We start from the raw sequence: 230,107 nt of genomic DNA on the forward strand, positions 1-230,107 counted from the left end.
GAGCCTCTGCTCCCGCCACCCTTGCCTTGATGACGAGGCTGGCCCGGTCCCGTGACGCCACGACCGAGGTGATTTCGAGATCGCCGTTCTTGCCTGCCACGGGAACGGCGGCAAGATCCCGGGCGATGAGCTTTGCCGCGATCGTATCGGCTTCCGACCCGGGATCGAGGTCGAGCGAGAGTGACGCGTCGCCCGGCACGCAGATTTCGTTGCAGATGCCGAAAAAGACGTCGACAGCGAGCCGGACGGATTTCCGCGGGTCTTCCGGAACTACCTGCATCGGCAGCACGATGCCGCCGTGATAGACGATCGACCGGGAAAAACCGTCGTCATAGTGTTCGGGAACCGGATAGAGAACCTCAAGGTCTTCAAGGTTGTCCGCGCCTGAAAGGGTGATCTGCGGCGGTATGCCCGCCTCGCCCGGATAGCGCCAGTAGGTGTGCCAGCCCGGTTCCAGCAGGAATTCCAGGCCGGCTTGATAGTGTCCGTCTACCAGAGTGCCTGAAGCAATCAGGCGCACGGCTCCGCCCTGGACCTCCGTCCAGTCCGTCATGGCGGCCCGGGAGGGGGAGGCAAGCGTCAGCAACGCGAGGGAGAATGTCAGGGCAATCCGGTTCATGCACTCAGTGCTACACGAGTTTCGCGCAAGCGTCATGGGCAAGTGTGCCCCATCCGGGTCATATCCTCGTGACGGCGCCGTGAGACGTCCGGGCTTCTTGAGCTCAGGTGAACGCGGGGCGGGCTGGTCGCCCGGAACGGCAATCATGCGTTAACAAATCCAGCCAAAGAGGCTATGCTCGCCGGCAGGCAGAGGGCGTCAACAGCAAACGAGGTACGCATGGCCGGAACCGAAGCAACGGACTCACTGGAAGGCCAGTTTCTGATTGCGATGCCGAGCATGGCGGACAGCCGGTTCGAACATGCCGTGATTTACCTGTGCTCTCATACCGACCAGGGAGCCATGGGGCTGGTGGTCAACCAGGTCGCCCGTCATCTCTCCCTGGAAGAGCTGCTGGTTCAACTGGACATCGTCAATGACGAAAGCGCGATCCGTCTGCCGGCCCGGGTGCGCGACATGAATGTGCACAAGGGCGGGCCGGTCGAGGTAGAGCGTGGCTTCGTGCTGCACAGCGATGATTTCACGCTGAACCAGTCCACGCTCACCATCGAAAACGGCATCTGCCTGACAGCCACGCTTGAAATCCTCAGGGCCATGGCGACCGGCACCGGCCCGTCCCACGCAATGCTGGCCCTCGGCTACGCGGGCTGGGCGCCCGGACAGCTGGAAAACGAGATCGTGTCCAATGGCTGGCTGACGGCTCCCGCCGATCCGGACATCCTTTTCGACCCCGATTTTGAATCCAAATGGCATCGCGCGCTCGCAAGTCTGGGCATCGATCCGGCCATGCTCTTTTCCGACGCCGGCCACGCCTGACCTTTGCGCCCGGACGCCGCCGCCCGCCCTGTCCAGGCACAGTCATCCTTTTAGCCAAAAGCGACTTGCGCTTGAATGTTATGGCGCGTAAGTCGCATCGATGGCATGGTTTGTTTCAAATGCGGCGGGTTTCAAGTAGGCTGTGGGTCCGGACTTCCGGTCCTGCAGGCTGGCGCCCTGCAAAAAAGGTCAACACTAAAGGGAAGTGACGCGGTGAAATACAGCAGTACGCGCGGTGAAGCACCAGTCCTGGAATTTTCTGATGTCCTGCTCCAGGGGCTCGCTCGCGACGGCGGACTTTATCTTCCCGAAACCTGGCCGCAATTCGACACCGCCACCATCGCTTCCTTCGCGGGAAAATCCTATCAGGACGTCGCCTACGCGGTAATTCGACCGTTCATTGGCGATGAAATCCCGGAAAACGATCTGAAAACCATGATCGCCGACGCTTATGCCGGCTTCCGGCATCCGGCGGTCACTCCGCTGGTTCAAAGCGGATCGAACACATTCCTTCTCGAACTTTTCCACGGACCGACGCTCGCCTTCAAGGACGTGGCGATGCAGCTTCTCGGCCGGATGATGGATTATGTGCTGACGCAGCGCGGGCTGCGCGCAACCATTGTAGGCGCTACTTCGGGCGATACCGGCGGCGCGGCGATAGAGGCCTTCCGCGGCCGTGAGCGGACTGATATCTTCATTCTCTTCCCGGATGGGCGCGTGTCCAACGTCCAGCGCCGGCAGATGACGACGGCGTGCGAGGACAATGTTCACGCGCTGGCGCTCGCCGGGAACTTCGACGATTGCCAGGCGATCGTCAAAGGCATGTTCAACCATTTCGCCTTCCGCGACCGGGTGGCGCTTTCCGGGGTCAATTCGATCAACTGGGCGCGCATTCTGGCGCAGATCGTCTATTACTTCGTTGCCGCCGTGGCGCTCGGCGCGCCGCACCGGAAAGTCTCCTTCACGGTGCCGACCGGCAATTTCGGCGATATCTTCGCCGGTTATGCCGCGAAAAAAATGGGGCTTCCGGTCGAAAAGCTCATCGTTGCGACCAATGTGAACGACATTCTGGCGCGTACGCTGGAAACCGGCCGCTATGAGAAACGCGGCGTGACGCCGACGATCTCGCCGTCCATGGACATTCAGGTGTCGTCGAATTTCGAACGGCTTCTGGCGGAAGTCAGTGGACGGGACGGCGCGGCGGTTCGCCGGATGATGGATCGACTGTCTCAGTCCGGCAGCTTTGGAATCGAAAAAGCTCCGCTGGACGCCATGCGCTCCGTCTTCGGCGCGGGGCGCTGCAATGAGCACGAAACCGCCGCCACCATAGCGGAAACCTGGAAAGAGGCGGGCTACCTTCTCGATCCGCACACCGCCATCGGTGTGCATGTTGCGAAGGAACATGATGACGGCTCGGTTCCGATGGTGGTTCTGGGCACTGCGCATCCGGCCAAGTTCCCGGATGCGGTTGAAAAAGCCTCCGGCATCCGGCCGGAATTGCCTGAAAACCTGAAAGACATGATGATTGCGGAGGAGCGCCAGCAGGTATTGGCAGCAGACCAGGGTGTGGTGGAACGATTTATCGAAGATCACGCCCGGGCCGTCACCGCCGGGGTGTAGCTATATGAATGTAAAAACAACTGTTCTCGACAATGGACTGACGGTCGTGACCGACCAGATGCCGCATTTGAAGACCGCGGCGCTGGGGGTATGGGTCCGCACGGGATCCCGTGTGGAATCCGTGGACCAGAACGGCATCACCCATCTGCTTGAACATATGGCTTTCAAGGGAACGAAGACGAGGACGGCGCGCGGAATCGCCGAGGAAATCGAGGCGGTGGGCGGCGAGTTGAATGCCTCGACCAGCATTGAACATACCAACTACTACGCCCGCATCCTGGCGGAAGACATGCCGTTGGCGGTCGATATCCTGGCGGATATCCTGCAGAACTCGACTTTCGACGCCCAGGAACTGGCGCGCGAGCAGCATGTGATCCTTCAGGAAATCGGCGCGGCGAACGACTCGCCGGACGATCAGGCCTTCGACCTGTTTCAGGAAGCCGCCTGGCCGGATCAGGCGATCGGCCGGCCGATCCTCGGCACGCCGGAAACGGTGAAAGGCTTCAACCGCGACGCGCTGAACGCCTATCTCGCCGACCGGTACCGGGCGCCCGACATGGTTCTGGCGGCTGCCGGCGCGGTTGATCATGAGGCGTTCGTGGCGCTGGCGAGAGAAAAATTCGGCGGCTTCAGCAGCGAGCCTGCCGCGCGGGAATCGGAAGCCCGCTATCGCGGCGGCGAGACGCTGCGCAACAAGGATCTGATGGAAGCACAGGTTCTGATCGGTTTCGAAGGCCGTCCCTACAAGTCGAAGGACTATTACGCGGTCCAGATTCTGGCCTCCGTTCTGGGAGGCGGGATGTCGTCGCGGCTGTTCCAGGAAATTCGCGAGAAACACGGTCTTTGCTACGCCATCTACAGTTTCCACTGGGCGTTTTCCGACACCGGCCTGTTCGGTCTGCACGCCGCGACCAGCCATGACGATCTCGGCGCCCTGATGCCGATGATCGCCGATGAACTCATCGCGGCCACCCAGACCATTTCCGAAGACGAAGTCGCCCGCTCCCGCGCCCAGATACGCGCGGGCCTGATGATGGCCCTGGAAAGTCCGGCGGCGCGGGCGGGTCAGATCGCGCGGCAGATCCTGGTCCATGGCCGCGTGCTCGGCCCGGAGGAGATTTCCAGCAAGATCGAAGCCGTCACGGCGGCCGATATCCGCCGGGTGGCGCACGAAACCTTTGTCGGAGCGACACCCACCTTGACCGCGATCGGCCCGGTGGACGGGGTCATGACTGCTGCCGAACTGGCGGAAAGGTTGCAGCAGGACCCGGTTCTGCGGGCCGCTTCAATGTAGGACGCGGAGAGCGGGGCATGTCGCTGCTACGGCCGGGATCTTCAACCGACGCTGAATTGCTGATCGAGGCCGGAGGCTATTACCTGCGCCCGCCGATCATGTCCGATTTCAGGAACTGGGGTGCCCTGCGCTCGGAGAGCCGCGCCTTCCTGAAGCCTTGGGAACCGCTCTGGCCCTCCGACGACCTGACCAAGACCGGTTTTCGACGCCGTCTGCGCCGCTATTCCAGGGACCGCAAGGAAGGCCGCAGCCTGTCTTTTCTGCTCTTCCGCAGCAGGACCGACGACATTCTCGGCGGCCTGACGCTGAGCAACATCAGGCGCGGGGTCAGTCAGACGACAACCCTTGGCTACTGGATGGGTCAAAGACACGCGGGAAAAGGGCACATGTCGGCTGCCGTCGCCATGATCTTGCCGTTTTGTTTCGACGTTTTGGGCCTGCACCGAATAGAGGCAGCTTGCCTGCCATCCAACATGCCGTCCATCCGGCTGCTTGAAAAGGCCGGGTTCCACCGGGAAGGTTACGCGCGCAACTATCTGTTGATCAACGGGAGCTGGCAGGATCATCTGCTGTTTGCCTGTCTGGCGGAAGATCACGCATCGCGTCCTGGAAAAGTGGCTCCCAGCGTTGAGGGTATCTTGAAAGAATTCTTGTGACATGCACCACAACCCGGTAGTCCTTCGCCCCATGTCGATTTCGTCACCGGGTTCATTCAGCAGCGTGTTCAAAAGCTTTGTCGTTGTAGCGCTTTGTGTGCTTGCAGCAGCACTCGCGGCGATGCCGGCGCAGGCACTCGAACCGATACCCGTCCCGATCGATGTCGAGGCGCTGGATATCACCAATTCCGTCGAACTTCACCGTGAGGCGGGAAATCGCCTGCAGGTGTCGACCGCGCCGGGCTCGGACGGTATCGTCCGCCGCATCGAGGTGCCCTCGCGCGATGGCACCAACACGAACTGGGCCGTGTTCGCGCTGGCCAATACCAGCGACGAGCAGATCGACCGTTTGATAGTCGCGCCCAATTACAAGCTTGTCGGATCCAATCTCTTCTGGCCGGATCTGGGGTCCTCGCGCATCGCGGCGATCACACCGAGCCAGGGCATCGCTCCGGAGCGGCAGAAAAGCCTTGAGGCGGATGTCTTTCTGGTCACGCTCGATCCCGGTTCGATCGTCACATTCGTCGCCGAAATGACGACACCGAACCTGCCGGAAATCCGGCTCTGGGAACCGGACGTCTATGAGGAAACCATCAACGCCTATACGCTTTACCGCGGTATTATCCTGGGTATTTCCGGTCTTCTGGCGCTGTTCCTGACGATCCTTTTCGTGGTCAAGGGCACGGTCATGTTCCCGGCGACGGCCGCGCTAGCCTGGTCCGTCCTGGCCTATCTGTGCATCGACTTCGGTTTCTGGGGCATGGTGTTCAACCTGCAGGGTGGCGGAAGTCAGCTCGCGCGCGCCTGTGCGGAAGTGATGCTGGCGGCCAGCCTGATCGTTTTCCTCTATGCCTATCTCAACCTGAACCGCTGGAATATCCACTATTCCCACCTGGCGCTTACCACGTTGATCCTCATTCTGGGTCTCCTCGGCGTCGCGGTCTGGGATCCGTCCATTGCCTCCGGCATCGCGCGGCTCGCCCTTGGCGTGATCGGCATCCTCGGAATCGTGACCATCGCCATACTGGCCTTCCAGCATTATGACCGTGCGATCCTGCTGATCCCGACATGGTGCCTGCTGATGGCCTGGCTGATCGGCGCGGCCATGACCATAACCGGTTACCTGTTCAACGACATTGTCCAGCCCGCCCTCGGCGGCGGTCTTGTGCTGATCGTCCTTCTGATCGGTTTCACCGTCATGCAGCATGCCTTCGCGGGTGGTGCGATTGCGCAGGGCCTCATTTCCGACGTGGAGCGCAAGGCACTCGCGCTCACCGGAGCCGGTGACATTATCTGGGACTGGGACATCGACCGGGACCGTATCTACACCGGCAATGAGGTCGAGGATCTGCTCAATCTCAGGCATGGCACCCTCGAGGGTCCGGCGCGCGACTGGCTGGAAGTCCTGCATCCGCAGGACCGCGACCGGTTCCGCGCGACGCTCGATGCCGTGATCGACCAGCGGCGCGGCAAGGTCACGCAGACATTCCGCCTGAGATCCGAAGACGGCCACTTCCGCTGGTTCCGCCTGCGCGCCCGCCCGATCATCGGGGCGGATGGTGAGGTGATCCGCTGTGTCGGCACGCTGCTCGATGTCACCGAGGAGCGCACCGCCGAGGAGCGGCTTCTGCATGACGCGGTGCATGACAACCTGACGGGTCTGCCGAACCGCGAGCTTTTCGTCGACAGGCTGCGCACCAGCGTCGTGCGCTCGAACGCGGAGGAAACCTCGAAGCCGACCATTCTGGTTCTCAATCTGGACCGGTTCAAACAGGTCAACGACAGCATCGGCCTTTCCGCGGGCGACAGCATCCTGCTCACAGTGGCCCGCCGTCTTGGCCGCCTGATCGGTCAGCAGGATACGCTTGGCCGCCTGTCGGGGGATCAGTACGGCCTGGTGCTTCTGTCCGAACAGGAGCCGGACCGGATCGTCGCGCTGGCCGATTCGCTGCGCAAGGCCGTGCGGGCTCCGATCACTTTCGGCGACCGGGAGATTTTCCTGACCTGCTCCGTCGGCATCTCCTTTTTCGAGGGCGGCAAGCAGGGCGTCGAGGACATGCTCACCAATGCGGAAATCGCCCTCAACCATGCCAAGCGGCTGGGAGGCGACCGCCAGGAAGTGTTCCGCCCGATCCTGCGGCCGCTCGACAAGAACATCGTCGACCTTGAAGGCGATCTCAGGGAAGCGATCAAGAAGGAGACGCTCGGCGTCTTCTTCCAGCCGATCATCCGCCTTGAGGACCAGTCGGTCGCCGGGTTCGAAGTGCTCGCGCGCTGGAACCATCCCAAGCGGGGCAAGATCTCGCCGTCCGAATTCATTCCCGTGGCGGAACAGTCCGGCCTCATCAACGAACTCGGCATGTATATGCTCGACAAGGGCGCCCAGCAGCTTGCGTTCTGGCAGCGTGAGTTCCGCACGCAGCAGCCCCTGTTCGTCTCGGTGAATCTGTCGTCACGCCAGCTCCTGAAACAGGACCTGATCAATGACGTGAAGGCGGTTCTGTCGCGTACATCGCTGGAGCCGGGCACCTTGAAACTGGAATTGACCGAGTCCCTCGTCATGTCCAATCCGGAATATTCCGCCAAGGTTCTGGAGCGCTTGCGCGGTCTTGGGGCGGGCCTTTCGCTGGACGATTTCGGCACCGGCCATTCATCGCTGTCCTATCTTCACCGCTTCCCGTTCGACACGATCAAGATCGACCAGTCCTTCGTCAAGCCGAACGGATCGTCCGCGAGACCGGTCCTTCTGCGCACGATCGTCGCCATGGGCCATGACCTCGGCATGTCCGTCGTCGCCGAAGGCGCGGAAAGCGAGAACGATGCGCTGGAGCTGTATCAACTCGGCTGCGAATACGCCCAGGGCTATTTCTTCGGCGAAGCGGTGTCGGCGAACGAGGCAACCAAGATCCTGCGCAAAATGCCTGCTGAAGCGGAGTCCGCGTAGACGCTTTCGGGTCGGCGCTCTAGAATCTGAAATTCAGGGAACCAGAACGGGGATTGTCCTGTCCGTTGTCTGGATCTCCAGGGGCGTGGCCCCGAACGGATCCCCGTCGATCTGGGCGGCGACAGGGCCTGCCGCCGTGATCGTGGCGCGGGAAAAAGGTCTGACGATCGCGCCGCGGGCCTTGTGAATGCGCCCGAACAACAGCGCGATGCCGTAGAGGACGGAAGACCAGGGATCGTCTCTTTCCAGCACCAGCATGTGCATCCCCGGATCGGTCGCTCCCCCGGGACAGATGACGAAGGGGCCGCCATAGTGCCGGGCGTTGCTGGCAACGGCAAACTTGCCGGTGATCGTGTCGCCGTCCAGGGTGATCGTCAGCGGAGTTTCCTTGCGGCCGAATCCGGTTCTGATCGCGGTGATCACATAGGCCAGTTTGCCGAGGCGCCGCTTCAGCGAGAGCGGCACGGCATGGACGACCTCCGCGTCGAAACCGGCGGAAGCCATCAGGACGAAGGGATGTCCGTTTGCCAGGCCGTAGTGCAGCTGTCTGGTTTTCTGGCGCCGGATGATGTCGGCTATGGCGCGCGCTTTGCGTGGCAGGGCCAGTTCCAGCGCCAGGACATTTGCCGTGCCGAAAGGGATCACCGCCAGTTGCGGCGGATTGGGATGAGACTGAAAGCCGGTCAGAGCCTCGTTGATCGATCCATCTCCGCCGGCGACCACCAGCGTCCGCACGCGCAGTTCGGGATCGGCGCAGACCTCACCGATTTCACCGGCATGACGGGTCAGCCTGATTTCGGCCTTGCAGCCGTGCCACTCAAGGCGCGCCCGGACCTTTTCCAGAAATCTGGCGCTGTAGCCACCGGAGGTCGGATTGGCCATGATCAGCACGGAACCGGCTGTAGCCGGCTGAGGCGCGCGCGGCGAAGCGGGGGCGGACCACCAGAAAACTCTCACTGAAAATCCTTTGCGAGTCTCACGGGGATCGCGCTTACGCGCCGCCCTTATAGGGGGCCATGCCGCTTCGCGCCAGTTCATCCGCGCGCTCATTGTCCGGATGTCCCGCATGACCCTTGACCCAATGCCAGGTCACGTCGTGACGTTCCCGCGCGGCATCAAGAGCTTGCCAAAGATCGGCGTTCTTGACAGGTTTGTTGGTCGAGTTGCGCCAGTTCTTTCTTTTCCAGCCGTCGATCCATTCGTTGATGCCGCTGCGCACATAGGTGCTGTCCGTATAAAGGTCGACGGCGCAGGGCCGGGTAAGAGCCTTCAGGGCCTCGATGGCCGCGATCAGTTCCATCCTGTTGTTCGTGGTTTCGACTTCGCCGCCGCTCAGTTCCTTCTCGCTTTCGCCGAAGCGCAGGATGACGCCCCAGCCGCCTGGACCCGGATTGCCCGAACAGGCGCCGTCCGTGTAAATCGTCACTCGGTTTGTACTGCTCATCGTTCCAGCCCGTAAGCCTCCGCGGTGTCGATGGTCTGGTGGAATCTGAGTTTCTTCAGGTATTCCAGCGGGTCTTTCGGTGTCACCAGCGCGCCTTCGGGAACGCTCAGCCAGTCATAAAGGCGCGTGAGCAGGAACCGCAGAGCCGCCCCCCGGCAGAGCTTCGGCAGCGCGGCATATTCCGCGGATGTCAGCGGGCGGACGGATGTGTACCCCTTCAACAGCGCGCGTGCCTTTGTCACGTTGAACGCCCCGTCCAGTTCAAAGCACCAGGCATTCAGACATATGGCGATATCGTAAGCGAAGGCGTCGTTGCAGGCGAAATAGAAATCGATCAGGCCGGAAAGTTGATCGCCCAGGAAAAACACGTTGTCCGGAAAGAGATCCGCATGGATCACTCCGACCGGAAGATCGGAGGGCCAATCGGCTTCAAGATAATCGAGTTCGCGTGAAATTTCGGCGCCAAGACCCGGTTGCACGCTGTCGCTGCGCGCACCGCACTGGTCGAACAGCGGCCGCCAGCCGCTGACATCGAGGGCATTCTTGCGGAAGCCCTCATAACCCATGCCGTCCAGATGCAGCTCGGCCATGGCCTTGCCGAGTTCTCCGCAATGGTCGGTGCGCGGGCGTTTGACCCACATGCCTTCCAGAAAGGTCACCAGAGCCGCGGGACGCCCGGCCAGGGTGCCGAGCAGCATGCCATCCCTGGAAGGCACCGGTGTCGGGCAGGAGAGGCCCTTGTCCGCCAGGTGTCCGAGCAGATTGAGAAAATAAGGCAGATCGTCCGGGTTCACCCGTTTCTCGTAAAGCGTCAGGATGTAGGACGCCTTGTCGGTGTGAACCAGAAAATTGCTGTTCTCGACGCCTTCGGCAATGCCTTTGAAGGACAGCAGACGGCCAACGTCATAGCCGCCGATGAAGCGATCGAGCTCCTCATCGGTTACTTCGGTATAGACTGCCATTATTTCATCCGCTGGCCGCCTGAGCGGGCGGGACCGGGTCCCGGAGCTCACGCGGCAGGTTAAAGGAAATCGTTTCTTCGGCGGTGCGCACCGTTTCAACCGTGACATCGAACCGTCCGGCGAAAGCGTCGATGATTTCCTCTACCAGGGTTTCGGGCGCGGATGCACCCGCTGTCAGGCCCAGCGAGCCGATCCCTTCGAAATCCTGCCAGTCGATGTCGTCTGCGCGCTGGATAAGCACGGCGGTTCCGCAGCCCGCGCGCTCCGCCACTTCCCGCAGGCGTTGCGAATTGGAGGAGTTCGGTGCCCCGACGACGATCATGGCATCGACTCCGGGAGCGACATGCTTGACCGCTTCCTGCCGATTGGTCGTCGCATAGCAGATGTCTTCCTTGTGCGGCGCGACGATCTCCGGAAACCGCTCCTGCAGAACAGCGACAATTCCGGCGGTATCGTCGACGGACAGGGTGGTCTGGGTGATGTAGGCGAGCGGAAGGTCCGATCGGGGCACATAGCGGCGCGCGTCGTCCTCGGTCTCGATCAGGCTGACAATGCCCTCCGGCAACTGGCCCATCGTGCCGATGACTTCGGGGTGGCCCTGGTGACCGATCAACAGGATTTCCCGGCCGCGCCGGAAATGGATCTCCGCTTCCTTGTGAACCTTGGAAACCAGCGGGCAGGTCGCATCCAGATAGAACATGTTGCGGGTGCGCGCGTCCTCCGGCACCGCCTTCGGCACACCATGGGCCGAAAAGATCACCGGTCTGCCCGCATCCGCCGCCGGTATTTCCTCCAGTTCCTCGACAAACACGGCTCCCTTGGCCTTCAGCCCGTCCACCACGAATTTGTTATGAACGATCTCATGGCGCACGTAGACCGGCCGGCCGTATTTCTCCAGGGCGAGTTCCACGATCTGGATGGCCCTGTCCACACCGGCGCAGAACCCGCGCGGCGCGCAGAGCCTGATGGAAAGCGGTGGTTTTTGTTGCGGGGTTTCAGTCATGATGCACTTTCGGCAAACCTTTATGGCCGCAATAAGGGCTTGCATGTGCACCCTGTCAAGGGAGAGGGGCCCTCGCGCGGCAATTATACCGACCTCAATAAATAGGAACCCATTCGACCGCGATATGAGACTGTTGCGCAAGGAGCGTGTCGCCGGGCGAATGGGTTCTTATTTATTGAGGTCGGTATTAGGCCACAATGAGCTGGTTCAAGCATTGCGGTTACCAGCCCTCGCCAACCAAATGTGTAGCTGCTATGAAGCTCCGCCAGGTTACTTTGCATTCAAGTGGACAGAATATGATCAGTGCGTTTCAAGCCGTAACCAAGATGAACCTCAAGACGGCATTCGCGGTTTGCATAGGCGCGGCGGCGCTGGGCGGATGCGGCGGAGCCGAAAGTGTTGCCGGAAAGATCATCACGGGTGGCCAGGAGCCGATTGAAATCTCTCCCGAGACGTTTGCGCCTCCGGTTCCCTGTCCCCCGATGCAGCTTAAGCTGAATACCTATCTGATCACGAAATACGTCCGCGGCAAGGAGGAGCAGCCCGAGGGGCTTCTTTATCAGGCGACCGTGGAGGACTGGGCCAATACCTGCACCCAGGAAGCGGGTGGCCAAAGGCGGATGAAACTCGGGTTTTCGGGCGATGTGACCTCCGGGCCCGCCTGGAAGGGCGGCGAAGTGATCCTGCCTCTGCGTGTTGCCATCGTTCCCGGTGGCGGCGATGCGAAACCCCTGGTTTCCGAGGTCTTGAAAATACCGGTGACTGTCGGTGCCAATTCCCCAAGCGAGACCTGGACGCTGATTGAAGACAAATTCACCGTCACACCGGACCAGAGCGTCAAGGTGGTTTTCGGATTTGACGATGGCGGTCGCCGCTGATAGCGGAATTTGAGGACGGCCGGAGGAGATTGTGCCCGGCAAATTCGCGGGTTGGCGATGTCGCATATTGACAAGACTTTGTCCGCCTCGCACAATCGCCGCCTCAGATCAGGGTCGTTCCCTGATTGGCGTGGCAGCACGCTGACGCAAGTGCGGGAGAGGCCGGGTTGGAAGATCCCGGCGCCGAAGGAGCAACCGCCCCGGAAACTCTCAGGCAAAAGGACCGCACGGGCCAAAACGCTCTGGAAAGCAGTGCTCCGCTATTGGATTCGCGGACTGCTCACCGAAGGAGTAACTGCTGGGCGCCCGGTTGCGTTCGCGGGAAATCTCTCAGGTACTCGGACAGAGGGGGTGCAGACAGGCCAGGTCCCGGACAGGACGGGTCTGGGACTGCGCAACCCCGATACGAGGACCGTTCATGGCGGATGCCAATGCAGAGACCGATCTGAAACAAACGCCTCTTCACGACCTTCATGTGGAACTCGGTGCCCGCATGGTACCCTTCGCCGGCTATTCCATGCCGGTGCAGTACAAGGCCGGCATCATGGCCGAGCATCTGCACACCCGGTCCAAAGCCGGGTTGTTCGATGTTTCCCATATGGGTCAGGCTTTCCTGATCGGTCCGGACCATGAAACCACGGCCCGCGCGCTCGAAGCGCTGACCCCTTCCAGTTTCGTCGAACTCGGCCTCGGCCGCCAGCGCTATAGCGTGCTCCTCAACGAGGAGGGTGGCATCATCGACGACCTGATGGTGACACGCCCTGTTTCGGAAGAAGATGACGGCAAGCTGATGCTGGTCGTCAATGCCGCGCGCAAGGATATCGACTACGCTCATTTTCGCGACAGACTCCCGGAAAATGTCAGCTTGCAGGTCGTCGAGGACCGGGCGCTGATCGCCGTTCAGGGACCTGAAGCCGTTGCCGCCGTTGCCGCGCACGCGCCCAAGGCTGCGGAGCTTGCTTTCATGTCGGCCGCTTCCATGGAATTCGACGGCATCGACTGCCACATCGCCCGCGCCGGCTACACCGGTGAGGACGGCGTGGAAATGTCCGTCCCGGCCGGAGCCGCTGAAGCAGTCGCCCGGGCGCTGCTCGCTGACGACCGGGTGCAGCCGATCGGCCTTGGCGCCCGCGACAGCCTGCGCCTTGAGGCGGGGCTCTGCCTCTACGGTCACGATATCGACGAAACCACGTCTCCCGTGGAAGGTGCGATCACCTTCTGCATGCAGAAGCGCCGCCGCGAAGAAGGCGGATTTCCCGGAGACGAGCGGATACAGGCGGAACTGAAGAACGGTCCCGGCCGGGTCCGCGTGGGCCTGCGTCTCGACGGCAAGGCGCCCGCCCGTGAAGGCGCCGAGATCGCCTTGCCGGACGGTCCCGTGATCGGCACGGTGACCTCGGGAGGTTTTGCGCCGACCGTGGGCGCTCCCATCGCCATGGGCTATTTGCCCGTCGAATATGCCGGCACCGGTACCGCTCTTGAACTGATCGTACGAGGCCGGCGGCTGCCTGCAACCGTTGCCGACATGCCCTTCGTGCCGAACCGCTATTACCGCAAACCCAAATCCTGATTTCTTGAAATGGACGCACAGCAATGACCACCTATTATTCCAAGGATCACGAGTGGATTTCCGTCGAGGGCGATATCGCCACGATCGGTATCACCTCCTATGCCCAGGAACAGCTCGGCGATGTCGTTTATGTCGAATTGCCGGAAGCCGGCAGGAACCTGTCCCAGGGCGATGAAGCCGCCGTTGTCGAATCGGTCAAGGCCGCCAGTGAGGTCTACGCACCGATCGACGGTGAAGTGGTCGAGGCCAACGGTGTGCTGGCCGACGAACCGGCCAAGGTCAACGCGGATCCGGAAGGCGGCGCGTGGTTCCTGAAGATGAAGGTCGGTAACTCCGGCCAGCTTTCGGACCTGATGGACCAGGCCGCCTACAAGGCATACGTGGAGACTCTGTGAACTCATGGCGGGGCATTATCATACGGCTCAGATAGAGTGGGCATGCGACGGTGACTACGCGGCAAATGCGTATTCCAGAGGACATATCTGGCGCTTTGACGGCGGTCTCGAGATTCCGGCAAGCTCCTCTCCGACGGTCGTGCCTCTGCCGTATTCCGTCGAGGCGGCCATCGATCCGGAAGAGGCCTTCGTTGCCGCGATTTCTTCCTGTCACATGATGTCTTTCCTGGACCTGGCCCGCCGTGCGGGCTTCAACATCGCCAGTTACCGCGACGACGCTCAGGGCGAAATGAGCCGTGTGGCAAGGGCCAGGATGGCGATCACGAAAGTGGTCCTGCGTCCACGCGTCACGCTGGTTGCCGACAAGGATCCGGACCCGACATGGCTGACCGATCTGCACGAGAAGGCGCATGAGATCTGCTTCATCGCCAATTCCGTGAAGTGCGAGATCGTGGTGGAACCGGAGCCGCTGAAGCTGGTCGCGCCTGGAAATTAGGGTCTGGCCGCGCGGGTAACGCGGCTGGATCTACCGTCACGGACGGTGTCAAAGCCTTTCCATCGTCATCCCGGACGGCGCTAAAGCGCCGAGCCGGGACCGGGGAGCCCTGAGCCGGGAGTTTTTCGGCTCGCCGGTCCCGGGTCTCACGGTGTTCGCCCGGGATGACGAGCCGAAAGGTCTGAACTGACGCCGGCTTACTGATTGTCTAACCCTTGGGAGCCGCCTGATGCGCTACCTGCCTTTGAACGACACCGACCGCTCCGACATGCTCGCGCGGGTCGGAGTAAAGTCGATTGACGACCTCTTTGCGGATATCCCCGAAAATGTCCGCCTCAACGGACTTCTGGATCTTCCAAAACGGGCCAGTGAAATGGAGGTCGAGCGCAGGCTCTCCGCCATGGCCGCGAAGAACACCTCCGCCGGGTCCGTTCCGTTTTTTGTCGGGGCAGGGGCCTACAAGCACCATGTGCCGGCAACCGTCGATCACCTGATCCAGCGCTCAGAATTCCTGACGTCCTATACGCCCTATCAGCCGGAAATCACCCAGGGCACGCTGCAATACCTGTTCGAGTTCCAGACCCAGGTCGCCCGCCTGACCGCCATGGATGTCGCCAATGCCTCCATGTATGACGGCTCGACCGGCACCGGTGAGGCGGTGCTGATGGCGCATCGGATCACCCGTCGCAACAAGGCGGTGCTGTCCGGCGGTCTGCACCCGCAATACCGGGCCGTGGTCGAAGGTCTGTCCAGCATGGCCGGCGACAAGGTGGTCAGCCTGCCCGCCGACCCGACCGGAACCGAAGACATTCTTTCGCAGATCGACGACGAAACCTCCTGCGTGGTGGTTCAGTCGCCGTCCTTTTACGGCCAGCTGATCGATCTGAAACCGATTGCCGAAAAGGCCCATGCGCACAAGGCCCTGCTGATCGCGGTCTTTACCGAGGTGGTCTCGCTCGGCCTGATCGAGCCGCCCGGAACGCAAGGGGCGGACATCGTCGTCGGCGAAGGCCAGTCCATCGGCAACGGTCTCAATTTCGGCGGCCCTTATGTCGGCCTCTTCGCCACCCGCCAGCAATATGTCCGCCAGATGCCGGGGCGCCTGTGCGGCGAAACGGTGGATGCGGAAGGCAAACGCGGTTTCGTGCTGACGCTTTCCACCCGCGAACAACATATCCGCCGTGACAAGGCGACGTCGAACATCTGCACCAATTCCGGCCTCTGCTGCCTGGCCTTCACCATTCACATGTCGCTTCTGGGTCAGGCGGGCCTGACGAAACTGGCCCGTGTCAATCACGGCAACGCGGTGAAGCTGAAGAAACTTCTCGGCGGCATTCACGGCGTCGAGGTTCTGAATTCGGCTTATTTCAACGAATTCACCATCGCCCTGCCGAAACTGGCCGGGGACGTGGTGGAACGGCTCGCCGAACGCGGCATTCTCGGCGGTCTGCCGGTCTCCCGGCTGGAGCCGGACAACAAGGATATCGCCAATCTTCTGGTGGTCGCCTCGACCGAAGTCAACACGGATGAAGACCGCGCGGCCTTCGCGGATGCGCTGAAGGAGGCGCTGGCATGAGCATGAACACGCAAGGGCGCCCGACCAGACCGGGCGAGGCGGACGGAGCCTTCCACCCCAAGACCTTCACCGGCAACCGCGGGCTCGACATGGAAGAGCCGCTGATTTTCGAATTCGGGTCGCTGGAAACCACCGGGGTCGATCTGGACGAGGACGACGATGTGGACTTCGAACTCGGCGGCCACCGGCGTCAGGACGAAATCGGCCTGCCCGGCCTCGCCGAACCGGAAGCCATGCGCCACTATGTGCGCCTGTCGCGCAACAACTACGCGATCGACAGCGGGCTCTACCCGCTCGGCTCCTGCACCATGAAGCACAATCCGCGGCTGAACGAGAAGATGGCCCGTCTGCCGGGCTTCGGCGACATCCATCCCCTGCAGCCGGTCTCTTCCGTTCCCGGCGCGCTGGAGCTGATCGACGAACTGGCCCACTGGCTGATGGTCTCCACCCACATGTCCGCCATCGCCATGAGCCCGAAAGCCGGCGCCCACGGCGAATTGTGCGGCATGATGGCGATCAAGGCGGCGCATACGGCCGCCGGCCGCGATCCGAAGATCGTGCTGGTGCCCGAGAGTGCCCACGGCACCAACCCGGCGACCGCCGCGCTGCTCGGCTACAAGGTCGTCTCCATCGGGGCCAAGGACGACGGCACAGTGGATCTCGACGCCCTGAAGGCGACAGCCGAAGAGCACACCGGCAACATCGCCGGCATCATGCTGACCAACCCGAACACCTGCGGGCTGTTCGAACGCGACATCAAGCTGATCGCCGACCTGATCCACGCCGCCGACGCTTATTTCTACTGCGACGGCGCCAACTTCAACGCCATCGTCGGCAAGGCGCGGCCCGGGGATCTCGGCGTCGACGCCATGCATATCAACCTGCACAAGACCTTCTCCACGCCGCACGGCGGCGGCGGTCCGGGCTCCGGTCCCGTGGTCCTGTCCGAACGTCTGGCGCCTTTCGCGCCGCTGCCTTTCATCCGCAAGACGGACAAGGGGCTGGAACTGGTTGAAACCACATCGGCGACAACTGAGGGCGAACAGCCTTTCGGCCGCATGACGGCCTTCCATGGCCAGATGGGCATGTATGTGCGCGCGCTCTCCTACATGATGAGCCACGGCTCGGACGGTCTGAAACAGGCGTCCGAGGACGCGGTGCTGAACGCTAACTATATCCGCGTCGGCCTGCAGGATCTGATGAGCCTTCCCTTCGGTGAACGCCCCTGCATGCATGAGGTGCTGTTCGACGACAGCTTCCTGAAGGACACCGGCGTCACGACGCTCGACTTCGCCAAGGCGATGATCGATGAGGGCTATCACCCGATGACCATGTATTTCCCGCTGGTGGTCCACGGCGCCATGCTGATCGAGCCGACGGAATCGGAAAGCCGGGCGGCGCTTGACCTGTTCATCGCCACCATGCGCGACCTGGTCATGAGCGCCAAACGCGGAGAAACCGACCGCTTCTCCGGCGCGCCCTATCTTGCCCCGCGCCGCCGTCTGGACGAAACCGCCGCGGCCCGCAAGCCGGTCCTGAAATGGACCGAACCCGAACCGGCGGAAGTAAGCCCGGCCGCGGCAGAATAGGCGGCAGACAGTCGATGGATTCGACAAGGAATCCCGGCTTCGGCCGGGGTTTTCGTTTTGGACCCCGCAAACCGCCCCCCTCGCGCTTCCCCTGTTGGAAGGGGGGAAGAGGTGAGGGCGGATAGTCCGGAATTGTCGCTGAACACACTGTTTCCTTAAAGTCGGACGGATTTCGGCTATAAGGGCCGTTGGTACGACATCTGGCAAAGCGAAAGAAAACCATGACCGACCCGATGCATCTGGACCGGCGCACCGGACTGCCCGAGGAATGGCTGTATCTCCTGAAGGATCATCCCCGGGTGGACTGGGCCTCGCACCGCAACCTTGGACCGCTCACCGAATTCTGGCTCGCGCGCCACAACGGATTTCGCCAGCTCGGTCAGACGCTCGACACGCTGCTCGTTGATTTCCGCGAGGAGAGGGTGGCGGCGAAGCAGTTCGGCGGCCTGTTCGCGCCGCGCCTTCAACAGTTCCTCTCCGAGCTGCATCACCATCACATGATCGAGGACGAGCACTATTTCCCAGTCTTCATGGACGCGGAAAAGCGGCTGGTCGCCGGTTTCGAGCTTCTGGAAGGCGACCACGAGTTGATCCACCACCGGATCGAGACAGTCATCGGCAGCGCCAACACCTTTCTGGGCCGGTTGCGGCAGGGGGGCAAGGACGGGATCCGCCGGGCGGCGGACGATTACGCCGCCGTCAGCGACACGCTGCTCACCGGCCTGATGCGCCACCTGGACGACGAAGAAAACCTTATCGTGCCGCTCATTCTGGAGCGCGGAGAGCACGATCTCGGTCTGTCGTGAAGCCGTTGCGGCCCGGCAGATGCAAGGATCTGTTTGCATCAGCGGCGCTGTCCCGGCCTTGAGCCGGGACCTTTAATGTGGCCCCGGCTCAAGGCCGGGGCGGCGAGGTGGTAGCGGTACATGTAAACCCGGCAAGACCGGAATTGGACCCGACTCACTGTTTGCCAAAATGATCACCGGAGAGTGAGATCTGCCATTTGTTCGTGCGTCTTTCGCAGACCCTCTCGAGCGCCTGCCATAACAGGCTTGACTTCCGGGCGGCTGTCGCGCATTTAAAATGGCATGATCAGGATGAGCGCCGCATTCGTGTATTTTTATTACGTCACCGACATACCGGCGGCTGCGTAGGATCTTGTTCACCTCTTGAAACCTCAAAAGCCGCCGCGTCAGGCGGCTTTTTGGTTTTCAGGACCCTGGCTTCCTGGCGGGAAACCCAGGAAACCGAAAATGACCAGCCACATGATCGAAGCCGGCAAGCCGGCGACCAGATTGAAATCCGAAGCGCTCGCCGTGCTTCTGGAGCGCGGTCTCGTGCACCAGTGCACGGATCTCGAAACGCTTGACCGCACGCTTTCCGAGGGCCCGGTAACCGCCTATGCCGGTTTTGACGCGACCGCGGCCAGTCTGCATGTCGGCCATCTGATGCCGCTGATGACCATGCGCTGGCTGCAGAAGCTGGGCCACCGGCCGATCGTCGTGCTCGGCGGCGGCACCAGCCTGATCGGCGATCCGAGTTTTCGTAACGACGCCCGGCCGATGCTGGAGGAGCGGCAGATTGCTGCGAATATCGCCACGATCCGCCGGTCCGTGGAGCGTCTCGTCGATATGGAAGGCCCCGACGGGGCGATGCTGGTCGACAATGCCGAGTGGCTGAACGAATTCCGCTTCCTGGAATTCCTGCGCGACTACGGTTCCCGCTTCACCGTCAATCGCATGATGACCTTCGACAGCGTGAAGTCGCGCCTCGACGCGCGGATGCCGCTGACCGTGCTGGAATTCTGCTACATGATGCTGCAGGCTGTCGATTTCCTGGAACTCGCCAAGCGTCATGACTGCGTGCTGCAGGTCGGCGGATCGGACCAGTGGGGCAATATCGTCAACGGCGTCGAGCTTGGCCGCAGGGAAGGGCGCAAGCTTCACGGCCTCACCGTGCCGCTGCTGACAACGGCCAGCGGCGCCAAGATGGGAAAGACGGCGGCCGGAGCCGTCTGGCTGCATCCCGAACACTTGTCGCCTTTCGGCTTCTGGCAGTTCTGGCGCAACACGGCCGATGCCGATGTCGCGCGGTTCCTGCGGCTCTTCACGGAGCTTCCGATGAGTGAGATCGATCGCCTTGCCGCTTTGGAAGGCGCGGAACTGAACGAAGCCAAGAAGATCCTCGCCACCCAGGTGACGTCGATCGTGCATGGACCGGAAGAAGCGCGCGCGGCCCTGCAGCAGGGCGACGCGCTGTTTGCCGGCGAGGGCGAGATCCTTGAACCAACCCACAAGATGCCGCTCGCCTCGCTGGCCGAAGGGCTTGGATTGCTGGAAGTGGTCGTGGCCGTCGGCTTCGCCGCCTCCAACGGCGAGGCCCGCCGTCTGGTGGAAGCGGGCGGTGTCCGCCTCAACAACCGGATCATCGAGGACCCCCGCCGCCGCATCGCCACCGGCGATCTTCAGGCCAATGACCGGTTGTCGGTATCCGTCGGCAAAAGACGGAAGGCGCTTGTGGGATTCGCGTAAAACGGACGGAAAAACCGGGCAGTCCCTCTCAGGACTGCCCCGCCACTTTGACGACGCAAGGTCGGACAGCGTGAACAGGCGTCAGAAAAACCCGAGTTTGTTCGGGTTGTAGCTGACCAGCATGTTCTTGGTCTGTTGATAATGGTCCAGCATCATCTTGTGGTTTTCCCTGCCGATGCCCGACTGCTTGTAGCCGCCGAAGGCGGCATGGGCCGGGTAGGCGTGGTAGTTGTTGATCCAGACCCGGCCGGCCTCGATGGCGCGGCCGAAGCGGTAGCAGGTATTGGCGTCGCGCGACCACACCCCGGCGCCGAGGCCGTACATCGTGTCGTTGGCGATGGCGAGGGCTTCGGCCTCGTCCTTGAAGGTGGTCACCGACACGACCGGTCCGAAGATTTCCTCCTGGAACACGCGCATCTTGTTGTGGCCCTTCAGGATGGTGGGCTGGATGTAGAACCCGCCCTCCAGATCGCCGTCGAATTTGGCTTCGCTGCCGCCGCACAGAACCTCGGCGCCTTCCTCGACGCCGATGGTCAGATAGGACAGGATCTTGTCCTGCTGTTCCCGGCTCGCCTGGGCGCCGACCATGGTGTCGAGCAGGCGCGGGTCGCCCTGCTTGATCGCTTTCACGCGCGCGATGGCCCGCTCGATGAAGGCCTCGTAGATGTCTTCCTGGATCAGCGCACGGCTCGGGCAGGTGCACACTTCGCCCTGATTGAAGGCGAACAGCACGAAGCCCTCGACGGCCTTGTCCAGAAACGCATCGTCTTCGCGCATCACGTCGGAAAAGAAGATGTTCGGCGATTTGCCACCGAGTTCCAGCGTCACCGGGATGAGGTTCTCGGTGGCGTATTGCATGATCATCTTGCCGGTCTGGGTGGAACCGGTGAAGGCGATCTTGGCAATGCGGGACGATTTGGCCAGCGGGGCGCCGACCTCGGCGCCATAGCCGTTGACGATGTTGAGAACGCCATCCGGCAGCAGGTCGCCGATCAGTTCGGCCAGCACCATGATCGCCGCCGGCGTCTGTTCCGCCGGTTTCAGCACCACGCAGTTGCCGGCGGCGAGCGCGGGAGCCAGTTTCCAGGCGGCCATCAGGATGGAGAAGTTCCAGGGGATGATCTGACCGACCACGCCGAGCGGCTCCTGGAAATGATAGGCGACCGTGTCGGCATCGATTTCCGACATCGACCCTTCCTGTCCGCGCAGGGCTCCCGCGAAATAGCGGAAGTGGTCGACCGAAAGCGGGATGTCCGCCGCGGTTGTCTCACGGATCGGCTTGCCGTTGTCCCAGGTTTCGGCCTTGGCCAGAAGATCCAGATTTTCTTCCATGCGGTCGGCGATTTTCAGCAGGACGTTGGCGCGTTCCGCCGCCGGGGTCCCGCCCCAGCCGGATTTTGCCGCATGTGCAGCGTCGAGTGCCAGTTCCACGTCCGCGGCATCGGAGCGGGCGACGTCACAGACGGGCTGGCCGGAAATCGGCGTTATGTTGGAAAAATAGCGGCCGTTCACCGGAGCGACGAATTTGCCGCCAATAAAATTGTCGTATCGGGCTTTGAAGGGCGACGCGGTGTCGACCGCGATTTTGGGCATCTGGTTCATGGATATCCTCCTCGTGTTCCCCGATCCTCCACCGGGAATGAGGGGACTTTGGCGAAACGAGGCCTGCTATGACAGATGGTGCGAAGCGGTGAGTGGGAGATGTGTCTCAGATCTGAGACAGGTCGGGTGTGATTTCAGTCGATACCAAGCCGTTTCAAGCGCCGGTAGAGGGTCGCGCGACCGATGCCTAAGTCTCTGGCGGCCTCGGAAACATTGCCCTTGGCGCGGGCCAGCGCGCGCACGACGGCCGCCCGTTCCGCCTTTTCAAAGCCGGTCGGGCCATCCTCCTGGCCGAGAAGATCGGAGGCGGGCAGGGGCGTGACAGGCCCTCTCGCGCCAAGACCGAAGACCTTGCGGGCGGCACGGGTGGCGCCCAGCACGATGTCGTCCTGATCGACGGCGAGCAGCACCGCCGCGTCGGAGGTCGCCTGATCCGCGACAATGATGCGGGCTTCCGGGAAGGCGGCCCGGAAAGTGTCGATTTCGATCTGCCGGGCCGTCTGCGCCACCATGGCGCCGATCAGCCGGTTGAAGGCCTCGGTCTGGTCGGACCGGGCGGAAGAGACGTCCAGGGCACCCGCCAACCGTCCTTCGGGGCCATAGATCGGCGCGTCCATGCAACTCATGCCGACATTGCGGGCCAGGAAATGTTCGCCCTGGTGGATGATCACATTTCGTTCCTCGGCAAGGCAGGTGCCGATGCCGTTTGTCCCGACGGTTGCCTCGCTCCAGTTCGTACCTTGGTAGAGCCCCCAATCCCGGAAGGTGTTCCTGTCGGCGTCCGTGCAGCGCTGGTCTAGCACGACACCGTCCGCGTCGGTCAGAAGGACCGTGCAGCCGGATTGTCCGACGAGCCCGAACAACTGATCGAGTTTCGGCGTTGCGATCTGGAGAAAGTCGCCGGCTTGCGTTCTCCGCTGATGGAGCAGGCTGTCCTCCATCCTGTCGGGAGCACGATGTGCTGCTGGATCGAGGCCGTATTTGTCCACCGAGCGCCGCCACGACGCGGCGATCCGGGAGAGCGCTGGAGCTGATCCCGATTGCACGGTGCGCAGAACTGTTTCTACATGGTCTTCCATTTTAGCGATCGGTGATCTTGAGCCGGCCTGTCAAGTGGGCCTGCTTCGTGGCGTTCGATCCGTTCCTCCCGTGAGCGCGCAACTGACCCGCGAGGATGTCGGCAACGGGGACGGAATGCAAGCAGGTTCAATTCACTTTGGAAATGAGGAACGGTGGGATCTAGGCCGTGTGGACGAATCGGGAGAAAAGTCCGTCGATTTCTGGTGTTGTCTGCCTGAAGGAGATTTGCATACCGGCCTGTCAAAGAAAAACCCCGCCTCCCTTTCTGGGAGACGGGGCCTAGTTCATCGCGGGGAACGCGAAGGTCGTTTCTGCTTGTAAGCCTGCTTATGCCTGCAGGCGGGACCTGACTTCCTTGCGGAGTTCGTCGATAGGCGATTTTGTCGGGCCGTTCTGGGTGTGCCAGAAGGTCCAGCCGTTGCAGGCCTCCTGGCCCTGGACCAGCGCGCCGACCTTGTGGATCGAACCGGTGTGGTCGCCCGATTTGAGCGAGCCGTCCGCCCGGACGATGGCCAGATGCTTGCCCCTGGAACAGGACGTTTTCCAAAAGGGAGTTGAAGGGAATGCACTTCCGGTTGCCTTACTAATTATTCGGCGTGGTTACCTGCCATGATGATCTAACATTCGGCAGTGGCAGTTTCTTTGGAGGCAAGTGATTGAACAACAAGATTTATATGTGCTGATCCGTTTAGCTCCGCCGCCGGTCTCATGCATTCACAATGCACTGTAGACAGCCGATGCCAAGTTCTGAGACCGCGACAGGTTGTAGGATTGGCATCTTTGCGTATGATTTAGTGCAAGTTGCTTTTATTATATATTCTCGGAGTACGATCATTGTGGACGCATCGCCATCCTTACAGAAATTTTGAGCTTACACCCGAATACATTCAGGAGCGTGGTCAGCTAACCCTTTCGCGTGCGCTGAACGTCCGGCGCGTGATCGGGTTTGTCGGCTCGGGAGCAACTGCTGCATACGGTCGACCCAGTTGGCGTACGCTGGTGGATAAAGCGGTCAGGATCGCCAGGCAAGGCGGAACCAAGAGGGTGGTTGATCCCGTCGGAGAAGCGTTGGAAGCTGCGATCGAGCAATTCGGAACGCCTCAGAACGCGAAGCCTGATGATCTGGTGGTGATGCTTGCGTTGGCAGAAAACTTGGCCCGAAAACGTAACCGGACCGCTGAATTCCGTCAGGCGATCGCAGCCGAGCTGGTGAAATCGCGCGAAGACGCGCGAATGGAAACCGATGAGGCGCTCAAGTGGCCAGAGGACGGCCCGCATGCCCTGAAGACCCGGGCGGAACCGATACAAACGATGCTCAGGGACCTGAAAGTCTGCCGTTTCTTGACCCTCAATTATGACGTTGAAATCGAACGGGAACTCGAAAAGCACTTTCGTACCTCGGGTGACAGGGAGTTCAGTCGCCGGCAGTCGCTATATTCGGAGTTCGAGGAACTGGCCTCAGGCCAAAACGCGGCGACGATCAAGGATATCGATGAAGCCATTCCGGAGGCGAAGAAGGAAACCGAAGAAACAGTGTTGCGGGCGATCATATTGTCTCTGAAGCAGAACGATAAAAACCTGCACATCGCACGTATCCTGGAAGATGGGCTTAAGCGTATCCGGCGAGGCTCGAAATTCGAAGACGCCTTGAGTCACGAAGACGGATTGGGAAAATCCGTCCTCTCGGTCACCCTTGGCCCGGACAATGTTGGCGATCTAGTTAATTTTTCGCTTTATTCCCGGGAATACGGGGCTCAGGTTTTTCACCTTCATGGCCGCTATGATCAGCCGGAACACATGGTGCTCACCGAAAAAGACTATCAGAACACCTATCTAAGATCCGGTGAAAAAAAGGAAACTTTCGACGAGGCTTTGTCGGCGGTGTTTGAAGGGAACGATGTGCTGTTCGTCGGTGTCGGGATGCAAGAAGCTGACATGATGCGGCCGTTGCGCCAATTCGTCAGCCAAGACCGCTCGCCGGATTTTTCGAAGCGGCATGTCTACACGCTGATGGAACGGCAGTGCGGGATTGACAGGGGAACTGCGTTTGGATCGGTTGAGCGATTTTTCGACAGCCATTTCGGGTCAACGAGCGGTGCTGGTCGCGCCGATCGGCAGACGGATACGGCACAAAGTTTGAAACTGAGTACACAATTCGGGATCTACACCCTCTTTTATGGCGATGAAAGAGTTTCGGGGTTCGACTATCCTGTATTGCGTTTCTTGCGGCTAGCCTGCCAGACCCTGAATCTGGTTGTCGGGAACATCAATCAATATGAAGTTTTTAGACCGGTTCTTGAAGCGTTTGCGACTAAAATTGGGGACCTCAAGAAAATCGAGCTAAACGCACATGAAACCCCAAGTATTTCGAGTAAATTACTTGAAGACGCTGAGTTGCAACAGATCCAACTGGCGTTTCGTTCTGTTTCGCCCGATTGGTCGTCCGACAAGTGCAGGAAGGCCAAGAAGTTCACCGGTACTCTTGAAAGCGAAATTCGGGCGAGAGCACTGGATCGTGCCCTTTATGACCTTGGGGAAAAACGCAAACGCTGGTGGTCGGACTGGCGCTTGACGCCGGCAGCACGGAATGCGCGCTTCGGTAAAGCATATTCGGAAGAGGATACAGACGCAAAATTTCCCAACATGGCGCGGCATCGGCCAGATTATGATTCCTGGATAGTCAGAGATCCCAACAGCTCTGAGACGCCGGAAAGACCTCCGCTCGAAGATGATGTTGATAAGATCGCGGCACTGAGACGGCTACGTTCTCTCGCGAGGAAAGTTGCGGACCGAACGCAGGAGGCAGATGAAAAGACTTATCCGTCCAGGATGCCGGGGGCATCAAGGTTCGGTCGCCGAGTCGTACGCGTTTCGATGCCGCGCGGCGCTGGCAAAGGGTCGTTGCTGCATTTGCTACGTGAGGATATCTGTCGGAATGACCTGACAAGAAACAGGTTCGTGCTGGATACTCTTTTTAGTCAGTCCGAGAAGACCGGTCGACCGGGTGTAGTGTTCCGTTATCACGGATCGTTCATGCTCCATCTCAGTTTTTCGATGGAGTTCGCTTCGGTAATTGATGCCCTCAGAATATTCTTCGAGGACGCGCTCGCTGGCCTTGTGGAAGATCGCGCACCTCAGGCAATCGAGGAATTGGTGAAGCTACTCGCCGAGTGGCGTTCGAACCAGATTCCCGAGCAAGACGAGCCTGATGAGATTGGACTGCTCCGTGCGGTGCTTGACACCAGTCTTTCACCCGATGGGGAAAGCTACGGGGGAAGGATTGGCGCCTTTCGAGAAACAAGAGACACGCAGGAGCCGTTCCGGCGCGGTCATCGGTTGGACCAGCTTCGTAGCGCCATCGACGCCTTTCAGATGCTCGCCGCGCGCGTAGATCCGCATTTACGTGTTTGCGTGATCATGTCAGGGCTCGACAAGCTCTGTAACGTCAACGGGGAGGCCTACAACCCAATGTATCGTGCCTTTTTCAGGCTGCTCACCGGAGAAGGCAGCAAACGAGAGCACGAGTCCAATCCGCTTGTGCCTATGGATCTGGTGTTGATTTCGGGCAGTCCGGGGCTGCCGTCGCGCTACCTTAGCGAGCAGAAGTCCAAGGACGAGGTTCTGACCGATATTGAATCCAAAGGACTGTCCTATTCGCCGGGCTCGGAATGGAAGCCCTATCATGGGGGGGCGCTGATGTTGCGCGCCTGGAAAGAGTTGCCAGCAATTGGTATCGCCGACCGATATTGGTTGCGAAAATCCAAGTGCAAATCCGCGTTCGTCAATGCCCTAATCGAAAATGGTCAGGAACGCGAGGGCAAATGGAACGCGTTGCACTACAACGCTACGATTCGAAATATTCTTGCAAAAAATGTGGCGCTGTCCTCCTGGTGCGCAGGGGCTTTCGAGACCTATTGCCAAGGCAAGGCAGATCCCGAAGAGGACTTGTCGGAACGTTCATGCGAGTTTCTTAAACAACTGGATGATGCTGCGGATCGGGCCGGGATAGCAGGCGTGATCGGCTTCGTCTTCGAAACGCATAAGCGCAGTTGGTACGAACAAGATGCCGAGACCGCTTCACCAATCCGCTCGAGTGCGAAAGCGGACCTCGCCTTTGCGATCATGAGTCACTTGTCGCTGTTTCCAATGCCCGTGGAACCGCGGGTCCTTTACGGGTGTAACGAAATTTATTCAGTCTTGCATCGGATTGACACCGGGAAAGGCAACGCTGCCGACACGGATGGTGACGCGTTCAGCGCTCCTGGAGAAGAAGGAGCAGAAGATGGGAGCGGTCGGCCCGTAGTGTCCGAACAACAAGAGCACGAAGGTAGGCGCGGGAAGGCAAGAAGCCGTTGCCTCGCGATCCTGAATGAGATGCTGGAAGAGTTGTTCAAGGCTCATCTGATCATCAAGGTAAAACCTAAACCTGCGTACTTTAAATCGGGGACGACAGAAGACTGGCAAAAAATTTGGGAAAAGGTTCATGCGCGTTATACCGTTCAGCACCAACTTCGAGATTATATCGGTCACCAGATGGATCTATTCGTCCCCGATCAGGGCGAGCGCAACTTCTTTCAATTGTCCCTCTATTGCGATCAGCCGCGTGACCTGCCTACGCCGACCGAAGCGCACTATCGAATGATCCGCGCGCTGATGGAGAGGCAGATCCAGCAGTGCAGAAACACCTTATGGTGTCTTTACCAGTGGGAGCCGGGGCGCAAACCCGGGCAGACCGAGCACCAAAAACCACTTGCTCCCTTGGCTGCCAGCGGCATGCTCAGGCGGCTTCAGCCCGATGATGCAGACGAAAAAAGCCGGGAGCTCGACCCGACCCTCGCTTCGTTTCATGCGCTGCCACAAAGAATACGTGCGCTCTACGGATTGATGCGTGGCGGCTTCTCGATCGGCGCCATTTCACGTCTTCCCGGTCTCAATGACGAACCAAACCCGGATGAACCCTTCGTGCGGTTTCGCGGCTGGTTACGCGGGATCACCAATGCTGCGATAGCGATGAATCTTCTTGAAGACAAGCTGGATCTCATAACTGCCAAGGCCATGCGGGAGGAAATGGCCGGGGCGTCGAACGGAACGAGCGTCGAGCACTCCGTCGTTCTAAAAAAACTCGGTCAGGGTGCCGAAGACGACACCCTGACATGCAAAAAATTCTTTCCGCACAGGATCGCGCAGCCGCTTTACCGCGACGAAATCGGCTGGCTTTTGAACGAACGCGGTTTGATCGCCTTTGTCCAGGGCCAATTGTTCGACGCCATTCCCCTGTTCGAGCGGGCGGCGCAGGTCATGCAGCACCGCAAAGACAACGAGAATGGCGATCCCGCCCTCAATGCGGCTGTGCGCCGCGTGCAACTGAACCATTCAATCGCCATGATCGAGCGTGGCAATATGTTCAAGGCGCGGGAGATGATAGAAGGTCTGCTGCTGCCAAGCGTTGGGTCCGAGCATCCGGGAAGCCAGGTCAGTTGGATCGGTGAGGGCTATCTTGGCCTGATACGGCATCTGGCAGGGGATAGAGCAATTGCCAAAGAGAAATATCTCAGGCTGATCCGCAAGGCCAACGAACAGGAAATGCCGCGCCTGGTCAGCATATTCAACCGGCACTTGGCCGACGTCCACAACAGCCAGTTCGAATTCGAACTGGCACGCGCGGCTGCCGATGACGCAATTGGCGCAGCACTTCAATCAGAACAACGCGACATTCTCTGGTATTGCCGTCTGACGAGACTGCGCATCTCTCTGGCCGAGGAAACCTTGTCCTCGGAGGAGAACGGCAGGACTCTGGAGGGCGCGCTAGAATACGCCCGGTCGATGGGGTTGAACAAGCTTGAGATCACTGCCTTGATCGCGCAGGGCCAGGTTATGCTGAAGCAGGGAGAACGGGTCCTGGCAGGACGGATTGCGGCTAGGGCAGCCGCGCTGGCGAACCGCTGTGGACTGCGGCTCCTCAAGATCGCAGCCCTGACGGTTTATGGCGAGGCCCTGATTATGCGCCAGCAGTATCATCTAGCCCTGAAGATTCTCTCCGAAGCACACCGCGAATCCGAGCGGCGCGGATACCAGAACCGATCTGGACAGATCACAATCTTGCTGGAGAAAATTCCTTCCCATATCGTTGCGGAATGATTTTGGCAAAACGGTGAGGGTTTTGTTGACCCGGTTCACCGAAAATAAGAAAAACCCCGCCTCCCTTTCTGGGAGACGGGGCCTAGTTCATCGCGGGGAACGCGAAGGTCGTTTCTGCTTGTAAGCCTGCTTATGCCTGCAGGCGGGATCTGACTTCCTTGCGGAGTTCGTCGATAGGCGATTTTGTCGGGCCGTCCTGGGTGTGCCAGAAGGTCCAGCCATTGCAGGCTTCCTGGCCCTGGACCAGCGCTCCGACCTTGTGGATCGAACCGGTGTGGTCGCCCGATTTGAGCGAGCCGTCCGCCCGGACGATGGCCAGGTGCTTGCCCCTGGAACAGCTCAGTTCCGTTCCCGGCGCCAGCAGGCCGCTTTCCAGCAGGGTGCCGAAGGGGATGCGCTTCAGGGAGCGTTTTCCCTGCTGCATTTCCAGTGCTTCCGCATTGCCCGGCTCGATCGCCTTGATGCGGGCGGTGGCGGCGTCGATATAGTCCTGCTCGCGCTCCACGCCGACGTAGTTGCGGCCGAGTTTCTTGGCGACCGCACCCGTCGTGCCGGTGCCGAAGAACGGGTCGAGAACGACATCTCCCGGCCTGGAGGAAGCGGTCAGGACCCGGTAGAGCAGGGCTTCCGGCTTCTGGGTCGGATGCACCTTCTGGCCCGCACTGTCCTTCAGCCGTTCTGAACCGGTGCACAGCGGCAGATGCCAGTCGGAGCGCATCTGCAGATCCTCGTTGAAGGTCTTCAGCGCGTCGTAATTGAAGGTCGGCTTGGCATCCTTGGATTTCACCGCCCAGATCATCGTCTCATGGGCGTTGGTGAACCGCTTGCCGCGGAAGTTCGGCATCGGGTTGGACTTAAGCCAGACGATATCGTTCATGATCCAGAAACCGAGATCCTGGAGCATCGCCCCGACCCGGAAGATGTTGTGATAGGAGCCGATCACATACAGCGAGCCGTCCGGCTTCATCACCCGGCGCGCGGCGAGCAGCCACGCGCGGGTGAAGGCATCATAGGCCTGAAAGCTGTCGAACTGATCCCAGTGATCGTCGCAGGCATCCACCTTCGACTGGTCGGGTCTGTGCAGATCGCCGCCCAGCTGGAGATTATAGGGCGGATCCGCGAACACCAGGTCGACCGACCGGGACGGCAGCTTTTCAAGGGCGGACACGCAGTCGCCCTTGAGGATCGTATTGAGCCAGGAAGCGCTTGCCTCCGGCTTATCTGATTGGTGGGGTGCCGCGAAGGACACCCCGGTACGCAGTACACTCATTGCGACGCATTACCTCACGCAATTTAGAGTGTCATGGTTACCGGTTTTGGTAAATCAGGTGTTAAGCGGATGGAACAAAAATTATCATTGAATCAATGGTTTGTTTACAATGGTAAAAGTTAAATGAGAGGTTAATGGCCGCTCCCGGTCGAAAACGCCAGAATTCTGCTGATTTCATTGAGGGTACGACCGGAAGTTGTCTTCCATTCGTTAAACATTGCCTGAATCGCCTTCAGGTTTTTTTTCGACATAGCGGCATTCTCAATGACATTTTCGCGGATAAGGGCGTTAACCACGTCGCCGGACAGGATGAAACTCTCCTTGCCCATGAAGCGCAGGGCGATTTGTCCGGTGTTGCCGCCGAGCCGGCTGCCGCGCTTTTTCAGGATCTCCATCAGGCCGATCTGGTCGCTTACCGGATAGCGGGCGAAAAACCGGGCAGCGCTGCCATGTTCGGCGGCCAGATCTTTCAGAAAGATGGCGTTGGCCTGAACGGACTTGATCTTCATGGCGTTGCGGACAATGCGCTTGTCTTTCAAAAGCGCTTCGAACGCTTCATCCGGCAGGAAGGCGAGGCGGGCGACATCGAACCCCTCGAAAACTTCCTCGAACCCCGGCCATTTCCGATCGATCACCTTCCAGCTGAAACCTGCCTGGAACACGCATCTGGTGAACATGGAGAGCCAGTGGTCGTCGCCAAGCTTTTCCAGCTCTTCCTCGGACTTTGGCGGATTGTGTTCGGCCAGCAGCGCCGCGAGCTTGTCCGCGCCACCCTTCTTTTCCGCCGCGAGGGTTTCGATTTCTTCGAAGGACCGCATTCGGTTTTTCTCCGCATTCGCCGTTTCGGCCAGGCCGTATGCAAAAGACCTGCAACAACATGCAGGGATGAGGCCGGTTAATTTCTAATTTCGACCCTATCGCCCCCCGACCTGCCTTGTCCGTTCAAATTTGCGCAGGGCGAGCGACAGGGTGATGGTCATCATCAGGTAGATGAGCGCGACCACGTTATAGGTCTCGAAATAGCGGAAGGACCCGGCCGCGTAGATCTTGCCGAGCTGGGTGATGTCGGCAACGCCCAGAACCGAGACGAGGGAACTGTCCTTGATCATGGCGACGAAATCGTTGCCGAGCGGCGGCAGGATGGTCTTCAGCGCCTGCGGGAAGACGATCAACCGGAACCGCTGCCAGCCGTTCATGCCGAGTGCCTTCGCGGCTTCTATCTGCCCCGTGTGGACCGCCTGGATACCGGCCCGGAAAACCTCGGCGATAAAGGCCGAATACCCGATGGTCAGGGCGGCGACGGCCCGCCACAGCAGGGGAAAGTCGCGGGTGCGCATCGCATCCAGTCCCACGGGCTCCAGAATGGCGTTGATGCCGGCGACGATCAGCGGCGTGGCGACGAAGGCGATATAAAGCAGCAGCACCAGGATCGGCAGCCCGCGCACGATCTCGACATAGAACCTTGCCGCCTGCCGCAGGAAGATTGAGCCGGAGAGGGAGGCGAGCGCCAGAAACAGCCCCAGAACCGAGGCCAGGAAGAAGCCGGTCAGGGTCACGAAGACGGTCAGGCCGATACCGCGCGAGACCGTCGCCATCACCTGCGAATAGATCTCGTCGGTCGCGATCCGGAAAAGCAGAAAGACGGCAAGTCCGCCGGCGGCCACAAGCCAGTAGGGAAAATCCTGTTTCGGAATAGTCGTCTGGTTTTTCTTGCCGAACATGGATCTGTCCCGGGGTGCTTGAGGTGAGCGGGTGGTGTTCCTGAATGGGCCGCGGAGTGCCGAGGCGTCAACGCGTGGGAACGAAAACACCGGCCGAGGCGCGCGTTTCACAGCCTCCTCTTTTGCATTCCGGTCAAGCGAAGCGCAAGCTGGGAACGGTGAGCCTCCAAAACATCAATTGAATGAGCTCCGGCTCACCGGTCTCCGCGTCGCGGCGTTCGCGATGACCTGGTTTGCGGGGATATCTACTGCTTTCTCCGCGCCGCCCCGGCCTTGAGCCGGGCCTGCCGCGAGACCCCGGCTCAAGGCCGGGGCGGCCAGGTAATGAGGGCGACCTCGGGATTGAACAGTGACGGATCTGACGACCAAACAGAGTTCGACAATAGTGGTCGCAAGACAATAGTCCGGCGCCTGCCAAAAGCGATTTCCTGTCCGGAGGAGAAACGCTTCATGGAGTTGCAATCGAAGAGGGTCATGCAGAAAACCTCATTCCTCATTCGATCGGAGCTGGCGTTTATTCGTCCACCTTGTAGTCGAAGAACCATTTCTGATTGAGAGCGTCCAGCGTGCCGTCGGCGCGCATGCTGGAGATCGCCGCGTTGAACGGTGCGATGAGGTCGGAATTCTTCGGGAAGATGAAGCCGAAATCCTCAGACCCCATAGGTTCGCCGATCAGCTTGAACGTATCCGGATTGGTGGCGACATAACCCTCGCCGCCGGTGCTGTCGGTCAGTACCAGATCGACGTCTCCGGATTTGAGCGCCTGCACGGCGGCTCCGAAGGTTTCGAACAGTTTGATGCGCGGGTTGGCCTCGTCACCGTCCAGCACCTCATAGACAGTGACGTAAAAGGGCGTCGTACCCGCTTGGGCACCGGCAAGAAAATCTGGGTTTGCGGCAAATTCGCCGGCATCGGTGAAGCGGTCCTCACCGGCGCGCACCAGCATGAACATTTCCGAGCGCATGTAGGGGTCTGAGAACGCGACTTGTTCCGCGCGGTCCGCACGGATCGTGATGCCGTTCATGGCGACGTCGTATTCGCCTGCCGAGATGGCCGGGATCATCGCGTCCCAGCTTGTGTTCTGATAGGTCACGGTGATGTTGAGCCGCTTGGCGATTTCCGCGATCGCGTCATACTCCCAGCCGACGGCGACGCCGGTCTTGGGATCGACGAACTGCAGCGGCGGATAGGTGTTTTCCGACGCGATCACGACCTCCCGCCCGCCCAGATTCGGAAGCGTTTGGGCAATTGCGGAAAAACCGCTTCCGATCAGGGTGGCGGTGGCGACCGCAAGGCTCACGATGGTACGATACATGGGAAGCTCCTCGTCAATATCACGGAGAACATTAGCGGCATCCCGAGCCGTGGAAAAGGCCGTAGAACGCAGTTCAGGGAACGTGTTGCAAAGTTTTTCCCCATGCGAAAAAACATTCAAATTCCGTTGCCGGTTCTATTGACCGCAGAGAAACTTGGCGGGACTGTAAACCCATAACAACAATAAGGAGACGGTCTATGTCCGATAGCACCAGCAGGAACCTGCAGCCGGTGGTCCGCAGGACCCGCTTCGCCCCCGGTCATCCGCTTGAAGTCTTTACCGACGCGGACAAGGCGGTGGAGCGGCTGATCGAGATCTTCGAGGCGAACACAGGCTTCCTGCGGTCCCATTTTCACGATCTTCTCGAGGGCAGGGAGATCGAGGGGAAGGTGCGCGCCTTCTACCCGCAGGTGCAGATGGTGACGGACAGTCACAGCCGTCTCGACAGCCGGCTCTCCTACGGTTTTGTCTCAAGGCCGGGCAGGCACGCCTCCACGATCACGCGGCCCGACCTGTTCAAGCATTATCTTCGGACGCAGTTGTCGCTGCTCATGAAAAACCACGAGGTGCCGGTTCTCATCGGCGACAGCGAAATGCCGATCCCGCTGCATTTCGCCTTCTATGACGGCACGCATGTGGAAGGCGGGGCGGCGGCCGCAAATCTGGACAGACCGCTCGCCGACATCTTCGATCTGCCGGATCTCACGGTCATGGACGATTCCATCGCCAATGGAACCTATGAGCCGAGCGACGGCGTCATGCCTCTGGCGTCGTTCACCGCGCCGCGGGTCGATTATTCCCTGCACCGGTTGCAGCACTACACGGCGACCCGGGCGGAGCATTTCCAGAACTACGTTCTTTTCACCAACTACCAGTTCTATATCGATGAGTTCTGCCGCCTGTCGGCGGAATTGCTCGCGGACCCCGAGAGCGGGTATGAGGCTTTCGTCGCTCCGGGAAACCTGATCACGCAAGCAGGGTGCAGCGAGCCCGCCAGTGGCGTCGAGCTTCCCAAATTGCCGCAGATGCCGGCCTATCATTTGAAGCGGGCGGATGGCAGCGGCATCACCATGGTCAATATCGGCGTCGGCCCGTCCAATGCCAAGACGATCACCGATCACATCGCCGTTCTGCGCCCGCATGTCTGGCTGATGCTCGGCCACTGCGCGGGGCTGCGCAACAGCCAGACGCTGGGCGACTATGTTCTTGCCCACGGCTATGTACGCGATGACAACGTGCTCAATCAGGACCTGCCCATCTGGGTGCCGATCCCGCCGCTCGCCGAGGTTCAGGTGGCTCTGGAGGATGCGGTCGCCGAGGTTACCGGCATCGACGGCTATGAACTCAAGCGCGTGATGCGCACGGGCACGGTGGTTTCGCTCGACAACCGCAATTGGGAACTCTGGGACCAGCCGGAACTGGTGAAGCGGTTTTCGCAGTCCAGGGCGATCGCGCTCGATATGGAATCCGCCACGATTGCCGCCAACGGTTTCCGCTTCCGTGTGCCATACGGAACGCTGCTGTGTGTGTCGGACAAACCGCTGCACGGAGAACTGAAGCTTCCGGGCATGGCCACGGACTTCTACAAGCGCCAGGTCGCCCAGCACCTGGAGATCGGCATCAGGGCCATGGAGAAAATGCGCGCCATGACCGCGGAACGCCTGCATTCGCGCAAACTCAGAAGCTTCGCGGAAACAGCGTTTCAGTGAGGTGATCGAATTGGCGACAGGGAGCGGTTTTACCGCCGACTCTCGTGAAGAAGCCTCGTCGCTTTGGTTGAAAGTGCTTGAAAATCAGTCGCTTATATAGGGCTGCCAGGTGACGCAGGTAGAGCGAAACAAAAAAGCCGCGGACGCCATAAGCTGTCCGCGGCAAACAGGGCATGGAAGAAGAGGCTATTACTCGGCTTCGTCCGCGGGAGCGGCGTTCAACAGGCCGTAACGCTCGACACCGATATTTTCCAGCAACTCGAGCTGGGTTTCCAGGAAATCGATATGGCCTTCCTCGTCCGAAAGCAGTTCCTCAAAGAGCTGCATGGAGACATAGTCGCCTTCCGCGCGGCAGATCTCGCGGGACTTGGAATAGGCCGTACGGGCGTCATATTCGCCGGCCAGATCGCATTCCAGGACTTCCTTGATGTTCTGGCCGATGCGAAGCGGCGCCAGCTTCTGCATGTTCGGATGGCCTTCAAGGAAGATGATGCGGTCGGTGATCTTGTCCGCATGCTGCATTTCCTCGATGGATTCCTCGCGCTCTTTCTTGGCGAGGCGCTTGAAGCCCCAGTCGCTCAGCAGGCGGTAGTGAAGCCAGTACTGGTTGATGGCACCCAATTCGAGAAACAGGGCTTCGTTGAGACATTCGATAACTTTTTCGCTGCCCTTCATGGCAAGGCCTCCAATGGTGATATGACTCTACTTTAGAATCATTCTATATTTTGTCCAGCGGTGATTTGACTCATGGCGTGAAATTGTCCGGTTGGTCTCACCGTGACCTCTTGTCCATCCCGGAACTTTCCGCCGCTTTGACGCAGGTCAAGGGAATGAACCGGATAATTTTCATGAGCCCGATTTCCCCGATCCCTGTTCCAGCGCTGCGGCAAGAGCCTTTCGCATGACGGTCGGAAGGGCTTCGCCGTCAAGCATGTCCGGCAGCGACCACCAGGCGCCTTTCAGGCCTGGAGTTCCCGATGCCTCGAGATCGGCGCGGAAGATATCAAGCCGAAGGTGAAAATGGGTGAAGGTATGCCTGACCTCGGCTGTCTGCCGTGTCCACGCAGCGGGGAAAGGAGCGCCCGACACCGCGTCAGCCCGGTCGAAGGCCTCCGACCAGTCCGAGCCGGGTACTTCCGTCATGCCGCCAAGAAGTCCGCTGGGCGGGCGGCGGCGCAGCAGCACGGCACCGGTTTCCTTGTCGACCGCGACAAAGGCGGCGCCGTAGCGGGTCGGTTTTTCCTTCTTCGGTGCTTTGCGGGGCAGGGTTTCGACCATGCCGGAACTGTGTGCCTGGCACGCGGTCATCCACGGGCAGAGTGCACAGGCCGGCCGCCTTGGCGTGCAGATCGTGGCCCCCAGATCCATAACGGCCTGCGCGAAATCGCCGGGGCGGATCTGCGGGGTCAGGTCGGCCATCCGCGCCCTGATTACCGGTTTCGCATCTGGAAGCGGCGTTTCGATTTGGAAAAAACGCGACAGCACCCGCTCCACATTGCCGTCGACCACGGCCGCGTGCCGGTCGAAGGCGATGGTGGCGATTGCGGCGGCCGTGTAGGGACCGATGCCCGGAAGCGTTAAAAGGTCTTCCTCGGTATCGGGAAAGCGACCCTGAAACTCCGCCGCGACGGCATCGGCGCATTTTTTCAGGTTGCGCGCGCGGGAATAATACCCGAGCCCCGCCCAGGCTTTCATCACGTCTTCTTCCGGAGCCGCGGCGAGATCTTCAACGCTCGGCCACGCCAGCGTGAATTTCTCGAAATAGTCCTTCACTGCCGCCACGGTCGTCTGCTGCAACATGACTTCCGACAGCCATATCCGGTAGGGATCGGGCACTTCGCCGAGCTTGCGGTTCCGCGGGCTGACGCGCCAGGGAAGGCGCCTTGCATGACGGTCGTACCAGGTCAAAAGGGTTTGGGCGGCGGAAGCAGAGCACATGAGATCAGCTGAATAAGTGTGGTTAAATGATATGGCAAGACACTGGATAGCCTGGGGAAAACTTTGGTCTCAGGGTCATGCTGTTCGCATTGGTGAAAGTATTCGTCGTCATTTTGTCTTATTTTATTGGGACACATCATCCCGATTCCTGAAACGGGCCGGTGAAAAGGCAGATCCTGCCGGTCGTGTCCCGGTTGAATGAGGAGGTAGGTCATAAGCGCGGCAAAGGCAAATCCGGTGCGCAGGCCGAAAGAGCCGAAACTGCTTGCCGAGCTTGTCGGCAAGGCGATGACGCCTGCCTGCAGAAAGCGTGGTTTTGCCTCCGTCGATATCGTCGCCTCCTGGGGGGATATTGTTGGCGAGCGCTACGGCACGAAGGTCCAGCCGGACCGGCTGATCTGGCCTCGCCGTCCGGACCGCAGCGATCCGGAAAACCCGCCCGAGCCAGCTACACTGGTCGTCCATACCGATGGCGCGACAGCGCTGCTTCTGTCCCACGACAGCGCGCAGGTGATCGAGCGCATCAACATGTTTTTCGGCTGGGCCGCGATCAGCCGCATCAAGATCCTGCAAAAGCCGGTCACGGTAAGGACGCCCGAACCCCGCAGGGAGCTCCGTTCCCTTACCGGCTCCGAGGAACAGCGTCTCGAGGAACGTCTGGAAGGGGTGGAGAACGACCGCCTTCGCCAGGCGCTGAAGAAGCTCGGCGCCCAGGTGATCGCGCGCAACCCGGACCAGGCCGCCTGAAACCTCGACGCGCTCTGCGAGCGGCGAATTACAGCCGGCTGATAAAAACTCCGTGAGACCGGCCTTTCCTGCGTCCTCTGTGTTGCCACATTTGAAAAGCCCTGTTGACGCATCGTGCCTTAAGAGGCACATGAGAAAACAGAATTGGCACAGCTGGAGCATTCTGCGTTCATATGGACGCCAAGAGGATGCTCCCAAACTTCAAGATCGATCGGCTTTCCTGCTTCCAGGTGAGAAAACCGGAAAGCAGGTCGATCCAAGGAACAGGACGAACCCGTGACCCAGACCCGCAGACAGTTTCTCAAAACCACCGCCCTGGCCGTCGTCGCGCTCGGCCTGGCCGGAACCTTTCCGGCGCTCGCGCAATCGGTTGATCTGGACGAACTGCTGAAACCGGGTCCGCTCGGCGACAAGGTGCTGGGCGAGGAAGATGCGCCGGTGACCATCGTCGAATACGCGTCCATGACCTGCGGCCATTGCGCGAATTTCCACAAGCAGACCTATTCCGACATGAAGAAGGACTATATCGACACCGGCAAGGTCCGCTTCATTTTCCGTGAATTTCCGCTGGATCCGGTTGCCGCCGCGGCCTTCATGCTGGCGCGCTGCGCACCGGCCGACAAATATTTCGAAATTGTGGACATCATGTTCGAACAGCAGCGCAGCTGGGCCTTTACGGACAATCCCTACCAATCCCTGCTCGACTTTTCCAAACAGATCGGATTTACACAGGAGTCCTTTGAGGAATGCTTGACAAACCAGGGCTTGCTGGACGCAGTAAATGCTGTGAAGGATCGCGGCGCCGGTGAGTTCGGTGTGAACTCCACGCCGACATTCTTCATCAACGGGGAAAAGCACTCCGGGGCGCTGTCGATTGACGAATTGGGCAAGATCGTTGAGGAAAGCCTTTAAGCCGGCGGCTTTGCCACCGGCCGCCATGGCGTGTCCTGATCCCGCTCCCGGTCTTTCGGCGCCCGGCTTCGCAAGAGGTGGGCGCCGGTGAAGTTTTCCAAACTCCGTATCGTCGGTTTCAAATCCTTCGTCGAACCGATGGAATTCATCATCGGCAACGGTCTGACCGGCGTGGTCGGGCCGAACGGCTGCGGCAAGTCCAACCTGGTCGAAGCGCTGCGCTGGGTGATGGGCGAAAATTCCTACAAGAACATGCGCGCCTCCGGAATGGACGACGTGATCTTTTCCGGCAGTCTGAACCGGCCGGCGCGCAACACCGCTGAAGTCACCCTTTATCTCGAAAATCTCGACCGCACGGCACCGTCCGCCTTCAACGACGCCGACCTGCTGGAAGTCAGCCGCCGGATCGAGCGCGAGCAGGGGTCGAACTACAAGATCAACGCTCAGGATGTGCGCGCGCGCGACGTGCAGCTGCTCTTCGCCGACGCGTCCACCGGCGCCCGCTCTCCCGCCATGGTGCGTCAGGGCCAGATCGGTGAACTGATCGCCGCCAAGCCGACCGCCCGCCGTCAGATCCTGGAAGAAGCCGCCGGTATTTCCGGGCTGCATTCCAGGCGCCATGAAGCGGAAATTCGCCTGCGGGCCGCCGAGCAGAACCTGGAACGCCTGGAAGACGTGCTCGTCCAGATCGACAGCCAGCTCGACAACCTGCGGCGCCAGTCCCGGCAGGCTTCGCGCTACCGGAATCTGTCATCGGAAATCCGCGCGGCGGAAGCCTCGATCCTCTATATCCGCTGGACGCAGGCCCGCGAGGCGCTTTCAGCGGCCGAGACCCAGTTCGCCGAAGCGCAAAAAGACGTGAACGAAGCGACCGGCCTGCAGGCGGAAAGCGCCCGCATTCAGGCGATTGCCGCGCACAAGCTGCCCGAACTCAGGGAGGAAGCCGCCGGCGCCGGTGCCGCCCTGCAGCGTCTGGTCATCGCCCGCAACGAGCTGGACGCGGAAGAACGGCGGGTCAAGGAACGCCTGCAGGATCTCGAACGGCGGCTGGTTCAGCTTGTCGAGGACATCCGCCGCGAACAGAGCATGATTTCGGAAAATGACGAGGTGCTGGAACGCCTGTCGGAAGAGCGCGCGGAACTTCTGGAAGAAAACGAAATGGTGCAGGAACGCACCGAAAGCGCGCGCGAAAAGGTGGCGGAGGCCGAGGACGCCGTTCGCATCCTGGAAGCCCAACTCTCCGAGCTGACGGCCGCCGAGGCGCGCGCGAGCGCCGAGCGCCGCCAGTTGGAACGCGCGGTCGCCGACAGCCGCCAGCGCGCCGACAGGCTGGTGGCCCAGGCGCAGGAAGCCCAGCAGGCACTGGCGGAAATCGATGCGCGCATGGCCGAGCATGACGGCATTGCCGACCACCGGGACGCTCTGGAACTCGCCGAAGAAGCGCTTGCGGAGGCCGAGACCGCCGTCGAGGAGGCCGAGACGCTGACACGAGAGGCCCGCGAGCGGGAGCAGTCCGCGCGCGGCCCGCTGAGCGAGGCCCAGCAAATGCTGCAGGGCCTTGAGACCGAGGCCCGTACCCTGGAACAGGTGCTCAACGTTCATTCAGAACAGGATCATACGCCGGTCGTGGAACAGATCCGGGTCGAGCAAGGTTATGAGACCGCCCTCGGCGCCGCGCTGGGGGAGGATCTGGATGCCTCTCTGGAAGAGGCCGCCGCCGTCAAATGGGGCAGCCCGCTGCCGGCGGGAAGCGATCCACAACTGCCTGAGGGTGTGCGTTCGCTGGCCGATTTCGTCGATGCGCCAGAAGAGCTCTCCCGGCGCTTGCGTCAGATAGGCATTACCGATCAGGCGCAGGGGCAGGTTCTTCGCGCCGCGTTGAAGCCGGGGCAGCGGCTGGTCTCGACGGAAGGGGACCTGTGGCGCTGGGACGGCTTCGTGATCGCGGCCAATGCGCCGACACCCGCCGCGCAGCGCTTGTCCCAGAAGAACCGGCTGGCGGAACTGGCAGACGAAATCGAAATGGCCCGCAGAACGGTGGAAGACCGGAAAGAGGTGCTGGAATCGGCCGCAACGCGTGTCCGCCAGACGGTCGAGCTTGAGCAGAGCGCCCGCGGCAAGGTCCGTGAAGGTCAGCGGCAGGCAGCTTCCGCCCGCGAGACCCTGCTCGCCGCCGAACGCGCCGTTTCCCAGCTCGCCGCCAGGAAGGAAGCCGCGCAGGATAGCGCCGGCCGCCTCGCTGAAGACGCCGAAATGGCGCGTGAACAGGTAATCGAGGCCGAAGAGCGACTTGAGTCGGCCCCGGACGGGACAAGCTACACGGACCGGATCGAGGATCTTCAGGCTCAGGTCGGAACCGCGCGCGGGGCCCTGGCGGAAGCACGTGCGGTGTCGGAAGGCCTGGCGCGCGAACAGCAGATGCGGGACCGGCGCCTGGAGGCGATCGCCCGCGAATATGACGGCTGGAAAACCCGTGCCGCCAACGCCGCCCAGCAGATCGCCGTTCTGAAGGAGCGCCGGGACGAAGCGGAAGAGGAGAGGGCGGAGCTGATCGAGGCCCCCGAAGACATCGAGATCAAGCGCCGGGAGCTTTTTACCGCCATCGCGAAGGCGGAAGAAGAGAAAAAGGCCCGCGACGACCGGCTTCAGCAGGCCGAGCTGGATCTTTCGGATGTCGACCGTGCCGCCAAGGTGGCGATGGAGGCCATGGCCGGCGCGCGCGAGAAGAAGATTCGCGCCGAGGAACGCCTGGAAGCGGCCCGCGAGCGCAAGAGCAATCTGGAACGGCGGATCGACGAGGATCTGGAAGTGTCCGTCGCCGCCCTGCCGGAAATCGCCGGCCTGAAGGAAGGCGCGCCGCTTCCCGATCCCGATGCAACGGAGCGCAAGCTGGAGCGGTTGAAGGCGGAGCGCGAACGCCTCGGCGGCGTCAATCTGCGGGCCGAGGAAGAGCTGCGCGAAATCGACGAACAGAAAACGACGCTGACATCCGAGCGCGACGACCTGATCGAGGCGATTCGCCGTTTGCGCACGGGCATATCCAACCTCAACCGCGAAGCACGCGAACGCCTGCTCGCATCCTTTGAGGTCGTCAACGGGCACTTTCAGCGGCTGTTCACCCATCTTTTCGGTGGCGGCACGGCTGAACTGCAACTGGTCGATTCCGACGATCCACTGGACGCCGGACTTGAAATCATCGCCCGTCCGCCGGGCAAGAAGCCGCAGACCATGACCCTGCTTTCGGGCGGCGAACAGGCGCTCACCGCCATGTCGCTGATCTTCGCGGTTTTCCTGACGAATCCGGCGCCGATCTGCGTACTCGACGAAGTCGACGCACCGCTCGACGACGCCAATGTGGAGCGTTATTGCGATCTGCTCGACGAAATGGCGGCAAGCACGGAAACCCGCTTCGTGGTCATAACCCACAATCCGATTACTATGGCCCGCATGAAGCGCCTGTTCGGGGTGACGATGGCGGAACGCGGGGTTTCCCAGCTGGTTTCGGTGGATCTGGAGACAGCGGAACGATTCCGCGAAACAGGCTAAGACCGCATCTGCTGCGGCAGTGCCGCAAAACCTTATGCAACTTAGGTCTCGACCGAATCTCTTCTGTCTGGAAAAATCCTTTGTTTTCAATTGGATATAGTTTGTTTAAGGCTCCTTGACACGACATGTGGTGCCGACTATGGTGCGCGCGGCTTAAGGGGCTCCCCTGTTGTTTGGATCTGACAAGTCGGCACGGGCTGAGGACTTATGAACATGTCTTCGCACAACGGCGATAAGGAAGATCGGGCGGCAGGAATCCCGGAGGCTGGTCTGTCGGAACGGCGGGCCCAATTGAACCGGAAGCTTGACGACGTGAAGGCGGTGGAACAAAAAGCCGCCCGGAAATCGCAAAGCAGCTCATCCGGATATGCGCAGGCAATGAAACTTTCTTCGGAGTTCATTGCGGGCGTGCTGGTGGGGGCCGGGATCGGTTGGGTTGTCGACCAGTGGTTTGGAACATCGCCTCTCGGGCTGATCGTTTTCCTGCTGCTGGGCTTCGTAGCCGGTGTCTTGAATGTTCTGCGCTCGGCCGGTGTTGCCGAGCAGCCGGACGGAAAGATCCAGCGCGATAAAGGCGTTCACAAGGACGGATCGGACTAGGGTTTTGTCGCGTCTTCGGGCGCATTGATTATGAACGAGCGAAGAAGGCTGGCCGGTGGCGAACGATCCGATCCATCAGTTCCAAATCCAGAAGATCTTTCCGATTGAAGTCGGGGGTATGGATTTCTCTTTTACCAATTCTTCGCTGTTCATGGTTTTGACCGTGGCAGCGACGTGCGCGTTTCTGATCTTCTCGACCAGCGGCCGCGGCCTTGTGCCGTCCCGCCTGCAGTCGGTGTCGGAAATGGCGTATGAGTTCGTGGCGGGCACGCTGCGAAGCGCGGCGGGAACCGAAGGGATGAGGTTCTTCCCGCTGGTGTTCTCGCTCTTCATGTTCGTGCTTGTCGCAAACCTCTTCGGAATGTTCCCGTATTTCTTCACCATCACCAGCCACATCATCGTGACCTTCGCGCTGGCGATGCTGGTGATCTTCACCGTGATCATCTACGGCTTCATGCGCAACGGCATGAAATTCTTCAAACTCTTCGTTCCCAGCGGGGTGCCTGTCGCACTTCTTCCGCTGGTGACGCTGATCGAGGTGATCTCGTTCCTTTCGCGTCCGGTCAGCCTGTCCGTTCGTCTTTTCGCGAACATGCTCGCAGGCCACATCACGCTGAAAGTCTTCTCGGGCTTCATCGTCAGCCTCAGCGCCCTTGGTGCGGTCGGCATCTTCGGATCCATCCTGCCACTCGGAATGACGGTCGCCCTGACGGCGCTGGAATTCCTGGTCGCGTTCCTGCAGGCCTATGTCTTTACGGTCCTGACCTGCATGTATCTGAACGACGCCATTCACCCTTCACACTAAGGGTCATCCAATCACACGGCCTTCGCGCCGCGCGTGAGAAAATCTGCAAACATCATCTAGGAGCACGTGTCATGGAAGCAGAAGCAGCAAAATACATCGGTGCCGGTATCGCATGCCTGGGCATGGGCGGCGCCGGTATTGGTCTCGGCAATATCTTCGGTAGCTATCTCGCCGGCGCCCTGCGCAACCCGTCCGCTGCTGACGGCCAGTTCGGTCGCCTGATCTTCGGCTTCGCCGTTACAGAAGCTCTGGGCATCTTCTCGCTGCTGGTCGCCCTGATCCTCCTGTTCGCTTGATCGCTCATCCGCAGCGACTATCGATGCGACTCCGGTGGCGGCGCTCTGGTGCATCCGGCGTTCGAATGAACGCTGACAGGATGCGCTAGCTCTTAAAGAGCGATCGACTTTGCGGCATTCTAATGCGTTCGCGCGTGAATGCCGGTTGATCCAAGCGCCGTCCAGCCGGATTTAGGAGACAGGAAATGGCAGGCGAAACGCATTCGACCACAGAAGGCACGCACGAAGCCATAGAAGTGCCGGCCGCAGAGCATGGCGCGGGCTTCCCGCCGTTTGACGTGACCACATTTGCCTCCCAGCTATTGTGGCTCGCCATCACCTTTGCCGTGTTCTACTGGATCATGAAGAACGTGGCGATGCCGCGGATCGCAGGGATTCTGGAAGACCGCGAGGACCGTATTGCCGGTGATTTCTCCGAGGCCAACCGCCTGAAGGAAGAAACCGACGCGGCGATTGCCGCCTATGAGCAGGCGTTGGCTGAAGCCCGCAACAAGGCGCATGGCATAGCGAATGACACGCGGGCCAAGCTGAAGGCCGACAACGAAACTCGCCGCGAAAAGGCGGAAGCCGGGCTCGCTGAAAAGCTCAAGGCGGCGGAAGCCCATATTGCCGGCATCAAAACCGAGGCCCTTTCCCAGATCGGGGAAATTGCCGGAGACACCACGTCAGCGCTCGTCGAGAAGCTGATAGGCAAGGCTCCGACCAAGACCGATCTGACCAAGGCGCTGAAATCGGCGATGAACTGAGGAGACCAGCATGGACGCTACATTTTGGGCCGCGGTCGGTCTCGTTCTTTTCTTCGTCCTGATCATCTACATCAAGGTTCCGGCCAAGATCGGGGCTTCCCTGGATGATCGCGCCGAAGCAATCCGCAAGGAGCTGGACGAAGCGCGCAAGATGCGTGACGAGGCCCAGGCTCTTCTGTCGGAGTATCAGCGCAAGCGCCACGAAGCCGAAGGCGAGGCGGAAGCCATTATCGCCGAAGCGAGCTCGGAAGCCGAGCGCCTGACGGTGGAAACCAATCAGGCCCTGGAAGAGATGATCGCCCGCCGGACCAGGGCCGCGGAAGAGAAGATTGCCCAGGCAGAGACCCAGGCAATCGCCGAGGTCCGCGCCAGGGCAGCCGATCTTGCCGTGGCCGCGGCCGAGGAAATCCTGACGGCCAAGGTCAAGGACAAGGTTGCCGACGACATCCTTTCCAAGAGCATCGCTCAGGTGAAAGAACGGTTGAACTAGATCAACCGGCTTTGAAGTGGCGCTACTTGAAAGCCGAAAGTTGATCGACCTTAAAATATCGGCGTCTTCCGCGTTCAGTCGAATGCGGAAGACGCCGAATCTTTTCGTGCATAGCGAAAAACCTGAAAAGCGGCCCTTGTGGCCGCTTTTTTTGTTTTTGCGCCCCGGCCGCATGGCTGCGGTAAAAACCCGTCGATGCATCTAAAAAGAGTAGTGACGCAACGTAACTCATGTTAAGGTGGCTATTGTAAATTTTTAATTTCCAATTTTTTAATGGAGAATTGTCATGGGCGAATGCAAGGCGAAATCCCTGCCGATTGAAGAGGTCATGGAGCGCACGAAGAAGGTCGTCTTTCGCGCGATAGAAGAACAGTCGAACATACGGAATGGCGACATCGAATTTGAAATGTTGATCAATCCGACGACACTCGGTTTCAGGATCAGGGAGGAACTCATGAAAGAAGTAAGTTCCCTGGAATTGTCGAAACTGTCGAGCCGGATCACCAGCGAACTTGAAATTCCCTCCCTTGAGGCTGAGGCCGTGGCCATCATTCGCGATGGCCGGATCACAGTGGGCTACAGGCCGTATTGAGGGGGCCGAGCGATGCCCACCAAAGAAAGGGCAGGCGGCGAAGATCTATCGTGTCCAAGCTCCCAGCCCGCTTCGGCGGGCGCCAGGGTGATCGGGCTCGTCGAACATGAAAACGGCGAACCGCGTGTTGCCTATCTGAACGGGGAGCTGCCGGTTACGCCTGAGTTGCTGGCGCAGGCAGCTCCGCTGGAAGCGACAACCGTTTTTCGCTTTGGCGCTGCTTGCGAGACGTCCAGTTGTGTCCATTTCGGAAACGGAAATTGCCAGCTGGCGAAACGGATACTGACCGGCCTGGAGGAGGTTGTCGACAGCCTGCCGCCATGCGTCCTTCGCAAGTCCTGCCGCTGGTACGCCCAGGAAGGCGCTGCAATGTGCAGGCGATGCCCGCAGATCGTGACGACCTCGTCCGGCAAGGACGAAACGATAAAGGCGGTCGCGGACGGATAGACCGCCGTAGGCGGATGAATGGTCCCGTGCAGGGACCTGACATGCAACGCCGCGGGGAGGCAGGCGCTGACATTCACCGTTCTTCGGTGCCTGTCACTTCTGCTCCCCCGCCGCCAGTCGCACCGGCTTGAACGACATCCGGTGATGCGGCGAAGGGCCAAGCTTGTCGAGAGCGGCCTGATGCTGTGGTACGCCATACCCTTTGTGCCGGGCAAAGCCGTAGCCCGGACAGTGATCGTCGAGCAGAACCATCATCCGGTCGCGCGTGACCTTGGCGACGATGGACGCCGCGGCAACGCAAAGGCAGCGGCCGTCTCCCTTGATCAAGGCCTGGCCCGGTTGTTTGAGCCCTCCCGGGACATCCCGCCCGTCAACCAGCACATAGGCCGGGGGGCCTGGCAGCCCGTTCACAGCGCGGACCATGGCCAAAAGGGTCGCTGCGCGGATGTTGTACCTGTCGATGGAGGCAGGTGACGCACTGGCGACGGCAACATGGGCGCTTGCAACGATCTGCTCGAAGAGCTTTTCCCTGGCGGCCTCGGTGAGTTTCTTGGAATCGTCCAGTCCTTCCGGCACCCTGTCATAGTCCAGGATGACGGCGGCGGTGACCACCGGGCCCGCCCAGGGGCCGCGTCCGGCTTCATCGACACCGCAGATCAGTCCGTCGAATGAAGCCGCGTGTTTGCGTTCGAGCTTGAGATCCAGCCCGTCGGAAAAGGCAAGGTCGAAGAGCGAATGGCCGTCGGTCATGTACGCGAATCTGCCGTGGGCGGCAGCGCGGCGCAAGCCGGTTGCCTAAAAGAGGTTCAGTTGCACACCGCCTTTTTGCGGCTGTACGAAGTCGTCCGCATTCAGCTTCTTGCGGCGCAGGTTCAGCCCCAGGCGCTTGGCGGCAAGCGAAAACCGTTTTGAAATCTGATCGGCGTAAGGGCCCCGGCCGCGCATGCGTTCACCCCATTTGGCATCGTAATCCTTGCCGCCGCGCATGGAACGGATGAGGTTCATGACATGCTGGTAGCGGTCCGGCCTCTCCCGCAGGAGCCAGTCGCGGAAAAGTTCGGAAACCTCCAGCGGCAGGCGCAGCAGGACATACCCGGCCTCCGCCGCGCCGTGCTCCGCGGCGGCTTCGAGCAGTCTTTCGATTTCGCTGTCGGTCAGCGCGGGAATGATCGGCGCCATCATGATGGAAGTGGGTATGCCCGCCTCCGAAAGGGCTTTTATGGCGCCAAGGCGTTTGTGCGGCGCGCTGGCGCGTGGCTCCATCGCCCGGCAGAGCTTGCGGTCGAGCGAGGTCACCGACAGGGCAACCTTGACGAGGTTACGTTCCGCCATACGGGCCAGGATATCGATATCCCGTGTCACCAGGGAGGATTTGGTGACGATCGCCACCGGATGGGCACAGTTTTCCAGAACCTCGAGAATTTCGCGCATCAACGTATAGCGGCGCTCAAGCGGCTGGTAGGGGTCGGTGTTGGTGCCGATGGCGATCACGCGCGGCGTATAACCCGGCTTGGAAAGTTCGCGCTCAAGAAGCTGGGCCGCATTCGGTTTGGCGAAGAGGCGCGTTTCGAAATCCAGCCCGGGAGAAAGTCCCAGAAAGGCATGGCTGGGGCGGGCGAAACAGTAAATGCAGCCATGTTCGCATCCCCTGTAGGGATTGATCGAACGGTCGAAGGAAATATCGGGTGACTCGTTGCGTGTGATGATCGTCCGCGCGCGTTCCTCCTGAACGTGGGTCTGCAGCGGCGGCAGATCCTCAAGGCTGTCCCAGCCGTCGTCGAAGCTTTCCCGGGAAAGCGGTTCGAACCTCCCGGTCTTGTTCAGGGCGGCCCCGCGGCCGCGCCTGCGCTCTTCCGGCAGGCGGGCAGGTTCCATGTCCGGGTTTTCCGGGCATGTGGCTACCTGTATAGGTTGAATTGTCGATTTCATGAACGTGAATCGCGAGGTAAGAGGAACATAAAGAGAACATTAGCCGGTTTCGGCGCTTTAACAAGCCCTGTCTCTCGCGCTTTAAAAAACTTTCATGTAAAACTTGCCAACATGATCAGCGTCATTATTCCGACAAAAAATTCAGAGACCGATCTGGTGCATGCCTTGTCGGCTTTGGTCCCGGCGGCGGCTGAAGGGGTGATCCGCGAAGTTATCGTCGTGGATGGCGGATCTTCAGACAATACCGAACAGGTTGCCGATGCGGCCGGGTGCGAATGGGTATCCCTGCACGCGGCGCGGAGCGAGCGCCTTTCCTTCGGTGCCTCCCGGGCCAGCCGGGGCGAGTGGCTGTTGTTCCTGCGGCCCGAAACGATCCTGGAAAGCGGCTGGCATCACGAAGCCCAGGCATTTGTCGATCGCGCTTCAAGGGCGCCCAACGGTGCCCGGACGGCAGCCAGTTTCCGGCTGCGCTACGAGTCTTTCGGCCTCAGCGCGCGGGTCAGCGAATCGATCGCGGCCCTGCGTTCACAGCTTCTCGGCATGCCCTATGGCAATCAGGGCCTCCTGATTTCCCGGCAGTTCTACCAGAAACTCGGCGGACACAGGCCCTTGCCGGAGCTGGAAGACCTCGACATCGCCAAGCGTATCGGCCGCGGCCGGATTGTCTTCCTGAGGGCGGCGGCCGTTTCTGCCGGACAAACCGAACGTGAAGGACTGATCTCAAGGCTCCGCCAGGCCCTGGCGCGCTTTTGCGTCGGCACGCTGCGCATCCCGGCAAGCGTCGCGGTCAAGCTGCACGGCTGAAACCGGATGCGATAGCAGGAATGACAACGCGAAATTTGACCGGTTTTTATGAGTTTTCCGTCATGTCTGAGGTGAGTTGAACCCAGGACGCTCCGAACCGGATATTTCAGAGGGAAATCATGATTCAACGCTTCGATCATTGCACCATCTGCGTACGGGATCTGGATGCCGCGAAAGGTTTTTTCGGTCTTTTGGGCTTTCAGGAGGAAGCGCGCAAGACGACGGTCATCAAGGGAGAGGTCTTCTCCGGCTACATGGGCGTGGACAATATCGAGGCGGATCATGTCACGCTGGTCGTGCCCGGCCTGTCGCCGCGCTTCGAAATTCAGCTGCTGCATTACCGGTCTCCGCAGGTTGCTGTCGATCCGCTCTCCGGCCGTCTCGACAAGACCGGTTACAATCACATCTGTTTCGCGGTGGACGATGCCGAGGCGCTGGTTGAGCGGTTGCGCGGCCATGGCGTCGAAGTGCGCGGCGAACTGAAGGACTTCCACGACCGGCTGCTTTATTTCGTCACCGGTCCGGAAGGCATCACCATCGAACTGGCGCAATGGGGCATTGACGCCGGATAGCTATCTTCGCTGCGGCCGGCCGGAAAACCGGTCTTCCGGTAACGCAAATCCGTGGCTCACGCCTCCTGCAGCTTGCCGCGTTTGAGATGTTCGTCGAGGCGCGGCATGATTTCCACGAAATTGCACGGCATGTGCCGGTAGTCGAGCTGCCATTTCAGGATGCCGTCCCAGGCGTCCTTGCAGGCGCCGGGTGAGCCGGGTAGCACGAAGATATAGGTAGCGCCGGCAACACCGCCGGTTGCTCTGGACTGGATCGTCGACGTGCCGATCTTGTCGTAGGAAATCCGGTGAAAGACTTCCGAAAATCCGTCCATCCTCTTTTCGAACAGTGGCTCCATGGCTTCGGGCGTCACGTCACGGCCGGTGAAGCCGGTGCCGCCGGTGGAGATGATCACGTCAACGCCCGGATCTGCGATCCAGCTTTTCACCACCTTCTGGATCGCAAGCACGTCATCGGTTGCGATTTGTCTGTCCACGAGCCGGTGACCTGCCTTTTCAAGCCGCACGGCCAGAGTGTTGCCGGAACGATCCTCGTCCATCGTTCGGGTGTCGGACACGGTCAGAACCGCGATGTTGAGCGGGATGAACGGGCGCGTATCGTCCAGACGGGGCATGGCAGTCTCCTTTGTTGCTAACAGATAGGCGATTACGGGCGCAGGTTCCAGAGCCTTCGCCTGTTCGGAGAGGGGGAGGGTTGCGCAATAATATTTCAAAAAATAACAAGATTGAGACACTTGCAAAATAGTTAGGTCAGTATTATTGACTTAAATATCAAGCCAATCGCCAAAGAGCAGATCATGACCACCTGGGACAGCCTCTATGCCAGGCGCGCCAGCCGGATGCGCGCCTCGGAAATCCGTGAACTCCTCAAGCTTCTGGATCAGCCGGACGTGATTTCCTTCGCCGGCGGAATTCCCGACCCGGAGCTGTTTCCCTCAGAAGCGTTCAAAAACGCCTATGCGGACATCCTCGGAGGCCCGGAGGCCGCAAAAGCTCTGCAATACGGTGTGAGCGAAGGCAGCCTGCGTCTTCGCCGCTGGATCGCCGGACATATGCGCGGCCTCGGCATCGACTGCGGTCCGGAAAACATTCTGGTCACTTCCGGCTCCCAGCAGGCGCTGGATTATATCGGCAAGCTGTTTCTGTCCGCCGAAGATACGGCGCTGGTTCAATGGCCGACCTATCTCGGCGCACTGCAGGCCTTCAACGCCTATGAACCTCGCTTCGAGCGGCTCGATCCGGGTGCGAACCGGCCGGCTGTCGATTGCGAAGCGAAGGCGCACGACGCGGGCGGCCGGGTCAAATTCGCCTATCTGTCGCCGGATTTCGCCAACCCGACCGGTCTCACGCTGGATCTGGAAGAGCGCCGGAGGATACTGTCGCTCGCCGGGGAACTCAGCTGCGCGGTTGTCGAGGACGCCCCCTATCAATGCCTGCGCTATGAGGGCGACCCCGTCCGGCCTCTGCTGGCGCTCGATTGCGAAACGTCCGGCGCCATCGAAAACACCCGCACGCTCTACTGCGGCAGTTTTTCCAAATCCCTGTCGCCTGGCCTGCGGCTCGGCTGGGTCTGCGCCGCATCGGAGGTGATTTCCAGGCTGGTCCTGATCAAACAGGCAAGCGACCTGAACACGCCGGTTCTCAATCAGGAAGCGATGGCGCGGGTGGCCGAGGAGCATTTCGAGACGCATGTCGCCAAGACGAAGGCGGTCTACAAGGCGCGCCGCGACGCCATGCTGATGGCTCTGGAAAAGCACATGCCGGCAGGTACGCGCTGGACGAAACCCGAGGGCGGCATGTTCATCTGGGTCGAATTGCCGGACGGTATAGACGCCGCCGAACTGCTGGCCACGTCCGTTGAAGCCGCCAGGGTTGCCTTCGTCCCGGGCAGGGCCTTTCATCCGGACGACAGCGGCGCGAACACCTTGCGTCTCAGTTTCTCCTGCGCTGACGTTGGAAAGATCGAAGCCGGAATTGCCAGGCTTGGAAAGGTGATTGCGCGAACTGTCACATCGGCGCTGTAATCGGATGCTCTGACTGCGGCAGGTGGATGAAGGAAGGCGCGGCCGAATGGCGCTGAGCGATCAGGTGAACAATTACTGCGAGCGGATCGGGCCTGAATTCTGGTCGGAGCCGCTCAACGCTGTCACCAATACCGCCTTTCTGATCGCCGCCCTTGCGGCCTGGCTGATCTGGCGTGGAAAAACGCCGGACGATCTGCCCGCGCTCCTGCTGATCGCAATTGTCTTCGCCACGGGCGTGGGATCCTTCCTGTTCCACACATTCGCGACCCGCTGGGCAAGTCTGGCCGACGTTATCCCGATCGCGCTGTTCATCCATATCTATCTGCTCTTCGCGCTGAAACGCTTTCTGGCGCTGCCCTGGTGGGCCGCGGTCGGCATCGTCATGGTTTTCTTCGCCGTCTCGCCATTCGTCATCGGCGCGCTTGCACCGCTTGTCGGCTCTTCGGCGGGATACGTTCCGGCCCTGCTGGCGATTTTCGGGGTCGGTGGCCTTTATTGCCGGTCAGACCGCAGGCTTGGCCGTCAGGTTCTGCTGACAGGCGTGATTTTCACGGCATCGCTTGGCTTCCGGATGCTGGACGAGCCGCTCTGTGCGCATCTGGTGATTGGAACCCACTTCCTGTGGCACATTCTCAACAGCATCGTGCTCTTCGCGTTGTTACGGGTTCTCATTTTTCAGCGCGCCGGGAAAACATTGTGACAATTCACGATTTTGCAACGGGTCAGGGCAGAAGGTAGCCTCGGCAATTGTGGTCAGGGGCAATCCGTATTGATGTGCAATCATACGGAAACGGAAACTTGATCGGTTTCGGAAAATTAGCGCATCCTGTGCTCATCTGAACGCGGGATGCGACAGAACAGTGATCCAAGGGAAGAGGGCAGGGACGTCATGAGCGAAGGCAAGAGTACCGAAAGCGATCTGACTGACGCCGCCCTTTTCTATCACGAGCACCCTCGGCCGGGTAAACTGGAGATCCAGGCGACCAAGCCGCTTGGCAACCAGCGCGACCTGGCGCTCGCCTATTCTCCGGGCGTCGCCGCCCCGTGTCTTGCGATCGCCGATGATCCTTCCAAAGCAGCGCTTTACACCTCGCGCGCCAATCTGGTCGGTGTGATCTCCAACGGCACCGCCGTTCTTGGTCTCGGTAATATCGGTCCGCTGGCTTCCAAGCCGGTGATGGAAGGCAAGGCTGTCCTCTTCAAGAAATTCGCGGGAATCGACGTCTTCGACATCGAGGTGGCCGAAACCGATGTCGACAAATTCGTCGATGCGGTGTCCGTTCTCGAACCGACTTTCGGCGGCATCAATCTGGAAGACATCAAGGCGCCGGAATGCTTCATGATCGAAAGCCGGCTCCGGGAAAAAATGAACATCCCGGTCTTCCATGACGACCAGCACGGCACGGCGATCATTGTCGGCGCGGCTGTCCGCAACGGTCTCGATCTGGCCGGCAAGAAGATCGAGGACGCCAGGATCGTCGCCTCGGGCGCCGGCGCCGCCGCGCTGGCCTGCCTGAACATGCTTATCTCGCTCGGAGCCCGTCGGGAAAATATCTGGGTCACCGATATTGAAGGTGTCGTCTATGAAGGCCGCGAAGCCCTCATGGATGAATGGAAAGCCGCTTTTGCCCAGAAAACCGACAAGCGCAAGCTGGACGAGGTGATCGACGGCGCGGATGTCTTCCTCGGTCTGTCGGCCGGAGGCGTGCTGAAACCCCAGATGGTCGAGAAGATGGGCAAGGGTCCGCTGATCCTGGCGCTGGCCAATCCGAACCCGGAAATCATGCCCGAAGTGGCCAACTCCATCCGGGACGATGTGGTCATGTGCACCGGCCGCTCCGACTATCCCAACCAGGTCAACAACGTCCTGTGCTTTCCCTATATTTTCCGCGGCGCGCTGGATGTCGGGGCGACCACGATCAACGAGGAAATGAAGCGCGCGGCGGTGGAAGCCATCGCCGGGCTCGCGCGCGAGGAACCGTCCGATGTGGCGGCCCGCGCCTATGGCGGCAAGACCGAGACCTTTGGCCCGAATTACCTGATCCCGTCGCCCTTCGACCAGCGCCTCATCCTGCGCATAGCTCCGGCCGTGGCGAAGGCGGCAATGGACTCCGGTGTCGCCACCCGGCCGATTGAGGATTTCACTGCCTATATGGACCTGCTGAACCGCTTCGTGTTCCGCTCCGGTCTGATCATGAAGCCGATCATCCAGAACGCCTCCAAGGATCCTCAGCGGATCATCTACGCCGAAGGCGAGGACGAGCGCGTGCTGCGTGCGGCACAGGTTCTGATCGAGGACAGGATCGCCAAGCCGATCCTCGTCGGCCGGCCGGACGTCCTCAAGACACGCTGCGAGCGCTTTGGCCTCAGGATTCGCCCGGATGTCGATTTCGAGTTCATCAACCCGCAGGACGACCCGCGTTATCGCGACTATGTGGATGAGTATCTGGACTGCGTCGGCCGCAATGGCATGCCGCCCGATTCGGCGCGAACCGTCGTGCGTACCAACACCACGGTCATTTCCGCGCTTGCCGTCAGGCGCGGGGAAGCCGATGCCGTCATTTGCGGGCTGGAAGGCCGGTTCAGCCGCCATTTGCGCGACATCAAACAGATTATCGGCGTGTGCAAAAGCGCGCGCGACCTGTCCGCCATGTCCCTTCTGATCAACAGCCGCGGCGCGCTTTTCCTGTCCGACACATTCGTCTCCGAGGATCCGACCGCCGACGAGATTTCCGAGATGGCCGTGCTTGCGGCACAGGAAATCCGCCGCTTCGGGATAGAGCCGAAGATCGCCCTGCTGTCATTCTCGAATTTCGGCTCCCGGGAGACGGCGTCCTCGCGCAAGATGCGCGAGGCGACCGAATTGATCTGGAAACGCAACCCGGACCTTGAAGTCGACGGCGAAATGCACGGCGATTCCGCGCTGAGCGAAGCATTGCGGGAGCGCGTGATGCCCAACAGCAAGCTGACCGGTGAAGCCAATCTCCTGCTGTTCCCCAACCTCGATGCGGCCAACATCGCCCACAATCTTCTCAAGGTGGCGACCCAGGCCCTGCATGTCGGCCCGATTCTGCTTGGAACGGCGAAGCCGGCGCACGTCCTGACCCCGTCGGTCACGTCGCGCGGGGTGGTCAACATGTCGGCTTTGGCGAGTGTCGAGGCGCAGACCCATTCGTTGAAGTAAATTGGAACCTCTCCGATTTTTGAGGACCTTCCGGCTGTACATCTCGCGCGATGCCTCTATCTGAAAAGGGAGTGACTTGGAGTCGGGAAGGGCCTGAAATGATATTGAGAAAGATATCTGTCTTCACGCTGGTCGCGGCTCTTTTGGCGGCGGGCTCGATGGCGACGACGGCGGCAACGGCCCGATCCGCCGTTACTCTGGAAACGGTGACCGACGGCCTGTCCTATCCCTGGAGCGTCGCATTTCTACCCGATGGCGGTTACCTGGTGACCGAACGGGACGGGTTGCTGAAATTCGTATCCGGGGAAGGCCATCAAAGTGTCGTGCCGGGCACGCCGGAAGTCTTTGCACAGGGACAGGGCGGCCTGCTGGACATTGTCCTCAGCCCCGATTTCAAGACGGATGGCACGATCTTCCTGAGCTTCTCGCAAGGGTCTACGGAAGGGGCGGGGACGTCGCTGTTCAGGGCGAGACTTGTTTCGCAGGAAGGCGGCTACCGGCTCGAGGACGGCAGGACGATCTTTACCGGTAACAACAAGGCTTACGGCGGCCGTCATTTCGGCTCGAGGCTGGCCTTTGCGCCCGACGGGCACCTGTTCATGACAATCGGCGAACGGGGCGACGGAGCCCGGGCGCAGGACCCGTCCGATCATGCGGGGTCCGTGCTGCGACTGACCCCGAACGGCGAACCGGCTTCCGGCAACCCGTCCCTGGAGCGCGACGGTTACAGGCCGGAAATCTGGTCGATCGGTCACCGCAACCCGCAGGCCGCCGCGGTCCACCCGCAGACCGGTGAACTCTGGACGGTCGAGCATGGCGCTCGCGGCGGCGACGAGGTGAATATTCCCGAGGCAGGCCGGAACTACGGCTGGCCGGTGATTTCCTACGGCCGGCACTACTCGGGTGAAAAGATCGGCGAAGGCACCGAAAAGGAAGGCATGGAGCAGCCGATCCATTTCTGGGACCCGTCGATCGCCCCCTCCGGCATGACTTTCGTGACCGGCGACGCCTATCCGCACTGGCAGGGAAATCTCCTGGTCGGTGCCTTGCGCGGCCAGCATCTGGCGAGACTTGAGCTTGACGGTGCGACGGTCGTCTCGCAGGAAAAACTCCTGGTGGATCTTGGCGAACGCATCCGCGATGTGCGCCAGGGGCCGGACGGTTTCATCTATGTTCTGACCGACAGCGGCGATGGACGGCTGATCCGCCTGAAGCCGTGATTGCGGCGACGGGACATCATGGGTTTTGATGCAATGCAGTATCTCCGCTTGACTTTTCAACTGGCTAAGCCGATATAGCGGCATGTAACCGCTGCCGCGTGAGCAGACAGCGCGCCCTTATTTATTTAAACCATAGTGTTTCCAAGGGCAGCCGCTTGTCGGTTGCAGACAAGGGCCCAATGAGGGGTCCAACCAGTTCCCATGTCACGCGAGGGTCTGGCGGCGAAGAGCCCGTTTATCCAAACGATTCGGCTGCCGCACTCCAAAAACGAACCGCAAGGATACGTTCCGGCGGTTATCCGGGTGTGTTTGTCATGCCCGAACCAAGGAATTTATATTGACCGACTTTCAAAGCCTGGGACTGTCCGACGGCATGCTGAGCGCTGTTGCTGATAACGGCTACGACGAACCGACTCCGATCCAGCAAAAAGCGATCCCGTTGATCCTGGAAGGCCGTGACCTCATGGGTCTGGCCCAGACCGGAACAGGCAAAACGGCGGCCTTCGGACTGCCACTGATCGACAGCCTTCTTGCAGACAACCAAAGAGCCCGGCCGAAGGGCGCCCGCGCCCTCATTCTGGCGCCGACCCGCGAACTGGTGAACCAGATCGCCAAAAACCTGATTTCCTTTTTGAGAAACACCCCGTTGCGTGTCACCGCCGTCGTTGGCGGCGTCTCGATCAACGGTCAGGTCAAGCGCCTTTCCAAGGGCACCGATATTCTGGTCGCGACCCCGGGCCGGCTTCTCGATCTGGTTGACCGCCAGGCGGTCGATCTTAAGTCAGCCTCCTATCTCGTTCTCGACGAAGCAGACCAGATGCTGGATCTCGGCTTCATCCACGCGTTGCGCCGCATCTCCGGCCTGGTCGCGAAAGACCGTCAGACGATGCTCTTTTCCGCGACCATGCCGAAGCAGATCAATGAACTGGCTCAGTCCTACCTGCGCAATCCCGAGCGAGTGGAAGTCTCGCCGGTGGGCAAGACCGCGGACAAGGTTACGCAGTCCGTTCATTTCATGGACCAGAACTCCAAAGGCGATTTCCTGGTCGACCAGTTGAAGTCGAAACCGGACGGCATGTCGCTGGTCTTCTGCCGCACCAAGCACGGTGCGGAGCGGCTTATGCGCAAGCTGGCGCAAAGCGGTATCGCCGCGGGCTCTATTCACGGCAACAAGAGCCAGAATCAGCGCGAGCGGGCGATTCGCGAGCTGCGTGAGGGCAAGATCAACGTGCTGGTGGCAACCGACGTTGCTGCCCGCGGCATCGACATTCCCGGCGTCAGCCATGTTTACAATTTCGAATTGCCGGAAGTCGCCGAAGCCTATGTCCACAGGATTGGACGGACGGCACGTGCAGGCGCTGAAGGCGAGGCGGTCGCCCTGTGCGCACCGGAAGAAATCGGTCTGTTCCGTCAGATCGAAAAGCTGATCGGCATCGACATTGCCGTGGCCAGTGGTGAAGTTCCGCCGTTGTCGGCCGCGGTCAAGCTGAAGCGTGGCGGTGGCGGCAACCGCGGTGGCAACAAGCCGGGCGGGAAGAAATCCTTCGGCAAACGCGTCGGGTCTCCCAACGACAACGACAACCGCGAGCAGGCCCGGCGTCAGAATCGCAGGCGCACCAACGGCCGCAAGAGCGCGGCATAGAGCGCGTCGCGTTTAAGCGGATTCATTGATTCAGGAGGACGCCCGAGGCAGCGTTTGCATTGCAAATGCGTTCGGGCGATTTCCTGAATTCAATTTAACGCGACACGCTTTGGCGCAACAGATCTCCAATCGGTATCGATTGGAGATCTAAAAGCTGATTGAGCTGAAAATGGAGAAGCCTCCCGCACTCGTCTGAGTTCGGGAGGTTTTTTTTTACTTTGACACCGCTCAGCCTCAGCTACGGATTTGACAGGGGAATTACCCTATGTATCAGGCCAAAAAAAATGCACCGGGAAGTGGCCTTCCCGGTGCTAAGCCTTGTGGTCGATGGGACCCAGACAGGCGCACAACCAATCTGAGTGTGTTTTTGAAAGCCGGGAACAACCGTCTCCGAACCCGCCGAGGCTCAAATATGGATCCGTATACTTTCTGCCCACAAGGCATCTGACCGCATAGCCACAGTCAGATCTGATATTTTCTCGGGATCGTTGCTGAAAACAATCAAGGCTTTCTTGACGTTCAGCCGGATCCATCCCGTTAAAAGTGAACCTAGATTAACAAACATGAATGCGCAATCATAACTGTTTTACCCGGTCTGCGTGTGTGGAAAAGCTATAAGCGTATATAAATCAGAAGCTTATAGTGACATTGGAGATTTAGACCGGGTTTCGAGGCTCCACAACGGATTTGATTGTGCTGGAGGCGATCCCATTAATGCTTTGGTTTCAAAGAATTGGATGGTTTATATTCTTTATTTATTGTGACATAGAAAAAATCTATGGCGGGGAAAGTGGGTTGCCGGGGGAATAAAATACAGAAAAATATGAGAAAAATGTGTGGGCCTCTTCCCCTGGGGAGCTTCAAGACGTTTCTTCGCGTTACTTACCTGGTGGCGTTTTCTCAGATTTTATTGTTTGCAAGTTATTCGGGCACGATCAGAATTTGACCACTTGGTATAAAATACCTTTTTGGAGTCATAGTTTAATTTTATCACGTTTATTATTCGGTTGACCTTACCACCACGTAAGGTTATCTCCACTTCCAGTGAGGGTTTGGTTAATGTGATTTAACAAATACGAACCCCAAGATAATCCAGATCCAATCTGGCAAAAATATTGTGCACGTCGGCTCTATCTAGATCCTGACCCCAAAAAAATAATTGCCTGGCGTTCAATTCAGGCAAACACCTTGTGGCGCGGACTTCGCGCAACGGTACGCGGATGCGCGGCGCATCTGCTTACCTCGCCGTGTGCGAATGATAACCGCAACAGGCTGGTCCCCCACAAAAGCCAGCCTGAATCGACCCATCGGCCACAAGACTTCGGCACCGGGAAGGTTTCCTTCCCGGTGCCGCTTGTTTTTTCACTCCAGCATAAAAGAAAAGCCGCGGAATCCGTGGCTCTCCCGTATGTTTCTACATGTTCGGGTAGTTCGGACCGCCGGAGCCTTCCGGAACTGTCCAGGTAATGTTGCCGTTCGGATCCTTGATGTCGCAGGTCTTGCAGTGGACGCAATTCTGGGCGTTGATCTGAAACCTTGGGGCATCCTCGCCTTCTTCCACCCATTCGTAGACGCCGGCCGGGCAGTAGCGGCTCGACGGGCCGGCAAAGACATCGTGCTCCGATGTCTTCTGCAAGTGGGGATCCTCCACCTTGAGATGGATGGGCTGATCCTCTTCGTGATTGGTATTCGACAGGAAGACCGAGGACAGCTTGTCGAAGGAAATCACGCCATCCGGTTTCGGATAGTCGATCTTTTTGCAATCTTTCGCGGGCTTCAGCGTGTCGCGATCCCTTTTTCCGTGCTTCAGGGTGCCGAATAAGGAAAAGCCGAACAGTTCGTTGGTCCACATATCGAGGCCGCCAAGGGCAACGCCGAGCAAGGTCCCGTATCTGGACCATAGCGGCTTGGCGTTGCGGACCCTCTTCAGATCCTCGCCGATCGGGCTTTCGCGCCAGGCCGTGTCGAAATTGCTGAGCTCCGTATGAGCCTCCCCGCGCCCGATGGCCGCCATCACTTCTTCCGCGGCAAGCATGCCGGACAGCATTGCGTTGTGAGAGCCCTTGATGCGCGGCACATTCACCAGGCCGGCCGAACACCCCATAAGCAGACCGCCGGGGAAGGACAGCTTCGGCACGGACTGATAGCCCCCTTCGGTGATTGCGCGCGCACCATAGGAAATACGCTTGCCACCCTCGAATGTGTCGCGGATTGCCGGATGTGTCTTGAAGCGCTGGAACTCGTCAAAAGGGGAGAGCCAGGGGTTTTCGTAGTTGAGATGGACGACGAAACCGACGGCCACCTGATTGTCTTCCAGATGATAGAGGAAGGAACCGCCACCGGTCTTGCCATCCAGCGGCCAGCCGAAGGAATGCTGCACCAGGCCAAGTTTGTGCTTTTCCGGATCGACCTGCCAGAGTTCCTTTATGCCGATCCCGAATTTTGGCACGTCGCTGTCGCGGGCGAGCCCGAATTTCTCGATGAGTACCTTGGCCAGAGACCCGCGCGCGCCTTCGCCGATCAGGGTATATTTCCCGCGCAGTTCCATGCCTCGGGTGAACATGGCATTCGGCTTGCCGTCCCTGCCGATTCCCATGTCGCCAGTGGCAACCCCGGCAACCCGGCCCTCATCGTCATAAAGCAGTTCGGCCGCCGCGAATCCCGGATAGATTTCAACACCGAGCGCTTCGGCCTTTTCGGCGAGCCAGCGGCAGACATTTCCAAGCGAGACGATGTAATTGCCGTGATTGCTCATCAGTTTCGGCATGAACATGTTGGGCAGGCGCAGCGATCCCGCCGGGCCGAGGATCAGGAAATGGTCCTCCGTCACCGCCGTCTTGATCGGCGTCTCTTCTTCCCGCCATTGCGGGAGCAACCGGTCGAGGGCGATCGGATCGATGACGGCGCCGGACAGGATATGGGCACCGACTTCGGATCCCTTTTCCAGAACCACCACGCTGAGTTCTTCACCCTTTTCGATTGCAATCTGCTTCAGCCGGATGGCGGCCGCAAGTCCTGCGGGACCGGCGCCCACGATCACGACATCCACGTCCATGCTCTCGCGTTCGCCAAGCGCTTCCTGTTCGCTCATTTTTGTCTCCCTTTGCCCGAAGGGGCCACGCCTCTTTGTCCTGTTTGCCTCATTTTGCAGCGCAAAACACGACATTTTTCATGGCCGTATGCGAATTCGGGCACCCTTTTCTCTCTAGAATGAAGCTCAGATAGACCAAAGCGGGCCGGACCCGTCAAGAGCAGTCATTACGCTTACGTAAACGTAAGTTTTGTGAAAAAAGTCCAAAAGACATGTGCACAGGATCTGGAAAACCGGTCCGCCGGACATCAACCCCGGTCTGGGTTCTTGTTCTCAGCGGTCATCCGGCTAGGGTACGATCTGAAAGCAAAATACGATGAGTTCGTACCCTGAACTCCGCCGCCGGAAGCAGTTCATATGCAACAACACCCGCATGATTTACGCCAGATTGAAGCTCTGCTGGATTTTTATACCGCTTCGGGCGTGGATTGCTTTTTGGGTGACCGGCCGGTCGACTGGTTTAACCTGACGAGTGAACAAGCCGCGCAGCGTCTGCAAAACCAGATGGCGCCGACGCCGCATGCCGGGCAGGCGGGAACCGCTCTTGCCGGCGGCCGCCAACACGTATCCGGCGTTCCGCCGCAGCCTGCGCCCGCAATCGTCACTGCGCCCGCCACAACCCCAGTTATGCCTTCCTCTGCAGCACCGGCAATCGGGCAGGGACCCGGGGCGGGCCAGCCTGCCGTGCTGCCGGACAGGGAGATCATCGCCGCCGCGCGCGATCTGGCCGCCTCGGCCGCTACGCTGGACGAACTGCGGCGGTGCCTTGAGGCGTTTGACGGGTGCAATTTGAAACTGACCGCGAAAAAGCTGGTTTTCGCCGATGGCAATCCGCAGGCCAAGCTGATGTTCGTCGGCGAAGCGCCGGGCCGGGACGAGGATCTTCAGGGCAAGCCGTTTGTAGGCCGCTCCGGCCAGTTGCTCGACCGGATGTTGGCGGCGATCGGGATCGACAGGACAGCCGTTTATATCGCCAATGTCGTTCCCTGGCGCCCGCCCGGGAACAGAACCCCGACACCACAGGAAACGGAGATCTGCAAACCCTTTATCAAAAGGCAGGTCGAACTGGTCAATCCTGATGTGCTTGTATTTCTCGGCGCGGCTTCCGCGAAAACACTTTTGGGCGTTCAGGACGGTATCCGCAAAATGCGCGGCCGCTGGATGACCTATCCCGGCAATGGCAGGGAAATCGCCGCCATTGCCACCTACCATCCCGCCTATCTCCTCCGCAGTCCGCTGGAAAAGCGGCTTTCCTGGCGAGACTTCCTCTCCATCAGGGAGGCGTTGCTTTCCAATCAGGGGCGGTGAGAAGAGGTATTGCAACTCATAACTTAAAATTTTTCATTTATTCTTCGAGTTGCAACAATGGTGCTTAAACCATTCAAAAGAAGGCGAAAAAAACCTTTGAAATGCTGAATTCTCCGCGCGGATACCGGCGTTTTTCACTCGTAGATTTATTTATTGTTAAAAGTAACATGTCTTTTTAGTGGCGTAGGCTTCCCAATTCCTGTTTGTGAAGCCGAACAGCCTGACCACGCTATTTGAAGAGGGCAATTTGACAGGGCCGGACATCAACATTCCAGAACGCGCGGTTCTGCATATACTGGTCCTGGACTTCGACACCCTGGAGTGCGAGGAGACGTCGGCCTCTGGCTTCAGCAGCAGGGGGTGCCGCGTTCTCACAAACGCTCACAAGGAACTGGGAAAGACCATCGGTCTGCGCCTTGCCGGTTTCGATCAGATGATCAAGGGCAGGGTCAGGGAAATCCTGGATTCCGAAATCCTGGTGTCCTTCGAATTCGCAAACAGCACCATTGTTGAAAAGCGCCGCGAACGCAGGCGCAAGGTCGCCATTCCGGCCCTGGTCAGCGGCCGCGGGTCGCAGGACGGGGTCAGATGTGAGATCGTCGATGCAAGCCAGTCCGGCTGCCGCCTGGCAAGTCGACGGCTCGAAAAACTGCCCAAGAACATTCAGCTTCAAATCCCGGGACTGGATATGCCGGTGACAGGAGAAATCGTCTGGCGCTCGCCTGAATTCGCGGGCGTGAAACTGATCTGGCAGTTCTCGAACGGGCAGGAGTTCAACCAGAAACGTCTTCGCCCGCCGGATCTTCCCGAAAAAACAGGCATGCAGGAAAAACGGGATGCGTCCGGATTCGGTGTCAGGCGCAAGTCCGCGCCGAACTGAACCCGGTTTAACCGTTTCCACTTGCGGTATGGGTGTTCGGTATCGCATCGATGCGTAGAGCATTCCGTAAAGTTATCTCAAGATACAAAGCTGTCAGGGAGTATTCCTTTTCGTGAGCAGGTCTGCTGATGTGCGGCAAGCCGCGGACCCGGATTATTCTTTAAAAACGGTGGATCACCCGGACGGTATGCAGCGAAAGGCCCTCTTCCGGGGCGTTAGAGCGTGTTGCGTTTAAGCGGATTCATGGATTTAGGAAGACGCCCGAGGCAGCGTTTGCATTGCAAATGCGTTCGGGCGATTTCCTGAATTCAATTTAACGCGACACGCTCTAACCCTCGTTTCAGGCTTGGCATCGTAAAAGCGGTTGCGCAAAATGTGGCAGCCGAAAAACCGGTCCGGCAAAACCCATATGGCCCGAAGCAGAGATAACCGATACGCGCTTTGGGTACTTGACCCGAGCCCGTTGTTTGCATCCAGGGTGTATCGCTTGCGCTTTTAACGACCCGGGAGCCTTTGCAAGTCACCGCGCGATACATATATCGGATGGAACGCATGATCCGGTTTTTCCCGGACGAACGCAGACATGATGCGCTAGAATAACGCAGATATAATGCGTTAGAATATTGAAATCGATCAACTCTTCCGCATTCGTGGTCCCTTACGAACGCAGGTTGATCCAGCGAGGCTGTTTCCGAGTGTTTTCAACCATACGCAGTTTTCTCCCCAAACCCTTGCGTGACGACAAGACGGTCATTCCGGTCGTCCGCCTTCAGGGCACAATCGCCACGCCCGGACCCATGCGGTCCAGCCTTTCCCTGTCGACCGTGGCCTTGCCCCTGGAGAAGGCGTTTTCGGTGAAAAAGGCTCCCGCCGTTGCGCTGATCGTCAATTCGCCGGGAGGGTCCCCCGTCCAGTCGCGCCTGATCTTCAAACGGATTCGCGATCTGGCGAAGGAGAAGGAAAAGGACGTCCTGGTCTTCGTCGAGGACGTCGCGGCCAGCGGCGGCTATCTGATTTCCCTGGCTGGCGATGAAATCTTTGTCGATCCGTCCTCGATCGTCGGCTCGATCGGGGTGGTGGCCGCCGGATTCGGCTTCACGGAAATGATCGGCAAGATCGGCGTCGAACGTCGCGTGTATACCGCAGGCGAGAAGAAAGTCATTCTCGATCCGTTTCAGCCGGAAGTGCCGGAAGATGTCGAATATCTGAAAGGCCTGCAGCAGGAAATTCACGAGACGTTCGTCGACCTCGTCAAATCGCGCCGCGGAGACGTTCTGACCGACGATCCGGATCTGTTCAGCGGCAAGTTCTGGACTGGGCGCACTGCCATTCAGCTTGGTCTGGCCGATGCCATCGGAGATGTCAGAAGCGTGTTGAAGGAACGCTACGGCGAAAAAGCAGAGCCCAGGCTGATTTCGGCGCCGCGTGGCCTTTTCGGCCGCAGGACCGGTCTTGGTCTGGGACTGTCCGGCCAAAGGCTGACGGAGGGCCTTGGTGAGGATTTGATCTCGGCAATTGAAAACAGGTCGCTCTGGATGCGCTATGGTCTATGATCGGACTGAGTGCTGTATCCGCGGAAGGCCATAAAGGGGAACGATTATGACTGAATTGATAGGTGTGGCCGCGCTCGCGGTGGGGGGGTACTGGATCGTGCAGCGGCTCAAGCGCAAGATGGCCGAAGTGGAAAATCACATCTCCAGGGCAGCGGCGAAGGCCGATCCCAATGGCCGTGGAACCAAGCTGATCCTGGATCCCGAAAGCGGCAAATACAAGCCGAAGGCGTAGGCGGGCTGGGCCGGTCAGCCCACGCCCGGCATCAAACATGCTCTATTCTGTGGCCGCCGCCAGGAACAATCCCCACCGCGCCGGACCGTTACGGGCCCTGACGGTCAGCATTGTCAGCGTCAGCAGGACCAGCAGAGCCTCGCCCAGAGGACTGGCAAGCCAGATGCCGCTCTCACCTGCCAGGAGTGGCAGTACGAGGACAAGCGGCAGAAAGAACAGATAGGGTTTGGCAAGGCTCAGGAGGGCCGCACGCCCGGCATCTCCCACAGCCTGAAAATACATCGCGACGACAAGCAGAGGCCCTGCCGCGAAATAGAGCGCGGTCATTGTCGGCAGGATGCGCGCAACCTCGCCGGCGACCGCCGGATCTGCCACGAACATGAGCCCGATCGGGCCAGCGAAGAGCGACAGGACCATCTGCACGCTCACGCAATAGAGGAGTGCTGCGGCGAGGCCGAGACGCAGCGTATCGTCCGAGCGCCGCCAGAGCCCGGCGCCGTAATTGTTGCCGATCATTGCCTGAAGCGCCTGGGTGAGCCCCAGAAACGGCAGATACGCGAATGTCATGATGCGCGTTATGATCCCGAAAGCCGCCACGGTGGTTTCGTAGCCGGGAGCTTCCATGTGCTGCAGCATCGCGAAGGTTGCCGCGGAACCGAGCGCGATCCCCATGAAACTCAGGCTTTGGGGAGCGCCCAGGGCCAGAATGGCGGACCATTGCGCAAATGGCGGGAACCTGACCAGCGCGCCGGGTTTCAGAACCGTCCGGCCGCGCAGCCGGAAACCGAGCAGCAGGGCAAAAGCGAGCAATTGCGCGAGCGCGGTTCCGTAAGCGGTGCCGGCAACGCCGAAGTCGAGTATGCCGACCAGCACGAAATTGAAGCCGATATTCACCACCGAAACAAACAGGCTCAGACCTGCCATCAGTGTCACCCGGCCTTCATTGCGCAAGGCGTCGGCATTGATGGAAAGCACCAACAGGAGCGGCGAAAACCAGACGGTGATCGACAGATATGTGTAGGCCATGCCGGCAATCCGGGCCGATCCTTCCGCCGCCGCGAACGTCATGTCCCGGCCCAGGATCAGATAAAGCGCGATGACCAGGGCGGATATGCAGAGCGCCAGCCAGTGAGCCCCTGCGAAGACGGCTTGCGTGGCCTCGGTCCGCCCGCCGCCAAGGTGTCTGGCGAGTACGCTCGACATGCCACTGGACACAAGCGTCGCGAGCGCGGCCAGCAGCATATAGGCCGGGAACATCAGCGTGACGGCGCTGAGGGCGTCGGGGCCGACGAAGATGCCGAGAAAAACGGCATCTGCCACCGTGAGCAGGCCGTTCATGCTCATGACGAAGATGATCGGCAGGGCGGTCCTGGCGAGGGTGCCGGCCAGCGGCCCCTGCGTATAGACGTTCATGCGGAAAGTGTCAGACGACATTCCTGTCTCCGTTCGTGACATTTCGCAAAGGAGGAGGGGCCCGCATTGCCACCAGCACGAAATGCATGGAGCAGAAAAAAGTCGTCAAAGTCAGATCTTCACCAGGACGGCAGCGTCCGCGGGCGGCAGGTGTCTGAAACCGGACCCGCTTGATACGTGCCGGCCGTTGCGGCGTCAATCCTGTTTCGCTGAAAGGGAATGCGGACAGACTGAAACAGTCAACCGGATTTGGGACCGGTGGCTATAAGCAGGCCCGGCCTGCCTGTCTTGACGTTCCGCGCGCATCGTGGCACCTCTCGCCCCGAAACGGCGGATCTTGTCTCACCGGCCCAGCACATTTGCGGAAGTCCTTCATGTCGAGCGAAACTCTCCCGGCGCATATGCGTCCGGAAAATTCCTTCCAGGGCCTGATCCTGACCCTGCAGCGTTACTGGGCCGACCAGGGTTGTGTCGTTCTCCAGCCCTATGACATGGAAGTCGGCGCCGGGACGTTTCATCCGGCCACCACCTTGCGCTCGCTCGGTCCGCGCCCGTGGAAGGCGGCCTATGTGCAGCCGTCCCGCCGCCCAACCGACGGCCGCTACGGCGAGAATCCCAACCGGCTGCAGCACTATTACCAGTTTCAGGTGATCCTAAAGCCGTCGCCGCCGGACTTGCAGGACCTCTACCTGAATTCGCTTTATGCCATCGGGCTTGATCCCAAGGTGCACGACATCCGTTTCGTCGAGGACGACTGGGAAAGCCCGACCCTCGGTGCGTGGGGGCTCGGCTGGGAGTGCTGGTGCGACGGCATGGAAGTCTCCCAGTTCACCTATTTCCAGCAGGTGGCGGGCTTTGAATGCACGCCGGTCTCGGGCGAATTGACCTACGGTCTTGAACGCCTTGCCATGTATATCCAGGGCGTCGACAACGTTTACGAGCTCAACTACAACGGCAGGCAAGGCGACGAAAAGGTCACCTATGGCGATGTCTTCCTGCAGGCCGAACAGGAATATTCCAGGCATAATTTCGAGCACGCGGATACCGAAATTCTGTTCCGGCATTTCAAGGACGCGGAAACGGAATGCAAGGCGCTTCTCGATGCGGGCGCCAGGGCGCGCGAGGCGGCGGGGGCAAACGTGCACCAGGTGGTGCTGCCCGCCTATGACCAGTGCATCAAGGCAAGCCACGCGTTCAACCTGCTCGACGCGCGCGGCGTGATCTCGGTCACCGAGCGCCAGAGCTACATCCTGCGCGTCCGCGAACTCGCCAAGGCCTGCGGTGCGGCCTTCCTGGAAACGGAAGCCGGCGGTGTCGGCTATGACAACAGGGCCGGCGGATAAACGGCTGGGGTGTGTTGCAGATTACAGTTTGTCGTTTGAAACCGGGCAGGGCATTGGAACAGGATGACAAGCCCGGGTGCAGTGGGTAGCCTTCGATCAAATTTCTCGGAGGGTTTCATGATCGCCTGGTTCATTCTTGCATTTCTGGTCGCTCTCTCGGTTTTTGCAGTCGTTCTTTACAACGCTCTCGTCCGCAAACGGCAGATGGTGCAGGAAGGCTGGAGTGGCATCGATGTCCAGCTCAAGCGCCGGGCCAATCTGGTTCCCAATCTGGTGGAAACGGTCAAGGGGTATGCCACCCACGAAACGGAGACGCTGGACAAGGTCACCGATCTGCGCACGCGCGCCAACTCGTTGTCCCGGGACGACGTCGCGGGCCGTGCCGAAGCCGAAGGACAGCTCTCCCTTGCGCTGGGCAGGCTCTTTGCGGTGGCCGAGGCTTATCCGGATCTGAAGGCCAGCCGCAATTTTTCCGATCTGCACCAGTCTCTGGATGAAATCGAAAACGCCATCCAGATGGCCCGCCGCTATTACAACGGTGCCGTCCGTGGACTGAATGTGGCGGTGGAGAGTTTTCCCTCCAACCTGATCGCCAGCCGGTTCAAATTTGAAAAAGCAGACTATTTCGAGATCGAGGACGAAGCCGAAAGGGCCGTGCCCAAGGTCGCGTTTTAAGCATTTACAGATCCCGGGAGGCCTTGCCATGACATCCTGCCGTTCTTTCATACGCGGCCTCGCGGTGCTGTTTCTCGTGATCGTTGCCGGGAGCAATTCCCACGCCGAGGAGCGGATAAAACGCTATGTCTCGACTGTCGAGGTCGCCGGGGACGGCACCTTGAGCGTTACGGAAACGATCACCGTCAAGGCGGAGGGCGACAAGATCGAGCGGGGGATCTTCCGGGATTTTCCGTTGCAGGCGGAGGGACCGAACGGCCGCCTCTACGAGGTCGGCTTCAAATTGCTTTCCGTGAAGCAGGACGGGCAGCCGGCCCCGCATTTCACCAGACGCAACAGCAAAGGTATCCGCATCTATATCGGTGAGGAGCACGTGCTGCTGGAACCGGGCGACTACACATACACGATAGAATACGAAACCGACCGGCAGATCCGGTTTTTCGATGATCACGACGAGGTTTACTGGAACGCGACCGGCAACGAGTGGGCCTTTCCGATAGACGAGGTGATTGCCCGGATCGTTTTGCCAAAGGGCGTCAAAGCCACCGGCTGGACCGCCTTTACCGGCAGACGCGGCGAAACCGGCAAGGATTTTGAAGCGCATACCGCCGAAGACGGGCGGGAGGTGATTTTCTCGACCACAAAGGTTCTCTGGTACTATTCGGGGCTGACGGTTGCCGTGAAATTTCCCAAGGGCGCAATCCGGCCGCCGTCGGAAGCCGAACAGTTCCGCTATTTCCTCAGTGACTACCGCTCGGAACTGATCGGGGGCGTGGGGATAAGCTTCGTCCTCTTCTATTATCTTCTTGCCTGGTGGTTCGTCGGCCGGGACCCGCATCGCGGCGTTGTGTTTCCCAGGTTCAAACCACCCACCGGGATCTCGCCGGCTCTCAGCACCTATATCGCCAACCGCGGCTTCGCCAAGGGCGGCTGGGTGGCGCTGTCTGCCGCCTGCCTCAATCTGGCGGTCAAGAAGCGCCTGCGGCTGAAGGAGGACGACGGCGACGTGACACTGACCCTGACGGCGGAGAAGGGCCGCATTGCCGGCTTCGGGCTGCCGAAGGGGGAGGCTGTCCTGGAAAGCTATCTGAGCAAGCGCAAACGTCCGTTGAAGCTCGACAAACGCCACGGCAAGTCGATCATCACGCTCGGGTCGAAATTCCGCAGTGCCATAGAAAAGGAAAGCCGCAACGTCTTTTTCAGATCCAACAGGATCTTTCTTATCGTGGGTGTCCTTCTGAGCCTCGCCGCCATTGTCGCCCTGCTCGTCTATGGAACACTTCAGAACGATCAGTCCAATTTCGTGATCATTTTCATGGTGTTTTCCATTTTTGCTTCGTTCGTCTCCGTGTCGATTGGAAGGGACGTTATCCGTGTTGCCGACATGAAGCTGCGCATAGCGCTGATCTTCGGCATTTTCGGTGTTGCCATTTTCGCGGCGGCGGCCGGTGCGTTTCAGTTTACCGGCGGCTTTGAAACCGTTCCCGTCTTCCCGTTCATCGCGGCGGCGCTGATTGCGCTGAACATCCTGTTCTTTTTCCTGATGGGCGCTCCGACCGTGGTGGGGCGTCAGGCGCTCGACGAAATCGAGGGTCTCAGGCTCTATCTGACCGTTGCCGAACAGGACCGCCTCAATATGAGCGATGCGCCGGATATGAGCACCGGCCATTTCGAGGAGCTTCTGCCCTATGCGGTCGCGCTGGGCGTCGAAAGACCATGGACGAAGGCCTTCGAAGGCTGGCTGGCAACGGCCGCCGGGGCGGCGGCAGCGGCCAGCTATCACCCGAACTGGTATTCGGGAAGAACCTTCGATGCGCGTGACATTTCCGACAGCATCGGCTCGACCGCAAGTTCCATGGCCGGATCCTTCCGCTCGTCGCTGCCCGCGCCCAAATCCTCCAGTTCGGGCTTCTCGGGTGGCTCTTCCGGCGGGTCTTCCGGCGGCGGCGGCGGCGGGGGAGGCGGTGGCGGCTGGTAAACCGCTTGCATATTCACCCTGGGGAAGATTGAATTGAGCCCGAGTGTGCCCGTTGTCGGAGGCCGCATGAAATGCAGGTGGGAAGATGACGGAAGAGGCGCTGCCGCTCAGCGAATTCGTAAGCTTCAACCTGGCGATCCTGGTTTATTTCCTCGGTGTCCGGCTGAACAAGAAAATCCCGTTTCTGCGCCATTACAATATCCCTGAACCGGTTTCCGGCGGATTGCTGGTGGCCGTGCTGGCATTCATTGTCTTCCTTGCCCTCGATACCGAAATCAGCTTCTCCCTGCAGTCGCGGGACTATCTGCTCTACTGCTTCTTCACCGCGATCGGATTGAATGCCCGCTTCGGAGACCTGGTCAAGGGCGGCAAGCCGCTGTTGATCCTGCTGTGCCTGACCGTCGGCTATATGCTGCTGCAGAACGTCGTCGGCACGTCGATCGCCGCGGTGCTGGGGCTGCCGGTCGGCTTCGGCCTTCTGGGCGGAACGGTTTCCCTTGTCGGCGGACACGGCACGGCGATCGCCTGGGGCCCGAAGCTGGTGGCCGACTACGGGGTTGCGGGGGCGGTGGAAATCGGCGCGGCCACGGCAACGCTCGGCCTTGTTGCCGCAAGTCTGCTGGGTGGCCCGATCGGAAATTACCTGATCGAGAAACGAGGGGCGAAGCCGGATCCCGGCCGCCCGCAGGAAGCGCCCATTATCGGTATCGAGACCGCCCGCGAAGCGGACGCCAGGGTCACCCATACGGGTCTGATGCGCTCCCTGCTGGTACTGAACGTTGCAATCGCGCTCGGCGTTGGGCTTCAGGAGGCCCTGGAGGTGGGTGTCGGTCTGGATTTGCCGGTCTTTGTCGTCTGCCTGTTCTGCGGCATCGTGCTGTCCAACTCCGTTCCCCTGGTGTTCCGCAAGATGACCTGGCCCGCGGGGTCGCAGTCGCTCGCGGTGATCTCCGATCTGGCGCTTGGGATCTTTCTGACCATGTCGCTGATGAGCCTGCAGCTCTGGACCCTTGCCGGGCTGGCCGGGCCGATGCTGCTGATCCTGTTCATGCAGATCGTCATCGCAGCGCTTTTCATCATTCTGGCCGTCTTTCCCCTCATGGGCAGGGATTACAACGCGGCGGTTCTCGGCGCGGGTTTTGCCGGCTTCGCCCTTGGAGCAACGCCGACAGCCATTGCCAACATGACCGCGGTCACCAAGCGCTACGGCCCGGCGACGCAGGCGTTCCTCATCCTGCCGCTGGTCTCCGCGTTTTTTGTCGATCTGGCGAACGCGCTGATAATACTGCTGTTCCTGGGCGGCTGAGCCTGCCCCGGCCTGTCGCGCAGGGTGACGGGCTCAGTCCATACCCTGGATGATCCTGAAAAATTCTGAAGCTAGACTGTGTTTGAATTTCGCATGTATTTGCTGATGAAGGGCGAAAACGGATTTTCAAGTATAGGGAGACAAAGCCTTGCTGAGACGGTGCCCGGTGGGAAGGGAAAGGGGGTGACAAGAGGTCAATGACTTGGTAACGGACGCGCAACCCATTTTCCGTGGCGTCCCGCCAAGACCGAAGGCCCTAATCTTCATGCCCGATCTTCTGCTTGAGCTGTTCAGCGAAGAAATTCCGGCCCGTATGCAACGCAAGGCGGCCGAAGATCTCAAATCCCTTGTGACCAATGCCCTGGTGGAGGCGGGTCTGCCCTATGAGGGCGCCAAGGCTTTCGCCACGCCGCGGCGTCTGGCGCTGCATGTGGCGGGCGTTCCGGCCGGTTCCGCCGCAACCCGCGAAGAACGCAAGGGACCGCGCGTCGGTTCTCCGGAAAAAGCCGTCGAGGGCTTTCTGCGGGGCGCCGGTCTTTCCTTGGTGGAAGAAGCGTCAATTCATAGCGACCCGAAAAAGGGCGAGTTCTATGTGGCGGTGATCGAGAAACCGGGCCGGCCTGCTATCGACATCATCGCCGAATTCATGCCCGGGATCCTGCGCAATTTTCCGTGGCCGAAATCCATGCGCTGGGGATCGACTTCGACCCGCTGGGTGCGTCCGCTGCATTCCATCATCGCGACCTTCGGTCCGGAAACGGAAGATCCGGATGTCGTGCCGTTCGAATTCGACGGCATTCAGGCGGGCAAGACCACGCGCGGCCACCGCTTCCTCGCCAACGAGTCCTTCGCCGTCCGCCGTTTCGACGACTACGCGACCGGGCTTGAAAAGCACAAGGTGGTGCTGGATGCGGACCGCCGGAAGGAAATCATTCTCAACGACGCCAAGGACCGGGCGCTGGCTCTGGGTCTCGACCTGGTCGAGGACCCGGGGCTACTTGAGGAAGTGGCCGGCCTCGTCGAGTGGCCTGTGGTGCTGACAGGCAGTTTCGATGCGGACTTTCTGACGATCCCGGACGAATGCATTCAGCTCACCATCCGGGTCAACCAGAAATGCTTTGTCCTCAAGAACCCGAATACCGGACGCCTCGCCAACAGGTTCGCGCTTGTGTCCAACCTCGTCGCCGAGGATGACGGCAAGATGATTGTCGCCGGCAACGAAAAGGTTATCCGGGCCCGGCTTTCCGATGCGCGCTTCTTCTGGGATACGGACCTGAAGTCCAGGCTCTCCAACAACCTGCCGAAACTCGATGACGTGAAGTTTCACGAAAAGCTCGGCAGCGTCGGCGAACGGGTGAAGCGCCTGATCGCACTCTCCGCCGAATTTGCTCCCCTCGTCGGCGCCGATGAGACGAAGGCGAAACGCGCCGCGGAACTGGCCAAGGCCGACCTCGTCTCGCATATGGTCTTCGAATTCCCGGAACTGCAGGGCCTGATGGGCCGCTATTATGCGACCGCGCAAGGCGAGGATGCTTCCGTCGCCACAGCCATCGAGGAACACTACAAGCCGCAGGGGCCGAGCGACAGCGTGCCCACCGACGCCGTTGCCGTTGCTGTGGCCCTTGCGGAAAAGCTCGACCTGCTCGCCGGTTTCTGGGCGATTGACGAAAAGCCGACCGGTTCCAAGGACCCTTACGCGCTGCGCCGCGCGGCTCTGGGGATCATCCGGATCGTGCTGGAGAACAACTTACGACTGTCATTGCGGGATATCTTCTTGCGACACGATAGTCTCATAGCTCTCCAGCAACACCTCTCTGGCACCGTTTATACCAGCTATAAGACAGAAGATAACGCCGGCAATAGAGTTGATCTGCTAGGGTTGACCCTCGACGGATTAGATGATGCGCTAGCAGTGGAGCTTTTGACTTCTGGAAATGGCTGTTTGAGCGATGAGGAGCCAAATATTGAGTACCGTCAGTCAAGCGAAGTTTTGGCTAAAGAGCTCCTGTCGTTTCTTGCCGACCGCCTGAAGGTCCACCTGAAGGACGAGGGCGCCCGCCACGACCTGATCGATGCGATATTCGCCCTTGACGGCCAGGACGACCTGCTGATGGTCGTCAGGCGCGTCGAGGCGCTTGGAAAATTCGTTTCCTCCGACGACGGCGTGAACCTGCTGGCCGGTTACAAGCGCGCGGTCAACATTCTCAAGGCCGAGGAAAAGAAGGATGCCGCACCGGTCGCGGGCAAGCCGCATGCCGATCACTTTCAGGAGCAGGCCGAAATCGATCTGGCCGCCGCGATCGACACCGCACGGGCGGAAGCCGCCGATGCGGTGAAGGCCGAGGACTTCGAAGGGGCTATGGAAGCGCTGTCCAGATTGCGGGCGCCGGTCGACAGGTTTTTCGAGGATATCCTGGTGAATGCCGACGATCCCGTTTTGCGCATGAACCGCCTCCAGCTCCTCGCCGAAATTCGCGACGCGACCCATGTCGTGGCGGATTTCTCCAAGGTGGCCGGGTGATCCGGTAGAAAGCGGAGTGAACTGCCTTCGGAGCGTGGGATACCCCCACCCCTAACCCCTCCCCACAAGGGGGAGGGGAATACCGCCGTGAATGGGGCGGCGCTTCCTGTGTCAGAGACCATGAATTGTAAAATGGCTATGCCAGTCGCCGCAGCCTGATCCCCCTCCCCCTTGTGGGGAGGGGTGGGGGTATCCGAACTCTCGAAAATCATGGTGTTCCAGACAGACCCCTTTTCGTCCGACCTGCCTCATTCCGCCGCCTGCTGCGCCAGTCTCGCCACCGGTTTCTCCTCGATCGGCCAGTGGACGATAGCCGCGAAGATGCCCAGAACGATGCCCAGCCACCAGATGCCGTCATAGGATCCGGTTTCGTCATAGAGCTTGCCGCCCAGCCAGACGCCGAGGAAGGCGCCGATCTGGTGGGACAGGAAGACGAAGCCGAACAGGGTCGCCATGTAGCGCGGGCCGAACATGACCGCGACCAGCCCGGTCGTCGGCGGCACGGTGGACAGCCACAAGAGCCCCATGACACCGGCGAAGACCAGCACGGAGAATGGGGAAACCGGCAGCATGATGAAGGCGAAAATCGCGATTGCCCGGCTGAGATAGATCGCCGACAGGAGCAGCGGTTTGGAGTAGCGGCCACCGATATATCCGGAAATCAGCGACCCGGCGACATTGCACAGGCCGATAAGGGCGATTGCCGTCGCGCCCCAGGACGGGTCAAGACCGAGGTCCGCGATATAGGGCGGCAGGTGAACCGTGATGAAGGCGACGTGAAAGCCGCAGACGAAGAAGCCGAAGGTGAGCAGAATGAAGCCGCGGGTGCCGAAGGCTTCCGCCATGGCCGATGTCAGTTTCTGCTCGTGCGCGGGATTGCTTTCCTTGGGCAGCTCCGACTTGCCCCTGAGCGCAATGGCGAGAAAGGGAATGAGCGCGACAAGCCCGGTAAAGACGATCAGCGTGTCCTGCCAGCCGATATTTGCTATCAGCGCTCCGCCCAGCGGGGCGAACAGAAACTGGCCGAGAGACCCGGACGCCGTGCCGATACCGAAAGCAAGCGACCTTTGCGCGGGCGTCACGGCGCGCCCGAAAGCGGCAAGAACCAGCGAAAAGGACGAAAAGGCGATTCCAAGCCCGACGAGCACACCCGCGGACACATGCAGGGCCACGGCGCTTTGGGCGTCGATCATCAGGATGAGGCCGGTGGCATAAAGGACTGTGCCGAGTGTCATCGTCTTCCAGGTGCCGAAACGGTCCGACATCATTCCGGCGATCGGCTGGCCGATGCCCCAAAGCAGGTTCTGAAGGGCGATCGAGAGGGCGAACAACTCGCGGCTCCAGTCCCGGGCCTCGGTCATGGGTTGGAAAAACAGGCCCATCGCGGACCGGGGACCGAAGGAAATCAAGGCGATCAGACAACCGCAGCCGATAACGAGCGGGATGTTCGGGCCCGTGCGCCCGGGTGTTTCTGCGGCGGTCATCGAAGATCTCCCATCGTGAATTTACGATAAGATACGCGGGCTACGAAGTTTCACCAAACGCGTATTTTTGATCGATGTATCAACATTGGGAATGAATGATATGGTGGCGTCAGCTAAGAGCGCATACGATTGCCTGACCAGGGAGGGGCAGATGAATGCATGTTAAGTTTATGGAAAATATAATGAAAATAAATTGCACTCAGAATTGTCAGGAAAGTGATGGATTTTTAACCGCGCGCCCATTATATAAGCTCTGAAAGAGCAAAAGGGTGTGGGCCGATGTGCCCGTTTTCTTTTGCATCTGATATGCTCAATATGAGTATAATAACGGCGCGGGCAACCGGACCCTGGTTCCGGCCCGCAAACAAGAGGGAGGTCGTCATGACCATTGCCCAGACATCCGCACCCGTCGGCGCACCTGTTGACGCACTCGTCGGAGCACCGATCGCAAGCGGACTGACCGCCCTGGACCGGTTCGGCAGACTGGACCGTCCGGACCTGCGCTATACACCCGAAGTTGCGGAAGCAACCGCGCCGATCTATCAAAAAGTCAAGCACATCATCCCGGCGATCGAATGGCCGGCGCTGGCGCCCACGATCCATGCGATCAATGCGCTGAAGAAACAACGCAACGCTGTCATTCTGGCGCATAACTACATGACGCCGGACATCTATCACGGCGTGGCCGATATCGTCGGCGACAGCCTGCAGCTCGCCATCGAGGCGACGCGGACGGACGCCGACGTGATCGTCCAGTGCGGCGTGCATTTCATGGCGGAAACCTCCAAGATCCTCAGCCCGGACAAGACGGTGCTCATTCCGGACATGCGGGCAGGCTGCTCGCTGGCCGAATCCATCACCGGCGCCGATGTTCGTGCCCTGCGCGAGCGTAATCCCGGTGTGCCGATCATCACCTATGTCAACACCTCCGCCGAGGTGAAGGCGGAATGCGACATCTGCTGCACGTCGTCCAACGCCTTGCAGGTGGTGGAAAGCTTCGGGGTCGACAGGGTGTTCCTTGTTCCGGACAAATACCTGGCCGCCAATATCGGCAACAAGACCGATGTGGAGGTGCTGGTCTGGGACGGCGCCTGCGAGGTGCATGAGCGCTTTACGGCGAAGGAACTGCGAGACTATCGCAGCATCGAACCGGGTGTGAAGATCATCGCCCATCCCGAATGCCCGCCGGACGTTGTGGCGGAAGCCGACTTTGCCGGTTCCACGGCGCATATGATCGACTGGGTGAAGACCCGCAAGCCTGAAAAGGTGATGATGGTCACCGAATGCTCCATGGCCGACAACATCGCCAGCGAAACGCCGGGCGTCGATTATATCCGGCCGTGCAATCTGTGCCCGCACATGAAGCGGATCACGCTGGACAAGATCCTCGACGCTCTGGTCGAGATGAAAGAGGAAGTTGTCGTCGATCCCGTTGTGGCCGGCAGGGCCCGCACCGCGGTTGAGCGGATGATCAACTTGAAAATCTGACCGGCTTCGGTCTAAGTGATCTCTTCCGGGCCGGGCATCCGCCTGGCCCGGAAGCCCTTCGGGCAAAGCTTTACGCTCCAGTCTTTTTCCAGGAAGTATCCCATGGCCGTCTCGCAAGAGGATTTCGCACCTGCCCATCTGGGCAAGGATGTGGATGACGTTGTCATACTGGGAGGCGGTCTCGCCGGCCTGTTCTGCGCACTGAAACTCAGCCCGCGTCCGGTCACGGTGATCACCAACGCGCCGATCGGCGAGGGCGCGTCGTCCGCCTGGGCCCAGGGCGGAATTGCCGCCGCGATTTCAGAACAGGATTCGGTCGAAAAACACCGGGACGACACGCTCGCGGCCGGCTGCGGCATCTGTGAGGAAAAGATCGTCGAGCAGATGACCCGCGAGGGCAGCGCCAGGGTGCATGATCTTCTGTCCTATGGGGTCCCGTTCGACCAGGATCTCGAGGGCCGGCTGAAATTCTCCCGCGAGGCGGCCCACTCCCAGAGCCGCGTCGTGCGCGTGCGCGGCGACATGGCCGGCAGGGCCATCATGGACGCGCTTATCGCCGCTGTCCGCAGAGCGCCATCCATCCGTGTTCTGGAAGGCTATATCGGCGAAAGTTTCCTTGGTGAGGGCCGCTATGTCACCGGCGTCCTGGCCCGCAAGCGCGGCGGTATCGAGCGCCTGGTCTTTCCGGCAAAAGCCGTTGTCCTGGCCTCCGGCGGCATCGGCCACCTTTTTGGACTGACGACCAATCCGCACGAGGCGAACGGCCACGGCCTTGCCATGGCGGCCCGCGCGGGAGCGGTGATCGCCGACGCCGAATTCGTTCAGTTTCATCCCACGGCACTGGATGTCGGCAAGGACCCGGCCCCCCTCGCCACCGAAGCTTTGCGCGGTGAAGGCGCGACGCTGGTCAACAAGGCCGGCGAACGGTTCATGCAAGGCGTGCATCCGGACCTGGAACTTGCCCCGCGCGACATCGTCGCCCGCGCGATCCATAACGAAATCGCCGAAGGCCGGGGTGCGTTCCTGGATTGCCGGGAGGCCATCGGCGGGAAGTTCAAGGACGATTTCCCGACGGTCTTTGCCGCGGCCAACGCAGCCGGCATCGACCCTTCCAGGGAGCTGCTTCCGGTCGCGCCCGCCGAGCATTATCACATGGGCGGCGTCCTGACCGACGCCAATGGCCGCACGTCTCTGGACGGCCTCTGGGCGGCCGGAGAAGTGGCCTCCACCGGTGCGCATGGAGCCAACCGGCTGGCCTCCAATTCGCTGCTGGAAGCCGTTGTGTTCGCGGCGCGTATCGCCGAAGACATCCAGGGCCTCATGCCCACGCCGCGCAGTGCCTTCTGGAACGAGATGGACGAAGAGCCGAGCCTGCCGAGCCGGCGCAATTCCGAAGAGCGCGAGGCAATCACGACCTTGCGCACCACCCTGGCCAGAAATGTCGGGGTTCTGCGGGATGCGGAAGGTCTGAAAACCGCCCTGGCCGATATTTCGAAGGCGGAAAGGATCTGCGTCCGCCAGTCCATCAAGAACATGATGGTGACCGGTAAGATCATCACGGCCGCCGCCCTCAAGCGCCAGGAAAGCCGCGGCGGACATTTCCGCAAGGATTTTCCGGCGGAAGATCCGGCTCAGGCCAGACGTTCCTACACCACGCTGAAAGAGGTCGAGGCGCTCACCGCCGAAGCTCTGGAAACCGCTTGAGCGGAGAGGCGCCATGACCCGCAAAAACCTGCCGCATCTGCCGCAATTGATGATCGATGACGCGGTCAAGGCCGCCCTGTTCGAGGACTGGGGCCGCGCAGGAGACGTAACCAGCCAGGCAACGCTGCCTTCCAGCGCCCGGGCGACGGCTCTCATCGCCGCCCGCAAGCCGGGTGTTCTGGCCGGGATCGGATTTGCCGAAAGCGCTTTCCGGCAAACGGATTCGGCCTTGCGTTTCGAACCGGTCAGGCAGGATGGCGACCGGCTCGCCGCCAAAGACGTGGTCGCCCGCATCGAAGGTCCGGCGCGGGCCCTGCTGTCGGCCGAACGCGTCGCGCTGAATTACCTCGGCCATCTGTCGGGTATCGCGACGGCGACGTCCCGCTTTGCCGACCTGATCGCGCATACGAAGGCCGATATCGTCTGCACCCGCAAGACGACACCCGGATTGCGGGCGTTCGAAAAATACGCTGTCAGATGCGGCGGCGGCATCAATCACCGCTTCGGGCTGGATGACGCCATCCTGATAAAGGACAATCACATCGCTGTGGCCGGCGGTGTCGCAAAGGCTGTCGAAGCCGCGAAGGCTTTCGCCGGGCACCTTGTGAAAATCGAGGTGGAAGTCGATACGCTGGAGCAGCTCCAGGAGGCGTTGACGGCCGGTCCCGATGTGGTCATGCTCGACAACATGCCACCCGAAATCCTCAAGAAGGCCGTGCAAATCGCGGGCGGAAGAGTGCTTCTGGAAGCGTCCGGCGGTATCGAGCTCGATACGGTCAAGGCCGTCGCCGAAGCCGGAGTGGACCTGATTTCCTCAGGCTGGATCACTCATTCGGCTCCGGTTCTGGATCTCGGGCTGGATATCGAGATTTCCTGATCAGCCTGCTGTCAGGTAAAGTCCACCCAGAGCCGTCAAGGCGCCGAGGCTGCGGATGATGCGCGTGGCCCAGGCCGGGTCATTGCGGGTGGCGATATTCGCCCCGTAGCCGATCAGCAGGCCCGCTGCATGGAGCAGGGCCGTGGCGAGAACGAAACCGGCGGCATAGCCGATCGCACCGGCCGATCCCATCTCACCGCCGTGGGCGTGACCATGGCAGAGACCGAATACCGCGACCAGGGCAGCCGATGCTCCGAGCGGCAGGCGCAGGGCCAGCGCGACCGCCACGCCGAGCACGATCACGGACGCCAGGATGAGCGGCTCCACATAGGGCAGCGGGAGACCGGCAACCGATAGCGCGAAGCCGGCGATCATGGCGCCGACAAAAGTAGTTGGCAGAGTCCAGATCGCGCGGCCGCCCAGCAGGGCCGCCCAGAGACCAACGGCGATCATTGCCAGAACATGGTCCGTGCCGAAAACCGGGTGGCTGAACCCGGCGGCGAAAGAACCGTGTTCGGACGGATCCAGATGCGCCAGGGCCGGGGACGCGGCGAAAAGGCTGATGGCGGCTGCGAGGGCCATGCGGAATATCATGAAACGATCCTTCGATTGGTCACTCCGGCGCCCCGGGATGGGTCGCGCCGTTCATGCGTTTCTTTGAAACACGTCCGCACCATGCCCGATTCCGGGCATCGTGTGAATTATGTCAATGTTCCATGTCCTTATGGATAAGGGAAAACGGCTGTTCTGCCGCGCTCTAAGGCGCTTTAGGGGCCGTATCCTAGTTCCAGCCGCCGGCAAAGGTCTTGTAGAAGATATGCTCGCCGACCTGACCGCGTTTGGCCATGGATTTGGCCCAGCGTGGATTCACATAGGTCGCATGATAATGGGTCGAGGCATCGACCATCTTCAGATACTGCTTGCCGTCCAGGACTTCTCTTGACAGGCGCTGCGCGGTTTTCCATGCGATGGGGCTGGAAATCCGGTCCTTGATGCCGTCGCAGGCGAAGGAGAACTGGCAGCGGTTGCGCTTGTGCCGGTTCTGATAGACGACACCGCAGATGGTGTCCGGATAGGACGGGTTCTTGACCCGGTTCAGGACCACCTGGGCAACGGCGACCTGGCCTTCTTCGCTTTCGCCGCGGGCTTCGAAATAGATGGCTTCCGCGAGGCAGCGCTGTTCCTTCTTCTCGCCGACGGACAGGGGCAGAGGCTTTTGCGCCCACCAATGCGGATTTTCCGGATCTTCCGGCGGCGGCAGGTCCTGTTCGTATTTGGCCGAGCCGAACAACGCGTTGAACGGCTCTTTCGTTTCCCGCACGCTTTCGGGGGCATAGGCGGAAACTAGCGAGAAACTGGCGGCGGCGGCGTTGCGCGCCATCATCACCTTCTGCAGGTCAAGCGGACCGTCTTCAAGCAGGCCGTCCTTCTTGGCCTTCGCCAGAAGCGAATCCGTTTCCCTTGAATTGAGCGGCTGCGCCTTCACGAAGGAGACGCGGGGAAAGCCTTCGTGCTTTTTCCCGGTCGAGATCATGCTCGACATGGCATAGACATTACCGGAGGCCATTTCGACCGTCCGCCAGTCGGGCGCCACGGAAATCAGCCGGTTGCCCTTGGTGGATTTATTGGTGGCGATCTTGTCCGGAAGTTCCGTCGAACGCACGCTGTCGGCCACATCCTGCAGACCGTAGAGAGGTCTGGCCTCAAATCCCCTGTCGGCGGATGTCAGGGTCAGAACCGGCGTACTGGCCAGGCTCGGTGGCGGCGTTGCCCCCAGCGCCAGCTGCGGGGTGAGCTTCGAGGTGAAATTCGCCGGTTCAAGCGCCATCATCCAGCGCGGCGTTTCGTTGTCGCGCGCATTGATGAGGGCGAATATGTCCTGCTGACCGACGCTGCCGGCAAGGCCCAGATAGACCAGGGGACAGGCAACAAGTACGCGTTTGAGCCGGCGCATACGCGCTCGGACCGGGCCGTATTCTTGTGTCACTTTATGAGAAAACCGCTCTTTGTTGCGGGATTTAAGGCCAGACATACGCAGCCAACTCCAACTCGGTACCTATCATCCCCAAACGCCGGATGATCCGTGCCAACGCCGCGTTAACGGCAACACTGAAATTGAAGATGTCCGCTTAACCTTGAAAGAGCGTTAATGAGCGAAGAATTCGCGGAATTTCGTGGAAGTTTTCGCGAAAGTCGGGAAATTATGGTTAATAACCTTAAGTACTTATAACCATACAGCAGCAGAATACGGACCGGAATGGGGCAGTCAGCGTCCGCCGACCCGCAAGCCCGGAGCAGGGCGTTCGCTCATCAGCTGGTGGCGGAACCGGAACAGCGCCGCCGGCCGGCCTCCGGTCGCCGTGGACGTCGCCCCCGTCGGTTCCACGAGATCGGCATTTTCCACCAGGCGGCGGAAATTCTGCTTGTGCAGGTGCCGTCCGGATATGGCCTCGACGGAATTCTGCAGCGCCGTCAGCGTGAAGGTTTCCGGCATCAGTTCGAAGATCACCGGCCGGTATTTCAGCTTGCCGCGCAGCCGGGAAATCGCGGTTGCCAGCACCCTGCGGTGGTCGAAGCGCATCGCCGGGCCAAGAAACGGCAGTGTCTCACGCGCCAGGGCCGCCGGCCGACCGTCCCGCCGGGCCTCGAGAACAAGCCCTGCTTCATAAAGAAGTTCATAGCGCTCCAGCGCGCGCTCCTCGTCCCAGCTTGTGCTGCCGGTCCCGAAAGCGAGCCGGATGCGCTCGCTGCGGCTGAGAGGTTTAGGCGCTTCACCGGCGCCTGGCGGATCGTGCGCCCAGCTGTCGAGGGCTGGCAGGATTTCCCTGTCCAGCAGAGCCGGCCTACCGGTGCGCCAGTCTTCCCAGGGAAAATAGTCATACCAGGAGCGCCAGGCGGAATTGTGCCGGGCGAGCATGCTTTCCGAGCCCGGTGTTTGCCGCGTCAGCGCCAGATAGCCGACCGACACCACATGCGGTCCCTCGTCGCCGGACACCCTGTGGCGGCCGCGATCGCCGAATGTATAAAGCTGTTCCACATAGCCCAGTCGCAGCGCCGTCTGGTTTTCCACCCAGGAGCGCAGGCCGATCTCGAAGGTTCTGTGATGGATGGGATCGAAAGGGCCGAAGGGCAGGCTGTCGAGAGCACGGTCGTCCGCATCGTTCACATGGACGATTTGCGGCATGCCGCCGGCCACGGAAACGATGACGGCGTTCAGTCCGATCTCAATACTGGCTTGCCGATGCGGCATGGTCTCTCCCGGTTCCCCGTCAATCGAGCGGCATCTCGAACGGCACGCCTTCATAGGCATTTGCGCCACGGCCGATGCCGCGCACCGCGTCGATCATACGGCCGTCGCGTGCCAGAAGCCTGTCCCCCATTGCGACAATACGCGCATTGGGGGTCGCCGAGGGAGACCTATTGCGCAACAGGGCGGCCAGACGGTGCTCGTTTGCATCCGGGTTGAGCGCACAAGCGGCGACATAGGCTCCGGCCGTCGACCGGCTGATGCCGGCCCAGCAGTGAATCACGAGAGGAGCGCGCCTGTCCCAGGCTCGGATGAAGGCAACGAAGTCGCTGATCTGCTGCTCGCTGGCCGGGATCAGTCCGTCAATCGGAGTGACAATGTCGTTGAACGCCAGAAACAGGTGCCTGTCCGGCGCAATTCCTGCCGGTGTCGGTACGTGCATCTCGGCATTGATCAGGGTGACAAGTGATCTTGCACCGGTCGCCGCGATTGTTTCGGGCAATTTGGACAGGGAGCAAACATGCAGCATTGAACAACCAGGTTAATCGTCTCTACGAGTAAACTAGGGTCATTCGCCGTGAAGGTCACCCGCTTGTGCGCGCGCTTTTGCGTTTGTTCCCAGCTTCGCGCAGCGCCTCGATCTCCTCGAAGCGCTTCATGAACTTCTGCTGCGCTCTGGCAACGGGCAAAGGTTCCAGCCCGAAATGGAGCTTGCCCTCACTGTTGAGTGGAAAGCCGCGCGGCTTGCCGAAAATCTTCGCCGCTTCCTTTTCCTCAAAACCGGCAAGTTCCACGGCTTCGAAATACGCACAGATGATGTCGGCCCGTTTCGCCAGTTTCTTCACGGCCTGCGGAATTTCCGCGGGCAGGCCGTAGCGCAGGTGGATCGCGGCCTGCAGACGCGCCTCCACACCCTTGTAGGCTTCGCCGATAACCGCCTTGAACGGCGAGATCATGTCGCCGATCACATATTCCGGCGCGTCGTGCAGCAGCACGGCCTGGCGCCAGTGCGGCGGCAGGTCCGGCTTCAGCATCAAGGCGATGTCTTCCACGATCAGCGAATGCTCGGCAACGGAAAAGGCATGATTGCCGTAGGTCTGGCCGTTCCAGCGCGCCACCCGCGCCAGGCCGTGGGCGATGTCGGAAATCTCGACGTCGAGCGGCGACGGATCCAGCAGATTGAGGCGCCTGCCGGACAGCATGCGCTGCCATGCGCGGGGTGGCTGGTCGGAAGGGGCGGAGGGCATCGGTCCTCGTTTTTCGCGCGGTTCAGTCCGCGGTGGTCGGTTCCGGCCAGTTGAATTCCGCCCAGTCGGGAAGTCTGGCCTGAAGTTCCGCGTCACCGCATTGAAGAGGGCTGCCGTTTTCCTTGGCTTGGGCAACCTTGTCAAGACGCAGCAGCGCGAGACCGATGGTCCCGCCATCGACCGGAGCGCTGGAGCCGAGCGTACCCACGCTCTTGCCGGCTGCGGTGACACTCGTTCCCTTTTCGGCAAGGGCGCTTGAACTCTCGACCGGAATGAAGCGTTTGCGGGCAGTGCTTCGATGCTGGACGCGCGAGACAACTTCCTGGCCGACAAAGCAGCCCTTGCTGAACGAGACGCCGTTGAGCTGGTCGAGGTCCGCGTCATGCGGAAAGATGTCCGAATAGTCGTAGTCCTTCAGCCCTTCCGGCACCCCGAGGCTTATGCGGTGAGCGTCGTAGGCGGCGATGTCCGCCTGCCGTGCCGCCAATTCGGTGGACATCGAGACGGGCCCGACCGACCGCAGGCCGAGAGCGGGCAGACGTGGATCGGCGACGGTCAGCATCGCGCCTGGCGTCTCGGCGGTGCCGTCCCAGATGGCGAAGACGCCTGTCTCCCCGGCGAGCGGTTCCAGATCCACCTTCGCGCGCAACCGGTATAACGCGAGGCGCTTGATGAGATCCTGCGCTGCCGTGGCGGGCGCGTCGAGCAGATAGGCATCGCCGGCCTTGTAGATCAGGAAATCGAACAGGATCTTCCCCTGAGGCGTCAGCAGCGCCGCCGATCCAGCGCCGGTCCGGTCGATGGTCTTCAAATCCGCGGTGACCAGATTTTGCAGGAAATGATGCGTGTCGGGGCCGGATAGCCGGATCAGCGCGCGGTCGGTCAGATGGGCGAAGGAAGGGGATGGCACAAGGCATTCCTCAAAACATGAGTGCGGGGGCTGATATTGCAGATAGGCACTTTGCCCTGATCGGACAAGATTTGGAATTGCTGCGCGGCATCTGGCTCTTTTGACAGGGGCCGCGTATAAGTCCGGTTGAACTGAAACGCCAGTATTTAAGAGCAATGCGGAGGGGCCTAATGAGCGCGACCTATGACCTGATCCTGAAGGGTGGAACCGTTGTCAATCAGGATGGCGAGGGTCGGCGCGACGTCGCGGTCAGGAACGGCCGTATCGCCGGGATCGGTTCCTTCGATGGCTCGCAAGCAGGCGAAGTGGTCGATTGCGCGGGGCTGCATGTCCTGCCCGGTGTCATGGACACTCAGGTTCATTTTCGCGAACCCGGCCTTGAGCACAAGGAAGATCTGGAAACCGGATCCCGTGCAGCGGTCATGGGCGGTTTGACCGCCGTCTTTGAAATGCCGAATACCAATCCGCTGACAACCTCCGAGGCGGCGCTGGCCGACAAGGTCGGGCGCGGTCATCACCGCATGCATTGCGATTTCGCCTTCTGGGTCGGTGGCACCCGGGAGAACGTAGGCGACATTCCCGAACTTGAGCGCCTTCCGGGCGCGGCCGGCATCAAGGTGTTCATGGGATCGTCCACGGGCGACCTGCTGGTGGAAGACGATCAGGGCGTGCGGGATATCCTCTCGGTCACGCGCCGCCGGGCCGCCTTCCATTCGGAGGACGAGTTCCGCCTTCGCGAGCGCCTGGGCGAACGGGTCGAGAACGATCCTGCGTCGCATCCTGTCTGGCGCGATGAGATCGCCGCGCTGAAATGCACGCAGCGGCTGGTCGCGATTGCCCGTGAAACCGGCGCCAGGATCCATATCCTGCATCTGTCGACCGCCGAGGAAGTCGATTTTCTGATCGACCACAAGGATGTCGCCTCTATCGAGGTCACACCGCATCACCTGACCCTGACCGACGAGGCCTACCACCGTCTCGGAAGCCTGGTACAGATGAACCCACCGGTCCGCGCGCCGCGCCACTCGGAACGCCTGTGGTGGGCGCTGCAGCAGGGCCTGCTGGATATATTCGGGTCCGATCACGCCCCGCACCTCCTGGAAGAGAAAAAGAAACCCTATCCGGCATCTCCCTCCGGCATGACCGGCGTGCAGACGCTTGTTCCCATCATGCTGGACCACGTCAATGCCGGCCGCCTCACTCTTGCGCGTTTTGTCGACATGACCAGTGCCGGCCCGGCCCGTCTGTTCCAGACGGCGCGCAAGGGCAGGATCGCGCTCGGTTACGACGCCGATTTCACGGTGGTCGATCTCAAGCGCAAGGAAACCATTCGCAATGAGTGGATCGCGTCCAAATGCGGCTGGACACCCTATGACGGCAAGCAGGTCACCGGCTGGCCGGTCGGAACCCTCGTCCGCGGGCAGCGTGTCATGTGGGAGGGCGACCTGGTGCAGCCCTCTAAAGGGGAAGCCGTCGTTTTTCTGGACGGAATGAAGGCCTGAGAAAGCCTGCCTGCGCCAGCGTTCCCGCGCAGGATACGGATTCCTTACATTTTGTGATGTGAATAACAGCGCAAACCTGGATAATGTGGAATTTTAAAGGGAACAGTGAAGGAAACCAATGAGTAACCTTGTTTCCTAACCTGTTTTACACACGTCACGGTTAGAGTTTGAATCGAGCTTTATGAGTTTTGCGTTTGGGGAGCTCTGCAATGTTGTTTGATAAGATTTATACCCGGAGACGGCGGGCGGGCACATTTGTGAGCCTTGCAGGCGCCGCGTTTTTGTCGATCACCGCCTTTTCGGGCGCCTTGGCGCGCGATGCCGCGCCGACGACGGATGAGGGCGAGGCTTCGCAGCCACCACTCCATATGGTGGTCTCGCTGGAAGACCAGCAGATCAGGGTCTATCGCGGCCTCGACCTGATCGAGACCTCACCGATTTCGTCCGGAAAGCGTGGGCACAGTACGCCGACCGGCGTCTTTTCCATTCTGGAAAAGCGCCGCAAGCATTTTTCCAATCTCTACGACAATGCGCCGATGCCGTTCATGCAGCGTCTGACATGGTCGGGTGTCGCGATGCACGTGGGCCGGCTTCCCGGCCGTCCGGCCTCGCATGGCTGCATCCGGCTGCCGCGCGATTTCGCCAAGTCACTCTACAGCATGACGGATCGCGGCATGCATGTCGTTGTGACGCGGGACGCCTCCGATCCGGTCCGCGTGTCTCACTCGGTGCTGCCGCAGCCCTTTGCGCCCGCAACGGAAGTCGCGAGCCTTTCCAGCAAGACCATTGAGGCGGATCCCGCCCTGCGCGGCGCGATCCGGGAAACCGAACTGAACGCATCCCTGACGGTGGTCCAGCCGGAGAACCCGGATTTCGATCAGCCTCTGCGCATGATCATCACGCCGCAGAAGCAGCCGGGCCGGGTGCAGGTCCTGCAGGACCTCCTCAACCGGATGGGTTTCAACGCCGGTCCGGTTGACGGTGTCCTGGGCCGCAAGACCCGCGCGGCGATCAGCCTCTACCAGGAAGGTGCGGACCTGCCGGTCACCGGAGGGATCACCGACGCTCTGGAAGCGCGCATTCACGCCGATGCCGGGTACGAGGAGCCGCGGAACGCCATGCTGCGCGTGCGCCGCAAGTTCCGCGACATCTACTCGGCTCCGGTCAGCTTGAAGGATATCGACCTGGAAATCGGCACGCATGTCTTCACCGCCCTTGATTTCCAGCCGGGGGATGCGTCCGTCGACTGGATCGCCGTTTCCGCCGAGGGCGGGCGTGGCGGGGCGCCGGCCGGCATTCTCGACCGGATCGAGATTTCGGACAAGGTCGCAACGGACCTTGCCAGGATGCTGACGCCGGGCACGTCGCTCACGGTCACCGACCGCAGCTTTGCGCGCAACACCGGTCTGGGCACCGACTTCGTGGTGATCACCCGCTGATCGGAATTTGGCGCTGATCTGAATTTGATTAGTCCGATAAGCAATTCAACCCCCGCTACGGCGGGGGTTTTTATTATCCGGATAAACGCGCAAATCTCCTCGAACGTCACCAAACTGTCGTGTCGCTCACGTATCGCAAGGCAGTTTATTCGCGCGGTTGACTCGGGAGAAAGACATGGCGCACGGCACGCTGACGGCTTCGAAAAAACGTCTCGGGAATGCGGTTCACCGCTCCGAGGCGACCTCTCGCGACGGAATTCTGGAACGGCTCTTCACCTTTGCCTTCAAGGGGCTGGTCTACCCGCAGATCTGGGAAGATCCGGATGTAGACATGAAGGCTCTGCGGCTCACCTCCGAAAGCCGCATGATCGCCATCGCGTCCGGCGGCTGCAACGTCATGTCGTATCTCACCGCCAATCCGGCCGAAATCACCGCGGTCGACCTGAACAGGGCGCATGTGGCGCTGGGCCGGCTGAAACTGGCCGCGGCGAAGTATTTTCCCAACTACGAAACCTTCTACCGGTTTTTCGGCGAAGCCGACGAGAAGGCCAATGTAGCTGCCTATAACCGCTTCCTGAAGGACAATCTCGATGCGGAAACGGTCGCCTACTGGGAAGGCCGCGACATTGCCAACCGGGGCCGCAAACGCATCACTCTGTTCTCCCGCGATCTCTACCATCACGGCCTGCTCGGCTATTGCATCGGCGTCGGCCACCTGATCGCCCGTCTTTACGGCATCGATCCGAAATACATGGTGAAGACCAGGTCGCTTGAAGAGCAGCGCAGTTTTTTCGATACGGCGCTGGCGCCGCTTTTCGACAAGCGCCTTGTGCGCTGGGCGACATCGAAGAAAATGTCGCTCTACGGGCTGGGCATTCCGCCCGCGCAATATGATGCGCTGGTCTCGGCCAATGCGGATGGCAATATGTCCGCCGTGCTTCGCCAGCGCCTGGAAAAGCTGGCCTGCGATTTCTCCATGCAGGACAACTATTTCGCATGGCAGGCCTTCGGCCGGGGGTATGCCCCGAAGTCCGGTGAAGCGTCCGGGGAAACGACCGGAGAATCGGGGCCCCTGCCGCCTTACCTGAAACGCGATCATTTCGAGGCGATCCGCCAGCGCGCCGACCGCGTGCGGGTTCTGAACCGGAATTTCACCGAACATCTGCATAGCGTCGCCGACGATACGCTCGATGCTTATGTGCTGCTCGACGCCCAGGACTGGATGACCGATCACCAGCTCAACGCGCTGTGGAGCGAGATCACCCGGACCGCGCGCCCCGGCGCCCGCGTCATCTTCCGCACGGCGGCCGAGCCGACCCTGCTGCCCGGCCGCGTCGCCGACGAAATTCTCGACCGCTGGACCTATGAGGAAGCGGAAAGCCTGGAGCTCGGGCGTCAGGACCGCTCGTCGATCTATGGCGGCTTCCACCTCTATGTCTTCAACGGCTAACGGGAGACTCCGGGTATCCGCATGAGCGAAGCTGCCGAAACAGCCCGGTTGATGGACGGCGTCTATCGCCGCCAGCGCCATTTCTACGACCTGACCCGCAAGTATTACCTGCTCGGCCGGGACCTGCTGATCGACGAATTGCAGCCGCCCGCCGGGGGCACGGTGCTGGAACTCGGCTGCGGCACCGGCCGCAACCTGATCGCCGCCGCCAGACGTTACCCGCAAGCCCGCTTCTACGGCCTCGATATCTCCCGGCAGATGCTCGACACCGCGCAAACCAACATCGACAAGGCCGGTTTGACCGACCGGATCGTGCTTGTCGAGGGCGATGCCGCCAACCCGGCGGCGACAGACCCCCTGGGCGTTCCCGCCTTCGACCGGGTGTTTTATTCCTACACCCTCTCCATGATCCCGATCTGGCGCGAGGCGCTGGCCGCCGGCACCAATCGCCTCAAGGATACCGGCCGCATCCACGTAGTCGATTTCGGCCAGCAGGCAAGGTTGCCCGGCTGGTTCCGGACGCTGCTGTTCGCCTGGCTGAAATCCTTCCACGTCACCCCGCGTGCGGAGCTGGAAGCCGAACTTCAGAGCCTTGCGGGAAAGACGGGGACCGAGTTGAAGGTCCGGAATCTCTATCGCGGCTATGCGCAGTATGCGGAGCTTCGGAAGGCGGTTACAGGTCCCTGTAGCTGATCAATTGGATGCCCGACTGCTCAACCTGCTCCTGCAGTTCGGCACTGGAGAGCGTCTGTAGGCAGGTGACCCGGTCCTGCTCCACATCTTCGTATCCACGATGGCCCGACGCCGCAAGTTCCGGCGACTCGACAGCAGGATGATCGATGAAGATATAGGTTCCGCTCGCGAGGCCGGCCAGCTCCGCAACAAATGCAGATATTCTCGCCTCCGCGCTGCGCGGAAATTTCCGATAGCCTTCGATCCTTGGCAGTCCGTGTCCGAACGGATCGTCCTTGAGCCCGGACTCGCTACAAAGGTCCGATACGATCTCCTCAAGCCTCGGGTCGAACTCCTTGAAATGCCGTATCATGTGCGAACTGATATGCGAAGCATGAGGGAACATCGCCACACCAAGCTCAATCTGAGCCCTGAATTCTCTGGAAATTTCGTCAATCGACCAATCGCTTTCCTGCAGACTTCGACGGGCGTCGCCTTCTCTGGGTGTCAGCAACGGCAGAAAGGCCCCGGTGTCATCGACGATGGTTTTCGCCGCGGTCAGAGGCCGCCATTTCACGGCATCCCATTCACTGGTCAGGGTGAGATGGATACCAATATCGATATCTGGTCTTTCCCCAAATATCAGGGCTGCGTGATTGACCCATGCGCATGGCATCATGACTTCAACGCTGCGGGCAACGCCATCGGTGCATGCCCGCAGGCAACCGATGTTCGAGGCCCATCCGGAACCTGCGTCGTCTGCTCGAACTATCAGCCGCGTGTCTGGCAATTCCCAAGCCCCTTTTTTCCTGTAGTGAGAAAATCACATCCTGCGCATTCCGTCAGGCGGAAATCTTGCCATAGATGGTCGCAACCAGAAGCTTGCAAAGGGCTTGAAGCGATCTTTCAAGGAAGGCAGGCTCACGACAAATCAGAGCCGTCTTAAGCATATCTGTTGCATCCACTTGGTCGATTTCGGCCCGCAGAAGGACCTGCCCGGCTGGTTCCGCACGCTGTTCTTCGCCCGGCCGAGATCGATGCCGGATCAATTGTTTTTGTGCCGGTTTTGAGATCTTAATGGAGAAGGTTCGGAACGAACCGCCTGAAGGAACAAGAGATCACGATGAAAAATCCCGAAATCAGTTTTCATGGCGCTTCCCGGGCCGTAACAGGATCCTGTTTCCGGCTTGAAACCGAAACGGGCACGATCCTGATCGATTGCGGGTTGTTTCAAGGCTCGAAAACGGAGAAGGAACTCAACTACCGGCCTTTCCCGTTCACGCCATCCGACATCGATGCGGTCCTGCTGACCCATGCCCATATCGACCACTCCGGCCTGTTGCCGAAGCTTGTCAAACACGGGTTTGACGGCTCGATCCATGCGACCCCTGCAACCGCCGATCTCGTTGAAGTCATGCTGCTGGACAGTGCGCATATCCAGGAAGTCGAGGTGCGTCAGTTCAACAAGAGAGCCGCGAAGCGCAGGCGGCGGAATGTTACGCCGATCTATGACGAAATCGATGTCCGGCAGACAATCAAACTCTTGAGAAAAACCGGATACGATCACTGGTTCGCCGTCCTGCCGGGTGTGCGGGGCCGCTTCTGGAATGCCGGTCACATGCTGGGTTCAGCTTCACTGGAACTGGAAATCAAACAGGAAGATGGCAGCGACCTGCGGCTTCTGTTTTCCGGTGACATCGGCCCGGACTTCAAGCTGCTGCACCCGGACCCGGAAGCGCCCGGAAATATCGATTTCCTGATTTGCGAATCCACCTATGGGGATCGTGACAGGAACGACGTAAAACCGGAGCAGCGCAGACAAATACTGGCGCGCGAAGTCCGCGAAGCGATCAAGCCGAACGGTGCCTTGATTATCCCGTCGTTTGCGGTTGAACGGGCGCAGGAACTCATCAGCGACCTCGGTCTTTTGATGAAAGAGGGGCAGGTACCGACGGTACCGGTTTATCTCGATAGTCCATTGGCCATCCGGGCGACGGAGGTGTTCGCGCGCCATGCCGATGAACTGGAACGCGATGCGAAATTCCTGCAAGGGCTTGAAGGCCATAACCTGCATTTTTCACAGTCGATGGAACAGAGCAAAGCTCTCGACCGGCTTCGCGATTTTCATATCGTCATTGCGGCAAGCGGCATGTGTGAAGCAGGTCGGATTCGGCACAGGCTGAAGAACTGGCTATGGCGGGAAGAGGCGACCGTTCTGATCGTTGGCTATCAGGCGCAAGGCACCTTGGGACGTATCCTGATGGAGGGCGCCAAAAATGTTCGCATACAGGGGGATGAAATTGCCGTCCGCGCCCGGATCCGAACCATCGATCTGTATTCCGGCCATGCGGACAAGACCGAACTGGTCGACTGGATCAAGAAACGGCTTCCGATCAACAAGGGGGTGTTCGTTGTGCATGGCGAGGAAAACGCGAATTCCGAACTTGCCGAGACCGCACGCGGGTTTCTGCCGTCTGAGAAAGTCTTCTCACCTTACCTCGATTCCACTTACGAGTTGACGCCGGACGGTGCCCTCCTTTGCGCGGAAACTGCGGAGCCCCGGCTTGCCCCGGATCAGGTCGCGCGTCAGGATTGGCACAATGATGTCACCCGGCTCATTTTGGACATCAACAACCAGCTGGGGTCACAGACGGATCCGAAATCACGGCATGAACTGATCGAAAAACTCCGCCAGGTGCTTGAAAGCTGACCTTATGGAAATGGCCTCGGCTTAACCGTTCCAGGGCTCGTCGGTTCCGGCACCAGGCGCCGTTTTGGCGGTTGCCTGACCTCGCCCATGATTGCCCTCTTAAGGAGCTTCGCGAAAAGGGCGGCCAACTCCTCTTGAACTCGGGTGTCGCGCCGGACAAGCGATGCGCGGATGGGGGCACCCGCTGCTGTCCGGTTTGGATGGTCTCTGCATTCCGCAACGGGCCTTGCGGCTGGCACCCGGTCTCCCCCCTTGAGAGGGAGATGTCTCCGAAAGGAGACAGAGGGGGGTGACAGTCCCTCAGAATGACGCGGCTTTTCCCGAATTTGCTGCTCCGCTTCACCTCCGCCTTTACGTCTTTCCCTTGACCAGCCCCCGCCGGAACCGCTCCGGATCGAACCCCTCCACCCCGGATCCAGCCGCATAAATCGCCCGGTCCAGTTCCGCCGTGGAACCACCCGTTTCGGGCAGGTCTAGATCCCGCCGCCGTGCCAGATAGCGTTCGGCTGCTGAGCGGAGCGCTATCAGGTCTTTCGTTCTTGCAGCCGCCTTCAGGGCGCGGCGGGTCGGGTCGTGCGGGGACCAGCGCTTCAGCAGCTTCAGGATTTGGGTCTTCCGGCGCGGGGAGGCACCGGCGAGCGCAAGGGCGAGGCCGGCGAGGAGGCCGGCCGTGAACACGGCGCAGGCGGTGGCGATCTGGGACGTGGGCAGCCGGTCGGCGCGGGTCCGGTTGGCCTCAAAGCTTGCATAGCCGAAGGGGATGGCGGGGATTTGCGCGACCCGCATCTGCCGCGTCGCCGTGTCGAACCAGGGGATCTCGACCGGCGGCAGCACGCCGGGTTCGCCGGTCTTGGGGCGCAGGTGCCATTCCCAGATGACGGTTGTCTCCGGTCCCTGCGGCGTCGGCTTCACCTCGCGCACCTCCGGCGCGCTGAAGCTGATCAGCCAAGGTTGGCGGACAGTGGGCCTTGGCGGCAGCAGATGGGGCAGGGTGTCGTCGGCGCTCAAGGTCACCCGGCGGATCAGGGTCTCGCCGTCGCGCAGCGCGCCCGGAAGCGCCGAAAGCGTGTCCTCCACCTTGAGCGCGCTGGCCGCCAGCGGGGCGCTGTCCGCCGGGAAGGCGGCGACCTGAACGGTCACAGGCTCGGTCCGCACGTCCAGCGGCTCACGGCCACCGGTATCGGTCGCAATCGTGAGATGATGGGTGAGCGGCCCGATCGTGATCGGCCCGGCCTTGCGCGGAAACAGCGCGATGCGCCGTTCCAGCACCAGCAGGGTCCGGCCGTTCACCCGTTCCTCGCGCCAGTCGTCGCGGGCAAGCTGCATCCAGTCATAGGCGTCCGAATCGGGAAACGTGAGCGTTTCAAGGGCGATCCGGTGCGTGTATTCGCCCCTTACCGTCACCGGGATCATTTCCCCGACGACGGGCAGCATCTCCGGCACAATCAGGCGCAGGCTTTCCGCGCGGGCGCCGGTGGACGGAGCAAGCAGCAGGATCAGCAGCAGCGCGAGACGGATTACCATGGTTCGGCCTCCTCCGCCCGGATCAGGCCGAGGGCGGCCCGGCGCTCATATTCCTTTTCAAGGCGCAGCCGCAGGAACTCGCCCGGATCGTCGGAGATCGTTTCCAGCCAGGCATCGGAGGCTGCAAAGCCCCGTTCGGTGACCCTGCGCTGCCATTCGGGATCCGGCGTGCCGGGCCAGCCCCAGGGGCTCGTCTCGCCCTGGCCGGTGCGCCCGCCATGGCCGGTCAGCCGTCCCGGCGCGTCGCTGTCGCCGCGTGTCTTGGGAACCATCGCGCCGACCAGATCGCGCAGGCGGCGGGCCTCCGCGTCGGCAGGTGCGACGAACAGGACGGCATCGAAATATGCAACCGACAGCGCATGCTTGCCGGTCGCAGCCAGCGTCAGGGCGCGGTTGAAGGTCTGGCCGCGTCCGGCAAGGGCCAAAGCCGCGTCGGCGGCCTGATAGTTGCCTTCCCGGTAGAGCGCGAGGCCTTGTTCGGCGGGTGTGCTCAAGAGAGCGGCCGCGCCCGGCGCTCCTGCCCACAGCGCGATGCGGCCCCAGGCGGCGGGGCCGGCGAGAACAAGACAGGCAAGCCCGATCAGCAAGGCGGCGGCGGCGCGTTTCATGCGGGCCTCCGGAACAGGGCAAGCACGGGGAACAGCGCCAGCACGGCGAAGAGAGGCCCGAGATCGTGGAAGCGAAGCGCGGTCAGGGCGCTGTCCCGGCTGAGGGACGCAGCCGACGAAATCCGCCCGAGCACCGGATCGGGCGCCCGGGCCGGTGCGGCAACGGAGACAGCGGTCAGGCTCTGAAAGACATCCCATTCGAGCGCGCTGGCGGGCGGGGGGCCGGCTGCGCCTGAAAGCGTCAGCAGTGACAGGCGGGCACCGCCGCCGGTCAGGCGTTCGGCCTCTGCGGCCGCCTCCGCGCCGAAGCCGCCGCCATCGGAAATCAGCACGAGATCGGCGTCGGCAACGTCCGACAGCATCTGCCGGGCGAGCGCCAGGGCGGCGGCGGGGCGGCTGCCCTGTCCCGGCATGGTGTCCGGGCCGAGCACGGCGATCTGGGTTTCCAGCGTCGCGGGATCGGCGGTCGGGGCGGCGACGTCATAGGCCTCCCCGGAATAGAGGATCAGGCCGACGGCGCGGCCGTTCGCGGCCCGCAGGATCTGCGCGGCGGCGGCCTGCGCATCTGCAAGCGCCGGACTTGTGGCGACGGAAGGCGACATGTCGATGGCGATCAGGACCGCGCCGTTTCCGGCGAGCACCGGGGCGTCGGTGCGGGGCACGGCGGGTCCGGCGAGGCCGAGCGCCAGCAGCGCGGCCGCCGCGAGGCAGGACAGTCCCGCCCGGCCGGTTTCACCGCGCAGATGGCCAAGCGCGCGCATCGCCCGCAGCATCGGCGCGGGCATGACCTGCCGCCAGCCGCCCGCATCGGCCCCGCGCCGCCAGGTCCACAGAGCAAGCACGATCAGCAGCGGCAGCGCCGCCAGCCACCATGGGCGCAGCAGGGTCAACTCGCTCATGCCTGCCTCCTGGCGGCAAGCAGCAGGAGCAGCAGGAAGGCGGCACCGGCGGGCCAGATCCACAGCGGGCGCCAGTAATGCAGGGGCGGGCGGCGCATGGGGCTCGGTTCCAGACGGTCCAGAGTGGCGGCCATGGCTTGCAGATCGTCCATGGTGCGCACGCGGAAACTGGTGCCGCCGCCGATTTCGGCCATCGCCTTGAGAGCCGCCGCATCGACCGCGTCCCGGGAGCCGGGTTGGCTTTCCAGGTCCTCGGGACCGAGTGCGATCGTGTGCACGCGGATGCCTTTTTGCGCCGCCAGCCGGGAGACATCGCTCGCGCGCACCTTGCCCGATGTGTCGACGCCGTCCGACAGCAGCACGACAATTCTCGTGGTGGCCTGGCTGGCTTCCAGTCGCTTGACCGCCAGGCCGAGCCCGTCGGCGATGGCGGTTGCCCGGCCCGATATGCCGATCTGCGCCGTTTCGATGGACCGGGCGACCGAGGCGACGTCGAAGGTCGGCGGTTGCGCCACATAGGGACGTTCGCCGAAGACCACGAGGCCGATACGGTCGCCCTTGCGCGCGGCGACAAAGCCGGAGGCCACCCGTTTGACCGCTTCGAGCCGCGACAGCGGTTCGCCGTCCAGCACGAAATCCTCCTTGACCATGCTGCCGGAAAGGTCGATCGCCAGAATGATCTCGCGTCCGGAAAAAGGCAGGATGTCCGTCGTCTGTGACAGGCGCGGCCCCGAAAGCGCCACGACCAGTGCGCCCCATGCCAGGATCAGCAAAATCCTGCCGAAACGGTCGCCCCGGCTTGCTGCCGGCATGGCCGCGGCGAAGAGGCCGGACGGCACCTGCAAGGCGGCGTGAACGGCGCCCGGTCTCGTCAGAAGACGGTGGATCAGGAAGGGAAGCGGCAGAAGCAGCAGCGCGAGAGGAAAGGCAAGGTTCATCGGCCCGCTTTCCCGCCATGCGAGACCCTGGACTTCAGCGCCATGCGCTCGATGGTTTGGCCGGAAGGCGGCTCCTCGCCGCCATAGGCCGCCGGGCGCAGGTCTTCCGGCAGATGGCCGAGAATGCGGGCGATTTCCAGCAGGCGCTCCTCGGTCGGCAGCGCGCGGGTCGCCCGGATCCGGGCCTTGCGGGACGGGCGGCGGGCAACGAATGGCGCGATCAGCAGCGCCACAAGCGCCGAAACCATCAGGCCCGCTCCGAACAGTGCCAGCAGGTCGGCGGGGCCGAGTTCCATCAGCTCCGGTGGCAGGCGTCCCGCCGGCAAGGCGGCAATCAGCTCAGCCTGTGTCATCTGAGACGACCTGAAGGGTGACGTTCAGGGCCCGCATCCGCGCGGTGAGCGGCTCCAGATCGAAGGCCCGCAACCGCGCGAACCGGCTGGCGGCGCCGGACGCGACCGGCAGAGCCCTGGGCGGCGGGGATATCTCGACCGGATCGAGCGGGCAAAGCAGGGTCACCCGTCTGCGGCGCGACAGCCGGCGAAGGGCGGCTTCGTCTTCGGATGCAATTCCCTCGGCATCGGTGGCAAGCCACACCTGCGCGCCGGGCGGGGCGAGCCGCGCGGCGCGCACCAGCGCCGCCGCCAGGGAAAATGTGGGCGACGAAGCGTCCCCTTGCCACTCCAGCGCCTTGTCGTGCTCATGCGCGAGCATCTGCGCGATGGCGCTCAACTGCCGCGCTCCCGTGCGCGCCGGAAGCGCGGCGATGCCGGAAGCCGTGATTGCCAGCCCGGCGACGGACGCCCCGCGCGCGGCGGCCTGCCAGCCGTGCCGGGCCAGCAGCCTGGCCGCCCGCACCGAGCGCAGGCTCGCGCCCGTTCCCCAGAGCATCGCCGGCCTGAAATCTGCGATCAGCAGCGTCGTGTCGTCCCTGTCCTCATGAAAACTGCGCACATGCGGCGTTCCGGTGCGCGCCGTGGCGGCCGGGTCGATCCGGCGGGTGTCGTCGCCTTCGGAGAAGGCCCGGATCTCCCTGAGGTCCATGCCGGCGCCCGGCAATCTGGCCGGAACCGCGCCGGGCCTGCGGGTTGCCGGGCGATGCCCGTTCGGCGGGTGCGGGGCGTCGCGCAGCGCCAGCAGTTCCTGCGCGCCGAGCCGGATGCCCGGATGGTCCAGCGCGGCGCTCACCATGGTTCCACCAGCCGCAACACGTCGGCGACAAGGCTGCGGCCGGTGCGTCCTTCGCTGACGGCGGCCCAGCTCGGGATCAGCCGATGGGCGAGCACGTCGGGCGCAAGCGCCTGGGCGTCCTCCGGCAGGCCGAAGTCGCGGCCCTTCAGCCAGGCCCGGGCCCGCACGGAGGCGGCCAGCGCCAGAGTGCCGCGCGGCGAGACGGGATGCTCGACCCATTCGGCAACAGCGCCGCCGGAGCGCGAGGCCATGACCAGCCGCACGATGAAGTCCTTCAGCGCGGGAGCAAGATGCACCCGGGCGACTTCCGCCTGGGCGGTGCGAAGCTCTTCGGCGGACATCTGAGGGCCTGGATAGTCCGGGACCGGGGAGGCCTGAACGGCGATGTCCTCGGCTTCCACAAGGTCGAGGATCGCGCGCTCCTGCTCGGCTTCCGGCAAGCCAAGCGCGAGATGCAGGAGAAAGCGGTCCATCTGCGCCTCGGGCAAGGGAAAGGTCCCTTCGTGCTCGATGGGGTTCTGCGTGGCGACGACCATGAAGGGATCGGGCAGGGGCCGGGTGATGCCCGAGGTGGTTACCTGGCGCTCGGCCATGGCTTCCAGCAGGGCCGACTGAACCTTGGGAGGCGCCCGGTTGATTTCATCGACCAGCACCAGCGCGTGAAAAACAGGCCCCGGAATGAAATCGAAACTGCCGGTTTCCGAATGGAACACCTGGGTGCCGGTCAGGTCAGCGGGCAACAGGTCCGGCGTACACTGGATGCGCCCGTGGCTGCCGGGCAGATGGGCGGCGAGCAGTTTCACCGTGCGGGTCTTGGCGACCCCGGGAGGGCCTTCGATCAGTACGTGGCCGCCGACCAGCAAAGCGATCAGCAGGCGCTCGACCATGTCCCGGTGTCCGATCAGTCCCGCCGAGACATCCGCCTCAAGACGTGCGATCGGATGGCAAATATCATCCATATGGTTACCTCCCATGAGGAAACATGCATCAGACGGCGATGCCGCGCCAGAGACGTCTTCCCGGCAGGACCGGGAAGATATCCCGGGTCGGGCGGTTCGGGCTCCTCAGAAGGGCTCCAGATGTACGCGCGCGCGCATGCCGTTCTCCAGCGGCGTCAGCGTGAAGCTGCCTCCGAGCGCGTAGACCCGCTCGCGGATGCCGAGCAGGCCGTAGCCGTCGCCGGCGGGAAGCTCGCCGCGGGCGCCGCCGTCATCGGAAACCGTCAGGAAAATGCCGTCGCCGGCTTCAAGGCTGACGGTGACGGCTTTCGGCTCGCCGTGCCGGATCGCGTTCGTCAGGCATTCCTGGGTGATGCGGTAGAGGCTGAGCGCGAGATCGTCCGGAACGGCATCGATATCGCCTTGAAGGTCCAGCGCGAAACGTACACTCGGCAGCCGGCCGCGCCAGCCCGCCACCAGGCGCTGAAGCGCCGCGTCGAGCCCCAACTCGTCGAGGTCGGGAGGCCGCAGACGCGACAGCTCGCTGCGCAGGCTCTGCATCATCTGGCCGGAGATCTCGGCGATCCGCACCCCGTCGCGGGCCGTGGTCTCGCCCGATTGCGCCACGGCAGTGGCGAGCGCACGGGTCGCGGTCAGGCACTGGCCGAATTCGTCATGCAGCTCCCGCGCCAGGGCACGGCGTTCGCTTTCCTGCACCGTGAACAGCCGCCGCGTCAGATCGGTTCTGGTATCCTGGGCTTCCTGAAGGGCATTCGCGGTATCGTTCAGCGCGAGGCCCAGCCGGTCGAATTCGGCGACACTCTGGCGGGGCTGGCGGGTCGAGAAATCTCCGCTTTGCAGCCGCTCGATGCTGCGCAGGATCGTGCGGAACGGCAACAGCAGTCGGGCGACCAGAAGGCCGGTCAGGAGAGCGCCGCCGACCGCCATGCCGAACGCAAGGCGCATCAGGTAGCCGATCCGGTCCCATGCGCGGGCAATGATGACGTCCGGTTCGGCAATGGCGGTGACGCGGGCGTTGGTGACGCCGCGCGAGCGCACGGGCCGCGTGACAGGCGCCGGGATCAGTCCGATACGCTCCGCGAACTGCTGGAACCACAGCGGCGGCGGCGTCACGGCAGCCAGGTAGGAGCCGCAGCGGCGATGGTCGGGCTCTTCGTTCGCGCCGAATTCGACGCAGATCCCGGGCGCGATCAGTGTCCAGCGCGGAAAATCCTGCCAGTCGCGAAAGGCCGCGACGGGAGCTACGCCGCCAAAGGCCAATCCCATGAAGTCCGGGCGCGCCGCGATGGCCACGGCCACCCGTTCGGCGGTCACGCGAGCATCCTCGCGGGCCGCATCGGCAGTCGCCCACAGGATCCAGGACGCTCCGAGCAGAACCGTCACGAGCTGTGCGGCGAGTACGCGCAGGACGAGCTGTGGAAGGAGCCGGCGCATGCGTTCGTCAGCCCGACAGCGTCAGGCCGGCCCGCTGCGCCTTGAGCACCAGGTCGGCGTCGCCGGAGGCGTCGAGCTTGGCCCGGACCTGAGAGAGGTTGTTCTGGATCGTCTTGGCCGAAAGACCGAGGCTTTTTGCGATCGCCCGTCCGCCCATCCCGCGGGCCAGAAGCTGCAGGATTTCCAGTTCGCGTCGCGTCAGGGCGGCGATATCGTCCTTCCCGAGCGATGTTTGCGCGACCTCCTGCGCCATGTCGCTCGACAGCGCCCGGCGTCCGGACATGACTTTGGCGATGGCGCCGACCAGTTCCTCGGGCGGGCTGCTTTTCGAAACAAAGCCCCGTGCTCCCGCGGCGATGGCCTTTTGTGCGAAGACCGCCCCCTGATGCATCGAGACGACGATGATGCGCGCCCGCGGATCCCGCGCCAGAATCGCTTCGACCGCGACAAGTCCGCCGGCGCCCGGCATGGACAGATCCATCAGAACGATGTCGGGCGCATGGTCGGCAAAGGCGGCGAGCGCCGCTTCTCCATTGCTGGCCTGCGCGATGACGGCAAGCCCCGGCTGCCGTTCGAGCAGACGAAGATAACCCTCCCGCACGATCGGGTGGTCATCGGCCAGAAGAATGCGGATCGCTTCCATGGAGCCATCTTACCGCGACCGTGCAAGCCTGCTCAATGCATCCTTAATGGGCAAAAACCGCACCGCGCCGGGACCGGCACGGCACGGGGCGGGGCGGCAGCCTGTTTCGTCCAGCGCCGGAAAATGCCGGTGTCACCGGCGCCAGGGTCGTTTCAGTCTCCCGCCACGAAATAGTGCAGCGTCCCGTCCGGTCCTATGCCGACCCGGTAAAAGGTCCAGGCGCCGAAATCCTGCATTTCGGCGAAGTCTCCAGCCGTAACGATACGGAAGAGTTCGACCTTCTGGTCCGGCGTCAGATTGAAGAGCGGATAGCGGGAGAAATACGGCCAGACATACATTTCCTGAGGCGTTCCGGCGTCGACATGCAGGAAACCGGCGTCGAGAATGTCCGCCAGAATGGCGAGGATCTCGAATCCTTCGCCATCGCCGGAGCTGGATTTGAGAAACTCGATCGGATCGCCGATCTCGCCGAAGGAAAGCGTCGGAGGAAGTTCATTGCTTTCCAGGACCCTGCGCAACCGCTCCATGCTGCCGGCAAGAGCGGCTTCCTTGAGCTGCGCATGCATGCGCGAAACCTGTTTGGGCAGCATATCGGTGTTGTAGAGCACTTGGGGTTTTCCCGGATCGTCCGCGGCTGCGGTTCCGGTGTCCTGCGGTTGGCTGCCACTTTCAGGCAGGCTCTGCCCGCCGCCGGTAAGCGGAACGGCCTGCGGCGCCTCCACCGGTGGGCGGATCGCCTCCGTCTGAACGGTCTTGGCCAGGGCTGCACCCTGGAAAAGACAGGCAGTCAGTATTGCAGCCGCGACTATTCGCGCCATGGTGACTTTCTCCAGGTTTCAGCCCCTCAGCGTCATTCCTTAAACAATTCGTGCAAAAGTGAAAACGGGGGCGATTGGACTTTCCTGTTCTTGTCATAATGCAGCAGGGCAGCTATCGAGAAGCGAATTTGCTTTAGAGCGCGTCGCGTCTGAGCGGATTCATGGACTTAGGAGGACGCCCGAGGCAACGTTTGCATTGCAAATGCGTTCGGGCGATTTCCTGAATTCAATTTAACGCGACACGCTTTGGTAGGGTAAACCCGGAGTTCACCGAAAAGGACTGTTTGTGACTTTTGTGGAATATGTGCTGATCGGTTATTTCGTCGGGGTTCTGACCACGGCACCGGTCGGGCCGGTCAATGTCATGGCCATTCAGCATGCGGTGCATGGCGGGTTCCGGCAGGGGGTGTATGTCGGGATGGGCGCTGTTGTCGCCGACACGATCTTCGCCGCCGCCGCGATATTCGGCGTGTCCGCCGTCACCAATTTCATCGAAGGCCAGATCAATCTCATCGAGATTGTCGGTGGTGCGCTGCTGATTGTTTTCGGGATCAAGATCTGGAATACGCATCCTCATCTGGACAAGGACGGCAACGGCTGGAACCGCGGATTTCTGGGCGACGCCACGGCGGCCTTCTTCATGGCGATCACCAATCCGGGCGCGGTCATCGCCTTTATCGCGATTTTCGGCGGATTGGGTGAATTCCGGCCGTCTCCCGGAGACCATTTCGGGGCGCTTGTCATGGTTTCGGGAGTCGCCGGCGGCGCGACGACCTGGTGGGTCGTTGTCTCGGCCGCGGTGTCACGTTACAGGGCCAGGATCGATGACCGGTGGCTGGACCGGGCAAATCACATCGCCGGGTTCGTTCTGGTTGCCTTCGGCGCACTGATCTATCTGAAACTGTTGCTGGGTCTTACGCTTCTGAAATAGGCTGACATTGCGGCGCCGGCATCCACCGCGGCCATGCAGGGGGCTCTTCGGTCAGGTGCGGGAATCACAAAGGCCGGACGTGCCGGCCTTCGTCAGGGAAGCGTTGCGCGAAAGTCTACTGAAGAACGCGGTTGACCGTGTAGTCGCCCTGCAGGATACGGTCGGGCAGGCCTTCGGCCAATTTGGCGACGGCGTCTTCGCCATAGGCGGCCACAAGATCTGCAAGCGCCGTGAACATCGCCGCGTGAGCAACGGCGTCGGCATCGACGCCATTTGCGATGGCTTCTGCCCAAGCGTCAGAGATAAAGCCGAGAGCAGCACGCCTGATGTCTTCGTCTTCGGCAAATTCGGCTTCCATCGCCGCTTCGGCATAATCGTCGTTTATCATTCGCTTCCTTACCGGTCCTTCCCCAACGCTTTGGAGTCAACTCCAACGTGTCGCTGCCCGAATCTGATGACTTGATCCTAGCACGGCTAACCGCGCTGATAAGCAACCGTAAACGCAAACTTAACGGCCACCCACAAATTTGATTCAAATGGTTAACCAACCCGTAACAATTGGAGGATTTCCCGCCAATTTATCGACCGTATCGGCTGGTAACGTCGCTGATAATGGTCTCGCCCTCGGTCAGATATTGTGCCATTGCGATACGTGCGGCTTCAGTGCAGTCTCTGTAAGCGACTGAGAAACCACGATAACCCTGGTTAAAACGTTCAATGAACCGGCGCCGCCGATTGTCGTCCAGCGTTTCGGCGTCCAGAAAATCCTCCATCTGGTCGCGCCAGCTCGGGGTATCGCTTTTCTTGCAGAGCGGGCGCAGAAAATGGAGGGCGCCGAAAATCTCGGACAGGCGCATGAGTTGCTGCTCGAAAGGCGGTTCATCGGCCGAGCCGTCCTGTGCGGATACAACCTGACCCGCGCTTGTCAGGCCTATGACCGCAATGACCGCAACGCTGGCACAGACAGAACGTATGCACTGTTTCATCATGGGCCGATCATGCTCAACGGCAACTCATGCCGCAAGCACAATGAACGGTGATCCCAAGAATTGGCCGAGAGGGAGCTGGACGTTCCGGCTCTATCGGGCCATCAGACGCCGGATACGGTCCGGCGTGCCCGGTGTGGTCAGCCTGTCGTCCAGGCGGTCGGGCTCTATCCACTCAAGGGCGACGGCATCGTCACCGGGTTCGGGGGGGCCGGACCGATAGGCTCCGCAGAAAACGGTGAGAATGAAATGCGCGCGAACGCTCCCGTCGGCGTCCCGCTGAATGGAATCGAAGGTTTCGGCGGGGGCTCCCAGGCGCGCCTTCACACCGGTTTCTTCCCGGAGCTCCCGTTCCGCGGCCTCGAGCAGTGTTTCGCCCAGCTCCACCAGCCCGCCGGGCAGGCTCCAGTGATCCTTGTAGGGGTCCTTGCCGCGCTTGATCAGCAGCACTCGTCCGTTCCTGTGGCACAGGACACTGACACCGACACGGGGAGCATCTGGATATAGCCTGGACATGGAGTGCCTTGGGAAATCTGAAGCAACGGGACGTTTCAAGCGAACAGAGCGTCGATTTCCGCCTGGGCGCCTTCGCCCTCGTGCTGGGTTGCCTCCGGTTCGACATGACCGTGGATGACCGCGCCCGCAACGGAAATCAGCGGCTTGATCTCGTGGGTCGCGATGTCGGCGATTTCCGCCGCGACCACCGTAGGGGAAGGAGCCTGGCGCAGCCGGTCCTGGATCTGGCAGACCAGCCCGTTGATTTCAGCGACCTGGGTTTCCAGGTGACTGCGCAATTTGGCAGGGGCGGCGTGATAGGCCAGAATGGCGAGATTCTTGTCCTTGAAGGTCGAATTCTCGAAATGACCGATGTAATCCAGCGGTTCCCACTCAAGCACATCCCCGGCGCAATCGGGCATTGCGGGAAGCATTTCAAGAAGCATCATCACTTCGTTGAAGTGATTGAGATAGTCGGTGGCAAGCCCCGTCTGGGGGTTGATGTTTGCCTGTTCCAGCCTGTCGGCTGCCAGATCTCCGGCGCCCAAAACTGGATCCAAACAGTCCATACCTTTCCCCCGATTGTTGAATTTACGCTCTAGGCCACGGACCCATGAATGAGGATGAAATGGCATCGGAAATGGCGAAACCTGGCGAGGAAGGGCGTGCGGAGCGGGCTTTTTGCCCGGTCAAGCGTGCTGATACTGCGAGGTGAAGCCATTTCCATGTCCTCCGGATTTGACCCGATTACTCTTCCTCTGCGTCGCGAAAGGTCGGGAAATGCGCCACATTTCCTGCACTTCCACTCCTTGATGAGGAGCAATCCAATTCAAACCATTTCATGCTCATTTATGAGTTCGTGAGTTAGGCTACTTCCTTTTTATTTCCAATTACCTAACTTGGCAGTGCCGGATGAAGACCCGGTGGATGGATGTCAGGCAACGGAGAAACTCAAGATGTGCGGCCGGCTCGCGCTCACCACCCCCCCCGACGCCGTGCGGACATTTTTCGGCTATGACGAGCGGCCGAATTTTCCGCCGCGCTACAACATCGCTCCGACCCAGCCGCTGGCGATCGTCCGGCAGGACCTCGGCGGCAAGCGGCAGTTCCATCTTGTCCGCTGGGGGCTTATCCCCGCGTGGGCCAAGGATCCGGCAAGTTTCAGCCTGCTCATCAATGCGAGAGCGGAGACCGCATCGCAAAAACCGTCCTTCCGCTCGGCCATGCGCCACCACCGCTGCCTGGTTCCCGCTTCCGGGTTTTACGAGTGGCGGCGCACGCCCGGGGGCAAGCAGCCATTCTGGATCAGACCGGCCGACGGCGGCGTGATGGCTTTTGCCGGTCTGTGGGACACCTGGTCGGATCCTGACGGCGGTGACATAGACACCGGCGCAATTCTCACAATTCGGGCCAACCGGATGATGTCACCGATCCATGACCGCATGCCGGTGATCCTCAAGCCTGAGGTGTTCGACACCTGGCTGGACATTGCCCATGTGGACCGCCGAGAGGCCGAAAAACTGCTTCTGCCGGTAGAGGACGGTTTTCTGGTGGCGACACCTGTATCAAGCCGGGTCAACAAGGTGTCCAACGACGACGCGGATCTCCACGAGCCCGCTGAGATAGATGACCGGCCAGACGGCGCCGGGAAAGAGGCCAAAGCGAAGCGGACGGCAAAGCCGGACCCGGATGACAGTCAGCTCGATCTGTTTTGAGCCGCGAACACACCCGGTCCCGTCAGAATTGCCGTGCAATCGTTTCAAGGCCGCTGTAGGGGAAGGCTCTGCCGGTAAGGATGACCACATGAGCGACAACGACAACTTCGCCCCCCATGAGCATGACGCGACGGAAAACGAAGCTTTGGCGGAGGCCTACAATCGTGGCCTGGAGCTCCAGAAAGCAGGCGATCTGAAGGGGGCGGAACAGGCCTACCGTCATGCCTTGACGCTCGATCCGGTGGATACCGGCGGTGTCAGTATTCGCCTGGCGGCCATCGGCGCGCAGGACGCGCCGGAAAAGATGCCCGATGCCTATGTCGCGACGCTCTTCGATCAGCATGCGGATGTCTTCGATGACATCCTGGTGGATGAGCTTGGTTATTGCGTTCCCCTGCTTGTGCGGGATCTGATCCGCCGCCTGGAGATCGGGCCGTTCACCCGTCTGCTGGATTTGGGTTGCGGCACAGGCCTGACCGGCATGGCGCTTGCGGATTGCACTGTTCACCGGACCGGGGTCGACCTGTCCGAACGCATCGTCGAGCTGGCCTATGACAGGCAGGTCTATGACGATCTTTATGTCGGCGAGGCCGTGGAGTTTCTGCAGGAATTCGAGGAGGAAGACGGTTCGCGTCCGAACTGGGACCTGATCACCGCCACCGATGTGTTCCCCTACCTCGGCGCCGTCGAACCGTTTCTGGCCGGCGCGGCCGGCCGGCTCGGGCAGGGTGGCTGTCTGGCATTTTCGACCGAGACGCTTCCCGAGGAGATCCTCGGCGGCCGATCCTATATGGTCGGCGCGAAAAATCGTTTTGCCCAGGGCGAGGCCTATATCCGGGCGGCGCTGGACGCGGCCGGGTTCGAAATCCTCGCCATGGAACCGATCACCGTGCGGCTGGAGGAGAACGACCCCGTGCCAGGCCACCTTGTCATGGCGCGGCGGTGACGCGCGCGCATCTGGATGCTACGCGTCGATGAAGTGATCAACCGCTGCGCTTCATCTTCAGATGGGGTTCGCCGTCCGACGTTTTCTTGACCGCAATACCGTCTTCGCGAATGACGCAGCTGACCCGGCTGCGATGAGCGGAAAAACTGTCGAACGTCACCACGTCGACCGGCTCGTCGAACTGCAGCGTCACACGAAAATGCCCGGACTGACCGACCCGGGAAAGCCCTCTGATGTCTCCGGAAAAGGCTTGTCGCATATAGACACCGCAAACCCGGTCGCCGACCGCGAAGGGGAGGGCCGGTCCGGCTGCGGACGCCGCGGCGCAGGCGGTGTTCCAGTCCTTGTAACCGTATTGGGCGGAAAGCAGCTCGAGCGCCTGGCTGTGCGAGAGCACCTGCCCCTTGGCGGCAAGAGCCGTGCGCAGGCGTCTGGCCTGGGTTTTGAGCGCGTCAACGCTGGGAAGCGTCATGGGGATGCCTTTTCAAGAACGTCAGGCGGTAACAATGGGGCCCGCATTACCATCAGCCTGCACTTCCTTGTGAAGGTCGCTCAGCACAGCGAATGGAACTTCGCTGAAGGGATTCACCAAGGCTGTCTGCCCGCGGGCGGCCGGTTCCCTCAAACCGGCAACAGGCATAGGGACACAGGCAGGTGCTGTCAACGGCGCAAAAAGAAAGCCGCTGGCGCAGCTTTAGGTCTAGGGTCTGTGGACAATTAGGTTTGGGTCGCGGCGCGAGCCGGATTTCGGTGTCCGAACAGGAGGAAAGTCCGCAGTGGTGCCGCCCACCACAAGGACTTTCCGACGCAGTCGGGACCGAAATCCGCCGCGTCTCGAAGAGATTTGGCGCAAAACGCCCATTTCGGCGTCGCAATGTCTTGAAAGGGAACACCCTTCCTGCGACCTTGCTTCTTGAACTGGGCGTTTTGCATCCAAACCTCGACCAAATCCTTATTGTCCACAGACCCTAGATGTGGTCCGGGAAACGGCTCCGACCTGACTTTTGCGGAAGCGGGCGTACCCGCTGCCGCCGGTTGCCGGGGGAAGAGTATCCCCGGGTGGAAGTCAGGCGTGGACCAGCCGCTTCAGGAGTTCGACTTCCTGGGAAAGAGCCTTGTCCTGTTTCACCATACCGTCGATCTTGCGGACCGCATGCAGAACCGTGGTGTGGTCGCGGTTGCCGAAGCGGCGACCGATTTCCGGCAGCGAACGGCCGGTCATGACCTTGGCGATATACATCGCGATCTGACGCGGACGGACGAGGACCCGGGCCCGGCAGGAAGAAAGGAGATCCGCCTTGGTGACGCTGAAATGCTTGCAGACGACCTGCTGGATTTCCTCAACCTTGATCGAGCGTGGTTCGCCGATCCTCACCAGATCGTGGAGGGTCTTTTCGGCAAGTTCGAAGGTTACCGGTTTTCTGGAGAGCTGGTTATGCGCGAAGAGCCGGTTCAGCGCTCCTTCCAGATCCCTGGCGGAAGCAATCACATAGCGGGCGATATAGTCTGAAACTTCATCCGGCACCGAAAAGCTGGGATGGGTCTTGCGGGCTGCCGCGATGCGCTTGTTGACGATGTCGAGGCGCAGGGCATAGTCCGTTGCCTGAATGCCGATAATTTCACCCTTCTGGATGTATTGGCACAAGCCGGTGCCGAGCGTTTCGAGATCCTCCGGAGCGCGGTCCGCCGCCATGATGATCTGGGAGGGGAATTCCATCAGCAGTTCGAGCGTCTTGCTGAATTCCTCGTGACCCTGTTTGCCATGGAGAAACTGGAGGTCGTCGATCAACAGCAGGTCGATGGACTTCATGGCCTGTCGCAGCACCGGGAAAGCCGGTGTCCGCAGAGCGGGAACCAGATGGTACATGAAGAATTCCGCCGACAGGTAGGCCACATTCCGGCCGGTCTTTCTGGCCTGGCACGCCGCTGCCTGCAAAAGGTGCGTTTTGCCGATGCCGGTGGACGAGTGAACATAAAGCAAGTTCAGCGTGCCTTCATGGCCGGCCGCCATCTGGCGCACGGCGGCGCAGGCCAGGCTGTTGGACGCGCCTTCCGCGAAAGTGTCGAAAGTCAATTTCGGGTTCAGGGCCGCACCGCTCAGAAATTCGGTTGCTGAATCTTCACCCATGTCCGCAAGGCACGGGATTGCGGCAAGGCCTGATCCTGCACTGAATTGCGGTGTGCTGTTGAAGGGGGCGGAGCGCCCACTGATCCGTCGGGCCGTGATGGCTTTCGGGGCCTGGGGCCCTTCGATCTGGCGGGGGCGCAATGCGCCGCGAACGGTAAGCTCGATACGGTTGATATCGTCTTTTTCGCGTTTCCACAGACCGACGAGCTGTTTTTCGTAATTGCTCAGGATCCAGTTCTTCAGGAAACGGGTGGGAACGGAAAGGCGAACGGCGTCGCCCGTCGTTTCCTCGTGATTGACCCTGCCGAACCAGTTGGAGAAAATATCGTCCCCCAGTTCGTTCCTCAGTTCTTTCTTGACCCGATCCCAGGGATCTGAGTCGGCTAAAACCTGAAGCTGCATTGTGGCCTCCTTCATGGGGTGGGCGTGTGACGCCCTCTGTGCACAGTCTTTGAGCCGCGATTTACCGCTTCGCTGCCCGTTTGTTGTTTCCGGCCTGTGAACCCTTTGTAGGTCTCTTGACCGGCACGGCTTTTTGCCGCCTATGAGATAATATTAACCTTTGATTTACCATGTAAACAAATAGCTTATTCTTATAAGGTCATAGATCGTTCACATAGTAATTTTTGTAGATTTTTCTGAGCCGGAAAGTGAATTTTACATGGCGGATATTGATCTCCATCAACGTCAGAACGTGACATAAGTCCTGACAGAGTTGTTTTTCTGTAGTCGATTCACCATTGCCTTTCGGTCAGGAAAAATCTTTAGCAAAAAATTAAGGAAGAGCAGAAATTTCTGAAAGTTTTCAAAAGGCAGATGCGAAAATAGTGAGTTTCATCAAGTCGGTTCCCATCATGATGCTGAAAAACTGGATATTTTTGACAGAGACGTCCCGTGGTGCCTGCCTCTTGCGAAACAGGTTTTTGGCCTGAATTTGACTCAAACCTGTCTGTCTTGCCCTCCACGCATCGCGAAGATGGGGAAAACTTTTTGACAAAACCTGGGTAATTCAACCGGACGGTCAAATTTTCATCCGGCTGGATCGCCGCGAAAATTCTTTTCGGATCAGAATGCTGTCCGCAGGTCTCAATGTGATCGTTGCACTGTCACAGCTTGCCAGCGGCGTTAACTTAATCCACAGGGTCGCTGAAATTCCGGCAACCTGCCAAATATACTTATTGATCTGCCTTGCGGATCTTGTCTTAAACCGCGCTCCGGTTTTGCTGGCCGAATTTACATATGAGCGTCAGACTTCCCCAAGAATAACTGCAAGATCTTGACAATAGCGCCGGGACCCGGCGCGGATAGTCTCAGATGACCCGCCCCGGACTGAGAAGGTTCTTGGGATCGAACGCGGCTTTGATCCGCCGCATCAGGTCCAGTTCAATCTCCGGCTTTACTTCATTCAGGAGATCGCGCTTCAGGCGTCCGATGCCGTGTTCGGCGGAAATGCTGCCGCCGAACTCATGAACGATGCCGTGCACAACGGCATTCATCTCGTCCCAGCGCGCGAGATAGATCTCCTTGTCGGCGCCAACCGGCTGACTGACATTGAAATGGATATTGCCGTCGCCCATATGGCCGAAAGGCACCGGTCTGCAGCCGGGAACGAGACTTTCGACCGCCGCCATGGCCCTGTCGAGAAAGTCCGGGATGGTGGCGACGGGAACGGAGACGTCATGCTTGATGGAACCGCCTTCCGGTTTCTGCACTTCCGACATGCCGTGGCGGATATGCCAGAAATCCTGAACCTGCGACAGGTTCTGCGCAAAGGCGGCGTCCTCGACCAGACCCTCTTCGAAGGCTTCGCCGAGAATGCTCTCCATCAGGTCGCGGACCGGAAACGCATCCGAAGCGCTGGAAAGCTCCATGAGGATGTACCAGGCATGCGCGCTTTCAAGCGGATCGCGGCTGCCCTCCAGGTGCCGCAGACAGAATTCCATGCCGATGCGCGGCATGATTTCGAAACCGGTCAGGACCGGTCCGGCCTGTGCCTTCGCAAGCGTGAAGAGTTTGAGAGCTGCATGCGGATCGGGCAATCCGATAAAAGCGGCTTCCAGTTTCTTCGGCTTGGGAAAGAGTTTCAGCGCGGCGGCGGTAATGATCCCCAGGGTGCCCTCTCCGCCGATAAATAATTGTTTCAAATCATAACCGGTATTGTCCTTGCGAAGGGTTCTCAGACCGTTCCAGATCTCCCCGGTTGGCAGCACGACTTCAAGGCCAAGGACCAGGTCGCGGGTGTTGCCGTAAGCCAGTACCGCGGTCCCGCCCGCATTGGTGGAAATGTTGCCGCCGATCTGGCAGGAGCCCTGGGAACCGAGGGCGAGAGGGAACAGACGGTCGACTTTGTCCGCTTCGTTTTGCAGGGTTTCCAGGACCACGCCGGCTTCAACCGTGATGGTGAAACCGGCCGGATCGACGGAACGGACCTTGTTGAGACGAGAGAGGGACAAGACGATTTCATCCCCGGATTCCTGCGGGATTTGTCCGCCCACCAGCCCGGTATTGCCGCCTTGCGGAACGATCTTCAAACCTTGCTGGCAGGCATATGTCATCACCGCACTGACTTCTTCCGTGCTGCCCGGGCGCAGCACCACAGGGGTGACCCCCTGATAAAGATCCCGCCACTCCGTCAGGAACGGAGCCTGGTCGTCCGGGCTGGTCAGAACATGTGCCGCGCCGATCATTTCGGCAAAGCGGTCGGCATGGGAAGAGCGCTCCATGAGCGGGGTCCTTGTGAAGTTTGACGGTGAAATTCGGGCGCCAACATAGTGGCTGATGACGCCGCCGTCGACGCTTCATTCGCGTGGCTGCTCACTTGAAGGAAGAAACCCCCTGTGCCATAGGATGCCAGCCCTCGGGGGTGGTAGAGAAATCCTTTTCGGAGATGACGATGGCGGAAACGCGCGGACTGATGAACGGCAAACGTGGCCTGATCATGGGCGTGGCTAACAACAAGTCAATTGCCTGGGGCATTGCCAAAGCACTGGCCGACGCGGGCGCCGAAGTGGCACTGACCTATCAGGGCGATGCCTTGAAAAAGCGCGTGGAGCCGCTGGCGGAACAGCTCGGGGCGTTTGTCGCCGGTCACTGCGACGTCACCGACGGCGCCACGATCGACGCGGTTTTCAATGCCCTTCAGGAAAAATGGGGCAAAATCGACTTTGTGGTCCACGCAGTCGCCTTCTCCGACAAGTCTGAACTGACCGGCCGTTTCGTCGATACCTCCTCCGGTAATTTTGCCCGGACGATGGAAATCTCCTGTTATTCGCTGACGTCCGTCACCCAGCGTGCCGAAAAGCTGATGAGCGCGGGCGGCTCCATCCTGACGCTGACCTACTACGGCGCCGAGAAGGTGATGCCCCATTACAACGTGATGGGTGTCGCCAAGGCCGCGCTGGAAACCAGCGTCAAGTATCTGGCCATGGATCTCGGCCCGCAGAACATTCGCGTCAACGCGATTTCCGCCGGACCGATCAAGACACTTGCGGCCTCCGGTATCGGCGACTTCCGCTATATCCTGAAATGGAACGAATACAATTCGCCGCTCCGCCGGACGGTTACCATCGAGGAAGTCGGCGACAGCGCGCTGTTTCTGCTGTCAGACCTCGGCCGCGGTGTCACCGGCGAAATCCAGCATGTCGACTGCGGCTATAACATCGTCGGCATGAAGGCAGTCGATGCGCCCGACATTTCCGTCGTCAAGGATTAATCGTTTCAAAGAGCGGCCGCGTCCGCCCGCATTCTTCTAAAGAAGTCGCTCTGAATTCGCGATGGCCGGTTTCCCCCGGCCATTTTTCTATGACATGACTCAGCTCTGGGGTCAGGACCCGTTTCAAGCATATTAATGAGTTCTGACCCTTATTGAAGCTGAAGCTTTCGCATTGCCCGAGTGAGAAAATGACGATCCTGCGATCCGAGGCAGACCCTGGCCTGCTTCCAAGGCTTCACGATCCGGAACTGCTGATCTTCATCCGTCACGGCCAGACGGACTGGAATGCGGAAGGGCGTATGCAGGGGCAACGCGACATTCCGCTCAACGCCACCGGAAAGGCACAGGCGGCAGGCAACGGCGAGCGGTTGAAAGCTTTTCTGAAGGCGGAGAATATCCGGCTGGAAATGCTCGATTTCGTCGCATCTCCCCTTGGGCGAACCCGCGAAACCATGGAACTGCTGCGTTCCGCGATGGGCCAGGAGCCTACGGCCTACCGGCTTGACGACCAGCTCAAGGAAATCACCTTCGGACAGTGGGAAGGCTATACTCTTGAGGAACTGGCGGATGATGAGCAGGATCTGATCCTGCAGCGGCGGGCTGACAAATGGGGGTTTGTGCCCCCTGGCGGTGAAAGTTACGAGATGCTCGCCGGCCGCATCGGCCGCTGGCTGCGGACGGTCGACCGCCCTTCGCTTGTCGTCTCTCATGGCGGCGTTTTCCGGGTCGTGCGCGGATTGCTGGAAGGGCTGGAGAAATCCGCGGCCCCCAAGCTGGATGTGCCGCAGGACAAGGTCTTTGTCTGGCGGAATGGCCGGTTCGAGGTCGTCTGAGCCGAAAGCCCCCCTGCGGACCGCCACAGTTGCCGTATCCGCAGGTGGGGAGGTTTCGACAGACCAGTCTTCACGTGACTTAATTTAAACGGGCAGCGACGCCACAAAGCGCTTTGCGACACGCTCCTTGCCGAACAGTCCGCAAAAGCGGTCGGATGGGGTCCTGTTGTCGACGGTTGAATTCAGCGCGCCAGCGGCGGCACTGTGTCCGGATGTGATCGGATACCGTCTTGACTGCGTAACCTGACACGCCTTCGACTGAGGCGCTGCCCGAAACCTTGAAACGGTCGGAGCAAACCCGGGAGAATGTGCCGTGTCCGCGGATGATTTTTACAGCGATCTGCCAAGCTTCTCGGATTTCAGTTCGGTCGGCGAACTGGACGGTTACCGACCTGTGCCGGATGACTGGTATGTCCTGGCCGCCGACATCGTGCGTTCGGGAGATGCGGTTGCCGCAGGGCGCTACAAGGAGGTCAATATGGTGGGGGCGGCGGTCATTGCCGCTGTGGTGAACCGCCTGGGCCACGACCGGGTGCCTTTTGTCTTCGGTGGTGACGGCGCAATGCTCGTGGTTTGCGAACAGGATGTGCAGGCGGGACGCGAAGCGCTTGCCGGGGTCGTTGACCTTGCCCGTCAGGTCATGGAACTGCAATTGCGCGCAGCGGCCATCCCGGTGGCGCATCTGAGGGCGCTCGGCGGAGACATCAGATTGCGCAAGTACCGGCTGAGTGAGGGCAATCATCTGGCGATGATCCTGGGAGACGGGCTCGGCATCGCCGACCGCATCCTGAAAGATTCCGAAGCCTCCCGGGCTTTCGCGATAACCCTGCAAGACACGGCGCTTCCGCCGCTTGACGGCCTTTCCTGCCGCTGGGAGCCGCTGCCGGCGCAAAACGGGCACATCGTTTCCCTGATCGTTAAACCTTCCGGTCGTAAAACCCTGCCGGAAGTCATGGACGACGTGGCTGAAAAGCTCGGCTTCAATCCGCTGACAGACGACAGCCGGACAAGGCTGGCGGAGAAAAGCCGGCTGCGGTTCAGGTTCCCGCCCCGGAGCCTCCGGCTGGAAGTCCAAATGTCTTTCGCCGGCAAGGCCCTGCGCGGCTGGGTGACGGGAATAGCCGGTTGTCTGCTGTTTATGCTGAGCTACGCCACCGGCTGGCGAATAGGGCCTCTTGTTCCCGCTAAATATATCCGCGAGCTGAGCCTCAACACCGACCATCGCAAGGTCGGCGACAGTCTGCAGCTCGTACTCGATCTGTCGCCGGCCCAGCTTGCGGCGGTCGAAAGCTGTCTGGAGGCGGCCTTTGAGGCCGGAGAGGTCGTCTACGGAATGCATGTTTCCGGCTCGGCGCTGATGACCTGTTTCGTGGAGGACATCGGCAACAGCCGTCACATCCATTTTGTCGATGGCGCGGATGGCGGCCTGTCGCTTGCCGCCGAACAATTCAAGAAAAGGCAGGCGGCTCTCTCAGCGGCATAGGTTATGGACCCGTAAATGGGTCAGTGTCCTAATCCCAGCACCGTTTTGCGCGGAGCCGGAGCGGTCAAGGGCATGAGGAAATTGTGCTTGAGGATCAGGGTCAGAAGCTGGTCTTCCGGCACGGCTTTCGAGATCAGGAACCCCTGAATGTCGTCACAGCCGTTCTGCTTCAGCCACTCAAGTTCACCCGCTGTCTCGACGCCCTCCGCAAGCACGCGGATATCGAGGCTCTTTGCGAGATTGATCAGCGCGCTGGTGAATTTTTGCAGATCCGGATCCTTGTCCACGCCCGAGATGAAACTCCGGTCGATCTTGACCCTGTCCACCTTCAGGTCCCGCAGGCTGGAAATACTGGAATGGCCGGTGCCGAAGTCGTCCAGTTCGATGAAAAATCCAAGCTCCGACAAGCGGGCGATATTTTCCTTGATCGGTGCGACCGTGCTTTCGTCGATCATCACCGCCTCGAGAATTTCAAGGCTGATATGGGAAGGGAGCAGGCCCATGGACCGGACCTGACGGTCCAGAGCGTCCGCGGCCTCGGAACTTCCCAGAAGATCGGCGGAGACATTCAAACCGAAGTGGATCGGGTGCAGGGTCCTGTCGCTCACACTGGCCGCGAGCCGTATGGCATGCTCCCGGACGGTTTTCTCGATCAGATCCATATATCCGGCCTCCATGGCGGCTGGAAGGAAGGAGGCGGGCGTGCGGACGTCGTTGCCGTCAATCCAGCGCACCAGAGCCTCCGCGCCGACCAGGGTTCCGGTATGGATGTCGATCTGGGGCTGATACCAGGGGACGATGTTGCCGTCGTGAAGCGCCTTGAGCAATTGCTTGGCGGTTTCTCCATGCTCTTCGAAGGTTTCCCGCATGTTGTGGGTGAAGAGACTGTATTTCCCGGGTCCCAGCTTCTTGGCCGAGCGCAGGGCGAGGGCCGCATCGACGAGGACCTGGTCGGTCACCACGGCACCGGGCTGAGTGATGAATATCCCGACATTGCTGGCGAGTGTCACCTTGTGGGTGTGCAGGTACCGTTCCTTGCCCAGTTCGTGAATGAGCCTGGCGGCGAGATGCTCGAACGCCAGCGGGTTTTTCAACCGCCGGCGCAGCAGCATGAACTCGGTGCCGCCGGTCCGGCTGACGAAATCGTCCGGCTCGGCAATCTGGGTCAGCTGTTCGGCAACCTGTCTGAGAATGGAGTCGCCGTATTGATCTCCGTGAAGGTCGTTGACTTTCTTGAAATGACGCAGGTCGAAAACCAGAAGACCGGTCCTTGTGTCCTCGTTCGCCGGAGGAAGGTTTTGAATGGTTTTCAGGAGGGCCCGTCGATTGGGCAGGCCGGTGAGCGGGTCGTGAAATCCGAGATTTTCAAATTCCTGCTGCGTGCGCACGGCAAGAACTCTGCTCAGCGTCACGGCAACGGCAAAGGCGGCAAGGATGACCACGCAGCCGGCGAGGCCGGCCAGCGCCACGGCAAACAGGGTTTCCGCCCGCTGTTGCAGCAGATCAAAATTGAGCGTGTCCAGGGCCGCGTGCCAGAGCAGAAAGGTCACCCGCACCAGCTTTGGCTGCTCCATGATCAGCAGATCTGAAATAACTTCCCCGCCTGTGTGGGCCTTGATGGTGGAGGACAGCAGTTTCGAACCTGCCGTCTGAAAGGAAAGATTGGTCTTGCGGAAGAGCAGGGCCTGTTCCTGAAGTTCCTGCGCGCCAGCGCCCGTCGGGTTCGTGAGATAAATGGCGGTGTTAAGCGCGGCTTCGTCCGCGGCCGCCTTGAATTGACCGGCCTGCACGGGGATCAGCATCTTGTCCCAGATATTGATTTCGCCGCGGCTTGCCAGGTGATGGGCGTTTTTCGCCATGTTGGAGGATTCAATAACGACGGACAGAAGCGTGTCCTGAATCAGACGCGGAAGTCTTGACGTTTCGGAAGAGGCGGATGAGCTGAGTTTCGCCAGCTGTGAAAGGGAAGACGTCAGATTGCGGACTTGCCGCAGGGCAAGCGGGACCTTGGGTTCGGCGATAAAGGCCTCCAGGTCTTCAAGCAGGGCGTGGGAACTGTCTTTTCCGCCGAATTCCTTGAGCTGAATGCGAAAATCATCGGAAAGGTCCCGCACCTTGCCGGTCAGGGCTTTTTCCTGCATCAGCGGGCCGAGGGCCTCGATCAGATGCAATCCTTCCAGGCTGCGGTCGATCGCGCGCACGTTCTCGATCTTGTTGTGAAACCAGAGCGAAGCGAACAGCAGGCTGGGAGCCAGCATGAACACGATCAGCCCCGTCAACCACCCCCTGATCCGCACCGGCACGCCTCATGATTAATTATCATTGGCAAATATAATATTGGGGGAGGCTTAAGAATTTGCAAATCTTCTCCGAAAGTTCCGACACGTTTTATTCTTATGAGTTGTTCGGCTTGATAACTGTTTTTGATCGGCGACAAGTTCAATTTCTATTGCATGCACTAATTCTTCTTGAGTGGGTCAATAATGAGGTGAGTTCCGGCATTGCCGCATGGGCGCAGGCCGGATCTGATGGGTCTGGGCAGTAGGTCTCAGCTGAAGGACTTGAGCTTCCCGGCAGTATGGCGTATCGCTCGGCGCCTGACATTTTTTCGCGTGAGGTCGGTAGCCGTTCATGTCTCATAACAGTTTTGGTCATTTGTTCCGGGTGACAACCTGGGGGGAAAGCCACGGCCCTGCAATCGGCTGTGTCGTCGATGGCTGCCCGCCTCTGATCCCGTTGACGGAAGCTGACATCCAGGGCTTCATGGACAGGCGCAAACCCGGGCAGTCCCGGTTCACGACCCAGCGGCGGGAAGCGGATGAAGTGAAGATCCTGTCAGGCGTCATGATCGACGAGGACGGTATTCAAAAAACGACGGGCACGCCTGTTTCCCTGATGGTCGAAAACACCGATCAGCGCTCCAAGGACTATTCCAGGATCAAGGACAGGTTCCGTCCGGGCCACGCGGATTTCACCTACGATGCCAAATACGGTATCCGGGACTACCGCGGCGGCGGGCGCTCGTCCGCGCGCGAGACGGCGATGCGGGTTGCGGCCGGCGCCGTAGCCCGCAAGGTCGTCCAGGGGGTGAGCATCCGCGGCGCGCTCGTCCAGGTCGGCCCGCACAGGATCGATCGCGGTAACTGGGACTGGGACGAGGTCGACAGAAACCCGTTCTTCTCGCCCGATGCCGAGGCGGCGGCCCTGTGGGCCGACTATCTGGACGGCGTTCGCAAGGCGGGGTCCTCGGTCGGCGCGGTCATCGAAGTCGTGGCAGAAGGCGTTCCCGCAGGCTGGGGCGCGCCGGTATACGGCAAGCTCGATACCGATCTGTCGGCCGCGATGATGTCGATCAACGCCGTGAAAGGCGTTGAAATCGGCAACGGCTTCGAGGCGGCGAGCCTGACCGGCGAGGACAACGCCGACGAAATCCGCATGGACAATGCCGGCCGGCCGAAGTTCCTGTCCAACAATGCAGGCGGTGTTCTTGGCGGGATTTCGAACGGCGATCCTCTGGTCGTACGTTTCGCCGTCAAGCCGACCTCCTCGATCCTGACCGAACGCAGGTCGATCACCCGTCAGGGCGAAGAAGTCGATGTAAAAACCACGGGTCGGCACGATCCGTGTGTCGGTATCCGGGCCGTCCCGGTCGGAGAAGCGATGATGGCCTGCGTGCTTGCCGACCACTTCCTGCGCCACCGGGGCCAGGTGGGGTAAATCCTGCGCGGTTACACATTGTTACAATTCTACAGGGCCTGGGGCTGGACCTTGGGCCGCATCCCTCTAAGTTTCCGAAGCATTGCAGTGTTTCGTGCTTTTCAGGGAGTGATGACATGAATGAAATGACACCGGTCTGCCGGATGACGGCGAAAGATTTTCCGCAGGAACTGCTGGATCTTTATGACTTCTACGCGCACGGCAAGATCACCAAGCGTGAATTCCTGAACGGAGCTGCGAAATTCGCGGTCGCCGGCGTGACCGCCGCGATGCTGCTTGATCAGCTGTCTCCCGATTACGCTCATGCTCAGCAGGTGGCGCCGGACGACGCCGAAATCGTCACCGAGCGCATCACTTATCCTTCTGCGAACGGTCATGGCGAAGTGAACGGTTATCTGGTGAAACCGGCCGGGGCCACCGGCAAACTCCCCGCCGTCCTGGTCGTGCATGAGAACCGCGGTCTGAACCCTTATATCGAGGATGTCGCCCGCCGCCTCGGCAAGGCCGGGTTCATGGCGCTGGCGCCGGACGGACTGACCTCCGTCGGCGGTTATCCGGGGAATGACGATCAGGGCCGGGAGCTGCAGCGCACGGTCGACGGCACAAAGCTGATGAACGACTTCTTCGCCGGATTCGAATACCTGCTCAACCACGACGACAGCACCGGCAAGGTGGGCGCGGTCGGGTTCTGCTACGGCGGCGGTGTGGTCAATGCGATCGCGGTCGCCTATCCGGAGATGGCCGCCGCCGTGCCGTTCTACGGCCGTCAGCCCGACGCCGCGGATGTCGCGAAGATCGAAGCCCCGCTGATGCTGCAATACGCGGAACTTGACGAGCGTATCAACGCCGGCTGGCCGGCATATGAAGAAGCGCTCAAGGCTGCCGGCAAGGACTATGTGGCCTATGTCTACCCGGGCGTGAACCACGGCTTCCACAATGACACCACGCCACGTTACGATCAGGAAACCGCAAAGCTCGCGGAAGAAAGAACAATCGAGTTCTTCAAGAAAAACCTGATGTAGGCGAAAGGCGGCAGCTTTTTCAGGTTGCCGCCAAATCTCACCGGCTGACGGTCAGGCGCACCGCAATAGCGCTTCACGGAATTCAGACAGACTTGAACGCACGGATACGGTTCAGGATTTCGTCCGGGTCGGCGGCGAGGGTGTGCAGGTCGATGGCGATAAGTTCCCGGCCGTGTTCGCGCCGCGATCTTTTCCAGTTCCGTTTCATGTATTTTTTCCAGAATGGAAAGGCCTGAGCCCTGGTTAAAGCGTTGTCGAGAGGCCGGGTCAGCAGCACGTCCAGCCGGGCCTGTTCGATGTTGCGGACGGTTTTACGTTTGACGTCGGTCATCCGGATGGCTGTCCAGTCGATGAAGCCGATCCGCTCGACGTAAAGACCTTCTTCGTTTGCGCCGAGCTGCGGTTTGCCTCTTTCGATCATAGGATAGTGCCAGTAAGCCATCGCGATGGGTGCGACTGCTGCCAGCGCCAGCAAGTAAATTCCTGTAAACAAGCCGATTGCGGCAAACAGGACACCAAGCAGGAGGCACCCGTAGACGATGACTTCGCTCTGGCTGCGGTTGAAACTGACCGTGAAGGCCACCGCGGCTTGTTGTTCACTGTTTTCCGGTTTTTGCGCCTCTTTCCCCGTCGCCATGAATGACTACCTCTTCAGAGATCTCAGGTATCGAGGATCTCCGTCTCGTCAATTTTGATGTCGAACCCCTCCAGCCCCACGTAATGCCGTTCACGGGTGGCCAGCAGGCGAATTGAACTGACACCCAGATCCTTCAGGATCTGTGCGCCCAGTCCAACCTCCCGCCATTGTTCCTGTCTAGCTTGCGCGGAGCTGTGGTCCTCGTTTTCGTCGGCTTCGAAATCGGTTCGTGTGCGTCTGGACTGCTGCGCGACACCGACGGAACCCTCGCGCAGATAGACGATGATGCCCCTGCCGCGATCCGCGAAATGCCTCATTATATGGTCGAGCGGCTTGCCGGCGCCGAAGACATCGTCGAGAACGGATTCCAGTTGCAGCCGCACCGGCACACTGCGGCCGTCGAGAATATCGCCGTAAACGATGGCAAGGTGGTGCATCGGATCGTAGGGCGTGGAATAAGTCATGGCATAGGCCGAGCCGGCGACGGTTTCGACCGGTTGTTCATTGATCCGCTCCACCAGCCGTTCCGTGCGCTGGCGCCAGGCGATCAGGTCGGAGACCGAAACCATTTTCAAATCGTGCTCGGCGGCGAATTCCGCGACCTGCTGACCGCGCTTGACGGTGCCGTCGTCATTGACGAGCTCGCTGATGACACCGACCTGTTCCAGGCCGGCGAGGCGGCAGAGATCGACGGCGGCTTCCGTATGGCCGGAGCGGATCATCACGCCGCCTTCCTTCGCGACCAGCGGAAAAATATGTCCCGGGCGCACGAAGTCCTCCGCGCCGACATTGGGATTGGCGAGAGCGCGGACCGTGGAGCAGCGCTCTTCAGCCGAAATGCCGGTCTTCAGGCCGTGCCGGTAATCGACGGAAATGGTGAAGGCGGTCGACAGCGGCGCATCGTTTTCGGCGACCATCGGGTCGAGCCTCAGACGCCGTGCGTGAGCAACCGTCATCGGCGTGCAGATGATCCCGGATGTGTGCCGCACCATGAAGGCCATTTGTTCAGGCTTGATCTTGGAGGCGGCGACGATCAGGTCGCCTTCGTTTTCACGGTCGTCATCGTCGGTCACGACCACCATTTCACCACGTTCGAACGCACGGATTGCTTCTGCGACACGGGCCTGGGACACGGGATGCTCCTTGGTTGTAGACAGTCCGAGAAAATCGTTGGGAGTAACTTCGCCGCTGGTGGCGATGGCGATTTTGCGGGCCATGTCCCGCGAAACCCACACATTGGGGTCATTGCATAAGGCGGTTACGGAGGCAGGGGACAGGTTGGCGCGGCGCGCGAAGGCGCTGCGGCTTTCTCCGGTCTGCAAGAGCCATTGATCGAGTCTCATGCGGCAGGATATAAACCTGTTCGCATTCAGTCTCAAGAGAATGACGATGAAAAATTCAGTATCGCTGAATAAATCAGGTGCTTTTAACGAATTCTGCCACACGCGACACGAAGGCCGGTGTCATCCAGCGCTGTTGCAAGCCGCTGTCCGCGCACAAGCCCGTCAGATCCTCGCCGAGATAGGACGTGAAATAGGGCTCGTGGAAAAGCTGCGGAAAGACGGAGAGAAGCCCGTCATAGGCCGGCACATCTCCGCTCTGCAGGCTGTCGACAAAGAGAAACGCGCCTCCCGGCTTAAGCACCCGCGCCACCTCGGCGATCACCTGCCTGCGGACCTTCGGCGGCAACTCGTGAAACAGGAAGACACTGGAGACGACATCGAGCGAATTGTCCGCGAACGGCAGGTCTTCGGCCATCGCGGTCACATAGCTGGCGCGCTTTGAGCGGGTCCGCTCCCGCGCGACAGCCAGATAGGGTTCCGACAGATCCAGTCCGGTTCCTGTCAAGCGTGGAAAAGCGCTAAGGGCAGGGTGCAAAAGCCCGCCGGTGCCGCAGGCAAGGTCCGCATAGGCGACCTTGCGCTGGTCTTTCTTGCGCAGGATCTTGGCGAACGGCACAAGCGCGCGGCGGCGCATGGCGGACGTTGCGCCGGAAAACAGCACATCGACCTGAAAATCGTAAAGCCGGGCGCTGTCCTGCGACAGCCAGCCATCGGTCTGGAAATGGAAATTCTGGCGGTAGTAACGCGGCAGGGCGTCCGCGAAACCTTCCGACTGCTCATTCACTTCCTGATGCGCGCCTGTCGCCCTGCGGCGGGCGACGTCCGGCACGTCCCTGAAGAAGGCCCGGCTGGTGGAAAGCAGCTCGCGCGGCGTCATGGTGCCGTCCGACGGCATCGGGTAGAGCCCGTCCTCGACGGCTTTGAGATCGTCGGCGAACAGCCTGACGATATCCGCCAGCATGCGCCGCTGGCCTGGTACAGGGCCGTTGGGCACGACCTTGGGCGTTTCGGGAAGGTCTTTCTGCAGCCGCCGGTTCATGAGGCGCATGGCCTCGGAATGTAGTGTATAAAGCGCGACCCGGCTGCCTTGCCGCAGCGCGTAGCGCGACCGGCGGGCAAGAGACCAGAGCGGTGGAATTCCAGAAGAACCTCGGGAAGGCCTGAAATCATCGTCCGCCGCGCTCATGGCTCACTCCCTTTTCAAGACTGCCACCACTTCAATATGGGGCGAAAACCTGAACTGGTCCACCGGTGTGACGCTTTGCAGCACATAACCGCCGTCGATCAGGACCTTCAGATCGCGGGCAAACGTCGCCGGATTGCAGGAGACGGCAACGACGGTTTTGACCTTCGAGATGGCCAGTTGTTCCGCCTGGGCCTGCGCGCCGGCGCGCGGCGGATCGAAGACCACCGCGTTGAAGGGGTCCAGCTCATCGCGCACGAGCGGGCGGCGGGTCAGGTCGCGGCGCTCGAATGTGACCTTCTTCAGACCCTGCGGCTTGCGCAGGGCCTTGTCGAAGGCGGCCGTGGCGGCCGCATCGCCTTCGATCGCATGGACATTGGCGGTCCTGGCGAGACGCAAGGCAAAGGTGCCGGCGCCGGAATAAAGGTCGGCCACCCGCTTGGCCTTGCCGACGCCCTCCAGGACCAGCCGGGACAGGGCCTCTTCCGCAGTCACCGTCGCCTGGGTGAAGCCGCCCGGCGCGGCCACAAGCCCGATCCCGCCCATGTCGAGCATCGGCGGACGAAACTCGACGATCACTTCGCCATTGACGGACAGGCGGGCGAAACCGAGTTCGGCTGTTTTTTGCGATAGCATCGGTATCTTGCGGTCATAGCCTTTGTCGGCTTTGTCGATGGCGATATCCAGGCCGGCGGTCGTGTTCAGAACCGTCAGACGCAGCTCGCCCTTTTTGGGCAGCACCTGCGTGGCAAGCGCTTTCAGCCCGGGCAGGGCGCTGACAATGGCGGGGTCCAGAACCGGGCATTCGCTGATATCGACCAGCCGGTGGCTGGCCTTCCCGTGATAGCCGAGCAGCGTATGGTTTCCGGCCCGGGTTGCGGTCAGCACGGCCCGCCGCCGTCCGCCCGCGGTTGCGGCAACGGTGTCCGCGACCGCGAACTCTATCCCCCGGTCGCGCAGCGCATTCACGACAAGACCGCGCTTCCAGGCCAGATAGGGCCCATCCGCCAGATGCTGCAGGGAGCACCCGCCGCAGGCCTCGTAATGCCTGCACACGGGCGGTATCCGGTCCGCGGACGGTGTTTCGATAACCGCATTGATCGCGCGGCCGTTCTCGACTTGCGCGCGGACGATTTCGCCTGGCAGCGCGCCTTCGACGTAAACCGGCCCGGATTCGGTCCGGGCGATACCGTCGCCGCGATGACCGAGTTCTGAAATAGTCAGCTCTCTCTCACTCATCGCAGAGCGATAGCGTCATGCGGGGGGATGAGCAAGCCGTTTGACGGCGTTGCGAAAGAACGTCCATACAAAATCAAGGGTTGTGCTGGGGATATTTAACCTAGAGGAATAAGTGTTTTAATTGTTGTAACCAATCCTGTTTCGAAATCTAAGTTGAAGTGAGTGGAATAAAAACTTAGCCTCACATGTGTCGGAAAAAGAAAACAGAAACTTGTCGACCTGACTTTTGGGAGGAAGTAATGAAGACAATCTTGACGACATTGGCTGCAGTCTCGCTGTTAGCCGGAACAGCACTTGCGCAAACAGCGGACTTGCCGGACAATCTGGCAAAGCTTGGGGCTTTCAAGACAACGGGTGTCACGGATTTCACCGTTGTCGAACAGACCGGCCCCTTTGCCGACGGTATCAGGAAGAACCTTGAGCGGATCAAGTTACCCGACGGTTTCAGGATCGAGCTTTATGCGGTCGTTCCGGATGCGCGTCACATGGCAGTCGGCCCCCAGGGGATCGTGACCTTTGTCGGGACCCGTAAAACCGAAGTCTGGGCGGTTACCGACCGCAACAAGGACCGGGTGGCGGATGAGGTAAAGAACTTCGCACCCTCCCTGACCAAGGCGATCCCGAACGGGCCCTGTTTCACCAAGGACGGTTTCCTGATCATCGCCGAACAGAACCGCGTGTTGCTCTATCCGGCAGCCGAGTTCTTTTATGAAAGCCCCGACGTGGTGGCCGTGCCGATCGTTCCCAGCGGCAAGCTTGTCCCGCCCGATGAGGAGAGCTACAACCACACTGCAAGGGTCTGCAAGATCGGCCCGGACGGCAAGGTCTATATCTCGCTCGGCCAGCCTTTCAATGTCTTCGCGCCGGAGAAGATGAATCTTTATACCGAGCAGGGCATTGGCGGCATGATCCGGATGAACACCGATGGAACGGACCGCGAGGTCTATACCGTCGGAATTCGCAACTCGGTAGGTCATGACTTCCATCCGGTGACCGGCGATCTGTGGTTCACCGACAACCAGGTCGACGGAATGGGGGACGATATCCCGCCTGGTGAACTCAACCACCAGACCGAGGCCGGTCAGCATTTCGGTTTCCCCTGGTACGGCGGCGGACATGTCCGCACCAATGAATACAAGGACAGCGAACCGCCTGCGGATGCGGTGTTTCCCGCCGTTGAAATGACGGCTCACGCCGCCGATCTCGGCATGACCTTCTACTCGGGCAAGATGTTCCCGGAGAAGTACAAAAACGCGATCTTTTCAGCCCAGCACGGGTCGTGGAACCGGACGACACCGGTCGGTGCGCGCGTCATGGTCACGTTCATAGATGACGAGGGCAACGCGACCAGTGAACCGTTCGCCGAAGGCTGGATCGACGAGAACGACGAGTATCTCGGCCGCCCCGTGGATATCGCGCAATTGCGTGACGGTTCCATTCTGGTCTCCGACGACCTGGCCGGTGCGATCTACCGCATCAGCTACGGCCAGTGATGCGAGCCGCGATTCTGAGCCTCGGCGTGGTTTTCCTCGCTGGGGCCGCTCAGGCAACCGAACTTCCGCGGGGAGATCCGCAAGCCGGCAGGAAACAGGCCGGCGCGTGCCGGACCTGTCACGGTCTTGACGGCTTTGCAAAAATTCCGATCGCGCCGCATATCGGTGGCGAACCGGCCGCCTACATCGAACGTCAGCTCAGGGCATTTCGCGAGGGAACGCGCGTCCATGAAATGATGAGTGTCGTGGCAAAGAACCTCGATGACGAAAAAATAGCCGATCTCGCGGCCTGGTATGCCGGGCACGATATAACCGCCACGCAGACCCGGGCCGAAAGCGAGGCCCCGCAGGCTTGCGTCTCCTGCCACGGTGTCGATGGCATCGCGGTAATCGAGGATGCACCCAACCTGGCGGGGGAAACCAGCATCTACACCGATACTCAGTTGAAAGCTTTCCGCAATGGCAAGCGAACTCACGAGATCATGAGCGAGGTTGCGGCCGGCATGAGCGATGCGGACATCCGCGCCGCGGCCGACTGGTACGCATCGGTGAAGATCGAGATTGCTCCGCAGCCGAAAGAGTGAACCGGCAAATGACCGGACCCGTTCCGGGCAGAAAACCGGCAAAATGACAAGTTTGAAATTTTCAGGACAGAGCCTGCGATCCTGAAGAATTCATGCTGTCTTCTTCCCGGAAAGCAGCCACTCATTGTTCCCGTCTCCGCCTTTCACGGGCGAGGGCACGAGATCGCCCGACTGCCAGCCGGAAATTGTTCCAAGCCAGGTCTGCAGCTCCCTGGCTGTTTCCTCCGCGACCCTTGGCTCCACCAGCCCGCCCTTGCCTATATTGTCCCTGCCGGCCTCGAACTGGGGTTTGACGAGAAACACGCCTTCCGCACCTGGAGACGCAAGGCCGAGCGCGGGCGGAAGGGCAAGTTTCAGGGAGATGAAGCTGACATCGGAAACGAGCAGGTCCGGGCTGTCGCCGTCAAGATGATCGCGTGTGAGATCCCGCGCGTTGAGGCCGTCCCTGGCCGTGACCCGGGGATGTCCACGCAGCTTGTGGTGAAGCTGGTCGTGGCCGACATCGATCGCATGCACTTTCAAGGCCCCGCGCTCCAGCAGAACCTGGGTGAAGCCGCCGGTGGAGGCTCCAATGTCGAGACAGATCCTGTCTTTCGGGTCGATGCCGAACCGGGACAGTCCCTCGATCAGCTTCAGCGCGGCACGGGAGACATATTTTGCCGCCGGATCTTCCACCTGAAGAGCAGCCTCCGCGCCGACCTTCCGGGCCGGCTTGATGCACACCTCGCCGTCCACCTGAACGGTGCCGCGCAGGATGGCGTCGCGCGCCCGGGCGCGGCTGGCGAACAGGCCGGTATCGACGAGATGCTGGTCAAGGCGTTGCTTGGACATGGGTGCCGTGCTTCAGAAGCAGCCGGCGATGGCCGAGATCAACCGGTCCGCGAACACCCGTTCGCCGGAATACAGCCACAACAGGACCGACAGCGCGACGAGGCTCGTCGCGCCGACGGTCAGTCCGATGTAGAGCGGCATTCGCATCGTTCCGGTTTGCTCCGTGGCGGGGTCAGCTGGAAGCCGGCGCCTTGCCGATCAGGCGGCGCAACTTCTTCAGCGCGTTCTCCTCGTCTTCACCGTAGGCAATGGTGCCGACGAACCGGTTGTCCGCATCCATCAGGTAAACGGCCGCTGAATGGTCCATCGTATAGTCGCCGTCGTCAAGCGGCACCTTCTTGGCATAGACCCGGTAGGCCTTGATCATCGCATCGACCTGCTGCCGCGATCCGGTAAGCGGCGTGATGCGCTTGTCGAAGGCCCAGACATAGTCGCGCATGACTTCCGGGGTATCGCGTTCCGGATCCACCGTCACGAAGGCATAGTTGAGCCCCGCCGCATCCTCGCCGAGCGCCTCCATCCAGCCCTGCAGTTCCGACAGGGTGGTCGGGCAGACATCGGGGCAATAGGTGAAACCGAAGAACATCAGCGTGGGCTTGCCGGCGAAGGTCTGGTCCGTGACCGTCTCGCCATCGCCGTTGACCATTTCAAATGGTCCGCCGATGGCGCTGAGCGGTTCGATCAGGGCGCCCGAATTCGGATTGCCCGCGGTTTGCTGGTAAACCAGCACGCCGGAGACGACGGCAAGGGCGGCTACCGCCGCCCAGGCCCCGTACCGGAAGAGTTTCAGTCCAGACATGGTATCTCCTCCTCTGGCAACGTTCAGTTCTTGCCGTTTTTCATCTTGCCGTGGCCCGCGTGGCCGCCATCCATGGATTTCGCGCCCATCGCGGCGACGTCGAGTTCGATCGCGACATCACCGGCCTTTTCGAAGGTCAGAACCACAGGCACCTTTGTCCCCTCCTTGAAGGGCTGGTTCAAACCCATGAACATGATATGCAGGCCACCCGGCTGCAAGGCGACTGTTTCCCCGGCCGGGATGTCGATGCCGGCTTCCATTTCGCGCATCGTCATCACGCCGTCCGTCACGGCCATTTCGTGCAGTTCGACCTTGCCGGCCACATCGGAGGCCGCGGCGATCAGCCGGTCGGCCTCAGCACCGTTGTTGATGACTTCGATGAAACCGCCACCGGCTTTGGCTCTTGGCGGCGTGGCGCGGGTCCACGGACCGGTAATCGTAAGATCGCCGGCGGTGTAATCCGCGGCCAGGGCGGAAAGGGAAACAAGCGTGAGTGCCGCTGCTGCGGCGATGGATGTCCAGAGCTTCATTTCTATTGTCCTTGATATCTGAAATCGGGATTTGTGTCAGATCAAGGAAAGGGGAGGGCCGCGTATTGCTGTGACTTGCCTGAATAGGGGGCGGATACCACGCCGGGCAACGATTGCCTGGCCGCTCCCGGCGGCGGGTCCGCTCAGCGCGGGCGCAAGTGCACTGCCGGCAAGGCCGGGCTGCAGGAAACAGCCATGGGCACAGACCGGACCGCACTGGCAGGTGGCGGGATCGTGCGCGCCGGGCGGAATCTGCTGCTGGCTCGAGGAGTTGCACAGACTTGTCAGACCGGCTGCCACGGCAGCATCGGGTGACAGTGCCGAGGCCAGAACGAAAAAGCCAAGCCGCACGGCAAAGGCAAGCGCAGTGAGCGTCACCAGCGGGTGACGCTCTTTCCGGAACACTTGCATGGGCGTAATGCGCGCGGTCATTGTGCGGCTATAGGCTCTATCGGGCCGCATGTCGAGCGGCGAAACCGCGCAGCGGGTTCGCCGGGGTCACCTGGTCAATCGTTCTTTTTCGGCGGTGTGCCATCTCTCTCGCTGTCTGCGCCGGCCTCCGCGGACGTGGGCGATGCTCCGGTGATGCCGTCAGCCGCCATGCCGGACCGGTCTTCTCCCTCAGCGGCAGTGGAGGCGTGGTCGAAGTTATAAATATCGTCCTCGTAGGCCGGAAAATCTTCTGGCGAGATAACATATTCTTCTTCATCCGCATCCAGCGGTTCGGCGGAAATGACCGAACCGACCTGGGCGGTAGAGGCATATTCGAAGTCTGTCTTTTCCGCTGCCGTGAGCGCGCCGCGCGTGAGCACGCGGGTCAGGATGAAGGCGACCATCAGGACGTTTGCCCCAACGATCATGATATAAAGGCCGGACGGGCCGGTCCTGCTCATGATCAGGGAGGCGATCAGCGGTCCGGCGATGGAACCGATCCCGAAGGAAAGCAGCATGCCGGAGGATGTCTCGACAAAGTCCTCGTGCGCCGCGTGGTCGAACGCATGGGCGACGGCAATCGCGTAAAGCGGCTGGCAGAACATGCCGATAACCACGGCGCTCAGGATGGCGATCCGAAATTCATCGGGAGAAGAGAGCACGATAGCGAGGGCAACGGCCGCTGTTCCCCCGCCCAGTCCGGCCATGACAAGGCGCCGGTCGAGCTTGTCCGACAGTCTGCCGACCGGCCACTGGGCGATCAGGCCGCCCCCGACAATCGCGGCCGCGTAAAAGGCGGACTGCGTGCTCGACAGGCCGATCTGCGATCCGTACAGCGGCGACAGCGTCAGCAGAGCCCCTTGCGAACAGCCGACAAACAGAACGCCGACAAACGCCGCGGGAGAGTTCTTGTAAAGCTGTGCGGGGCGGAAGCGCACCAGCGTGATCGGCGCGGGCTGGTTGGAGGTGGTCAGGGCGACCGGCATGACCGCGAGGCTGACCATCACCGAGGCGATGACGAAAGGCACGAAGGAGGAAATGTTCATCGTGGCGATGGAGATCTGCCCCATCATCAAAGCGCCGAACAGGATGAGAATGTAGGTGGACATCACCGTGCCGCGGTTTTCGTTCGTAGCGGTCTCGTTCAGCCAGCTTTCCACGATCATGTAGAACCCGGCCAGGCTGAAACCGGAAATCAGGCGGATGATCATCCAGGCATAGGGATCGATAAGCACCGGGTGCAGGATCGCCGCCGCCGACATAAGGGAAACCAGCGCGGCGAATGCGCGGATATGACCGGCCCGCATGATCACCAGCGGCGCTCCAAGACAGCCGAGCACCATGCCGAAGAAATAGGCCGAGGACACCAGGCCGATTTCGAAATCTGAGAAATAGAAGCGGTCGGCGGCCAGCGGCAGGAGGGTCGTCTGCAAACCATGGCCGAAAATCAGCAGGGCGACGGACAACAACAGAGCGGACACGGAAAGAAGCGTCTGAGCCACGGCTGCCTCCTGAAAATGTGGGAACAAATAAAAGCGCCGGTCTGAACCGACGCATTTTACCCTGAAATCCAGCCTTTTCAGGTATGAAAGCCCGTGTCAATCAGGTTCTCGGCGCGCTCCCCACGTAACCCTGCGGAGGACGTTTCTGTCTCTTATCGTGACGGTTTCGGGTGCGGATCTAGGCCCGCTGTGGCGCACTCAGGGTTTCCGCGCCAAGCGCGGTGAAGACGGTTTTCATGATGCCGTTACAGTCAAGGCCTGCCTTCGCATACATGACGTCCGGCTTGTCGTGATCGAGGTAGGCATCCGGCAGGGCGAGCGTGCGGATCTTCAGGCCGTTATCCAACAGGCCTTCTTCCGCGAGCCTTGTCAGAACGTGGCTGCCGAATCCGCCCGCGGCGCCTTCCTCGACAGTCACCAGCACTTCGTGCGAGCGGGCCAGGCGGCGGATGAGGTCCATGTCCAGCGGTTTGGCGAAACGGGCATCGGCCACGGTCGTCGACAGACCGGCGGCGTCCAGTTCGTCGGCTGCCTTCAGGCATTCGCTCATCCGGCCGCCGAAATTGAGCAATGCGACCTTCGTGCCTTCCCTGCGGATGACGCCCTTGCCGATCTCAAGCACGCTGCCCCGCTCAGGCATTTCCAGGCCTGCGCCTTCGCCGCGCGGATATCGGAAGGAAATCGGCCCCTCGTCATAGGCAACGGCGGTCGCCACCATGTGCCGGAGTTCCACCTCGTCGGCGGCCGCCATCACGACGAAACCGGGCAGGCAGGAGAGGAAGGCGGTGTCGAAGGCGCCCGCGTGGGTAGGTCCGTCGGCGCCCACAAGCCCGGCGCGGTCTATCGGAAAGCGCACCGGCAGTCCCTGGATCGCCACGTCGTGTATGACCTGGTCATAAGCCCGCTGCAGGAAGGTGGAATAAATGGTGGCGAAGGGTTTGAAGCCTTCGCTCGCCAGACCGGCGGCGAAGGTCACCGCGTGCTGTTCGGCAATGCCGACATCGAAGGTGCGCTCCGGAAAGGCCTCTCCGAAGAGGTTCAATCCGGTTCCGTCCGGCATGGCCGCGGTGATCGCCACGACCTTTTCGTCGGATTCCGCTTCCTTGATCAGCGACGTTGCGAACACATTGGTGTAGCTCGGTGCGTTGGCCTTCGGCTTTGCCTGCTTGCCGGTCACGACATCGAATTTCGCCACGCCGTGATACTTGTCCCGGGCGCCTTCCGCCGGTCCGTAACCCTTGCCTTTCTGGGTGACCGCGTGGATCAGCACAGGACCTTGGTGGGTATCGCGGACATTCTTCAGCACCGGAAGCAGATGTTCCAGGTTATGGCCGTCCACCGGGCCGACATAATAAAATCCGAGCTCCTCGAACAAGGTGCCGCCGGTCCAGAAACCGCGGGCATATTCCTCCGCCCGGGCGGCTTTTTCGAACAGCGGCTTGGGCAGGTTCTTGACGATGTTCTTCGCGGCTCCGCGCAGGGACTGGTAGGTCGGACCCGACACCAGCTTCGCCAGATACGCGGACATCGCCCCGACAGGCGGCGCGATGGACATGTCATTGTCGTTGAGAATGACGATCAGCCGTGAACCGAGATGGCCCGCATTGTTCATCGCCTCATAGGCCATGCCCGCGGACATCGCCCCGTCGCCGATGACGGCAATCACGTTGTTGTCGCCGCCCTTGAGATCACGGGCCGCGGCCATTCCCAGGCCCGCCGAGATCGAGGTGGAGGAATGCGCGGCGCCAAAGGGGTCGTAGACGCTTTCGGTGCGTTTCGTGAACCCGGACAGGCCGTCGCCCTGGCGCAGGGTACGGATACGGTCACGGCGTTCCGTCAGGATCTTGTGCGGGTAGCATTGATGGCCGACATCCCAGATGATCCTGTCATCGGGCGTGTTGAACACATAATGGAGGGCGACTGTCAGTTCCACCACACCAAGCCCGGCGCCCAGATGGCCACCGGTAATTGATACGGCGTCGATCGTTTCGGTGCGCAATTCGTCGGCAAGCTGCCGAAGTTCGGCTTCGTCAAACCGGCGCAGGTCCGCAGGGGAATCTATCTTGTCGAGAAGAGGCGTATGGGGGCTGGAAGTCACGCTGCAGACGGCTCCGGGAGTTGAAACATGGCGGGCAGGCATACACCAACCGAATATAGGGCGCAAATATGTGAGAAGGAATGTGCCAAAACGACTTTGTTTCCGAATGGGCGCGCGCCGCAATCATGAGCGTTTCCCGCCATCAAATGGTTCCATATTTACGAGACCGTATCCTGAAAGTACAATTTTATGGGTCCGTACCCTTAGGACGAAATTCCGTTCAGTCACCCTTTTGGGTGATGCGTCTTCTACTGATCTGTCTTACTGGAATAATTGTGGTCGATGGGGCCACGTGCACAGTGATCAACTAGGGGTCGTATTTATACGGCCCCGTTTTTTTGATCGCGGTCACCCGCGTATCGGACAAAATCCGGTCAGCTGCCGGAATGCAGCCCGAAAACCTCTTGAAAACTGCCTGAAATCCGATGGAGACAAATTCAACGGAGTGCAGTCGACCGACTTTTCCAGACGTCCGACTTTACCGGTTGCGGTTTGGTCAGAAAAGACCCGCCAGCTTGTGAACCAGCCTTGCCAGTTGTAGTTGCGTGTGCACGCCGGTTTTCTCGTAAACCCGCCGCAGATGTGTCTTGGCCGTATTACGGGTGATGCCGAGATGGTCTGCCGTGACGTTCATCGAGCCGGTCATGGTCAGGTATCTTGCCAGATGAGCTTCCGAGAGAGACAGGTCGTAATGGTCGTGGAGGATAGTTTCGACATCCTCCGACAACTCTGCCGTCTCGGTGACACGGATCAGAAAAAACGGTGGTGCGATATCGCCGGACTTCGAAGGAGGCGGGGCAACGGTTTCAACGGAAATCCGTTTCAGGGACCCGTTCCGGCTTGTGATGTACACCGACTGGGCTTTCGGTGTTTCTCTGCCTGTCGGTTGCTGGTGGTCCGCCGCGAGCGCCTGCAAGCCGTTTTCAAACTCCTTGTTCTTGACCAGCAGCTTACTGCTGGATCCGGCGGCCATCCCCAGTTCCTCAAGCATATCCAGTGCTGTGGGAGTATTCACCAGAATGTCGCGATCGATATTGATGAGGACTGCAGGACTTCCGAGTGCGGACAAGAAGACGCGGTGGATCTGACTGAAGGATCGCTCCTGTTCGAGCCGCAGATAGGTGCGCAGGCCGGGGGCGAGCGCCTTGACGATCGTCGCGAAGGTTTCGCTTGCGATAGCGTTGTCGATTGATTCCGGCGTATGAGCTGTGAACAGGCACGCGAACAATATCGTTGATTTCCCCGTCCGCCGGAGAGGCGAAACAAGTCCCGGAGCCCCGGATAACAGCGTGATCTGATGCCGCTCCGTTTCCTCCGGGCTGGCGCCGGACAGGTTTGTCCCGTCCGGGTCGCGCCCGAGCGGCGTTTCCGGCGTCGGCCCACCGCTGGTCCTTCCTTTGTCGATGGACGTTTTGCAGTAGGGGTGGAACAGGGATGCTTCGGCGATCAGAAACTGCAACGCGGTGCGGCCACTCGTCATCCGGATGTCCTGAAAGACCTCACAGAATTGCCGCGCTTGCCGATCTCCACCGAAATTCGATGTCGGATTGCCATTCTGGTCGAATTCGGCCAGGAACGATCTGCAGTTCAGCTGTTCCTCGATAAGCTCCAGAATAGAATGCCATCCTTGAGATTGTGGCGAGCACTCAAGAACGCGCATAAGTAGTTTAGATTCATCTGATTTGCTGAGTTCGGGCATAATATACTTTATCTACTAACGATTACATATGAACCCCGTAAACTCTTGAATATTTTTACCAATGAATGAACCTGGGTGCAATGAAAATAATATCTGAAAACTGGCAGGTTGTATTGGAATGCTCAGCGGTCGAATAAATTAAATCGCCGGTGTCTTGCTTAATTCATTCATCGAGCAAGTCTCCGATGTCGTTGCGCCTGTATGAAACTTGTCAGAAAGATTTGAACATCCGAAGGCGGGTTTTCGCCTTGCGTTCGCACGGCGGCTCTCCAGATTAGCTGAATATCAGGTCACGGACCCAGAAATGAGCAAAAAATGGGGCCTGGATCTGGACCTGTGCGGGAGACCGCGCCGGGATCTACTGAGGATCCAGAGCGCCGGTTCCGCTTGCTTCGCCGTTCTGCCCGAGCTGGATCTTCTCCACTTTCGCTTCGGCGGATTTTAAAAGAGCATCGCAATGCTTGCGCAGGGCGTCGCCTCGTTCGTACATATCGATGCTTTTTTCGAGCGGCACATTGCCTTGCTCAAGCTCGCGAACGATGGTCTCCAGCTGTTTGAGCGCCTCCTCGAAGGAAAGGCCGGAAATGTCTTTGGCTGCATCGCTCATCGCTGCGGTCCCCGGGTTTGATTTCTGGATGTCGGTTGCTCTTGCAGGGAAACTTGCGGTCCCAAGGGCCAAGGTCAAGGTCTGATTTCAAATTCGCTCCGGTGATCCCCGTGGTTTTGCCTGCCGGCCCGGGTGGCGTCGCTCAACCCGTCATCAGGGTCATGACATGGGCGGCGACCGAGCGGGCAAGTCCTTCCAGATCGTATCCGCCTTCCAGCACGGAGACGACGCGGCCTTCGCTGTGCCTGTCCGCGACGTCCATGAGTGCGCGGGTGGCCCATGCGAAATCCGCCTCCACCAGATTGAGTCCGCCCAGCGGATCGCGTGTGTGGGCATCGAAGCCCGCGGATATTATAATGAGTTCCGGCGTATAGCCTTCCAGGCGGGGCAGGATCACGGCCTCGAAGGCTTCCTTGAAGGCGGCACCGCCCTCGCCCGGGGCGAGAGGCACATTGACGATCGTGTTGGCATCGCCGCATTCCGAAGCGGCGCCGGAGCCCGGGTAAAGCGGCATCTGGTGGGTCGAGCAATACATCACGTCGGGATCGTTCCAGAAAATATCCTGGGTTCCATTGCCGTGATGAACGTCGAAATCCACGATGGCGACCCGCCCGACGCCATGGACCGCCTGTGCGTGGCGCGCGGCAACGGCGGCATTGTTGAAGAAACAGAACCCCATCGCCCGGTCTTTTTCCGCGTGATGCCCCGGAGGACGGGATGCGGAAAAGGCATTGCTGACTTTTTTGGCCAGTACTTCGTCGACGGCGAGACAGGCCGCGCCCGTCCCTCTTAAAACGGCTTCCCAGGTTCCGGGCGACATTGTGGTGTCGGCGTCGACCCTGGCGGTGCCTTCTTCCTTGGGAGCCAGCCGGTGAAGCTGGTCGACATAGCTCATCGGATGCGCCCGCGCGATGTCTTCCAGTGCGCCGACCGGAGCAAGGTCCCGTTCCAGCGACTGGAACTTTTCGTGTTCCAGTATCCGGTCGATGGCGCGGATCCTGTCCGGGCGTTCCGGATGGCCGACAGGCGTCAGGTGGTCGAGATACGAGGAATGGTGAAGAAAGAGCGTGGACACTGAAGGCGTTTCCGGAAGGCTTTGTTATGGGGAATGACCTGCGTCATGAACCAGAGCCATCAGAGCGCTCGCGGCTGCTTCTGTCAATTGAAGATGGGTAAAAGGCGGGAAAGGTCCGATATCGGCAGCAGGACAAAAAAAGGGCCGGCAATTCTGGCCGGCCCGTTCAAAGGTGCGAGCACCGCAATGCCCGAGGGGAGGTCCGCTGCATCTCAAATCTGATTGTAGATTACGTGATTCCGGTAAGCTTTGGCGAGCTTTTAACCGCAATTCATTTGGAATTCGGTGTTGAAAAGCCGGAATTTTGCGGGCCAGTATCATTTGTCATCGATTGTTTTGCTTAGGCTTCTTGCTGCCCGGTCATTGTGTGCTTGGCCTTTTCAAGGCGGGAGTCTTGCTGAAGCTCTGGAATAACTCAGAGTGTTCCGGGTTGAGCTTGCGCGGCAATTTTCCCGCTGGAGTTGCTGATTTTTAAGGCTTTTCGATTGGGAGGTGAATTTGGGAGCACCCTCTGTTTCCCGTTGCGGTGGCGTTTCGGCACTTGCTCTTGCGGCGTCCTGGTCAGCCGCGCGGTGCAGCCGCCCGGCGCAAACGGTCATTGATCGCTTCGCCCAGTCCAAAGTTGGGGATAAACTGGACCCGGATGGTGCGGGCACCGCTCGCATCGAGGGTCCGCATGGCCTGAAAGAGATTTGCGGCAGCCTCGGTGAGGTCTCCCGAAGGGCTCAGATTGACCTCCGCCAGGGCCTCGGACGCCCGGGGGAGCGCATCGGGACCGAACGAAAGCAAGCCGTCTTCGGGGCCTGCTTCCAGGGCATTCAGGATCATCGCCGCGTCAGGCGCGTAATGCGAGGACAGCATTCCCGGAGCCGCCGGTGCGTCCGCCCGCATATCGGCGGAAGCGCCCTGAAGCCGATGTCCGAGAACGGTTTCAATGTCCTGGCGTGAAATGCCGCCGGGGCGCAGTAGGCGTGGCGTGTCATCGGCCAGGCCGACAATGGTCGACTCGATCCCGACAGCGCAGGGGCCCGCGTCGATCACCCAGCTCAGGGACGGGCCGAGATCCGCGATCACGTCATCGGCGATCGTCGGGCTGATCCGGCCTGACCGGTTGGCGCTCGGAGCGGCCAGGGGCCGGCCGGTTTTCTGCGACAGGAACCGCATGACCGGGCCGGCCGGCAGACGCAGGGCAACGGTTTCAAGTCCCGCGGTGGCGAGATCGGATATCCGGCAAGTTTTGCTTTTGGGCACGACGAGGGTCAACGGGCCGGGCCAGAACGCTTCGGCCAGCGCCAGGGCGCGCGCGTCGAAGATCCCGTGTTCCAAGGCGGCCTCAAGGGAGGCGACATGGGAAATCAGCGGATTGAATTGCGGCCGTCCCTTGGCTGCGAAAATCCGGGCACAGGCGGTCCCGCTGGTGGCGTCCGCCGCCAGGCCGTAGACCGTTTCGGTCGGCACGGCGACCAGTTCACCGTTGACGAGCGCTGCGCAAACGGCGTCCGCTTCGCGGGCGTCCTGCCAGTCCCGGGTCTTCAAATCGGGCGTCCAACGCTGCATTGCCGGTCTCTTCATGACGGCCGCGTCTGTTTTCACCGAAAACGCACGCACCTGCCGCTGCGATATGGGTTGACGTTTACGTCAACAGGGCTACTGTCCTGTCAAACCGCTGTCTCACAGGCCTTTTGCGGAGAAGCATTGCCGTCGTCAAGCTTTGAGCGGTGAAGCAGCAGGTTGCCAGCGGAGGAGAAGCTGGCGAATAAGTGATCGACTAGCTTGTCCTGAAAATACAGGGAAGCTGATAAGTTGTTAAATTTTAAAGTGTTAGAGCATTCTGTCCGGGTTTGAAAAACGCTGATGCTCTAGGGAGGACCTGAATGTATCGCGCGCCTGTCGATGAGATTGCTTTTACCCTGAAACATGTCTGCGGTCTTGAGGACCTGCAAAAAACCGCGTGCCATGCAGAGCTTGGCGACGATCTTGTCGATGCCATTCTGACCGAGGCCGGCCGGTTTGCCGCCGAGGAAATCGCACCGCTCAACGCTGTCGCGGACCGGCACGGAACGCCTTTTAAAAACGGCGAGATCACGACGCCGCCGGGCTGGAGAGACTTGTATCATGCCTGGATCGAAGGCGGCTGGAACGGCTTGACGGCCTCGCCCGAAGCAGGCGGGCAGGGTCTGCCTCAAATGCTTTCCGCCGCCGCGCTGGAAATGTGGAATTCCGGCTCGATGGCCTTCGCGATCGGCCCGACGCTGACCATGGGCGCGATCGAGGCGATGGAAAAACACGCCTCCCAAAAGCTGAAGGCCAAATATCTGGAGAAGCTCGTTTCCGGCGAGTGGATGGGGACAATGAACCTCACCGAACCTCAGGCCGGTTCCGACCTCAATGCCCTAAAGGCGAGGGCGGAACGCAATGACGACGGGAGCTACCGGATTTTCGGCCAGAAGATCTTCATCACCTATGGCGACCACGATCTGACCGATAACATCATTCATATGGTTCTGGCGCGCCTGCCGGATGCACCCGCCGGGACAAAGGGTATTTCGTTGTTTCTGGTGCCCAAGTTTCTTGTCAATGAGGACGGGTCGCTGGGCGAACGTAACGATGTCCGGGTTGCCGGTGTCGAACACAAAATGGGCATTCACGGCTCCCCGACATGCACCATGATCTATGGCGATGAGGGCGGGGCGGCGGGCTGGCTGATCGGCGAGGAAAACCGCGGTCTCGCCTGCATGTTCACGATGATGAACAATGCCCGCCTGGCTGTCGGTATTCAGGGTCTCGGTGTTGCCGAGCGCGCTTATCAGCATGCCCTGCAGTATGCGCTGGACCGCAAGCAGGGCAGGGCGCCGGGGGACAAGGGCGAAGGCATGAGCCCGATTGCCCGCCATCCGGACATCAAGCGCATGCTGCTTGCCATGAAATCCAGAACCCAGGTTGCCCGCGCGATCTGTTACGCCTGCGCGCATGCCATCGACATGACGAACGGCGCCGACGACGACGATACCAGGAAATTCTGGAGCGAACGCGCCGGCCTGCTGACACCGCTCGCCAAGGCGGTTTCGACCGATTTCGGTGTCGAGGTGGCCTCGCTCGGCGTTCAGATCCACGGCGGCATGGGCTTCATTGAGGAGACCGGCGCGGCGCAGCATCTGCGCGACGCGCGCATCGCGCCGATCTATGAAGGCACCAACGGCATTCAGTCCATCGATCTTGTCCTGCGCAAGCTGCCTCTGTCGGGCGGAGATCACATCAGGGGCTTCATCGCCGAACTCAAGGCCGTTGCCGGCGAGGTGGCCGCCTCCAACCGGCCGGAATTCGGCGCGACGGCCGCGCGTCTGGCGGCCGCCATCGAGGACCTGAGCGAAGCAACCGAATACATGCTGGCCGCGCAGGCCGAGGGCCGGATCGCCGACGCTCTTTGCGGGGCGACGCCTTACTTGCGCGTGGCGGGACTTGCACTCGGTGGGGCGCTGCTCGCCAGGGGCGCATTGCGCTCCGCCGGTGAACCGGCGCTGCGGCTTGCCGAACGGATCTTGCTCGCCCGCAATTTCTGCGAGACGACGCTCTGCGAAACCGCTGGTCTGAAGTCGGACATCCTGCTGTCGGCCGAAGCCATTCAGGCGTTCGATGCAGAAGCTCTGGCATCCTGAAGCGCCGCACGGGAGAACTCTATGATCCGCAAAACCATTGAGGACGGCGTCCAGATCCTGCGTCTGGACCGGCCGGAAAAGAAGAACGCTCTCACGGGCGCCATGTACACGGATCTCGCCGAGGCTCTGGAAGCGGCAAACACGGATGACGGTGTGCGCTGCCATCTGATCTGCGGCCAGCCGGAAGTGTTTACGGCGGGCAATGACATCGGCGATTTCCTGCAATATGCGGGCAAGTCCGGCATGACCGAAACCCCGGTGGTCCGTTTTCTGCGCGCGCTGGTGCGCAACGAAAAACCGCTTGTGGCTTCGCTCGACGGCATTGCCATCGGCGTCGGCGCCACGTTGCTGATGCATTGCGACATGGTGTTCGCCAGTCCGCGCACTGTTATCCGCTCTCCTTTCGTGGATCTCGGCCTCGTGCCGGAAACCGGCTCCAGCCTTCTCGGGCCGCGGCTGCTCGGCCATGCCCGCGCCTTCGAACTGCTTTGTCTCGGCAGACCCTTTTCGGCGCGAAAGGCGGAGATGGCGGGCCTGGTCAACGAAGTGGTGGAAGGCGATGTGGATGCCGTTGCCCTTGCATGCGCCAGAGAAATCGCGGCCAAGCCGCCGGAGGCGATGGCGCTGTCGCGCAAACTCCTGCGCGGCGATATCGGACCGCTTTCCGAACGCGTGGAAGAGGAAATCCGCATCTTTGCTAGCCGGTTGAGTTCGCCGGAAACCATGGCAGCTTTCCAGGCTTTCATGACGAAAACAGCGAAGACCTAGGGCAGAGAAACTGCGGTCATCGGCGGCAAGGCCCCCTGAAAAACGAACAAGCGCCAAGACGGCGAAATTCCGGAGGAGTAGAAGATGTCACTGAAGGGCAAAACCCTGTTCATCACCGGCGCCTCGCGCGGGATCGGCAAGGCAATCGCGCTCAAGGCGGCGCGGGACGGCGCGAATATCGCGGTGGCCGCCAAGACTGCCGAGCCGCATCCCAAGCTCGAGGGCACGATCTATACAGCCGCCGAGGAGATCGAAGCCGCGGGCGGCAAGGCGCTGCCAGTGGTTCTGGACGTGCGCGACGACGAGGCGGTCAAGGCCGCGATCGACAGGACGGCGGACCATTTCGGCGGGCTGGACATTCTGGTCAACAACGCCAGCGCCATTCAGTTGACCCCGCTGGCGCAGACCGACATGAAGCGCTTCGACCTGATGCATCAGATCAATACGCGCGGTACGCTGGCCTGTTGCAAACACGCGATCGAACATCTGAAGAACGCGGACAATCCACATGTCCTGATGCTGTCTCCGCCGCTCGACATGCAGGAAAAGTGGTTCGCGCCGTTCACGCCCTATGCCATCGCCAAATACGGCATGAGCCTGGTGGTGCTGGGCCTTGCCGGGGAACTGCGTTCAAAAGGGATCGCGGTGAACGCGCTCTGGCCGCGTACGACCATTGCGACCGCCGCCATCAAGAACATCCTTGGCGGTGACAAGCTTATGCAGCAAAGCCGTACACCGGATATCCTCGCCGATGCCGCCTATGAAATCTTCACGTCGCCGTCGATGGAACTCTCGGGTCAGTTCCTGATCGACGACACGTTCCTCGCAAGCCGGGGCGTGACCGATTTCGACGGGTATCGTGTCGACCCGAGCCTCGCGCTCGCGCCGGATTTCTTCGTGCCGGACGACAGCGAGGCGCCCTGCGATCTGGGACCGATAAAAGCCTAGAAAGCTGCTTCTGTTTGAATTTCGGGCCGCCGCATAAAGATGCGGCGACCCGGTTTGTTCCGGTTCAGCGGATTGTCTTGAGGGCCGTCCCCCATTTTATCAGTTCGCCGAACATCAGGGTTGCCCCTTCCTTGACTTTGTCATTGGCGCTGAAGACGCCGTCATCGCCGATGAATTCAGGGAAGAAGGGAACCGGCACGACTTGCGGCAGGCCAACGACGCCGACGGTCGACAGAAGCTCGCGCAAAGTCTGGGAGGCCCTGAGCCCGCCGGAGACGCCGCCATAGCTGATGACGCCGGCCGGCTTGTAGTTCCATTCGCGGTAAAGCACCTGTATGGCGTTTATCAGTGAGGCTGGTGCGAAATAGTCGTATTCCGGTGTCACGAAAACGAAGGCGTCCGCGTCCCCGATAATGGCGCTCCAGCGCTTGGTGTGTTCGTGGGTATATTGCTGGGCGGCCGGGTGCGCCGGTTCGTCGAGAAGCGGCAGGTTGATGTCGGCGAGATCGACGCTTTCCACCTCGAAGCCCTCATGTGCTTTCGCCGCTTCAGCGGCCCAGGCGGCGATGGTCGGTCCGACACGGCCGGGGCGTGTGGAGCCGGTAATGATTTTCAATTTGAGTGCCATGGTCTGTCCTTAAGGGGGAAGTCTCTGGAAGGAAGTATCCATGGGATACTGTGGTATACCGTGGAAACTGACCTCAACGTATGCCAGACTGGCCCGATCGCAAGACGGCACTTTTTTGAAACCAAGGTATCCTTGATGAAACCGCTGCCACAACATGAAGACCCGAGATGCCTGCCGGTTCGCAGGCTGTTGCAGACAGTCGGCAGCAAATGGTCGGTGCTGGTCGTCTCGCATCTCGAAAATGAAGCCAAACGGTTTTCCGAACTGAAGCGATCGATTGGCGGTGTCACGCAAAAGTCCCTGACGGCCACCTTGCGGGAGCTGGAAAGGGATGGCCTCGTGGACCGTAGCGTTACACCCAGCATTCCGCCGCGGGTGGACTACGCCCTGACCCCGCTCGGAAGAACGCTGCTCGGGCCGCTGAACGCCCTGACGGGCTGGGCGATTGAAAATGAAACAGCCGTGGCCGCCGCCCGCGAAAGGTTCGAAAAGGACAACGAAGCCGCGTGAGACGGCGGTTGATTTTTTCAAACCGCTGAGGCAGATTTCCGGAGCCGACGAGGGCGGCTTCCGGATCCGCGGAAAGCGAAAGCACCCTGACATCTGACGACATATGCCGGTTTTTCACCTGCGCCCGAAACCAGCGGATCGCCCGGGCTTTTGCAACAGGAGAAAAGCCATGTCCGACGGCATTGCATCATCCCTTGAATCCTGCAGGAAAGCTGCGAGACGGCTTAGTAAAGCGCATGCACTTCGCGATGCGGAGGCGCTCGCGCGTGTCGCCGCGCATATTCCCGGGACCAGGCTTTTGAAACATGCGGACTTTCTGCATGTGATTGCCCGCGAGGCCGGGCACGAAAGCTGGCCGAAACTAAAATTCGCGCTGGAAAGCGAGGCCATGAGCCGGGCGGAAAAGGCCGAGCGGCTGAAAATGGCGCTCTATTTGGGGCAGCACTGGGTGACGGACAGGCTTCTTGCCGACAATCCGGGCCTGAAAGACGAAAATCTCGGCCTGCAGATCGCGCTCTACGATCTGGAAGCGGTCCGGGCGGCCATTGAGAGCGATCCGGAAACGGCGATCCGGCCCATCGGCCTGCGCTCTCCGATCCTGCATCTGGCTTTTTCAAAGGAAATCCATCGCTGTCCGGAAAGACAGGCCGAGATGCTCGCCATTGCGGAGCTGCTGTTGGCGCATGGTGCGAATGCCAGTGACGGCTATGCGGCCGAACCGGGGGGCGCACATAAGTTGTCGGCGCTTTACGGGGCGCTTTGCCACGCCGATAATTTCGCGCTGGGCCGCTGGCTGCTGGAAAAGGGAGCCGATCCCGACGACGACGAGAGCCTCTATCACAGCACCGAACTCGGCGATCCGAAGGCGCTGAAACTGTTGCTGGAACATGACGCGAAGCCGTGGGGCACCAACGCCCTGGCGCGGGCGCTGGATTTCCGCAGCGAAGAGATGGTGCGGCTGCTGCTCGAGGCCGGAGCAGATCCGGACGAGGCCCTCCCGGATCATCCGGGTGGCCAGCCGGTTCACACAATACCCGCTCTGCATCAGGCCGCCCGCCGCATGTGTCCGGCCGGTCTCGCCGACCTCCTTCTGGATCATGGCGCCGACCCGAACCGGATCTGGAACGGTCACTCGCCATATGCGACCGCCCGGATTTACGGCAATGACGCGATGGCTGAGTTGCTGGCGCAGCGAGGTGCGGACACGTCATTGAGCGAAACGGAAATGCGCCTGTCGGCCTGTGCCCGCGGCATAGTGCCGGCCAAGCCTTTCGATCCAGACCGGCTGCACAGGGAAGACAGGATGCTGCTGACCCGTATTGCCTTCGAGGAAGACCGGTTGGCGCATATGGCGGCTCTGGTCGCCGCCGGTCTCGATCCAGACCAGGTGGACGAAATGAAATTGCCTCCGCTTCACGCGGCCGGCTGGGCGGGACTGCCGCAGACGGTGGCTTTTCTTCTGACGCTTGAACCCGATCTCGATCGGAAGAACGCCTATGGCGGCGATGCCCTCGGTACCGTCCTGCATGGTTCCGAACACAATCTGGATCGTGCAAAGCGGGATCATATTTCCTGCGCCCGTCTGCTGCTTGAGGCCGGGAGCACGCTCCACCCCGAATATATCGCAGGATGCGGCAACGAAGAGATGGTTCAGTTTCTGGAGGACTGGCAGGAAAAATCTGGGCAGGCATGACCCGATGCGGCGGGCGGACCCATGTCCCGCCCGTTTGCTGCTGCCGGATCGGCTGTCAGTCTCCGCAGATATGACAGGGATGCGCGCGGAACTGGCCGAAAAGGTTGGGGACTTTGCCGGTCGGGACGGATCACACCCCTAAAACCTGCATATGGTCAAAGCCGGTTTCCCAACGGAGGAATGCAATATGGAAAGTGCCCTGGACCAGGTCAGCGTTTATACCCCGCTGCTGATCAACGCGATCAAGGCCGTCATTGTCCTCGTCATCGGGTGGTTTCTGGCCGGATTCCTGTCGACACTGGTTAAAAAGAGGATCGTCAGCCATCCGCGCGTCGACAACACGATTGGCGGCTTCGCCGCCTCGATCGTGCGTTGGCTGGTCCTTCTGGTCACGCTGATTGCCGTGCTGCAACTCTTCGGGATCCAGGCGACCAGCCTCGTGGCCGTTCTCGGCGCCGGCACTCTGGCGATCGGGCTCGCCCTGCAGGGCACCTTGAGCGACATTGCCGCAGGGGTCATGCTGATCATCTTCCGGCCTTACAGGATCGGCCAGTTCGTCGATATCGGCGGGACCAGCGGGACCGTGAAGGACCTCAATATATTCGTGACCGAACTGGTGACGCCGGACAACGTGCAGATCATCATGCCGAATGGTCAGGCCTGGGGAACGGTGTTGACGAATTACTCCGCCCATCCCACGCGCCGTCTCGATCTGACGTTCGGTATCGACTACGACGACGATGCCGACAAGGCCATCCAGATCATTCTGGACGTGGCCAACGCGGACGGGCGCATTCATAACGAACCGGAACCCTGGGTCCGCGTGACCAATCTCGGCGACAGTTCCGTGGACCTTGGCGTCCGGCTCTGGTGCGATGCCGCCGATTATTGGGAATTGAAATTCCACATGCTCAAATCGGTCAAGGAAGCCTTTGACGCCGGTGGGATTTCCATCCCCTATCCGCATACCGTGGAGGTCAGGAAGACCGGGTAATGCCAAGGGTCACAATCATCGACCCTTGGTATAAGGCGCGGCACGGCTACGGAGAGAGTAGCCGCCGTCAGGCGGAGGCGGTCTCTTTCTCCGATTGCGGGGGTGTCTTGCCGTCGTCTTCCTGTGCTGCTTCGCCTTCCGTAGCTCTGACCTGAGCCCCGGCCTGAACGCCGATGTCTGTTTGAGTGTCCTGGGCGGGAACATCCTGCGCTTCCGGCTCATCCTTCTTTTCGGACTGCGCGGCAACGTCCGGGGTCTTGGCGAACATCGACACGACCGGATCTTCAAACTCGGGGCCATCCGGGTCGGTGTTCATAAGCTGCCGTTTTATAGCGAGCTTGGACACGTGATCGCGCAGACCGGGATGCTCCTCCATCAGCTTTTTGAAGTCCTGGGCCTTGAGGCTCAGGAGCTGGCAATAGCCGAGCGCGTAGACGTCGGCGCTGCGGCGGCCTCCCGTCATCAGGGCGATCTCGCCAAAAACGTCACCGCGGCCAAGCCGGACGTTGTGCGTCGGCGCGCGCACTTCGACGGCGCCTGACGCGATGAAATAGGCGGCATCGCCCCGGTCGCCCTTGCGGATCAGTTTCTCGCCGGGCGTGGCGAATTGCGGCCGCATGGTTTTCTGGATGGCTTTCTGCTGCTTGCGCGGAAGATCGACAAACAGCGGATGCGCGCTGATCAGCTCGCGGGTTTTCAACCCGAGATCGAGTTTGGGTCTGGTATGGCAGGCCCGCCACATCTGCTCCACTTCCCGCAAAAGGTTGCGGTGCAACTCCGTGCCGATGAGCATCTGGCCCTTGGCGTCGTCATAGGCCTTTTCTTCCAGGCGCACGCCGGCTTTCCGCAGAAACTGGTTTTCCAACGCGTCGGCATAGTCAGGATACTGGAGGCGCAAGGCCTCGATCGCCTGAACGGTCTCCTCCCGGCGGATGTTGAGCGTGTCCTTGAGGATGCCCGCGATCCGGTCCCCCAGCAAGGGGCGGATCCGGCGGTCGTTGAACTCGATCAGTTCATCGGCCAGGATGCGGTAGACGAGCAGAAACTCGAAACGGTCGGCAAGGCGGATGGCAAGAGGCCGGGTAATCCTGAAATGCCTTTGCAGCATTTGCGCGAGCCGGAAACCGAGCCCGAATTTCAGAGGCTGGCGGGTGGCCGCGTTGTAGCCGGAACGGCCGTCCGAGCGTGTCAGGTCGCCGGTTCGCCCGGTCAATGCGAGAAAACGGGAAACCGATCTGCCCGAAATCGTCTTGTCGTGAAAATGCTCCAGCACGAGCTGCTGTTCCCGGTCGGCCAGGGCGACCAGGCCGATACGCACGCGGTCCCAGTCCTTGAGTTCCTCAAGCTTGTTGGTTTCGGCGGCGGCGGCGGTGGACCTTCCGGCGTAATCCTTGATCACATCGCCGGTGACACGCGGCTCGATATGGTATTTGCCGGCGGCGGTCTGGATTTCGTGGCGCACATCGGAAAGCGCCAGGGCGAGAAACTGGGTTCGAACAGCTTCGTCCCGGGCGTTCAGACGGTCCAGGCCGAGAAGACGGATCAGCGGTTTCAGGCTGGTGCCGTAAACCAGCAACGTGAACAGGACGAAACCGGTTGCCAGCTTGGTCACGAACCCCGAAACCTCATGGGAAAGTCCCGAATGTTCCGAAACGCTGAGGGCCAGGGTCAGGGTGACCGCGCCGCGCATACCTCCCCACAGCATGACGGTCTTGAATTTGTTGTTGACGGACTGGCCGGCGCCCAGGGTGCTCAGCATCGGCAGCAGTCCGAAAATCACCACCGCCCGCGCAGCGAGTGCGGCAACGATGACGACAAGCAGCAGCAGGATGTCGATCGGGCTGAAGCCTTCCACGAACCGGGGGATCAGGATCGCCGACAGCAGGAAGATCAGCGACGCGGCCCAGAAGGAGATCTGTTCCCAGACCGCATGGAGAAACTGCCAGCTGGAAGGCTGAATGCGGGCGGGGCCGTAGAGATTGAAGACGGTGCCGGCGCAAACCACGGCGACCACCGCGGACACATCCGCAAACTGGTCGCTGAACACATAGGTGCCGTAGGGCAGGGCCAGGCTCAAGGTGACCTGCGCAAGCGGAAGGTCGCGCATCATGGGCAGCAGACTGACGGCAAGTCGCGCCAGGACTGTCCCGACGATGACGCCCCCCGCGAAAGAGCGCAGGAATGAGAGGACCGTCTCATCCACTGTCAGCGTCTTCTCGCCAGTAAGAATATCGATGAGCAGGACGAAGATGACGATTGCCGCGGCATCGTTCAAAAGGCTTTCGCCTTCCACGATCCGCCCGAGCCGCGCCGGCGCGCCGATATCCCTGAATATGGCGACGACGGCGACCGGGTCTGTGGTCGCGACGATCGCGCCCAGTAACAGGCATGCGATGAGTGACATGCCGGACAACGGATAAAGCGCGAAGCCGATGAAGAACGTCGCGACAAAGACAGCGACGACGGCCATGACGAGGATCGGCGCGATATCTTCCAGGATCCGCCGGATGTCGAGCGTCAGCGCGGTCTGGAACAGCAATATCGGCAGAAAGATGTAAAGGATCATCTCCGAGTCCAGCGGGGGATGGACGAAGACATTAGCGATTGTATTGAATGCGTCGGTCCGCGGTGTGTAGAGCAGATAGATCGCCAGGATGCCGATGAGGGTGCCGACCATTGCCAAAAGTACGCTGGAAGCGATCCCCAGACGGCGGGCCAGGGGCTGGAGCAGCGATATGGTAATCAGCAGCAGCGCGAAAGCGCCTGTAATCAATGGTGTTTCCATGAACCCATCGTGCCTTGCGATTGCGGCAATTTCAAATGTGCCTCAATTTGGTTCCGCTGGATCGGGCCGAAATCGGATTTAACGGCATGACAGCGGAAAGCTGTTGCAAATTAAAGTGTTAGCGCTTCAAATCCATCTTGCCTGAAGGCTCCGCTGCCATTAACAAGCGCGGCTTTTCCGTTAAAGCCACCCTGTCAGGGCGCTTCGCTTCCAAAGCGATAGCAGTATTTCTGCTTAAGAAGCGTAAAGGCGCCGGTTCGGCCTGCCCTCATTATAAGTCCATACCCTGGTTTGCTTTGCCTGCGGCAGGCCTGTCTTGCAAGCTGGATGCTTTGCGTTCCGAAAGCCAGATTCCGCCCAGAACCAGGGTCAGAGCCAGGCCGTGATGCCATTTGAATGGCTCGCCGAGGATCGACACCGCAAGGATGGCTGCGAATATGGGTACGAGATTGATGAAGACACCGGCTCGCGCCGGGCCGATCAGTTCCACACCGCGCATGAAGAAGATCTGCGCCAGGCAGGACGGAAAGAGGGAAATGTAGAGAACCACCATCCAGCCTTTGACCGTCGGCCATTGCGCGGTGCCGGAGGCCAGCTCGAAGACAAGACCGGGAACGGAGGTGACCGCCGATATGGCCGAAAGCACGGCGAAAAAGGCAAGACCGGAGACCTGGGGTCTGTTCCTGAGGGCAAGGGTATAACCAGAATAGAGCACGCAGGCGATCAGCATGACGCCGTCGCCCGGGTTCACCGCGAGCGCCAGCAGGGTGTCCAGATTTCCCTGTGAGGCGACCAGCGTCACCCCCGCGAGCGTCAGCAGGATGCCCAGGATTTGCAGCACCCGCACGCCGGTGCTGAACGCGATCACGGATCCGATCAACACGAAAATCGGGATGGACCCCTGGATAATGCCGAGATTGACGGCCGTTGTCCGTGTGGCCGCGATATAGAACAGGGTGTTGAAACCGACATAACCGAACACGGCCATCAGGATCATGCGCGGAAAATAAGGGCGCATGACAGGCCATTCCGCGCGGATACGTATCCACAGCGATGGCATCAGTATGCCCGCGACAATCACCCAGCGCAGGAAGACCACCACCATGGGAGAGACTTCGCCGACGGCCAGGCGCCCGGCGACCGTGTTGCCACCGAAGAACAGGGCGGTGAGGGCGAGCATCAGAATGGCGTTGCCGTAGGTCAGGCCGCCAAATCGTCTCGTAATCGAAAGCATAAGGACCTTTCCGCGAAAAGCGGTGCTGATGCCGACATCGGTACTGGAAGAACGCAGGGACCGAAAGGGCCTTCTGTTCGAAATCGAGTGCGTCTCCCGGAGATAATACCCCGGATTGTTTCCAAAACGGAAAAAGTCATGGGTGAACCCGGCCAATTGACGCCCGCCCTCTTTCATCCCAAAACACTGGCAAAGTGCTAGTAAAGGGTCTCAGGGTCGTAACCCTGAACGCGAGCGGATTTTAGGGAGACAGGAATGACCGGCCGGATCGATATCCATGGATTGAAAGTTGCCAAGGTGCTCTTCGATTTCATCAACGCCGAAGCCTTGCCGGAGACAGGTGTCGACCAGGATCATTTCTGGAAAAGCCTTGCCGCGCTGATTCACGATCTGGCTCCCGTCAACCGGGCTTTGCTGGATAAGCGCGATGCCATGCAGGCGAAAATCGACGCCTGGCACAAGGCCAATCCGGGCACCCCGGACATGGTGGCCTACAAATCCTTCCTGAGCGAAATCGGCTATCTGGTTCCCGATGAAGGCGATTTCGAGGTCGGGACAACCGATGTCGATCCGGAAATCGGCGAAGTCGCCGGTCCCCAGCTTGTCGTTCCGGTGATGAATGCGCGATACGCGTTGAACGCCGCCAATTCCCGTTGGGGATCGCTCTATGACGCGCTTTACGGCACGGACGCCATGGGCTCCCGGCCGCAGGGCGGTGGATTTGACGAAGCGCGTGGGGCTGAAGTGATCGCCTATGCCCGCAAGGTTCTCGACGAGGCGGCGCCGTTGACGAGTGGAAGCTGGTCAGGTGTCACAGGCCTCGCCGTGAAAGGCGGGGCGCTTCAGGTCGCGACGGAAACCGGTTCCGCGTCCCTTGCCGATGAAGCCCAGTTCGCAGGATACTCCGGCGATGCAAGTGCTCCCTACAAGGTTCTTCTGGTCAAGAACGGTCTTCATCTGGAAATCAATATCGACGGGCAACATCCGATCGGCAGGACCGACAAGGCCCATATTTCCGATATCGTTCTGGAATCCGCCATGTCGACGATCATGGATTGCGAGGATTCCGTGGCCGCGGTCGACGCGCAGGACAAGGTGGCCGTCTACACCAACTGGCTCGGCCTGATGAGGGGCGATCTGGAAGAGACGTTTGAAAAGGGCGGCGAAACCGTCACCCGGCGCATGCATGGCGACCGGCACTACACGGCGCCGGACGGCAGCGCCGTGACGCTCCATGGCCGCTCGCTGCTGCTGGTGCGCAATGTCGGCCATCTGATGACCATTGACGCGGTCCTGGACAGGGATGGCAACGAAGTGCCGGAAGGTCTTCTGGACGCCATGATCACATCGCTGATCGCGCTGCACGATATCGGTCCGAACGGCCGGGAAACCAACAGCCGTGCCGGTTCTGTCTATATCGTCAAGCCGAAGATGCACGGTCCTGAGGAAGTGGCCTTCGCCTCGCGGATTTTCGACCGGGTGGAGGACGCGCTCGGCATGACGCGCCATACTCTCAAGATGGGTATCATGGACGAGGAACGCCGCACCACGGTGAACCTGAAGGAATGCATCCGCCAGGCGAAAGACCGGGTGTTCTTCATCAACACCGGGTTCCTCGACCGGACCGGAGACGAGATGCACACCTCCATGGAAGCCGGACCGATGATCCGCAAGGGTGACATGAAAGCCGCACCCTGGATCACCGCCTATGAAAACAACAACGTCGATGTAGGGCTGGCCTGCGGGCTTCCCGGACATGCTCAGATCGGCAAGGGTATGTGGGCGATGCCGGATCTGATGAAAGCCATGCTGGAGCAGAAGATCGGCCACCCGATGGCCGGGGCGAACACGGCCTGGGTACCGTCGCCGACGGCGGCCACCCTGCATGCCCTGCATTATCACAAGGTGTCCGTCGCGCAGCGCCAGGCGGAACTGAAATCCCGCGAAAGCGCCAGACTGGAAGACATTCTGTCCATTCTCGTCGCCGTCAGGCCGAACTGGACACCGGAAGATATCCAGGCCGAGCTCGACAACAACGCCCAGGGCATTCTGGGATATGTCGTGCGCTGGGTGGAGCAGGGCATCGGCTGCTCCAAGGTTCCGGACATCAACAATGTCGGCCTTATGGAAGACCGGGCGACATTGCGCATTTCATCGCAGCACATCGCCAACTGGCTGCATCACGGTGTGGTCGGCAAGGACCAGGTCATGGAAACCATGAAGCGGATGGCCGCCGTGGTCGATGGTCAGAATGCCGGAGACCCCGGCTACCGCCCAATGGCCGCGGATTTCGACAACTCCGTCGCCTTCCAGGCGGCCTGTGAGCTGGTGCTGGAAGGGACGAAACAGCCGAACGGCTATACCGAGCCGGTCCTCCACCGCCGCCGTATCGAGTTCAAGGCTAAGACGGCTGCGTGACACGCGGACGCCGGGCGCGTGTCAGCGTCCCGGCCGTTCGTGCGCTGGGTCGGCCTGCGGCCTGAGCGTCTGGAGACAGGCGTGTGGACCGGACATTCGCCGGTGCATTGCAAACGGTAAACGCCTAAAAATTGAAACAAGTCCGTGCGGCCGGAACAAACGTTTTGGAACATCGATAAGCTATTGATTTCATAGGGTTAGGATAGTTCACTTTCCATTAATGATATTGCATTTCAAACACGTATTTTTACGAATTCCGTAGGGAAAGACGGTAGCTTGCATCTTCTGGAGTAAAAGATGCTGACTGTACTCTCGTGCATTGCTTTCGAGCATGATCCGCTTTTTGTTATTCTGGCGGTAATTATTCTGACGGTCGGAGCGGTTCTGACCATGCGGCTTTACACGAGAGTGCGCCGTACGCAGGGCAATCTCAAATACATGTGGCTGCTGCTTTGCGGTCTGATCGCAGGCGGAACGATCTGGAGCACGCATTTTGTCGCGATGATCGCCTACGAGAGCCCGTTCATTCTTGGATACGATCCCGGTATGACCGCGATATCGCTTCTTGTCGCGGTGTCCGGCGCGACCGCCGGATTGCTGATCAGCAGCGTCACGCGGCGATCGATGCTGATCGAGGTTGGCGGGCTGGTTTTCGGAGCCTCCATCGCGATCATGCACTTCATCGGCATCGAGGCGATGAAGGTCTCCGGGCTCCTGACGCTCTCCATGCCGTATGTGGTCGCATCAGTCATTCTTTCCTGTGTTTTCGGAATGCTGGCGACCAGCCGTGTCGCGCGGCCGGTGACACGCTATTGCAAATACGGCGCCGTGCTCAGCTTTATTCTGGCGGTAGCCAGCCTGCATTTTGTCGCCATGGCTGGCGTGGATCTCATGCCGCTGCGTCTGGACGGCAGCGGCAAGGACCTTGTTTCCAATCAGCTCGTGGGAATAGCCATCGTTTTCACGATGGGTGTTCTCATGCTGTCGGCAATGATCACCTATTCAATCGATTCCGCGAACGCTCAGGATGCAGACAACAAGCTGCATCACATGGCTCATCACGACCCGATGACCGGGCTGCCGAACCGCGGAGCTCTCGACCGGCATCTGGAGGCAATACTGTCCAGTGTCACAAATGACAACGCACGCATCGTCGTGATGAACTGCAATCTGACCAGGTTCAAGGAAGTGAACGAGGTTCTCGGCTACTCCGGCGGGGACGCATTGTTGCGTCATGTCGCCAAATGCCTGTCGGAGCACCTGGAACAGGACGAATATATTGCCAGGCTCAGCGGTGACGAGTTCGTCATTGTCGGCAAACCCGTCTATAACCGCGGGTATATACTCGATTTCTGCAAACGGGTGCAGAAGCTGGTTTCGCTGCCTATGACATGGCGGGACGAGGATATCCGCGTTGGCTGCAGTGTCGGCTATGCGCTTTACCCGGACCATGCGTCCTGCGGGGTGCAGCTTCTTGAGGCCGCGGAGCAGGCAATGCGCCGGGCGAAGGCGGAGGGAGGAAATACCGCCCTTTGTTACGATGCGGATCAGGACCAGCAGACCCGCGACCGCAGCGCCCTTGCCATGGATCTGCGCAATGCGCTCAAAAACGGCGAATTCGAACTCTATTATCAGCTTCAGAATGACGTAAAGACACGGGCTGTCACCGGTACGGAGGTGTTGCTGCGCTGGAACCACCCGAAGCGCGGAAAAGTACCGCCCTCCGAATTCATTCCCATTGCGGAGGAAACCGGATTGATCCTCGAAATCGGCGCCTGGGTCATCCGCACGGCCTGCCATGAGGCAGCTGCCTGGCCGGCGCCTGTCAAGATCGCCGTGAATATCGCCCAGGTACAGCTTTCCGACAGCAAATTTCCACGCTTTGTCGAACACACGCTCAAACGCAGCGGACTGGATCCGGCCCGGCTCGAACTGGAGATTACGGAAACCGGCATTATCGCCGACACGTCAAAAGCGCTGCAGATCATTCATCAACTCAAGCGTCTGGGCGTGCGTATCGCGATGGACGACTACGGAACCGGTTACTCCTCGCTCGCGACACTGCAGGCCTTCCCCTTCGACAAGATCAAGATCGACCGGGAATTCGTCAAGGATCTGGGCAGGAACAGGCAATCCGATGCCATTGTGAAAGCCACGATTATCCTGGCGGAAAGCCTTGATATACCGGTGCTCGCCGAGGGTGTGGAAACCGAGGAGCACCTCCGTCTCCTGGCCGCGCAGGGTTGTAACGAGGTCCAGGGTTTTCTCTTCGGCCAGCCCATGCCAGCCTGCGATATCCGGTCTCTGGTAACCAGGCTCGCGGCGGATCGGTCCGGGGAGGCAACGCCTCGTAAGGCCGGTGAAGTCGGGTTCGTCAGCCAGGTCGCGTGACAAGGTTGCATCTCTGCGGACCGGTTACGGGAAGGCCGGTGTTCAGGGCGTCCCTGTCTTCGGCATTCGGCCCTGACGGATGGTATCGCTTAGAGTGTGTCGCGTTTAAGCGAATTCGTGGATTCAGGAGGACGTCCGAGGCAGCGTTTGCATTGCAAATGCGTTCGGGCGATTTCCTGAATTCATTTTGACGCGACGCGCCTTAGAGCGGAAGAGCCGGGCTTTCCTGAAACCCGAGATGCAGCTCGTTGCCCTTGTAGGGGTTGGCGCGGGCGACGTCTTCATTGAGGTCGTGGCCAAGGCCCGGTTCGCCCGAGGGGATGACATAGCCGTCCTCCCAGCGGATCGGTGTTTTCAGAAGATCGGCATAAAAGCCATCGAACCTGCGGATCGATTCCAGCACCAGGAAATTCGGGCTGCAGGTGGCCAGCTGGATATTGGCGAGGGCAACCAGCGGACCGCAGTAGAGATGCGGCGCGATCTGCGCGGAGCGGCATTCGGCCATCGACGCGATCTTCTTGCCCTCCAGTAGCCCGCCGACCCGGCCGAGGTTCATCTGGAGAATGGCCGCTGCCCCGGTTTCCAGCACCCTGGAGAACTCGTACTTCGTGCAAAGCCGTTCGCCGGTCGCAACGGGAATGGAGGTGAAACGGGCGACCTCCGCCATGTCCTCGGGCCGTTCGGGCGGGATGGGCTCTTCGAACCACAGCGGATCGTAGGCTTCCAGCCGGCGGGCAAGGCGCTTGGCGCCCGAAACCGTGAACTGGCCGTGGGTGCCGAACAACAGGTCGGCCCTTGTCCCGACAGCTTCGCGTATGGCGCGGCAGAAGCCTTCCGAACGGTCCAGGTCCTCCAGGCTCGGCTGATGGCCGTCATAGATGGTGTAGGCCCCGGCCGGGTCGAACTTGACCGCCGTGAACCCCTGCTCGACGGCTTTGAGGGCGACTTCGGCGGCCATATCCGGATCGTTGTAGACATTCGGCAGGGCAGGGTTCGGATAGACGTCGCCTTCCGCCGGGTAGAGATAGGTATAGGTGCGCAGCCTCTCGTGCACCTTGCCGCCAAGCAGCTCGTAGGCCGGCTTGCCCGCCGCCTTGCCGATTATGTCCCAGCAGGCCATTTCCAGACCGGACAGCACGCCCATCACCGTCACATCCGGGCGCTGGGTGTAGCCGGCGCCATAGGTCTTGTGCCAGAGCTTCTCGATATGATGCGGATCCGCGCCTTCGAACTGGCGCTGGAAAACATCTTTCGCCATTTCGGCCACCAGATGCGGGCCGAAGGTGGCGTTGTAGATTTCGCCGTAGCCGGTGATACCGCAGGCCGTCACCAGTTTGACGAAGATGAAATAGCGTCCGCCGTGGCGCGGCGGGGCGTTTTCAACCACAAAGGTCTCGATTTGGTCGAGTTTCATTTGGAACCGTTTAGCTTGCGTTGCTGATGGTGATCGACTTCACCTTGGTATATGCGTCCAGGCCTTCCCAGCCCTTTTCACGTCCGTAACCGGATTTCTTGTTGCCGCCGAAAGGCAGTTCCAGTCCGCCGGCCCAATAGTCGTTGACCGATACCTGGCCGCAGTCGAGGGCCGCGGCGACGCGCATCGACCGGCCGACGTCATTTGTGTAGACGCCCGCGACCAGACCGAATTGCGTGCCGTTGGCAAGCGCGACCGCTTCTTCTTCGGTTTCGAAATTCTGCACCGCCAGCACAGGGCCGAAGATTTCTTCCTGAACGGCCGGATCGTCTGGCTCGAGATCGGCGATGATGGTCGGCTGGAAGAACCAGCCTTTTCCGGTCTGAACGTCGGTGGTCACGTCTCCGCCGGTAAGGATATTGGCGCCCCTGGCCTTTGCCGCGTCCACATGGGCCTTGATGCGGGAAAGATGCAGGTCCGAGTTGATCGCTCCCATATCGGGAGCCGTCAGGCCGTGCGCCGTTTTGATCTTCCGCGCCCGGTCCGCGAGAATGGCAAGCACCTCGTCGCGGATCGACTTGTGCACGATAAGGCGCGACCCGGCGGAGCAGATCTGGCCGGAATTGGAGAAAATCGCCCAATAGGCGCCATCGGCGACCTTTTCCGGATCGGCATCCTCGAATGCGATCAGCGGTGACTTGCCGCCGAGTTCAAGTGTCAGGCGCGTCACGTTCGGCGCCGCCATCCGGGCGACATCGACACCCGTAGTGACGGAGCCCGTGAAGGTGAGCTGCTTGATGCGCGGGTCCTGCGCCATCTTCGCGCCGACATCGGTTCCAAGACCGGTCACCACATTCACCAGCCCGTCCGGCACCCCTGCTTCCGAGAGCAACTCCGCCATCACCAGCGCCGTGAACGGCGTGGTTTCTGCGGGTTTTGCCACGACGGAACATCCGGCTGCCAGAGCGGGTGCGACACCGCGCGCGAAGGTCGATGTGGGATAGTTCCAGGGAATGATATGCCCTGTAACTCCGACCGGTTCGCGCACGGTGAAGGCGGTGTAGGCGGGGCCCAGATTGACGGAGCGGCCATCGAGCTTGTCGGCGGCGCCGGCGTAATATTCGAACAAACGGGCCGATGCCTGGACGTCGCCGCAAGCCTCCGCCAGGGTCTTGCCGCTGTCGATCACCTCGATGACCGAAAGCCTGTCGGCGTTTTCCCTGAGGACGCGGGCGACGGCGTTCAGGATGCGGCAGCGTTCGCCTGGAGCGACCTGTCGCCAGTGTTTAGCGGCCTTTTCGGCGGCCTCGATCGCCCGGTCCATGTCCGCTTCGGTGCCGAGCGAAAATTCGGCGAAGGCTTCCGCGCGGCCCGGATCGAAGCTTTCCATCTTCCGGTTGGAAGCGGCGGTAATTCTGCCGTCAATGAAGTGGCCATCAGGCAGGCAAGCCAGTTTCCCCGTCTTCAGGTAGTCTTGGGCGATGTCCTGGACAGTCATTGTATGTCCCGTCTTTGGTCTTCGAGAATAAGATCGGCCCCCTTGAGGGCCAGCATCATGGTTGGGGCGTTGGTATTGCCGGAGGTGATGTTGGGAAAGGCCGACGCATCGACGACGCGCAGTCCGTCGACCCCGTGGACCTTCAGCCGGCTGCTGACGACGGCCGTCTGCCGGTTCTCGCCCATGCGGCAGGTGGAGACCGGGTGGAAGACGGTACTCGCGCGGGCACGGAAATCCGCCAGGATGCCGTCGTCGTCAAGATCGCTCAGATGCGGTGCGACCGAGCCCTCTATCAGCGCGCTCAGGGCGTTGCTGGACATCAGCTTCTGGCACAGCCTGCCGCCGTCGATGACTGTTTGCCGGTCCTCTTCCGTCGCCAGCGAATTCGGACGGATCAGTGGTGCAACCGTGCTGTCGGCGCTCTTGATGTCGACACGCCCCCGGCTGGTCGGCCTTGCCGGCTGCGCGCAGATGATGAAGCCGTTGAACGGATCGATGCTCAGCCGGGTCGTATTTCGATAGGGTGTCAGGCGGTAGCTGATCGGATTGAAGTAAAGCTGCTGGTCGGGCCGGTTGAGTTCCTGGCGCGACCTCAAAAAGCCGCCGCACTGGTTCACCGACAGGGAGAGCGGTCCCTTGCGCGTTGCTGCATATTGCAGGGCCGCGACGGCCTGACCGAAAAGGGGACGCAGTATGGCATTGAGCGTTGCCTCCCGCGCGCGGAAGGTAAAGTTGGCGGCCAGATGATCCTGCAGATTGCCACCGACATTCTCATTGTCATGGATCACCGGAATGCCCAGCCCGCTCAGCAGCCCACCCGGACCGACGCCGGAGACCTGCAGCAATTGCGGCGACCCGATGGCCCCCGCCGAAAGGATCACCTCGCGCCGGGCGAAGACCCTCTCGCCGCTGACCAGTTCAATTCCCCGCGCTGTCTTTCCGTTAAACAGGATGCGTCTGGCCTGGGCATTCATGCGCAAGGCGAGATTGCGGCGGGCAAGGGCCGGATGCAGGAAGGCGCGGGCCGAGGAGCATCGCCGGCCGTTTTCAGTGTTGATCTGATAGATGCCGCCGCCTTCGGGACTGTCTCCGTTGAAGTCCTCCGACCAGGGCAGGCCGGCCTCCCTGACCGCCGCATGAAAGTGACGGTTTACCCTGTGGACCTGGCTCGTGACGTTCTGAACGTGGATAAGCCCCTTGCCCTGCTTTTCGCCGAGCGGGGTCACCTTGGTTTCAAGCCGTTCGAAGGTGGATTTGACCTCACGCCAGTTCCAGCCGGTGGCACCGGAGCTTTCCCAGTCCTCGAAATCTCCGGGAAGGCCGCGGCAATAGACCATGGCGTTGATTGATCCGGAACCGCCGAGCAGCCGGCCGCGCGGCCAGTAGACACTGCGTCCGCCCAGACCCTCGTCCGGCTCGGTCATGAAACGCCAGGTACGCTTCGGATCGGAATTGAGTCTGCCGTAGCCGAGTGGCAGGGACACCCAAAAAGAGGCATCCGATCCACCCGCTTCCAGAAGCAGAACGCTGGTCTGGGGATCGGCGCTCAACCGCTCCGCAAGGATACACCCGGCGGACCCTGCTCCCACGATGATGTAATCGACTGTTTCCATGCGCCGCACTGCCGTGATGCCTGCTCGTGAGAACAAGTTTCCGGCAAGATCTGAAAAATCTGAAACGAATAATTTTTTGACATGGCATTGAAAAAATTTGAAAGAGAACACTGTTTATAAAACGATGATCTGATCGGCTTCCAAAAGCCGGGACCAGAAAGAATGCGCGAATGGACATACTGGCATGGCCTATAATCTGCCTCCGCTTTCCTGGCTGCGCGCCTTTGAGGCGGCTGCCCGTCTCGGCAATTTCACCCGGGCCGCTGAAGAACTCCTGATCACGCCCGCGGCGGTCAGTTACCAGGTGCGCCAGCTCGAGCAGCAACTCGGATATCCGCTCTTCGACCGGGTGCATCGGGAAGTGGTTTTGACTCGGCTCGGCCAGACCTATCTGCCAAGCGTCGAAAAGGCCTTCTCCGACCTTTCCATCGCGACGGTTTCGGTTTTCGGGGAACGGCACCGCAAGCCTGTCCGGTTCCGCTGCCTGAACAGTTTCGGCCAGCTGTGGATGATCCCGCGCCTGAGGGCTTTCCAGGACGCGTACCCGGAAATTGACCTTCAGATGATCTCGGCCTCCTGGGCGGAAGTCCTCAATCCGGAATTGTTCGACATTGACGTGCGCTTCGGCGACGGCGCCTGGACAGACGGGGCGGTGGAATTTCTGCTCAACGATCCGATTATCCCGGTCTGCCATCCCGACCTCGCGCTCGACCCCGGGCAAAGGGATCTGGACGCGCTCGCCGGGGCGATCCGTCTCGACATCATGGGTGTGGTCGACACCTGGGAGAGCTTCTTTAGAAGTTTCGCCCACGCGGTTCCGCCGCGCAACGGGCTGCAGGTGGACCAGAGCCTGTCCGCGCTGGAACTTGCCGCCCGGGGTCACGGTCATGCCCTTGTGCTGCAAACCCTGGCGCTGCCCTATCTGGAGGACGGACGGCTGATCCGCTCTTCTCCCAGTCAGCTCAAGAGCCGGCACAGCTACTTTCTGGTCACATCCGGCCCGCGCCAGGCGCTCAGTCCCGACGCGCAGCTTTTCTGCGACTGGATGATCCGCGAAATGAGGAGCTGACCGGCTTCACTTGTGGGAAAACGTGAACTCGAACAGGCGCTCGAGCGGATCGGACGGTTTGGGGTCCCTGTAGCGGCTGATATCCAGAATTCCCGCCTGGAGCGCGTCCTGGTCCCGCAGGCCGGCCTGAACCCGGTCGAACATGGCCCAGAACTCGGGATGGGTTCTGCGGATACCGTATTGCGCGACAAGTTCCAGATAGTCGTCCTGGCTGCGGATCTTGCGCACCCTTTCAACAAACGCGGGGATGCTGTTTGCGGGCGCCCTGAAAATGAAGTTCGGATAGCTGCTGAACTGGCCCGGGACGATCGTCAGGGTGTCATCTTTCGGCTCCCGCCTCAGGTCTTCGTTGAAGATGAAGGCGACGTTGTTATGGGCTTCATCGTGAACGATCGTGAAGATTTCCCCGCCTGGGTCCTGATCCGTTTCGGCGACAAGGACCGCAATGTCAGGAAAATATTTGGCGAAGGGAGCTGGTTTCGTCGTTAGCGGACGCAGTTGGCCGGCAACAGTCTCCGGTGCTGCGCAGGTATCGCCTGAACAGCGATTGACCGGATCGACGAGCGGCCAGACTTCCGGTTCGATCTCAAGCAGTTTTGTCAGAAATTCGGTTTTGGGGAGCTTGGTTTCATACACGATCCCCACCGGTGACTTCGTATCGAGATCACTTTCCTTCCACATGTCGAGCAAGGTGACCAGGGGACCGCGGTACCAGCTTGAATGCATGGGTTTGCGGATCTGCGGCGGCAGGAAGGACAGGAAAATCCGCTCGCCTTCCCGGCGCAGGGTGTCCATGTAGAGCCGCGTGGTGAGTTGGTGCTCCACATTGCCGAAGACATCGAAACCGGCGACCAGATTGTAATGGATCCGCTCGAACAGCGGAAAATCGATGACCCAGGCGGTCTCCGGAACGGCGCCGTTAAATCCGGTCACGACGGAGGCGGAGGAAAAATTGCGGTAGATGGTAAGCCTTGCATCTTTTTGGCGGCTGTCGCCATGCCAGATATCGTCATAGGAGGGGCCGCCGTTCCGTGCCGCCCGCCGGGCATAGCGGATCTGCCTGAAGGCCTGGTATTCGACCGGGCCGCGCAGCAGAAAGCTTTCCAGGCGGTCGTCAAGCGTTCCGTCGGTTTTGGCAATCGGAAGCTCCAGGATCGGGATGGCGGCTTCAAGAAAGCCCGGGTCGGTCACGGACAGATCCGCGTCCGGTGCGAGAAACGTCACCCAGAACCGGTCCTCGATAACGTTGACGGCAACCTGCCCGTAGCAAACGGGACCGCGAATGAACGAGCGCACGAAAAACAGCGCGTTATCCAGCAGGAACTCGTAGCGGCTCCGGGCGGGAATGGCGCTGAAGGTGGAAAGCGGATTGCCGCCTGCGTCGATTGAATAGGACGGCAGTGCGCCGATGGACCAGCCCGGTGTCAGAAACAGGTCCCGGTAACGCGACAGCTTCCGCGGACCGATCTCGTAAACGATGTGTTCCTTGTGAAGGATGGTGCCGTCGATCGGGACGATCCGGTAGAAGAAGTCGCCGCCGGGATCGTCGAAGGGCCGCCTCGAGGGAATTTCGTCAGGGTCCGATCCGGGGCCCGTCCGCGAACGGATGATGCGGAAAAACCTTAGCGGGCTGTCGCCTTCCAGATGGAGATGCGCCAGGAACAGGTGTTCGTAGATGTAGCGGGCCGTCAGTCTTTCCCTGAGGCCTTCCTGGTTGAAGAAGGCTTCGATGTCGCTGATCCGACTGACCACGTCACCCGGCAGGGCGGCGTCCGCCTCGGGAGCAGGCGCACCGTCTTGCGCCCAGGCGAGAAGCCGCCGGTAATCCTCCTGCGGAAGTGGGGCGGTGGCGAAGGGCATACCGCCCTGAGGGTGCTCGGAAAGATAGGTCCCGACCTCGGAGCGCGCCGGGCAGCTGTTTTTCCGGAATGTCCCAATATCCAGATCGTCCGGCAGGGCCGCGCCAAGTTCGAAGCCGTTCTTGCGGCCGGCGCGCAGCAGTTGTTCCAGAGCTGACGGTCTTGTCCCTGCCTGCGAAACGGAGAAGAAGCCCTTCCGCCGCCACTGCGGCACGGTCTTGGCGTCGATGCCCAGCCGGGTCATCGGCGCGTCCTCAAGCCTTGAGGATTCGTAGACCCTGACCTTGCTCGCACCGCGCAGCCAGCCTTCCGGCGAAGACAGTTTGAGCTGGCAGGGAGCGTCATAACACCCATGGCAGACGACGCAGCGCTTGTTCAGAACATCCTGGATGGAAACCGCTTGCGACGTCGTGCGGATCTCTTCAGCCAGTGCTCCCGCACCATGGACAAGGAGCGGGATTGTGGCGGCAAGGATGAAGAGTACGGCACGGCAGAAAACAGGAAGACGAGGATGCAAAATCGATGAAAAATCCTGCGGCATGCGGATAGTCATTCCTCATCCTGGTTTGTCTCTGGTTTGGGTTTGCGCGCGGGATCGTCCGGGCCTTTGTAATAATAAAGAAATGACCAGCCCGCATACACCGTGATGCCCAGTGTCACATAAAACCAGGTGGTGCTGCCGAAATAATATTCCACGCCCGTCCAGCCGGCGCACACGGCCACAAGCAGGTAGCGTCTCCACAGCGGATCGAACCAGGGATGTTCAACAGGGCCAAACACAGTTTTGCCTTCCTTTTGGATCATGTGGGCGACAACGCCCCGAGGCTGACGTTAGGGGAGATGCAAGATGTTGCAAAATCAAGTAAAAACCTGCCCTCCGTGAACCGATTTCACCTTGAAACTGAATTGTGAACAATGGAAGGTGTACCTTCGGGTGGGGCAACATATCAACACTATTACAGAATTGGTCCAGAGGAGCCGGTGATCGGACATGTTCACAGCGCTTGATCTCCTGACGGCGAACGATGCTCCCGGCCAGCATGCTCCTTCCTATTATGCGGCAACCGCCAACTGGAAGACATCGCATCCGCCGCTCCATGGTCCGCATAGTTGTGACGTCTGCGTTGTCGGCGGCGGTTACACCGGCCTGTCGGCGGCGCTGCATCTGGCCGCGCATGGATTGAACGTCAGCCTGCTGGAAGCCAACAGGATCGGCTGGGGCGCCTCCGGCCGCAACGGCGGGCAGGTCGGATCCGGGCAGCGGGTCGAGCAGACGGTTCTGGAAGAACGGCATGGTTTGGCCCATGCGAAACTGTTGTGGGAGCTCGCGGAAGAGTCCAAGGCGCTGGTCAAGCACCTGATCGCCACCCATGAAATCGCCTGCGATTATACCCCCGGCATTCTGCATGCGGATCACCGCAAGAGTTTCGTCGAGGACAGCCGGGACCATGTCGAGCATCTGCGCCTCGTCTACGGCTACGAGCACATCCGTTTCATAGACGGCGACGAGATCGGCGAGCACGTCGGCAGCTCGCGGTATTTCGGCGGCTCGCTCGATATGGGCGCCGGCCATCTCCACCCGCTCAATTTCGCCCTCGGGCTCGGCAGGGCGGCGGAAAACGCCGGGGCGAAGCTGTTCGAGGAGACCCGGGTCACAGGCATCGAGGGGCATGACCAGGGGCAGGGACGAATCACGGTAAAGACCGACCACGGCGAAGTCCGGGCCGATCACCTGATCCTGGCCTGCAACGGCTATCTCGGCCGGCTCGACCGGCGGACGGCCGCGCATGTGATGCCGATCAACAATTTCATCGTCGCGACGGAGCCGTTTTCGGAAGGCGAAGCGGCGGAGATCATCCGCAACAATGTCGCCGTCGCGGACAGCAAATTCGTCATCAACTATTTCCGGCTTTCCGCCGACCGCCGTCTGTTGTTCGGAGGTGGTGAAAACTATGGCTACCGGTTCCCCAAGGACATCAGATCCTTTGTGCGCGGGCCGATGCTGGAGATCTTTCCGCAGCTTGAGGATGCGGCGATCGACTACGGCTGGGGCGGGACCCTTGCGATCACGCCAAAACGCATGCCGTATTTCGCGCGGCCCGCCGCCAACGTGCTGACGGCCTCGGGCTATTCCGGTCACGGGGTCGCCATGGCCACCCTGGGGGGGCAGATCCTGGCGGATGCGGTTGCCGGTAAAGCCGGCCGGTTCGACGTGTTTGAAAAACTCGACATACCGGCGTTCCCGGGCGGCGACCGGCTCCGCTTTCCGCTGCTTGTTCTGGCGATGACGTGGTTTTCCCTGCGTGACAGGCTCGGGATCTAGGGTCTGGGGATAATCAGGTTATGGCGCTCACAACGAAATCGAGACGGTTTGAAACGATTTGCACCTTCAGGGGAAACGAAAGCGCAGGAAAAATAGGTCAATTTGCCAAGGCCGGCCGGACGGGGAAGGAGCCAAAGGGGCTGATCGGGAGAACATGGAAACACTCGTTTTTTCCGAGCCGGGCCTCCTCCTGTGAACGGGAGGCCTCCTTCACGGCAGCTTCCCCGCCCGCATTCGCCGCTTTCAACACCGCACTCTCCTTGTCCACGGGGCCATGACCTGATGCTGCAAACTCAATCGGAAACGCGCCGCACGATCGGCAGCTACTGGGAAGCCAGCATCCCCCAGCCGCGGGCCGACCGGCAGCTGATCGGCAATGCGCTCTTCGATGTTGCCGTGATCGGTGGCGGCTATGCGGGATTGAGCGCGGCGCTGAAACTGGCGGAGGCTGGCGTCTCGGTCTGTGTTCTGGAAGCTGAACATGTCGGCTACGGGGCTTCGGGCCGCAATGGCGGATTTTGCTGCATGGGCGGCACCAAACTCGACGAGCATCAGTTGCTCCGCAAGTTCGGCCTCGAGGAGGCCCGCAGGTTCGTCGCCTATCAGGTGGCCGGGGTCAATCTTGTCGCTCAGCGCCTCGACAGCTGGGGTGTCGATGCCGGGCGTCATTCGAAGGGAGAGATCTACCTCGCCCACCGCCCGAAGGATGCTGTGGGCCTGCGCTCGGAAGTCGCCTTTCTCAAGGAGACCTTCGGTATCAGGGCCCGGTTCCTGGCAAAGGACGAACTGGAAGGCGAAGGATATGGCGGCCCCAATTTTCACGGCGGGCTGCATGTGCCATATGGCTTTGCCCTGAACCCGATGATCTATGTCCAGGCGCTCGCGGACCAGGTGCGCAAGAGCGGCGGCAAGATCTTCGGCAAGTCACCGGTGACATCCTTGAACCGCGACGGCGACCGCTGGCGTCTGGAGACCGAACACGGATTTGTCCGCGCGCGGAAGGTGGTTCTGGCGGGAAACGGCTACGCGCGGGAAGATGTTCCCAAATGGCTTCACGGCCGTACTCTGCCGGTGATGTCGTCGATCCAGGTCACCCGCCCGTTGAGCGATGGCGAATTGTCCGCCCAGGGCTGGAGGTCGGAAACGATGGCCGCCGACACCCGCACTCTCCTGCATTATTTTCGGCTTTTGCCGGACGGGCGGTTCCTGTTTGGAACCCGTGGCGGGCTATTCGAAAATTCCGCGGCGCTGACATCCATGCAAAACCGCGCGCGCTCCGATTTCGAGGCCATGTTCCCCGCCTGGGCGCATGTGGAAGCGGACTTCAACTGGTACGGACATATCTGCCTTGCTCGCAGGCTGACACCTTTTGTCGGTGAGGTTCCAGGCGCGGCGGGCCTTTATGCCGCGATGGGCTGGCATGGCAGCGGCATCGCCATGGCCTCGATTTCCGGTGAGAAAGTCGCGGGCCTGATCATGGGCAAGTTGCGGCCGGAGGATCTGCCCGCGCCATTATTGCGCCCGTTCAGCAGGTTCCCCCTGCCGGCCCTGCGCAAGCTTTATCTGCAGGGTGCGTATTGGTGGTACGGATTGAAGGACCGATGAAGAGACCGCCCGCGACGAGGGGCGTCACTTCACTTCGACGATGTATTTGTCGACGACGTTGCGGATCTTGGCCGACCGGGCGCTGTACATGTCCATGGTGAAGCGGACCTTGAATTCATCCTGTCCACGAAAGCCCCGTTTGGGCTTGTAATAGACAGCAATGCCCTTCACCTGCCGTCCCGCGCAACGGCCGGCATCCTCGCTCAGTTTGAACGCGACCTGCTTGAAGCTGACGGTGCCGTTTTCAGGTTGTTTCGCGATCTTCATCTTGGGGATGGACGACGGCATGCACTGCGCATTGTAGGTGGCGTGGGCACCGACAGATGATGTCTTGTTTGCTGGAATCGACCGGCGGATGGTGTCGGCCTGGGCGAGGGACGAAACAGACAAAAATATCAACAAACTCAAGAAAAAACGCATAATCCACCCCTGTAGGTTCTGACGGGGTTTCTCATAAGGGACGAATTGCGAAGCTGCAAGGCCGGTGACACAGGCGCCACCTCAAAATGCGGGTGTTGGATCGCGGTCGGAGCGGACATGTCGATCCGGTCCGCGATTGACAGCTTCCTGTATGCCCGGCGCAGTGCTGGAAAGGAAACAAGAGACCATGAATGACGTCGTAGCGGTACGTCCGGCGCAGCCCCGCGATCTGGACGCGGTCAATGCCATCTGTCTGTTGACCGGGGATGCCGGCAAGGACGCCACGTCCCTTTACGAAGATCCTGGCCTGATCGGTGCGCTTTACGCAGCGCCCTATGTTGCGCTGGAGGGGGCGATTGCCGTCGTCGCGGAAGATCCGCAAGGCGTTGCCGGATATGCGGTCGGAGCCGCCGATACCCGTGATTTCGAACGCCGGCTGGAGGCGGACTGGTGGCCGGGTCTGCGTGAGAAATATCCCGAGCCGGAAGGGGACCGGTCCGATTGGTCGCCCGATGAGATCCGTTGCTGGACGATCCACCACCCAAAACCGGTGCCGGACGAGATCGTGCGCCTCTATCCCGCGCATATCCATATGAATCTGCATCCCCGCGCCCAGGGCAGGGGCATCGGTTCACGCCTTCTGCGGGCCTGGCTCGCGGCGGCGGAGGCCGAAGGCGTCACCGCGGTTCATGCGGGTGTGAGCGCCGTGAACCAGGGCGGACTGAAGTTCTGGACCGCCAGAGGTTTCAAACCGGTTCTAGAGGACCGGAGCGGCGGGTCCAGAGGCACCATCTGGTGCGGGTTTGACGTCAAGCCGCAGCCGTAAGAAATCTTCAGGAAACGAGAAGACCTATCGCCTGCGCCGCACCACCGCGACATTCACCTCGCTGAGGATTTCAAAGCCGAGTTTGCGGTAAAGCGCGATCGCGCCGTGATTATCCGCATAGGCATGCAGAAAGGGCGTATCGCCGCGCGCCCGGATTTCATCGGCAACATGGCGGGAAAGAGTGGAGGCGAGGCCGCGTCCACGAAAATCCGGATGCGTGCAGATGCCGCTGACCTCGGTGAAACCGGTCACATTCAATCGGGTCCCGGCCATGGCCGCCAGCCGTCCATCGTGCTTCACGCCCCAGAACCGCCCGAGTTCGGGCGTCCGGGCGGTGAAGGGGCCGGGCTTGGTCAGCTCCGCAAGGGCAACCATCTCGGAAATATCGCTCGCGGTCAGAGCGATAATGCCGGCATCTACCCCTGCATCCGGTCCGGCGCGCCGCTCGGTCATCAGGACACCAAGCGCCGTCACCTCCGCTTCCAGCGCGTCGGGCAGGGCGATGTCCTCGGCCTGCAGCAGATAAACACGATCCTCCCCGGGGTCGATCAGGTCCGCCAGCGCCTCAAGCGCCGGACGGGAATTGTCTTTGGCGGCCGCGAAGGGAGAGACGGCGGGATCAAATCTCTTGGCCAGGTCGCCGCCGCGCGAAAAAGCGCTCTGCCGTGTCGTCAGCGCGGACCAGACGGTGCGGTTGAAAGTCTGTGTCATTTGCTCTTTACCCTTAGGAATACTCATGTTCGAACTGCATAATGCCGCGCCCCCCTCTGCTGGCCCGAGTTTGACGACGGGTCTCGGCATTTTCCGATGTGGCCTGGCCGTGCCGGATGCAGGGCTATCGCATATGCCCGGACACGACAGTTGATTGGCTGTGCAGGATACACTCTCTCCCGGTGGTTCCCCGGACAAGCGAAGCGCAGAGCCGGGGCCTACTCGCAGTCCAGTTTGTTGAAGTGGTTGAATTTTTCCCGGTCGAGTTTATTCAATCCGCCTGCTCTCTGGAAACGAGTAGGCCCCGGGTCTTGCTCCGCTCGCCCGGGGTGACACCAGTATTTGCGGCAACTTCGCGGGTAAATGCGATCGCCCTGGTGCCGGATGGGCTTGATCATCGGTTTTCCTCCTCTGACGGGCTGAAACTGCTCCAATGGGGCAGGGGCGCGACCGGTTTGCGCCGGATCAGGGGTTTTTCCGAAAGCGCGTCTTCCAACTGGGCAAGCTGATCCAGCAACGGCCCTTCGAGCCCCGCGCAGGCTTCCTGCACGGCCAGAAAGGCAGCGGGCCAGAGGGTCGCCTTCAGATGCGCAACCAGCCGTTCGCCCTCCTGCGTCAGCGAGATCCGGCTGACACGTCCGTCCTTGTCGTCGGACCGCGCTTCGACGAGGCCGTCCGATTTCATCCTGTTGACCATCCGCGTCACACCCGGCTGGCTCTGCCCCAGCGCTTTCGTCAGATCGCCGATGCTCAGCGGGCCGTGGAGGTCCAGCGCCGCCAGCACCGGGTTGTGCGGCACCGGCAGATCGGTGCCCGCCAGACCTTCCGTCAACTCCTGCGTCTGCGCCTGCAGCTTTTCCCCGATCCGCTTCAACCGGCTGCCGAGCGTGGCATAGCCGAGCGTGCGGACGACATCTTCAACCATGTGAGTCTCCATCAACATAACTAGATATATAACAAGTTATATTAATTGAAAAGATGAAAACCTCAAAAAACGAGCGGCATACCGGTGACACCGTCTTTCCGATTCACCGTTCAGAATGGACGGAATTACGGTGATGCCGGCAAGACATCCGCTGCATCACAGGGTGGACTCACTCCAGAACGGGCAGGCAGGGAGGCGGTATTTTCAGTTGCCGCAAAGAGTGAGTATAACCCGGAATAGCCCAGTGCTGTTCCATATGTTCAAGGCCGTCCCGGACCCGATCCGGGACCACCACCCCCTTTGCTTCAGGCCCCGGCTCAAGGCCGGGGCGGCAAGTGTGTTGGACCGCGAAAGGCCTGTCAGTCGAACTCCGGCCCGCGGGCGCGGTAGGGGGTGATTTCCTTCCAGGCCTTCATCAGCGTTTCCAGCTCGTCGTCGCTGTTGGGCGGCATGGTAATCTGCAGCTTGACCAGAAGATCGCCATGGCCGCCGGTCTTGGTCGGCAGGCCCTTGCCTTTCAGCCGCATGATCTTGCCGCTGGAGGAATTGGCCGGGATTGTCAGGTTGACCGCCCCGGAAAGCGTCGGCGTCCTGACCTTGGCGCCGAGCACGGCCTCATACAGCGTGAGCGGCAGGTCCAGATGCAGGTCCGAGCCTTTCACTTCAAACAGCTTGTGCGAGCGGAAGCGGATTTCGACCATCACATCCCCGGCCGGACCGCCATTCTCGCCGGGAAGGCCCTGGCCTTTCAACCGGATCTTTTCGCCTTCCTCCACCCCCTTGGGCAGGGTGACGTTGACGGTCTTGCCGCTTGGCAGCGTCACCTGCGTCTTGCCGGAGTTCACCAGGTCTTCCAGCGATACGCGGGCGACGATCTCCGCGTTCCTGCCCTTGGTTTTCGGAGGGGCCTTGGCGCGTGCGCCGGCGAACCCGGCGCCTGCACCAGGACCTGCCCCCGCGCCCGGACCGGGGCGCGCCCGTCCGCCGCCGAAGCCGCCGAAGATGTCGTTCAGGATATCGTCGAAACTGCCGCCGCCGGCGGAGGACTTGAAGCCACGCGTTCCGCCCGGCGCGCTGGCGCCCTCGAAGCCGTCAAAACCATGCGTCTGGAAGCGCTGCTTGCCTTCCGCGTCGATCTCGCCGCGGTCGAACTGGGCGCGCTTTTCCTTGTCGCCGATGATTTCGTAGGCCTGGTTGGCTTCGGCAAAATTCTGCTGCGCCCCCGGATCGTCCTTGTTCTGATCCGGGTGGTATTTTTTGGCCAGTTTTCTGAAGGCCTTCTTGATGTCGCTCTCGCTGGCGGATTTTGCCACCCCGAGAACGCTGTAGGGATCACGCATTCGTCTCACCAGGTTTCCAAGATTTTCCGGTCGGCCGCCTCGCGCCGACACGCTGCGGAAAGATACTATCTTCCGAAGCGCGCGATTGTCCGAGGTCAGGCCTGACAGGACATGTTCTTTATATCGGGATGAAACCGGAAAAAATCCAGATTCTTATTCCCAAGTTAAAGGACAGCATGTTTTTAGCGGGTTTTCCAGCCGGTTCAAGCGTCTGCGACAGAAAGCGTCGTGACGGCGAACTTCTGAACCACGTCGCGGCAGGCGGTGCCGGAATAAAGCTTGATCCCGGCAATCGTGTTCGCCGTGGTCTCAAAGGAGAGGCAGCCGGTCTCGCCAAGGGTGGCCGTGTCGAGCTTCGACAAGGTTCCGGAATTCCCGCTGATGGCATTCAGCCAGGGCAGGGTGAGGTCTTCCGCGGTGCTGCCCGCCGCCAGTTCCGGCCCGATGGCATCCAGGTTTTCGGCAATGATCTGGCGGTCGTCGTTATTGATGTCGGCATAGGCGACATCCGAGGAAGACGCGATCGAGCCCGTCAGCAGGGTGGGAGTATCGACGTTGTTGCTGCCCATCGGCATGGAGACCATGCTGCAGCCGCCAAGCGTCGGGCCAAGGGTCAGAAGAACCGCCACAAAAAGTTGGATCTTGATGTTGCCGGCAGTATATGAACGCATACGATACATCTTCAGACAGCTCCCGGGCCCGGCTTATCCTTGCCGTGATTGAGGCCGCCACGTCCCTCGACAGGTTACAAATGACAGATCTCAAACATCCTCGCGAAGAGTTAACAAAAGGTGACTTCACGGAGGTCAAGAATCCATTCGATCTTTTTGGTGAATGGTTTGAGGACGCAAGGAATTCGGAGCAGAACGATCCGAACGCGCTGTCCCTGGCCACCGTCGACGAGACGGGCCTGCCGAACGTGCGCATGGTCCTGCTGAAGGAGTTCGATGAGCGCGGGTTTGTGTTTTACACCAATTTCGAAAGCGCCAAGGGGCGGGAGCTTCTTTTCGCCGGCAAGGCGGCCATGTGTTTTCACTGGAAGTCCCTGCGCCGTCAGGTCCGCATCCGCGGACCGGTGTCGGAGGTTTCCGCCCAGGAAGCCGACGAATATTACCGCTCCCGGCCGCGCGGCAGCCGCATCGGCGCCTGGGCATCGAAACAGTCCCGGCCACTCGAAAGCCGTTTCGCGCTGGAAAAGGAAGTCGCCAGATATACCGCGAAATTCGGTGTCGGCGAGATTGCGAGACCGGAGCACTGGTCCGGTATGCGCCTTGCCCCGACCTCGATCGAATTCTGGCACGACCGGCCGTTCCGCCTGCATGACCGCGTCCTGTTCACCCGCGCCGCGCCCGGTCAGCCATGGGCCAGCGAACGGCTGTATCCTTGACCTGAAACGCGGAAGCTTTAAAGCAGCCGTTTCCAGCGGAAAAACACGAAGGTCACGACGACGGAGACAAACATGAGGCCGATGGAGAACAGGAACCCCTTTTCCCAGTGCAGTTCCGGCATGTTTGCGAAGTTCATCCCGTAGATTGAGGCAATCAGCGTGGGGGGCAGGAAAATCAGCCCCAGCACCGTGAAAATCTTCGCGATCTGGTTCTGCTCGAGTGTCACCAGACCGACTGTGGCATCGAGCAGGAAGTTCAGTTTGCTGTCCAGCGCGTCGCCGTGTTCCTTGATGGAGTGAATGTCCCGGCCGTGCATTTTGCAGTCGGAGGATTGCTCCTCCGACAGGCCGAGCCGTTTTGAATGCGTGCTCAGGAAAAGCAGCGCCCGTGACAGACTGGCGCAGACATCGTGCATCTTTGCGACATGAAGGCCGATCCGCCCGACGCGCTTGATGGCGACCTGATAGCTGTCGGTCTTGCGGGTGTTGAGACCGACCTCGAAGACTTCGACGGAAAGTTCGTCAAACTCTCGGGAAGCGGATTCCATTTCGTCGGCGCAGCGGTCGACGATGACTTCCAGCATGGCGAAAAAAACGGCCGGCCCCACATGTGCGATGGTCGGGTCGGATTGAACCTTCCTGGACACGATCGCAATGGATTTCGGTTCGCCATAGCGGACTGTGACAAGTCTTTTCGCGTTGAGGACGAATGTGACGGAGGAAACCGCCGGATCGATGGTCCGCGTCGAAATCGGCAATTGCGCCGTCATCACCACCGCGCCCGGTTCGACATAGAGCCGTTCGGACGTTTCGATCGAAGCAATTTCGTCGCGCGTTGGAATTTCCGCGCCCATGAGTTTCTCGGCTGCTTTCTGTTCCTCCTGCGTTGGAGAAACGAGATCGATCCACACGGAGGTGGTCGGCAGCGGTGCGCCGGGAGCGAGTTCGATACGCTCCAGGCCTTTGACAGAGGGGCAATAGGCAATGATCATCGGGGCAAATCTCCGCAGCGACACATGCGGTGTCGCAATCAGCGGCAGTTTGCCCAACAGTCCAGGTTACGGCAACCGTCCGTACCGAGCCGGAGAAAACAGGCGAAGACGGCAGGCCCGAGGCGGCCTACTTGCCTTTTTTGACGGCCGGACTCTTGCAGCAAAGCGCTGCTGCGGTGAGCGCGGCAATGCCGACGGGCTTGTAGTAGTTGATCAGCTTTGCGCCATCCTGGGCTTTAGCGGTCGGCTGGGCTGTTTTTTCAGACATTTTCTCTGGTCCGTTTTTCCGTACCCGCATTCTGGTGCTTTCTGACGGGGATCTTGCGGGCACATGTGCATGTCTTATCCAAATAAGGCATTCGAAGGGCGGACTGGTCGTCCGCACGGCCTTTTTCTTACTTGGATGGCTAACTATGCGCCTCTTGCTGAAGCCCGGCCAGTCAAAAACAATAACAGGATGTAACGATATCGACAGGAATTTGAACGTTTTCCGTAAGTAATTCTTTACCGGTTATCTTCAGATCAGGATTTCTGACAGGATCGCAGAATAGTCGGGATCACAACCGGTTCCCTGGAGGGTGACTTTGTACGTATATGCAAAAAATGCGCCTGACATCTTTCCAGCCGGTGTTGCTTCAAATCTGTAATCCGCGGCATTAAAATTTTGAGAAACAGGCTGTGGAAATGAAGTTCATTTTGACAATTCGCCTGTAAATTAAGAAACAATCGTTACGCCGGTATCATCGTACGATCGCGGGCCATTCAAGTGGGACAGAGATGAAGCGCTACGCCGCCTACAAGTCAGCCTCGGCACCCGTCAGCCGGACAAGCGGCGCTGTCGGGCTGGCAGTGGCGGCTACGGCCCTGCTGGCCCAACGGTTCGGTGTGATCGACGCGGACGTCTTTGTCCTGTCCCTCATTGCCGCGGCGGCGGTGGCGCTGTTGTCACTCGGCCTGGCCATATCCGCGCTTTACCGCATCTGGACTTATGGCGGACCGGGCATCCCGGCGGCGTTGTGGGGCTTTTTCTTTGGTGGCCTGGCGCTTGTTCCCTCCGCTCTGGTTCTGGGGTTGCTGGTCAACCGTCCGGGCACGATTGATCTGTCCACGGACCGCGATGAACCGCCTTATCTGAAACTGCAGGCGGTGTCCGAGGAGCAGCCTTTTCTCGTCTGGATGAACGCGATGGCGCTGGAACATGTCTGGCCGGTGCTGTCAAAGGGTTCCACCGCCGGCTCTGTTGCAAGCTCCGCACAGGACACGCTCTATCGCGATATCGTGTCACGCAGATACAGGATCGCACCCGCCCAGCTTCATGCGGCCGGCGCGAAGGCGTTCGAGGCCTTGAACTGGACGGTTGTCGATGAGTTGCCGCCCGATCTTCTGGATGCACCCACCCGGCTTCAGGCGGAAGGCACTTCGCGGATACTGGGGTTGAAACATGACGTGACCTTGCGAATTCGGCCCGATCGGGTTGGCGCACTGTTGGATGTGCGCGCAAGATCGCGAACCCCACTCAGGGACCTTGCCGGCAATCCGGACCATATCCGCGCTGTTTTTGCGGAAATCGACCGGGTGCTGCTCGAGACATATGGCGACCTTGCGCGGCTGTCCGTCGAAGAAGACGGCCTGCCGCGGGAAGACCTTCAGCCCGAACCTCTGGAGGAGCCTCGCGAGACGGCGCCGGTTCCGGGCTTCAAGCCGTATTTTGAAGAAGAGGACGAACCTGTGGCCGATGATCTGGGCGTGACCGATCTCGAAGGGTGAACGGCAGGCTGTTCTATCGCATCAGGACGTTCGCAGAGTGAAAGTTGCCGTCAGCGACAGAGCGGGCGAGGCTGAAACCAGACCCCGGCCGGCAAGATCCTCCAGATGGGCGAAGACCGACAGTCCGGCTGCCCGGTGCAGAGCGGGATCCACGTCCGCATAGAGCCTGACGACGATCTGCGGAATTGTGAGCGGCGTCTCCGCAAGCTCCCGCAGGACCGAGGCTTCCCTGTTCAGCCGGTGCTGCTTCAGGTCTCCGACATAGGAAAGCGCGTCGTGGATGACGCCGCCATGTCCGGGCAGGTAGATCTGTTCCTCCCGGTTCAGGAGTTTGTCGATCGAGTCCATGTAGTCTCGCATGCTGCCATCGGGTGGGGCGACGATCGAGGTTGACCAGCCCATGACGTGGTCGGCGGACAACAGGAGGTTTTCTTCGGCAAGGGCAAAGCACAGGTGATTGGCCGTATGGCCCGGGGTCTCGATGGTCTGAAGCGACATGCCCGCGGCGCTTAAGACGTCGCCTTCGTGAAGCTGCCGGTCCGGCGCATATTCCCTGTCGCCGCTTGCGTCGAGCGGATTGATCTCATTTTCCATGAGTTCGCGCGCGGCTTTGTGAATGCCGCAGCCGATGATCGGCGCACCGGTTTTTTCCTTGAGCAGGCGGGCCGCGGGCGAATGGTCGACATGGGTGTGGCTCACCACTATGGCCTCAACAGAAGCTCCCGACGCCGCCTTCAATATGGTCTCGACATGAGCTTCGTCGGCAGGACCGGGGTCGACGACGGCAAGCCGGCTGGTGCCGAGCAGATAGGTATTGGTTCCGAAAAACGTGAATGGCCCGGAGTTTTTCGCCGTCAGCCGGCGCACACCCGGCAGGATTTCGACGGCAATGCCATAATTAGGGTCGAAGTCTCGATCGTGTCTCATGTCTGTTTGCGCCGCGAAGTACAGGGAAGTGACCGGCGGAAGGTGGGACTGTTTGATGTGGAAGGCAATGGCCAATCCGTCAGTGGTGTCCGGCAGGCCCCCTCCGTGGTCCGCCCTATCGCCTGCGGTCCGTACCCTAATATACGTCATGTATATGACTTTGGAATCGGGTAGGGAAGCCCGGCTTTGCCAACCGGACTCCTTCTATGGGAAAGTGCCGGTTGAACCTGATCTGATTCATTTTGGCGGAATGCTATGGCGGAAGAAACTGAATGCCGGTTTGAGGGCTTGCTGAACCTGCCGCGCGAACAGGCGTTTTCGCTGTTTGTCGATCGGCCGGGTCTGTGGTGGGCCTCTCCCTTCGACGTGCCGGACCCTGGGGAAATCGACGCGGAAATCGAGCCGTTCGCCGGCGGCAGCTGCTATGAGATCGACAGTAAAGGCCATCGCCGGATCTGGGGAACGGTGCTTTCGATCGAAGATCCCCTCTATGTGCGTCTGGCCTGGCAGGTCTCTCTGGACGGCAGGGAAATCGCCGATCCCGCCGCGGCAAGCCGGGTGATGGTCAACTTCCGGGTCGCCGGGGATTCGACACGGCTTGAAATCGTTCACAACGAATTTTTGCGGCATGGCGAGAACGGCGCGGAGTATCTGAACTTGATGGGTCGGCCCGACGGCTGGCCACGCATCATCGGAAATTTGCGGGAAGCGGCCCGGGCCACCGGCCGGCGTTAGACGCTCTGGTTCTGATATCCGGGAAGTCCCCATGTCCGCTACGGAAATTTTGGGGCTGCTCTGTCGCTTGAATGACATGCTTCCTGTGTTAGTCGAGGAATCCATCGACGCCCCGATTCTTTGTTTCCGGTCTTGCGCATTTACTGAGACGTCGAAATAGTATCTCCCTTCGAGGCGAAAATTTCTGGCAGGAAATCACTCTACGTATCCATGACAGTACCCCCATCGTCATTTGAGGAAAATTCCGAGCCACAGGCCACAGCATCGCCGCTCACGCGGATAGGCGAGGCACGGTGGATACTTGTGACTGCGTTCTGCACCGCCTGTTATGCCGTGATTGCTTTTGATGTTCCGGTTTTGTCCGCGGCCGCGGGGGTTGCCGCCCTGACCGCGGTCGCGGCGCTGGTGCCGCGGCGGTCCTCCAGTCGCAGGGTCAAGCTGAACGCGCAGCGGGAAATCCGCAGGATGTGGCCGGGAACCGGTATGAAAGTGACCGTTGACGCCCTGCCGACCCCTTGCTTTGTGGCCGATGGCCGCGGAATAACCCGCTATGTCAATGCACAGGCGCAGGCAATTTACAGCGGTGTGAAACCGGGCGATCCGCTGTCCTTTTCCTTGCGCGCGCCGTCCTTGCTGGAAGCCTTTGACCGCGTCTGCAGCACGGGTGGAACGGAACGGATTAGCTGGATCGAGAAGGTCCCGACCGAAACCTGGTACGAGGCGCACATCGCACCGATCTACATGCCGGGCACCGGTTCTCAGGAACGGATCCACAGTCGCCCGGATTTCATTCTGGTCGTTATTCAGGATCTGACGGAGAACCGCCGGCTCGAGCGCATGCGAACGGACTTCGTCGCCAACGCCAGCCATGAGTTGCGCACGCCTCTGGCCTCCCTGACCGGCTTCATCGAAACAATTCAGGGACCGGCCCGCAACGACCCGGAGGCACAGGACCGGTTTCTGGCGATCATGCTGGACCAGGCCGGCCGCATGCGGCGGCTGATCGACGATATCCTGTCGCTCTCCCGGATCGAGCTCAAGGCCCATGTCCAGCCGGCAAGCGTCGTGGATTTATCCGAGATCGTCCGCCATACCAAGGATGCGCTGACCCCGCTTGCGGTGGACCTGAACGTCGAGATCCGCATCCGCGTGCCGGAAAAACCCGTCAGGGTGAAGGGCGACCGCGACGAACTCATTCAGGTGATTGAAAACCTGATTGAGAACGCGTTGAAATACGGCAGCGCCGGTAAATATGTGGATGTGAGCCTGGAAGAGCAGGGCGAACCTGACAGTGCGCCATCCTGGCTCTTGTCCGTCAGCGATTACGGCGAGGGCATTTCACCGGAGCATCTTCCGCGCCTTACGGAGCGGTTCTACCGCATCGATGTCGAATCCAGCCGGGCCTTGAAAGGGACGGGGCTGGGCCTTGCTATCGTCAAGCATATCCTCACCCGCCACAGGGGACGGCTGGACATCGAGAGCGAGCCGGGCAAGGGCGCGACCTTCAAGGTGAAACTGCCGTCGCTTGAAAACAGCGAGGGTGTTCCCGAAAGGGCCTAGAGTCTGTGAATCTTAAATGTCCACAGACTCATAGGTGTAGGACACGGGTTCACAATGAGAGCGGAAAATCCAGCCCCGGCCGGATTGTAAAATTTGTCGGTGTCGTATTTCTGAGATCGGAGGCTGATAACAGGTGCCCGTCGGGCATGCTTCTGCATGTTTTCCGGAGCAGTCTTGCATTTGGGCCGGTCGGCTGCCGGGTCCGGGCAGGATCGGATTTTGGCTCCGCAAACGCCGGGTGGTGTGCCGCAAAGGAGCTTGTCCCGCGTTCCGGGAACGGGCTGCTTTTTAAAGGGGTTCTCTCGTGGCAAGGAATTTCACCGCCGGAGCTGTGGTCTGTTGCGCCTTTTATTTCTTTTCGTTTTCGGCGGAGGCGCGGGACCGTCTTCTGATCGTCGGGTCCTCCACGGTTTATCCCTTTGCGACCGCTGTGGCGGAAAAGGTCGGACATGAAGGGATGAAATATCCCATCGTCGAATCGACCGGGAGCGGCGCCGGGTTTGGGATTTTCTGTCAGGGCGTGGGCGAAGACACTCCCGATATCACCAACGCGTCGCGGCGCATGAAACCGTCGGAGCTGGAGACCTGCAACGCGAACGGCGTGACACCGGTCGAAGTCAGGATCGGCTATGATGGGATCGTACTGGCCAATTCCATCCGCGGTCCGAAATTCAGTCTGACGATCGACCAGATTTTTCAGGCGCTTGCTGAAAAACTGCCCGGAGACGGAACGGTCCGGGACAATCCGAACGCCTCCTGGTCCGACATCGACCCGTCCTTGCCGGCGGAAAAGATCGAGGTACTCGGACCGCCGCCGACGTCCGGCACGCGGGATGCCTTTGTCGAACTTGTAATGGAAAGAGGCTGCAAATCGGCCGCCGGACTGGACGGGAGTGCGTGCACCCGGATGCGGCGCGACGGCAGCTTTGTCGAGGCCGGGGAAAACGACGACCTGATCGTGGCGGAACTTGAAGCCAACCCTGTGAATGTGGGCATTTTCGGCTATTCGTTCCTCATGGGAAATCTGGATAAAATTCAAAGTGTTGGCGTAAATGGCGTCGAGCCGGATTTTGACAGGATAGCCTCCGGCGAATACCCGGTCTCCCGGCCGCTCTTTTTCTACATCAAGAAGGAGCATGTCGGTGTCGTCCCCGGGCTGGAAGAATATGTCGCCGCCTTCACCAGCGAAGACGCCTGGGGGGACGACGGCTATCTCGCCGGCAAGGGGCTTATTCCGCTCACAGCGGATGCGCGCCGGCGGCAGGCGCAAGAGGCCAGCGTGCTGAAGGCGCTGAAATTCTAGGCCATGTGGACGAAATGCACCTCCCATTCGTCCACAGGGCCAAGAACAGCCTGTCTTTTTCCTTCGTCGGTAAATGGATTATCTTTGGACCGGAGCCCTTCGCGAGTGGAAAACGAATGGCGGGAGGCAACGGTCCAAATTGCCGCCAAAATGACGCCGGTCGCGACACAAAAACGTCAAGGTGATAATTTTCTTTATATTTTTCAATGCGTTAAATTGTCATAAAACTGAAAAGCAACTGTCATAGAACTCTCATCCATGGGGCCTACGGTCCCGGCATCGCTCGAGCATTCCCATGCCCGGTGATCATCATAAACCTTGACATTCAAAGGGAGTGGTCAGGTGAAATTTACGACCCTCGTTAGCGCAACTGCTGTTGCTGTTGCTTCCACTGCATTCGTCGGTGCGGCTCAGGCCCGTGACCAGGTTCAGGTCGCTGGTTCCTCCACCGTTCTGCCTTACGCGTCCATCGTCGCGGAAGCTTTCGGTGAAAACACCGAATTCCCGACCCCCGTTGTTGAGTCCGGCGGATCCTCCGCTGGCCTGAAGCGCTTCTGCGAAGGTGTTGGCGAAAACACCATCGACGTAGCGAATGCTTCCCGCAAGATCCGCGATAAGGAAATCAAGGCTTGTGCAGAAGCTGGCGTGAAGGACATCATCGAAGTCCGCATCGGTTACGATGGTATCGTCTTCGCGTCCCAGAAAGACGGCCCGGCCTTCACCGCATTCCAGCCGGCTGATATCTTCAACGCTCTGGGCTCCAAGGTGCTCAAGGACGGCGAACTCGTTGACAACCCGTACAACAACTGGGCTGAATTCAACGCCGACCTGCCTGATGTTGGCATCGCCGCTTTCATTCCGGGCACCAAGCACGGCACGCGTGAAGTGTTCGAAGAAAAGGTTCTGGCTGTCGGCTGTGAAGTTACCGGCACCCTGCAGGCCATGCTCGACAGCGGCATGTCCGAAGACGACGCTGAAGACGCCTGCATCGACGTTCGTGCGGACGGCAAGTCCACCGACATCGACGGCGACTACACCGAAACCCTGGCACGTATCGACTCCAACCCGAACGGTATCGGCGTTTTCGGTCTGGCGTTCTACGAGAACAACACCGACAAGCTGAAAGTCGCAACCATGGGTGACGTGGCTCCGAACACCGAATCCATCGCGTCCGGTGAGTATCCGGTTTCCCGTCCGCTGTTCTTCTACGTCAAGAAGGCGCATATCGGCGTGATCCCTGGTCTGAAGGAATACGCCCAGTTCTTCATCGCTGACGAAATCGCTGGCCCGAGCGGCCCGCTGGCTCAGTACGGCCTTGTTGCCGATCCTGAACTGGCCGCGACCCAGGCTTCCGTCGCTGCTGAAGACACAATGAAGTAATCGGGCTTCGGCTCGATCCGGGGGCGGCAATACCCGCCGCCCCTTTTCATTTTTGTAATTTTAAATCTTTCGGGGGACCACATGTCCTTGTTCTGGCTCGTCGTGATCGTGCTCGCCATCGCGTTCGTTGGCTACGTTGCTGGGCGCGCGCGTGCCTTGGCCAGCGCCGGAGGGGATATGCGCGATCTGCATTCCCTTCCTTCATACTACGGGGCAAACGTGGCGATGAAAGCCGCGGTGCCGGCTTTCCTGATCCTTGTTCTCTGGTTGCTGGTTCAGCCGTTTGTCATACACAGCAACATATCCGGCATGATCCCGGAAGGGTCCGTTGGCGAGGGATCGTCCCTCGGACTGGTGATGGCCGAGGTGCGCCGTGCCGCCGAAGGGCTCGACAATGCGGTCGCAACCGGTCAGATGACGGATGATTTCGCGCGTAACGCACGTGCCGATTTCAACGATATCACCACCCGCCTCAAGGAGGCCGGGCAAATCGTTACCTCCCAGATCACGCAGCCTATCATGCGGGCCGCGCAGTCCTACCGGATCATGGTTTCAACCGGCAATCTCTACATGACGATTGTCGTGCTTCTTGCCGCAATAGCCGGGGGACTGTGGGGGATCCGCGAAACGAACGCCGAATTCAGGGCGCGCAACACCGTTGAACGCGGCATCCGGGTCATCCTGTTCAGTGCCGCCCTGATCGCTGTCCTGACGACGCTCGGCATCGTTCTGTCGCTGGTCTTCAACACGGTGGAATTCTTCCGGCTCTATCCGGCGATGGACTTCTTCTTCGGTCTGACCTGGTCGCCGAGTTTCTCCGGACGTGGCGGGTCGTCGGAACTGGGTATTCTCCCGCTTCTGTGGGGTACGTTCTACATCTCCTTCGTCGCCCTCGCGGTTGCGGTGCCGATAGGCCTTTTCGCCGCCGTGTATCTGTCCGAATATGCGGGTCCGAAGGTTCGGGCTGTGGCCAAGCCGTTGCTTGAAATTCTGGCCGGCATCCCGACCATTGTTTACGGTCTGTTTGCCCTTCTGACCGTGGGGCCGCTGCTGCTGTCGGCATTCGGCGACAACGGCCTGGGGATCATGAAGGCGGGCACCGCGGTCATGACGGCGGGCCTGGTCATGGGGGTCATGCTGATCCCCTTCGTAAGTTCGCTGTCCGACGACATCATCAACGCCGTGCCGCAAGCCATGCGGGATGGATCTTACGGACTGGGAGCAACCAAGTCCGAGACGGTGAAACTGGTCATCCTTCCTGCGGCGCTGCCGGGTATCGTCGGCGCAATTCTGCTGGCGGCCTCTCGGGCCATCGGTGAAACGATGATTGTGGTTCTCGGGGCCGGCGCCGCCGCGCGGCTCAGTCTCAATCCCTTCGAAGCCATGACCACCGTCACCGCAAAGATTGTCAGCCAGCTGACCGGAGACGCCGACTTCGCCTCTCCCGTTGCGCTGGTCGCCTTTGCCCTGGGCATGACGCTCTTCGTCGTGACCCTTGGTCTGAATATCGTCGCGCTCTACATCGTGCGCAAATACCGGGAGCAGTATGACTGATGACTGATACAACTCTATCTCCCGAGATACGCCCGGCACCGGCCGCGGAACCGGTGAAGTCGAAGTCGCTCTACGCGCTCGACGATCTGACGCGCAAACGCAACGCATCGGAGAAGCGGTTCAAGTTCTACGGCATCGGCGCGGTTCTTATCGGTCTGTTTTTCCTCGTGGTTCTGGCCACGACGATCATCTCCGAGGGAATTCCGGCATTCACCCGCACGATTGTCGAGGTCGAGTTCACCTTGACGCAGGAACAATACGACGCGGCGGAAAAGGAACTCTTCAAGACCAAGGCCTATGAGCAGTTCTTTATCGGCGCGCTTCAGGGTCAGCTCGAGGAAAGCGGCATGAGTGTCCCGTTCGACGCCGCGGCCATCGAGCGTATCGTCGGCAAGACCGGCGGGACTATCCGGGAATTTTTCAAGGCCAATCCGGGAGCTCTCGGGTCGCCGGCGGCATTCGAGCTGGCGGCATCGTCGCGGGTCGACGGTTACACGAACGGCCGTGTCACCCGCGAGACGCTGACCGACAGCCGTTTCCTGGAGAAGTCGGACCTCGACATCGTCGACTCGCTGGTCGAGGCAGGCATCATCAAGACGGTCTTCAACTGGAACTTCATCACCGGCGCCGATTCCGGTGTCGATAATCCGGGCGGCGCGGGCATCGGTGCCTCCGTCGTCGGGTCGTTCTTCATGATGCTGGTGGTTCTGTTCCTGTCGCTGCCGATCGGTGTCGCGGCCTCGATCTACCTGGAGGAATTCGCGCCGCAGAACAGGTTCACGGACCTGATCGAAGTGAACATTTCCAATCTAGCGGCGGTTCCCTCGATCGTCTTCGGTATTCTGGGTCTGGCGGTGTTCATCCAGTTCATGCATCTGCCGCAATCGGCGCCGTTGGTGGGCGGACTTGTGCTGACGCTGATGACCCTTCCGACGATCATCATATCGACCCGCGCCTCGCTGAAAGCCGTGCCGCCGAGCATTCGCGACGCGGCGCTCGGGGTCGGGGCTTCCAAGATGCAGTCGATCTTCCACCATGTGCTGCCACTGGCCATGCCTGGCATCCTGACCGGCACCATCATCGGTCTGGCCCAGGCGCTTGGCGAGACGGCGCCGCTGTTGCTGATCGGCATGGTCGGTTTTGTCGCGCGCGGCTACCCTGACGGCTTTATTACCGGCTTTACCGAACCGAATTCGGCAATGCCCGCACAGATTTATACGTGGGCTGCCCGTGCGGACTACGCGTTTTACGAAAAAGCCTGGGGTGGCATCATCGTTCTGCTGGTGTTCCTCCTCACCATGAACATTCTTGCGGTCATTCTGCGCCGCAGGTTCGAACGCCGCTGGTAAGGAACGATCCGATGAACGAGATGCCGAATTTGGAACAGGCGAGCGATATGACTGCAAGCAAGATTTCTGCGAAAAAGGTACAAGTCTACTATGGCGCCACCCATGCCATCATAGACGTCGACATTGAAATTCAGCCGCGGTCTGTAACCGCCTTCATCGGTCCCTCGGGCTGCGGCAAGTCGACCTTCCTGCGGACCCTGAACCGGATGAACGACACGATCGACATCTGCCGGGTCGAGGGCTCGATCAAGATCGACGGCGAGGACATCTACGACGCCAAGGTCGATCCGGTGCAACTGCGCGCCAAGGTCGGCATGGTGTTCCAGAAACCGAACCCCTTTCCCAAGTCGATCTACGACAACGTCGCCTATGGTCCGCGCATTCACGGCATGGCCCGCAACAAATCCCAGCTGGATGACATTGTCGTCTCCAGTCTTCAAAAGGCGGGCCTGTGGGAAGAAGTCAAGAACCGCCTGGACGAGCCGGGAACCGGCATGTCCGGCGGTCAGCAGCAGCGGCTGTGCATTGCCCGCGCCATTGCCGTCAGCCCGGAAGTGATCCTGATGGACGAGCCGTGCTCGGCTCTCGATCCGATTGCGACCGCCAAGGTTGAAGAACTGATCGACGAGTTGCGGGAGAACTACACGATCGTCATCGTGACGCACTCCATGCAACAGGCCGCCCGCGTATCGCAGCGCACGGCGTTCTTCCACCTCGGTATCCTGGTCGAGGAAGGTTCGACGGAGGATATTTTTACCAATCCGAAGGACAAGCGGACGCAGGATTACATTACTGGCCGCTTCGGCTAGGCGAATTCCGAAACTCTGAAAGGGACACAGGATGTCTGAACATACAGTCTCGGCATATGACGAGGAGCTGACGGAGATGGCCGGCAAAGTCGCCGAAATGGGCGGCCTGGCGGAAAAAGCCTTTGCCGATGCCGTGTCGGCGCTGGTTTCCCAGGATCTGGAACTGGCCCGAAACACAATTCAGAAGGACGCGCGTCTCGACGCCCTTCATCACGAAGTCGAGGTCAAGCTGATCGAGATGATCGCGCGCCGCCAGCCGATGGGGCAGGACCTGCGCGAAATCACCGCGGCGACCCGTATCGCCAACGACCTGGAACGGGTCGGCGATCTGGCGAAGAATGTTGCCAAGCGCGTGATCGCGATCGACAGCGACCTTCAGTCGAAGAAACTCGCGATCGGCGTCGAACACATGACCGAACTCGCCCTGTCCCAGCTCAAGCTGGTCCTGGACGCGTATACCCGCAGGGATGCCGAAGCAGCGCGCCGTGTGCAGGAAGCCGACGCCGAGGTCGATGCCATCTACACCTCGCTGTTCCGCGAACTGCTGACCTATATGATGGAGGACCCGAGGGTCATCACCCAGTGCGTCCATCTGCTGTTCTGTGCCAAGAACATCGAGCGTATCGGCGATCATGCAACCAACATTGCGGAAAACGTCTACTACATGGTCACCGGACAGCGTTTGCCGGAAGACCGCATAAAACTCGACGAAACGACCGGTTCCGTTTAGCCGCTTGACCTTTAGATCGGCAGACCTCCGGCCGGAATCGGTTTGAGGTCAGAAAGTTGAACGATTTTAAAGCGTTGGGGAATTTCCTGTGTTCGGCTGAACGAACACAGGATGCTTTGAAGCGGAACAATGATCCGGCCGACGCCTCGGCGCCGGTTGATGAAATTGGAGCGAGAATGCATGCCGAAGGTGCTCATCGTTGAAGACGAAGAACCGCTGAGCCTTCTTTTAAGATACAATCTGGAAGCGGAAGGGTACTCGGTTGAATCGTGTGTCCGCGGGGACGAAGCGGAAATCCGCTTGCGGGAAAGCCTTCCCGATCTCCTGCTTCTGGACTGGATGCTGCCGGGTCTGTCTGGGATTGAACTGTGCCGCCGTCTGCGCGCGCGTGAAGACACGGAACGCTTGCCGGTCATCATGCTCACCGCACGCGGCGAGGAAGCCGAACGCATTCGCGGTCTGTCGACGGGGGCGGACGACTATGTCGTCAAGCCCTTCTCCGTGCCGGAACTGATGGCCCGCGTGCGGGCCATCCTGCGCCGGGCAAGTCCGGAAGTGGTGTCCTCGATGCTGCGCTCCGGAGATATCGAACTGGATCGGGAAACCCACCGCGTCCGCAGGAACGCGAAGGAGATCCATCTCGGGCCGACGGAGTTCCGCCTGCTGGAATTCCTGATGACGTCGCCGGGCCGGGTGTTCTCGCGCGAGCAGCTTCTGGACGGGGTCTGGGGGCACGATGTCTATGTCGACGAGCGCACGGTGGATGTCCATGTGGGCCGCCTGCGCAAGGCGCTCAACAAGGGCAAGGCCAAGGACCCCATCCGCACCGTTCGCGGCGCCGGATACGCCTTCAACGATCAGTTCTCGATGGCGATCTGAACCGGGGCGAGGCCTGCCGTTTCGGCGATCATGGAAATCCGGAGCGGCCTGCGTTTGTTGATCTTCAAAAAACACCCTGCGTTCAGCTGAACGCAGGGTGTTTTTCTGTTTTATCCGCGAATTGGCGTAATACCAACCTCAATAAATAGGAACCCATTTGATGGCCTTTTTCCTGTCTGCCGGCAAGGCGCGTTGCACAGAACGGCCTGCTTGGCCGTTCAAGCAGCGCAACGCTGTCCGGCGGGCTGGAAAAAGCCACCGAAGGCCGCGACTGGAACCTGTTCCGCTACGTCGCGCGTCTTGGCCGATGTCCCACATCGCCCTGCAACACGCTCCTCGCGGAACAGGCTCCAGTCGCGGTCAAATAGGTTCTTATTTATTGAGGTTGGTATAAGGCCGCTCAGCCTGCCTGCGCCACGACCTTGCGGCTGCGGCGGTCGGAGACCGGCTGATAGGCGATCTTGCAGTGATGCACGCAGTAAGGAACGTTCGGGTCCGATTGCCGGCCGCAGAAATAGAAGTCGTCGGTGGAGGGATCGCCGATCGGCCATTTGCAGGTGCGCTCGGTCAGGGTGAGGATCGTCGCGCGCTGGGAAATCGGCACCAGTTCGGCGATCGGCTCAACCTGCGGCCTGGCTTCGACGGCCGGCGCCGGCGTGTAATCGGCTTTCAGGGCGGTTGCCCCGATGGATTGCGGCTGTGAGGCCGGTCTTTTCGGCGCAGCACTGCCGGTAGCCGGATTGGGCCGTGCGCGGCGCGCCTTGGAAGCGGAGGACGTCGTCTTGGCTCGACCCGACAAGCCGAGACGGTGCACTTTGCCGATGACCGCGTTCCGGGTGACGCCACCCAGTTCGCCCGCAATCTGGCTCGCGCTCAAGCCTTCGCTCCAGAGTTTCTTGAGAAGCTCAACTCGTTCGTTCGTCCAACTCATTGCCGCACCCTTTTATTTTGACCGCCATGCGGCCATTAACCTCGTGTTAGGCACAGCATGTGCGCGCCTAATGTGGCATATCTAGTGCCTCTTACTGATGTGCCTCACGAAATATCGCGTCTGACTGCCCAGAGGTTACAATAGTGTTAATTTATCAGGCAACCATTCGACCCAAACCAGTTGGGGATGAAGCAACTTTTCCCCAAATAACGCGAGGTCCTTGAGAGTTTTCGCAAAATCCCGATTTCGGACAGATGCGGCATTTCCATTGACAGGCAACGGTAGGGACGGTGTATAACAAACCGCTGCGTGCCGCCTCATCGGGGCGGCACGTTGCGTTTTGGCCTTTCCGCATGGATTCCGGGGGAACAACCTCAACAGGTGCGAACACCTTGGGGCGGAGGAGGCGTTTAAAGGAGCCAATGGGATTATGTCCGAGAGTGCACTATTCGGAAACTACGCAAGATCGAACCTGACATTCGATCACGGGGAAGGTGTCTGGCTGGTCACGAGCGACGGCCGACGATTTCTCGACTGCGGTTCCGGTATTGCCGTCAATTCGCTCGGGCACAGCCATCCGCATCTGGTCCAGGCTCTGCAGGATCAGGCCGCCAAACTCTGGCACGTCTCCAACCTGCATCAGACGCCGGAAGGCGAACGGCTGGCCCAGCGGCTGTGCGCTGAGACATTCGCCGACAAGGTCCTTTTCGTGAATTCCGGCGCCGAGGCGATGGAAGCCGCCATCAAATGCGCGCGCCGCTACCATTATGACAACGGCCAGCCGGACCGGTTCCATATCGTGACCTTCGAAGGCGCTTTCCACGGCCGGACGCTGGGGACCATCGCGGCCGGCGGCCAGGCGAAATATCTGGAAGGCTTCGGCCCGAAGGCTCCCGGTTTCGATCAGGTGCCGGTCGGTGACCTGGAAGCGCTCAAGGCCGTGATCGGACCGCAAACGGCGGCGATTGCGATCGAACCGATCCAGGGAGAGAGCGGCATCCGGGAAATCCAGACCGATTTTTTGCGTGCCTTGCGCAGGATCTGCGACGAGAACGGCATCCTGCTGATCTTCGACGAGATCCAGACCGGGGTCGGCCGGACCGGCAGGCTGTTCGCTCACCAGTGGACGGGTGTCGAACCGGATCTGATGGCGGTTGCCAAGGGCATCGGCGGCGGCTTTCCGATGGGAGCCTGCCTGGCGACGGCCGAAACGGCAGGAGCCCTGGTGCCGGGCACCCATGGCACGACTTTCGGCGGCAACCCGCTGGCCATGGCCGTCGGCAATGCCGTTCTGGATGTCGTGCTCGGCGACGGCTTTCTGGAAGAGGTCCGCAGGAAAGGCCTCAGCTTCAAGCAGAAGCTGGCCGGGCTCGTGGATGGGCATCCAAAGGTTCTGGACGAAGTGCGCGGCAACGGCCTGATGCTTGGGTTGAAATGTGCCGTGCCGGCTGGTGACTATGTCGCCGCGGCGCGTCAGGCAGGATTGCTGGCTGTTCCGGCGGGAGACAATGTGGTGCGCATCATGCCGCCGCTGACCATGAGCGAAGAAGAAATTGCCCTTGCCGTTGAGCGCCTGGACATGGCCGCCTGTGCAATCGAGGCGAAATTGGTGGAAGGAGCGGCCGAATGACCGCCGGACAAACCTACCGGAATTTCCTGGATCTGACGGAAATCGAAAACGACGAACTGCGCGCCATCCTGGACACCGGAAAGAAGATCAAGGCCAAGCGCAACGGCGTGCACCGCGGCGAGGGGCCGCTGGCCGGCAAGGTGCTGGCGATGATCTTCGAGCAGCCATCGACGCGGACCCGGATCTCCTTCGATATCGGCATGCGCGAACTTGGCGGCGAGACCCTGATGCTGACCGGTGCGGAAATGCAACTCGGACGGGGGGAGACCATCGGCGACACCGCGCGCGTTCTCTCGCGCTTCGTCGATGCGATCATGATCCGGATTCTCGATCACAACCAACTCCGCGAACTGGCCGAGAACGCGACGGTGCCGGTGATCAACGGCCTGACCAAGGTCTCGCATCCCTGCCAGATCATGGCGGATCTGATGACCTTCGAGGAGCATCGCGGGCCGGTCAAGGGCCGCAGCATCGCCTGGACCGGAGACAGCAACAACGTGCTGGCGTCCTGGATCCATGCCGCTCCACGGTTCGATTTCGAGCTGCGCATCGCGACACCTGAGGAACTGAAGCCCCCGCAGGAGCTGATCGACGCCGCCCGCAAGAAGGGTGGTTCCATTATCGTCACGTCGGACCCATATGAGGCAGTCAAGGGGACCGATTGTGTCGTCACCGACTGCTGGGTGTCCATGGGGGACGATGACAGCGAAACGCGTCACAACCTTCTCGGCGCCTATCAGGTGAACAAGCGGTTGATGGACGAGGCGAACAGGGATGCCTTGTTCATGCACTGCCTGCCGGCCCATCGGGGCGAGGAAGTCACCTCGGAGGTCATGGACGGTCCCAATTCCGTTGTGTTCGATGAAGCCGAAAACCGGCTCCATGCCCAGAAAGGCATTCTGGCCTGGTGTTTCGGCGCAGTTTAAGGCAAGGCCAAAGTGGCACTGAATCTCGATGAACTGGGCATTATGCCTGCGGGGCTGGACGCTGTCCGGCCCTTTGCCGTGGAAGGACTGGATGTGCGCGGCCGTGCCGTTGCGCTCGGTCCCGTCCTGGAAACCATTCTGGGCCGTCACGACTATCCCGAACCGGTCTCCCGTCTTTTGGCCGAGGCCATCGTTCTGACCAGCCTGCTCGGCACCTCCCTGAAATTCGACGGCCGTTTCACGCTCCAGACCCAGACCGATGGGCCCGTCTCCATGCTGGTGGTGGATTTTGCCTCGCCGGACGCGGTCCGCGCCTGCGCGACCTTCGATGCCGAGCGGGTCGCGGAGCTGGTTGCGGCCGGAACAGCCACGCCCGAAGAATTGCTCGGCCACGGTCATCTCGCCATGACCATCGATCAGGGCAAGCATATGCAGCGCTACCAGGGCCTGGTGGAGCTGGACGGCGTGTCCCTGGAGGACGTCGCGCGCCGTTATTTCGAACGCTCCGAGCAGATCCCGACGGAAGTTCGTCTGGGCGTCGGAGAACTCTTCACCCGCCAGGAGGGGGAAGGGCACGCCAGGACCTGGACTGCGGGCGGTGTCCTGATCCAGTTTCTGCCCGAAGCGCCGGAGCGCATGAGACAGGCCGATATCGATCCGGGCGATGCTCCGGAGGGCATGCGGTCGCACGAGATCGAGGAAGACGATGCCTGGGTTGAGGCCAAGGCGCTGGTCGATACGGTCAAGGATATTGAACTGACGGATCCGGAAGTCAGCGTTGAAATGCTGCTGTTCCGCCTCTTCCACGAACGCGGTGTGCGTCTCTACGAGCCGCAGCCGCTTGCCGACAAATGCCGCTGTTCGCGGGAGAAGATCGAAAGCGTGCTGGCCAATTTCAGCGCCGAGGAAATCCGGCAGGTGACGGTCGGCGGCAAGATCGTCGTGACCTGCGAATTCTGCAATACCAGATACACGTTCGACGGTTGATTGTTGAATTCGGGTGGGCTTTGGAGCCCGCCCGAAACATATTGTTACACTTTTTCGCATGTAAATGGCTGCTTCCAGAGGTAAGTCGGGCTTGAATATTGCGCCGCAAAACAAATCTGTTCTGTGTGCAAGCAAGATCATTCCTTCGTGTGCCCGGTGAGGCGGAAATGTTGCAGTCGTTACAGTCAGAAACCGGGAAGCAGTCCGTTTCCGAAGCGATGCCGCCCGCGGAACCGCGTGGGCGAAGACGCTCTCGGCGTATCACGCTGGCGCTGAAGGCTGTGCTGCAGGCCGTTCTGGCGCTCGCCATTCTGTTCGGCGCGGTCAAGGGAATGAACCTTCTTGTCGCCACCCGCTCCGAGCTTCCCAAGCAACCTGTCCAGGAAAAAAGCTACGCCGTGGAGACCGTGACGCTGGCGCGCGGCGACCACGCGCCGCAAATGAGTGTCTATGGCGAGACGGCCGCCGGGCGGGAGGTCGAGCTGCGCTCGCTTGTCGCCGGCGAAGTGGTCGAGGTTCATCCGAACCTGAAGGCCGGCGGGGCTGTCTCCAGGGGAGAGCTTCTCGTTGCCATCGACCGCTTCGACTACGAAGGCGCGCTGACCGAGGCGGAGGCCAATCTCGCCGAAGCCCAGGCGGCGCTCGTCGAAAGCGAGGGCCGGGTCAAACTCGAAACGGGCAACGTGCTGCGGGCGAAGGAACAGCTGGAATTTGCCCGCAAGGACCTGCAGCGGGCCGAGGAGCTGCAGGGCAGGGGCACCGTGACGGAGCAGACGCTGGATGACCGCAAGCTGCTCGTCTCCCAGCGGCGGCAGACACTGGAGCAGGCACAGAATTCCCTGACCCTTGAAGACGCCAGGGTCGTTCAGCAGAACGCCGCGATCAAGCGTCTGGAGTGGCGGCTTGAAAATGCCCAGCGCCAGCTGGAAAACACCGTCCTGAGAGCGCCGTTCGACGCCATCGTACGCACCGAAGCCGCTGAACTCGGCCGGCTCGTCGGCGTCAACGATGCGGTCGCCTCGCTTTACGGCAGTGACGCTTTCGATGTCCGGTTCACGCTGTCGGACAACCAGTATGGCCGCCTTCTGGCGGAAAGCGGAACGGTCGTCGGGCGCCCGGTACAGGTCACATGGTATCTCGGCAACGAACCTGTGACCTATCCCGCAACGGTCACGCGCATCGGCGCGGATGTCGCCAGCACGCGCGGAGGCGTCGACCTGATCGCGTCGATCGACAGCTCCGCGGTCGACATTCCTCTTCGCCCCGGTGCGTTTGTCGAGGTGGCGCTGTCGGACCGGTCATACCCGGACAGCTTCCGCATTCCGGAAACGGCATTTTACGGCGAGGGGACGGTCTACGTGGTCCGCGAAAGCCGCCTGGAGCCGCGTGAAGTAACGTCGCTGGCAATCGATGACGGCTACATTCTCGTGGAAGGGGTGCTCAAGGACGGTGAAACCGTTCTGGCGACACGCATTCCGGAGGCAGGCAGCGGCCTGCTTGTAAAGGAAGTCAACTCCGGTCAGGACGCGGCGGCACCGCTTGCCGCTACCGGCAGCAGCAGCGACGGCGGCTAACGGAGCGTGTCATGGCGATAGGCGTAATAAATCGCGGTTTTCTGGAACAGATCGTCCGCCACTCGAACGCGGCCAACCTGATCATGGCCGTCATGGTCCTGTTCGGAGCCTATGGCTTTGCAAAGCTGAACACGCAGTTCTTTCCGACCGTCAAGACCGACCGGATCACCGTCTCGATCACCTGGTCGGGAGCAAGCGCGGAAGACGTGGCGGCGAACATCCTGGAGGTGATCGAACCGGAACTGCGCTTCATCGACGGGCTGGATGAGATCGTCTCCTATGGCCGGGAAGGCGGTGCGTCGGTCCAGATGGAATTCGTCGAAGGCACCAATATGCAACAGGCGCTTTCTGACGTGGAACAGGCCGTGTCCGGTGTAACCACGCTTCCGGTCGACAGCGAAAACCCGGTCGTCTCCGCATCGACTTTCACCGACAGTGTCGCGACGCTCGCCCTGCGCGGACCCTATTCGGAGCGGGCGCTCAAGGTCTTTGCACGCCAGATGCGCGATGACCTGCTGGCGCGCGGCATCGACAAGGTCGAGCTCTATGGCTATCGGTCGCCGGAATATCTGGTGGAGATCCCCGAACGGGAACTGCACCGTCTGGATCTGACGGTTTCCGACATTTCCAGCCAGATCGCGGGCAACACCACCGACCTGCCGGCCGGAAATCTCGATGGCGCGGTCGAGCGGCAGATACGAGTCCTGTCCGAAGCCCGCTCTCCCGAGGCGGTCGGACGGGTAGAGGTCAAGTCTTTCTCTTCCGGTGAAAAGACGCTCGTGAAAGACATCGCTACAATTGTCCGGGATTTCGATTCCAGCAAAAACCAGGGCTTTTCCGGGGGGACGCGGGCAGTTGAAATGAAGATCCTGCGGGCGGAGAAAACCGACACGCTGAAGGCGGCGGCGATCGTCGACGGCTATCTGGCCGAAATCACTCCGCAACTGCCGCAAACGCTCGAGATCCTGAAATACGACGTGAGCGCGGACGCCGTGAAGGGGCGCATTTCCCTTCTCATCGAGAACGGTCTCTCCGGACTGGTTCTGGTCGTCGCCATCCTCTTCCTGTTCCTGAATGCGCGGATCGCGCTTTGGGTCGCCGCCGGCATTCCGGTCGCGATGATGGCAACGCTCGGCATCATGTGGCTGATGGGCGAAAGCATCAACATGATCTCCCTGTTCGCGCTGATCATGATGCTCGGCGTGATCGTGGATGACGCGATCGTGGTCGGAGAGCACACGGCAACCCGGCAGAGCCTCGGCGACACGCCGCAGGACGCGGCGGTCAACGGCGCGACCACGATGCTGGCGCCGATCTTTGCCGCAAGCCTGACGACCATCGCCGCCTTCCTGCCGATCCTGCTCGTGGGCGACGTTCTCGGCCAGATCATGGGCACGCTCCCGATAGTCGTCGTGTCGGTGGTGATCGCGTCGCTGGTCGAGTGTTTTCTTGTCCTGCCCGGGCATCTCTCCCATGCGCTCGGCAGCCGGCCGGGCTGGAGCTGGTGGCGGGTGGTCATCATCGCCGGTGTGCCCGCCTTTTTCCTGAGCGCGCTTGTCGCGCAGCCGGATATGTCCGTGCCGCCCTATCTCGACCTGATCGACGATCCGCTGCGAAGCCTGACGGACACTGCCGGCGCCTTTGCATTCGAGCTTGTTGTCGTTGTTGTCTGCTTCCTGCTGGCCCTCGCCGTCGAAACGTTGCTGCTGGCGCTGCGCCGCGGCCGTCAGGCACAGGATACGGACGAACAGCCCGGATGGTTCCGCCGCGGCTTCGACGCGGGCTTCGACTGGCTGCGGGACTATCCGTTCCGGGCGCTGGTCGCTGTGGCCGTACGCTGGCGCTACGTGACGCTTGCGATCGCGATTGCCGGAATGGTCCTTGCGGTCGGCCTGGTCCGTGGCGGTCGTGTCGGCTTTACCTTCTTTCCCTCGCCGGAGGCGGAAAACCTGACCGCGTCGATCTTCTTCCATGCGGGCATCCCCGAGGACGAGGCAATCGCCGCCATCCTGCGGATCGAAGACGCGCTGAAGGTGGCCGAGAAAGACCTCACCGAAGGCTCCGACCAGAAACTGGTGCTTGCCACCTATGCCACGCTTGGCTCCGCGGGTAACAGCAGAGGAGACAATGTCGCCAATATCAGCGTGCAGCTCACGCTGTCGGAGGAACGCACGATCAGGACACCGGAAATCGTCCGGGCCTGGCAGGCTGCCGTGCCGCCTATTGCCGGGACCTCCCGGATCGCGATTGCCGAGCGCCGGGGCGGTCCCCCGGGTCGTGACCTCGATATCCGGCTGAGCGGCGCGCCCCTGAAGGACTTGAAAACCGCGGCGCAGGAGTTGCAGCAGGAACTTTCCGGATTTCCCGGCACAAGCGCCGTGGAAGACGACCTGCCTTACGGAAAGCCCGAACTTGTGGTGAAACTGACCCCGCGCGGGCGGGCGCTCGGATTCACGGTCGAGAGCGCCGCCCGGCAGATCCGCAACGCCTTTGAAGGCAATATCGCGCAGCGCTTTGCCGAAGGCGACGAGGAAGTCGCCGTCCGGGTGAAGCAGGTGTTCGATCAGGACGGAACCGCGGCGCTTCGCCAGCTTTCCCTGAAAACGCCTGCCGGAAATTTCGTTCCGTTGACCGAAGTGGTCAACCTGACGGACGCGCAGGGTTTTTCAGTGATCTTGCGGCGGGACGGCCGCACTGTGGTGACCGTCGTCGCGGATGTCGACAGTACCCTCACCTCCAATGACCGCATTATCGCGGAGCTCGACACACGGTTCCTGCCAGACCTCGCCGAACGCTACGGCCTCGATTATTCCTTTGCCGGCCGGGCGGAAGAACAGTCGAACGCCTTTTCCGAACTTTTGACCGGAGTTCTGATGGCGGTTGCCGGGATCTATATCATTCTGGCCGCGATCTTCGCGAGCTACGCGCGTCCGATTGTCGTGATGTCCATCATACCGTTCGGAATAGTCGGAGCGATCGTCGGCCACTATCTGATGGGCTACAACCTGACCATTCTCAGCTTGATCGGACTTCTGGGGCTTGCCGGCATCCTGGTCAACAATTCCATCATCCTGGTGGCGCGTTTCGAGGAGCGCAGGCAGACGGGCGAAGACCTGGAAAAGGCCGCCATCGGTTCGAGTTGCGACCGGCTAAGAGCTGTGCTGCTCACCTCGCTCACCACGATCGGCGGCCTGCTGCCGCTGATGTTCGAAACCAGTCTTCAGGCGCAGTTCCTCTTGCCCATGGCCATCACGATCGTCTTCGGCCTTGGCTCGGCAACCGCCCTCGTTCTGGTGCTGGTCCCGGCGCTGATCAAGATCGGCGACGACCTGGGCGCCCTCATCCGCCTGAGGCGGACACCGGGTCTTCCCCGGAAGGGACGGTCGCTCACGCCGGCGGAGTAGACCCCACCAGCCTCAAAGCGTTTGCGCGAAGGCGGCGGTGGCCTTGGCGGCGGCGGCGAAATTTCCCTCAAGTGTCGCAGGGGATTTGCCGCGCGGACCGAAATCGTGGCTGCCGTCTTCCAGATAGGTCAGGCTGACATATGCGGGCAGGGTAATTTCCTCCAGCTCGGCCCTGGACCCGAACGCGTCGCGGTCGCCCTGCAGGATCAGGACGGGGCGTCTGGCGTCCTCCAGCGGCGCAAGCCGCCACTCGGCCTCCGCTTTGCCGGTCGGATGAAACGGATAGCCGAAACAGCAGACACCCGCCACACGGCCGGGCAGGGACGCACCGCCGCCCAGCATGGCGGCAACGCGCCCGCCCATGGATTTGCCACCGATCAGCAGTGGACTGTCCGTTTCCTTCATCAGGGTCTGAAGCGCGGTCTGGAATTCGCCGATCAGCTTGTTCGCGCGTGGCGGCGGCTTTTTCGAACCGCCCGTGCGGCGTCCCGCCATATAGGCGAACTCGAACCGGGCCGTTGCAATCCCCTCCACCGCAAGCGCCGCCGCCAGCTTGTTCATGAAAGCGGAATCCATCGGTGCGCCGGCCCCGTGAGCCAGAAGCAGCGTTGCCGCGGGTGTCGTTTCGGGGCGGGTCCAGACAAAGGTGCTCATGATGATGTGATCTGTCGCAGAGGCAGGAGGTGTATAGAAGTCTATGCTCCCGACCTATAGAGCTGTGCCTGACCTGGCAAGCCGGTTTGCTTCGAAAGGCTGAAAGGACCGCATGTTTGACGAGATAGATATCAATCAGCTCCGCATGGCGTGTTTTGCCGGCATCTTCCTGCTGATGGCGCTGCTGGAAGCCGGTCTGCCGAGACGGCGGAGAACATCGGGCCGCCTGAAGCGCTGGCCGGCCAACTGGGGGCTTATTCTCCTCGATGCCCTTGTGGTGCGGCTGATCTTTCCGATCGGCGGCGTCGGTCTGGCGCTTCTGGTCGTGGACAAAGGCTGGGGTCTCTTCCCCCTGCTTGGCTGGTCGGGCCTGCTCGCCGGACTGCTCACCTTCCTGGCGCTCGATCTCGCGGTGTGGTTTCAGCATCTGATGTCGCACAAGATCCCGCTCTTCTGGCGGATACACCGGGTGCATCATGCCGACAGTGAAGTCGACGCGACCACGGCGCTGAGGTTCCATCCCATCGAGATCCTGCTGTCCTTCATCTGGAAGGGACTGGTGATCGCCGCTCTGGGCGGCCCGGTGGAAGCGGTGCTGATCTTCGAGATCGTGCTCAACGGTTCGGCCATCTTCAGCCACGCCAATCTGCGCATTCCATTGTGGGCGGATAGGCTGCTGCGCTACGTGATCGTGACCCCGGACATGCACCGGGTGCATCATTCCGTCTACCGTCGTGAGACGGATTCCAACTACGGCTTTTATCTTTCCTTCTGGGACCGTTTGTTCGGCACCTATGTGGATCAGCCGGAAAAAGGCCATGACGGTATGGAGATCGGGCTCGGTCCGTCGCTCACCCCGAAGGCCCATTCCTTCCTCTTCAGCCTGTCCATTCCGTTTTTCGAGAATTCGAGGCGACGGTCCACCGACAGGGATTAGGGTGTGGACTCAAACCATTTCGGTTTCATTTATGAGTCCACACCCTAGTAAAAGCTCAGCGGGAAATAGCGCAGGTATAGCTCCCGGTAGACGCCCTTCTGGTGAAGCTGGCGAAGGGCGTAGTTGAGGGCTGCGGCGCGTTCCGGATCGCTCTGTCGGGTGACGATGGCCATGCCCTGGTCGAAATAGCCGGCTTCCAGCCAGGGACCGCCCGCGAAAGCGCAACAGCCTTCGGCCGCCTCGCTCGGCAGCCAGAAGGACAGGCTGAGGCCGTCGCCGAAATGCGCATCGGCCTTTCCGCTCATGACCGCCTCGCGTGCGGCGGCTTCGCTTTCAAGGCTGAGGACATTCGCTTCGGGCCAGAAACGGGTCACGAAGGCCTCGTAGCGCGAGCCGGTTTCAACGGCGATGGCCTTGCCTGTCAGTTTCTGTTCATCGAACGTCTCTGCCTGGTCCTTCGGCACGACGAAGCGTGCGGGCAGTTTCAGATAGTCGTCGGTGAAATTCAGACGCCGCGTCGAGGGCAGGCTGCGTGAAAGGCCCGAAATGACGGCATCGCCTTCCTCTTCCTCGAGGGCCGGCAGGAGAACCTCGAAATCCTTGATCCTGAGCGAGCACGAACTGCCCAGTTCCTGGCAGAGCGCACGCGCCAGATCGACGTTGAATCCGGTCAGCCGCCCTTGCGGATCGCGGAAGACGAAGGGCGGATAGTCGTCTGTCGCCAGAAACTGGATCTTGTCGGGAATGGCGGCCGGCCGGTCGTGGACAGCCTTCGGATCCCAGAAATTCGGCACGCGGACCTGGCTGTCCTGGGCTGTTGCCGGACCGGCTGACAGGGCGGCGCAGGAAATTGCGATCACCGCACCCGCGACAAGGGGTTTGACGAGAGACCGGGACATTCGGGCGAAGGACATTCCTGAGATCACACAGCGGTCCTGCAACGGAACTGAAAAACGGCATGCCGCCATCGGCAGCCGGGGAATCGCAAGAGCAGAATATCGCGTCGCCGGCCCTTTTGTCAGCCCGGAACTTCTCGGGAAGCGCCGATGCGGTCTCGGACCGGTAAATCGGAGTGAGCGGATTTAAGCTTTTGCGCTGAATGGCGGAAGAACGGTTTTGCGGATATGCATGGGCAGGAACCGCCGCCGTCCGCCTCGGATGTGCGGGGAAATAAAGCGGGAGCATTTGGCCGGGAGGGGCCATGCTCCCGGCAGCGGAATTGGGAGCGAAACGAGATGAACGGGCCGAACGCGCTGGAGGGAACCTACGACTACGTCATCGTCGGCGCTGGCACTGCCGGCTGCGTACTGGCCAACCGCCTGACGGAGGATCCGTCCGTGCGCGTTCTTCTCCTCGAGGCCGGTGGCTCGGACAACTACCACTGGGTCCATATTCCGGTCGGCTATCTTTATTGCATCGGCAATCCGCGCACCGACTGGATGATGAAGACCGCCGCCGAGCCGGGGCTCAACGGCCGCAGCCTTGTCTATCCACGCGGCAAGGTTCTCGGCGGCTGTAGCTCCGTCAACGGCATGATCTACATGCGCGGGCAGGCGGCCGATTACGACCACTGGCGCCAGCTTGGCAATGTCGGCTGGGCCTGGGACGACGTCCTGCCCTATTTCCTGAAATCCGAAGACCATCATGCCGGTAATACCGCCATGCATGGCGGTGGTGGTGAGTGGAAGGTTGCGAAACAGCGGCTGACCTGGGAAATCCTGCGCGCGGTTCAGGAGGGTGCGAAGGAATTCGGTGTCGAACCCCGCGCGGATTTCAACGATGGCAACAATGAAGGCAGCGGCTTCTTCGAGGTCAACCAGAAGGGCGGCGTGCGCTGGAATACCGCCAAGGGCTTTCTGAGACCCGCCCTGAAGCGCCCGAACCTCAGGCTGATCACCCACGCGGAAACGACATCCATCCTGATGGAGGGCAGGCGCGCCGTCGGTGTGGCGTTCTCCCACAAGGGTAAGGACATCACGGCCAGGGCAGAGCGCGAGGTTCTGCTGGCGGCCGGTGCGATCAACTCGCCCAAGATCCTGGAGCTCTCCGGCATCGGCAATGGCGATGTTCTGGCCGCTCACGGCATCGAGCTGCGCCACGAGAGCCCCGATGTCGGCGGCAACCTGCAGGATCACCTGCAGATCCGCACTGTCTACAAGGTCCGGAACACCAAAACGCTGAACACGATGGCCAACAGCCTTTTCGGCAAGGCGGCGATCGCGCTGCAATACGGACTGACCCGCTCCGGTCCGATGGCCATGGCCCCCAGCCAGTTCGGCATGTTCACGAAATCCGACCCGTCGCTGGACCTGCCGGATCTTGAATACCACGTCCAGCCGCTCTCCACAGACAAGCTCGGCGACCCGCTGCACAGCTTTCCGGCCATCACCGTCTCGGTCTGCAATCTGCGCCCGGAAAGCAAGGGCTCCGTCCACATCCGGAGCCGGGACGTGTCGCAGCAGCCCGACATCCGGCTGAATTACCTTTCAGCCGAAAAGGACCGTCAGGTCGCGGTCACATCCGTGCGTCAGGCCCGCCGGATCATGACCGCCCGCGCCCTGGAGCGCTACCGGCCGGAAGAGATCCTGCCCGGTCCGGCGGTCGACAGCGAAGAGGATCTGCTCGCAAAGGTCGGCGACATCGCCACGACCATCTTCCACCCTGTCGGCACCTGCCGTATGGGCGTGGACGCCAATGCCGTGGTCGACCCGGAATTGCGGGTGCGCGGCCTGGAAGGCCTGCGCGTGATCGACGCGTCGGTCATGCCGAAGATCGTCTCGGGCAACACGGCCTCGCCCGTGGTGATGATCGCGGAGAAGGCTGCGGACATGATCCGGGGCAAGAGGGTGGCCTGAACCGCTGAAATTTTGTGCCATCCTTCCCGGAGAAGTCAACCCGGCTCGGGGTCGTACGACCGCAGAACGACGATGGTGTCGAAGCCCTTGATTTCATCGACGTAGAAATGCGCTTCGGTCAAGTTGGCGTAGGCTTCCATCGAGGCGCATTCCAGGATCATGACGAAGTCGGCATTGCCGGTCACGTGGTAGATCTTTTTCACTTGTGGAAGTTTCAGGAGCTTCCGCCGGAGGCCGTCAGTCAGGTCCGGCTGTCCACGGGCCAGCTCCAGCATCACCAGAAGCGTGACCAAACCGCCCGTAACTTTCGGCGAGACGATTGCGACTTCCTTTTCGATGGCGCCGATGTCCCGCAGCCTTTGTACGCGCCGCAGGCAGGCGGCGGGGGAGAGGCCGATCTTCTCCGCAAGCTGCTTGCCGGTTTGCCGGCTGTCGATGCTGAGAAGGTTCAAAAGATGACGGTCAAACTCGTCAAGATGGTCCATGTCATGCACAACCTGTATTGCTTCAATTACGGCTGCGCGAATATTTATCACAAGTATTGAACAGAATGCGAAATTATCGCAATTACGCGAGAAATTTGCGCACTGGGCGCGTAAATGACTCGTAAACTTGCTTCATCGCAATTCGAATGGAGCAAGCAAGATGACCGACTTTTCCGTTACCATCCCGATTGTTCAGCCGCAGCGCTCAGGCCTGTTCACTCGCTTCATCAGCGACCTGCTGCGCCGGTTGCGTCATCGGCGGGACATGAAAATACTGTCCGAAATGCCGGACTACCTGCTGGACGACATCGGTCTCTCGCGCACCGATTTGCCCGGGCCGGACCGCGTCGGCGAAACACTGCGCTGAGCCTGAGAAGGGAGTGTTCGGTTGGCTGTTTTGTCGGTCGGACAGAAAAATCTGGAGCGGGTGAGGGGAATCGAACCCCCGTCTTAAGCTTGGGAAGCTTCTGCTCTACCATTGAGCTACACCCGCCGAGATCTTCAAGCTTTCTGCGCTGAGTTGCCGATACTGTCAAGCGGGCTTTTTAGTCTGGCAGGATCTTGCACGGCGGCGCCGGAATTGCCATCTTCCGCCCGGCGCATCGGCGCGGAATTCAGGTTCGGTCACAGTCCAGGGCGGGTAAATGCGAAATCGGGTCAGGGCGCTTGTCGCCTCGCGGAATTGGGAATACGGCATCGTCGCCATCATCGTTCTGAACGCGGTGACGCTCGGGCTCGAAACAAGCTCTTCCGTGATGGCGGAAATGGGAGGGCTGCTGGTCTTCCTGGACAGCTTTATCCTCGGCATTTTCGTGATCGAGCTTGCCTTGCGGCTCTATGCCCACGGCCTGAAATTCTTCAGGGACCCGTGGAGCGTTTTTGATTTCACCATCGTCGCCATCGCGCTGATGCCGGCCAGCGGGGCGTTTGCCGTTCTCCGGTCCCTGCGTATCCTCAGGGCGTTGCGCCTCATTTCGGTCGTGCCGTCCCTGCGCCGTGTCATCGGCGGCCTCGTCGCCGCGCTCCCCGGCATGGGGTCGATCATGGTGCTGATGGCGCTGGTGTTTTACGTCTTTGCCGTGATGGCGACCAAGCTCTATGGCGAGGCGTTTCCGGACTGGTTCGGCAATATCGGCCGCTCGCTCTACACGCTCTTCCAGATAATGACGCTGGAAAGCTGGTCCATGGGCATCGTGCGGCCGGTGATGGAGGCGTTCCCCTGGTCCTGGCTGTTCTTCGTGCCCTTCATTCTGTGTACCGCCTTCACGGTGCTGAACCTTTTCATCGGCATCATCGTCTCGGCCATGCAGGAAGAGCATGACGCCGAGGCGGACGCCAACCGCCAGGCCATCCATGACGATACGGGACTGATCCTGGCAGAGGTCAGGGCACTCAGGGACGAGGTGAAGGTCTTGCGAAATGAAGTGGGCAAAGCGAAGGGGTGAATGAACCGTGTGGGGTGGGGGCTTTCCTGAAGCCTTTCAGCGGGCAGCTCCCCTCCCCCTTGTGGGGAGGGGTTGGGGGTGGGGGTTCTGTCCTGGCGTTGAGACCTCGACCAATTTACCGCTTCGCGGTTCACCCCATCCCTGACCCTTCCCCACAAGGGGGAAGGGAGCCCGTGAGCAACAGTCTAAAGCTCCGCCAGCGCATCCTCCGGACCTTCGACCGTCAGCGTCACACCGTCCTCGGTGAAGTCGCGCGAGACCACGCTCAGCCCCAGGTGTTCGATCCTGCGTTCGAGCTCGGAGCCTGAAGCGAAATCGGCGCTGATCCGTCTGGTCAATATCTTCTGGAAGGTCACCAGCTGCGCGTTGTTGATCGCGTCCTGCGCGGCTCCCGAATAGGCACGGGCGAGGCCGCCGCCGCCAAGTTTCGTTCCGCCGAAATAGCGCACGATCAGGACGGCGCAGTTGATCAGCTCCGCGCCCTGCAGCACCCGCAGCGTCGGCATGCCGGAGGTGCCTGCCGGTTCGCCATCGTCCTTGCCGCTTTCCTCGATGCGGTCGTCTTCCAGCAGGCGCCGGTGCGCGGTGACGATATGCGCCGCTTTCCTGTGTTCCTTGCGCAGCTCTTCAAGGCGCTGTTCGAAGCGGTCCACCGGAACGAGATGCGCCAGAAAACGGGATTTCCGGTCTTCCAGAAAGCCTTCGAATTCGCGGTGGATCGTCTTGAGGGCCATGGGAACTCAGGCGGGCATCCTGAAATGCTTGGAAAGCTTCAGCGCCTGGCCCTGGTAGTTGGAGCCGATGCCCTCGCCGTAAAGCCGCTCGGGCCGTTCCGCCATATGCTCGTAGACCAGACGGCCGATGGTCTGGCCGTGCTCGACAATAAAGGGCACGTCGTGGGAGCGGACTTCCAGAACCGCCCGCGATCCGACACCGCCGGCACCCACATGGCCGAAACCCGGGTCGAAGAAGCCGGCGTAATGCACGCGAAATTCGCCGACCAGCGGATCGAAGGGCACCATCTCGGCGGCATAATCGGGCGGCACATGCACCGCTTCCTGGCTGACCAGGATATAGAACGCATCGGGATCGAGGATCAGCTCCGCCGTGTGGCGGCGATAGATCGGCTCCCAGAAATCGAGCGGGTCGTGCGCGCCTACCTTGTCGACATCGATCAGGCCGGAATGCTGTTTGGCGCGGTAGCCGATCAGGCTGCCGGGACCCTCGCCCTCAAGATCGATGGAGAGCTGGACACCGTTGCCGATGCGCTCGTTGCCACCGCTCATCAGCGTATGGGTCTTGTGAACTTCTTCCAGCTCGCTGTCCGCGATAAGCGAATGCCCGCGCCGGAAACGGATCTGGCTGAGCCGGGAGCCGGTGCGCACCAGGATCGGAAAGGTGAGGGGAGAAATCTCCGCGTAAAGCGGACCGGTATAGCCGGACGGCACCGTGTCGAAGGCAAGCCCGTTGTCTGTGATCACGCGGGTGAAGACGTCGAGCCTGCCGGTGGAGCTCTTCGGGTTGGCGGTCGCGGAAATATCGCCTGCCAGCGCCAGGCTTTCCTGCAAGGGCACGATATAGACGCAGCCGGTTTCCAGCACCGCGCCAACCGCAAGGTCCACGGTGTGCAGCTTGAGCTGTTCCAGGCGGTCGGCAACCCTGATCCGGGGGCCCGGCAGGAAGCTGGCGCGCACGCGGTAGGCGACCGTGCCGAGGCGCAGGTCGAGGCTGGCCGGCTGCACCTGACCGCTGACGGGTGGCTCGGGCGCGGAAATCTCGCCGGAGGCGAACATGGCGTGAATGACGCGCTCGGGCAAAATGCCCTCCGCTGAAAGAGAAGCGCTTCCGTTCAAGGCCTGACCCGTTGTCACGTTCATTTAGGTGTCCCGCATGGTCTTCTTCCTACCGTCCTTAACGGATGCGGCGGCCCGCGCCAACAGGCTTTCTGGTTCTTTGTCGAAGGAGATTGACCCGGAAGCCGTTTTCGCCTAGGACAGATGCACTTCGTGGTGATTTGGGCCGGCCGGCTTGCAGCCACGTTAAATAAGTTGCTAAATAGGCCGGAGGTGCAAACCCCGGTCTTTTGGCTGGGGTTTTTTGCATTTGGAGCGGACTGAAGATGACTGAGAACACCAAGACCGGAAACAACACCTGGCGCCCGGCAACCACACTGGTTCACGGCGGCACCATGCGGTCACCCTTCGGTGAGACTTCGGAAGCCCTCTATCTGACCCAGGGCTTCGTCTATAGCGACGCGGAAGCCGCCGAAGCGCGCTTCAACGGCGAAGATCCGGGTTACGTCTATTCCCGCTATGCCAATCCGACCGTCTCCATGTTCGAGGACCGCCTCAAGGCGCTGGAAGGGGCGGAAGCCGCGCGAGGCACCGCCAGCGGAATGGCCGCCGTCACCCTGGCGCTGATGGCCGCCGTCAAGGCGGGCGACCATGTGATCGCCGCCAAGGCGCTGTTCGGCTCCTGCCGCTATATCTGCGAAACGCTGCTGCCGCGCTTCGGTGTCGAAAGCACGCTGGTGGACGGAACGGATATCGCGCAATGGAAAGCCGCGGTCCGGCCGAACACCAGGGCACTGTTTCTGGAAAGCCCGACAAACCCGACGCTGGAGATCATCGACATCGCCGCCGTGGCGGAGATCGCGAAAGAGGCCGGCGCCCGCCTGATCGTCGACAATGTCTTCGCGACACCGATGTACCAGTCGCCGCTGCAGCTCGGCGCCGATGTGGTCGTCTATTCCGCGACCAAGCATATTGACGGCCAGGGCCGCTGTCTCGGCGGTGTCGTGCTTTCCGACGAGGAGTGGATCACCGAGGAGGTGATGCCTTTCGTCAAGCATACCGGCCCGCATATGAGCCCGTTCAGCGCCTGGGTGCTGCTGAAGGGACTGGAAACCCTGCCGATCCGCGTTGCCCGCCAGAGCGAAAGCGCCGCGCAGATCGCCGATTTCCTTGCCGGCAAGCCCAAGGTGAAACAGCTGATTTATCCGGGCCGGGACGATCACCCGCAGGCGGACGTGGCCAGACGCCAGATGCGTGGCGGCTCCACCATGCTCGCGCTGGAGATCGAAGGCGGCAAGGAAGCGGCCTTCCGCTTCACCAACGCGCTTGAGATCGTCAGGATTTCCAACAATCTGGGCGACGCGAAAAGCCTCATCACCCATCCGGCGACCACGACCCATCAGTCGATCGGCGAGGAGGCCCGCGCCGAACTCGGCATCAATGACGGCATCCTGCGCCTGTCGGTCGGCCTGGAAGATCCGCAGGATCTGCTGGAGGATGTCGAGAAGGCCTTGAACGCCGTTTAGAGCGTGTTGCGTTTAAGCGGATTCATGGATTTAGGAAGACGCCCGAGGCAGCGTTTGCATTGCAAATGCGTTCGGGCGATTTCCTGAATTCAATTTAACGCGACACACTCTAGGTCCGCAGCGCCTTCACGCCGATCAACACGCGTGCGGCCGCGGAAACGAAGCAGACGACCGCGAAACTCCAGGCCAGAACCGCGAACCAGCCGGGCAGGAGCGCCATCAGCAGGAACAGTGCGATGGTCTCCGTGCCTTCGGCCAGACCGCCGAGATAATAAAGCGATTTCGACCCTTGAGCGCCGGTGCTCAGGCCTTTCCGCTCCGCCATGATGGCAAAGGCCAGAAAGGCGGAGCCATTGGCGTAAAAGCTTGTCAGCAGAGCCGCCGCGGCGAGCGCGTTGCCGGCGGGATCGTTGATGGCGAATGCGAGCGGGATCGCGCCGTAAAAGAAAAAATCCAGCGTGATGTCGAGATAGCCGCCAAGGTCGGTTTTTCGTGTCGCCCGGGCGATCGCACCGTCCAGACCGTCGGCGAGCCGGTTGAGCGCAATGAGCAAAAATCCAGCCAGAAAGGCACCTGACGCGATTGCGGCGGCGGCCGTCAATCCGACCGCGAACCCGGCCAGCGTCATGGCGTTCGCGCCGATCCCGGTAGCGGCAAGCATCCGGCCCATCCGGTTCAGCGGTGGGTCGATCAGGGGGCGCAAACGGGCATCGAGCATCAAGGGAGCACTTTTTTAGAGATTATCAGCGGGTTTCATGCAGAATTCACTCGAAAATCGCAAGTTGGTGTCTTTCACGCTTGCGTCATTCGCCCTATAAGCCCCTTCATATTTAAGGGCTTAGCCCCAGGCTCAGGACTTGTTTCCGGAAAGGGTCCTGCCTGACATTAACCCAAAGGGAACAATCGTGTCTGGCAGTTACAGCGCCACTACCGAAGGGATCGAAGTTTCGGTCGAACCGTTTTATCTGGACGATGAATCGAAGCCGGATGAGAGCGAGTTTATCTGGGCCTATATGGTGGAGATCCACAATGGCGGCACCCAATCGGTGCAGCTCAAGACGCGCTATTGGCAGATCACCGACGCCATGGGCCGAAAGGCGGAAGTTCAAGGTGACGGGGTCATCGGCGAGCAGCCGGTGATCGAGCCCGGCGAGACCTTTGAATATTCCTCCCATTGCCCGCTGAGCACCGATTCCGGCATCATGGCGGGCACCTATTCCATGGAACGCCCGGACGGAACCCTGTTCGACGTCACGATCCCGGCCTTTTCCCTCGATCTGCCGGATGCCATACACAGCCTGAACTGAGCGGAAGCCGTCTCGGCCATCGGTGGCTCCCGGTCCTCACGCAAACCCGATCAGACCATCAGATTATTCAGAGAACACCGGCCGCACGCAGAGCGGCGATGCGCTCGAGCGGGATGCCGCATGCGGACAGAACCTCGTCCGTATCGGCCCCGAGTGCCGGCGGCGGCGTGAGCGGGGCCGGTGCGCTGCCGTTTGCCTGAAAGCTGAGGCTCGGCACATGGATCGGCCGGTCGCTGTCCGCGATCTTCATGACATGCAGGAGCCCGCGCGCACGGATATGGTCCTCATCCAGGATTTCATCGAGCGTGCGGACACGTCCGGCGGGAACATCGAAACGGGCGAGCAGGTCCTCCCATTCGGCGGCGCCCCGGGTGACAAAGATCGCATTGAGCTCGCTACGCAGATCGGCGGCGTTCTTCCCCCGCGCTTCAGAGGTTTTCCAGCGCGGGTCGGTGGAAATATCGGCCCGGTTCAACGCGTCGCACAGTTGCCGGAACTGGCGGTCGTTGTTCGCCGCGAGCATCAAGGTGCCCTCGGCGGTCTCGAAAGCGCCGGAGGAGGGGCTGGCGCTCCAGGCTTCGTTGCCGTTCTGCGCCGGGACCCAGCCGGTCGTCAGATGTTGCGTCATCAGCGACGCCATGAGCAGCAGCGCGGTATCCAGCATCGCGACATCGATCTGCACCGCCTCCGAGGTGCGCTGGACCTCCATCAGGCCGGCCATGACCGCCATCGCCGCGTTCATGCCGGTTGCGTAATCGACGTAAGGTGCGCCGACCTTGGTCGGACCGTTGCCGGGCATTCCGGTGGTCTGCATGATCCCGCACATCCCCTGGATGATATGGTCATAGGCGGGACGCGGACTGAAAGGACCGGATTGCCCGAATGCGGAAATCGAGCAGTAGACGATGGCCGGATTGGCCGCGCGCACCGCGGCGAAATCCAGTCCCAGCCGGTTTGCCACGCCGGGTTTGAAATTCTCCAGAAAGACGTCCGCGCCGGCGGCAAGCTCCAGCACAAGGGCGCGGCCCTCGGGTTTTTTCAGATCGATGGTGACGGATTTCTTCGCCCCGTTCTGGGTGAGGTAGTTCACCGCCATTTTTTGCCGGGCAAGGTCCTGATCCGGTCCGCCGCTGCGCGTCCAGTCACCCTCGCCGGGCTTTTCGATCTTGATGACCTCGGCCCCCATCAGCGCAAGCAGGTAGGTGGCATATGGGCCGGCGAGGACCTGGCTCAGATCGATGACGCGCTTGCCCTTGAGCGGCTGGAACATAGGGGCCTCTGACATGGAGTGATGGGAAGGGCGGGCCGGATCGCCGGCCCGCGCAAATGTGCTCAGTTGAAGCTTCAGTTTTTCAGGATTTTCTTGTGTTTTTCATAGGTGGCATCGATCTCGGCGTAAGCTTCGTCGACACCCAGATACATGATCGGGATGTTCGCGCTCTCCGTGATTTTCACAAAGTTCTCATCGGTCTCAGCTGCCTTGAGTGCTGCGGCCAGCTTGTCCAGAATGTCACGCGGCGTGCCCTTGGGCAGGAACAGCGTGGTACGCGAATCCATGCCGAGCGGAAAGCCGTCCTCCTCGATCGTGGCGACGTCCGGAGCCGAGGGCTGGCGGAAGGTGGTCAGCGCCGAGATGGTCTTGAGCTCGTCCGGGTTGCGGAAGTGGATGCCGCCGGAAAAGGCCAGTTCCACTTGCCGGCCCAGGAGGGCGTTCAGCATTTCGCCGCCGCTTTTCAGCGGTACGATATTGACATCCAGCCCTTCCTTTTCCGCGATGGCATTGATGTACATGCGCGCTTCCGGGCTGAGAGCGCCGTAGCTGGAACCCGGATGTTCCCTGGCCCAGGCGATATATTCCGGCAGCGTGTCGAACGGCGCGTCCTTGTGGGTCGCAAGGCCCACCTGGTAGGCCGTGATCATGCCCGCATATTCAAAGTCGTCCGGCTTGAAATTCACACGTTCAATGATGAACGGCGCGGAATTGACCACCGAATCCGAGTGGAACAGGATGGTCTGGCCGTCCGGAGCCGCCTTGAGCAACTGGTGCGCGGCGAGGGAACCGCCCGCACCGGGCATGTTGACCACATTGATCGGTTCGCCGAGTTCGCCGGACATGACCTGCGCGGCCGCGCGGGCCACAAGGTCGGTCTGCCCGCCGGCGCCGTAGCCCACAAGCATGGTGATCGGGCCGGACGGATAGCCGTCCGCCGCTTGAACCGGCGGAAGCCCGCCGGCAGCCGTCATGGCAAGTCCGAGCGCTGCGCCCAGCAGTCCGCGTTTGGTGAAATTCATCATATTACGATCCTCCCTTGGAATTTCGAGCGATGTCCGTTTCTGGTGTCGATCCGCGCTCGCCCGGCGCGCAGTGTGTTTGCGGGCGTTTCCACCACCCGATCCACCACAGGGTCGCCGCCGTCAGCACAAGGAAGACGATGGCGATCGGGTGGTGCAGTAAATTGACGGTGTTGTGGTCGAGCAGCTGGATGGATTGCCGGAAGCTGAATTCCAGCTTGGGACCGATCACGAAACCGATGAGAAAGGTGACGAAGGAAAAGTCGAGCTTGCGTGCGAGATACCCGAAAGCCGTGAAAAACAGCATCACGTAGATCGAAAAGATGCTGCTTGTCTCCATATAGGCGCCAACGCAGCACAAGAGCAGGACGCCCGGTATGATGAGGCGCATCGGCACAAGAATGATCTTCGCGAAAAGCCCCTGGCAGGTGTAGCCGATGATCAGCATGACGAGGCTGGCAAAGAGCATCGCCGCATAGACATCGGCCACCAGCCGCGGCTGCTGCTGGAACATCAGGGGACCTGGCGTCAGCCCGTGCAGGATGAACGCGGCGATCAGGATGGCGGCGATCACGCTGCCTGGAATGCCGAGCGCGAACAGGGGCACAAGACTTGAGGGCACGACGGCGTTGTCGGCGCTTTCGGCCGCGGCGACGCCTTCGATCATGCCGGTTCCGAATTTTTCCGGCGTCCTGGAAAGACGCCGGGTCATGCCGTAGGAAAGGAACGAACCGACACTGGCGCCGAGGCCGGGAAGGATGCCGATGAGGGAGCCGATCAGCGTGCCGCGCGCGATGACCGGGGCACAGCGCCGCCACTCGGCCCGTGTCACGCTCCGGTCCTCGGGCTTGCTGCTTTGGGCAAGGGCCTCGGTTTCGGTGTCGAGCTTCTTCAGATTGCCCGCCTGGATCATCATTTCCGCGACCGCCAGCATCCCGATGGCCATCGGAACCAGCGAAATACCGTCATCCAGTTCGAGAAGACCGAATGTCAGGCGGGGGATGAAGGTTTCCCCTTCAATGCCGATGGTTGCGAAAAAGATACCGAAAGCGGCGGCGATCAGACCCTTGAGCATCGATCCGCCCGACAATCCGCCGATAAAGGTCAGGGAAAACAGCAGGATCGCGGTGAGTTCGACCGGCCCGATCAGCAGTGCGTAGCGGGCGAGCGGCGCGGCAAGCACGATCAGGATCAGCGTGGATACGAAATCCCCGATCACCGAGGCGAAGAGGCCCATCTTGAGGGCCTTTTGAGCCTTGCCCTGGCGCGCGAGCGGATATCCGTCAAGCGCCGTCGGCGCGGAGGACGGTTCGCCGGGCGTATTGAGCAGGATCGCCGAGACGGCACTTCCGGCGGCGCTCCCCTTGGCGATGCCGATCAGCATGCCAAGGGCGGCAACGGGCGACAGGTAGAAGGTCAACGGGATGGCAACGGCCACACCGGTGGCTTTGCCAAGGCCGGGGATCGCCCCCAGAACGTAGCCTATGGTAACGCCCGCCGCGACCCAGAACATCGTCGCCGGGTTGAGCACGTCCACAAATCCGAGAGCCAGATATTCCATGCTGCCTCACACGATCGCGGTGCCGAGCACCTTGTAGAAGAGTAGCCAGAGCGCGGTCAGCAGCAGCACGGGCATGCCGGCCAGCATGACCGGCCGCCGTTCGCCCAGAAGCAGAAGCCCACCGAAAACCAGCGCAAATCCCGCAGGCAGCGGGCCGATGAGCAGATAGAGGGCGATCACGGCAGCGAAGAGCCCGCCGATCCGCAGCACCACGCGCAGGTCGGCAAGGGTGAGCGGAGAGGGGTCGGTCGCGCCATTCGCGGATTTCAGGTTGGTGACGATGAGGACCACGGACATCGCGGCGATCGCGATCATCATCAGGTTGGGAACGAGCCGCGTGGAGATCATGCCCTTCGGCGCGGGATCGATCTGCCATGGAATGATGACAAACAGCATCACCAGGCTGAACACGGTAAGCACCGCGCCGGATATGACGTTCGCTCGTCTCATGTATCCTCCCTTGAGTTCCGCGGCCCTCCCGCCGCCAGGGCGACAGGTTTTCCGGAAACTCTCTCCACCGTTGCAGGAACCTCCGACCTGACACGGCAGACTTTTCTATTGCAAACAGCTAGACATGCTTATGTTAAAGCAAATAGACCCAGTATTCTTTGAATGTGATAGAAATTTCTTATGAGCTATTCGCCGCAGCATTTCGACCGCCTCCGCCTCCGGCATCTACGTCTGCTGGCTCTGATCGACCGTCACGGGTCGTTGCGGGAAGTGGGCAAGGTGCTGAACCTGACCCAGCCCGCGGTTTCGCAGATGGTCAAGGATCTCGAGCTGGCTCTGGGCGTAACCCTGATCGACCGTTCGGTGCGCGGCGTGACCTTGTGCCCTGCCGGAAGACTGGCCCTGGAGCGGGCGCGGGCGGGCCTGGCGACATTCGACCATCTGGTCAGCGAGTTGCACGAGGATCAGGTCCTGACCTTGCGTATCGGCACAAATTCCGCGCTGGTGCCGAACATTCTTCCGGCCGCATTGCGGCGGCTTGGATCGACGAAGGAAACCATCCGCTACCGGCTGCGCACCGGCATCGTCAGCGACATGATGCACGAGCTGGCCGAGGGAACGCTGGATTGCTACGTGGGACGGGTCGACTGGGAATGGGTCCCGCACAATGTGGTCGAGGCACTGCGTTACGATCCCTTGACACGGACCGAATTGGTGCTGGCATGCCCGCTCACCCATCCGCTGGCCGGCAATTCAGCCATGGAAGCCGGGGACCTGGCCGGACAACGCTGGGCCTTGCCACCGCACGATTCCAGCAATCGGCTCGCGCTGGAAACCGGTCTGCGCAACCTCGGTCTGGGAGCGCCGGTCGCGGAGGTGGAGGTGGCTGCGGACCCTTCCGCGCTGATCCACCTGGCGCGCGAGCTGGATCTGCTCACCTGCGTTCCGATGGTGGCGCTCGAGACGCATCTCGCGTCCCGGGAGTTTCAGGTTCTCAACGTGCCGGACTTGGCCTTGCCGCCAATCCAGATAGGCTTCGTGACATTGAAGGAACAGGCGGAAATTCCACCTTTGCAGGCCTTTCGCCAGGCCCTGATCGACGTGACCGTAAGTGGATGGCGATAAAAATTCTTTATCACATTGAAGAAATATTCGACTGTTTGTTTGAAGCCTGAAGGGTCTAAATGCGCAGTGTGCCGCTCGGGCTCATGGAAAATACGGGAGGATTTCGTGGTCATTGATCTCACTGACAAGGTAGCCATCGTCACCGGTGCGGGCCGGGGACTGGGACGCGAACACGCACTTGCGCTGGCGGCGCGCGGGGCGCGGGTGGTCGTCAATGATATCGGCGGGGCCATGGACGGTGCCGGCGCCAGTGAGGACGCCGCCGCCGCGGTGGTGCGCGAAATCGAGGCGGCGGGCGGTGTGGCGATGGCCAATACGGCCTCCGTGACCGACTACCCTCAGATCGAGGCAATGGTCGGCGACGCCACGGACCGCTGGGGCGGGGTGGACATCCTTGTCGCCAATGCGGGCATCCTGCGCGACAAGACCTTCGCCAAGATGGATCTTGCCGATTTCCGCGCGGTTCTCGACGTTCACGTAATGGGTACGGTGCATTGCGCGAAGGCGGTCTGGGAAGGCATGCGGGCGCGTAACTACGGCCGCCTCATCTTCACCAGTTCCTGCAGCGGTCTTTACGGGGGCTTCGGGCAGTCGAATTACGGCGCCGCCAAGATGGCGATTGTCGGGCTGATGAACACGCTCGCGCTGGAAGGCGCCAAATATGGAATACGCGTCAACTGCCTCGCACCGAGCGCGGGCACGCGGATGCTCGAAGGGCTAATGCCCGAGGCCATGCTCGAAGCGCTCGACCCGAAATTCGTCAGCCCGGCCGTGGTGGCGCTCGCCTCCGCCGATGCGCCTTCGAAGACCATTCTGTGCGCAGGAGCCGGAAGCTTCGAGGCGGCACAGATCACCTTGACCCAGGGTGTGTATCTGGGGGGCGGCGAAGGCGTTGCCGAAGCTATCCTGAAAAACATCGACAAGCTGACGGATGCCGAAGGCCAGATGGTGCCGGGAGACAATACGGCTCAGGCAAGCCATGAGTTGCGGCTCGCGGGATTTGCCGGGGAGACCGCATGATGCGGGACGCCGTCATCGTTTCGACCGCGCGCACACCGATCGGCAAGGCCTATCGCGGCGCATTCAACGTCACGCCTGCTCCGACGCTTGCCGCGCACGCGATCCGCGCCGCGGTCGGACGCGCCGGACTGGAGGGCGGGGAGATCGACGATTGCCTGATCGGCTCCGCGCTGCCGCAGGGTTTTCAGCATACCATCGGGCGCACCGCCGCCATGCGCGCCGGGTTGCCGGACAGCGTGCCGGGCATGACGCTCGACCGGCAGTGTTCTTCCGGCTTGATGGCAATCGCGACAGCGGCGAAACAGATTGTCGTCGACCGGATGGATGTGGTTCTGGCCGGTGGCGTGGAATCGATTTCAACCGTGCAGACCGAAGCGCTGCGGGTCGATATGGACGCCGGGCTTGTCGCCATGCAGGCCGACATGTTCATGCCGATGATCGATACAGCCGAGGTGGTGGCCAGGCGTTACGGAATTGACCGGGACCGTCAGGATGCCTACGCGCTCCAGTCACAGCAGCGCACGGCCGCCGCGCAGGAGGCAGGCCGTTTCGACGACGAGGTTATCCCGGTCAGCGCGGTCATGGAACATATCGACAGGCAAAGCGGCGCGCGCACGTCCCGTGAAGTGGAACTGAGCCGCGATGAAGGCAACCGGCCGCAGACGACGCTGGAAGGGCTCTCCGGGCTCAATCCGGTTCGCGAGGGCGGCGTGATAACGGCGGGCAATGCTAGCCAGTTGTCGGATGGTGCGTCGGCTTCGGTGCTGATGGAAGCGCGCGTGGCCGAGGCGCGCGGGCTGGCGCCCCTGGGGCGCTATGTCGGTATGGCCGTTGCGGGCACCAGCCCGGACGAAATGGGAATCGGACCGGTTTTCGCCGTGCCGTTGCTGCTCAAGCGCTTCGGCCTGAAAATGGACGATATCGATCTGTGGGAGCTGAACGAGGCCTTTGCCGTTCAGGTAATCTACTGCCGGGACCAACTGGGCATTCCAGACGATCGGCTCAACGTGAACGGCGGCGCGATTTCCATCGGTCATCCTTACGGCATGTCCGGCGCCAGAATGGTCGGTAACGTCTTGATCGAAGGCCGCCGGCGCGGCGCGCGTTATGTCGTGGTGACCATGTGTGTCGGCGGTGGCATGGGGGCGGCCGGCCTCTTCGAGGTGCTGTGATGACCGCGAACCGCTACGACCTGAAAACGCTTGCCGCCGCGGCCGGCTCCGACATCGGGACGTCTGGCTGGCACGCAGTCGACCAGATCCGCATCGACGCCTTCGCGCGCATTACAGATGACGGCCAGTATATCCATACCGATCCGGAAGCGGCCGCGCGGACACCGTTCGGGGGCACGATTGCCCACGGCTATCTGGTGCTGTCGCTTCTGTCTTCGATGTATCACGAGGTGATCGGCGAAATCGCCGGAACCTCGATGGCGATGAATTACGGTTTCGACTCTGTCCGCTTCCTTGCGCCCGTGCGGGCGGGCAAACGGGTTCGCGGCCGGTTCGCTTTGAAGGATCTGTCGGCACGTGGTGAAGCCCAGTCGAAACTGACCTTCTCCGTCACCGTTGAGATCGAGGGGGAAGACAAGCCCGCGCTGGCCGCGGACTGGATCGTGCTCGTTCAATAGCGCCGGTGGGGGCTATGTTCAGATTTTCCTAGACGGTCCGGTAGCGGGCGATCGCGCCGCGCTCGATCGCGGCAACGGTCAGCTTGTCGAAGCGGAACCGGTCACGCAGAAGCTGCAGAATCCGCAGTTCTTCCTGATGGACTTCCAGATCCGCGGCGGCCACCTCGACAGCAAGCGCATAGGCCGTGTCGTAAAGCTTCACCGGCAATATGTCGCCGACGAGCTCCAGGACCAGGGAAAGGCCGTTTTCTTCCTGAAGAATGTCCCCGCAGCGCTGGGCCGCCGGAATGATGCTGTTGGCGTCATAGTCCTTGAACACCGGCAACATCTTGATCATGTCGCCAATGGTGGCCAGTTCCTTGTCGGTCATCGAATTGTCCGACGCCGAGACGATGACCATCACGTAGATGAGGGCTTCCTGAACGCTGATCGGTTCATTCTTAGACACTATAGATTCTCCAGTGACGCCGGTTCATAGGCAGATCGAAGGCCCGGTGTATAGGCTTGGCGCCAAAGCTTCAAGTCACGGACTTGCGACATTTGACTGTGTGTCGCCGCACGCGTTCCCGAGCGTCCCGCGTTCGGAGGAGTGCGGACAAGTTGCGTCAGCCTCTCCCGGCCATTCAACTTCCCTGCTTTCATGCGATTGCACATGAAAGCAGGTTGATCTAGTGTCGCGCCGCAGCCGCCCGCCCAAGGGTTTCCGCGGCCGACGGACCTGCGCTCAAGCCAATCAAATCAGAAGAACGATATTCGAAAATGACCGACCAATCCCTGCCTCCGCTTGACCTTTCGCAAGACTTTGTCGAGGCGGCCCGGAAATCGAAAGCCTGGCCGTTCGAAGAGGCGCGAAAACTGGTCAAACGGATCGAGAAGCGGGATCCGCAAAAGACGGTGCTTTTCGAAACAGGATACGGCCCGTCCGGTCTGCCGCATATCGGCACCTTCGGCGAGGTCCTGCGTACGACCATGGTACGCACGGCGTTCCGCGTGCTGACGGAAGACAAGGTTCCAACACGCCTGCTGTGTTTTTCCGATGACATGGACGGCATGCGCAAGATTCCTGAAAGCGTGCCGGACCGCGCGGCGATGGAACCTTATCTGCAGATGCCGCTGAGCGCCGTGCCGAACCCGTTCGGCGGCGATTTCGACAGCTTCGCGGCCCACAACAACGCCATGCTGCGCAGGTTCCTGGATACGTTCGGCTTCGATTATGAATTTGCGAGCGCGACCGAGTATTACGCTTCCGGCAAGTTCGACGCGGTCCTGATCAAGGCGACCGAGAAATACCGCAAGATCATGGACGTGATGCTGCCGACCCTCGGCGCGGAACGTCAGGCGACCTATTCGCCGTTCCTGCCGATCTCGCCGACCTCCGGACGCGTGCTCTACGTGCCGATGAAGGACGTCAACCCGAAGGACGGCACCATCACCTTCGAGGACGAAACGGGCGAGGACATCACGGTATCGGTCACCGGCGGCAAGGTGAAGCTGCAGTGGAAGCCGGATTTCGGGATGCGCTGGGCGGCTCTGGATGTCGATTTCGAGATGTTCGGCAAGGATCATATGACCAATGCCCCGATCTACGACAAGATCTGCAACATCCTGGGCGGCAAGGCCCCGGAACACTACGTCTACGAGCTCTTCCTCGACGAGAACGGCGAGAAGATCTCCAAGTCCAAGGGCAACGGCCTGACCATCGACGAATGGCTGACCTACGCCTCGCCGGAAAGTCTTGCGCTCTACAATTACCAGAAGCCGAAGACGGCGAAGAAGCTCTATTTCGAAGTCATTCCGAAGGCGGTGGACGAGTACTATACCTTCGTTCAGAAATACGCGCAGATGCCGGTTGAGCAGAAGCTGCAGAACCCGGCCTGGCACATTCACTCCGGAAGTATTCCGAAGATCGACATGCCGGTGACCTTCGCGATGCTCCTGAACCTCGTGTCCGCCTCCAACGCGGAAAACAAGGAGGTGCTCTGGGCGTTCATCTCCCGCTATGCGCCCGGCGTGACGCCCCAAACCCATCCGGACCTGGATAATCTGGTCGGCTACGCGATCCGCTACTTCGACGATTTCGTCAAACCGAAGAAATCGTTCAAGACGCCGGACGACGTCGAGCGGACCGCACTTCAGCAACTGGACGACAAGCTGGCCTCGCTGCCGGCCGATGCCGACGGGGCGGCCATACAGGACGCGGTACTGGATGTGGCGCGAGCCATCGAGCGCTATCAGGACCCGGCGAAGAAGGGCCCCGATGGTGGTCCGGGCGTCTCGGTCGCCTGGTTCTCCGCGCTCTATCAGCTCTTGCTCGGTCAGGAAAAAGGCCCGCGATTCGGGTCTTTCGTGGCGCTTTACGGCATTGCGGAAACGCGCGAAATGATCCGCAAGGCGCTTGCGGGACAGCTTGCGGCATAAAGCTGTACCGGTAAGATCAAACAGCGGACGTTCAGTCGATCCCGATTGAACGTCCGCCGATCTATTGCGGGCGCTGGTCCTCGGGCGTGTCGAGCTCCAGGGGGAAGGGGTCCTGATCCGGCTTCTCCCGATCCGAGCGCAGGCTCCATTCGACAATTTCCGGTTCGAGATATTCAAGTCCGGGCAGGGCGGCGGTCGCGTCTCCCTCCCAGTTCGACTTCGGCAGGTCGGTAAGCCATTCCGACTGCCATTTGCCGATTTTCCGGTCTTTGGCCTTCTGCGCGAGTTCTGTGATGTGCGAGGGAGCACCGGGCGCCGGATCCGCCCAGCCGTAGCGCACGAGCCGTGCGCTCAGGTCGACATTGCCGCGCCTGCAACTGCCGAGGATCTGTCCGGGCCCGATCTCCTCGATCTTTATGCAGGTGATCTTGAACTGCCGGATCAGGCCTCTCAGAAACGTTCTGGCCCGGGCCCCGCACGGCCAGCTGCCGCCAAGCCGGGAAATGCAGGTTTCGTCGATCTTCAGGGGCTGGATATAGGCGAGCGTGACAACAAGCCTGTTCGACTGGATGCGGCCGCTGTCCAGAACCTGAACGCGTGTCAGCTCGATCGGCCCGTCGGGGATCGGCTCCACGGGCGGGTCCTTGAGTTCCAGATAGCGCTTGGAGGGTTCGACCCGCTTCAGATTGCCGCTGACCTTCGGTGCCGTCACGCCTTCCGGAGAGACGTTGCGGATATCAGCGGGAAGGGGCGCCGCGGAGGTCAGCCGTTCCGGTGCCTTCTGCAAAGCATTTGGAGAAGATGCGGCCACCTGTGTTGAGCTGTCCCGGGCCGCGCCGGCCGATTGCCCCTTGGAAATATCTGGAGGATCGCTCAGCAACAGCCAGGCGAACAGACCGCCGGTGACGGTCAGGAGAATTGCAGGCACTACCAGAGGCCGAAGCTTCATTCCAGGTTCTCTCGTTGTTCCTGTTTCGCCTGGACCATACAGTGCGTTCGTTCGATTGCCGAGGCTGCCATGCGGTTTGTTCCAGGCTTTTCCTGACATAGTACAGGACATCCCGCAAAGACCGGAAAGCCTTCTTGTCCGGGTGATCCCCTTTGAGTAGTGTCCCTGCCGGTCGAGGACAGCCGGCACGCGGGCAAGTGCCGAAAACGTATGGAGCCGGACAAACGCATGAAATTGATATTCAAGATCGTTCCCAGGTCCCTCTGGCGGGAGGCGGTCGATAGCGGAGTGTTCAAGGGGGCCCCGGTCGATCTTGCCGACGGTTTCATCCACTTTTCCACTGTGGGCCAGGTCCGGGAAACGGCCGAAAAACATTTCGCCGAACAGCAGGATCTGCTGCTGGCGGCCTTCGAAGCCTCCGCTTTCGGCGACGCACTGAAGTGGGAACCCTCGCGGGGCGGGGCGCTGTTTCCACACCTTTATGATCAGCTCGATCCGGCCTGCGCAATCTGGGTGAAGGATCTGCCGCTGGCGGCCGACGGCAGCCATGTCTTTCCCGAACTTGGCCGATGACCTTGCCCTTGCTTGAAAACGTGGCCCTCAAGGGTCTCCAGTGCCTGGACGCGGAAACCGCTCACCGCCTGACGGTGCTCGCCTTGAAATCGGGCCTGATGCCGGGCCGCAGAACTTCCGCCGATTCGCGCCTGGCCGTGAAGCTCTGGGACCTGACCTTCCCAAATCCAGTCGGCATGGCGGCCGGGTTCGACAAGAACGGCGAGGTTCCCGATGCGCTGCTGAAGCTGGGGTTCGGCTATACCGAGGTCGGTTCCGTCACGCCCAGGCCGCAATCCGGAAATCCGCGTCCCCGCGTCTTCCGCCTGCCCGCCGATCGCGGGGTCATCAACCGCTACGGATTCAACAACGAGGGCGAAGCGGCGCTGCGCCGGCGGCTGGACGCGCGTCCGACTTTAAACGGCATAGTCGGCATCAATATCGGAGCGAACAAGGACGCCAGGGATCGCGTGGCGGACTATGTCTCGGGCATTTTCGCGTTTGCCGACATGGCGTCCTATTTCACCGTCAACGTCTCCTCGCCGAACACGCCGGGCCTGAGGGATCTGCAGGGCCGGGCCGCGCTGGCGGAACTCCTCACCGGGGTCATATCCGCGCGGGACGAATGCACCGCCAAATTCGGACGCCACGTTCCCGTACTGCTCAAGATCGCGCCGGATGTGACGGACGGGGATCTGCGGGACGTTGTCGAAGAGGTGCTGGCCAAGAATGTCGACGGCCTGATTGTCTCCAACTCGACCCTCGGACGCGAGGGCCTGAGCGGTTCGGGACCGGCCGGGGAGGCCGGCGGCCTGTCCGGCACGCCCTTGTTCCGCAAATCCACCATCGTGCTTGCGCGCGCGCGCAAGCTCGCCGGACCCGATCTGCCGCTCATCGGCGTTGGAGGGATAGACAGCGCCCAAACCGCCTGGACCAAGATAACCGCCGGAGCCGATCTCCTGCAGCTGTATACGGCCCTGGTGTTCCGGGGACCCGGTCTGATCGAGGAGATCCTGTCGGGTCTGTCCGCCAGGCTGGAGGAGCACGGTCTGTCGTCCTTGCGCGAGGCAAGGGACGCCAATACCGAGGCCTGGGCGGCGGAGGCGCTTTAGTTCAGCTTTCCGTCAGGCATCCGCGAATGTCCGCGCCGCCCGCTTGCGGCAGGCGGCAAGCAGCGTGATGCCGCGTATCCCCAGGAACAGTTCGAGCGCCAGCCAGAGCCCGTGATTGCCGAGAAGCGGGAAAAGGATGTAGTAGGCGGCGATATAGGCCGCCAGCGAGATCAGCATCATGTTGCGCATGGTGTCGGACCAGGTGGCGCCAATGAAGACACCATCCATCTGAAACGCCAGAACACCGAGAAGCGGCGTCATGACGGCCCAGATCAGATAGGCGTCGCCGAGCGCGCGGACTTCCGGCACGGTGATCATGAAGGCGATCAGGGCAGGGCCGAAAATATAGAAGAAGACCGCGAGGCCGCCTGCCAGGGCAAAGCTCCAGAGCGCCGTGAGCTTCAACGTCCTGTCAAACGCCGGCCGGTGCCTTGCGCCGACCGCCCGCCCCGCCAGTTGTTCCGCAGCCGTCGCGAGACCATCGAGGAAATATCCGGAGACGAGAACGAATTTTTCCAGCACCGCGTTGGCGGCCAGCATCGCGTCGCCCTGGTCGGCTGAGCGGGCCATGAAAAACGCATAGGCGTAGAGAAGGGCGAAGGACCGGATCATGATGTCCCGGTTCACCGCCATCATGCGCATCAGCAGCCGCCGGTCGAACACCACCGCGAGAGCGGGCCACGAACCCCGTTTGACGCTGGCGAGAACCAGCACAAGGCCGAGCGCCATCGCCGCGAACTCGCTGAGAACGGTGGCGAGCGCGACCCCTTCGACGCTCCAGCCCAGCCCGATGACGAACCAGACGCTGAGTGCGATATTGATGCTGTTGAGGAACAACTGCAGCACCAGGGCCGTTCCGGCGCGGCCCAGACCTATCAGCCAGCCCAGAATGGCGTAATTGGCGAGCAGGAACGGCGCACTGAAAATCCGCACGTCGAAATAACGTACTGTCGCCGCCTGCACTTCGGAACTGCCGCCGAGAAACCACAGGCCCGCCTCGCGGACCGGGGCATGCAAGGCGATGATCGCAAGGCCGCCGATGGCGGCAATGATCAGCGCCCTGAGAAGCGTTGCCCTGATTTCCACGTCGTTGCGGGCGCCGAGAGCCTGCGCGGTCAGTCCGGTGGTGCCGGATCGCAGGAAGTTGAAGCTGGTGAAGGCCAGGTCGAAGATGATGCCGCCCATGGCGATACCGCCGAGCAGCGCGGCATCGCCGAGCCGTCCGATCACCGCCATGTCGACGACACCGAGCAGGGGCGTCGACAGATAGCCAAGCGTCATTGGAATGGCGACGGCAAGCACCGAGCGGTGAGTCACCGTGAAGGCCAGTCGCGACGGATCGTTGATGGTGGCGGATTGGGTCATGGAGGCTCGTATGGGCAGGAAAACCTTCTTGTCCGGCTTTGGCCGGTTCGTCAAATGTTTTCCGCGCCTTGTCTCCCCCCGGAACGAACGGCAAGGCTCTGACTTTCGAAAGGATGCCAGAATGGAAAACCCGCCATATAGTGTCCACCATGACCATGCCGATTGTCCATCATCCGGCCTATTGCGCCGATCTGCCCGCCAATCACCGGTTTCCGATGGACAAGTTCCGGGCGGTTGCCGAACTGATCCGCGCGGAAGGTCTGCTGGACGGCGGCAGTTTCTTTCGGCCCCGGCCGGCGCCCTTCGAATGGGTCGCCCTGGCGCATGATCCCGCCTATGTGGACCAGGTGTTCAACGGCACGGTTCCGGAAAGGATCGCCCGGGAGATCGGCTTTCCGATGCGCGAGGACATCGCGCTGCGGGCACGCTGTGCGACAGGCGGGACGGTCCTTACCTGCTATCTGGCGCTGGAACACGGGATTGCCTGCAACACGGCCGGGGGCAGTCATCATGCCCGAAAGGCGCATGGTGCGGGGTTCTGCGTATTCAACGATGTCGCGGTCGCGGTCCGGGTCATGCAGGCGGACGGGGCCATCGGCAAGGCGCTGATCGTCGATCTCGACGTGCATCAGGGAGACGGCACCGCCGACATCTTCCAGGGCGACCCGGACATTTTCACGTTTTCAATGCATTCGGAAAGAAATTATCCGGTCCGCAAGATCCCCTCGCATCTCGATATGGGCTTGCCCGACGCGACCGCAGACGCACTCTATCTGGAACGGCTCGCGGAGGTCCTTCCGGCGCTTGTGAAACAGGAGGCCTGGGATATCGTGATCTTCAATGCCGGTGTCGATCCCTACGAACATGACCGCCTGGGCCGCCTGGCGCTGACGCGCGAAGGACTGCGACTGCGGGACCGATTCGTGATCGAGACGGTCGCGGCCACCGGTATTCCTCTGGCCGGTGTCCTGGGTGGGGGCTATTCAACCGATATCGAGGAACTCGCCGACCGTCACCTGACGCTGCATCGCAGTGCGATCGCCGTCTCCGCGGGGAAAGTGAATGGTCAGGCGATGGTTCAGGTGCCAGGCTGAGCCAGCCATCGGAGGCTTGAGAGCTTTCGGAAAGGGTGTGACCCAAGCCTCAGACAATCACTTCCGAGATGGTGGCCGTTATGCCGACAGTGGAAACACTGGCGCCGATCCCGACTTCGGTTGAGGTCGTCAGTGAGGAGGGAGCGGGCAGTCCCGCCCCGGGTTCAAGGGCGCGTTCCAGGTCAGGATCGTTCAGAGCCCTTTTCCCGGCTTTCAGGTTTTCACGGACATCCTTGAGCTCTTTCCCGGCGTCCTCGTCATCTTCCTTGGCGAGTTTCTCCAGCCGGTCGGCCAATACCTTGATTTCCTGAGCCATTTTGCGCAATTCCTCGCGCTGGGCTTTCAGGCCCGCCCCTCGGCCGGACCGATAGGCCTTGTCCGCTTCTTCCTGGCGTTCCGTGTAGGTTTGAATGGCGGTCGTCAGGTCTGCTTTCCAGCCGGCCTCTTCGTCCTGCTCTTCTTCTTCGCCGGGTGCGGTCTCACCGGATGTCGCGGAAGCTCCGCCCTCTTCATTGGACGGCTCGGTCGCGGGCGGTTGAGCAGTGGTGGGCGTGGTGCCTCCCGTTGAAGGGACCGCATCGAGTGTTTCGGTGGAGGCATCTGTGGGATTGACGGCCGTGCCGGAGGTCCCAGTGGCATTGATGACGTTTCCCGCAGAGCTTGCCGTGGCCGATATCATCGATGCGGAATTTCCCGAGACCAAGGCACTTCCGGCTTTCGCAAGCCCCTGGGAAGCGGTCTTGAATTCCTTGGAAATCTGCTTCAGCTCCTTGAGCAGCCGCTCCGCCTGCTCGGGCGACGCGAAGCGCAGCATCTCCTTGAGCTGTTCGATCCGCTGCTTGATCTGGGAGATCTTCTGGCTGCGTGTCGACTCCTGGTTGTTCTCGACGGATCTGGCGAGGCTGCTGTTGAGTTCGACGGATTCCTTGTAGTCTTCAAAAAGCGATTGCGCGGCTTCTTCACTGTCAAAGCCGACGGTCGTCATGAGGGTCTCGGCTGTGGACAGCTGCCTGGAAATATTGAGGTTTTCCTGTCCGGAGCGGAACGCGAACCTCTGGAAACCAGCCGATTGAAGAAGAGAGGAAACAGACATCACCAGCCTCGCGCAGGTGGGAAAGGATACGATCAGTTTCTCTTCACACTGGTTAACAGAGTCTTAACTTCGCCGTCCGGTTGCGGGGGAGTTTCGCCGGCAAACGGTGCTTATACCAAAGAGTGTTGATTATGACTCATCTGACCGATTTTGGACGCGCTTCGGCAAGACGTGCAACGCAGCCCGAAGGACGTCCAAAACCGGCCTTCGGTGGATCATCCCCGCCCGCCGGACGTCGTTGCACCGCTTGCCCGGTCAACCAGACCGCACTGCGCGATGCGCCTTGCCGGCATACGGGAATGGTTCATCAGATGGGTCATAATCAACACTCTTTGGTATTACCGGCTCCGCCCCATGGACATGATCCGGATCACCAGCCATATCGGCACGACGACGATCGCACCGATAAGCAGATAGCCGCCGAGGCGTCCGATTGCATGGAAGCCCATGTTCCACAGCCGCTCGACGAATTCGACCGCCATGTTGACGAGGTCAAGAGGATCCAGGTTGAGGGCCGAAAGCACGATGCCGACCACGAACGAGAGGAACACGAGCCGCAACAGCACCTGCGCGGGCGAGCCTCCCAGAAAACGGCTCAAGCCGGTGTCGGACATGTCTTTCTCCTGATTGACGTTGATAGCGGATTTCTTGGCGAAAGTTAGGAACAAATCATTCCGATTACAATGCGCAAGCACGCAGCCTGTCTGAGGCGGTGAAACGGCGCCGAGAGGAAAATGGTGTATCGACAAATATCCGGATTAATTACATGTGGTGGCGTAAATGGTAAAATTCTGTTCGTCTCAGGCCAAAGACGCAAGTGATCCTGTCAGCTAAGGTTATCGTCAGGAATGCTTACCCGGGCATTTGCGGTTACCCACAGTCGCTTTCGTCCGGAACTTCCTCGAGCTGCAGTGAAAGACAGACTTCGGATCAAATTCGAGAAGGATCCGGCCAAGAAAACTTTCACGCTGCAGAGTGGCCCCTGACACCAGGGAATAATCGGACGGTTTTTTCTTAAAAGCACGTCTGGAACCACTGTGTGTGCCGGACGATCGAACAAAAGTCTCGATATCTGCCGGGTGAAGGAATTATCTCAGGCACGGCGACGGGTCAGCCCGTCACGTCTCCGTGCCGCAATTTTTCCTGAGCGCGCGGTCCACCGCTTTATCGGGCCTGACTGGCAGGCGCTTCCCGCACTTTCCTGGGCGAGACGCCAAACCAGCTCTTGACGGCTCTTGAAAATGTGCTCAGTTCGGAAAATCCCAGCAGATAAGCGATCTCTTTCATCGGCAGTCCCGTGCTTCGCAGATATCTTTCGGCCGCGGAGCGCCGGATTTCTTCGCTGAGTTTGCGGAAGCTCGTTCCTTCCTTTTCCAGAACACGTTGCACGGCTCTTTGGGACATGCCCAGCTTCGCCGAGATTTGCGGCAGCGTGCAGGACCCGTTCGAAAGGCTCGAGGCGACTTCATTGGCAATTCTGGAAAGCGGCGATTCAAGCTGGTCGAATGATTCCATCTCGCTGACGGCTGCCTTCAGAATGATTTCGTACAAATAGGCATCGTTGCGGCGCAGCCGCCGCGAAAGCAGCGCGCGCGGAAAGGAAATCCGATTATGCGGGGCACAGAATTTCAGCCGCCCCTGATACTTCTTCTGAAAGGCTGAGGTGTTCTTCGGCTCGGGCGTCGCCAGCTCGATCAGAATCGGCGGGACATTCATGTCCAAAGCGTGCTCAAGTTGCTGGGCGGCCCAGCCGATACGGGCGAACATGTTCTGCTGCCAATTGCCGCGCCCTTCCAGAATCGGCCATTCGACATAGCCGCTTGTTTCGGTTTCCTGGAACTTGATCCGATAGGCGTTCGAGCGGATCGGCATGTACTTTACCCAGGCCTGACAGGCGTCGCGCAAGGTGGGGGCGCAGGCAAACAGGTAATCGAAGATGGAAAAGCAGCCGATTTCGATATTGTTGAAGAGATCGAACATCACCGCGTCGTTGCCCAGTGTCTCGGCAACATGCTCAAAGACCGCATGCCAGGCGGTGATCGGCACAACCCCGCGAGGGTCTTCGAGACTGGACAGTTCGAAACCGTAAATACGCGCGATATGGGGCCAGTCCAAATTCTCATTTGAACAGATATCACGCAAGACACGGAATACGTCAGCGCGCGCCCACTCGCCTTCTAGCGGCATCTACTTCTCCCGCCGACCCCTGCACAACTGTTGTTTACAACTTTGCATGATGACACGCGATGGATCAAGTTTTGTCGCAATTCGCTAACACCTATTGCATATGCATTAGGCAAAACTATCAATGCCGCCGCCCCGCCCTCCCTGGCGGGAAGCGGCATTGAGAGTGCGGTCAGGCGGCGTCCTTCTGTTTGTGCTCGGCTTTCGGCGGGAACTTGCCATAGAAGGATTCGTTTTCCCTGGCCATATCGCGCAGCAGCCGGTTCGGCTTGAATCGCGGTCCCCATTTGCGGGTGAATTTCTTGCACAGATCGACAAAGGCGGGCGTCCCCATCGTGTCGATGTAACTCAGCGTTCCACCCGAATAGGGAGCGAAGCCGAAACCGAGGATCGAGCCGACATCGGCCTCGCGCACATCGGTCAGGCATTTCTCCTCGAAGATGCGTGCGGTCTCCAGGGCCTGCATCACCAGAAGGCGTTGCTTCAGCTCTTCGATGTTGAAGCTTTCCGCTGGTTTCGGCTGGCCGGTGACTTCGGTAATACCCGGCCACAGGCTCTTGTCCTTGCCCTTGTAGTCGTAAAAACCCTTGCCGTTCTTGCGGCCGAAGCGTTCCCGCTTGACCACCATCTCTTCCAGGATGTTGTCCAGCGGGCCCTCGAGATATTTGACGCCCAGGTCCTTGCGGGTGGCCGATACGATTTTCCAGGCAAGGTCGAGAGCGACTTCATCTCCCAGAGACAGGGGACCGACCGGCATGCCTGCCATCTTGCCCGCATTTTCGATCATGGCTGCCGGAACGCCGTCCGCCAGCATCATCAGGCCTTCTCGGATATAGGTCATCACGACACGGGACGTGTAGAAGCCGCGGCTGTCGTTCACGACGATCGGCGTCTTCTTGATCGCCTTGATGTAATCCATCGCCATAGCCAGCGCCCGGTCCGAGGTCCGTTTGCCGAGGATCACTTCAACGAGCATCATCTTGTCGACGGGCGAGAAGAAGTGGATGCCGATGAAGTTTTTCGGACGCTTCGAGGCCTGTGCGAGCGAGGTGATCGGCAAGGTGGAGGTGTTCGACGCGAAGATCGCCCTGGATTTCATCACGGCTTCGGCATTTTCGGTCACCGTTTTCTTGATCTCGCGGTCTTCGAACACCGCCTCGATCACCAGGTCACAATCACCGAGGGCATCGTAATCGGCCGTCGCGTTGATCCTGGAAAGCAGCTTTTCCTTCTGCTCTTCGCTCGCCCTGCCGCGTTTGATCGCCTTGCTCATGAGCTCGTCGGCATGGGCCTTGCCCTTGTCGGCGGCGTCCTGGTCGCGGTCGATCAGAACGACATCGATCCCGGCCTGGGCGGTGACATAGGCGATGCCCGCGCCCATGAACCCGGCGCCCAGAATGCCGACCTTCCTGATCCGGTTCGGGCGCTGGTCCGCCGGACGGCGGGCCAGCTTGTTCAGCTCCTGCATGGAGACGAACAGGGAGCGGATCATGTTGGCCGCTTCCGGTGTTTGCAGAACCTTGGCGAAATACCGGCTTTCGACCTGCAGGGCGAGGTCCATCGGCAGTTGCAGACCTTCGACAACCGAGCGCAGGAGGTAGCGGGCGCCCGGATAATTGTCATGGGTTTCCCGCCGGTAGATGGCGTTCGCCGCCGGCCAGAACTGGAACCCGGCGGGAGAATAGACCTTGCCGTTCGGCAGCTTGTAGCCCTTCTTGTCCCAGTCCTTGACCGGATCGAGACCGGCTTTCAGCATCTTTCTGGCGGCGGCCACCAGCTTCCTGGACGAGGCGATCTCGTCAACCAGCTTCATCTGCCTGGCTTGCGGCGCGCGCAGGGTGCGGCCCTGCAGCAGGAACTGCAGGCCCTGCTGTGCGTCGGCCATGCGCATGACGCGCTGGGTGCCGCCGGCGCCCGGAAAGAGGCCGATCTTGACTTCCGGCAGGCCCATTTTCAGGCCGTCATCGGCAACCCGTCCGTGGCAGGCGAGCGCCAGTTCCGTTCCGCCGCCCATGCAGGTGCCCGAAACGGCGGCGACAAACGGTTTGCCGCAGGTTTCCAGCTTGCGATAGACCTGCGACAGTTTGCGGGAACCTTCGAACAAGGCTTTCGCAGCGGCCTCGGCATCTTTGCCGCGCTTGATGTGAAAGTCCTTTAAAAGGCCTTCGAGCATGGTCAGGTCCGCGCCGCCGGAAAAGGCGGTTTTGCCGGACGTGATAATGGCGCCCTTGACAGCCTCGTCGCCCGCGACCTGATCGACAATGGCGTTCAGTTCGTCCATGACGGTGAGGTCGATGACGTTCATCGATTTTTCCGGCATGTCCCAGGTAACCAGGGCAATCCCGTCTTCATCGGTTTCAACGGTGAAATTCTTGTAGCTCATTTGAAAATCCTCCCCGGGTCAGGCGCCCTGCGCATTCAGATGGGCCCGTTGCTCGGCAGCCGATTTGGAACCTTTCACGACGACATCGCCCGTGTGCCTGGTTTCCGCCGGTTCAAACAGCATCACCCAGCATTCGTCTTCGGCGATCGGGTTATGCTCCACGCCCCTGGGCACCACATGCATGTCGCCGGTGCTCAGGACCACGTCCTCCCGGTCGCGATAGCGGATGGTCAGGCTGCCTTTGACAATGAAGAACAGCTCGTCCTCGTTTTCATGGTCATGCCAGACGAATTCGCCTTTCACCTTGGCGAGCTTGACGCACTGGTCGTTGACATCGGCCACCACGCGCGGCGACCAGTAGTCGGTGATCCGCTCGAACTCCCTGTCGATGTTGCTGATCATGGTTCACACCCTTTCGATGATGGTCGCGGTTCCCATGCCGGCGCCGATGCACAGCGTGACGAGGGCGGTGTTGAGATCGCGGCGCTCCAGCTCGTCCAGAACCGTGCCGAGGATCATCGCGCCCGTGGCGCCGAGCGGATGGCCCATGGCAATCGCGCCGCCATTGACGTTGACGGTTTGCGGATCGAGATCGAAGGCCTGCTGATATCTCAGAACGACGGAGGCGAACGCCTCGTTGATTTCGATGAGGTCGATGTCCTTCATCTCCATCCTGGCGTTCTTGAGCAGCTTTTGCGTGACATCCACCGGCCCGGTCAGCATCAGCGCGGGTTCGGAGCCGATATTGGCGAAGGCCTTGATCCGCGCGCGCGGCTTCAGTCCGCTGGAGCGCCCGGCGGCGCTGGAACCGATAAGCACCGCGGCTGCCCCATCGACGATGCCGGAGGAATTGCCCGCATGGTGCACATGCCTGATTGCCTCGATTTCCGGATGGGCCTGGATGCCGACCGCGTTGAAACCGCCCATGCTGCCCATCATTTCGAAGGACGGGTTGAGCGAGGCCAGGGATTGCATGTCGGTATCCGGCCGCATGTGCTCGTCGCGGTCCAGGATGGTGATGCCGTTGACGTCCTTCACCGGTATCACGGATTTGGAGAACCGGCCTTCGTCCCAGGATTTGCCGGCGCGCTTCTGGCTCTCGACCGCATAGGCGTCGCAGTCATCGCGGCTGAAACCGTATTTGGTCGCGATCAGGTCGGCCGAGACGCCCTGCGGCATGAAATAGGAGGGAATGGCGACCTGCGGCTCGATCGGCCATGCACCGCCGGAGGCGCCGAGGCCGACACGGCTCATGCTTTCCACGCCGCCCGCGACAACCAGCTTGTGCTGGCCGGACATGACCTGCGCGGAGGCAATGTTGACCGCGTCGAGGCCGGAGGCGCAGAAACGGTTGATCTGCATGCCGGGAACCGACGTCGCGTAATCCGCGGCGAACACCGCCGCGCGGGCGATGTCGCCGCCGGCCTCGCCGACCGGGTCGACACAGCCGAGCACGACGTCGTCCACCCTGGCGGTGTCGAGGTCGTTGCGCTCGCGGATCGCCTCCAGCGCGGTCGCCGCCAGCCGGACGGCGGGCACTTCGTGCAGGGCGCCGTCCTTCTTGCCGCGGCCGCGCGGTGTGCGTACGTGATCGTAGATATAGGCTTCTGGCATCAGATCCTCCTCTGGACCAACCTGAAGTTGATCGATTTTAAAGTGCCGGAGCATCTTGTCGGCGTTCGTTCGACCGCTGGATGCTCCGGTCAGATCCGCCTCATTTGGCGTCCGGCAAGGGGTGTCCGGGCATGAGGTCGTAGGGATGTTTCCAGCCGGGCAGGGACTTGATCCGTGCCAGCCATGTCGTGACGTTCGGATAGGCGCCGACGTCGAAGCCGAGCTCGCCGTCGTAGTAGAGATAGCTGCACAGGGAGAAATCGGCGATGGTCGGCTTTGCCCCGACAGCAAACGCGTTGCCGTCGAAATGCTTGTCCATGATGGCAAGCGCCGATTTCGAACGGCCATCCAGAAACTTCGTCACCTCGGTCTCGCCGGTTTTGGCGAGCGTTCGCATGAAACGGAGCGGGCCGATCAGGCCGGAAACCTTCTGGTTGTCGAAGATGGTCCAGCGCAGAACTTCCCGGCGTTGGTCTTCATTCTCCCAGCCGAACTTGCCGAATTTCTCGAACAGATAGTCCATGATCACGGCGGACTGGGTCAGGAGCTTGCCATTGTGATTGAGCACCGGGACCTCGCCCATCTCGTTCACGGTCTTGCGGTATTCTTCCGTGCGGGTTTCCCCGTTGAAGAAATCGACCCATTTCGGCGTCCAGTCGGCACCGCATAGCTCCAGCATCAGGGCCGCTTTATAGGAGTGCCCTGACTGGGCCATGCAATGAAGAACGTATTCAGCCATGTCTTGAAAATCTCCCTGGCAAATCAGATCGGAGCGAGACTATAGCCGCGCGATCCGGCTTGCGGGGTTCAAATTTCCATCATTTTTCTCCGCCGGGGAGCGCATCAGAAAGCCTCTGCGCTCACCGACATGATGGTATCCGATCCGGAGGAGATACGGGCCAGATGCGCCGCGGTCTCCGGGAGGGTCCGCTCCATGAAGAACGTGCCGAAGGCAAGCTTGTTCTCAAGCCAGGCGGCCTTGTCGCCCGCGCCCGCCGCCAACTGCTGCCTGGCTGTTACCGCGATGCGGGCCCACATGTAGCCGAGCGCGGTCAGACCGAAGAGATGCATGTAGTCGGTGGATCCTGCCCCTGCGTTGTCAGGGTTTTTCATGGCGTTGTTCATGAACCACATGGTCGCGGTCTGAAGATCGTCCATGGCTTTCTTCAGCGGGCCGGTGAAGGCGGCAAGCGCTTCGTCGTCCTTGTTTTCCTTCAGGAAGGTGTTGACCTCGTTGAAGAAACTCATGACCGCGCGTCCGCCGTTGGCCGGCAGCTTGCGGCCGACCAGATCGAGCGCCTGAATGCCGTTCGCACCCTCGTAGATCATGGCGATGCGGGCGTCGCGGACGAACTGCTCCATACCCCATTCGCCGATGTACCCGTGGCCGCCGAACATCTGCTGGGCGCTGACGGCATTGGCGAAACCGGTGTCGGTCAGGACGCCTTTCAGTACCGGCGTCATCAACCCCATCATGTCGTCCGAGAACTGCCTGGTCTTTTCATCGTCCGAGCGGTGCGAGACGTCGCCGTTGAGAGCGGTCCACAGGACCAGCGCCCGGGCCGCCTCGTTGAAGGAGCGGATGGACATCAGCGTGCGCCGGACGTCCGGATGCACGATGATCGGGTCGGCCGCCTTGTCCGGGGCCTTCGGGCCGGTCAGGGCGCGGCCCTGCAGACGGTCCTTGGCATAGGCCGCGGCGTTCTGATAGGCGACCTCGGACTGGGCCAGGCCCTGAACCGCGACGCCGAGACGGGCCTCGTTCATCATGGTGAACATGGCGCGGAGGCCCTTGTGCTCCTCGCCGACCAGCCAGCCCGTCGCATCGTCGTAATTCATCACGCAGGTGGCGTTGCCGTGAATGCCCATCTTGTGCTCGATGGAGCCGCAGGAGACACCGTTGGTGTCACCGACCGAGCCGTCCTCGTCGATCCGGTTGCGTGGCACGACGAACAGCGAGATGCCCTTGGTGCCTTCCGGCGCGCCTTCGATCCGGGCGAGCACCAGATGAATGATGTTTTCCGC

199 protein-coding genes, 1 tRNA gene and 2 riboswitches (2 of these 202 only partly in view) are annotated in these 230,107 nt (G+C 60.8%); of the genes, 101 read left to right on the top strand and 99 right to left on the bottom strand.

Annotation, left to right across the window (positions count from 1 at the left end):
- A protein-coding gene (locus CLV41_RS05890; protein WP_103221247.1) for a protein-disulfide reductase DsbD domain-containing protein crosses the window boundary here: on the bottom strand, window positions 1-619 show its 5' portion. It extends 203 nt beyond the left edge of the window; only the first 619 of its 822 coding nucleotides appear in the window; its start codon is at window positions 617-619; the stop codon falls past the left edge of the window.
- 219 nt (window positions 620-838) lie between these two features.
- Between CLV41_RS05890 and CLV41_RS05895 the strand changes: the two genes are divergently transcribed.
- The 5 genes from CLV41_RS05895 to CLV41_RS05915 all read left to right on the top strand — a co-directional run bounded on the left by CLV41_RS05895 (window position 839) and on the right by CLV41_RS05915 (window position 7,949).
- Window positions 839-1,435 carry a YqgE/AlgH family protein gene (locus CLV41_RS05895; RefSeq protein WP_103221248.1) on the top strand — a complete coding sequence of 199 codons (597 nt, stop codon included), beginning with the start codon at window positions 839-841 and terminating at the stop codon, window positions 1,433-1,435.
- 213 nt (window positions 1,436-1,648) lie between these two features.
- Window positions 1,649-3,055, top strand: coding sequence for a threonine synthase (gene thrC, locus CLV41_RS05900; protein ID WP_103221249.1), 1,407 nt, complete (start codon window positions 1,649-1,651; stop codon window positions 3,053-3,055).
- A 4-nt stretch (window positions 3,056-3,059) separates the two neighbouring features.
- The gene (locus CLV41_RS05905; protein WP_103221250.1) at window positions 3,060-4,349 is read left to right on the top strand and encodes a M16 family metallopeptidase; all 1,290 of its coding nucleotides are present in this window, start codon (window positions 3,060-3,062) and stop codon (window positions 4,347-4,349) included.
- A gap of 17 nt (window positions 4,350-4,366) precedes the next feature.
- Window positions 4,367-5,005, top strand: a complete 639-nt coding sequence (locus CLV41_RS05910) for a GNAT family N-acetyltransferase (protein ID WP_103221251.1) — start codon at window positions 4,367-4,369, stop codon at window positions 5,003-5,005.
- A 31-nt stretch (window positions 5,006-5,036) separates the two neighbouring features.
- Window positions 5,037-7,949, top strand: coding sequence for an EAL domain-containing protein (locus CLV41_RS05915; RefSeq protein WP_103221586.1), 2,913 nt, complete (start codon window positions 5,037-5,039; stop codon window positions 7,947-7,949).
- Window positions 7,950-7,982: 33 nt separating this feature from the next.
- On the opposite strand, the gene CLV41_RS05920 is transcribed toward CLV41_RS05915, so the two are convergent.
- The 4 genes from CLV41_RS05920 to ispH are packed head-to-tail and all read right to left on the bottom strand — an operon-like array spanning window position 7,983 to window position 11,358.
- Window positions 7,983-8,906, bottom strand: a complete 924-nt coding sequence (locus CLV41_RS05920; RefSeq protein WP_208987296.1) for a diacylglycerol/lipid kinase family protein — start codon at window positions 8,904-8,906, stop codon at window positions 7,983-7,985.
- Between the two features lie 34 nt (window positions 8,907-8,940).
- Window positions 8,941-9,393 carry a ribonuclease HI gene (gene rnhA, locus CLV41_RS05925; protein ID WP_103221253.1) on the bottom strand — a complete coding sequence of 151 codons (453 nt, stop codon included), beginning with the start codon at window positions 9,391-9,393 and terminating at the stop codon, window positions 8,941-8,943.
- Entirely contained in the window at window positions 9,390-10,355 is a 966-nt protein-coding gene (gene thrB / locus CLV41_RS05930) for a homoserine kinase (RefSeq protein WP_103221254.1), read from the bottom strand. Before thrB ends, rnhA begins: the two co-directional genes overlap by 4 nt.
- Window positions 10,356-10,359: 4 nt before the next feature.
- The gene (gene ispH, locus CLV41_RS05935; protein ID WP_208987297.1) at window positions 10,360-11,358 is read right to left on the bottom strand and encodes a 4-hydroxy-3-methylbut-2-enyl diphosphate reductase; all 999 of its coding nucleotides are present in this window, start codon (window positions 11,356-11,358) and stop codon (window positions 10,360-10,362) included.
- 296 nt (window positions 11,359-11,654) lie between these two features.
- On the opposite strand from ispH, the gene CLV41_RS05940 reads away from it, so the two are divergent.
- The 8 genes from CLV41_RS05940 to tyrS all read left to right on the top strand — a co-directional run bounded on the left by CLV41_RS05940 (window position 11,655) and on the right by tyrS (window position 20,393).
- Window positions 11,655-12,236, top strand: coding sequence for a hypothetical protein (locus CLV41_RS05940; RefSeq protein WP_103221256.1), 582 nt, complete (start codon window positions 11,655-11,657; stop codon window positions 12,234-12,236).
- Window positions 12,237-12,379: 143 nt separating this feature from the next.
- Window positions 12,380-12,472, top strand: a riboswitch (glycine riboswitch).
- Window positions 12,473-12,654: 182 nt separating this feature from the next.
- Complete coding sequence (gene gcvT, locus CLV41_RS05945; RefSeq protein ID WP_103221257.1) at window positions 12,655-13,806, top strand: glycine cleavage system aminomethyltransferase GcvT; 1,152 nt, start codon at window positions 12,655-12,657, stop codon at window positions 13,804-13,806.
- A gap of 23 nt (window positions 13,807-13,829) precedes the next feature.
- Window positions 13,830-14,201: a glycine cleavage system protein GcvH gene (gcvH, locus tag CLV41_RS05950; protein ID WP_103221258.1), complete on the top strand. Its 372-nt coding sequence runs from the start codon at window positions 13,830-13,832 to the stop codon at window positions 14,199-14,201.
- 4 nt (window positions 14,202-14,205) lie between these two features.
- Complete coding sequence (locus CLV41_RS05955; protein WP_103221259.1) at window positions 14,206-14,697, top strand: OsmC family protein; 492 nt, start codon at window positions 14,206-14,208, stop codon at window positions 14,695-14,697.
- A 229-nt stretch (window positions 14,698-14,926) separates the two neighbouring features.
- The gene (gene gcvPA, locus CLV41_RS05960; protein WP_103221260.1) at window positions 14,927-16,273 is read left to right on the top strand and encodes an aminomethyl-transferring glycine dehydrogenase subunit GcvPA; all 1,347 of its coding nucleotides are present in this window, start codon (window positions 14,927-14,929) and stop codon (window positions 16,271-16,273) included.
- Window positions 16,270-17,862: an aminomethyl-transferring glycine dehydrogenase subunit GcvPB gene (gcvPB, locus tag CLV41_RS05965; RefSeq protein ID WP_103221261.1), complete on the top strand. Its 1,593-nt coding sequence runs from the start codon at window positions 16,270-16,272 to the stop codon at window positions 17,860-17,862. Before gcvPA ends, gcvPB begins: the two co-directional genes overlap by 4 nt.
- A gap of 221 nt (window positions 17,863-18,083) precedes the next feature.
- Entirely contained in the window at window positions 18,084-18,668 is a 585-nt protein-coding gene (locus CLV41_RS05970; protein ID WP_103221262.1) for a hemerythrin domain-containing protein, read from the top strand.
- Between the two features lie 447 nt (window positions 18,669-19,115).
- Window positions 19,116-20,393 (top strand): tyrosine--tRNA ligase, encoded by a 1,278-nt coding sequence (gene tyrS / locus CLV41_RS05975; protein WP_103221263.1) that lies wholly within the window; start codon window positions 19,116-19,118, stop codon window positions 20,391-20,393.
- Between the two features lie 81 nt (window positions 20,394-20,474).
- Here tyrS and adh read toward each other — a convergent pair whose 3' ends face one another.
- The 3 genes from adh to CLV41_RS05990 all read right to left on the bottom strand — a co-directional run bounded on the left by adh (window position 20,475) and on the right by CLV41_RS05990 (window position 23,666).
- Window positions 20,475-21,995, bottom strand: a complete 1,521-nt coding sequence (gene adh, locus CLV41_RS05980; protein WP_103221264.1) for an aldehyde dehydrogenase — start codon at window positions 21,993-21,995, stop codon at window positions 20,475-20,477.
- Between the two features lie 134 nt (window positions 21,996-22,129).
- Entirely contained in the window at window positions 22,130-23,074 is a 945-nt protein-coding gene (locus CLV41_RS05985; RefSeq protein WP_208987298.1) for a GAF domain-containing protein, read from the bottom strand.
- A gap of 328 nt (window positions 23,075-23,402) precedes the next feature.
- Window positions 23,403-23,666 carry a restriction system modified-DNA reader domain-containing protein gene (locus CLV41_RS05990; protein ID WP_208987352.1) on the bottom strand — a complete coding sequence of 88 codons (264 nt, stop codon included), beginning with the start codon at window positions 23,664-23,666 and terminating at the stop codon, window positions 23,403-23,405.
- Window positions 23,667-23,909: 243 nt separating this feature from the next.
- Here CLV41_RS05990 and CLV41_RS05995 point away from each other — a divergent pair, with 243 nt between their 5' ends.
- Window positions 23,910-29,213 (top strand): SIR2 family protein, encoded by a 5,304-nt coding sequence (locus CLV41_RS05995; RefSeq protein WP_146048518.1) that lies wholly within the window; start codon window positions 23,910-23,912, stop codon window positions 29,211-29,213.
- A gap of 130 nt (window positions 29,214-29,343) precedes the next feature.
- Here CLV41_RS05995 and CLV41_RS06000 read toward each other — a convergent pair whose 3' ends face one another.
- The 4 genes from CLV41_RS06000 to CLV41_RS06015 all read right to left on the bottom strand — a co-directional run bounded on the left by CLV41_RS06000 (window position 29,344) and on the right by CLV41_RS06015 (window position 33,519).
- A complete protein-coding gene (locus tag CLV41_RS06000; protein WP_103221266.1) occupies window positions 29,344-30,483 on the bottom strand; it encodes a site-specific DNA-methyltransferase in 1,140 nt (379 codons plus the stop codon).
- Between the two features lie 131 nt (window positions 30,484-30,614).
- Window positions 30,615-31,301 carry a DNA-3-methyladenine glycosylase I gene (locus tag CLV41_RS06005; RefSeq protein WP_103221267.1) on the bottom strand — a complete coding sequence of 229 codons (687 nt, stop codon included), beginning with the start codon at window positions 31,299-31,301 and terminating at the stop codon, window positions 30,615-30,617.
- A 96-nt stretch (window positions 31,302-31,397) separates the two neighbouring features.
- Window positions 31,398-32,204 carry an amino acid ABC transporter permease gene (locus CLV41_RS06010; protein WP_103221268.1) on the bottom strand — a complete coding sequence of 269 codons (807 nt, stop codon included), beginning with the start codon at window positions 32,202-32,204 and terminating at the stop codon, window positions 31,398-31,400.
- Between the two features lie 514 nt (window positions 32,205-32,718).
- Window positions 32,719-33,519 carry a transporter substrate-binding domain-containing protein gene (locus tag CLV41_RS06015; protein ID WP_103221269.1) on the bottom strand — a complete coding sequence of 267 codons (801 nt, stop codon included), beginning with the start codon at window positions 33,517-33,519 and terminating at the stop codon, window positions 32,719-32,721.
- 197 nt (window positions 33,520-33,716) lie between these two features.
- On the opposite strand from CLV41_RS06015, the gene CLV41_RS06020 reads away from it, so the two are divergent.
- Window positions 33,717-35,228, top strand: coding sequence for an AMP nucleosidase (locus tag CLV41_RS06020; protein ID WP_103221270.1), 1,512 nt, complete (start codon window positions 33,717-33,719; stop codon window positions 35,226-35,228).
- Window positions 35,229-35,417: 189 nt separating this feature from the next.
- On the opposite strand, the gene bfr is transcribed toward CLV41_RS06020, so the two are convergent.
- Both bfr and mutY read right to left on the bottom strand, forming a co-directional pair.
- Window positions 35,418-35,903, bottom strand: a complete 486-nt coding sequence (gene bfr, locus CLV41_RS06025) for a bacterioferritin (RefSeq protein ID WP_103221271.1) — start codon at window positions 35,901-35,903, stop codon at window positions 35,418-35,420.
- A 171-nt stretch (window positions 35,904-36,074) separates the two neighbouring features.
- Window positions 36,075-37,166, bottom strand: a complete 1,092-nt coding sequence (gene mutY, locus CLV41_RS06030; RefSeq protein ID WP_103221272.1) for an A/G-specific adenine glycosylase — start codon at window positions 37,164-37,166, stop codon at window positions 36,075-36,077.
- 237 nt (window positions 37,167-37,403) lie between these two features.
- Between mutY and CLV41_RS06035 the strand changes: the two genes are divergently transcribed.
- The 10 genes from CLV41_RS06035 to CLV41_RS06080 all read left to right on the top strand — a co-directional run bounded on the left by CLV41_RS06035 (window position 37,404) and on the right by CLV41_RS06080 (window position 46,347).
- Window positions 37,404-37,913 carry a DUF721 domain-containing protein gene (locus CLV41_RS06035; protein ID WP_208987299.1) on the top strand — a complete coding sequence of 170 codons (510 nt, stop codon included), beginning with the start codon at window positions 37,404-37,406 and terminating at the stop codon, window positions 37,911-37,913.
- Window positions 37,914-38,189: 276 nt separating this feature from the next.
- The gene (locus CLV41_RS06040; protein WP_103221273.1) at window positions 38,190-38,825 is read left to right on the top strand and encodes a thioredoxin domain-containing protein; all 636 of its coding nucleotides are present in this window, start codon (window positions 38,190-38,192) and stop codon (window positions 38,823-38,825) included.
- Window positions 38,826-38,912: 87 nt separating this feature from the next.
- Window positions 38,913-42,371, top strand: coding sequence for a chromosome segregation protein SMC (gene smc / locus CLV41_RS06045; protein WP_103221274.1), 3,459 nt, complete (start codon window positions 38,913-38,915; stop codon window positions 42,369-42,371).
- Between the two features lie 213 nt (window positions 42,372-42,584).
- Window positions 42,585-42,971 carry an AtpZ/AtpI family protein gene (locus CLV41_RS06050; RefSeq protein ID WP_103221589.1) on the top strand — a complete coding sequence of 129 codons (387 nt, stop codon included), beginning with the start codon at window positions 42,585-42,587 and terminating at the stop codon, window positions 42,969-42,971.
- 55 nt (window positions 42,972-43,026) lie between these two features.
- Window positions 43,027-43,776, top strand: coding sequence for a F0F1 ATP synthase subunit A (locus CLV41_RS06055; RefSeq protein WP_103221275.1), 750 nt, complete (start codon window positions 43,027-43,029; stop codon window positions 43,774-43,776).
- A gap of 71 nt (window positions 43,777-43,847) precedes the next feature.
- Window positions 43,848-44,072 (top strand): F0F1 ATP synthase subunit C, encoded by a 225-nt coding sequence (locus CLV41_RS06060; protein ID WP_068407233.1) that lies wholly within the window; start codon window positions 43,848-43,850, stop codon window positions 44,070-44,072.
- A gap of 185 nt (window positions 44,073-44,257) precedes the next feature.
- Window positions 44,258-44,818, top strand: coding sequence for a F0F1 ATP synthase subunit B (locus CLV41_RS06065; protein ID WP_103221276.1), 561 nt, complete (start codon window positions 44,258-44,260; stop codon window positions 44,816-44,818).
- Between the two features lie 10 nt (window positions 44,819-44,828).
- The gene (locus CLV41_RS06070; protein ID WP_103221277.1) at window positions 44,829-45,308 is read left to right on the top strand and encodes a F0F1 ATP synthase subunit B family protein; all 480 of its coding nucleotides are present in this window, start codon (window positions 44,829-44,831) and stop codon (window positions 45,306-45,308) included.
- Window positions 45,309-45,594: 286 nt separating this feature from the next.
- Entirely contained in the window at window positions 45,595-45,900 is a 306-nt protein-coding gene (locus tag CLV41_RS06075) for a hypothetical protein (protein ID WP_103221278.1), read from the top strand.
- A 12-nt stretch (window positions 45,901-45,912) separates the two neighbouring features.
- Window positions 45,913-46,347 (top strand): hypothetical protein, encoded by a 435-nt coding sequence (locus tag CLV41_RS06080; protein ID WP_103221279.1) that lies wholly within the window; start codon window positions 45,913-45,915, stop codon window positions 46,345-46,347.
- Window positions 46,348-46,440: 93 nt separating this feature from the next.
- Here the strand turns inward: CLV41_RS06080 and CLV41_RS06085 are convergent, their stop codons facing one another.
- Together CLV41_RS06085 and CLV41_RS06090 are read right to left on the bottom strand one after the other, a co-directional pair.
- The gene (locus CLV41_RS06085; protein WP_103221280.1) at window positions 46,441-47,097 is read right to left on the bottom strand and encodes a ribonuclease HII; all 657 of its coding nucleotides are present in this window, start codon (window positions 47,095-47,097) and stop codon (window positions 46,441-46,443) included.
- A 45-nt stretch (window positions 47,098-47,142) separates the two neighbouring features.
- Window positions 47,143-48,222, bottom strand: a complete 1,080-nt coding sequence (locus CLV41_RS06090; RefSeq protein ID WP_235867066.1) for a PA0069 family radical SAM protein — start codon at window positions 48,220-48,222, stop codon at window positions 47,143-47,145.
- A gap of 165 nt (window positions 48,223-48,387) precedes the next feature.
- Between CLV41_RS06090 and CLV41_RS06095 the strand changes: the two genes are divergently transcribed.
- Both CLV41_RS06095 and CLV41_RS06100 read left to right on the top strand, forming a co-directional pair.
- Entirely contained in the window at window positions 48,388-49,080 is a 693-nt protein-coding gene (locus CLV41_RS06095) for a glycosyltransferase (RefSeq protein WP_103221282.1), read from the top strand.
- A 119-nt stretch (window positions 49,081-49,199) separates the two neighbouring features.
- Window positions 49,200-49,652: a VOC family protein gene (locus tag CLV41_RS06100; protein ID WP_103221283.1), complete on the top strand. Its 453-nt coding sequence runs from the start codon at window positions 49,200-49,202 to the stop codon at window positions 49,650-49,652.
- A gap of 56 nt (window positions 49,653-49,708) precedes the next feature.
- On the opposite strand, the gene moaB is transcribed toward CLV41_RS06100, so the two are convergent.
- Complete coding sequence (gene moaB, locus CLV41_RS06105; protein WP_103221284.1) at window positions 49,709-50,266, bottom strand: molybdenum cofactor biosynthesis protein B; 558 nt, start codon at window positions 50,264-50,266, stop codon at window positions 49,709-49,711.
- Between the two features lie 183 nt (window positions 50,267-50,449).
- Between moaB and CLV41_RS06110 the strand changes: the two genes are divergently transcribed.
- The 5 genes from CLV41_RS06110 to CLV41_RS06130 all read left to right on the top strand — a co-directional run bounded on the left by CLV41_RS06110 (window position 50,450) and on the right by CLV41_RS06130 (window position 57,722).
- Window positions 50,450-51,676 carry an aminotransferase-like domain-containing protein gene (locus CLV41_RS06110; RefSeq protein WP_103221285.1) on the top strand — a complete coding sequence of 409 codons (1,227 nt, stop codon included), beginning with the start codon at window positions 50,450-50,452 and terminating at the stop codon, window positions 51,674-51,676.
- Between the two features lie 46 nt (window positions 51,677-51,722).
- A complete protein-coding gene (locus CLV41_RS06115) occupies window positions 51,723-52,376 on the top strand; it encodes a ceramidase domain-containing protein (protein WP_103221286.1) in 654 nt (217 codons plus the stop codon).
- Between the two features lie 189 nt (window positions 52,377-52,565).
- Window positions 52,566-54,860, top strand: coding sequence for an NADP-dependent malic enzyme (locus CLV41_RS06120; RefSeq protein WP_103221287.1), 2,295 nt, complete (start codon window positions 52,566-52,568; stop codon window positions 54,858-54,860).
- Window positions 54,861-54,958: 98 nt separating this feature from the next.
- Complete coding sequence (locus CLV41_RS06125; RefSeq protein ID WP_103221288.1) at window positions 54,959-56,080, top strand: PQQ-dependent sugar dehydrogenase; 1,122 nt, start codon at window positions 54,959-54,961, stop codon at window positions 56,078-56,080.
- A 337-nt stretch (window positions 56,081-56,417) separates the two neighbouring features.
- Complete coding sequence (locus CLV41_RS06130) at window positions 56,418-57,722, top strand: DEAD/DEAH box helicase (protein ID WP_103221289.1); 1,305 nt, start codon at window positions 56,418-56,420, stop codon at window positions 57,720-57,722.
- Window positions 57,723-59,136: 1,414 nt separating this feature from the next.
- On the opposite strand, the gene CLV41_RS06135 is transcribed toward CLV41_RS06130, so the two are convergent.
- Entirely contained in the window at window positions 59,137-60,813 is a 1,677-nt protein-coding gene (locus CLV41_RS06135) for an electron transfer flavoprotein-ubiquinone oxidoreductase (RefSeq protein ID WP_103221290.1), read from the bottom strand.
- Between the two features lie 357 nt (window positions 60,814-61,170).
- Between CLV41_RS06135 and CLV41_RS06140 the strand changes: the two genes are divergently transcribed.
- The 4 genes from CLV41_RS06140 to CLV41_RS06155 all read left to right on the top strand — a co-directional run bounded on the left by CLV41_RS06140 (window position 61,171) and on the right by CLV41_RS06155 (window position 64,786).
- Window positions 61,171-62,121 (top strand): uracil-DNA glycosylase, encoded by a 951-nt coding sequence (locus CLV41_RS06140; protein WP_103221291.1) that lies wholly within the window; start codon window positions 61,171-61,173, stop codon window positions 62,119-62,121.
- 247 nt (window positions 62,122-62,368) lie between these two features.
- Entirely contained in the window at window positions 62,369-63,001 is a 633-nt protein-coding gene (locus CLV41_RS06145) for a PilZ domain-containing protein (protein WP_103221292.1), read from the top strand.
- Between the two features lie 695 nt (window positions 63,002-63,696).
- Entirely contained in the window at window positions 63,697-64,554 is an 858-nt protein-coding gene (locus CLV41_RS06150) for a S49 family peptidase (protein ID WP_103221293.1), read from the top strand.
- A 46-nt stretch (window positions 64,555-64,600) separates the two neighbouring features.
- Window positions 64,601-64,786 carry a hypothetical protein gene (locus CLV41_RS06155; RefSeq protein WP_068407192.1) on the top strand — a complete coding sequence of 62 codons (186 nt, stop codon included), beginning with the start codon at window positions 64,601-64,603 and terminating at the stop codon, window positions 64,784-64,786.
- Window positions 64,787-64,828: 42 nt separating this feature from the next.
- Here the strand turns inward: CLV41_RS06155 and CLV41_RS06160 are convergent, their stop codons facing one another.
- Window positions 64,829-66,220, bottom strand: a complete 1,392-nt coding sequence (locus CLV41_RS06160) for an MATE family efflux transporter (protein ID WP_170107119.1) — start codon at window positions 66,218-66,220, stop codon at window positions 64,829-64,831.
- Between the two features lie 353 nt (window positions 66,221-66,573).
- Here CLV41_RS06160 and CLV41_RS06165 point away from each other — a divergent pair, with 353 nt between their 5' ends.
- The 5 genes from CLV41_RS06165 (at window position 66,574) to glyS (ending at window position 74,022) form a co-directional block, all read left to right on the top strand.
- Window positions 66,574-67,542, top strand: coding sequence for a glycine--tRNA ligase subunit alpha (locus CLV41_RS06165; protein WP_208987300.1), 969 nt, complete (start codon window positions 66,574-66,576; stop codon window positions 67,540-67,542).
- Window positions 67,543-67,659: 117 nt separating this feature from the next.
- The gene (locus tag CLV41_RS06170) at window positions 67,660-68,217 is read left to right on the top strand and encodes a LemA family protein (protein WP_103221295.1); all 558 of its coding nucleotides are present in this window, start codon (window positions 67,660-67,662) and stop codon (window positions 68,215-68,217) included.
- A gap of 28 nt (window positions 68,218-68,245) precedes the next feature.
- Window positions 68,246-70,195 (top strand): DUF2207 domain-containing protein, encoded by a 1,950-nt coding sequence (locus CLV41_RS06175; RefSeq protein ID WP_103221296.1) that lies wholly within the window; start codon window positions 68,246-68,248, stop codon window positions 70,193-70,195.
- A gap of 85 nt (window positions 70,196-70,280) precedes the next feature.
- Entirely contained in the window at window positions 70,281-71,501 is a 1,221-nt protein-coding gene (gene gltS / locus CLV41_RS06180; protein ID WP_103221297.1) for a sodium/glutamate symporter, read from the top strand.
- Between the two features lie 265 nt (window positions 71,502-71,766).
- Window positions 71,767-74,022: a glycine--tRNA ligase subunit beta gene (gene glyS / locus CLV41_RS06185; protein WP_103221298.1), complete on the top strand. Its 2,256-nt coding sequence runs from the start codon at window positions 71,767-71,769 to the stop codon at window positions 74,020-74,022.
- A 248-nt stretch (window positions 74,023-74,270) separates the two neighbouring features.
- Here the strand turns inward: glyS and CLV41_RS06190 are convergent, their stop codons facing one another.
- On the bottom strand, window positions 74,271-75,506 hold the full coding sequence (locus tag CLV41_RS06190; protein WP_103221299.1) for an MFS transporter: 1,236 nt from the start codon (window positions 75,504-75,506) through the stop codon (window positions 74,271-74,273).
- A 381-nt stretch (window positions 75,507-75,887) separates the two neighbouring features.
- On the opposite strand from CLV41_RS06190, the gene nadA reads away from it, so the two are divergent.
- From nadA to nadC, 3 genes are all read left to right on the top strand, one after another.
- Window positions 75,888-76,994 carry a quinolinate synthase NadA gene (gene nadA, locus CLV41_RS06195; protein ID WP_103221300.1) on the top strand — a complete coding sequence of 369 codons (1,107 nt, stop codon included), beginning with the start codon at window positions 75,888-75,890 and terminating at the stop codon, window positions 76,992-76,994.
- A 102-nt stretch (window positions 76,995-77,096) separates the two neighbouring features.
- The gene (locus CLV41_RS06200; RefSeq protein WP_103221301.1) at window positions 77,097-78,698 is read left to right on the top strand and encodes an L-aspartate oxidase; all 1,602 of its coding nucleotides are present in this window, start codon (window positions 77,097-77,099) and stop codon (window positions 78,696-78,698) included.
- A gap of 13 nt (window positions 78,699-78,711) precedes the next feature.
- A complete protein-coding gene (nadC, locus tag CLV41_RS06205) occupies window positions 78,712-79,575 on the top strand; it encodes a carboxylating nicotinate-nucleotide diphosphorylase (RefSeq protein WP_103221302.1) in 864 nt (287 codons plus the stop codon).
- Here the strand turns inward: nadC and CLV41_RS06210 are convergent, their stop codons facing one another.
- From CLV41_RS06210 to ygfZ, 6 genes are all read right to left on the bottom strand, one after another.
- Window positions 79,576-80,169 (bottom strand): HupE/UreJ family protein, encoded by a 594-nt coding sequence (locus CLV41_RS06210; RefSeq protein WP_103221303.1) that lies wholly within the window; start codon window positions 80,167-80,169, stop codon window positions 79,576-79,578.
- Between the two features lie 187 nt (window positions 80,170-80,356).
- Window positions 80,357-81,529, bottom strand: coding sequence for a cell wall hydrolase (locus CLV41_RS06215; RefSeq protein WP_235867067.1), 1,173 nt, complete (start codon window positions 81,527-81,529; stop codon window positions 80,357-80,359).
- A gap of 312 nt (window positions 81,530-81,841) precedes the next feature.
- Complete coding sequence (locus tag CLV41_RS06220) at window positions 81,842-82,825, bottom strand: NUDIX hydrolase (protein ID WP_103221305.1); 984 nt, start codon at window positions 82,823-82,825, stop codon at window positions 81,842-81,844.
- A gap of 19 nt (window positions 82,826-82,844) precedes the next feature.
- On the bottom strand, window positions 82,845-83,351 hold the full coding sequence (locus CLV41_RS06225; RefSeq protein WP_103221306.1) for a tyrosine phosphatase family protein: 507 nt from the start codon (window positions 83,349-83,351) through the stop codon (window positions 82,845-82,847).
- 55 nt (window positions 83,352-83,406) lie between these two features.
- Window positions 83,407-84,069 (bottom strand): YfbR-like 5'-deoxynucleotidase, encoded by a 663-nt coding sequence (locus CLV41_RS06230; protein ID WP_103221307.1) that lies wholly within the window; start codon window positions 84,067-84,069, stop codon window positions 83,407-83,409.
- Window positions 84,070-84,091: 22 nt separating this feature from the next.
- Window positions 84,092-84,979 (bottom strand): CAF17-like 4Fe-4S cluster assembly/insertion protein YgfZ, encoded by an 888-nt coding sequence (gene ygfZ, locus CLV41_RS06235; protein WP_103221308.1) that lies wholly within the window; start codon window positions 84,977-84,979, stop codon window positions 84,092-84,094.
- Between the two features lie 170 nt (window positions 84,980-85,149).
- On the opposite strand from ygfZ, the gene CLV41_RS06240 reads away from it, so the two are divergent.
- The 4 genes from CLV41_RS06240 to CLV41_RS06255 all read left to right on the top strand — a co-directional run bounded on the left by CLV41_RS06240 (window position 85,150) and on the right by CLV41_RS06255 (window position 90,063).
- Window positions 85,150-86,481 (top strand): dihydroorotase, encoded by a 1,332-nt coding sequence (locus tag CLV41_RS06240; RefSeq protein ID WP_103221309.1) that lies wholly within the window; start codon window positions 85,150-85,152, stop codon window positions 86,479-86,481.
- A gap of 209 nt (window positions 86,482-86,690) precedes the next feature.
- The gene (locus CLV41_RS06245; protein ID WP_103221310.1) at window positions 86,691-87,920 is read left to right on the top strand and encodes a L,D-transpeptidase family protein; all 1,230 of its coding nucleotides are present in this window, start codon (window positions 86,691-86,693) and stop codon (window positions 87,918-87,920) included.
- Window positions 87,921-88,095: 175 nt separating this feature from the next.
- Window positions 88,096-89,370: a DUF3419 family protein gene (locus CLV41_RS06250; protein WP_103221311.1), complete on the top strand. Its 1,275-nt coding sequence runs from the start codon at window positions 88,096-88,098 to the stop codon at window positions 89,368-89,370.
- A gap of 21 nt (window positions 89,371-89,391) precedes the next feature.
- Window positions 89,392-90,063: a class I SAM-dependent methyltransferase gene (locus CLV41_RS06255; protein ID WP_103221312.1), complete on the top strand. Its 672-nt coding sequence runs from the start codon at window positions 89,392-89,394 to the stop codon at window positions 90,061-90,063.
- Here CLV41_RS06255 and CLV41_RS06260 read toward each other — a convergent pair.
- Window positions 90,044-90,832 (bottom strand): ChbG/HpnK family deacetylase, encoded by a 789-nt coding sequence (locus CLV41_RS06260; protein ID WP_103221313.1) that lies wholly within the window; start codon window positions 90,830-90,832, stop codon window positions 90,044-90,046. The two genes, CLV41_RS06255 and CLV41_RS06260, sit on opposite strands and share 20 nt — an antisense overlap.
- A gap of 333 nt (window positions 90,833-91,165) precedes the next feature.
- Between CLV41_RS06260 and CLV41_RS06270 the strand changes: the two genes are divergently transcribed.
- Window positions 91,166-92,752, top strand: a complete 1,587-nt coding sequence (locus tag CLV41_RS06270; protein ID WP_103221315.1) for an MBL fold metallo-hydrolase — start codon at window positions 91,166-91,168, stop codon at window positions 92,750-92,752.
- A gap of 351 nt (window positions 92,753-93,103) precedes the next feature.
- Here CLV41_RS06270 and CLV41_RS06275 read toward each other — a convergent pair whose 3' ends face one another.
- The 10 genes from CLV41_RS06275 to CLV41_RS06320 all read right to left on the bottom strand — a co-directional run bounded on the left by CLV41_RS06275 (window position 93,104) and on the right by CLV41_RS06320 (window position 101,766).
- A complete protein-coding gene (locus CLV41_RS06275; protein ID WP_103221316.1) occupies window positions 93,104-94,276 on the bottom strand; it encodes a BatD family protein in 1,173 nt (390 codons plus the stop codon).
- Window positions 94,270-94,884, bottom strand: a complete 615-nt coding sequence (locus CLV41_RS06280) for a hypothetical protein (protein ID WP_103221317.1) — start codon at window positions 94,882-94,884, stop codon at window positions 94,270-94,272. The genes CLV41_RS06275 and CLV41_RS06280 overlap by 7 nt, the downstream gene beginning before the upstream one ends.
- The gene (locus CLV41_RS06285) at window positions 94,881-95,783 is read right to left on the bottom strand and encodes a VWA domain-containing protein (protein ID WP_103221318.1); all 903 of its coding nucleotides are present in this window, start codon (window positions 95,781-95,783) and stop codon (window positions 94,881-94,883) included. The genes CLV41_RS06280 and CLV41_RS06285 overlap by 4 nt, the downstream gene beginning before the upstream one ends.
- The gene (locus CLV41_RS06290; RefSeq protein WP_103221319.1) at window positions 95,780-96,721 is read right to left on the bottom strand and encodes a VWA domain-containing protein; all 942 of its coding nucleotides are present in this window, start codon (window positions 96,719-96,721) and stop codon (window positions 95,780-95,782) included. The genes CLV41_RS06285 and CLV41_RS06290 overlap by 4 nt, the downstream gene beginning before the upstream one ends.
- Window positions 96,718-97,074 carry a hypothetical protein gene (locus CLV41_RS06295; RefSeq protein ID WP_103221320.1) on the bottom strand — a complete coding sequence of 119 codons (357 nt, stop codon included), beginning with the start codon at window positions 97,072-97,074 and terminating at the stop codon, window positions 96,718-96,720. Before CLV41_RS06295 ends, CLV41_RS06290 begins: the two co-directional genes overlap by 4 nt.
- Window positions 97,061-97,765 (bottom strand): DUF58 domain-containing protein, encoded by a 705-nt coding sequence (locus tag CLV41_RS06300; protein WP_235867068.1) that lies wholly within the window; start codon window positions 97,763-97,765, stop codon window positions 97,061-97,063. Before CLV41_RS06300 ends, CLV41_RS06295 begins: the two co-directional genes overlap by 14 nt.
- 140 nt (window positions 97,766-97,905) lie before the next feature.
- Window positions 97,906-98,871 (bottom strand): AAA family ATPase, encoded by a 966-nt coding sequence (locus CLV41_RS06305; protein ID WP_103221322.1) that lies wholly within the window; start codon window positions 98,869-98,871, stop codon window positions 97,906-97,908.
- A gap of 105 nt (window positions 98,872-98,976) precedes the next feature.
- Complete coding sequence (locus tag CLV41_RS06310; protein ID WP_103221323.1) at window positions 98,977-100,305, bottom strand: histidine kinase; 1,329 nt, start codon at window positions 100,303-100,305, stop codon at window positions 98,977-98,979.
- Window positions 100,306-100,312: 7 nt separating this feature from the next.
- Complete coding sequence (locus tag CLV41_RS06315) at window positions 100,313-100,948, bottom strand: response regulator (protein WP_103221324.1); 636 nt, start codon at window positions 100,946-100,948, stop codon at window positions 100,313-100,315.
- 152 nt (window positions 100,949-101,100) lie between these two features.
- Window positions 101,101-101,766, bottom strand: a complete 666-nt coding sequence (locus CLV41_RS06320) for a hypothetical protein (RefSeq protein ID WP_208987301.1) — start codon at window positions 101,764-101,766, stop codon at window positions 101,101-101,103.
- A 286-nt stretch (window positions 101,767-102,052) separates the two neighbouring features.
- On the opposite strand from CLV41_RS06320, the gene CLV41_RS06325 reads away from it, so the two are divergent.
- Window positions 102,053-102,697, top strand: coding sequence for a LysE family translocator (locus CLV41_RS06325; RefSeq protein ID WP_103221325.1), 645 nt, complete (start codon window positions 102,053-102,055; stop codon window positions 102,695-102,697).
- A gap of 115 nt (window positions 102,698-102,812) precedes the next feature.
- Here the strand turns inward: CLV41_RS06325 and CLV41_RS06330 are convergent, their stop codons facing one another.
- The 4 genes from CLV41_RS06330 to CLV41_RS06345 form a co-directional block, all read right to left on the bottom strand.
- Window positions 102,813-103,085, bottom strand: a complete 273-nt coding sequence (locus CLV41_RS06330) for a hypothetical protein (protein WP_068407121.1) — start codon at window positions 103,083-103,085, stop codon at window positions 102,813-102,815.
- A gap of 190 nt (window positions 103,086-103,275) precedes the next feature.
- The gene (locus CLV41_RS06335) at window positions 103,276-103,686 is read right to left on the bottom strand and encodes a TIGR02301 family protein (protein WP_235867069.1); all 411 of its coding nucleotides are present in this window, start codon (window positions 103,684-103,686) and stop codon (window positions 103,276-103,278) included.
- 90 nt (window positions 103,687-103,776) lie between these two features.
- Window positions 103,777-104,199, bottom strand: a complete 423-nt coding sequence (locus tag CLV41_RS06340; protein ID WP_103221326.1) for an NUDIX hydrolase — start codon at window positions 104,197-104,199, stop codon at window positions 103,777-103,779.
- Window positions 104,200-104,234: 35 nt separating this feature from the next.
- Window positions 104,235-104,747, bottom strand: coding sequence for a hypothetical protein (locus CLV41_RS06345; protein WP_103221327.1), 513 nt, complete (start codon window positions 104,745-104,747; stop codon window positions 104,235-104,237).
- 387 nt (window positions 104,748-105,134) lie between these two features.
- Here CLV41_RS06345 and CLV41_RS06350 point away from each other — a divergent pair, with 387 nt between their 5' ends.
- Window positions 105,135-105,893: an SOS response-associated peptidase gene (locus CLV41_RS06350; RefSeq protein WP_103221328.1), complete on the top strand. Its 759-nt coding sequence runs from the start codon at window positions 105,135-105,137 to the stop codon at window positions 105,891-105,893.
- Between the two features lie 88 nt (window positions 105,894-105,981).
- Entirely contained in the window at window positions 105,982-106,839 is an 858-nt protein-coding gene (locus CLV41_RS06355; RefSeq protein WP_103221329.1) for a methyltransferase, read from the top strand.
- Between the two features lie 37 nt (window positions 106,840-106,876).
- Here the strand turns inward: CLV41_RS06355 and CLV41_RS06360 are convergent, their stop codons facing one another.
- From CLV41_RS06360 to CLV41_RS06375, 3 genes are all read right to left on the bottom strand, one after another.
- Entirely contained in the window at window positions 106,877-107,311 is a 435-nt protein-coding gene (locus tag CLV41_RS06360) for a glyoxalase superfamily protein (RefSeq protein ID WP_103221330.1), read from the bottom strand.
- A 594-nt stretch (window positions 107,312-107,905) separates the two neighbouring features.
- Window positions 107,906-109,369, bottom strand: coding sequence for a chromosomal replication initiator protein DnaA (gene dnaA, locus CLV41_RS06370; protein ID WP_103221593.1), 1,464 nt, complete (start codon window positions 109,367-109,369; stop codon window positions 107,906-107,908).
- Between the two features lie 908 nt (window positions 109,370-110,277).
- Window positions 110,278-111,690 carry an FAD-binding oxidoreductase gene (locus CLV41_RS06375; protein ID WP_103221332.1) on the bottom strand — a complete coding sequence of 471 codons (1,413 nt, stop codon included), beginning with the start codon at window positions 111,688-111,690 and terminating at the stop codon, window positions 110,278-110,280.
- Between the two features lie 170 nt (window positions 111,691-111,860).
- On the opposite strand from CLV41_RS06375, the gene fabI reads away from it, so the two are divergent.
- From fabI to CLV41_RS06390, 3 genes are all read left to right on the top strand, one after another.
- Window positions 111,861-112,679, top strand: coding sequence for an enoyl-ACP reductase FabI (fabI, locus tag CLV41_RS06380; RefSeq protein ID WP_103221333.1), 819 nt, complete (start codon window positions 111,861-111,863; stop codon window positions 112,677-112,679).
- Between the two features lie 188 nt (window positions 112,680-112,867).
- Entirely contained in the window at window positions 112,868-113,512 is a 645-nt protein-coding gene (locus CLV41_RS06385; protein ID WP_103221334.1) for a histidine phosphatase family protein, read from the top strand.
- 313 nt (window positions 113,513-113,825) lie between these two features.
- Window positions 113,826-114,995: a DUF3095 family protein gene (locus CLV41_RS06390; protein WP_208987302.1), complete on the top strand. Its 1,170-nt coding sequence runs from the start codon at window positions 113,826-113,828 to the stop codon at window positions 114,993-114,995.
- 20 nt (window positions 114,996-115,015) lie between these two features.
- On the opposite strand, the gene CLV41_RS06395 is transcribed toward CLV41_RS06390, so the two are convergent.
- A complete protein-coding gene (locus CLV41_RS06395; protein ID WP_103221335.1) occupies window positions 115,016-117,292 on the bottom strand; it encodes a putative bifunctional diguanylate cyclase/phosphodiesterase in 2,277 nt (758 codons plus the stop codon).
- 334 nt (window positions 117,293-117,626) lie between these two features.
- Here CLV41_RS06395 and aroC point away from each other — a divergent pair, with 334 nt between their 5' ends.
- Both aroC and yghX read left to right on the top strand, forming a co-directional pair.
- Window positions 117,627-118,712 (top strand): chorismate synthase, encoded by a 1,086-nt coding sequence (gene aroC / locus CLV41_RS06400; protein WP_103221336.1) that lies wholly within the window; start codon window positions 117,627-117,629, stop codon window positions 118,710-118,712.
- A 116-nt stretch (window positions 118,713-118,828) separates the two neighbouring features.
- Complete coding sequence (yghX, locus tag CLV41_RS06405) at window positions 118,829-119,734, top strand: YghX family hydrolase (protein ID WP_103221337.1); 906 nt, start codon at window positions 118,829-118,831, stop codon at window positions 119,732-119,734.
- Between the two features lie 82 nt (window positions 119,735-119,816).
- Here the strand turns inward: yghX and CLV41_RS06410 are convergent, their stop codons facing one another.
- The 4 genes from CLV41_RS06410 to CLV41_RS06425 form a co-directional block, all read right to left on the bottom strand.
- A complete protein-coding gene (locus CLV41_RS06410) occupies window positions 119,817-120,371 on the bottom strand; it encodes a hypothetical protein (RefSeq protein WP_103221338.1) in 555 nt (184 codons plus the stop codon).
- 23 nt (window positions 120,372-120,394) lie between these two features.
- Window positions 120,395-121,714, bottom strand: a complete 1,320-nt coding sequence (gene ribB / locus CLV41_RS06415) for a 3,4-dihydroxy-2-butanone-4-phosphate synthase (RefSeq protein WP_103221339.1) — start codon at window positions 121,712-121,714, stop codon at window positions 120,395-120,397.
- A gap of 73 nt (window positions 121,715-121,787) precedes the next feature.
- Window positions 121,788-122,900 (bottom strand): class I SAM-dependent methyltransferase, encoded by a 1,113-nt coding sequence (locus tag CLV41_RS06420; protein ID WP_103221340.1) that lies wholly within the window; start codon window positions 122,898-122,900, stop codon window positions 121,788-121,790.
- A 3-nt stretch (window positions 122,901-122,903) separates the two neighbouring features.
- Complete coding sequence (locus CLV41_RS06425) at window positions 122,904-124,136, bottom strand: class I SAM-dependent RNA methyltransferase (RefSeq protein ID WP_103221341.1); 1,233 nt, start codon at window positions 124,134-124,136, stop codon at window positions 122,904-122,906.
- 239 nt (window positions 124,137-124,375) lie between these two features.
- Here CLV41_RS06425 and CLV41_RS06430 point away from each other — a divergent pair, with 239 nt between their 5' ends.
- A complete protein-coding gene (locus tag CLV41_RS06430; RefSeq protein WP_103221342.1) occupies window positions 124,376-125,629 on the top strand; it encodes a PQQ-dependent sugar dehydrogenase in 1,254 nt (417 codons plus the stop codon).
- Window positions 125,630-125,655: 26 nt separating this feature from the next.
- Window positions 125,656-126,213 carry a c-type cytochrome gene (locus tag CLV41_RS06435; RefSeq protein ID WP_235867071.1) on the top strand — a complete coding sequence of 186 codons (558 nt, stop codon included), beginning with the start codon at window positions 125,656-125,658 and terminating at the stop codon, window positions 126,211-126,213.
- Between the two features lie 90 nt (window positions 126,214-126,303).
- Here CLV41_RS06435 and CLV41_RS06440 read toward each other — a convergent pair whose 3' ends face one another.
- From CLV41_RS06440 to CLV41_RS06485, 11 genes are all read right to left on the bottom strand, one after another.
- Window positions 126,304-127,044 carry a TlyA family RNA methyltransferase gene (locus CLV41_RS06440; RefSeq protein ID WP_103221344.1) on the bottom strand — a complete coding sequence of 247 codons (741 nt, stop codon included), beginning with the start codon at window positions 127,042-127,044 and terminating at the stop codon, window positions 126,304-126,306.
- A gap of 12 nt (window positions 127,045-127,056) precedes the next feature.
- Window positions 127,057-127,185 carry a hypothetical protein gene (locus CLV41_RS28285; RefSeq protein ID WP_268952625.1) on the bottom strand — a complete coding sequence of 43 codons (129 nt, stop codon included), beginning with the start codon at window positions 127,183-127,185 and terminating at the stop codon, window positions 127,057-127,059.
- Between the two features lie 31 nt (window positions 127,186-127,216).
- Complete coding sequence (locus tag CLV41_RS06445) at window positions 127,217-127,843, bottom strand: SCO family protein (protein WP_103221345.1); 627 nt, start codon at window positions 127,841-127,843, stop codon at window positions 127,217-127,219.
- Window positions 127,844-127,866: 23 nt separating this feature from the next.
- Entirely contained in the window at window positions 127,867-128,373 is a 507-nt protein-coding gene (locus CLV41_RS06450) for a copper chaperone PCu(A)C (protein WP_103221346.1), read from the bottom strand.
- 36 nt (window positions 128,374-128,409) lie between these two features.
- A complete protein-coding gene (locus CLV41_RS06455; RefSeq protein ID WP_146048519.1) occupies window positions 128,410-128,805 on the bottom strand; it encodes a hypothetical protein in 396 nt (131 codons plus the stop codon).
- Between the two features lie 74 nt (window positions 128,806-128,879).
- On the bottom strand, window positions 128,880-130,307 hold the full coding sequence (locus CLV41_RS06460) for an MFS transporter (RefSeq protein ID WP_103221348.1): 1,428 nt from the start codon (window positions 130,305-130,307) through the stop codon (window positions 128,880-128,882).
- A 178-nt stretch (window positions 130,308-130,485) separates the two neighbouring features.
- Window positions 130,486-132,405, bottom strand: a complete 1,920-nt coding sequence (gene dxs, locus CLV41_RS06465; RefSeq protein WP_235867072.1) for a 1-deoxy-D-xylulose-5-phosphate synthase — start codon at window positions 132,403-132,405, stop codon at window positions 130,486-130,488.
- A gap of 496 nt (window positions 132,406-132,901) precedes the next feature.
- Window positions 132,902-133,885, bottom strand: coding sequence for a helix-turn-helix transcriptional regulator (locus tag CLV41_RS06470; protein WP_146048520.1), 984 nt, complete (start codon window positions 133,883-133,885; stop codon window positions 132,902-132,904).
- 577 nt (window positions 133,886-134,462) lie between these two features.
- Complete coding sequence (locus tag CLV41_RS06475; protein ID WP_068407054.1) at window positions 134,463-134,711, bottom strand: exodeoxyribonuclease VII small subunit; 249 nt, start codon at window positions 134,709-134,711, stop codon at window positions 134,463-134,465.
- 142 nt (window positions 134,712-134,853) lie between these two features.
- The gene (locus CLV41_RS06480; RefSeq protein WP_103221351.1) at window positions 134,854-135,786 is read right to left on the bottom strand and encodes a histone deacetylase family protein; all 933 of its coding nucleotides are present in this window, start codon (window positions 135,784-135,786) and stop codon (window positions 134,854-134,856) included.
- Between the two features lie 561 nt (window positions 135,787-136,347).
- Complete coding sequence (locus CLV41_RS06485) at window positions 136,348-137,343, bottom strand: L-threonylcarbamoyladenylate synthase (RefSeq protein WP_103221352.1); 996 nt, start codon at window positions 137,341-137,343, stop codon at window positions 136,348-136,350.
- A 317-nt stretch (window positions 137,344-137,660) separates the two neighbouring features.
- Here CLV41_RS06485 and CLV41_RS06490 point away from each other — a divergent pair, with 317 nt between their 5' ends.
- The 3 genes from CLV41_RS06490 (at window position 137,661) to CLV41_RS06500 (ending at window position 141,158) form a co-directional block, all read left to right on the top strand.
- A complete protein-coding gene (locus CLV41_RS06490) occupies window positions 137,661-139,442 on the top strand; it encodes an acyl-CoA dehydrogenase (RefSeq protein ID WP_103221353.1) in 1,782 nt (593 codons plus the stop codon).
- 21 nt (window positions 139,443-139,463) lie between these two features.
- Entirely contained in the window at window positions 139,464-140,210 is a 747-nt protein-coding gene (locus tag CLV41_RS06495) for a crotonase/enoyl-CoA hydratase family protein (RefSeq protein ID WP_103221354.1), read from the top strand.
- An 84-nt stretch (window positions 140,211-140,294) separates the two neighbouring features.
- The gene (locus CLV41_RS06500; protein WP_103221355.1) at window positions 140,295-141,158 is read left to right on the top strand and encodes an SDR family oxidoreductase; all 864 of its coding nucleotides are present in this window, start codon (window positions 140,295-140,297) and stop codon (window positions 141,156-141,158) included.
- Window positions 141,159-141,222: 64 nt separating this feature from the next.
- Here CLV41_RS06500 and CLV41_RS06505 read toward each other — a convergent pair whose 3' ends face one another.
- On the bottom strand, window positions 141,223-141,786 hold the full coding sequence (locus CLV41_RS06505; protein WP_103221356.1) for an NADPH-dependent FMN reductase: 564 nt from the start codon (window positions 141,784-141,786) through the stop codon (window positions 141,223-141,225).
- A gap of 135 nt (window positions 141,787-141,921) precedes the next feature.
- Here CLV41_RS06505 and CLV41_RS06510 point away from each other — a divergent pair, with 135 nt between their 5' ends.
- The 3 genes from CLV41_RS06510 (at window position 141,922) to CLV41_RS06520 (ending at window position 144,983) form a co-directional block, all read left to right on the top strand.
- The gene (locus tag CLV41_RS06510; RefSeq protein WP_103221357.1) at window positions 141,922-142,296 is read left to right on the top strand and encodes a winged helix-turn-helix transcriptional regulator; all 375 of its coding nucleotides are present in this window, start codon (window positions 141,922-141,924) and stop codon (window positions 142,294-142,296) included.
- 169 nt (window positions 142,297-142,465) lie between these two features.
- Entirely contained in the window at window positions 142,466-143,989 is a 1,524-nt protein-coding gene (locus CLV41_RS06515; RefSeq protein ID WP_103221358.1) for an ankyrin repeat domain-containing protein, read from the top strand.
- 187 nt (window positions 143,990-144,176) lie between these two features.
- Window positions 144,177-144,983, top strand: a complete 807-nt coding sequence (locus CLV41_RS06520) for a mechanosensitive ion channel family protein (RefSeq protein WP_103221595.1) — start codon at window positions 144,177-144,179, stop codon at window positions 144,981-144,983.
- A gap of 67 nt (window positions 144,984-145,050) precedes the next feature.
- On the opposite strand, the gene CLV41_RS06525 is transcribed toward CLV41_RS06520, so the two are convergent.
- Window positions 145,051-147,768: a cation:proton antiporter gene (locus CLV41_RS06525; RefSeq protein ID WP_103221359.1), complete on the bottom strand. Its 2,718-nt coding sequence runs from the start codon at window positions 147,766-147,768 to the stop codon at window positions 145,051-145,053.
- 271 nt (window positions 147,769-148,039) lie between these two features.
- Window positions 148,040-149,002, bottom strand: a complete 963-nt coding sequence (locus CLV41_RS06530; protein ID WP_208987303.1) for a DMT family transporter — start codon at window positions 149,000-149,002, stop codon at window positions 148,040-148,042.
- A 255-nt stretch (window positions 149,003-149,257) separates the two neighbouring features.
- On the opposite strand from CLV41_RS06530, the gene CLV41_RS06535 reads away from it, so the two are divergent.
- Window positions 149,258-151,420, top strand: coding sequence for a malate synthase G (locus CLV41_RS06535; protein ID WP_103221360.1), 2,163 nt, complete (start codon window positions 149,258-149,260; stop codon window positions 151,418-151,420).
- Window positions 151,421-151,717: 297 nt separating this feature from the next.
- Window positions 151,718-153,811: a putative bifunctional diguanylate cyclase/phosphodiesterase gene (locus CLV41_RS06540; RefSeq protein WP_103221361.1), complete on the top strand. Its 2,094-nt coding sequence runs from the start codon at window positions 151,718-151,720 to the stop codon at window positions 153,809-153,811.
- A 202-nt stretch (window positions 153,812-154,013) separates the two neighbouring features.
- On the opposite strand, the gene CLV41_RS06545 is transcribed toward CLV41_RS06540, so the two are convergent.
- Genes CLV41_RS06545 through CLV41_RS06555 form a run of 3 tightly spaced genes read right to left on the bottom strand, consistent with a single transcriptional unit; the run spans window position 154,014 to window position 158,336 of the window.
- Window positions 154,014-155,225, bottom strand: coding sequence for a mandelate racemase/muconate lactonizing enzyme family protein (locus CLV41_RS06545; protein WP_103221362.1), 1,212 nt, complete (start codon window positions 155,223-155,225; stop codon window positions 154,014-154,016).
- Window positions 155,226-155,235: 10 nt separating this feature from the next.
- Window positions 155,236-156,723 carry an aldehyde dehydrogenase family protein gene (locus CLV41_RS06550; protein ID WP_103221363.1) on the bottom strand — a complete coding sequence of 496 codons (1,488 nt, stop codon included), beginning with the start codon at window positions 156,721-156,723 and terminating at the stop codon, window positions 155,236-155,238.
- Window positions 156,720-158,336, bottom strand: coding sequence for a GMC family oxidoreductase (locus CLV41_RS06555; protein ID WP_103221597.1), 1,617 nt, complete (start codon window positions 158,334-158,336; stop codon window positions 156,720-156,722). Before CLV41_RS06555 ends, CLV41_RS06550 begins: the two co-directional genes overlap by 4 nt.
- A 184-nt stretch (window positions 158,337-158,520) precedes the next feature.
- Between CLV41_RS06555 and CLV41_RS06560 the strand changes: the two genes are divergently transcribed.
- The gene (locus CLV41_RS06560) at window positions 158,521-159,405 is read left to right on the top strand and encodes a LysR substrate-binding domain-containing protein (protein ID WP_103221364.1); all 885 of its coding nucleotides are present in this window, start codon (window positions 158,521-158,523) and stop codon (window positions 159,403-159,405) included.
- A 6-nt stretch (window positions 159,406-159,411) separates the two neighbouring features.
- Here the strand turns inward: CLV41_RS06560 and CLV41_RS06565 are convergent, their stop codons facing one another.
- Window positions 159,412-161,817: a fatty acid cis/trans isomerase gene (locus CLV41_RS06565; RefSeq protein ID WP_208987304.1), complete on the bottom strand. Its 2,406-nt coding sequence runs from the start codon at window positions 161,815-161,817 to the stop codon at window positions 159,412-159,414.
- A complete protein-coding gene (locus tag CLV41_RS06570) occupies window positions 161,814-162,068 on the bottom strand; it encodes a hypothetical protein (protein WP_103221366.1) in 255 nt (84 codons plus the stop codon). Before CLV41_RS06570 ends, CLV41_RS06565 begins: the two co-directional genes overlap by 4 nt.
- A gap of 187 nt (window positions 162,069-162,255) precedes the next feature.
- Here CLV41_RS06570 and CLV41_RS06575 point away from each other — a divergent pair, with 187 nt between their 5' ends.
- Entirely contained in the window at window positions 162,256-163,587 is a 1,332-nt protein-coding gene (locus CLV41_RS06575; RefSeq protein WP_103221367.1) for an NAD(P)/FAD-dependent oxidoreductase, read from the top strand.
- A gap of 282 nt (window positions 163,588-163,869) precedes the next feature.
- Window positions 163,870-165,192: an NAD(P)/FAD-dependent oxidoreductase gene (locus CLV41_RS06580; RefSeq protein ID WP_103221368.1), complete on the top strand. Its 1,323-nt coding sequence runs from the start codon at window positions 163,870-163,872 to the stop codon at window positions 165,190-165,192.
- A gap of 24 nt (window positions 165,193-165,216) precedes the next feature.
- On the opposite strand, the gene CLV41_RS06585 is transcribed toward CLV41_RS06580, so the two are convergent.
- Window positions 165,217-165,600 carry a hypothetical protein gene (locus CLV41_RS06585; RefSeq protein WP_146048521.1) on the bottom strand — a complete coding sequence of 128 codons (384 nt, stop codon included), beginning with the start codon at window positions 165,598-165,600 and terminating at the stop codon, window positions 165,217-165,219.
- A gap of 199 nt (window positions 165,601-165,799) precedes the next feature.
- Between CLV41_RS06585 and CLV41_RS06590 the strand changes: the two genes are divergently transcribed.
- The gene (locus CLV41_RS06590) at window positions 165,800-166,438 is read left to right on the top strand and encodes a GNAT family N-acetyltransferase (RefSeq protein ID WP_103221370.1); all 639 of its coding nucleotides are present in this window, start codon (window positions 165,800-165,802) and stop codon (window positions 166,436-166,438) included.
- Window positions 166,439-166,462: 24 nt separating this feature from the next.
- On the opposite strand, the gene CLV41_RS06595 is transcribed toward CLV41_RS06590, so the two are convergent.
- The 4 genes from CLV41_RS06595 to CLV41_RS06615 all read right to left on the bottom strand — a co-directional run bounded on the left by CLV41_RS06595 (window position 166,463) and on the right by CLV41_RS06615 (window position 170,085).
- Window positions 166,463-167,149 carry a GNAT family N-acetyltransferase gene (locus CLV41_RS06595; RefSeq protein ID WP_103221371.1) on the bottom strand — a complete coding sequence of 229 codons (687 nt, stop codon included), beginning with the start codon at window positions 167,147-167,149 and terminating at the stop codon, window positions 166,463-166,465.
- Between the two features lie 394 nt (window positions 167,150-167,543).
- Window positions 167,544-168,074 carry a MarR family winged helix-turn-helix transcriptional regulator gene (locus tag CLV41_RS06605; protein WP_103221373.1) on the bottom strand — a complete coding sequence of 177 codons (531 nt, stop codon included), beginning with the start codon at window positions 168,072-168,074 and terminating at the stop codon, window positions 167,544-167,546.
- Between the two features lie 359 nt (window positions 168,075-168,433).
- On the bottom strand, window positions 168,434-169,414 hold the full coding sequence (locus CLV41_RS06610) for a DnaJ C-terminal domain-containing protein (protein ID WP_103221374.1): 981 nt from the start codon (window positions 169,412-169,414) through the stop codon (window positions 168,434-168,436).
- Window positions 169,415-169,617: 203 nt separating this feature from the next.
- Complete coding sequence (locus tag CLV41_RS06615) at window positions 169,618-170,085, bottom strand: RT0821/Lpp0805 family surface protein (protein WP_208987305.1); 468 nt, start codon at window positions 170,083-170,085, stop codon at window positions 169,618-169,620.
- Between the two features lie 80 nt (window positions 170,086-170,165).
- Between CLV41_RS06615 and pdxH the strand changes: the two genes are divergently transcribed.
- Window positions 170,166-170,801 (top strand): pyridoxamine 5'-phosphate oxidase, encoded by a 636-nt coding sequence (gene pdxH / locus CLV41_RS06620; protein ID WP_103221375.1) that lies wholly within the window; start codon window positions 170,166-170,168, stop codon window positions 170,799-170,801.
- A 17-nt stretch (window positions 170,802-170,818) separates the two neighbouring features.
- Here pdxH and CLV41_RS06625 read toward each other — a convergent pair whose 3' ends face one another.
- Both CLV41_RS06625 and CLV41_RS27725 read right to left on the bottom strand, forming a co-directional pair.
- Window positions 170,819-171,793 carry a CorA family divalent cation transporter gene (locus tag CLV41_RS06625; RefSeq protein ID WP_103221599.1) on the bottom strand — a complete coding sequence of 325 codons (975 nt, stop codon included), beginning with the start codon at window positions 171,791-171,793 and terminating at the stop codon, window positions 170,819-170,821.
- Between the two features lie 127 nt (window positions 171,794-171,920).
- Window positions 171,921-172,061 (bottom strand): hypothetical protein, encoded by a 141-nt coding sequence (locus CLV41_RS27725; RefSeq protein WP_170107121.1) that lies wholly within the window; start codon window positions 172,059-172,061, stop codon window positions 171,921-171,923.
- 509 nt (window positions 172,062-172,570) lie between these two features.
- Between CLV41_RS27725 and CLV41_RS06630 the strand changes: the two genes are divergently transcribed.
- Window positions 172,571-173,560, top strand: coding sequence for a DUF1499 domain-containing protein (locus CLV41_RS06630; RefSeq protein ID WP_103221376.1), 990 nt, complete (start codon window positions 172,571-172,573; stop codon window positions 173,558-173,560).
- Between the two features lie 21 nt (window positions 173,561-173,581).
- Here the strand turns inward: CLV41_RS06630 and CLV41_RS06635 are convergent, their stop codons facing one another.
- Window positions 173,582-174,487, bottom strand: a complete 906-nt coding sequence (locus CLV41_RS06635) for an MBL fold metallo-hydrolase (RefSeq protein WP_103221600.1) — start codon at window positions 174,485-174,487, stop codon at window positions 173,582-173,584.
- A 255-nt stretch (window positions 174,488-174,742) separates the two neighbouring features.
- On the opposite strand from CLV41_RS06635, the gene CLV41_RS06640 reads away from it, so the two are divergent.
- The 9 genes from CLV41_RS06640 to phoB all read left to right on the top strand — a co-directional run bounded on the left by CLV41_RS06640 (window position 174,743) and on the right by phoB (window position 184,786).
- Window positions 174,743-175,222 (top strand): SRPBCC family protein, encoded by a 480-nt coding sequence (locus CLV41_RS06640; protein ID WP_103221377.1) that lies wholly within the window; start codon window positions 174,743-174,745, stop codon window positions 175,220-175,222.
- A gap of 210 nt (window positions 175,223-175,432) precedes the next feature.
- Entirely contained in the window at window positions 175,433-176,782 is a 1,350-nt protein-coding gene (locus CLV41_RS06645; RefSeq protein WP_103221378.1) for an ATP-binding protein, read from the top strand.
- 304 nt (window positions 176,783-177,086) lie between these two features.
- Window positions 177,087-178,085 (top strand): substrate-binding domain-containing protein, encoded by a 999-nt coding sequence (locus CLV41_RS06650; RefSeq protein ID WP_170107122.1) that lies wholly within the window; start codon window positions 177,087-177,089, stop codon window positions 178,083-178,085.
- A 342-nt stretch (window positions 178,086-178,427) separates the two neighbouring features.
- Window positions 178,428-179,465, top strand: a complete 1,038-nt coding sequence (locus CLV41_RS06655; RefSeq protein WP_103221379.1) for a substrate-binding domain-containing protein — start codon at window positions 178,428-178,430, stop codon at window positions 179,463-179,465.
- Between the two features lie 81 nt (window positions 179,466-179,546).
- Window positions 179,547-181,019: a phosphate ABC transporter permease subunit PstC gene (pstC, locus tag CLV41_RS06660; protein WP_103221380.1), complete on the top strand. Its 1,473-nt coding sequence runs from the start codon at window positions 179,547-179,549 to the stop codon at window positions 181,017-181,019.
- Window positions 181,019-182,368, top strand: a complete 1,350-nt coding sequence (gene pstA, locus CLV41_RS06665) for a phosphate ABC transporter permease PstA (RefSeq protein ID WP_103221381.1) — start codon at window positions 181,019-181,021, stop codon at window positions 182,366-182,368. Before pstC ends, pstA begins: the two co-directional genes overlap by 1 nt.
- Window positions 182,369-182,379: 11 nt before the next feature.
- Window positions 182,380-183,177 carry a phosphate ABC transporter ATP-binding protein PstB gene (pstB, locus tag CLV41_RS06670; protein ID WP_103221382.1) on the top strand — a complete coding sequence of 266 codons (798 nt, stop codon included), beginning with the start codon at window positions 182,380-182,382 and terminating at the stop codon, window positions 183,175-183,177.
- A 31-nt stretch (window positions 183,178-183,208) separates the two neighbouring features.
- A complete protein-coding gene (phoU, locus tag CLV41_RS06675; RefSeq protein ID WP_103221383.1) occupies window positions 183,209-183,907 on the top strand; it encodes a phosphate signaling complex protein PhoU in 699 nt (232 codons plus the stop codon).
- Window positions 183,908-184,087: 180 nt separating this feature from the next.
- A complete protein-coding gene (gene phoB, locus CLV41_RS06680; RefSeq protein WP_103221384.1) occupies window positions 184,088-184,786 on the top strand; it encodes a phosphate regulon transcriptional regulator PhoB in 699 nt (232 codons plus the stop codon).
- A gap of 400 nt (window positions 184,787-185,186) precedes the next feature.
- Here the strand turns inward: phoB and CLV41_RS06685 are convergent, their stop codons facing one another.
- Entirely contained in the window at window positions 185,187-185,717 is a 531-nt protein-coding gene (locus CLV41_RS06685; RefSeq protein WP_103221385.1) for a GcrA family cell cycle regulator, read from the bottom strand.
- Window positions 185,718-186,147: 430 nt separating this feature from the next.
- Here CLV41_RS06685 and CLV41_RS06690 point away from each other — a divergent pair, with 430 nt between their 5' ends.
- From CLV41_RS06690 to CLV41_RS06710, 5 genes are all read left to right on the top strand, one after another.
- On the top strand, window positions 186,148-187,347 hold the full coding sequence (locus CLV41_RS06690) for an aspartate aminotransferase family protein (RefSeq protein ID WP_103221386.1): 1,200 nt from the start codon (window positions 186,148-186,150) through the stop codon (window positions 187,345-187,347).
- Complete coding sequence (argF, locus tag CLV41_RS06695; RefSeq protein ID WP_103221387.1) at window positions 187,344-188,273, top strand: ornithine carbamoyltransferase; 930 nt, start codon at window positions 187,344-187,346, stop codon at window positions 188,271-188,273. Before CLV41_RS06690 ends, argF begins: the two co-directional genes overlap by 4 nt.
- A gap of 12 nt (window positions 188,274-188,285) precedes the next feature.
- Entirely contained in the window at window positions 188,286-189,260 is a 975-nt protein-coding gene (locus CLV41_RS06700; protein ID WP_235867074.1) for an Hsp33 family molecular chaperone, read from the top strand.
- A 167-nt stretch (window positions 189,261-189,427) separates the two neighbouring features.
- Window positions 189,428-190,834, top strand: coding sequence for an efflux RND transporter periplasmic adaptor subunit (locus CLV41_RS06705; protein ID WP_103221388.1), 1,407 nt, complete (start codon window positions 189,428-189,430; stop codon window positions 190,832-190,834).
- An 11-nt stretch (window positions 190,835-190,845) separates the two neighbouring features.
- The gene (locus tag CLV41_RS06710) at window positions 190,846-194,238 is read left to right on the top strand and encodes an efflux RND transporter permease subunit (protein WP_170107123.1); all 3,393 of its coding nucleotides are present in this window, start codon (window positions 190,846-190,848) and stop codon (window positions 194,236-194,238) included.
- A 12-nt stretch (window positions 194,239-194,250) separates the two neighbouring features.
- Here the strand turns inward: CLV41_RS06710 and CLV41_RS06715 are convergent, their stop codons facing one another.
- Complete coding sequence (locus tag CLV41_RS06715) at window positions 194,251-194,892, bottom strand: alpha/beta family hydrolase (protein WP_103221389.1); 642 nt, start codon at window positions 194,890-194,892, stop codon at window positions 194,251-194,253.
- A 112-nt stretch (window positions 194,893-195,004) separates the two neighbouring features.
- On the opposite strand from CLV41_RS06715, the gene CLV41_RS06720 reads away from it, so the two are divergent.
- Window positions 195,005-195,829 (top strand): sterol desaturase family protein, encoded by an 825-nt coding sequence (locus tag CLV41_RS06720; RefSeq protein ID WP_103221390.1) that lies wholly within the window; start codon window positions 195,005-195,007, stop codon window positions 195,827-195,829.
- A gap of 44 nt (window positions 195,830-195,873) precedes the next feature.
- On the opposite strand, the gene CLV41_RS06725 is transcribed toward CLV41_RS06720, so the two are convergent.
- Complete coding sequence (locus tag CLV41_RS06725) at window positions 195,874-196,728, bottom strand: transporter substrate-binding domain-containing protein (RefSeq protein WP_103221391.1); 855 nt, start codon at window positions 196,726-196,728, stop codon at window positions 195,874-195,876.
- Window positions 196,729-197,064: 336 nt separating this feature from the next.
- Between CLV41_RS06725 and CLV41_RS06730 the strand changes: the two genes are divergently transcribed.
- Window positions 197,065-198,684: a GMC family oxidoreductase gene (locus tag CLV41_RS06730; RefSeq protein WP_103221392.1), complete on the top strand. Its 1,620-nt coding sequence runs from the start codon at window positions 197,065-197,067 to the stop codon at window positions 198,682-198,684.
- 35 nt (window positions 198,685-198,719) lie between these two features.
- Here CLV41_RS06730 and CLV41_RS06735 read toward each other — a convergent pair whose 3' ends face one another.
- Complete coding sequence (locus tag CLV41_RS06735) at window positions 198,720-199,169, bottom strand: Lrp/AsnC family transcriptional regulator (RefSeq protein WP_103221393.1); 450 nt, start codon at window positions 199,167-199,169, stop codon at window positions 198,720-198,722.
- A gap of 160 nt (window positions 199,170-199,329) precedes the next feature.
- Between CLV41_RS06735 and CLV41_RS06740 the strand changes: the two genes are divergently transcribed.
- Window positions 199,330-199,536: a DUF1127 domain-containing protein gene (locus tag CLV41_RS06740; protein WP_103221394.1), complete on the top strand. Its 207-nt coding sequence runs from the start codon at window positions 199,330-199,332 to the stop codon at window positions 199,534-199,536.
- Between the two features lie 52 nt (window positions 199,537-199,588).
- On the opposite strand, the gene CLV41_RS06745 is transcribed toward CLV41_RS06740, so the two are convergent.
- Window positions 199,589-199,662, bottom strand: a tRNA-Gly gene (locus CLV41_RS06745).
- 151 nt (window positions 199,663-199,813) lie between these two features.
- On the opposite strand from CLV41_RS06745, the gene CLV41_RS06750 reads away from it, so the two are divergent.
- Window positions 199,814-200,614 (top strand): ion transporter, encoded by an 801-nt coding sequence (locus CLV41_RS06750; protein WP_103221395.1) that lies wholly within the window; start codon window positions 199,814-199,816, stop codon window positions 200,612-200,614.
- A 185-nt stretch (window positions 200,615-200,799) separates the two neighbouring features.
- On the opposite strand, the gene CLV41_RS06755 is transcribed toward CLV41_RS06750, so the two are convergent.
- Together CLV41_RS06755 and CLV41_RS06760 are read right to left on the bottom strand one after the other, a co-directional pair.
- Window positions 200,800-201,348, bottom strand: coding sequence for an IMPACT family protein (locus CLV41_RS06755; RefSeq protein WP_103221396.1), 549 nt, complete (start codon window positions 201,346-201,348; stop codon window positions 200,800-200,802).
- A gap of 6 nt (window positions 201,349-201,354) precedes the next feature.
- Complete coding sequence (locus tag CLV41_RS06760) at window positions 201,355-202,491, bottom strand: 2'-deoxycytidine 5'-triphosphate deaminase (RefSeq protein ID WP_103221397.1); 1,137 nt, start codon at window positions 202,489-202,491, stop codon at window positions 201,355-201,357.
- A gap of 119 nt (window positions 202,492-202,610) precedes the next feature.
- Window positions 202,611-202,690, top strand: a riboswitch (SAM riboswitch).
- A 43-nt stretch (window positions 202,691-202,733) separates the two neighbouring features.
- Here CLV41_RS06760 and CLV41_RS06765 point away from each other — a divergent pair.
- Window positions 202,734-203,933: an O-succinylhomoserine sulfhydrylase gene (locus CLV41_RS06765; RefSeq protein ID WP_103221398.1), complete on the top strand. Its 1,200-nt coding sequence runs from the start codon at window positions 202,734-202,736 to the stop codon at window positions 203,931-203,933.
- A gap of 109 nt (window positions 203,934-204,042) precedes the next feature.
- Here the strand turns inward: CLV41_RS06765 and CLV41_RS06770 are convergent, their stop codons facing one another.
- Window positions 204,043-204,651: a CDP-alcohol phosphatidyltransferase family protein gene (locus tag CLV41_RS06770; protein ID WP_103221399.1), complete on the bottom strand. Its 609-nt coding sequence runs from the start codon at window positions 204,649-204,651 to the stop codon at window positions 204,043-204,045.
- 187 nt (window positions 204,652-204,838) lie between these two features.
- Here CLV41_RS06770 and apaG point away from each other — a divergent pair, with 187 nt between their 5' ends.
- Window positions 204,839-205,240 carry a Co2+/Mg2+ efflux protein ApaG gene (gene apaG, locus CLV41_RS06775; RefSeq protein ID WP_103221400.1) on the top strand — a complete coding sequence of 134 codons (402 nt, stop codon included), beginning with the start codon at window positions 204,839-204,841 and terminating at the stop codon, window positions 205,238-205,240.
- A gap of 67 nt (window positions 205,241-205,307) precedes the next feature.
- On the opposite strand, the gene CLV41_RS06780 is transcribed toward apaG, so the two are convergent.
- From CLV41_RS06780 to CLV41_RS06795, 4 genes are all read right to left on the bottom strand, one after another.
- Window positions 205,308-206,510 (bottom strand): CaiB/BaiF CoA transferase family protein, encoded by a 1,203-nt coding sequence (locus CLV41_RS06780; protein ID WP_103221401.1) that lies wholly within the window; start codon window positions 206,508-206,510, stop codon window positions 205,308-205,310.
- A 74-nt stretch (window positions 206,511-206,584) separates the two neighbouring features.
- Complete coding sequence (locus CLV41_RS06785; RefSeq protein WP_103221402.1) at window positions 206,585-207,535, bottom strand: Bug family tripartite tricarboxylate transporter substrate binding protein; 951 nt, start codon at window positions 207,533-207,535, stop codon at window positions 206,585-206,587.
- A 1-nt stretch (window position 207,536) separates the two neighbouring features.
- Window positions 207,537-209,093, bottom strand: coding sequence for a tripartite tricarboxylate transporter permease (locus CLV41_RS06790; protein ID WP_103221403.1), 1,557 nt, complete (start codon window positions 209,091-209,093; stop codon window positions 207,537-207,539).
- A 6-nt stretch (window positions 209,094-209,099) separates the two neighbouring features.
- On the bottom strand, window positions 209,100-209,543 hold the full coding sequence (locus CLV41_RS06795; protein WP_103221404.1) for a tripartite tricarboxylate transporter TctB family protein: 444 nt from the start codon (window positions 209,541-209,543) through the stop codon (window positions 209,100-209,102).
- 180 nt (window positions 209,544-209,723) lie between these two features.
- On the opposite strand from CLV41_RS06795, the gene CLV41_RS06800 reads away from it, so the two are divergent.
- The 4 genes from CLV41_RS06800 to CLV41_RS06815 all read left to right on the top strand — a co-directional run bounded on the left by CLV41_RS06800 (window position 209,724) and on the right by CLV41_RS06815 (window position 213,318).
- Window positions 209,724-210,668, top strand: coding sequence for a LysR family transcriptional regulator (locus CLV41_RS06800; protein ID WP_103221405.1), 945 nt, complete (start codon window positions 209,724-209,726; stop codon window positions 210,666-210,668).
- Window positions 210,669-210,773: 105 nt separating this feature from the next.
- The gene (locus CLV41_RS06805; protein ID WP_103221406.1) at window positions 210,774-211,688 is read left to right on the top strand and encodes an SDR family NAD(P)-dependent oxidoreductase; all 915 of its coding nucleotides are present in this window, start codon (window positions 210,774-210,776) and stop codon (window positions 211,686-211,688) included.
- On the top strand, window positions 211,688-212,860 hold the full coding sequence (locus tag CLV41_RS06810) for an acetyl-CoA C-acyltransferase (RefSeq protein WP_103221604.1): 1,173 nt from the start codon (window positions 211,688-211,690) through the stop codon (window positions 212,858-212,860). Before CLV41_RS06805 ends, CLV41_RS06810 begins: the two co-directional genes overlap by 1 nt.
- Window positions 212,860-213,318, top strand: a complete 459-nt coding sequence (locus CLV41_RS06815; RefSeq protein WP_103221407.1) for a MaoC family dehydratase — start codon at window positions 212,860-212,862, stop codon at window positions 213,316-213,318. The genes CLV41_RS06810 and CLV41_RS06815 overlap by 1 nt, the downstream gene beginning before the upstream one ends.
- 28 nt (window positions 213,319-213,346) lie before the next feature.
- Here the strand turns inward: CLV41_RS06815 and CLV41_RS06820 are convergent, their stop codons facing one another.
- Window positions 213,347-213,718, bottom strand: coding sequence for a tellurite resistance TerB family protein (locus CLV41_RS06820; RefSeq protein ID WP_103221605.1), 372 nt, complete (start codon window positions 213,716-213,718; stop codon window positions 213,347-213,349).
- Between the two features lie 359 nt (window positions 213,719-214,077).
- On the opposite strand from CLV41_RS06820, the gene CLV41_RS06825 reads away from it, so the two are divergent.
- Complete coding sequence (locus tag CLV41_RS06825; RefSeq protein WP_103221408.1) at window positions 214,078-215,736, top strand: lysine--tRNA ligase; 1,659 nt, start codon at window positions 214,078-214,080, stop codon at window positions 215,734-215,736.
- Window positions 215,737-215,797: 61 nt separating this feature from the next.
- Here the strand turns inward: CLV41_RS06825 and CLV41_RS06830 are convergent, their stop codons facing one another.
- The gene (locus CLV41_RS06830; RefSeq protein ID WP_103221409.1) at window positions 215,798-216,685 is read right to left on the bottom strand and encodes a thermonuclease family protein; all 888 of its coding nucleotides are present in this window, start codon (window positions 216,683-216,685) and stop codon (window positions 215,798-215,800) included.
- 228 nt (window positions 216,686-216,913) lie between these two features.
- On the opposite strand from CLV41_RS06830, the gene CLV41_RS06835 reads away from it, so the two are divergent.
- Window positions 216,914-217,258, top strand: coding sequence for a DUF952 domain-containing protein (locus tag CLV41_RS06835; protein ID WP_103221606.1), 345 nt, complete (start codon window positions 216,914-216,916; stop codon window positions 217,256-217,258).
- Window positions 217,255-218,349 carry a quinone-dependent dihydroorotate dehydrogenase gene (locus CLV41_RS06840; RefSeq protein WP_103221410.1) on the top strand — a complete coding sequence of 365 codons (1,095 nt, stop codon included), beginning with the start codon at window positions 217,255-217,257 and terminating at the stop codon, window positions 218,347-218,349. The genes CLV41_RS06835 and CLV41_RS06840 overlap by 4 nt, the downstream gene beginning before the upstream one ends.
- A gap of 12 nt (window positions 218,350-218,361) precedes the next feature.
- Here CLV41_RS06840 and CLV41_RS06845 read toward each other — a convergent pair whose 3' ends face one another.
- Complete coding sequence (locus CLV41_RS06845) at window positions 218,362-219,714, bottom strand: MATE family efflux transporter (protein ID WP_103221607.1); 1,353 nt, start codon at window positions 219,712-219,714, stop codon at window positions 218,362-218,364.
- Window positions 219,715-219,863: 149 nt separating this feature from the next.
- Here CLV41_RS06845 and CLV41_RS06850 point away from each other — a divergent pair, with 149 nt between their 5' ends.
- Window positions 219,864-220,808 (top strand): histone deacetylase family protein, encoded by a 945-nt coding sequence (locus tag CLV41_RS06850; protein ID WP_103221411.1) that lies wholly within the window; start codon window positions 219,864-219,866, stop codon window positions 220,806-220,808.
- Window positions 220,809-220,857: 49 nt separating this feature from the next.
- On the opposite strand, the gene CLV41_RS06855 is transcribed toward CLV41_RS06850, so the two are convergent.
- The 8 genes from CLV41_RS06855 to CLV41_RS06890 form a co-directional block, all read right to left on the bottom strand.
- Entirely contained in the window at window positions 220,858-221,901 is a 1,044-nt protein-coding gene (locus CLV41_RS06855) for a hypothetical protein (RefSeq protein ID WP_103221412.1), read from the bottom strand.
- A 338-nt stretch (window positions 221,902-222,239) separates the two neighbouring features.
- Window positions 222,240-222,515 carry a DUF6460 domain-containing protein gene (locus CLV41_RS06860; protein WP_103221413.1) on the bottom strand — a complete coding sequence of 92 codons (276 nt, stop codon included), beginning with the start codon at window positions 222,513-222,515 and terminating at the stop codon, window positions 222,240-222,242.
- Between the two features lie 550 nt (window positions 222,516-223,065).
- A complete protein-coding gene (locus CLV41_RS06865; RefSeq protein ID WP_208987306.1) occupies window positions 223,066-224,016 on the bottom strand; it encodes an AraC family transcriptional regulator in 951 nt (316 codons plus the stop codon).
- Window positions 224,017-224,257: 241 nt separating this feature from the next.
- A complete protein-coding gene (locus CLV41_RS06870) occupies window positions 224,258-226,468 on the bottom strand; it encodes a 3-hydroxyacyl-CoA dehydrogenase NAD-binding domain-containing protein (protein ID WP_103221415.1) in 2,211 nt (736 codons plus the stop codon).
- 18 nt (window positions 226,469-226,486) lie between these two features.
- Window positions 226,487-226,870, bottom strand: coding sequence for a cupin domain-containing protein (locus tag CLV41_RS06875; protein WP_103221416.1), 384 nt, complete (start codon window positions 226,868-226,870; stop codon window positions 226,487-226,489).
- 3 nt (window positions 226,871-226,873) lie between these two features.
- Window positions 226,874-228,082 (bottom strand): acetyl-CoA C-acetyltransferase, encoded by a 1,209-nt coding sequence (locus tag CLV41_RS06880; protein WP_103221417.1) that lies wholly within the window; start codon window positions 228,080-228,082, stop codon window positions 226,874-226,876.
- A 100-nt stretch (window positions 228,083-228,182) separates the two neighbouring features.
- Window positions 228,183-228,821 carry a glutathione S-transferase family protein gene (locus tag CLV41_RS06885; protein ID WP_103221418.1) on the bottom strand — a complete coding sequence of 213 codons (639 nt, stop codon included), beginning with the start codon at window positions 228,819-228,821 and terminating at the stop codon, window positions 228,183-228,185.
- A 104-nt stretch (window positions 228,822-228,925) separates the two neighbouring features.
- Window positions 228,926-230,107 carry the 3' portion of an acyl-CoA dehydrogenase C-terminal domain-containing protein gene (locus tag CLV41_RS06890; RefSeq protein WP_103221419.1) on the bottom strand. 615 nt of this gene lie beyond the right edge of the window, so 1,182 of the gene's 1,797 nt are visible here — the last part of the coding sequence; its start codon lies beyond the right edge, outside the window — the gene reads right to left on this strand; it ends in the stop codon at window positions 228,926-228,928.

The organism is Roseibium marinum (assembly GCF_002906165.1).
Classification (GTDB): Bacteria; Pseudomonadota; Alphaproteobacteria; order Rhizobiales; family Stappiaceae; genus Roseibium; species Roseibium marinum.

What these genes read in the sequence shown, in the direction of transcription:
- CLV41_RS05895 (WP_103221248.1), top strand. Translation starts at nt 839, where the DNA reads ATGGCCGGAACCGAAGCAACGGACTCACTGGAAGGCCAGTTTCTGATT.
- CLV41_RS05905 (WP_103221250.1), top strand. Translation starts at nt 3,060, where the DNA reads ATGAATGTAAAAACAACTGTTCTCGACAATGGACTGACGGTCGTGACC.
- CLV41_RS05910 (WP_103221251.1), top strand. Translation starts at nt 4,367, where the DNA reads ATGTCGCTGCTACGGCCGGGATCTTCAACCGACGCTGAATTGCTGATC.
- CLV41_RS05915 (WP_103221586.1), top strand. Translation starts at nt 5,037, where the DNA reads ATGTCGATTTCGTCACCGGGTTCATTCAGCAGCGTGTTCAAAAGCTTT.
- rnhA (WP_103221253.1), bottom strand. Translation starts at nt 9,393, where the DNA reads ATGAGCAGTACAAACCGAGTGACGATTTACACGGACGGCGCCTGTTCG.
- thrB (WP_103221254.1), bottom strand. Translation starts at nt 10,355, where the DNA reads ATGGCAGTCTATACCGAAGTAACCGATGAGGAGCTCGATCGCTTCATC.
- ispH (WP_208987297.1), bottom strand. Translation starts at nt 11,358, where the DNA reads ATGACTGAAACCCCGCAACAAAAACCACCGCTTTCCATCAGGCTCTGC.
- CLV41_RS05940 (WP_103221256.1), top strand. Translation starts at nt 11,655, where the DNA reads ATGATCAGTGCGTTTCAAGCCGTAACCAAGATGAACCTCAAGACGGCA.
- gcvT (WP_103221257.1), top strand. Translation starts at nt 12,655, where the DNA reads ATGGCGGATGCCAATGCAGAGACCGATCTGAAACAAACGCCTCTTCAC.
- gcvH (WP_103221258.1), top strand. Translation starts at nt 13,830, where the DNA reads ATGACCACCTATTATTCCAAGGATCACGAGTGGATTTCCGTCGAGGGC.
- CLV41_RS05955 (WP_103221259.1), top strand. Translation starts at nt 14,206, where the DNA reads ATGGCGGGGCATTATCATACGGCTCAGATAGAGTGGGCATGCGACGGT.
- gcvPA (WP_103221260.1), top strand. Translation starts at nt 14,927, where the DNA reads ATGCGCTACCTGCCTTTGAACGACACCGACCGCTCCGACATGCTCGCG.
- gcvPB (WP_103221261.1), top strand. Translation starts at nt 16,270, where the DNA reads ATGAGCATGAACACGCAAGGGCGCCCGACCAGACCGGGCGAGGCGGAC.
- CLV41_RS05970 (WP_103221262.1), top strand. Translation starts at nt 18,084, where the DNA reads ATGACCGACCCGATGCATCTGGACCGGCGCACCGGACTGCCCGAGGAA.
- tyrS (WP_103221263.1), top strand. Translation starts at nt 19,116, where the DNA reads ATGACCAGCCACATGATCGAAGCCGGCAAGCCGGCGACCAGATTGAAA.
- adh (WP_103221264.1), bottom strand. Translation starts at nt 21,995, where the DNA reads ATGAACCAGATGCCCAAAATCGCGGTCGACACCGCGTCGCCCTTCAAA.
- CLV41_RS05985 (WP_208987298.1), bottom strand. Translation starts at nt 23,074, where the DNA reads ATGGAAGACCATGTAGAAACAGTTCTGCGCACCGTGCAATCGGGATCA.
- CLV41_RS06000 (WP_103221266.1), bottom strand. Translation starts at nt 30,483, where the DNA reads ATGAGTGTACTGCGTACCGGGGTGTCCTTCGCGGCACCCCACCAATCA.
- CLV41_RS06005 (WP_103221267.1), bottom strand. Translation starts at nt 31,301, where the DNA reads ATGCGGTCCTTCGAAGAAATCGAAACCCTCGCGGCGGAAAAGAAGGGT.
- CLV41_RS06010 (WP_103221268.1), bottom strand. Translation starts at nt 32,204, where the DNA reads ATGTTCGGCAAGAAAAACCAGACGACTATTCCGAAACAGGATTTTCCC.
- CLV41_RS06015 (WP_103221269.1), bottom strand. Translation starts at nt 33,519, where the DNA reads ATGTATCGTACCATCGTGAGCCTTGCGGTCGCCACCGCCACCCTGATC.
- CLV41_RS06020 (WP_103221270.1), top strand. Translation starts at nt 33,717, where the DNA reads ATGTCCGATAGCACCAGCAGGAACCTGCAGCCGGTGGTCCGCAGGACC.
- bfr (WP_103221271.1), bottom strand. Translation starts at nt 35,903, where the DNA reads ATGAAGGGCAGCGAAAAAGTTATCGAATGTCTCAACGAAGCCCTGTTT.
- mutY (WP_103221272.1), bottom strand. Translation starts at nt 37,166, where the DNA reads ATGTGCTCTGCTTCCGCCGCCCAAACCCTTTTGACCTGGTACGACCGT.
- CLV41_RS06050 (WP_103221589.1), top strand. Translation starts at nt 42,585, where the DNA reads ATGTCTTCGCACAACGGCGATAAGGAAGATCGGGCGGCAGGAATCCCG.
- CLV41_RS06060 (WP_068407233.1), top strand. Translation starts at nt 43,848, where the DNA reads ATGGAAGCAGAAGCAGCAAAATACATCGGTGCCGGTATCGCATGCCTG.
- CLV41_RS06065 (WP_103221276.1), top strand. Translation starts at nt 44,258, where the DNA reads ATGGCAGGCGAAACGCATTCGACCACAGAAGGCACGCACGAAGCCATA.
- CLV41_RS06070 (WP_103221277.1), top strand. Translation starts at nt 44,829, where the DNA reads ATGGACGCTACATTTTGGGCCGCGGTCGGTCTCGTTCTTTTCTTCGTC.
- CLV41_RS06075 (WP_103221278.1), top strand. Translation starts at nt 45,595, where the DNA reads ATGGGCGAATGCAAGGCGAAATCCCTGCCGATTGAAGAGGTCATGGAG.
- CLV41_RS06080 (WP_103221279.1), top strand. Translation starts at nt 45,913, where the DNA reads ATGCCCACCAAAGAAAGGGCAGGCGGCGAAGATCTATCGTGTCCAAGC.
- CLV41_RS06085 (WP_103221280.1), bottom strand. Translation starts at nt 47,097, where the DNA reads ATGACCGACGGCCATTCGCTCTTCGACCTTGCCTTTTCCGACGGGCTG.
- CLV41_RS06090 (WP_235867066.1), bottom strand. Translation starts at nt 48,222, where the DNA reads ATGGAACCTGCCCGCCTGCCGGAAGAGCGCAGGCGCGGCCGCGGGGCC.
- CLV41_RS06095 (WP_103221282.1), top strand. Translation starts at nt 48,388, where the DNA reads ATGATCAGCGTCATTATTCCGACAAAAAATTCAGAGACCGATCTGGTG.
- CLV41_RS06100 (WP_103221283.1), top strand. Translation starts at nt 49,200, where the DNA reads ATGATTCAACGCTTCGATCATTGCACCATCTGCGTACGGGATCTGGAT.
- moaB (WP_103221284.1), bottom strand. Translation starts at nt 50,266, where the DNA reads ATGCCCCGTCTGGACGATACGCGCCCGTTCATCCCGCTCAACATCGCG.
- CLV41_RS06110 (WP_103221285.1), top strand. Translation starts at nt 50,450, where the DNA reads ATGACCACCTGGGACAGCCTCTATGCCAGGCGCGCCAGCCGGATGCGC.
- CLV41_RS06115 (WP_103221286.1), top strand. Translation starts at nt 51,723, where the DNA reads ATGGCGCTGAGCGATCAGGTGAACAATTACTGCGAGCGGATCGGGCCT.
- CLV41_RS06120 (WP_103221287.1), top strand. Translation starts at nt 52,566, where the DNA reads ATGAGCGAAGGCAAGAGTACCGAAAGCGATCTGACTGACGCCGCCCTT.
- CLV41_RS06125 (WP_103221288.1), top strand. Translation starts at nt 54,959, where the DNA reads ATGATATTGAGAAAGATATCTGTCTTCACGCTGGTCGCGGCTCTTTTG.
- CLV41_RS06135 (WP_103221290.1), bottom strand. Translation starts at nt 60,813, where the DNA reads ATGAGCGAACAGGAAGCGCTTGGCGAACGCGAGAGCATGGACGTGGAT.
- CLV41_RS06140 (WP_103221291.1), top strand. Translation starts at nt 61,171, where the DNA reads ATGCAACAACACCCGCATGATTTACGCCAGATTGAAGCTCTGCTGGAT.
- CLV41_RS06155 (WP_068407192.1), top strand. Translation starts at nt 64,601, where the DNA reads ATGACTGAATTGATAGGTGTGGCCGCGCTCGCGGTGGGGGGGTACTGG.
- CLV41_RS06160 (WP_170107119.1), bottom strand. Translation starts at nt 66,220, where the DNA reads ATGTCGTCTGACACTTTCCGCATGAACGTCTATACGCAGGGGCCGCTG.
- CLV41_RS06165 (WP_208987300.1), top strand. Translation starts at nt 66,574, where the DNA reads ATGTCGAGCGAAACTCTCCCGGCGCATATGCGTCCGGAAAATTCCTTC.
- CLV41_RS06170 (WP_103221295.1), top strand. Translation starts at nt 67,660, where the DNA reads ATGATCGCCTGGTTCATTCTTGCATTTCTGGTCGCTCTCTCGGTTTTT.
- CLV41_RS06175 (WP_103221296.1), top strand. Translation starts at nt 68,246, where the DNA reads ATGACATCCTGCCGTTCTTTCATACGCGGCCTCGCGGTGCTGTTTCTC.
- gltS (WP_103221297.1), top strand. Translation starts at nt 70,281, where the DNA reads ATGACGGAAGAGGCGCTGCCGCTCAGCGAATTCGTAAGCTTCAACCTG.
- glyS (WP_103221298.1), top strand. Translation starts at nt 71,767, where the DNA reads ATGCCCGATCTTCTGCTTGAGCTGTTCAGCGAAGAAATTCCGGCCCGT.
- CLV41_RS06190 (WP_103221299.1), bottom strand. Translation starts at nt 75,506, where the DNA reads ATGACCGCCGCAGAAACACCCGGGCGCACGGGCCCGAACATCCCGCTC.
- nadA (WP_103221300.1), top strand. Translation starts at nt 75,888, where the DNA reads ATGACCATTGCCCAGACATCCGCACCCGTCGGCGCACCTGTTGACGCA.
- CLV41_RS06200 (WP_103221301.1), top strand. Translation starts at nt 77,097, where the DNA reads ATGGCCGTCTCGCAAGAGGATTTCGCACCTGCCCATCTGGGCAAGGAT.
- nadC (WP_103221302.1), top strand. Translation starts at nt 78,712, where the DNA reads ATGACCCGCAAAAACCTGCCGCATCTGCCGCAATTGATGATCGATGAC.
- CLV41_RS06210 (WP_103221303.1), bottom strand. Translation starts at nt 80,169, where the DNA reads ATGATATTCCGCATGGCCCTCGCAGCCGCCATCAGCCTTTTCGCCGCG.
- CLV41_RS06215 (WP_235867067.1), bottom strand. Translation starts at nt 81,529, where the DNA reads ATGCGCCGGCTCAAACGCGTACTTGTTGCCTGTCCCCTGGTCTATCTG.
- CLV41_RS06220 (WP_103221305.1), bottom strand. Translation starts at nt 82,825, where the DNA reads ATGCCGCATCGGCAAGCCAGTATTGAGATCGGACTGAACGCCGTCATC.
- CLV41_RS06225 (WP_103221306.1), bottom strand. Translation starts at nt 83,351, where the DNA reads ATGCTGCATGTTTGCTCCCTGTCCAAATTGCCCGAAACAATCGCGGCG.
- CLV41_RS06230 (WP_103221307.1), bottom strand. Translation starts at nt 84,069, where the DNA reads ATGCCCTCCGCCCCTTCCGACCAGCCACCCCGCGCATGGCAGCGCATG.
- CLV41_RS06240 (WP_103221309.1), top strand. Translation starts at nt 85,150, where the DNA reads ATGAGCGCGACCTATGACCTGATCCTGAAGGGTGGAACCGTTGTCAAT.
- CLV41_RS06245 (WP_103221310.1), top strand. Translation starts at nt 86,691, where the DNA reads ATGTTGTTTGATAAGATTTATACCCGGAGACGGCGGGCGGGCACATTT.
- CLV41_RS06250 (WP_103221311.1), top strand. Translation starts at nt 88,096, where the DNA reads ATGGCGCACGGCACGCTGACGGCTTCGAAAAAACGTCTCGGGAATGCG.
- CLV41_RS06255 (WP_103221312.1), top strand. Translation starts at nt 89,392, where the DNA reads ATGAGCGAAGCTGCCGAAACAGCCCGGTTGATGGACGGCGTCTATCGC.
- CLV41_RS06270 (WP_103221315.1), top strand. Translation starts at nt 91,166, where the DNA reads ATGAAAAATCCCGAAATCAGTTTTCATGGCGCTTCCCGGGCCGTAACA.
- CLV41_RS06275 (WP_103221316.1), bottom strand. Translation starts at nt 94,276, where the DNA reads ATGGTAATCCGTCTCGCGCTGCTGCTGATCCTGCTGCTTGCTCCGTCC.
- CLV41_RS06280 (WP_103221317.1), bottom strand. Translation starts at nt 94,884, where the DNA reads ATGAAACGCGCCGCCGCCGCCTTGCTGATCGGGCTTGCCTGTCTTGTT.
- CLV41_RS06285 (WP_103221318.1), bottom strand. Translation starts at nt 95,783, where the DNA reads ATGAGCGAGTTGACCCTGCTGCGCCCATGGTGGCTGGCGGCGCTGCCG.
- CLV41_RS06290 (WP_103221319.1), bottom strand. Translation starts at nt 96,721, where the DNA reads ATGAACCTTGCCTTTCCTCTCGCGCTGCTGCTTCTGCCGCTTCCCTTC.
- CLV41_RS06295 (WP_103221320.1), bottom strand. Translation starts at nt 97,074, where the DNA reads ATGACACAGGCTGAGCTGATTGCCGCCTTGCCGGCGGGACGCCTGCCA.
- CLV41_RS06300 (WP_235867068.1), bottom strand. Translation starts at nt 97,765, where the DNA reads ATGGACCTCAGGGAGATCCGGGCCTTCTCCGAAGGCGACGACACCCGC.
- CLV41_RS06305 (WP_103221322.1), bottom strand. Translation starts at nt 98,871, where the DNA reads ATGGATGATATTTGCCATCCGATCGCACGTCTTGAGGCGGATGTCTCG.
- CLV41_RS06310 (WP_103221323.1), bottom strand. Translation starts at nt 100,305, where the DNA reads ATGCGCCGGCTCCTTCCACAGCTCGTCCTGCGCGTACTCGCCGCACAG.
- CLV41_RS06315 (WP_103221324.1), bottom strand. Translation starts at nt 100,948, where the DNA reads ATGGAAGCGATCCGCATTCTTCTGGCCGATGACCACCCGATCGTGCGG.
- CLV41_RS06320 (WP_208987301.1), bottom strand. Translation starts at nt 101,766, where the DNA reads ATGGCGCGAATAGTCGCGGCTGCAATACTGACTGCCTGTCTTTTCCAG.
- CLV41_RS06330 (WP_068407121.1), bottom strand. Translation starts at nt 103,085, where the DNA reads ATGATAAACGACGATTATGCCGAAGCGGCGATGGAAGCCGAATTTGCC.
- CLV41_RS06335 (WP_235867069.1), bottom strand. Translation starts at nt 103,686, where the DNA reads ATGATGAAACAGTGCATACGTTCTGTCTGTGCCAGCGTTGCGGTCATT.
- CLV41_RS06340 (WP_103221326.1), bottom strand. Translation starts at nt 104,199, where the DNA reads ATGTCCAGGCTATATCCAGATGCTCCCCGTGTCGGTGTCAGTGTCCTG.
- CLV41_RS06345 (WP_103221327.1), bottom strand. Translation starts at nt 104,747, where the DNA reads ATGGACTGTTTGGATCCAGTTTTGGGCGCCGGAGATCTGGCAGCCGAC.
- CLV41_RS06350 (WP_103221328.1), top strand. Translation starts at nt 105,135, where the DNA reads ATGTGCGGCCGGCTCGCGCTCACCACCCCCCCCGACGCCGTGCGGACA.
- CLV41_RS06355 (WP_103221329.1), top strand. Translation starts at nt 105,982, where the DNA reads ATGAGCGACAACGACAACTTCGCCCCCCATGAGCATGACGCGACGGAA.
- CLV41_RS06360 (WP_103221330.1), bottom strand. Translation starts at nt 107,311, where the DNA reads ATGACGCTTCCCAGCGTTGACGCGCTCAAAACCCAGGCCAGACGCCTG.
- dnaA (WP_103221593.1), bottom strand. Translation starts at nt 109,369, where the DNA reads ATGCAGCTTCAGGTTTTAGCCGACTCAGATCCCTGGGATCGGGTCAAG.
- CLV41_RS06375 (WP_103221332.1), bottom strand. Translation starts at nt 111,690, where the DNA reads ATGGAGCGCTCTTCCCATGCCGACCGCTTTGCCGAAATGATCGGCGCG.
- fabI (WP_103221333.1), top strand. Translation starts at nt 111,861, where the DNA reads ATGGCGGAAACGCGCGGACTGATGAACGGCAAACGTGGCCTGATCATG.
- CLV41_RS06385 (WP_103221334.1), top strand. Translation starts at nt 112,868, where the DNA reads ATGACGATCCTGCGATCCGAGGCAGACCCTGGCCTGCTTCCAAGGCTT.
- aroC (WP_103221336.1), top strand. Translation starts at nt 117,627, where the DNA reads ATGTCTCATAACAGTTTTGGTCATTTGTTCCGGGTGACAACCTGGGGG.
- yghX (WP_103221337.1), top strand. Translation starts at nt 118,829, where the DNA reads ATGAATGAAATGACACCGGTCTGCCGGATGACGGCGAAAGATTTTCCG.
- CLV41_RS06410 (WP_103221338.1), bottom strand. Translation starts at nt 120,371, where the DNA reads ATGGCGACGGGGAAAGAGGCGCAAAAACCGGAAAACAGTGAACAACAA.
- ribB (WP_103221339.1), bottom strand. Translation starts at nt 121,714, where the DNA reads ATGAGACTCGATCAATGGCTCTTGCAGACCGGAGAAAGCCGCAGCGCC.
- CLV41_RS06420 (WP_103221340.1), bottom strand. Translation starts at nt 122,900, where the DNA reads ATGAGCGCGGCGGACGATGATTTCAGGCCTTCCCGAGGTTCTTCTGGA.
- CLV41_RS06425 (WP_103221341.1), bottom strand. Translation starts at nt 124,136, where the DNA reads ATGAGTGAGAGAGAGCTGACTATTTCAGAACTCGGTCATCGCGGCGAC.
- CLV41_RS06430 (WP_103221342.1), top strand. Translation starts at nt 124,376, where the DNA reads ATGAAGACAATCTTGACGACATTGGCTGCAGTCTCGCTGTTAGCCGGA.
- CLV41_RS06440 (WP_103221344.1), bottom strand. Translation starts at nt 127,044, where the DNA reads ATGTCCAAGCAACGCCTTGACCAGCATCTCGTCGATACCGGCCTGTTC.
- CLV41_RS28285 (WP_268952625.1), bottom strand. Translation starts at nt 127,185, where the DNA reads ATGCCGCTCTACATCGGACTGACCGTCGGCGCGACGAGCCTCGTCGCG.
- CLV41_RS06445 (WP_103221345.1), bottom strand. Translation starts at nt 127,843, where the DNA reads ATGTCTGGACTGAAACTCTTCCGGTACGGGGCCTGGGCGGCGGTAGCC.
- CLV41_RS06450 (WP_103221346.1), bottom strand. Translation starts at nt 128,373, where the DNA reads ATGAAGCTCTGGACATCCATCGCCGCAGCAGCGGCACTCACGCTTGTT.
- CLV41_RS06455 (WP_146048519.1), bottom strand. Translation starts at nt 128,805, where the DNA reads ATGACCGCGCGCATTACGCCCATGCAAGTGTTCCGGAAAGAGCGTCAC.
- CLV41_RS06470 (WP_146048520.1), bottom strand. Translation starts at nt 133,885, where the DNA reads ATGACGAGTGGCCGCACCGCGTTGCAGTTTCTGATCGCCGAAGCATCC.
- CLV41_RS06475 (WP_068407054.1), bottom strand. Translation starts at nt 134,711, where the DNA reads ATGAGCGATGCAGCCAAAGACATTTCCGGCCTTTCCTTCGAGGAGGCG.
- CLV41_RS06485 (WP_103221352.1), bottom strand. Translation starts at nt 137,343, where the DNA reads ATGCAGCGTTGGACGCCCGATTTGAAGACCCGGGACTGGCAGGACGCC.
- CLV41_RS06490 (WP_103221353.1), top strand. Translation starts at nt 137,661, where the DNA reads ATGTATCGCGCGCCTGTCGATGAGATTGCTTTTACCCTGAAACATGTC.
- CLV41_RS06495 (WP_103221354.1), top strand. Translation starts at nt 139,464, where the DNA reads ATGATCCGCAAAACCATTGAGGACGGCGTCCAGATCCTGCGTCTGGAC.
- CLV41_RS06500 (WP_103221355.1), top strand. Translation starts at nt 140,295, where the DNA reads ATGTCACTGAAGGGCAAAACCCTGTTCATCACCGGCGCCTCGCGCGGG.
- CLV41_RS06505 (WP_103221356.1), bottom strand. Translation starts at nt 141,786, where the DNA reads ATGGCACTCAAATTGAAAATCATTACCGGCTCCACACGCCCCGGCCGT.
- CLV41_RS06510 (WP_103221357.1), top strand. Translation starts at nt 141,922, where the DNA reads ATGAAACCGCTGCCACAACATGAAGACCCGAGATGCCTGCCGGTTCGC.
- CLV41_RS06515 (WP_103221358.1), top strand. Translation starts at nt 142,466, where the DNA reads ATGTCCGACGGCATTGCATCATCCCTTGAATCCTGCAGGAAAGCTGCG.
- CLV41_RS06520 (WP_103221595.1), top strand. Translation starts at nt 144,177, where the DNA reads ATGGAAAGTGCCCTGGACCAGGTCAGCGTTTATACCCCGCTGCTGATC.
- CLV41_RS06525 (WP_103221359.1), bottom strand. Translation starts at nt 147,768, where the DNA reads ATGGAAACACCATTGATTACAGGCGCTTTCGCGCTGCTGCTGATTACC.
- CLV41_RS06530 (WP_208987303.1), bottom strand. Translation starts at nt 149,002, where the DNA reads ATGCTTTCGATTACGAGACGATTTGGCGGCCTGACCTACGGCAACGCC.
- CLV41_RS06535 (WP_103221360.1), top strand. Translation starts at nt 149,258, where the DNA reads ATGACCGGCCGGATCGATATCCATGGATTGAAAGTTGCCAAGGTGCTC.
- CLV41_RS06540 (WP_103221361.1), top strand. Translation starts at nt 151,718, where the DNA reads ATGCTGACTGTACTCTCGTGCATTGCTTTCGAGCATGATCCGCTTTTT.
- CLV41_RS06545 (WP_103221362.1), bottom strand. Translation starts at nt 155,225, where the DNA reads ATGAAACTCGACCAAATCGAGACCTTTGTGGTTGAAAACGCCCCGCCG.
- CLV41_RS06550 (WP_103221363.1), bottom strand. Translation starts at nt 156,723, where the DNA reads ATGACTGTCCAGGACATCGCCCAAGACTACCTGAAGACGGGGAAACTG.
- CLV41_RS06555 (WP_103221597.1), bottom strand. Translation starts at nt 158,336, where the DNA reads ATGGAAACAGTCGATTACATCATCGTGGGAGCAGGGTCCGCCGGGTGT.
- CLV41_RS06560 (WP_103221364.1), top strand. Translation starts at nt 158,521, where the DNA reads ATGGCCTATAATCTGCCTCCGCTTTCCTGGCTGCGCGCCTTTGAGGCG.
- CLV41_RS06565 (WP_208987304.1), bottom strand. Translation starts at nt 161,817, where the DNA reads ATGACTATCCGCATGCCGCAGGATTTTTCATCGATTTTGCATCCTCGT.
- CLV41_RS06570 (WP_103221366.1), bottom strand. Translation starts at nt 162,068, where the DNA reads ATGATCCAAAAGGAAGGCAAAACTGTGTTTGGCCCTGTTGAACATCCC.
- CLV41_RS06575 (WP_103221367.1), top strand. Translation starts at nt 162,256, where the DNA reads ATGTTCACAGCGCTTGATCTCCTGACGGCGAACGATGCTCCCGGCCAG.
- CLV41_RS06580 (WP_103221368.1), top strand. Translation starts at nt 163,870, where the DNA reads ATGCTGCAAACTCAATCGGAAACGCGCCGCACGATCGGCAGCTACTGG.
- CLV41_RS06590 (WP_103221370.1), top strand. Translation starts at nt 165,800, where the DNA reads ATGAATGACGTCGTAGCGGTACGTCCGGCGCAGCCCCGCGATCTGGAC.
- CLV41_RS06595 (WP_103221371.1), bottom strand. Translation starts at nt 167,149, where the DNA reads ATGACACAGACTTTCAACCGCACCGTCTGGTCCGCGCTGACGACACGG.
- CLV41_RS06605 (WP_103221373.1), bottom strand. Translation starts at nt 168,074, where the DNA reads ATGGTTGAAGATGTCGTCCGCACGCTCGGCTATGCCACGCTCGGCAGC.
- CLV41_RS06610 (WP_103221374.1), bottom strand. Translation starts at nt 169,414, where the DNA reads ATGCGTGATCCCTACAGCGTTCTCGGGGTGGCAAAATCCGCCAGCGAG.
- CLV41_RS06615 (WP_208987305.1), bottom strand. Translation starts at nt 170,085, where the DNA reads ATGCGTTCATATACTGCCGGCAACATCAAGATCCAACTTTTTGTGGCG.
- pdxH (WP_103221375.1), top strand. Translation starts at nt 170,166, where the DNA reads ATGACAGATCTCAAACATCCTCGCGAAGAGTTAACAAAAGGTGACTTC.
- CLV41_RS06625 (WP_103221599.1), bottom strand. Translation starts at nt 171,793, where the DNA reads ATGATCATTGCCTATTGCCCCTCTGTCAAAGGCCTGGAGCGTATCGAA.
- CLV41_RS27725 (WP_170107121.1), bottom strand. Translation starts at nt 172,061, where the DNA reads ATGTCTGAAAAAACAGCCCAGCCGACCGCTAAAGCCCAGGATGGCGCA.
- CLV41_RS06630 (WP_103221376.1), top strand. Translation starts at nt 172,571, where the DNA reads ATGAAGCGCTACGCCGCCTACAAGTCAGCCTCGGCACCCGTCAGCCGG.
- CLV41_RS06635 (WP_103221600.1), bottom strand. Translation starts at nt 174,487, where the DNA reads ATGAGACACGATCGAGACTTCGACCCTAATTATGGCATTGCCGTCGAA.
- CLV41_RS06640 (WP_103221377.1), top strand. Translation starts at nt 174,743, where the DNA reads ATGGCGGAAGAAACTGAATGCCGGTTTGAGGGCTTGCTGAACCTGCCG.
- CLV41_RS06645 (WP_103221378.1), top strand. Translation starts at nt 175,433, where the DNA reads ATGACAGTACCCCCATCGTCATTTGAGGAAAATTCCGAGCCACAGGCC.
- pstC (WP_103221380.1), top strand. Translation starts at nt 179,547, where the DNA reads ATGTCCTTGTTCTGGCTCGTCGTGATCGTGCTCGCCATCGCGTTCGTT.
- pstA (WP_103221381.1), top strand. Translation starts at nt 181,019, where the DNA reads ATGACTGATACAACTCTATCTCCCGAGATACGCCCGGCACCGGCCGCG.
- pstB (WP_103221382.1), top strand. Translation starts at nt 182,380, where the DNA reads ATGAACGAGATGCCGAATTTGGAACAGGCGAGCGATATGACTGCAAGC.
- phoU (WP_103221383.1), top strand. Translation starts at nt 183,209, where the DNA reads ATGTCTGAACATACAGTCTCGGCATATGACGAGGAGCTGACGGAGATG.
- phoB (WP_103221384.1), top strand. Translation starts at nt 184,088, where the DNA reads ATGCCGAAGGTGCTCATCGTTGAAGACGAAGAACCGCTGAGCCTTCTT.
- CLV41_RS06685 (WP_103221385.1), bottom strand. Translation starts at nt 185,717, where the DNA reads ATGAGTTGGACGAACGAACGAGTTGAGCTTCTCAAGAAACTCTGGAGC.
- CLV41_RS06690 (WP_103221386.1), top strand. Translation starts at nt 186,148, where the DNA reads ATGTCCGAGAGTGCACTATTCGGAAACTACGCAAGATCGAACCTGACA.
- argF (WP_103221387.1), top strand. Translation starts at nt 187,344, where the DNA reads ATGACCGCCGGACAAACCTACCGGAATTTCCTGGATCTGACGGAAATC.
- CLV41_RS06705 (WP_103221388.1), top strand. Translation starts at nt 189,428, where the DNA reads ATGTTGCAGTCGTTACAGTCAGAAACCGGGAAGCAGTCCGTTTCCGAA.
- CLV41_RS06710 (WP_170107123.1), top strand. Translation starts at nt 190,846, where the DNA reads ATGGCGATAGGCGTAATAAATCGCGGTTTTCTGGAACAGATCGTCCGC.
- CLV41_RS06715 (WP_103221389.1), bottom strand. Translation starts at nt 194,892, where the DNA reads ATGAGCACCTTTGTCTGGACCCGCCCCGAAACGACACCCGCGGCAACG.
- CLV41_RS06720 (WP_103221390.1), top strand. Translation starts at nt 195,005, where the DNA reads ATGTTTGACGAGATAGATATCAATCAGCTCCGCATGGCGTGTTTTGCC.
- CLV41_RS06725 (WP_103221391.1), bottom strand. Translation starts at nt 196,728, where the DNA reads ATGTCCCGGTCTCTCGTCAAACCCCTTGTCGCGGGTGCGGTGATCGCA.
- CLV41_RS06730 (WP_103221392.1), top strand. Translation starts at nt 197,065, where the DNA reads ATGAACGGGCCGAACGCGCTGGAGGGAACCTACGACTACGTCATCGTC.
- CLV41_RS06735 (WP_103221393.1), bottom strand. Translation starts at nt 199,169, where the DNA reads ATGGACCATCTTGACGAGTTTGACCGTCATCTTTTGAACCTTCTCAGC.
- CLV41_RS06740 (WP_103221394.1), top strand. Translation starts at nt 199,330, where the DNA reads ATGACCGACTTTTCCGTTACCATCCCGATTGTTCAGCCGCAGCGCTCA.
- CLV41_RS06750 (WP_103221395.1), top strand. Translation starts at nt 199,814, where the DNA reads ATGCGAAATCGGGTCAGGGCGCTTGTCGCCTCGCGGAATTGGGAATAC.
- CLV41_RS06755 (WP_103221396.1), bottom strand. Translation starts at nt 201,348, where the DNA reads ATGGCCCTCAAGACGATCCACCGCGAATTCGAAGGCTTTCTGGAAGAC.
- CLV41_RS06760 (WP_103221397.1), bottom strand. Translation starts at nt 202,491, where the DNA reads ATGAACGTGACAACGGGTCAGGCCTTGAACGGAAGCGCTTCTCTTTCA.
- CLV41_RS06765 (WP_103221398.1), top strand. Translation starts at nt 202,734, where the DNA reads ATGACTGAGAACACCAAGACCGGAAACAACACCTGGCGCCCGGCAACC.
- CLV41_RS06770 (WP_103221399.1), bottom strand. Translation starts at nt 204,651, where the DNA reads ATGCTCGATGCCCGTTTGCGCCCCCTGATCGACCCACCGCTGAACCGG.
- CLV41_RS06780 (WP_103221401.1), bottom strand. Translation starts at nt 206,510, where the DNA reads ATGTTCCAGCCGCTCAAGGGCAAGCGCGTCATCGATCTGAGCCAGGTC.
- CLV41_RS06785 (WP_103221402.1), bottom strand. Translation starts at nt 207,535, where the DNA reads ATGATGAATTTCACCAAACGCGGACTGCTGGGCGCAGCGCTCGGACTT.
- CLV41_RS06790 (WP_103221403.1), bottom strand. Translation starts at nt 209,093, where the DNA reads ATGGAATATCTGGCTCTCGGATTTGTGGACGTGCTCAACCCGGCGACG.
- CLV41_RS06795 (WP_103221404.1), bottom strand. Translation starts at nt 209,543, where the DNA reads ATGAGACGAGCGAACGTCATATCCGGCGCGGTGCTTACCGTGTTCAGC.
- CLV41_RS06800 (WP_103221405.1), top strand. Translation starts at nt 209,724, where the DNA reads ATGAGCTATTCGCCGCAGCATTTCGACCGCCTCCGCCTCCGGCATCTA.
- CLV41_RS06810 (WP_103221604.1), top strand. Translation starts at nt 211,688, where the DNA reads ATGCGGGACGCCGTCATCGTTTCGACCGCGCGCACACCGATCGGCAAG.
- CLV41_RS06815 (WP_103221407.1), top strand. Translation starts at nt 212,860, where the DNA reads ATGACCGCGAACCGCTACGACCTGAAAACGCTTGCCGCCGCGGCCGGC.
- CLV41_RS06820 (WP_103221605.1), bottom strand. Translation starts at nt 213,718, where the DNA reads ATGGTCATCGTCTCGGCGTCGGACAATTCGATGACCGACAAGGAACTG.
- CLV41_RS06825 (WP_103221408.1), top strand. Translation starts at nt 214,078, where the DNA reads ATGACCGACCAATCCCTGCCTCCGCTTGACCTTTCGCAAGACTTTGTC.
- CLV41_RS06830 (WP_103221409.1), bottom strand. Translation starts at nt 216,685, where the DNA reads ATGAAGCTTCGGCCTCTGGTAGTGCCTGCAATTCTCCTGACCGTCACC.
- CLV41_RS06835 (WP_103221606.1), top strand. Translation starts at nt 216,914, where the DNA reads ATGAAATTGATATTCAAGATCGTTCCCAGGTCCCTCTGGCGGGAGGCG.
- CLV41_RS06840 (WP_103221410.1), top strand. Translation starts at nt 217,255, where the DNA reads ATGACCTTGCCCTTGCTTGAAAACGTGGCCCTCAAGGGTCTCCAGTGC.
- CLV41_RS06845 (WP_103221607.1), bottom strand. Translation starts at nt 219,714, where the DNA reads ATGACCCAATCCGCCACCATCAACGATCCGTCGCGACTGGCCTTCACG.
- CLV41_RS06850 (WP_103221411.1), top strand. Translation starts at nt 219,864, where the DNA reads ATGACCATGCCGATTGTCCATCATCCGGCCTATTGCGCCGATCTGCCC.
- CLV41_RS06855 (WP_103221412.1), bottom strand. Translation starts at nt 221,901, where the DNA reads ATGTCTGTTTCCTCTCTTCTTCAATCGGCTGGTTTCCAGAGGTTCGCG.
- CLV41_RS06860 (WP_103221413.1), bottom strand. Translation starts at nt 222,515, where the DNA reads ATGTCCGACACCGGCTTGAGCCGTTTTCTGGGAGGCTCGCCCGCGCAG.
- CLV41_RS06870 (WP_103221415.1), bottom strand. Translation starts at nt 226,468, where the DNA reads ATGAGCTACAAGAATTTCACCGTTGAAACCGATGAAGACGGGATTGCC.
- CLV41_RS06875 (WP_103221416.1), bottom strand. Translation starts at nt 226,870, where the DNA reads ATGATCAGCAACATCGACAGGGAGTTCGAGCGGATCACCGACTACTGG.
- CLV41_RS06880 (WP_103221417.1), bottom strand. Translation starts at nt 228,082, where the DNA reads ATGCCAGAAGCCTATATCTACGATCACGTACGCACACCGCGCGGCCGC.
- CLV41_RS06885 (WP_103221418.1), bottom strand. Translation starts at nt 228,821, where the DNA reads ATGGCTGAATACGTTCTTCATTGCATGGCCCAGTCAGGGCACTCCTAT.